Annotated in this window: 197 protein-coding genes, 4 tRNA genes, 1 pseudogene and 1 riboswitch (2 of these 203 running past the window's edge); of the genes and pseudogenes, 60 read left to right on the top strand and 142 right to left on the bottom strand. The window is 66.0% G+C overall.

Annotated features, from left to right (window positions below; all coding sequences use genetic code 11):
• The 9 genes from HMPREF1868_RS02180 to HMPREF1868_RS02140 all read right to left on the bottom strand — a co-directional run.
• Positions 1-1,244, bottom strand: partial view of an ABC transporter permease gene (locus tag HMPREF1868_RS02180; RefSeq protein ID WP_062529956.1) — the 5' portion only. Its footprint begins 475 nt before the window's first position; only the first 1,244 of its 1,719 coding nucleotides appear in the window; the start codon lies at positions 1,242-1,244; its stop codon lies off the left edge, out of view.
• Positions 1,245-1,364: 120 nt separating this feature from the next.
• Positions 1,365-2,525, bottom strand: a complete 1,161-nt coding sequence (locus tag HMPREF1868_RS02175) for an extracellular solute-binding protein (RefSeq protein WP_009279547.1) — start codon at positions 2,523-2,525, stop codon at positions 1,365-1,367.
• 199 nt (positions 2,526-2,724) lie between these two features.
• Entirely contained in the window at positions 2,725-3,573 is an 849-nt protein-coding gene (locus HMPREF1868_RS02170) for a DegV family protein (RefSeq protein ID WP_062529954.1), read from the bottom strand.
• A 4-nt stretch (positions 3,574-3,577) separates the two neighbouring features.
• Positions 3,578-4,021, bottom strand: a complete 444-nt coding sequence (locus HMPREF1868_RS02165; protein WP_062529951.1) for a MarR family winged helix-turn-helix transcriptional regulator — start codon at positions 4,019-4,021, stop codon at positions 3,578-3,580.
• 279 nt (positions 4,022-4,300) lie between these two features.
• Positions 4,301-5,164, bottom strand: coding sequence for an ABC transporter ATP-binding protein (locus HMPREF1868_RS02160; RefSeq protein WP_082719479.1), 864 nt, complete (start codon positions 5,162-5,164; stop codon positions 4,301-4,303).
• Positions 5,165-5,167: 3 nt separating this feature from the next.
• On the bottom strand, positions 5,168-6,205 hold the full coding sequence (locus HMPREF1868_RS02155) for an ABC transporter substrate-binding protein (protein ID WP_062529949.1): 1,038 nt from the start codon (positions 6,203-6,205) through the stop codon (positions 5,168-5,170).
• A 2-nt stretch (positions 6,206-6,207) separates the two neighbouring features.
• A complete protein-coding gene (locus tag HMPREF1868_RS02150; RefSeq protein ID WP_062529947.1) occupies positions 6,208-6,975 on the bottom strand; it encodes an ABC transporter permease in 768 nt (255 codons plus the stop codon).
• Positions 6,976-7,317, bottom strand: a complete 342-nt coding sequence (locus HMPREF1868_RS02145) for a thiamine-binding protein (RefSeq protein WP_009279553.1) — start codon at positions 7,315-7,317, stop codon at positions 6,976-6,978. It lies immediately after the preceding gene.
• 54 nt (positions 7,318-7,371) lie between these two features.
• Positions 7,372-7,452: riboswitch (TPP riboswitch) on the bottom strand.
• Between the two features lie 135 nt (positions 7,453-7,587).
• Positions 7,588-8,832 (bottom strand): ATP-binding protein, encoded by a 1,245-nt coding sequence (locus tag HMPREF1868_RS02140; RefSeq protein WP_062529945.1) that lies wholly within the window; start codon positions 8,830-8,832, stop codon positions 7,588-7,590.
• Positions 8,833-9,567: 735 nt separating this feature from the next.
• On the opposite strand from HMPREF1868_RS02140, the gene HMPREF1868_RS02130 reads away from it, so the two are divergent.
• The 5 genes from HMPREF1868_RS02130 to HMPREF1868_RS02110 all read left to right on the top strand — a co-directional run bounded on the left by HMPREF1868_RS02130 (position 9,568) and on the right by HMPREF1868_RS02110 (position 14,346).
• Positions 9,568-10,368 carry a spermidine synthase gene (locus HMPREF1868_RS02130; RefSeq protein ID WP_062529943.1) on the top strand — a complete coding sequence of 267 codons (801 nt, stop codon included), beginning with the start codon at positions 9,568-9,570 and terminating at the stop codon, positions 10,366-10,368.
• A gap of 271 nt (positions 10,369-10,639) precedes the next feature.
• A complete protein-coding gene (locus tag HMPREF1868_RS02125) occupies positions 10,640-11,611 on the top strand; it encodes an alpha/beta fold hydrolase (RefSeq protein WP_062529941.1) in 972 nt (323 codons plus the stop codon).
• The gene (gene glpK / locus HMPREF1868_RS02120; protein WP_062529939.1) at positions 11,608-13,098 is read left to right on the top strand and encodes a glycerol kinase GlpK; all 1,491 of its coding nucleotides are present in this window, start codon (positions 11,608-11,610) and stop codon (positions 13,096-13,098) included. Before HMPREF1868_RS02125 ends, glpK begins: the two co-directional genes overlap by 4 nt.
• 144 nt (positions 13,099-13,242) lie before the next feature.
• Positions 13,243-13,752, top strand: a complete 510-nt coding sequence (locus tag HMPREF1868_RS02115; RefSeq protein ID WP_062529937.1) for an HsmA family protein — start codon at positions 13,243-13,245, stop codon at positions 13,750-13,752.
• Positions 13,753-13,779: 27 nt separating this feature from the next.
• The gene (locus tag HMPREF1868_RS02110; protein ID WP_062529933.1) at positions 13,780-14,346 is read left to right on the top strand and encodes a TetR/AcrR family transcriptional regulator; all 567 of its coding nucleotides are present in this window, start codon (positions 13,780-13,782) and stop codon (positions 14,344-14,346) included.
• Between the two features lie 135 nt (positions 14,347-14,481).
• Here the strand turns inward: HMPREF1868_RS02110 and HMPREF1868_RS02105 are convergent, their stop codons facing one another.
• Positions 14,482-14,694, bottom strand: coding sequence for a type II toxin-antitoxin system antitoxin (locus tag HMPREF1868_RS02105; protein WP_009279561.1), 213 nt, complete (start codon positions 14,692-14,694; stop codon positions 14,482-14,484).
• Positions 14,695-14,708: 14 nt separating this feature from the next.
• The gene (locus HMPREF1868_RS02100; protein ID WP_062529931.1) at positions 14,709-15,731 is read right to left on the bottom strand and encodes an SPFH domain-containing protein; all 1,023 of its coding nucleotides are present in this window, start codon (positions 15,729-15,731) and stop codon (positions 14,709-14,711) included.
• A 397-nt stretch (positions 15,732-16,128) separates the two neighbouring features.
• On the opposite strand from HMPREF1868_RS02100, the gene HMPREF1868_RS02095 reads away from it, so the two are divergent.
• Both HMPREF1868_RS02095 and HMPREF1868_RS02090 read left to right on the top strand, forming a co-directional pair.
• On the top strand, positions 16,129-17,445 hold the full coding sequence (locus HMPREF1868_RS02095; RefSeq protein ID WP_062529929.1) for a M20/M25/M40 family metallo-hydrolase: 1,317 nt from the start codon (positions 16,129-16,131) through the stop codon (positions 17,443-17,445).
• A gap of 87 nt (positions 17,446-17,532) precedes the next feature.
• Entirely contained in the window at positions 17,533-18,789 is a 1,257-nt protein-coding gene (locus tag HMPREF1868_RS02090) for a PASTA domain-containing protein (protein ID WP_062529927.1), read from the top strand.
• A gap of 9 nt (positions 18,790-18,798) precedes the next feature.
• Here the strand turns inward: HMPREF1868_RS02090 and HMPREF1868_RS02085 are convergent, their stop codons facing one another.
• The 4 genes from HMPREF1868_RS02085 to HMPREF1868_RS02070 all read right to left on the bottom strand — a co-directional run bounded on the left by HMPREF1868_RS02085 (position 18,799) and on the right by HMPREF1868_RS02070 (position 22,219).
• Complete coding sequence (locus tag HMPREF1868_RS02085; protein ID WP_082719478.1) at positions 18,799-19,203, bottom strand: GIY-YIG nuclease family protein; 405 nt, start codon at positions 19,201-19,203, stop codon at positions 18,799-18,801.
• Positions 19,196-19,777, bottom strand: a complete 582-nt coding sequence (locus HMPREF1868_RS02080; protein ID WP_062529925.1) for a hypothetical protein — start codon at positions 19,775-19,777, stop codon at positions 19,196-19,198. The genes HMPREF1868_RS02085 and HMPREF1868_RS02080 overlap by 8 nt, the downstream gene beginning before the upstream one ends.
• Positions 19,778-19,798: 21 nt before the next feature.
• Positions 19,799-21,076 (bottom strand): O-acetylhomoserine aminocarboxypropyltransferase/cysteine synthase family protein, encoded by a 1,278-nt coding sequence (locus HMPREF1868_RS02075; RefSeq protein ID WP_062529922.1) that lies wholly within the window; start codon positions 21,074-21,076, stop codon positions 19,799-19,801.
• Between the two features lie 105 nt (positions 21,077-21,181).
• Complete coding sequence (locus HMPREF1868_RS02070; RefSeq protein WP_369817516.1) at positions 21,182-22,219, bottom strand: acyltransferase family protein; 1,038 nt, start codon at positions 22,217-22,219, stop codon at positions 21,182-21,184.
• 403 nt (positions 22,220-22,622) lie between these two features.
• On the opposite strand from HMPREF1868_RS02070, the gene HMPREF1868_RS02065 reads away from it, so the two are divergent.
• Together HMPREF1868_RS02065 and HMPREF1868_RS02060 are read left to right on the top strand one after the other, a co-directional pair.
• Positions 22,623-24,023, top strand: coding sequence for a lipopolysaccharide biosynthesis protein (locus tag HMPREF1868_RS02065; protein WP_062529915.1), 1,401 nt, complete (start codon positions 22,623-22,625; stop codon positions 24,021-24,023).
• 109 nt (positions 24,024-24,132) lie between these two features.
• On the top strand, positions 24,133-25,539 hold the full coding sequence (locus HMPREF1868_RS02060; RefSeq protein WP_197414922.1) for an O-antigen polymerase: 1,407 nt from the start codon (positions 24,133-24,135) through the stop codon (positions 25,537-25,539).
• On the opposite strand, the gene HMPREF1868_RS02055 is transcribed toward HMPREF1868_RS02060, so the two are convergent.
• The 19 genes and pseudogenes from HMPREF1868_RS02055 to HMPREF1868_RS01975 all read right to left on the bottom strand — a co-directional run bounded on the left by HMPREF1868_RS02055 (position 25,508) and on the right by HMPREF1868_RS01975 (position 45,140).
• Positions 25,508-26,575 carry a glycosyltransferase family A protein gene (locus HMPREF1868_RS02055; protein WP_156439380.1) on the bottom strand — a complete coding sequence of 356 codons (1,068 nt, stop codon included), beginning with the start codon at positions 26,573-26,575 and terminating at the stop codon, positions 25,508-25,510. The genes HMPREF1868_RS02060 and HMPREF1868_RS02055 overlap by 32 nt on opposite strands.
• Positions 26,576-26,579: 4 nt before the next feature.
• Positions 26,580-27,644 carry an NAD-dependent epimerase/dehydratase family protein gene (locus tag HMPREF1868_RS02050; protein WP_062529909.1) on the bottom strand — a complete coding sequence of 355 codons (1,065 nt, stop codon included), beginning with the start codon at positions 27,642-27,644 and terminating at the stop codon, positions 26,580-26,582.
• A 31-nt stretch (positions 27,645-27,675) separates the two neighbouring features.
• The gene (gene ispD / locus HMPREF1868_RS02045) at positions 27,676-28,395 is read right to left on the bottom strand and encodes a 2-C-methyl-D-erythritol 4-phosphate cytidylyltransferase (protein WP_062529907.1); all 720 of its coding nucleotides are present in this window, start codon (positions 28,393-28,395) and stop codon (positions 27,676-27,678) included.
• 149 nt (positions 28,396-28,544) lie between these two features.
• Entirely contained in the window at positions 28,545-29,405 is an 861-nt protein-coding gene (locus HMPREF1868_RS02040) for a LicD family protein (RefSeq protein WP_062529905.1), read from the bottom strand.
• Positions 29,398-30,264 carry a LicD family protein gene (locus HMPREF1868_RS02035; protein WP_231782228.1) on the bottom strand — a complete coding sequence of 289 codons (867 nt, stop codon included), beginning with the start codon at positions 30,262-30,264 and terminating at the stop codon, positions 29,398-29,400. Before HMPREF1868_RS02035 ends, HMPREF1868_RS02040 begins: the two co-directional genes overlap by 8 nt.
• A gap of 4 nt (positions 30,265-30,268) precedes the next feature.
• A complete protein-coding gene (locus tag HMPREF1868_RS09510) occupies positions 30,269-31,615 on the bottom strand; it encodes a Gfo/Idh/MocA family oxidoreductase (protein WP_082719502.1) in 1,347 nt (448 codons plus the stop codon).
• Between the two features lie 13 nt (positions 31,616-31,628).
• Positions 31,629-32,705, bottom strand: a complete 1,077-nt coding sequence (locus HMPREF1868_RS09505; RefSeq protein WP_082719477.1) for a pyridoxal-phosphate-dependent aminotransferase family protein — start codon at positions 32,703-32,705, stop codon at positions 31,629-31,631.
• 26 nt (positions 32,706-32,731) lie between these two features.
• On the bottom strand, positions 32,732-33,517 hold the full coding sequence (locus tag HMPREF1868_RS02025; RefSeq protein ID WP_062529901.1) for a DUF4422 domain-containing protein: 786 nt from the start codon (positions 33,515-33,517) through the stop codon (positions 32,732-32,734).
• Positions 33,517-34,422, bottom strand: a complete 906-nt coding sequence (locus tag HMPREF1868_RS02020) for a sugar transferase (RefSeq protein ID WP_156439379.1) — start codon at positions 34,420-34,422, stop codon at positions 33,517-33,519. The genes HMPREF1868_RS02025 and HMPREF1868_RS02020 overlap by 1 nt, the downstream gene beginning before the upstream one ends.
• 127 nt (positions 34,423-34,549) lie before the next feature.
• On the bottom strand, positions 34,550-35,197 hold the full coding sequence (locus HMPREF1868_RS10110) for an ATP-binding protein (RefSeq protein WP_369817515.1): 648 nt from the start codon (positions 35,195-35,197) through the stop codon (positions 34,550-34,552).
• Between the two features lie 342 nt (positions 35,198-35,539).
• Positions 35,540-35,836 (bottom strand): annotated as a pseudogene (locus HMPREF1868_RS10105) (helix-turn-helix domain-containing protein); the annotation flags it as partial.
• Between the two features lie 133 nt (positions 35,837-35,969).
• Positions 35,970-36,509 carry a hypothetical protein gene (locus HMPREF1868_RS02010; RefSeq protein WP_062529897.1) on the bottom strand — a complete coding sequence of 180 codons (540 nt, stop codon included), beginning with the start codon at positions 36,507-36,509 and terminating at the stop codon, positions 35,970-35,972.
• 255 nt (positions 36,510-36,764) lie between these two features.
• Positions 36,765-38,045, bottom strand: a complete 1,281-nt coding sequence (gene pepT, locus HMPREF1868_RS02005) for a peptidase T (protein WP_062529896.1) — start codon at positions 38,043-38,045, stop codon at positions 36,765-36,767.
• Between the two features lie 216 nt (positions 38,046-38,261).
• Positions 38,262-38,504 carry a hypothetical protein gene (locus tag HMPREF1868_RS02000; RefSeq protein WP_062529894.1) on the bottom strand — a complete coding sequence of 81 codons (243 nt, stop codon included), beginning with the start codon at positions 38,502-38,504 and terminating at the stop codon, positions 38,262-38,264.
• A gap of 86 nt (positions 38,505-38,590) precedes the next feature.
• The gene (locus HMPREF1868_RS01995; protein WP_009279590.1) at positions 38,591-39,865 is read right to left on the bottom strand and encodes a diaminopimelate decarboxylase family protein; all 1,275 of its coding nucleotides are present in this window, start codon (positions 39,863-39,865) and stop codon (positions 38,591-38,593) included.
• Positions 39,862-41,385: an amino acid adenylation domain-containing protein gene (locus HMPREF1868_RS01990; RefSeq protein ID WP_062529892.1), complete on the bottom strand. Its 1,524-nt coding sequence runs from the start codon at positions 41,383-41,385 to the stop codon at positions 39,862-39,864. Before HMPREF1868_RS01990 ends, HMPREF1868_RS01995 begins: the two co-directional genes overlap by 4 nt.
• 64 nt (positions 41,386-41,449) lie before the next feature.
• The gene (locus HMPREF1868_RS01985) at positions 41,450-42,838 is read right to left on the bottom strand and encodes a hypothetical protein (protein ID WP_062529890.1); all 1,389 of its coding nucleotides are present in this window, start codon (positions 42,836-42,838) and stop codon (positions 41,450-41,452) included.
• A 16-nt stretch (positions 42,839-42,854) separates the two neighbouring features.
• On the bottom strand, positions 42,855-44,447 hold the full coding sequence (locus HMPREF1868_RS01980; protein ID WP_062529888.1) for an MBOAT family O-acyltransferase: 1,593 nt from the start codon (positions 44,445-44,447) through the stop codon (positions 42,855-42,857).
• A gap of 318 nt (positions 44,448-44,765) precedes the next feature.
• Entirely contained in the window at positions 44,766-45,140 is a 375-nt protein-coding gene (locus HMPREF1868_RS01975) for a helix-turn-helix transcriptional regulator (protein ID WP_009279594.1), read from the bottom strand.
• 174 nt (positions 45,141-45,314) lie between these two features.
• On the opposite strand from HMPREF1868_RS01975, the gene HMPREF1868_RS01970 reads away from it, so the two are divergent.
• A complete protein-coding gene (locus HMPREF1868_RS01970) occupies positions 45,315-45,500 on the top strand; it encodes a hypothetical protein (RefSeq protein ID WP_009279595.1) in 186 nt (61 codons plus the stop codon).
• A 196-nt stretch (positions 45,501-45,696) separates the two neighbouring features.
• Positions 45,697-46,650, top strand: coding sequence for a LysR family transcriptional regulator (locus tag HMPREF1868_RS01965; RefSeq protein WP_062529886.1), 954 nt, complete (start codon positions 45,697-45,699; stop codon positions 46,648-46,650).
• A 19-nt stretch (positions 46,651-46,669) separates the two neighbouring features.
• Here HMPREF1868_RS01965 and HMPREF1868_RS01960 read toward each other — a convergent pair whose 3' ends face one another.
• Entirely contained in the window at positions 46,670-47,071 is a 402-nt protein-coding gene (locus HMPREF1868_RS01960; RefSeq protein WP_156439378.1) for a hypothetical protein, read from the bottom strand.
• Positions 47,072-47,386: 315 nt separating this feature from the next.
• On the opposite strand from HMPREF1868_RS01960, the gene HMPREF1868_RS01955 reads away from it, so the two are divergent.
• Positions 47,387-50,011 (top strand): DEAD/DEAH box helicase, encoded by a 2,625-nt coding sequence (locus tag HMPREF1868_RS01955; RefSeq protein ID WP_062529884.1) that lies wholly within the window; start codon positions 47,387-47,389, stop codon positions 50,009-50,011.
• Positions 50,012-51,941: 1,930 nt separating this feature from the next.
• On the opposite strand, the gene HMPREF1868_RS01945 is transcribed toward HMPREF1868_RS01955, so the two are convergent.
• Together HMPREF1868_RS01945 and HMPREF1868_RS01940 are read right to left on the bottom strand one after the other, a co-directional pair.
• On the bottom strand, positions 51,942-56,648 hold the full coding sequence (locus HMPREF1868_RS01945) for a 2-hydroxyacyl-CoA dehydratase (RefSeq protein ID WP_062529880.1): 4,707 nt from the start codon (positions 56,646-56,648) through the stop codon (positions 51,942-51,944).
• Positions 56,641-57,342, bottom strand: a complete 702-nt coding sequence (locus HMPREF1868_RS01940; protein WP_062529878.1) for a TetR/AcrR family transcriptional regulator — start codon at positions 57,340-57,342, stop codon at positions 56,641-56,643. The genes HMPREF1868_RS01945 and HMPREF1868_RS01940 overlap by 8 nt, the downstream gene beginning before the upstream one ends.
• Before the next feature lie 352 nt (positions 57,343-57,694).
• On the opposite strand from HMPREF1868_RS01940, the gene HMPREF1868_RS09940 reads away from it, so the two are divergent.
• Entirely contained in the window at positions 57,695-58,069 is a 375-nt protein-coding gene (locus HMPREF1868_RS09940) for a hypothetical protein (protein ID WP_231782226.1), read from the top strand.
• On the opposite strand, the gene HMPREF1868_RS01930 is transcribed toward HMPREF1868_RS09940, so the two are convergent.
• The 3 genes from HMPREF1868_RS01930 to HMPREF1868_RS01920 form a co-directional block, all read right to left on the bottom strand.
• The gene (locus HMPREF1868_RS01930; protein WP_197414921.1) at positions 58,066-58,413 is read right to left on the bottom strand and encodes a helix-turn-helix domain-containing protein; all 348 of its coding nucleotides are present in this window, start codon (positions 58,411-58,413) and stop codon (positions 58,066-58,068) included. The genes HMPREF1868_RS09940 and HMPREF1868_RS01930 overlap by 4 nt on opposite strands.
• Positions 58,414-58,621: 208 nt before the next feature.
• Entirely contained in the window at positions 58,622-59,905 is a 1,284-nt protein-coding gene (locus HMPREF1868_RS01925) for an amidohydrolase family protein (RefSeq protein ID WP_062529874.1), read from the bottom strand.
• An 88-nt stretch (positions 59,906-59,993) separates the two neighbouring features.
• Complete coding sequence (locus HMPREF1868_RS01920; protein ID WP_062529872.1) at positions 59,994-61,376, bottom strand: NCS2 family permease; 1,383 nt, start codon at positions 61,374-61,376, stop codon at positions 59,994-59,996.
• A gap of 513 nt (positions 61,377-61,889) precedes the next feature.
• Between HMPREF1868_RS01920 and HMPREF1868_RS01915 the strand changes: the two genes are divergently transcribed.
• Positions 61,890-62,729 (top strand): ABC transporter substrate-binding protein, encoded by an 840-nt coding sequence (locus tag HMPREF1868_RS01915; RefSeq protein ID WP_062529870.1) that lies wholly within the window; start codon positions 61,890-61,892, stop codon positions 62,727-62,729.
• A 366-nt stretch (positions 62,730-63,095) separates the two neighbouring features.
• Here the strand turns inward: HMPREF1868_RS01915 and HMPREF1868_RS01910 are convergent, their stop codons facing one another.
• The 3 genes from HMPREF1868_RS01910 to HMPREF1868_RS01900 form a co-directional block, all read right to left on the bottom strand.
• A complete protein-coding gene (locus HMPREF1868_RS01910; protein ID WP_062529868.1) occupies positions 63,096-63,812 on the bottom strand; it encodes a DUF554 domain-containing protein in 717 nt (238 codons plus the stop codon).
• 422 nt (positions 63,813-64,234) lie between these two features.
• Positions 64,235-67,492, bottom strand: a complete 3,258-nt coding sequence (locus tag HMPREF1868_RS01905) for a DEAD/DEAH box helicase (RefSeq protein ID WP_062529866.1) — start codon at positions 67,490-67,492, stop codon at positions 64,235-64,237.
• Positions 67,493-67,655: 163 nt separating this feature from the next.
• Positions 67,656-68,555 (bottom strand): DMT family transporter, encoded by a 900-nt coding sequence (locus HMPREF1868_RS01900; protein WP_197414920.1) that lies wholly within the window; start codon positions 68,553-68,555, stop codon positions 67,656-67,658.
• A gap of 262 nt (positions 68,556-68,817) precedes the next feature.
• On the opposite strand from HMPREF1868_RS01900, the gene HMPREF1868_RS01895 reads away from it, so the two are divergent.
• The 4 genes from HMPREF1868_RS01895 to HMPREF1868_RS01880 all read left to right on the top strand — a co-directional run bounded on the left by HMPREF1868_RS01895 (position 68,818) and on the right by HMPREF1868_RS01880 (position 72,399).
• The gene (locus tag HMPREF1868_RS01895) at positions 68,818-69,510 is read left to right on the top strand and encodes an iron-sulfur cluster assembly scaffold protein (protein ID WP_009279610.1); all 693 of its coding nucleotides are present in this window, start codon (positions 68,818-68,820) and stop codon (positions 69,508-69,510) included.
• 18 nt (positions 69,511-69,528) lie between these two features.
• Positions 69,529-70,533 carry a GGGtGRT protein gene (locus tag HMPREF1868_RS01890; RefSeq protein WP_009279611.1) on the top strand — a complete coding sequence of 335 codons (1,005 nt, stop codon included), beginning with the start codon at positions 69,529-69,531 and terminating at the stop codon, positions 70,531-70,533.
• Positions 70,534-70,697: 164 nt separating this feature from the next.
• Positions 70,698-71,423: a D/L-lactic acid transporter LarD gene (gene larD / locus HMPREF1868_RS01885; protein WP_062529864.1), complete on the top strand. Its 726-nt coding sequence runs from the start codon at positions 70,698-70,700 to the stop codon at positions 71,421-71,423.
• Positions 71,424-71,514: 91 nt separating this feature from the next.
• Positions 71,515-72,399 (top strand): DegV family protein, encoded by an 885-nt coding sequence (locus tag HMPREF1868_RS01880; RefSeq protein WP_062529862.1) that lies wholly within the window; start codon positions 71,515-71,517, stop codon positions 72,397-72,399.
• Between the two features lie 157 nt (positions 72,400-72,556).
• Here HMPREF1868_RS01880 and murI read toward each other — a convergent pair whose 3' ends face one another.
• Genes murI through HMPREF1868_RS01865 form a run of 3 tightly spaced genes read right to left on the bottom strand, consistent with a single transcriptional unit; the run spans position 72,557 to position 76,802 of the window.
• Positions 72,557-73,330: a glutamate racemase gene (gene murI / locus HMPREF1868_RS01875; RefSeq protein WP_062529860.1), complete on the bottom strand. Its 774-nt coding sequence runs from the start codon at positions 73,328-73,330 to the stop codon at positions 72,557-72,559.
• Between the two features lie 60 nt (positions 73,331-73,390).
• Complete coding sequence (gene cydC / locus HMPREF1868_RS01870) at positions 73,391-75,049, bottom strand: thiol reductant ABC exporter subunit CydC (RefSeq protein WP_197414919.1); 1,659 nt, start codon at positions 75,047-75,049, stop codon at positions 73,391-73,393.
• Positions 75,036-76,802, bottom strand: a complete 1,767-nt coding sequence (locus HMPREF1868_RS01865) for an ABC transporter ATP-binding protein/permease (RefSeq protein ID WP_062529856.1) — start codon at positions 76,800-76,802, stop codon at positions 75,036-75,038. Before HMPREF1868_RS01865 ends, cydC begins: the two co-directional genes overlap by 14 nt.
• Before the next feature lie 252 nt (positions 76,803-77,054).
• Between HMPREF1868_RS01865 and HMPREF1868_RS01860 the strand changes: the two genes are divergently transcribed.
• From HMPREF1868_RS01860 to HMPREF1868_RS01840, 5 genes are all read left to right on the top strand, one after another.
• The gene (locus HMPREF1868_RS01860) at positions 77,055-77,483 is read left to right on the top strand and encodes an FKBP-type peptidyl-prolyl cis-trans isomerase (protein WP_009279617.1); all 429 of its coding nucleotides are present in this window, start codon (positions 77,055-77,057) and stop codon (positions 77,481-77,483) included.
• Positions 77,484-77,577: 94 nt separating this feature from the next.
• The gene (locus HMPREF1868_RS01855) at positions 77,578-78,030 is read left to right on the top strand and encodes a MarR family winged helix-turn-helix transcriptional regulator (protein ID WP_009279618.1); all 453 of its coding nucleotides are present in this window, start codon (positions 77,578-77,580) and stop codon (positions 78,028-78,030) included.
• Between the two features lie 55 nt (positions 78,031-78,085).
• A complete protein-coding gene (gene pth2 / locus HMPREF1868_RS01850; protein WP_082719472.1) occupies positions 78,086-78,556 on the top strand; it encodes an aminoacyl-tRNA hydrolase in 471 nt (156 codons plus the stop codon).
• 38 nt (positions 78,557-78,594) lie between these two features.
• Positions 78,595-79,131, top strand: coding sequence for a ribonuclease domain-containing protein (locus tag HMPREF1868_RS01845; protein ID WP_062529854.1), 537 nt, complete (start codon positions 78,595-78,597; stop codon positions 79,129-79,131).
• Between the two features lie 27 nt (positions 79,132-79,158).
• Complete coding sequence (locus HMPREF1868_RS01840; RefSeq protein ID WP_009279621.1) at positions 79,159-79,428, top strand: barstar family protein; 270 nt, start codon at positions 79,159-79,161, stop codon at positions 79,426-79,428.
• Positions 79,429-79,467: 39 nt separating this feature from the next.
• Here HMPREF1868_RS01840 and HMPREF1868_RS01835 read toward each other — a convergent pair whose 3' ends face one another.
• A complete protein-coding gene (locus HMPREF1868_RS01835) occupies positions 79,468-79,836 on the bottom strand; it encodes a YegP family protein (RefSeq protein ID WP_062529852.1) in 369 nt (122 codons plus the stop codon).
• Between the two features lie 243 nt (positions 79,837-80,079).
• On the opposite strand from HMPREF1868_RS01835, the gene HMPREF1868_RS01830 reads away from it, so the two are divergent.
• Positions 80,080-81,279, top strand: a complete 1,200-nt coding sequence (locus HMPREF1868_RS01830; protein ID WP_156439376.1) for an endonuclease/exonuclease/phosphatase family protein — start codon at positions 80,080-80,082, stop codon at positions 81,277-81,279.
• A 34-nt stretch (positions 81,280-81,313) separates the two neighbouring features.
• Here the strand turns inward: HMPREF1868_RS01830 and HMPREF1868_RS01825 are convergent, their stop codons facing one another.
• A complete protein-coding gene (locus HMPREF1868_RS01825; protein ID WP_062529850.1) occupies positions 81,314-82,174 on the bottom strand; it encodes an HAD family hydrolase in 861 nt (286 codons plus the stop codon).
• 731 nt (positions 82,175-82,905) lie between these two features.
• Between HMPREF1868_RS01825 and HMPREF1868_RS01820 the strand changes: the two genes are divergently transcribed.
• A complete protein-coding gene (locus tag HMPREF1868_RS01820) occupies positions 82,906-85,059 on the top strand; it encodes a HelD family protein (protein WP_062529847.1) in 2,154 nt (717 codons plus the stop codon).
• A 183-nt stretch (positions 85,060-85,242) separates the two neighbouring features.
• On the opposite strand, the gene nifJ is transcribed toward HMPREF1868_RS01820, so the two are convergent.
• From nifJ to HMPREF1868_RS01805, 3 genes are all read right to left on the bottom strand, one after another.
• Positions 85,243-88,779: a pyruvate:ferredoxin (flavodoxin) oxidoreductase gene (gene nifJ, locus HMPREF1868_RS01815; protein ID WP_062529845.1), complete on the bottom strand. Its 3,537-nt coding sequence runs from the start codon at positions 88,777-88,779 to the stop codon at positions 85,243-85,245.
• 398 nt (positions 88,780-89,177) lie between these two features.
• Positions 89,178-89,630: a PTS sugar transporter subunit IIA gene (locus tag HMPREF1868_RS01810; RefSeq protein ID WP_009279627.1), complete on the bottom strand. Its 453-nt coding sequence runs from the start codon at positions 89,628-89,630 to the stop codon at positions 89,178-89,180.
• A gap of 149 nt (positions 89,631-89,779) precedes the next feature.
• A complete protein-coding gene (locus HMPREF1868_RS01805) occupies positions 89,780-90,757 on the bottom strand; it encodes an ROK family protein (RefSeq protein WP_062529842.1) in 978 nt (325 codons plus the stop codon).
• A gap of 226 nt (positions 90,758-90,983) precedes the next feature.
• Between HMPREF1868_RS01805 and HMPREF1868_RS01800 the strand changes: the two genes are divergently transcribed.
• The 3 genes from HMPREF1868_RS01800 (at position 90,984) to mscL (ending at position 93,696) form a co-directional block, all read left to right on the top strand.
• Positions 90,984-92,618, top strand: coding sequence for a carboxypeptidase M32 (locus HMPREF1868_RS01800; RefSeq protein WP_082719471.1), 1,635 nt, complete (start codon positions 90,984-90,986; stop codon positions 92,616-92,618).
• Between the two features lie 69 nt (positions 92,619-92,687).
• A complete protein-coding gene (gene dtd, locus HMPREF1868_RS01795; RefSeq protein ID WP_062529840.1) occupies positions 92,688-93,149 on the top strand; it encodes a D-aminoacyl-tRNA deacylase in 462 nt (153 codons plus the stop codon).
• A gap of 100 nt (positions 93,150-93,249) precedes the next feature.
• Entirely contained in the window at positions 93,250-93,696 is a 447-nt protein-coding gene (gene mscL, locus HMPREF1868_RS01790) for a large conductance mechanosensitive channel protein MscL (RefSeq protein WP_009279631.1), read from the top strand.
• Positions 93,697-93,890: 194 nt separating this feature from the next.
• Here the strand turns inward: mscL and HMPREF1868_RS01785 are convergent, their stop codons facing one another.
• On the bottom strand, positions 93,891-94,133 hold the full coding sequence (locus HMPREF1868_RS01785) for a hypothetical protein (RefSeq protein ID WP_062530401.1): 243 nt from the start codon (positions 94,131-94,133) through the stop codon (positions 93,891-93,893).
• A 157-nt stretch (positions 94,134-94,290) separates the two neighbouring features.
• On the opposite strand from HMPREF1868_RS01785, the gene HMPREF1868_RS01780 reads away from it, so the two are divergent.
• Positions 94,291-95,496 (top strand): iron-containing alcohol dehydrogenase, encoded by a 1,206-nt coding sequence (locus HMPREF1868_RS01780; protein ID WP_062529838.1) that lies wholly within the window; start codon positions 94,291-94,293, stop codon positions 95,494-95,496.
• 278 nt (positions 95,497-95,774) lie between these two features.
• Here HMPREF1868_RS01780 and HMPREF1868_RS09805 read toward each other — a convergent pair whose 3' ends face one another.
• The gene (locus HMPREF1868_RS09805; protein ID WP_197414918.1) at positions 95,775-96,251 is read right to left on the bottom strand and encodes an alpha/beta hydrolase; all 477 of its coding nucleotides are present in this window, start codon (positions 96,249-96,251) and stop codon (positions 95,775-95,777) included.
• A gap of 5 nt (positions 96,252-96,256) precedes the next feature.
• Positions 96,257-96,679 (bottom strand): hypothetical protein, encoded by a 423-nt coding sequence (locus tag HMPREF1868_RS09800; RefSeq protein WP_197414917.1) that lies wholly within the window; start codon positions 96,677-96,679, stop codon positions 96,257-96,259.
• A 161-nt stretch (positions 96,680-96,840) separates the two neighbouring features.
• Between HMPREF1868_RS09800 and HMPREF1868_RS01770 the strand changes: the two genes are divergently transcribed.
• Positions 96,841-99,027, top strand: a complete 2,187-nt coding sequence (locus HMPREF1868_RS01770; RefSeq protein ID WP_062529836.1) for a transglycosylase domain-containing protein — start codon at positions 96,841-96,843, stop codon at positions 99,025-99,027.
• A 116-nt stretch (positions 99,028-99,143) separates the two neighbouring features.
• Here the strand turns inward: HMPREF1868_RS01770 and HMPREF1868_RS01765 are convergent, their stop codons facing one another.
• Entirely contained in the window at positions 99,144-99,584 is a 441-nt protein-coding gene (locus HMPREF1868_RS01765) for an arginine repressor (RefSeq protein WP_009279636.1), read from the bottom strand.
• Positions 99,585-99,980: 396 nt separating this feature from the next.
• On the opposite strand from HMPREF1868_RS01765, the gene HMPREF1868_RS01760 reads away from it, so the two are divergent.
• A complete protein-coding gene (locus HMPREF1868_RS01760) occupies positions 99,981-101,189 on the top strand; it encodes a cysteine peptidase family C39 domain-containing protein (RefSeq protein ID WP_062529833.1) in 1,209 nt (402 codons plus the stop codon).
• A 219-nt stretch (positions 101,190-101,408) separates the two neighbouring features.
• Here HMPREF1868_RS01760 and HMPREF1868_RS01755 read toward each other — a convergent pair whose 3' ends face one another.
• Positions 101,409-103,127 (bottom strand): phospho-sugar mutase, encoded by a 1,719-nt coding sequence (locus HMPREF1868_RS01755; RefSeq protein WP_062529831.1) that lies wholly within the window; start codon positions 103,125-103,127, stop codon positions 101,409-101,411.
• A gap of 475 nt (positions 103,128-103,602) precedes the next feature.
• Here HMPREF1868_RS01755 and rlmKL point away from each other — a divergent pair, with 475 nt between their 5' ends.
• From rlmKL to HMPREF1868_RS01740, 3 genes are all read left to right on the top strand, one after another.
• Positions 103,603-106,053 (top strand): bifunctional 23S rRNA (guanine(2069)-N(7))-methyltransferase RlmK/23S rRNA (guanine(2445)-N(2))-methyltransferase RlmL, encoded by a 2,451-nt coding sequence (rlmKL, locus tag HMPREF1868_RS01750; protein WP_231782225.1) that lies wholly within the window; start codon positions 103,603-103,605, stop codon positions 106,051-106,053.
• A 315-nt stretch (positions 106,054-106,368) separates the two neighbouring features.
• The gene (locus HMPREF1868_RS01745; protein ID WP_062529829.1) at positions 106,369-106,557 is read left to right on the top strand and encodes a type II toxin-antitoxin system HicA family toxin; all 189 of its coding nucleotides are present in this window, start codon (positions 106,369-106,371) and stop codon (positions 106,555-106,557) included.
• Between the two features lie 20 nt (positions 106,558-106,577).
• The gene (locus tag HMPREF1868_RS01740) at positions 106,578-107,045 is read left to right on the top strand and encodes a type II toxin-antitoxin system HicB family antitoxin (protein WP_062529827.1); all 468 of its coding nucleotides are present in this window, start codon (positions 106,578-106,580) and stop codon (positions 107,043-107,045) included.
• 97 nt (positions 107,046-107,142) lie between these two features.
• On the opposite strand, the gene HMPREF1868_RS01735 is transcribed toward HMPREF1868_RS01740, so the two are convergent.
• A complete protein-coding gene (locus HMPREF1868_RS01735) occupies positions 107,143-108,678 on the bottom strand; it encodes a S10 family peptidase (RefSeq protein WP_062529825.1) in 1,536 nt (511 codons plus the stop codon).
• A 334-nt stretch (positions 108,679-109,012) separates the two neighbouring features.
• Here HMPREF1868_RS01735 and HMPREF1868_RS01730 point away from each other — a divergent pair, with 334 nt between their 5' ends.
• Positions 109,013-111,280: a KUP/HAK/KT family potassium transporter gene (locus HMPREF1868_RS01730; RefSeq protein ID WP_062529824.1), complete on the top strand. Its 2,268-nt coding sequence runs from the start codon at positions 109,013-109,015 to the stop codon at positions 111,278-111,280.
• 116 nt (positions 111,281-111,396) lie between these two features.
• Here HMPREF1868_RS01730 and HMPREF1868_RS01725 read toward each other — a convergent pair whose 3' ends face one another.
• The 11 genes from HMPREF1868_RS01725 to gndA all read right to left on the bottom strand — a co-directional run bounded on the left by HMPREF1868_RS01725 (position 111,397) and on the right by gndA (position 121,420).
• On the bottom strand, positions 111,397-112,575 hold the full coding sequence (locus tag HMPREF1868_RS01725) for a UxaA family hydrolase (protein WP_062529822.1): 1,179 nt from the start codon (positions 112,573-112,575) through the stop codon (positions 111,397-111,399).
• Positions 112,568-112,861 (bottom strand): UxaA family hydrolase, encoded by a 294-nt coding sequence (locus tag HMPREF1868_RS01720; RefSeq protein ID WP_072500685.1) that lies wholly within the window; start codon positions 112,859-112,861, stop codon positions 112,568-112,570. The genes HMPREF1868_RS01725 and HMPREF1868_RS01720 overlap by 8 nt, the downstream gene beginning before the upstream one ends.
• Positions 112,862-112,912: 51 nt before the next feature.
• A complete protein-coding gene (locus HMPREF1868_RS01715; protein WP_062529820.1) occupies positions 112,913-113,752 on the bottom strand; it encodes an HAD family hydrolase in 840 nt (279 codons plus the stop codon).
• A gap of 41 nt (positions 113,753-113,793) precedes the next feature.
• Positions 113,794-114,891 (bottom strand): iron-containing alcohol dehydrogenase family protein, encoded by a 1,098-nt coding sequence (locus HMPREF1868_RS01710; protein ID WP_009279646.1) that lies wholly within the window; start codon positions 114,889-114,891, stop codon positions 113,794-113,796.
• A 51-nt stretch (positions 114,892-114,942) separates the two neighbouring features.
• Positions 114,943-115,605: a bifunctional 4-hydroxy-2-oxoglutarate aldolase/2-dehydro-3-deoxy-phosphogluconate aldolase gene (locus HMPREF1868_RS01705; RefSeq protein WP_197414916.1), complete on the bottom strand. Its 663-nt coding sequence runs from the start codon at positions 115,603-115,605 to the stop codon at positions 114,943-114,945.
• Positions 115,606-115,785: 180 nt separating this feature from the next.
• Positions 115,786-116,760, bottom strand: coding sequence for a D-isomer specific 2-hydroxyacid dehydrogenase family protein (locus HMPREF1868_RS09500; RefSeq protein ID WP_072500684.1), 975 nt, complete (start codon positions 116,758-116,760; stop codon positions 115,786-115,788).
• A 45-nt stretch (positions 116,761-116,805) separates the two neighbouring features.
• Entirely contained in the window at positions 116,806-117,774 is a 969-nt protein-coding gene (locus HMPREF1868_RS01695; RefSeq protein WP_062529814.1) for a phosphotriesterase family protein, read from the bottom strand.
• Between the two features lie 40 nt (positions 117,775-117,814).
• Positions 117,815-119,119, bottom strand: a complete 1,305-nt coding sequence (locus HMPREF1868_RS01690; RefSeq protein WP_062529812.1) for a PTS ascorbate transporter subunit IIC — start codon at positions 119,117-119,119, stop codon at positions 117,815-117,817.
• A 39-nt stretch (positions 119,120-119,158) separates the two neighbouring features.
• On the bottom strand, positions 119,159-119,458 hold the full coding sequence (locus HMPREF1868_RS01685; protein WP_062529810.1) for a PTS sugar transporter subunit IIB: 300 nt from the start codon (positions 119,456-119,458) through the stop codon (positions 119,159-119,161).
• 49 nt (positions 119,459-119,507) lie between these two features.
• On the bottom strand, positions 119,508-119,951 hold the full coding sequence (locus tag HMPREF1868_RS09495; RefSeq protein ID WP_072500683.1) for a PTS sugar transporter subunit IIA: 444 nt from the start codon (positions 119,949-119,951) through the stop codon (positions 119,508-119,510).
• Between the two features lie 35 nt (positions 119,952-119,986).
• On the bottom strand, positions 119,987-121,420 hold the full coding sequence (gene gndA / locus HMPREF1868_RS01680; protein WP_062529808.1) for an NADP-dependent phosphogluconate dehydrogenase: 1,434 nt from the start codon (positions 121,418-121,420) through the stop codon (positions 119,987-119,989).
• A gap of 229 nt (positions 121,421-121,649) precedes the next feature.
• Here gndA and HMPREF1868_RS01675 point away from each other — a divergent pair, with 229 nt between their 5' ends.
• Complete coding sequence (locus tag HMPREF1868_RS01675; protein ID WP_062529805.1) at positions 121,650-122,525, top strand: MurR/RpiR family transcriptional regulator; 876 nt, start codon at positions 121,650-121,652, stop codon at positions 122,523-122,525.
• 8 nt (positions 122,526-122,533) lie between these two features.
• On the opposite strand, the gene HMPREF1868_RS01670 is transcribed toward HMPREF1868_RS01675, so the two are convergent.
• From HMPREF1868_RS01670 to HMPREF1868_RS01650, 5 genes are all read right to left on the bottom strand, one after another.
• Positions 122,534-123,988 carry a citrate/2-methylcitrate synthase gene (locus HMPREF1868_RS01670; protein ID WP_082719468.1) on the bottom strand — a complete coding sequence of 485 codons (1,455 nt, stop codon included), beginning with the start codon at positions 123,986-123,988 and terminating at the stop codon, positions 122,534-122,536.
• 65 nt (positions 123,989-124,053) lie between these two features.
• Positions 124,054-124,350, bottom strand: a complete 297-nt coding sequence (locus HMPREF1868_RS01665) for an ACT domain-containing protein (RefSeq protein WP_009279658.1) — start codon at positions 124,348-124,350, stop codon at positions 124,054-124,056.
• A gap of 129 nt (positions 124,351-124,479) precedes the next feature.
• On the bottom strand, positions 124,480-124,971 hold the full coding sequence (locus HMPREF1868_RS01660) for a CarD family transcriptional regulator (protein WP_062529804.1): 492 nt from the start codon (positions 124,969-124,971) through the stop codon (positions 124,480-124,482).
• A 136-nt stretch (positions 124,972-125,107) separates the two neighbouring features.
• Complete coding sequence (locus tag HMPREF1868_RS01655; RefSeq protein ID WP_062529802.1) at positions 125,108-127,063, bottom strand: subtype A tannase; 1,956 nt, start codon at positions 127,061-127,063, stop codon at positions 125,108-125,110.
• Between the two features lie 100 nt (positions 127,064-127,163).
• Positions 127,164-128,105 carry a DegV family protein gene (locus HMPREF1868_RS01650; RefSeq protein WP_062529800.1) on the bottom strand — a complete coding sequence of 314 codons (942 nt, stop codon included), beginning with the start codon at positions 128,103-128,105 and terminating at the stop codon, positions 127,164-127,166.
• A gap of 118 nt (positions 128,106-128,223) precedes the next feature.
• On the opposite strand from HMPREF1868_RS01650, the gene HMPREF1868_RS01645 reads away from it, so the two are divergent.
• Positions 128,224-128,562: an acylphosphatase gene (locus HMPREF1868_RS01645; protein ID WP_062529798.1), complete on the top strand. Its 339-nt coding sequence runs from the start codon at positions 128,224-128,226 to the stop codon at positions 128,560-128,562.
• A 366-nt stretch (positions 128,563-128,928) separates the two neighbouring features.
• Here the strand turns inward: HMPREF1868_RS01645 and HMPREF1868_RS01640 are convergent, their stop codons facing one another.
• Together HMPREF1868_RS01640 and HMPREF1868_RS01635 are read right to left on the bottom strand one after the other, a co-directional pair.
• Positions 128,929-129,255 carry an AzlD domain-containing protein gene (locus HMPREF1868_RS01640; RefSeq protein ID WP_062529796.1) on the bottom strand — a complete coding sequence of 109 codons (327 nt, stop codon included), beginning with the start codon at positions 129,253-129,255 and terminating at the stop codon, positions 128,929-128,931.
• The gene (locus HMPREF1868_RS01635; protein WP_082719467.1) at positions 129,252-129,977 is read right to left on the bottom strand and encodes an AzlC family ABC transporter permease; all 726 of its coding nucleotides are present in this window, start codon (positions 129,975-129,977) and stop codon (positions 129,252-129,254) included. Before HMPREF1868_RS01635 ends, HMPREF1868_RS01640 begins: the two co-directional genes overlap by 4 nt.
• 499 nt (positions 129,978-130,476) lie before the next feature.
• Here HMPREF1868_RS01635 and HMPREF1868_RS01630 point away from each other — a divergent pair, with 499 nt between their 5' ends.
• The 7 genes from HMPREF1868_RS01630 to HMPREF1868_RS01605 all read left to right on the top strand — a co-directional run bounded on the left by HMPREF1868_RS01630 (position 130,477) and on the right by HMPREF1868_RS01605 (position 136,144).
• A complete protein-coding gene (locus tag HMPREF1868_RS01630) occupies positions 130,477-131,745 on the top strand; it encodes a tyrosine-type recombinase/integrase (RefSeq protein WP_197414914.1) in 1,269 nt (422 codons plus the stop codon).
• Between the two features lie 94 nt (positions 131,746-131,839).
• Complete coding sequence (locus HMPREF1868_RS01625) at positions 131,840-132,682, top strand: helix-turn-helix domain-containing protein (RefSeq protein ID WP_156439373.1); 843 nt, start codon at positions 131,840-131,842, stop codon at positions 132,680-132,682.
• A 299-nt stretch (positions 132,683-132,981) separates the two neighbouring features.
• The gene (locus HMPREF1868_RS09670) at positions 132,982-133,158 is read left to right on the top strand and encodes a helix-turn-helix domain-containing protein (RefSeq protein ID WP_197414912.1); all 177 of its coding nucleotides are present in this window, start codon (positions 132,982-132,984) and stop codon (positions 133,156-133,158) included.
• Positions 133,151-133,552 (top strand): hypothetical protein, encoded by a 402-nt coding sequence (locus HMPREF1868_RS01620; protein WP_062529791.1) that lies wholly within the window; start codon positions 133,151-133,153, stop codon positions 133,550-133,552. The genes HMPREF1868_RS09670 and HMPREF1868_RS01620 overlap by 8 nt, the downstream gene beginning before the upstream one ends.
• 7 nt (positions 133,553-133,559) lie before the next feature.
• The gene (locus HMPREF1868_RS01615; RefSeq protein WP_156439371.1) at positions 133,560-134,975 is read left to right on the top strand and encodes an AAA family ATPase; all 1,416 of its coding nucleotides are present in this window, start codon (positions 133,560-133,562) and stop codon (positions 134,973-134,975) included.
• A 418-nt stretch (positions 134,976-135,393) separates the two neighbouring features.
• Positions 135,394-135,717, top strand: coding sequence for a hypothetical protein (locus tag HMPREF1868_RS01610; protein WP_062529787.1), 324 nt, complete (start codon positions 135,394-135,396; stop codon positions 135,715-135,717).
• Between the two features lie 133 nt (positions 135,718-135,850).
• Positions 135,851-136,144, top strand: a complete 294-nt coding sequence (locus HMPREF1868_RS01605) for a hypothetical protein (protein WP_062529785.1) — start codon at positions 135,851-135,853, stop codon at positions 136,142-136,144.
• On the opposite strand, the gene HMPREF1868_RS01600 is transcribed toward HMPREF1868_RS01605, so the two are convergent.
• The 8 genes from HMPREF1868_RS01600 to HMPREF1868_RS01565 all read right to left on the bottom strand — a co-directional run bounded on the left by HMPREF1868_RS01600 (position 136,116) and on the right by HMPREF1868_RS01565 (position 143,284).
• The gene (locus tag HMPREF1868_RS01600; protein WP_062529783.1) at positions 136,116-136,586 is read right to left on the bottom strand and encodes a hypothetical protein; all 471 of its coding nucleotides are present in this window, start codon (positions 136,584-136,586) and stop codon (positions 136,116-136,118) included. The two genes, HMPREF1868_RS01605 and HMPREF1868_RS01600, sit on opposite strands and share 29 nt — an antisense overlap.
• Positions 136,587-137,233: 647 nt before the next feature.
• Positions 137,234-137,308 (bottom strand) — tRNA-Val (locus tag HMPREF1868_RS01595).
• 351 nt (positions 137,309-137,659) lie between these two features.
• Positions 137,660-137,998, bottom strand: a complete 339-nt coding sequence (locus HMPREF1868_RS01590) for a HepT-like ribonuclease domain-containing protein (protein ID WP_009277811.1) — start codon at positions 137,996-137,998, stop codon at positions 137,660-137,662.
• Positions 137,995-138,294: a nucleotidyltransferase family protein gene (locus HMPREF1868_RS01585; protein ID WP_062529781.1), complete on the bottom strand. Its 300-nt coding sequence runs from the start codon at positions 138,292-138,294 to the stop codon at positions 137,995-137,997. The genes HMPREF1868_RS01590 and HMPREF1868_RS01585 overlap by 4 nt, the downstream gene beginning before the upstream one ends.
• Positions 138,295-138,913: 619 nt before the next feature.
• Complete coding sequence (locus tag HMPREF1868_RS01580) at positions 138,914-139,621, bottom strand: MgtC/SapB family protein (RefSeq protein WP_009277813.1); 708 nt, start codon at positions 139,619-139,621, stop codon at positions 138,914-138,916.
• 236 nt (positions 139,622-139,857) lie between these two features.
• Positions 139,858-141,075, bottom strand: coding sequence for an MnmA/TRMU family protein (locus HMPREF1868_RS01575; RefSeq protein WP_062529779.1), 1,218 nt, complete (start codon positions 141,073-141,075; stop codon positions 139,858-139,860).
• Positions 141,075-142,385, bottom strand: coding sequence for a cysteine desulfurase family protein (locus tag HMPREF1868_RS01570; protein WP_082719465.1), 1,311 nt, complete (start codon positions 142,383-142,385; stop codon positions 141,075-141,077). The genes HMPREF1868_RS01575 and HMPREF1868_RS01570 overlap by 1 nt, the downstream gene beginning before the upstream one ends.
• Positions 142,382-143,284: a putative ABC transporter permease gene (locus HMPREF1868_RS01565; RefSeq protein ID WP_009277816.1), complete on the bottom strand. Its 903-nt coding sequence runs from the start codon at positions 143,282-143,284 to the stop codon at positions 142,382-142,384. Before HMPREF1868_RS01565 ends, HMPREF1868_RS01570 begins: the two co-directional genes overlap by 4 nt.
• A gap of 264 nt (positions 143,285-143,548) precedes the next feature.
• On the opposite strand from HMPREF1868_RS01565, the gene HMPREF1868_RS01560 reads away from it, so the two are divergent.
• Positions 143,549-143,624, top strand: a tRNA-Gly gene (locus tag HMPREF1868_RS01560).
• A 39-nt stretch (positions 143,625-143,663) separates the two neighbouring features.
• A tRNA-Cys gene (locus HMPREF1868_RS01555) sits at positions 143,664-143,737 on the top strand.
• A gap of 673 nt (positions 143,738-144,410) precedes the next feature.
• On the opposite strand, the gene HMPREF1868_RS01550 is transcribed toward HMPREF1868_RS01555, so the two are convergent.
• The 25 genes from HMPREF1868_RS01550 to HMPREF1868_RS01430 form a co-directional block, all read right to left on the bottom strand.
• Positions 144,411-145,142, bottom strand: a complete 732-nt coding sequence (locus tag HMPREF1868_RS01550) for an anti-sigma factor antagonist (protein WP_062529777.1) — start codon at positions 145,140-145,142, stop codon at positions 144,411-144,413.
• A gap of 114 nt (positions 145,143-145,256) precedes the next feature.
• The gene (locus HMPREF1868_RS01545) at positions 145,257-147,476 is read right to left on the bottom strand and encodes a SpoIIE family protein phosphatase (protein WP_062529775.1); all 2,220 of its coding nucleotides are present in this window, start codon (positions 147,474-147,476) and stop codon (positions 145,257-145,259) included.
• Between the two features lie 102 nt (positions 147,477-147,578).
• A tRNA-Leu gene (locus HMPREF1868_RS01540) sits at positions 147,579-147,669 on the bottom strand.
• Positions 147,670-147,796: 127 nt separating this feature from the next.
• The gene (locus tag HMPREF1868_RS01535; protein WP_197414911.1) at positions 147,797-149,578 is read right to left on the bottom strand and encodes an ABC transporter family substrate-binding protein; all 1,782 of its coding nucleotides are present in this window, start codon (positions 149,576-149,578) and stop codon (positions 147,797-147,799) included.
• Positions 149,579-149,744: 166 nt separating this feature from the next.
• A complete protein-coding gene (pepF, locus tag HMPREF1868_RS01530; protein WP_062529773.1) occupies positions 149,745-151,541 on the bottom strand; it encodes an oligoendopeptidase F in 1,797 nt (598 codons plus the stop codon).
• A gap of 175 nt (positions 151,542-151,716) precedes the next feature.
• Positions 151,717-153,759, bottom strand: a complete 2,043-nt coding sequence (locus HMPREF1868_RS10155) for a dipeptide ABC transporter ATP-binding protein (protein ID WP_062529771.1) — start codon at positions 153,757-153,759, stop codon at positions 151,717-151,719.
• A gap of 59 nt (positions 153,760-153,818) precedes the next feature.
• Complete coding sequence (locus HMPREF1868_RS01520) at positions 153,819-154,874, bottom strand: ABC transporter permease (RefSeq protein WP_062529769.1); 1,056 nt, start codon at positions 154,872-154,874, stop codon at positions 153,819-153,821.
• Positions 154,875-154,884: 10 nt separating this feature from the next.
• The gene (locus HMPREF1868_RS01515; protein WP_009277823.1) at positions 154,885-155,877 is read right to left on the bottom strand and encodes an ABC transporter permease; all 993 of its coding nucleotides are present in this window, start codon (positions 155,875-155,877) and stop codon (positions 154,885-154,887) included.
• Between the two features lie 274 nt (positions 155,878-156,151).
• On the bottom strand, positions 156,152-156,400 hold the full coding sequence (secG, locus tag HMPREF1868_RS01510; protein ID WP_009277824.1) for a preprotein translocase subunit SecG: 249 nt from the start codon (positions 156,398-156,400) through the stop codon (positions 156,152-156,154).
• Between the two features lie 214 nt (positions 156,401-156,614).
• On the bottom strand, positions 156,615-157,379 hold the full coding sequence (tpiA, locus tag HMPREF1868_RS01505; RefSeq protein ID WP_062529767.1) for a triose-phosphate isomerase: 765 nt from the start codon (positions 157,377-157,379) through the stop codon (positions 156,615-156,617).
• A complete protein-coding gene (gene pgk / locus HMPREF1868_RS01500; RefSeq protein ID WP_062529765.1) occupies positions 157,372-158,562 on the bottom strand; it encodes a phosphoglycerate kinase in 1,191 nt (396 codons plus the stop codon). Before pgk ends, tpiA begins: the two co-directional genes overlap by 8 nt.
• 109 nt (positions 158,563-158,671) lie before the next feature.
• Complete coding sequence (gap, locus tag HMPREF1868_RS01495; RefSeq protein ID WP_009277827.1) at positions 158,672-159,697, bottom strand: type I glyceraldehyde-3-phosphate dehydrogenase; 1,026 nt, start codon at positions 159,695-159,697, stop codon at positions 158,672-158,674.
• 333 nt (positions 159,698-160,030) lie between these two features.
• Positions 160,031-160,966: a DNA-binding protein WhiA gene (gene whiA / locus HMPREF1868_RS01490; protein WP_009277828.1), complete on the bottom strand. Its 936-nt coding sequence runs from the start codon at positions 160,964-160,966 to the stop codon at positions 160,031-160,033.
• Positions 160,967-161,045: 79 nt separating this feature from the next.
• Entirely contained in the window at positions 161,046-161,969 is a 924-nt protein-coding gene (gene rapZ, locus HMPREF1868_RS01485) for an RNase adapter RapZ (RefSeq protein ID WP_062529763.1), read from the bottom strand.
• 2 nt (positions 161,970-161,971) lie between these two features.
• On the bottom strand, positions 161,972-162,322 hold the full coding sequence (locus tag HMPREF1868_RS01480) for a tRNA-binding protein (RefSeq protein ID WP_062529761.1): 351 nt from the start codon (positions 162,320-162,322) through the stop codon (positions 161,972-161,974).
• A gap of 206 nt (positions 162,323-162,528) precedes the next feature.
• Positions 162,529-163,218, bottom strand: coding sequence for an N-acetylmannosamine-6-phosphate 2-epimerase (locus HMPREF1868_RS01475; RefSeq protein ID WP_062529759.1), 690 nt, complete (start codon positions 163,216-163,218; stop codon positions 162,529-162,531).
• Between the two features lie 49 nt (positions 163,219-163,267).
• Positions 163,268-164,236, bottom strand: coding sequence for an ROK family protein (locus HMPREF1868_RS01470; protein WP_062529757.1), 969 nt, complete (start codon positions 164,234-164,236; stop codon positions 163,268-163,270).
• A gap of 81 nt (positions 164,237-164,317) precedes the next feature.
• Positions 164,318-165,244 (bottom strand): dihydrodipicolinate synthase family protein, encoded by a 927-nt coding sequence (locus HMPREF1868_RS01465; protein WP_062529756.1) that lies wholly within the window; start codon positions 165,242-165,244, stop codon positions 164,318-164,320.
• A gap of 120 nt (positions 165,245-165,364) precedes the next feature.
• Positions 165,365-166,180, bottom strand: a complete 816-nt coding sequence (locus HMPREF1868_RS01460) for an ABC transporter ATP-binding protein (protein WP_009277834.1) — start codon at positions 166,178-166,180, stop codon at positions 165,365-165,367.
• Positions 166,181-168,220, bottom strand: a complete 2,040-nt coding sequence (locus HMPREF1868_RS01455) for a dipeptide/oligopeptide/nickel ABC transporter permease/ATP-binding protein (RefSeq protein WP_009277835.1) — start codon at positions 168,218-168,220, stop codon at positions 166,181-166,183.
• 2 nt (positions 168,221-168,222) lie between these two features.
• A complete protein-coding gene (locus tag HMPREF1868_RS01450) occupies positions 168,223-169,179 on the bottom strand; it encodes an ABC transporter permease (protein ID WP_009277836.1) in 957 nt (318 codons plus the stop codon).
• Positions 169,180-169,299: 120 nt separating this feature from the next.
• Positions 169,300-170,910: an ABC transporter substrate-binding protein gene (locus tag HMPREF1868_RS01445; protein WP_009277837.1), complete on the bottom strand. Its 1,611-nt coding sequence runs from the start codon at positions 170,908-170,910 to the stop codon at positions 169,300-169,302.
• A 163-nt stretch (positions 170,911-171,073) separates the two neighbouring features.
• Complete coding sequence (gene uvrC, locus HMPREF1868_RS01440; RefSeq protein ID WP_062529754.1) at positions 171,074-173,131, bottom strand: excinuclease ABC subunit UvrC; 2,058 nt, start codon at positions 173,129-173,131, stop codon at positions 171,074-171,076.
• A gap of 1 nt (position 173,132) precedes the next feature.
• Positions 173,133-174,305, bottom strand: coding sequence for a DegT/DnrJ/EryC1/StrS family aminotransferase (locus HMPREF1868_RS01435; protein ID WP_062529752.1), 1,173 nt, complete (start codon positions 174,303-174,305; stop codon positions 173,133-173,135).
• A gap of 15 nt (positions 174,306-174,320) precedes the next feature.
• Positions 174,321-175,592 carry a carboxylate--amine ligase gene (locus tag HMPREF1868_RS01430; RefSeq protein ID WP_156439370.1) on the bottom strand — a complete coding sequence of 424 codons (1,272 nt, stop codon included), beginning with the start codon at positions 175,590-175,592 and terminating at the stop codon, positions 174,321-174,323.
• Positions 175,593-175,820: 228 nt separating this feature from the next.
• Between HMPREF1868_RS01430 and HMPREF1868_RS01425 the strand changes: the two genes are divergently transcribed.
• Complete coding sequence (locus tag HMPREF1868_RS01425; RefSeq protein ID WP_062529748.1) at positions 175,821-176,549, top strand: cysteate racemase; 729 nt, start codon at positions 175,821-175,823, stop codon at positions 176,547-176,549.
• A 112-nt stretch (positions 176,550-176,661) separates the two neighbouring features.
• On the opposite strand, the gene HMPREF1868_RS01420 is transcribed toward HMPREF1868_RS01425, so the two are convergent.
• The 4 genes from HMPREF1868_RS01420 to hisI all read right to left on the bottom strand — a co-directional run bounded on the left by HMPREF1868_RS01420 (position 176,662) and on the right by hisI (position 180,261).
• Positions 176,662-177,507: a hypothetical protein gene (locus HMPREF1868_RS01420; protein WP_062529746.1), complete on the bottom strand. Its 846-nt coding sequence runs from the start codon at positions 177,505-177,507 to the stop codon at positions 176,662-176,664.
• 382 nt (positions 177,508-177,889) lie between these two features.
• Positions 177,890-179,239: a C40 family peptidase gene (locus tag HMPREF1868_RS01415; protein ID WP_062529744.1), complete on the bottom strand. Its 1,350-nt coding sequence runs from the start codon at positions 179,237-179,239 to the stop codon at positions 177,890-177,892.
• Between the two features lie 254 nt (positions 179,240-179,493).
• Positions 179,494-179,811: a phosphoribosyl-ATP diphosphatase gene (gene hisE, locus HMPREF1868_RS01410; protein ID WP_009277844.1), complete on the bottom strand. Its 318-nt coding sequence runs from the start codon at positions 179,809-179,811 to the stop codon at positions 179,494-179,496.
• Positions 179,812-179,814: 3 nt separating this feature from the next.
• Complete coding sequence (gene hisI, locus HMPREF1868_RS01405) at positions 179,815-180,261, bottom strand: phosphoribosyl-AMP cyclohydrolase (protein ID WP_062529742.1); 447 nt, start codon at positions 180,259-180,261, stop codon at positions 179,815-179,817.
• 127 nt (positions 180,262-180,388) lie between these two features.
• Here hisI and HMPREF1868_RS01400 point away from each other — a divergent pair, with 127 nt between their 5' ends.
• Entirely contained in the window at positions 180,389-182,065 is a 1,677-nt protein-coding gene (locus HMPREF1868_RS01400) for an FAD-dependent oxidoreductase (RefSeq protein WP_062529740.1), read from the top strand.
• Between the two features lie 75 nt (positions 182,066-182,140).
• On the opposite strand, the gene HMPREF1868_RS01395 is transcribed toward HMPREF1868_RS01400, so the two are convergent.
• From HMPREF1868_RS01395 to HMPREF1868_RS01325, 14 genes are all read right to left on the bottom strand, one after another.
• On the bottom strand, positions 182,141-183,007 hold the full coding sequence (locus HMPREF1868_RS01395) for a hypothetical protein (RefSeq protein ID WP_156439369.1): 867 nt from the start codon (positions 183,005-183,007) through the stop codon (positions 182,141-182,143).
• Between the two features lie 417 nt (positions 183,008-183,424).
• Positions 183,425-184,192 carry an imidazole glycerol phosphate synthase subunit HisF gene (hisF, locus tag HMPREF1868_RS01390; RefSeq protein WP_062529736.1) on the bottom strand — a complete coding sequence of 256 codons (768 nt, stop codon included), beginning with the start codon at positions 184,190-184,192 and terminating at the stop codon, positions 183,425-183,427.
• Entirely contained in the window at positions 184,186-184,962 is a 777-nt protein-coding gene (locus HMPREF1868_RS01385) for a 1-(5-phosphoribosyl)-5-[(5-phosphoribosylamino)methylideneamino]imidazole-4-carboxamide isomerase (RefSeq protein WP_062529734.1), read from the bottom strand. The genes hisF and HMPREF1868_RS01385 overlap by 7 nt, the downstream gene beginning before the upstream one ends.
• 11 nt (positions 184,963-184,973) lie before the next feature.
• Positions 184,974-185,642 (bottom strand): imidazole glycerol phosphate synthase subunit HisH, encoded by a 669-nt coding sequence (hisH, locus tag HMPREF1868_RS01380; RefSeq protein ID WP_062529732.1) that lies wholly within the window; start codon positions 185,640-185,642, stop codon positions 184,974-184,976.
• Complete coding sequence (gene hisB / locus HMPREF1868_RS01375) at positions 185,642-186,229, bottom strand: imidazoleglycerol-phosphate dehydratase HisB (protein ID WP_062529730.1); 588 nt, start codon at positions 186,227-186,229, stop codon at positions 185,642-185,644. Before hisB ends, hisH begins: the two co-directional genes overlap by 1 nt.
• A gap of 85 nt (positions 186,230-186,314) precedes the next feature.
• Positions 186,315-187,403 (bottom strand): histidinol-phosphate transaminase, encoded by a 1,089-nt coding sequence (gene hisC, locus HMPREF1868_RS01370; RefSeq protein WP_062529726.1) that lies wholly within the window; start codon positions 187,401-187,403, stop codon positions 186,315-186,317.
• Between the two features lie 21 nt (positions 187,404-187,424).
• The gene (gene hisD / locus HMPREF1868_RS01365; protein WP_062529725.1) at positions 187,425-188,840 is read right to left on the bottom strand and encodes a histidinol dehydrogenase; all 1,416 of its coding nucleotides are present in this window, start codon (positions 188,838-188,840) and stop codon (positions 187,425-187,427) included.
• Positions 188,837-190,510: an ATP phosphoribosyltransferase gene (hisG, locus tag HMPREF1868_RS01360; RefSeq protein ID WP_062529723.1), complete on the bottom strand. Its 1,674-nt coding sequence runs from the start codon at positions 190,508-190,510 to the stop codon at positions 188,837-188,839. Before hisG ends, hisD begins: the two co-directional genes overlap by 4 nt.
• Before the next feature lie 769 nt (positions 190,511-191,279).
• A complete protein-coding gene (gene murJ, locus HMPREF1868_RS01350; RefSeq protein ID WP_197414910.1) occupies positions 191,280-192,953 on the bottom strand; it encodes a murein biosynthesis integral membrane protein MurJ in 1,674 nt (557 codons plus the stop codon).
• A gap of 63 nt (positions 192,954-193,016) precedes the next feature.
• Positions 193,017-193,514, bottom strand: coding sequence for a Cys-tRNA(Pro) deacylase (gene ybaK / locus HMPREF1868_RS01345; RefSeq protein ID WP_062529717.1), 498 nt, complete (start codon positions 193,512-193,514; stop codon positions 193,017-193,019).
• Positions 193,515-193,525: 11 nt separating this feature from the next.
• Positions 193,526-196,432, bottom strand: coding sequence for an excinuclease ABC subunit UvrA (gene uvrA / locus HMPREF1868_RS01340; protein ID WP_062529713.1), 2,907 nt, complete (start codon positions 196,430-196,432; stop codon positions 193,526-193,528).
• Between the two features lie 340 nt (positions 196,433-196,772).
• Positions 196,773-198,326, bottom strand: a complete 1,554-nt coding sequence (locus HMPREF1868_RS01335) for a DUF4153 domain-containing protein (protein WP_082719464.1) — start codon at positions 198,324-198,326, stop codon at positions 196,773-196,775.
• Complete coding sequence (locus HMPREF1868_RS01330) at positions 198,323-198,550, bottom strand: helix-turn-helix domain-containing protein (protein ID WP_231782244.1); 228 nt, start codon at positions 198,548-198,550, stop codon at positions 198,323-198,325. The genes HMPREF1868_RS01335 and HMPREF1868_RS01330 overlap by 4 nt, the downstream gene beginning before the upstream one ends.
• A 32-nt stretch (positions 198,551-198,582) precedes the next feature.
• Entirely contained in the window at positions 198,583-199,041 is a 459-nt protein-coding gene (locus HMPREF1868_RS01325; protein WP_062529707.1) for a DUF2975 domain-containing protein, read from the bottom strand.
• A gap of 527 nt (positions 199,042-199,568) precedes the next feature.
• Between HMPREF1868_RS01325 and HMPREF1868_RS01320 the strand changes: the two genes are divergently transcribed.
• The 6 genes from HMPREF1868_RS01320 to HMPREF1868_RS01295 all read left to right on the top strand — a co-directional run bounded on the left by HMPREF1868_RS01320 (position 199,569) and on the right by HMPREF1868_RS01295 (position 205,814).
• Positions 199,569-200,126, top strand: coding sequence for a sigma-70 family RNA polymerase sigma factor (locus tag HMPREF1868_RS01320; protein WP_062529705.1), 558 nt, complete (start codon positions 199,569-199,571; stop codon positions 200,124-200,126).
• Positions 200,113-201,477, top strand: a complete 1,365-nt coding sequence (locus tag HMPREF1868_RS01315; protein WP_062529703.1) for a hypothetical protein — start codon at positions 200,113-200,115, stop codon at positions 201,475-201,477. The genes HMPREF1868_RS01320 and HMPREF1868_RS01315 overlap by 14 nt, the downstream gene beginning before the upstream one ends.
• A gap of 141 nt (positions 201,478-201,618) precedes the next feature.
• Positions 201,619-202,473, top strand: coding sequence for an Mrp/NBP35 family ATP-binding protein (locus HMPREF1868_RS01310; RefSeq protein ID WP_062529701.1), 855 nt, complete (start codon positions 201,619-201,621; stop codon positions 202,471-202,473).
• The gene (locus HMPREF1868_RS01305) at positions 202,474-203,793 is read left to right on the top strand and encodes an aminoacetone oxidase family FAD-binding enzyme (protein WP_062529699.1); all 1,320 of its coding nucleotides are present in this window, start codon (positions 202,474-202,476) and stop codon (positions 203,791-203,793) included. It abuts the gene before it with no gap.
• Between the two features lies 1 nt (position 203,794).
• Entirely contained in the window at positions 203,795-205,459 is a 1,665-nt protein-coding gene (locus HMPREF1868_RS01300; RefSeq protein ID WP_062529697.1) for an NAD(P)/FAD-dependent oxidoreductase, read from the top strand.
• Positions 205,460-205,625: 166 nt separating this feature from the next.
• The gene (locus tag HMPREF1868_RS01295; protein ID WP_156439368.1) at positions 205,626-205,814 is read left to right on the top strand and encodes a hypothetical protein; all 189 of its coding nucleotides are present in this window, start codon (positions 205,626-205,628) and stop codon (positions 205,812-205,814) included.
• Positions 205,815-205,962: 148 nt separating this feature from the next.
• On the opposite strand, the gene HMPREF1868_RS01290 is transcribed toward HMPREF1868_RS01295, so the two are convergent.
• The 5 genes from HMPREF1868_RS01290 to HMPREF1868_RS01270 all read right to left on the bottom strand — a co-directional run bounded on the left by HMPREF1868_RS01290 (position 205,963) and on the right by HMPREF1868_RS01270 (position 211,886).
• The gene (locus tag HMPREF1868_RS01290; RefSeq protein WP_062529693.1) at positions 205,963-206,247 is read right to left on the bottom strand and encodes a PTS sugar transporter subunit IIB; all 285 of its coding nucleotides are present in this window, start codon (positions 206,245-206,247) and stop codon (positions 205,963-205,965) included.
• A gap of 73 nt (positions 206,248-206,320) precedes the next feature.
• Positions 206,321-207,661, bottom strand: coding sequence for an FAD-dependent oxidoreductase (locus tag HMPREF1868_RS01285; RefSeq protein WP_062529691.1), 1,341 nt, complete (start codon positions 207,659-207,661; stop codon positions 206,321-206,323).
• Positions 207,636-208,361, bottom strand: a complete 726-nt coding sequence (locus HMPREF1868_RS01280) for a hypothetical protein (protein ID WP_062529689.1) — start codon at positions 208,359-208,361, stop codon at positions 207,636-207,638. Before HMPREF1868_RS01280 ends, HMPREF1868_RS01285 begins: the two co-directional genes overlap by 26 nt.
• Before the next feature lie 5 nt (positions 208,362-208,366).
• Entirely contained in the window at positions 208,367-210,517 is a 2,151-nt protein-coding gene (locus HMPREF1868_RS01275; RefSeq protein WP_062529687.1) for a hydantoinase/oxoprolinase family protein, read from the bottom strand.
• A 79-nt stretch (positions 210,518-210,596) separates the two neighbouring features.
• On the bottom strand, positions 210,597-211,886 hold the full coding sequence (locus HMPREF1868_RS01270) for a transporter (protein WP_062529685.1): 1,290 nt from the start codon (positions 211,884-211,886) through the stop codon (positions 210,597-210,599).
• Positions 211,887-212,255: 369 nt separating this feature from the next.
• On the opposite strand from HMPREF1868_RS01270, the gene HMPREF1868_RS01265 reads away from it, so the two are divergent.
• A complete protein-coding gene (locus HMPREF1868_RS01265) occupies positions 212,256-212,933 on the top strand; it encodes a helix-turn-helix transcriptional regulator (RefSeq protein ID WP_062529683.1) in 678 nt (225 codons plus the stop codon).
• 261 nt (positions 212,934-213,194) lie between these two features.
• On the opposite strand, the gene uvrB is transcribed toward HMPREF1868_RS01265, so the two are convergent.
• The 5 genes from uvrB to rpsA form a co-directional block, all read right to left on the bottom strand.
• The gene (gene uvrB / locus HMPREF1868_RS01260; protein ID WP_231782224.1) at positions 213,195-215,492 is read right to left on the bottom strand and encodes an excinuclease ABC subunit UvrB; all 2,298 of its coding nucleotides are present in this window, start codon (positions 215,490-215,492) and stop codon (positions 213,195-213,197) included.
• A gap of 143 nt (positions 215,493-215,635) precedes the next feature.
• Positions 215,636-216,238 (bottom strand): lytic transglycosylase domain-containing protein, encoded by a 603-nt coding sequence (locus HMPREF1868_RS01255; protein WP_062529681.1) that lies wholly within the window; start codon positions 216,236-216,238, stop codon positions 215,636-215,638.
• Entirely contained in the window at positions 216,216-216,875 is a 660-nt protein-coding gene (coaE, locus tag HMPREF1868_RS01250) for a dephospho-CoA kinase (protein ID WP_062529679.1), read from the bottom strand. The genes HMPREF1868_RS01255 and coaE overlap by 23 nt, the downstream gene beginning before the upstream one ends.
• 165 nt (positions 216,876-217,040) lie before the next feature.
• Positions 217,041-217,451: a hypothetical protein gene (locus tag HMPREF1868_RS01245; protein WP_062529677.1), complete on the bottom strand. Its 411-nt coding sequence runs from the start codon at positions 217,449-217,451 to the stop codon at positions 217,041-217,043.
• Positions 217,452-217,706: 255 nt separating this feature from the next.
• Positions 217,707-218,879 (bottom strand): 30S ribosomal protein S1, encoded by a 1,173-nt coding sequence (gene rpsA / locus HMPREF1868_RS01240; RefSeq protein ID WP_062529675.1) that lies wholly within the window; start codon positions 218,877-218,879, stop codon positions 217,707-217,709.
• A gap of 283 nt (positions 218,880-219,162) precedes the next feature.
• Between rpsA and HMPREF1868_RS01235 the strand changes: the two genes are divergently transcribed.
• The 5 genes from HMPREF1868_RS01235 to HMPREF1868_RS01215 all read left to right on the top strand — a co-directional run bounded on the left by HMPREF1868_RS01235 (position 219,163) and on the right by HMPREF1868_RS01215 (position 222,527).
• Complete coding sequence (locus tag HMPREF1868_RS01235) at positions 219,163-219,909, top strand: HAD family hydrolase (RefSeq protein ID WP_062529673.1); 747 nt, start codon at positions 219,163-219,165, stop codon at positions 219,907-219,909.
• Positions 219,910-220,078: 169 nt separating this feature from the next.
• Entirely contained in the window at positions 220,079-221,380 is a 1,302-nt protein-coding gene (locus HMPREF1868_RS01230) for an L-cysteine desulfidase family protein (protein ID WP_062529670.1), read from the top strand.
• 26 nt (positions 221,381-221,406) lie between these two features.
• The gene (locus tag HMPREF1868_RS01225) at positions 221,407-221,661 is read left to right on the top strand and encodes a hypothetical protein (protein WP_062529668.1); all 255 of its coding nucleotides are present in this window, start codon (positions 221,407-221,409) and stop codon (positions 221,659-221,661) included.
• Between the two features lie 88 nt (positions 221,662-221,749).
• Positions 221,750-222,085 carry a hypothetical protein gene (locus HMPREF1868_RS01220; RefSeq protein WP_009277888.1) on the top strand — a complete coding sequence of 112 codons (336 nt, stop codon included), beginning with the start codon at positions 221,750-221,752 and terminating at the stop codon, positions 222,083-222,085.
• Positions 222,069-222,527, top strand: a complete 459-nt coding sequence (locus tag HMPREF1868_RS01215) for a PIN domain-containing protein (protein ID WP_062529666.1) — start codon at positions 222,069-222,071, stop codon at positions 222,525-222,527. Before HMPREF1868_RS01220 ends, HMPREF1868_RS01215 begins: the two co-directional genes overlap by 17 nt.
• A gap of 96 nt (positions 222,528-222,623) precedes the next feature.
• Here the strand turns inward: HMPREF1868_RS01215 and HMPREF1868_RS01210 are convergent, their stop codons facing one another.
• From HMPREF1868_RS01210 to polA, 6 genes are all read right to left on the bottom strand, one after another.
• A complete protein-coding gene (locus HMPREF1868_RS01210) occupies positions 222,624-222,998 on the bottom strand; it encodes a heavy-metal-associated domain-containing protein (RefSeq protein ID WP_062529664.1) in 375 nt (124 codons plus the stop codon).
• Between the two features lie 90 nt (positions 222,999-223,088).
• A complete protein-coding gene (gene rnhA / locus HMPREF1868_RS01205) occupies positions 223,089-223,574 on the bottom strand; it encodes a ribonuclease HI (RefSeq protein WP_197414909.1) in 486 nt (161 codons plus the stop codon).
• Between the two features lie 101 nt (positions 223,575-223,675).
• The gene (locus HMPREF1868_RS01200) at positions 223,676-224,524 is read right to left on the bottom strand and encodes a metal ABC transporter permease (protein WP_062529661.1); all 849 of its coding nucleotides are present in this window, start codon (positions 224,522-224,524) and stop codon (positions 223,676-223,678) included.
• The gene (locus tag HMPREF1868_RS01195; RefSeq protein WP_062529659.1) at positions 224,524-225,288 is read right to left on the bottom strand and encodes a metal ABC transporter ATP-binding protein; all 765 of its coding nucleotides are present in this window, start codon (positions 225,286-225,288) and stop codon (positions 224,524-224,526) included. The genes HMPREF1868_RS01200 and HMPREF1868_RS01195 overlap by 1 nt, the downstream gene beginning before the upstream one ends.
• The gene (locus tag HMPREF1868_RS01190; protein ID WP_062530373.1) at positions 225,288-226,295 is read right to left on the bottom strand and encodes a metal ABC transporter substrate-binding protein; all 1,008 of its coding nucleotides are present in this window, start codon (positions 226,293-226,295) and stop codon (positions 225,288-225,290) included. The genes HMPREF1868_RS01195 and HMPREF1868_RS01190 overlap by 1 nt, the downstream gene beginning before the upstream one ends.
• A 271-nt stretch (positions 226,296-226,566) precedes the next feature.
• A protein-coding gene (gene polA, locus HMPREF1868_RS01185) for a DNA polymerase I (RefSeq protein ID WP_062529657.1) crosses the window boundary here: on the bottom strand, positions 226,567-228,313 show its 3' portion. It continues 977 nt past the right edge of the window; the window shows 1,747 of its 2,724 coding nt (coding positions 978-2,724); its start codon lies beyond the right edge, outside the window; its stop codon occupies positions 226,567-226,569.

The following is a 228,313-nucleotide window of genomic DNA, read 5'->3' as shown; positions in this document are numbered from 1 at the left end:
CCGCGGATGTAGCCGACGCCCAGGACGGTGCCCGGGACGGCCATGGCCAGCATGGACACGGCCTCGATGAAGCCCTTGGTGCGGAAGTTCCTCTTGACCACCAGGTACGAGATGATCATAGAGAGGAGCGCGGTGATCGGGCTCGCGATCAGCGACAGCAGGAAGGAGTCGCGGAAGGCCTGGAAGCCGTGGTGCATGGTGAAGACCTGCTGGAACCACTTGGTGGTCAGGCTGAAGTCGTAGCCCCAGGTCTTGAAGAGGGCGCCGAAGGGCACGCAGACGTACATCATGATGACGAAGATCGCGATGGCGCCACAGAGGGCCGAGAGGGGCAGGCGCACGGAGTTGTCGGTGATGAGCATGCGCGCGCGGCTCGCCTTGCCCGTGAGGGTGGCCGTGGACTTGGCCTCGAGCACGTACTTCTGGACCACGAACATGGCCAGGGTGATGAAGAGGAGGACAACCGCCATCGCCGCGGCGCCCTGCTTGTCGTAGGCACCGGTGATCTGCAGGTAGATCGAGGTCGCCAGCGTATCGTAGGAGCCGCCGATGAGCATGGGGTTGGCAAAGTCAGCGATGGACTCGATGAAGGTCACCAGGAAGGCGTTGCCCAGGCCCGGGAGGATCAGGGGCAGCGTGACGGAGGTGAAGACCTTCCAGCGGGAGGCGCCCATGTCGCGGGCGGCCTCCTCGAGCGATGGGTCGATGTTCTTGAGCAGGCCGCGGAACATCATGTAGCAGACCGGGAAGAAGGTCAGGGTCTGCACCAGGGCGATGCCCCAGAAGCCGTACACGTTGTTGTCATAGATGCCCAGCAGATAGCGGGTGATGATGCCCGCCTTGCCGAAGAGCATGATGACCGAGAGCGAGAGCACGAACGGCGGCGAGACGACGGGCAGCATCGAGACGACCTTGAACAGGCCGCTCACGAACTTGGTCTTGAGCTGCACGTACTCCTCGACGTAGGCAAAGAGAAGGCCGATGAGGGCCGCCAGGATGCCGACGAGGAAGCCCACCCTCAGCGTGTTGGTGATGGCCGTGTCGAAGGACGGCATCGAGAGCACGCGCTTGAAGACGTCGAGCGTGGGGCCATTCTCCCCCACGATGCTGTCCACCATCAGGATGGCCAGCGGATACAGAATGAACAGCGTCAGGAACGCTATGAGCACGGCAATGGTGGTGACCATGATCGGGTCGGCCATCAGCTTCTTGCGGTCAAGCTGGACGCTTTGATTCTTCGCCATTGCTCCCCTCCCTGGGTCGTGGGCCAATACGGCGCGCACCCCGATGCAAAAGAGCCGGGCGGATGGAATCTCCACCCACCCGGCTCGCTGCCGCGTCAGGGCGCGGTTGGGGCTTCTCCGCTACTCGGTCTGGAAGCGCTTGGTGTCGCCGGTGTCGGCGCCGGAGCTTGCGAGCGCCTTCATGATGTCGTCGACGTACTGCTCGGTGTTGGCCTTGGCGTCCGCGAAGTCGTAGTTCATGACGTTGTCGGGGTCGAGGCCGAACTGGCTGACGACCTCGGGCTGCTTGGCGTCGTCGATGACCAGGAACTGGTAGGCGCCGACCTCCTGTGCGCGCTCGACGCACTCGGGCGAGAGGGCGTACTCGATCCAGAGCTTGGCGGCGTTGGGGTGCTTGCAGCCCTTGAAGATGGCCGTGGCGCCGACCTCGTAGGACGCGCCGGACGAGGGGATGGACATGCCGATGTTGCCATAGCCGTTGTCGACCATCTGGAAGACGGCGTCGTGCAGGAAGCCCAGGCCGATGGTGCACTCGCCGGTGCCGACGTTCTTGGAGGGGCCAGAGCCGGACTTGGTGTAGACCTGGACGTTCTTGTCGAGGTCTACCAGGTACTTGATGCCCTCGTCGTGGCCGTACTTCTGGATGACGGTGTTGAGGATCAGCTTGGCGGTGCCGGCCGTGTTGTAGTTGGACATCCAGATGAGGTCCTTGTACTTGTCGCTCAGGAGGTCGGGCCAGTCGGTGGGAGCCTCGAGGGACTTGCGCTCGAGCTCGTCCTTGTTGAAGAAGAAGCCCAGGATGCCCTTGTAGATGCCGTACCAGTTGCCGTCGGGGTCGCGGTAGACGTCACTGATGAGGTGGCTGGCGTTGTTGGCCTGGTAGGGCTCGAGAATGCCCTTGGTGACGGCGACGTTGTAGGGGTCGGTGGTGCCGCCGAACCAGACGTCGGCGGAGGGGTTGCCCTTCTCCTCCTCGACCTTGGACTCGACCTCGCCGGTGGAGAGGCGCTGGTACTGGGTCTCGATGCCAAAGAGGTCCTGGAAGTGCTGGCAGCAGGCCGCGACGTGGGCCTCCTCGCAGGAGCCGTACACCACGAGGGTGCCTTCCTTCTTTGCCGCGTCAATCATCTCCTGCGAGGCGATGCGGCTCAGGTCCTTGCCGGAGTCCTTGGCGGCGTCGGTGGCGGCGCCGTTGGACCCGCCGCCACAGCCGGCGAGACCGGCCGTCACTGCAAGAGCCGCAGAGCCGGCGAGGAAGTTCCTACGGGTGATGTGTGCCATGTCGTCCCTCCATAAATGGTTTGGGCTGATGTTTGCTCGGGGCCGGCTGGCCCACTCCGCCTACCATGGCACCCAAGCGGCGCAAGATGTGGTGCCAAGCAGGCAGATATCGCCAAACGGTATGCAAGGGGTGACCAATAGCATGCATGCCGGCCACCAATGGCACGCGGGCCGGCCGACAAGGCCAGCCCGCGAGAATCTAAGCCTGCGAGAAGTACGCCAGGGCGATGCCCCCGGGACCCACGTGGGTGCCCACGGTGCTCCCCACGGTGTGCACGGGGATCTCGTCGAGCCTCCCCTCCCAGAGCCAGCGCGAGTCCTCCACGTACTTCCTGAGCAGGTGGTCGGAGGGGCCCGAGTAGCCGATGGCGAGGGGTAGGCCGATGTCGATGCCGCCGGAGCGCTCCACCTCCTCGCTGAGGAGGTTGCGGCCGTTCTTCGACCCACGCGCCTTGCCCAGCGTGACCACGGCGCCATCGCGGATGGCAACGACGGGCTTCACCTGCAGCATGGTCCCGATGCCCGCGCTCACGGCGTCGATGCGCCCGCCGCGGCGCAGGTACTCGAGGGTGTCGAGCAGGGCCACGAGCCTGACGTCGCCCCTCTTGCGCATGAGCTCCGAGGCGATCTGGTCGGCGTCCCTCCCCTCGGCCGCGAGCCTCAGCGCGAGCTCGACCAGGATGCGCTGGCCCAGGCAGGCGTTGAGGGAGTCGACCACGTGCACGCGACCACCGAAGCCCTCCGCCGCCACGACGGCGCTCTGGTTCGTGCCGCTCAGCTTGCTCGAGATGGTGACGCATACCAGCTCGTCCTCCGGCCCCTCGAGCGCCGCCTCGAAGGCCTGCTGCCACTCGAAGGGCGTGACCTGACCCGTAGTGGGAAGCTCCTCTCGCTCGACGAGAAGCTCGTAGAAGCGGGCGTGGTCCAGGTCCACGCCATCCTTGAAGGTCTGGTCCCCGAAGCTGATGGAGAGGGGCACCACCGTCAGCCGGGGATCGTCGATGTCGTCTATGTCCGACGCGGAGTCGGTGATGATGCGCACTGCCATGTCTCTACCTCTCGCCGATCTTGGACAGGTTTTCCCTTATGGAGCCGAGGGCGCGGTACATCGCCGCGCGGTCGGGCTCGTCGACGCCATGGGCCGCACGGGCCACGACGTCCTCGATGATCTGGTTGACCTCGCGCATGGTGCGCAGGCCCCTCTCGGTCAGACGGATGGGGGACTTGTAGCGCGTGCCCCCCTCGGGCACGTCGATTCCCACGAAGCCGCCGCGCTCGAGCGCCGCCACCGTGCGCGAAACCGCGGCCCGATCGTTGCCGATCAGCCGCGCGAGCTCGGAGGCGGTGTAGCCCGCGGGCTCCCGCTCCAGGTAGTAGAGGCACATCACGTCGGTGCCCTTGAGCCCGAAGCGCCGCATCTCCTGCGCCTTGATGCGGTTGACCTCCTTGCTCACCGCAGAGACCAGCCCGACGAAGTCCTCGAAACGCGAGTCCACGCTCCCCCCCCTTCTCCCAGGCCGGCCGATGCGGCCCCGTTGGTGGTGACCAGCTCGTAGCGATCCGCTTACGGCGGCCCCATTTGTTGATTAGTCAACATTCTAGGCTTGTATGTTGATCAGTCAACAAGTTTGTGGGACGTACGCGCGCAAACCACAGATGACCTGCGCGCAGCCCGACGTTTGCCCAGCTCACAAGAAAACGGCGCGCACCCCACGGATGGAATGCGCGCCAAACCGCCCTTCCCCCTGCCGGCGACCCACGTCGTAGCCCGCGGCCTAGATAAGCGAGAGGAGCTCCCTCTTGCAGTCGAGGAAGTCCCGCGTGAGCGCGAACTCCGCCGCGCTCGTGCCCGACGCCGGTCGCGGCACGGCCAGCTCCGCCACGACGCGGCTGGGCACGCCGGACCTCGGGTCGCCGCGAAGCACGTACACCCTGCTTGCCATGGTCACGGCCTCGTCCACGTCGTGGGTGATCACCAGCGAGGCGATTCCCAGCTCCGTAGCCATGTCGCAGTACCAGCTGCGCAGGTCGACCCTCGTGAGGGCGTCCAGGGCGGAGAAGGGCTCGTCCAGGAGGGCGACGTCGTTTCCCATGAGGTAGGTCCTCAGGAAGGCAGCGCGCTGCCGCATCCCGCCCGAGAGCTCCGAAGGCCAAAGGCCCTCCGCGCCGGCGAGGCCGAAGCGTTCGAAGAGCGGCAGCGCCCTCTCGCGCGCCTCGGCGCGGGGCGTGCCCGCGATGGTCAGGGGCAGGCAGACGTTGTCCAGGATCCTGCGGTTGGGCAGGAGGAGGTCCTTCTGCAGCATGTAGCTCACACGCCCGGGGACGCCGGTCACGTCCTCGCCGTGCAGGAGCACCTTCCCCGCGAGCGGGCGGGCGAGGCCCGAGAGCGCATGCAGGATGGTGGTCTTGCCGCAGCCGGACTTGCCCACCAGGCAGGCCACCTCGCCAGGCCGCAGCGCGAGGCTCACGTCCTCCGCCACGACGTGTGCGCCCCCGTCCCAGGAAAGGGTCAGCCCCCGCGCCTCGAGGGCGAGCCCCCCTCCCCCACCCGGTTGCGAGCGGGACGTGGGCGCCGTCGCCTCGGTGACCGCCATCGCCACGGCCGCAGACTCCGCGTCCGTCGCCCGCTCCCCCGGCACCTCCTATGCCTCCAGGTAGTCTGCGGTCCAGCCAGCGTCCACGTCGATCTTGTTGGCGACCAGACCGTTGTCGTTGAGCCACTGGAAGTAGCGCGCCCAGCGGGCCTTGTCGATGACACCCCAGCTCGCGGCGTCGGCCACGTACTGATCCTTGAGGTAGGACTGGCTCTGCCTCACCAGGGCCGCGTCGAGCTCGGGCACCTCGGCACAGAGCAGGTCCGCCGCGGAGTCGGGGTCCTTCACGGCGTACTCGTAGCCGCGTCGGACCGCGCGCAGGAAGGCCTTCACCACGTCGGGGTTCTTCGACGCGAACTCGGGGTTGGCCGCAATCACCGGCGTATAGAAGTCGAACACCTCGTCCATGTCGATGAAGCTGAAGTAGTTGACGTCGTAGCCCTGGACGGCGGCGTTCTGCACCGCCCAGCCCTCGTAGACCCACACGGTGTCGAACATGTTGGCGCGCAGGCCCGCGATCTCGTCGTCCACGGCGTAGGGGACCATCCTCACCTTCGAGTAGTCTCCGCCGTCGGCCTCGACCACGTCCTTGATGGTCGCCTGCTCGATGGGCATGTCCCAGGTGGCGTAGACGTGGTCCTCCATGCCCTTGGCGGAGGTTATCGCATCCTCCTTGCGGCTCATGATGCCGGAGGTGTTGTGCTGCAGGATGGCAGCGACCGCCGTGACGGGGAGGTCGGGCGAGTTGCTGAGCACGTTGGCGATGTAGTCCTGGTAGCTCACGCCGAGCTGGGCCTGGCCCGAGCCGATCATGGTCTCGGCCGTGTCCTCGGCGGGTTGGACGATGCTGACCTCCAGGCCCTCCTCGTCGAAGTAGCCCTCGTGCTGCGCCACGTAGATGCCCGTGTGGTTCGTGTTGGGCGTGTAGTCCAGGCAGAAGGTGACCTTCGTCTTCTCCTTGGTGTCGGCGGCGGGCGCGGCGGTGCCGGCGCCGCAGCCGGCGAGCACAAGCGAGCTCGCGGCGGCGGTCGATGCGGCGATGAGGCCACGGCGGCTGAGGTTGGCAGTGGTGACGAAGCTGTTCATCTCTATTTCCTCTCTGCCCTCTTCCAGGGCATGCAGATGCGTTGCAGAAGGTCGACGCCGGCCATGAGCGCCAGCGAGAGCGCCGAGATCAGCACGATCACGGCGAACATGCGGTCGTACGAGAAGGACTTGCGCACGCGGGTCATGTAGACGCCCAGGCCAGAGAAGCCGCCCAGCCACTCGGCAATCACTGCGCCCACGATGGCGTAGGTGGCGCTGATGCGCAGGCCGCTGAAGAACTGCTCGGCCGCAGCGGGGAGCTTGACCTCCCAGAAGACCTGCCAGCGGGTGGCGTTCATGGTGCGCATGAGGTCTATGAGGTCAGGGTCGACCGAGCGGAAGCCCCCCACGAGCGAGACCGTCACCGGGAAGAAGGTGGTGAGCACGATGAGAACCACCTTGGGTGCCAGGCCGTAGCCGAACCACAGCACCAGAAGCGGCGCCACGGCGACGGTCGGGATGGTTTGCGACAGGGTGACGAGGGGCTCGAAGGCCAGGTAGACGATATCGAAGCGGTCCATGAGCACGGCGAAGGCGAAGCCCACGGCGCAGCCGATGGCGAGTCCCAGGGCGGCCTCGACCAGGGTCGTCGCGGCATGCGCGGCAAGGAGTGGCAGGTCGCCCGCAAGGGCGGCAACCACCTGGACGGGCGTGGGCAGCAGGAAGTTGGGAACGAGCCCCCCTGTCACGACGAGCTGCCACAGGGCGAGGAGCGCCGCGACGGCGAGGAGCGGGACCAGGACCTTGCGCGTGCGCGAGGGCGTGGTCACCTAGGCCACCGCGCCCTCTGCCTTGGGGGCGAACTCGGAGTCCGTCTGGTGGTACTTGCCGATCTTGTGCTCGGTGGACATGACGTCGCCGCCAGGACGGTACGAGATCTTCACGTAGCTGGCGCTCTCGGCGCAGCCGGCCTTGGCACCTGCCTCGATGCAGCGCTTCACGAGCTCCATGCAGGCGTCGAAGTCGCCTTCTATCGCGGTCTCGAAGGGCCCGACGTAGTAGTCGAGGCCCGAGGCGTCGATCGCGGCGATGACCTCGTCCACGATGCGGCAGACCTCGTCGTCGGAGCCCGCGTTCATGGGCAGGTACTGGAGGGCAACGGAACAGTTCATAGGCACTCCCCTCTGCGGGTGCCTCGCGGCGGCCCGCCTAGACCGGGACCCGCGCAAAGCGTGTGCCTTGGTCCCTACGCTGGCATTACCCAGATCAGGTACGGGCGGCAGCCGTCGGCGGCCGCCCCAGGGTCAGGGGCGCCTTGGCCCCAGTCTCAGCCGGCGTGCGCCAGCTCCCCTTTTTTCGACAAGCATTGTAGTACTTTGGATGTGGCACATCACACTATCCCTGACGGGGTGCCGGGGTGGGATGGTCCGCAGTTGGATTTGTCACCGCCCGAATCCGAACCGCCTTTCCTCCGACACAAAGCGGATGAGGTTCTCGTGGATGACGCCACTGCGCTTCTGCAGCAGATAATCGCAGGTGAGGAGGTATTTGGGATAGCCGTCGCGGGCCTTCTCGAGTGATGCGTATTCGCGGTCCTCGGTGGAGCGCTCGGCGATGGTATAGGAGACCTGCACGTACGAGTAGTCCTGCGCACCATCGCGCAGGATGAAGTCGCACTCGAGCTTCCCAATCCTACCGACACTTGCGGAGTAGCCTTGCGCGCGGGCGTACTCGTACACCACGTTCTCGAGCACGGGACCGTAGTTGATGCGATTGTCGGTGTTGAGGGCAAAGTAGAACCCGAGATCGGCAAGGTAGTACTTCTGCTCGCGGGCAAGAGAGCGCCTCGACTTCATGTCGAAGCGCGGACAGCGGTAGAGAATCTTGGCCTCTTCAAGAACGGTGACGTAGCGGTGCACCGTCTCCTCCTTGATGGGTACCCCCTCGACATCACGGAAGTATGCAGCGATGTTCCTGATGCTCGTCGTCGACCCAAAGTTGTTGATCATGTAGTCTCGGACGCGCTCGAAGACCGACACATTACGCACCTGAACACGGCGTTTGACGTCCTTCTCGAAGATCTCACGCACGACACCTTCGACGTAGGTCCGCTTCTCCACCAACGTGGCGAGGTCGACCGCGCGGGGAAAGCCGCCCTCGAGGATGAAGTGGTCGAACTCCTCGGCGACATTGGGGCTTATCTCCTTCCCGTAGAGGCGTTTCATCCCCTCGTACTCAGCAAAAGTGAGCGTAAAGACCTCGAACTCCAAGTAGCGACCGGTGAGCTTGGTGGCGAGCTCGCCGGAAAGCAGGTAGGAGTTCGAGCCTGTGATGAAGATGGAGTGTGTCCCCTCCCCACGCCAAGCGTTGAGCACCTCCTCGAAGCCCTCGACGTTCTGCACCTCGTCAATGAAGAGGTAGGTCATGCCCTCCGGGGCCGAGACGCGCTCGATGAGCTCGTCGAGCGCGTCCGCAGTCCTCACCTTGCGGTAGCCGCGCGAGTCGAGGTCGAGGAACACGAGGTTGCGCTCCGGCACGCCCTGCTCCGCCAGCTCGTCGGCCACCATCCGCATGACGGTGGACTTCCCGCAGCGACGCACCCCCGTGATTACCTTGATAAGGTCAGCGTGCTTCACGAAGGGACGGATCCTCGAGAGGTAAAGCTCGCGCCGATAGATAGGCTCCATACATGTCTCCAAAGGCGTTTTAGGGTAGTACTCTTACAAATTTTAACAGAAGTACCACCCTATAAATGGTTTTATACAGCCTTCGATATTTCAACAAGATCAGGAACCGCATCGCCATAAACGTCAAGTCTCAGGGCTTCCATGGTCACTCCCGTCTGATGGGGTTGCCAGTCTCTATCGAGGCGATCAGTAATCTGTGAATGCTTTCGGCAGTCCAATACTCACCCTCGGAGAGAAGAGGTGCCTTATTGGAAGTCACATAGAACTCTCGCGCGACCTTCGCCTCATCCTGCAGTCCCAGCGAATCAAAAGAGACGGTCTCCGCCTCTTGGTCGAGACATACGATTCTCATGCACTGCGCTCCATGCGCGCCAGACTCCCCAATTGGCTCCTGACAAAGGTGAGGCGTCTCGACATAGGGGCTGGGCCCGTCGAAAAAACTTGTTTCCGTGCATGCCGATGCGCTGGTTGAACGAGTGCATCCAAGTATAGGAACCACCCTCGGTCGAAGACCAAACCTCGGCTTCGGTTCCCTCCGTACAAAGAGCCCACTCGTCTACGGCGCTCACTTTTTCGATGAGCCAATCGAGCTCTACGAGCGTTTTCTCGACGAGCTCAGCCGGGTGGCAGCCGCCGTATGGCCCCGCCGCCGCCCGCCACGACGACCGTCGCGACAGCCCGCCACGACGACACCCCATGCCCCCGACGTGTCAGAATGGCCCCGAAGGGAGCCACATGTCACTGTCCCACCTCATAGACGGCCTGCTCGGACGCGTCGCGCCCATGCGCGTCGTGGCACGCTACCCCCACGGCATGTTTGGTCCCGTCCGCGTCCTGGACACGCATGACGTGGACGGCCTGCCCGTGCGGATCCTCGAGGTCGACGGCAGCTGGCAGAGCGCCACCTACCTGGACGACGGCTGGTGCGAGCTGGCCTTCCCCTACCATCGCCTCTACGACGACGTACTCGTGGCCACCCATGCCACCGGCAACGTCCTCATGCTGGGCGGAGGTGCCTGCGCCTACCCCAAGTACGCCATCGCCCACCATCCCGAGGCGACGGTCGACGTCGTCGAGGTCGACCCCCTCATGCTCGAGCTCGCACGGCGCCACTTCTTCCTCGACCGCCTCGAGGAGCGCTACCATGCCCAGGCGAAGGGTCGCCTGCGGCTGCACCAGGCCGACGCCCTGGACTTCCTCCGCACGACGGACCAGCGCTACGACGCGATACTCAACGACTGCTTCCAGGCGGAAGAACCCCTCGCAAGCCTCTCCGCGCCCGAGGCCCTCGACCTCGTCCGCGCGCGCCTCCTGCCGCACGGCCTCTACCTCATCAACGTCGTGAGCGCACTCAAAGGGCCGGGCTCGGCTCCCCTGGCGGGACTCCTTCCCCTCTTCGGTGAGCGCTTCAAGACGGTACTCGTCCTGCCCTGCGGCGCCGACGAGGCCGACCTGCCCGACAACAACGTCGTGGTGGCAACAGACGCCGCGCCCGAGCTCGACGGAGCCCTCGACGCAAGCGCGCTCGGCCTGTAGTGCAGGCCCCGTCCTCGCGCTCGCCCCTACGCGACAACCCAGCCGCGCGCCAGCCTCGGCCACGCGCCCCCGCACGATGGCGGTCCGCCCCGGCCGCACCCACCCGGCCCCCTCCCGCGAACGGCGCAAAAACGCCCCTGAACGCATATATTATCCAATCATCCCGCGCCCATCGAAGCGTAGGAGCTTCTCGCGGAAGCGCCCCGCAGACCCCCTTCTGACCTGCATACAATCTGACGCACAGGACGTCTGTGACGGAAGGGAGGGACCCATGGAGCAAGAGGCGTCGCCGTCACTGCGCGTCGAGCGCCAAGAGGTCGGGTTCGACTCCGCGGACGAGGTCTCCCGCATCCACGGCTACGTCTGGAGGGGCGTGGGAGAGGAGCCCCGCGCCGTAGTCCAGCTGATCCACGGCATGGCGGAGCACGTCGGGCGCTACGACGAGTTCGCCGGCCACCTCGTGCGGCGGGGCTACGCCGTCTGCGGGCACGACCAGATCGGCCACGGCCTCAGCGCTCCCGCAACCAAGTGGGGCGTCCTGCCCTCGCGCGGCGGCCGCGACATCCTCGTCGAGGACGTCCATCGCCTGAGGCGGCTCGTCTCGCCCATCTTGGGAGAGGGGCTTCCCCACTTCGTCTTCGGCCACTCCATGGGCAGCTTCGTCGCGCGCGCCTACGTCTCCGAGCATGAGGACGGCCTTGCCGGCGCCGTCATCTGCGGCACGGGCTTCGTGCCCCCCGCCACGTCCGCCGCCGGTCACGCCCTGGCACGCCTCATCGCTTGCCTGCGTGGCGACGCCCACAAGAGCGAGCTCCTCCACTCCATGGCCGACGGCGCGTACGCCAAGGCGGTACCCCACGCGCGCACCGAGTTCGACTGGCTCTCGCACAACCAGCGCAACGTCGACGAGTACATCGCAGACAAGTCCTGCGGCTTCCTCTTCTCGGCCGGGGGCTACGCCACCCTCACCGAGCTCACGCGCGAGGCCTGCTCGCCCGAGTGCGCGCGGCGCGTCCCCAACGACCTGCCGCTCCTCTTCATCGCGGGGGCGGAGGACCCGGTGGGCGACTTCGGCCGCGGGGTCACCCGGTCCGCAGACCTCGCCCGTGACGCCGGCTCGACCGACGTCGCGTACCACCTCTATGCCAACATGCGCCACGAGATCTTGAAGGAAGACGCGCGCCAGCTCGTCTTCGACGACGTTACCCGCTGGTTCGACGAACACTTAGGAGAAGAGAGATGAGCAAGGACTACGTCATAGCCCTGGACCAGGGCACCACCTCGTCGCGCGCCGTGCTCGTCGACCGCGAGGGTCGCATGGTCGACTGCGTGCAGCGCAGCTACCAGCAGATATATCCCCAGCCCGGCTGGGTCGAGCACAACCCGCAAGAGATACTCCTCTCGCAGCTGGGATCGCTCACCGAGCTGGTGAGCCGCCACGGGCTGAGCGAGCGCAACGTGGCGGCCATCGGCATAGACAACCAGCGCGAGACCACCATGGTCTGGGACCCCAGCACCGGAGAACCCATAGCCAATGCCATCGTGTGGCAGTGCCGCCGCACGGCGGACATGGTGCAGGAGCTCTGCGGCACGGACGAGGTCCGCCGGATGGTGCAGGGCAAGACGGGCCTCCTGCCCGACGCCTACTTCTCCGCCAGCAAGCTACGCTGGCTGCTCGACAACGTGCCCGGCGCCCGCGAGCGCGCCGAGGCGGGCGAGCTCCTCTTCGGCACGATAGACAGCTGGCTCGTGTGGGTGCTCACCGGCGGCATGGTGCACGCCACGGACGAGACCAACGCCAGCCGCACCCTGCTCTACGACATCCACGAGGGCCGCTGGGACGAGGGGCTGCTCGCCCTCTTCGACGTCCCCGCCTGCATACTCCCCGAGGTCAGGCGCTCGGCCAGCCTCTTCGGCGAGACGAGCTACCCCGGCGTGCCCGCGGGCATCCCCATCTGCGGCGTGGCGGGAGACCAGCAGAGCGCCCTCTTCGGCCAGTGCTGCTTCGAGGCGGGAGAGGCGAAGAACACCTACGGCACTGGCTGCTTCCTGCTCATGAACACCGGCGACGTCGCGGCTCGGTCCAAGAACAACCTGGTCACGACCATCGCCGCGGCAGCCCCCGGCACCGAGCGCACGCAGTACGCGCTCGAGGGCAGCGTCTTCGTCGCAGGGGCGCTCATCCAGTGGCTCAGGGACGAGCTGGGGCTCATCCGCAGCGCGGAGGAGACCGAGTACCTGGCCCGCAGCGTCCCGGACAACGGCGGGGTCTACATCGTGCCCGCCTTCACGGGGCTTGGCGCCCCCTACTGGAGACCCGAGGCGCGCGGCCTCATCTGCGGCCTCACCCGCGGGACGACGCCCGCCCACATCGCCCGTGCCGCCCTCGAGGCCCTGGCCTACCAGACGACCGACCTGGTGAGGGCCATGGAGGCGGACGCCGGACGCGTCCTCTGCGCGCTCAACGTGGACGGCGGTGCCTCCAGGAACGACTTCCTGGCGCAGTTCCAGGCGGACGTCCTGGGCATGCGCGTGAGGAGGCCCCAGAACATAGAGACCACCTCGCTGGGGGCCGCCTACCTCGCCGGCCTCACGAGCGGCTTCTGGTCGGGCACGGACGAGCTGCGCGGCCTGCGCGGCGACGATGACTGCTTCGAGCCCCGGATGGGGCGTCCCGAGGCAGAGCGGCTGCTCGCGGGCTGGGCACGGGCCGTGGGCCGGGCCATGTGAGGCACCGGCAGCGGCGTGGACCATCCCCTCTCCACAGTGAACAACGCACGGCTCGGTTCACCACCGGCTGCCTATAGTGAACGGTGTTCACACACGGCGGTGCGCGGTCCTTGGGGAACCGCGCCCACGGCTCGGGGAGCAGACATGGGCAGCACCATCGCATTCGCGTCCGTCGCCATCACGGCGGCGCTCGTCCTCTACACGGCAGGCGTCTTTGGGGAGCGCAGGCACCACTACCTGGGCAAGGCGCAGCTCGCGCTCTTCTGGGCGGGACTTGCCTGCGACAGCACGGGAACCGCCCTCATGGGCAGCTACGCCCGCACCAACGGCATCTCGGGCCTGGGCGTCCATGCCGTGACGGGCGCCGCCGCCATCGCGCTCATGCTCGCCCATGCCGTCTGGGCCAGCCTCGTCGTCTGGCGCGGGAGCGAGCGGGCCCGCCAGGGCTTCAGCCGCTACTCCGTCGCCGTCTGGCTCGCGTGGCTCGTCCCCTACCTTGTGGGGCTGCTCATGGGCATCCCCGCACTGGGCATGACGGGCACGAGGGCCGGCGTCGCCTCCGTCGCCATCGTCGCCGCGATCGCCCTCGTGCTGCGCCTGCGTCAGGAACCCACGACGCACGAGGACGCCGACGGCACGCGACGCCAGGCATAGACACCCCGACAGGACCAGGAGGCAAGGATGCCCAGGAGACGCACGAGCCAGGAGCAGATACTCGACGCGGCCTGCGGCCTGGCGCGGAACCACGGCCTCGACGCGATCAGCATCCGCGGTGTGGCGCGTGCCTGCCAGATCTCCGTCGGTTCGGTCTACAACTACTACCCCTCGCGCGACGAGCTGGTCGCGGCCACGGCGGAGGCGCTCTTCAGGGACGCCTTCTTCGCGGACTTCTGCCAGGTCCGAAGCCAGGAGCCCTACCTCGACTACTGCCGCCGGCTCTTTGCGGGCCTGGACGAGCACCTCTCTCCCCTGGGCTCCAACTGGCTCGCCCAGCTCCACGCCCTGGGCCCCGGGGGGCGCGAGGCGGGACGGGAGCGCATGGACGCCCTCCTCTCGCACATGCTGGAGGGCCTGGCGCACGTCCTGGAGTCGGACCCCTCCGTCAGGCGAGAGGTACTCCGGGGCCAGCTGGAGCCCGAACGCATCTGCAGGCTTACCCTCGACGCGATGTTCGACGCCCTCAGGCGGCGCTCGGACTGCCAGACCCTCTTCGCCCTGATGGAGCGCGCCCTCTATGGCGGCGGCTAGCGCCTCGGGCCGCGAGCGAGGGGCGGAATCACGGAGGGAGAGGTAGCACGGGCATCCGTCGTGCAGAACTCGCCCGAGATGGCACCAATCTGTCAACTCGGGCGAGTTCTGCACGACGACGCCAAGCTTCGCCGCCTAGTCCCGCGACCTAGGGAGCTGTTCCTCTCCCCCGGAAGGGGGAGCCACGTCCCCTCCGCCCCTCCCGGGCAGCCTCCCCGCCCGGCGCAGCGCGTCCCGCACGATCCACTCGACCTGCGCGTTAGAGCTGCGCATCTCGTCCGCCGCCCACCTCTGGACGGCGGACCAGAGCTCGGGGTCGATGCGCAGGGGGTACTGCTTCCTCGCCAACGCGACGCACCGCCCTACTGGTACAGGCTGCCGGTGTTGAGCACGGGCTGCGCCTCGGACTCGCCGCAGAGCACCACCATGAGGTTGGATGCCATGACGGCCTTGCGGTCGTCGTCGAACTCCACGATCCCGCCGTCCGAGAGCTGCGCGAGCGCCATGTCCACCATGCTCACGGCACCCTCGACGATCTTCTTGCGTGCGGCGATGACGGCGTCGGCCTGCTGGCGGCGGAGCATCGCCTGGGCGATCTCGGGCGCGTAGGCCAGGTGCGTCAGGCGCGCGTCGTCCACGGCGACGCCCGCGACGGCCAGCTTGCGCTCGAGCTCCGCCTTGAGGCTCTCCGAGACCTCCTCGATGTTGGAGCGCAGGGTGATGGAGCTCGCACTCTCGTCCTCGTCCTCCATGTGGTCGTAGGCATAGATGCTGGCAACGTGGCGCAGCGCGGTCTCGGTCTGCATGCAGACGAAGCTCTCGTAGTCATCCACGTCGAAGACAGCCTTCGCCGTGTCGGCCACGCGCCACACCACCACGGTCGCAATCTCTATGGGATTGCCCATCTTGTCGTTGACCTTGAGGCGGTCGCCGTTGAGCGTGCGTGCGCGGGTGGAGATCTTGGCGCCGTGCACATGAGAGGGAGAGCCCGCGCTGGCGCTCGAGATGCCCGTGAGGGAGGCGGCTATGTCCACCGAGGGCGAGGCGTTGGAGCTGCCTAGGTTGCGGGAGTAGAAGGGGTTGGCCCAACGCAGCCCCTCGTCACGCACCGTGCCCACGTACTTGCCAAAGAGGACACAGATGCGTGCCTGTCCCGGCTGCAGGGTGAAGAAGCCGCAGCTCAGGATTATTGCCACCGCCAGCATGACGAAGCCCAGCGGAATGGCCACCCAGGCAGTCACGGGGGCGACGAGCCCCAGGTCGTCGTAGAGGCTGACGTTCATGATGCCTCGCACGACCATGTAGACGCTCGCCAGGTACAGGACGACGACCACCAGGAGCATCGCCCAGCCAGACGCCGCGTGGGCCTTCTTCTCTGCGCTCATGTCTCGTTCCCTTCTGCGCGAGGGGCCGACCTCCCCCATGGAGGCGCTGCCCTCGTGTCCCTCCCCGCACGGAGAGGCTGAGGTCATAATGATATCACTTTGAGGTCTTGTCAACGTACCATAGGAGAGAAGGAGAGAAACGCTCCAAAATCGTGCGCAGGTCACTCCCGGTCTGCGCGCCGTGCCGACAAAAGGCCAGTTCAGCGCAATTTCGTGCGCAGTCCATTCCTCGTCTGCGCACGAAGAACTCCACGACGCACCCCAAAACGCCCATTGACTCGCGCAACCGAACCCCGCGCGCCCGCCCCCGCGCCCCACGCACCTACCCCCCACGCCTCGCGCGCCCGCGACCCCCCCTGTGACATCATGGAACCAGCCACGGACCAGGGAGGCCAGGATGGACGAAGCACTGCTGCAAAGGCTCCGGGCCTACGCGCGGGACCACCACGACCAGGAGCTCGAGCTGCTCCGCACGCTCGCCGGCATCCCCGCCCCGACCCGCCACGAGGAGCGCCGGGCGGCCTTCGTAGCGGAGTGGCTCAGACGGCAGGGCGCAAACGAGGTCTGGGTGGACGAGCGGAAGAACGTCCTCTGCCTCCTCAGACGTCCCTCGGGCGAGAGCGACCACGCCGCGCCGTCCAGGCCCCAGGCCAGCCCCGGAACGCCGTCCCCCTACCGTGACCTCGTCCTCTTCTGTGCCCACACCGACGTCGTCTTCGACGACGTAGAGCCCTTCGAGGTGCGCGAGGAGGGAGGGCGGCTGCTCGCGCCGGGCATAGGCGACGACACGGCGAACCTCGTGGCGCTGCTCATGGCGACGAGCTACCTGTTGGAACACCCACAAGAGCTCGCTGCGGCCACCGCATGGGCAGACCTCCTCGTCGTGGCCAACAGCTGCGAGGAGGGCTTGGGCAACCTCGACGGGACCAAGGCCGTCTTCCGCTGGCTGGAGGCCTGCGGCACGACCGTGCGAGCGTTCGTCTCGCTCGACCTGTACCTGCCCCAATGCATAGGCGTGGCCGTGGGCTCCGAGCGCTGGAGGATCGAGGTCAGGACCCAAGGCGGGCACTCCTACCACGATTTCGGCCGCCCCAACGCCATCGAGCGCCTCTGCCGCATCGTCGGCGAGCTCTATGCCAGCACGCTGCCGCAGGACCCGACCACGGGCGCCCGGACCACCATCAACGCGGGACGCATCGAGGGCGGGAGCACGGTCAACGCCATCGCGTCCCAGGCGAGCTGCCTCTTCGAATACCGCAGCGAGTCCGCGGCAAACCTCACGGCGATGCGCACCCGGCTGCAAGAGGTCGTCGCCAACGCGGGCGAGAGGGGCGTCCGCACCTCGCTCGAGCGCATAGGCATGAGGCCCGGGAACGCAGGCACCCGCCCCGAGGCGCAGGAGCGCGTCACAAGGCTCGCCTGCGAGGCGATCCGCTCCGTCACGGGGAAGGAGCCCGACCTCTCCCCCGCCTCCACGGACGCCAACATCCCCCTCAGCCTAGGGATCCCCGCCCTCACGGTGGGGACGGTGCATGGCGGCCTCCTCCACACCAGGGACGAGTGGGTAGACCCCGGGAGCCTGGAGGACGGGCTCGTCCTGGCCCTCGCGCTGATGCTCGAGCTGCCCGGCGGGGCAATGTCCCAAGACGACCTTATTCACAAACGGAATTGCCCCCAAGCCCCCATAACCACCTTCCACGGCAGCGAAAAGTGACAAGTCACAGGTCACTGGCGTAAGATAGTCCAACGCTTTTTGGGACAACCTGTCCCACGGCCCTGCAGGAAGGCGAGAGGAACCAGCGTGACCGACGACAGCGACCGCATGCCAAGGGTCGAGGACGAGCCCAGCCCGACGGGCGAGGGCAACGTCCCGCGCCATATGGCGACGAGCTGCCCCTGGTCCAACGGGCAAGAAGAGGTCGTGCTCCCCGAGCACTCGGCAGCCGAGCACGCGCGCGTCGAGCACGTCGATGCGGCGCTGGAGCCCGCGGGTGCGGCGTCGCCCGATGCCGTCGGCACACCCTCCGAGGGCGAGCGCCTGGAGCCTGACGCCACCTCCGCCGTGGCGCCAGGGGACGCGGCGCCCTCCCAGGCGCTGGACGAGCAGCTCCCCACCATCGAGGCCGCGCCCACCCCCAAAGAGGACGGCGACGCCGTCGACGATGGCAACGCCCTGGGGCCAGACGCGACCGGAGCAGTGAAGGCCGCGGACGTGAGAGCCCCCAAGATCGAGCAGGGCTGGGCCGTCGACAAGGGCACGGGGACGCTGCCGGGAGGCCGAGGGTTCCCCCACCTGCTCGTCGCCGGCATCATCGCGGTCCTGGTCGCCATCCTGGGGTCCAGCCTCATCCTCACCAGCTGCTTCGGGCTCTTTTCCGACCCCGAGGTACTCAACGTCGTGGGCCTTGATGCCGCGTCTGCCCAGGCGGAGCTCGAGTCGCAGGGCTACGACGTCGAGGTGAGCGAGCAGGTCACCCAGAGCTCGGAGGACGCGGGCCGCGTGCTGGCAACGGAACCCACGGCCGGCAGCGCGCTTCCCAGCGGCGGGGACGTGACGCTCAAGGTGGGCAAGTCCCCCGAGGTGACACAGGCCGTTCCCGACCTGGTCGGGCTCTCGCTGGACGACGCCGTCACGGCGCTCGCGCAGACCAAGTTCTTCGTGAAGGACGACGTCACCTTCGCCTACTCGGACACCGTCGCCGCGGGAAAGGTGATCAGCCAGGGGCCCGAGGCAGGGGCCATGGAGGTCATGGGCACCAAGGTGGACCTCGTCGTGTCGGACGGCCCCAACCCCGACGCGGGCGACACCAGCGACTTCGCAGACGACAACGAGCAGAGCAGCGTCTCGATCCCGGACCTCAGGGGCATGACCGTGGCAAAGGCCACCGTGCTCCTTCGCGGTATGGGCCTCGAGGTGGCCAGGGGCGAGGCGGTCCTCACCGACGACTTCGTCAACGGCACCGTCGCCGCCGTCGAGCCCCCCACGGACAGCGTCGTAGCCGTGGGCAGCACGGTCACCATCCACGAGGCACAGCCCAAGGCCGGCACGGCCAACTAGGCCGCGGGGCTAGGCGCCTGTCGGGACCACAGCCTCCTCCCACAGGACAAGTCGCTCCTCCTTGCCAACGGGCCCCCACTCCCCTCCCGCAAGCTCCGGGGCAGCGAGCAGCTCCAGCTTCTGGGGGCGGCTCGCATGGTGCAGGCGCCACTCCAACCTGCAGGCCGGCGATCGGCCCTCGCAGGCCCAGAGCCCCCGCAGGCCGACGGGCCGATGTCGCTGCGTGTAGCGGGCCCCAGGAGGCCTCTGGGAAAGGTGCTCGCGCAGGCGCCGCACCACGTCCGTGGTGATGCCGGAGTAGAGCGAGCCATCCTCGCATTCCAGCACGTAGACGTAGTAGGTCCTTGGCTTTGGGGCCGATTCGCCCGAGACGGGCCGTCCCTTTTGCCCGGCGGACGGCTCAGCCTCAGGCAAGGTGCGGGCCCTCGTCGTCCCAGATAAGGGGAAGTCCCATTCCCGCAAGGGCCTCGACCACGTCGCGCAGCCCCTCGGGAGCGCCGTCGTGGCCAAAGCCGCTCGCCCCCATGCTCGCGCCGGCGCACTCCAGGGACCAGTGCCATCCGCCCGGGCGCGCCGGTGCGCCCCCGCCGTGCTCCCAGGGCTCCAGGTCCAGCCCTCTGAGCGCTGACGCCAGGGCGCTGGCCTGTCCCCCTTCCAGGTGGGACACCCGCCTCGCGCGATGGTTGCCCTCGGCCCACCAGAGCTCGAGCGCGTCGTCCTCGGTTCGGCCGACGAAGGCCTCGAAGCCGCCTCCCGCAGCCGCACCGCAGCTCACGCGCAGGTGAAGGAGGGCGAGCCGTCCCGCAAGCTCGCCCATGGACTCCGGATACGCCCGCTCGAGCGGCTCGACCATGGCCTGCGGGACGGACAGGAAGTCCTCCTCGGCCTGGGGGTCGATCAAGGCGACCTCGCACACGCCCTCCTCGACGGAGTAGACCGTGCCGTAGCCGCCCGTCGCGGCGACCCTCACCAAGGCGTCCCTCTCCATGCTCCCTCCCTCGCGCTGGCCCTAGACGGACGCGAGCGCCTGGTCCAGGTCGGCCACCAGGTCCTCCCCCGCCTCCAGACCACAGGAGAGCCTGACCATGCTGGGGGATATGCCCGCCGCCACAAGCTCCTCGTCGCTCATCTGGCGATGGGTGGAGCTGGCGGGGTGCAGGCAGCAGCTGCGCGCGTCCGCCACGTGCGTCTCGATGGCAAAGAGGCGCAGCGCCGCCATGAACCTCTCCGCCTCCGCGCGGCCCCCCGCCACCTCGAAGCTCACCACGCCGCAGCTGCCGTTGGGCAGGTACTTCTGCGCAAGGGCGTGGAACTCGTCATCGGGGAGCCCGGGGTAGCGAACAGAGGCCACCTTGGGGTTGGACTGCAGGAACTGCGCCACCGCCTGGCCGTTGGCGCAGTGCTGCGGCATGCGGACGTGCAGGCTCTCGAGCCCCAGGTTGAGGTAGAAGGCGTTCTGGGGCGACTGTATGGAGCCGAAGTCGCGCATGAGCTGGGAGGTCGCCTTGGTGATGAAGGCGCCTGCCCGGCCAAAGCGCTCGGCATAGACGATGCCATGGTAGGACTCGTCGGGCGTGGTGAGACCTGGGAAGCGCTCGGCGTTGGCCATCCAGTCGAAGTTGCCGGAGTCCACGATGGCGCCACCCACGCCGCAGCCGTGGCCGTCCATGTACTTGGTGGTGGAGTGGGTCACGATGTCGGCACCCCACTCGATGGGCCGGCAGTTGACGGGCGTGGGGAAGGTGTTGTCGACGATCAGGGGCACGCCGTGGGCGTGCGCGGCGGCGGCGAAGCGCTCGATGTCCAGGACCGCGAGGGCGGGGTTTGCGATGGTCTCGCCGAAGACGGCCTTGGTGTTGGGACGGAAGGCCGCCTCGAGCTCCTCGTCCGAGCAGGTGGGAGAGACGAAGGTGGTCTCGAGCCCCATCTTTGCCATGGTGTGGGCGAGGAGGTTGTAGCTCCCGCCGTAGATGGTGGAGCAGGCGACGACGTGGTCGCCTGACTGTGCGATGTTGAACACGGAGAAGAAGTTGGCCGCCTGGCCCGAACTGGTGAGCATGGCCGCGCTGCCGCCCTCGAGGGCGCAAATCTTCGCGGCGACGGCGTCGTTCGTGGGGTTCTGCAGGCGGGTGTAGAAGTAGCCCTCCGCCTCGAGGTCGAAGAGCTGCCCCATGTGCTCGGAGGTGTCGTACTTGAAGGTCGTGGACTGCACGATGGGGATCTGGCGCGGCTCCCCGTTCCCGGGCGCATAGCCAGCCTGGACGCAACGCGTGGCAATCTGGGTCATGTGAGCTCCTTTGGGTCAAAGGGCAACCAGACGAGGCACCGGTCGCGAGGAGGGCCCTCCCCTAACGCGACCACGTCCGAAACCTTACACCAAGGAGAGGACCGGCTACCCGACGTTCAAGCGGTGGAAACGAGAGTTGAAAGCCGTAGACAACAGTCTCCAGGCCATGACAAACAACAAAGTCAGAGCCAACGCAATTGTCACGTGAATTATTCTGCCGCCGCGAATGCCACTATAGAGAGTCTTGAAAACATCAATCGCCGCAATGCGACAGGCGGTTTGGTGAAAAAGATAGAAGGACATCTCGATTGCGTAAAAGCTCTGGAGGGGCGCCAGGGACAAAAGGCGAGAGATAGGCCCTTCTCCCCTAGCAAAGACCACCACCAGTGGGCATGCAAGGAAAACAAAAGCAGAGCGCGGAAGCAGCGCATTACCGTACCAGACAGCGGTTACATAGACGGCAACTATCGACAACTCGAGAGTCACCTTCTTCCAAGGACTGATACCTCTCGTGGACAAAAAATCCGTAAAGACGATGCCAACGCAATAGGCAAGCGAAAATTCCAGGAGACGGACGAGAGGATTGCTGTGGACGCTGTAGGAATAGATATCTGGAAATATCACGGCAAGTAATTCGGCAACCGTCCGCACCAAGAAGATCGTCGCCATGAGCAAAGACATCTTTAAGACCTTTGAGCCGAGAGCGGTCGCACCCATCACTCTTTTCACGACGTATGCAACGAATGGGGTCGCTGCATAGCAAAGCAACAGCGCAGATAGGAACCAGCTTGCACCATTGTATTCCGGAAGCAATGCAATCTTGGGAAACCAAGATTGCATCAACAAGAGGTAAGGCAGCATTGTTCCCACGAACCTCAACTCGAGGGTGATTTTTCCAGTCAGGAAAGACAGGGCGACAGCCGACAGGAGGGATGCGAGATACATCGGATAAATGACGCGCAACTTCCTACGCACGGAGAGAAAGCACTCCTCCAACGTGAACTCCCAAGAGAAGCCATGTCGGTACGCCTCAAGGAAGCCAGAGGAAACGAAAAATATCTCGCAGCACCTAGCACCCAAATCGGGCGCTTTCAACACTCCACAATGCCAAACCAAAATGAGAAGAAGCGCCATGGACTTCATTCCCGAGACTGCCCTTAGCCATGGCCTGGACTCACCCAAGTAAAATCTCCTCGTTAGTCACGTATCTTCAGACGAAGCATACCGCTGAACACATCTCAGTCTGCACTACCCAAGTAGGCCCTCGATGTGACGATGCGAAAATCAACTCTCATGACATGTACGCCCTTTTGAGCGCATCTCGGAAAAGACCACAGACTCCTTTCTGGATAGTTTTAGGAGGCATGGTCATTTCGTTCGTTTTATCAACACGCGAGAAAATTGGCGCATTCAACGCGCAGAATACTGGCTCATCTTTCCATGACGCATCAAAAGAACCTGCACCTATCTCGCCTAATATCCTTTCTTTCCATGCGCCCGCCGGTACCAAGAGACAGACGCATCGCGCCTCTCCTATACTTCTCCCATGGACAAAAGAACCCTTATCAAGAATGTTTCGGTAGCCTTCCTCGCCCAGGGGGTGAGCATGCTGCTGAGCATCGTCCAGTCGCTGATCGTCCCGAAGCTCCTCGGCACCGAACAATACGGCTATTGGCAGCTCTTCATCTTCTACATAGGCTATGTCGGCTTCTTTCACCTAGGGCTCAATGACGGTGTCTACCTCATCAAGGGAGGGCAGTCACGCGACAAGATTGACAGACGGTCGGTCAACTCACAGTTCGTCTTCGCTCTATCGTTCCAACTGGTCATGGCCGTCGTCATCGTCGCGATAGCCGTCCTTGGAGGCTTTGGCCCCGAGCGGGAGTTCGTTATTGTCTGCACGGGCATCTTCCTCGTCATACAGAACGCGGCGACATACTTGACCTTCCTACTGCAGGCAATGAACGAGACCAGGCTCTCCTCCTACTCGTCCATTGTCGAGCGCCTGTCTTTTCTCGTCCCACTCCTATTACTCCTAACGGGGCGGATCCATGCGTTCGAGCCATACGTCATCTCCTACATCTTTTCAAGTGTCGTGCAGCTTGGCTTCTGCCTGTACCTACTACGGGACTTTACGAAGTCTGGCATCCTAGCACCGAGCCAAGCCGCCCGGGAGGGTATCCAGAGCATCCGCGTGGGCATCAAGCTCATGCTTGCAAACATCGCCAGCCAGCTGGTTCTCGGCATCGCGCGCTTCGCCATCGATGCGACGTGGGGCATCAAGACGTTTGGAGAGCTCTCGCTCGCTCTCTCCATGGTCAACTTCTTCCTAGCGTTCGTCTCACAGGCAAGCATGGTGCTCTTCCCTGCCCTCAGGCAGAGCAGCGCCCAGTCCGCCAAGCACTTCTACACCGTGGCCCGCGATGCGATGGGACTCGCCTTCCCTGCGGTCTACTTGCTGTACCAACCGATGACCTGGCTCCTCGGACTGTGGCTGCCCCAGTACGCGCATAGTTTCGTTTTCTTCATCTATCTGATGCCCCTCTGCGTCTTTGACAGCAAGATGAACATTACATGCACCACGTTCTTTAAGGTGCGCCGCGAGGAGGCGGTGCTATTCAGAATCAATGCGTGCATTGCGTTGCTCAGCGCCCTCGGCACCTTCCTAGGAACCAGTATCTTCCACTCAATCTACGTAATCATAGGCTCCGTCGTCTTGGCAATCATAATCAGGAGCCTTTACTCAGAAAGCTACCTCAACCGTGCCATCGGCGTCCCACCCACCAGCATCGGAATATGGGAGCTTGTATTGACGGGAGCCTTCGTCACCATGACGATTCTCCTGCCTCCCCTCGTAGCAACCACAGCGTACCTGTTGTTCTATGTGGCATTCCTCGTCGCCAACGGGAACTGCGTCCAATCAACCTACAAAGCCCTCAGAACATAGGGTGCCAGCGCGGTCGGTCTCACTGCGCACATGGATCCCGAACGAAAGCCCGCAATGATAAGGTATGCGCAAGGCCACATGCGCCAACGACTACCATGGGGACAACGTGATGCTATTCAACCTGCTTCTTGCAATCGTCTTGCTCATCGAGTTCTGGCTCTGCTTGACGAAATCGGACTTCGAGCTCCTGTCACCCGCACCCCTCAACACCCTTGTCTTCTGTCTCGCCGCCGCGCTCTCCATCCTGGGAATGCGTACCTGGAACGAAGTGCCTCTCAAGGTGGACGGTTTCTCCTTTCTGTTGCTTGGCTGCACGTGCTTCGCTCTAGGGGCACTTCTCGTGCGAGCGTTTTGGCAAACCAGAAACCCCCGAGGTCGACACTATGCCAGGCCAGGTAGTCTAGACAGCCACCACACCCACTCTTTTGAGGTGGCCTCATGGAAGTACCTCGTCCTCTTCGTCGTGGTCATCGCCGCCGCAGCCATCCGCATCCACGACATGACCGAGATGGCAGCTGGGGCAGGCAAGCACTTCGAGAGCTACGTCGACCTTGCGAAGTGGGCTCGACAAGTCACCAGCAGCTCGTTCTCAACCTCTAATATCCGCATGGGAGAAGGGTTCAGCCTGGTATCTCGGCAGGCCGACAAGCTCGTGACCGTCATCGCATACTGCTCCGTCTTCTTCTCAGTACGGAGCATCGCAGATGCTCGTGGCTGGAAAGGAATCGTTCCTCCCCTGTCCTGCCTTCTGGCAACGTGCGGATACACCATTCTCATGGGCAGCCGAGGCCCCATTGCGAACTACGCCTTCGCAAGTGCCCTGGCTTTCTTCCTCCTGCAACTCCGAGACGGACGCAGTGCGAGACTGATTACCAAGAAGATGATCACCATCGGTGGCATCGCTGTCTTGCTTGGCATCCCGTTGTTCTACTTCTCGTCCGCGCTTGTGGGGAGAATGGCATCAAGCTCGCTCGACAGCTACATATCGTTCTATGTGAGCGGGGGGCTTCCCTCGTTTCAGCTCGCTCTCGACAGAGGCATTGCGGCATCCCCATACCCAGGCATGCGCAGCTTTTACAACCTGTACGTCTTTGCCTACAAGTTCGGAATCATCCATAGCCTCCAGCCCTACGCATCCGACTTCGTCCGCATAGGCAACCATGACAGCAATATCTACACGATGTTCTTCAGATACTTCGCCGACTTCGGCATAGCGGGCATCATCGTCCTGGGCACTGCAGCAGGAGGTATCTTCGAGGCGATGTACGAATACGCCCGAAGGCACACCATCCCCGCAGTCGTCGTGCCCTTCTTGTACGTAGGGAGCAACCTATTCGATCTCGAGCGTGAGGAGTACGTGTTCAGCAGAATGCTGAACACGAGCGTGCTGGTAATCGTGGTGCTCGCCGTCATCGTAACGCTCTGGCTTACCGGAAGCCTAGGTACGTATATCTTGCAACTCCGTCGGCATATGCGCGGAGCACTTAGACGTGAGGATGCCTTAGACGATATTTAGCTCCATATACAACAATGCAGGCAAGATGGAGGACGCGGTAGCGTCCGGACCACAACAGGTGATAGGCCAGGCGGTCACGCGGCCTTAGGCACTTTTCGTCCAAACGGTGGACGCCACTTTCGCAAAACGTCTGACGTAAGGACTCGTAAAAGGGACGATTCGCCTCCAGGCTGACACTCGCCCCACTTTTGCTCGAGATGCTGAGACCGTTGTGCAGATAGAAGCACATGCACTTCGCGTATATGTCTGGCCTCCTGCCAGAGAATCCATTTCTGTCAAGCAACCTCGTTTCTGCCAAGGCCGCCAAGCGAAGGCCAAGGAAGTAGTCATCCCGAATTTTCATTGACGCACTGTGCGACGCGCGCTGAGACCAGACGTAGAGAACAGAGGGGTTAAGGGCTACGCCGTTGGCCACTTCCATAAACCGTGCGTTGAAGATGTGGTCTTCGTAGCCGCTCCTCAGCCTCTCATCGAACTTGATGCCATTCTCAAGGATGGTCGACCGTCGGTACATGCCAGTCCAGACTCCCGAGCCTGCTGTCATGACCGTATCGTAGTGCTCGACGACGTCATCACCCCACAGCACCTCCTCCTTGGAGGGGCACAGCACGTCCGTCCGGCACACCCGCCCGCCCATGATGAGGTCGTGCCTGCGACCGAAGCGGACGCAGTCGACACCATACCTGTATGCCAGATTAAAGTTGGCGGACAGAAAGCCCGGAAGGCACTCGTCGTCGTTGTCGCAGAAGGAGACGTACTCTCCCCTTGCGTATTCGATTCCCAGGTTCCTGGCCCGGCACATGCCACCGTTTTCGAGATGGAAAACGCGTACCCTTTTATCGTGAGCTGCCATGTCGTCACAAATCGATCCACTGCTGTCGGACGATCCATCGTCCATCAGCAGAACCTCGAAGTCCTCGAAGTCCTGCTGCAGCAGTGTTTCTACGGTATGGCGTACGAACTCATCCGAGTTGTATACCGGCACGATTACGCTCACGCGCACGCCGACGGCCATGTCAGGGGCAGACGGGGTCAAGGTTCTAGTCCTCCCGGGGTTCGTCCTGCTCTTCCAGATATGCGATGGTACGAAGCATGGCCTCGCCAAGGTCGACCTGCGGCTCCCAGCCAAGACGTCGAAGCTTAGAAGAATCGAGGAACAGCCTGACGTCCGCCGCATAACCACTGGAATTTTGCTCGTCGACATCTATGACAACCCGACTCCCCCTTGTGGGAAAGACCCTAGTGGCAAAGTGCGCAAGCTCACGGATAGTCATGTGGGTTGACTCGTTGGAGACGTTGTATGCCTCTCGGGCCTCACCCTTCAGGAGTACTAGAAGGATGGCCCTCACCGCATCGGAAGCATAGACGTAGTTTCCCTCCGAAAGACCCCTCGTCTTGAGAACGATATCGTCTCCCGCTGCCGCCTTGCGAGCGAACTGGACGACGGCTCGACTTTCCATGCGGCCTACACCGGCGCCAAAGGTTTGAGCCAGCCTGAGGATTGACACGTCGAGGCCGTGCTGCACCGCAAAAGCGACGCAGAGGTTCTCGCACAGTCTCTTGCTTTCCGGGTAACAGGAGCGCACTGACCCCAGATCGATGAAGCCGAGCTGGTCTTCTCCCACCCTGTCGTTCCCCGGAATCGTCCCGTACACCTCCATCGATGAGAGGTATGCCATGCGTGCACGCTTTTGGACAGCCATTCCTAGGACCGACCTAGTCCCACAGACGGACAGATCGATGACATCGACAGGGCGCTCTACCATGAGCTTCGACTGTGTAATCGCGGCACAATGGACGATATAGTCAACTTCCCCGTCTATCTTGGGCACGTCGTGCATAAGATCGCAGACCACCAGATCAAGCTGGCCACAGTGGGGCGCGAAGGTCCTCCGTGCCTTCGACCCATCGCGCACGACAGCCATGACCCTTGTGTCTATCCCATATGTCTCGCGGGCATAGACGAAGCCCTTCACTATAAGTGAGCCAACGAGTCCTGTAGCGCCCGTTACGAGGACGGTCTTCCCATGAAACGGCTCGAACTCGTCCCTGGGAATGCGGGAAAAATCCTCGTCGAGCACACGGGACCAAACGACAGGCACCATCGGCTTCCTCCGGTCCGAATTCGAACGCTGCCTAGCTGACATAGATCTGCTCGTTCTCGCGCGCATCAAGTATTGCCCTCATGGCAAAGAAGTCACCAGGAGTGGTAATTTTTATATTCTCCTCCGGCCCATCCACAAGATGGAGAGAGTGACCATATGCTCTCATCATCGAAGCGGAGTCGACAAATTCCCGCCCATCGGCAATGGCGCGCCCATGTGCTGCAATTAATTCATCCAACCAGTAGCTTTGAGGTGCTCTAGCAAAGCGAATATGGCTACGTTCCGGAACCTTAACTACCTCTCCCCCCTCATCTATCTCCACTACTGTTTCTTTGGCAGGAACACAGGTAACCGCAGAGCCATACGTCCGCACAGCATCGATGTTATCAGTGATGGTCGACTCAGAGATAAGGGGTCTCACGCCATCGTGTACGAGCACCACGCTCCTTTCACCACCCGACACAACCTCTGCAGCTTGAAGCCCCTTGTAGATGGACTCTTGTCCCGTCGTACCCCCTGCAACCACCTTGGCTACTTTATTGAAGCCATACTGAGAGAAAAGCTGTTCACAGTACTCTATCCATTCGGGAACACATGCCACCACAATGGCATCAATATCCGAATGCTTTTCGAACAGCTCGACGGTACGCACGATGATAGGCTTGCCATGGATAACCAAAAACTGCTTTGGTAGGTCCTTTGAGCGCATGCGTTTTCCTACTCCGCCTGCGAAGATAACCGCAATGTTCATGAGCTTCCTCTCGGCATGACGCTCGAATAGTCTTGTGACGCGCAATGTTGATGTCTATACGATAGCGCATGCACTCCAAGCAGCCATAACCACCTTGTCAACGTTAGATCCAAAGGCACGCAAGCGTCCAAATTGACAACTATCAGGTGCTATGCCCAGTAGAAGGAATCAAAATGGGGTACGCGCTTGTCCTTTGGGGGCAGGGTCATGTACTCACCGTACAAGTTAGAAAGATAAATATCATAATTTTTATAGCCCAACAACCTAAGGCGTCCGAAGTCAAACTCCGTTTGAGGGAGCATTTGTTCTTTCGACCAACGTTCCTTTAGTCCATACATCCCTGCAATTCCACCCACATATTTTGCAGTTTCAAAAGGAACTCGTGAGCACTCCGCATTGAGCCTCGATGCGATTCTGTAGCTTCCGTACAACTTGAGAAGCGGGCGCACCAGGTCCTTGGCCAGGGCAACGCTTTTCCCCCTGCTGCTGGAGCCCTTCCTAGACGTACTAATCAACAGAAGTCGTCGCAAGCGCTCGATGCGCTTGATCTGACGCAAAAACTCCGTTGTGTCCTCAGAAATGCCATCATGAGGAAAGATGTCAATGCCAAAATAGGGACAGTCCTCATCAGAGGCAAATCTTGCGTCACGCAAGAGGTCGGTTCGGACATAGCGTGCATAGTGGCGTGGAAAGCTCTTGTCCCTCAGCGATACAATCCGACGCCTCGGCTGAAGCTTCGCGCCAAAGTCGGGGCAAAGGTCCAAAAGACGCTCATAGTCGGGACGGGGCATGGATACGTCGGCGTCATCATCCCAGGGAATGAAGCCACGGTGTCGAACGGCACCCAATAGCGTCCCGCCTACAATGTCGTAACGCAATCCATTCGAACGGCATAACGCATCAAACTCCTCAAGCAGCGTCATGCAAGCCTCATGGATTTCGTCAATAGAGAGACGCTCGGCTTTGTTTTTTATCAATTTGGGTTTTAACTCAGTTGTTGGCTCAGTCATCGATTATCTCCGCATGGTGCTTGTTTCTGTCTTCTTCGGGCGGAAACTCCATGTAGGTGGGTCCATATATTGTCTCGCAGACCGTCTGGAAGTCAGCGGGACCAACGAACCTCTCCCCCTCGAACTGGTAAAGCGCACTGGTGGCAAAAGAAGAACGGGGAAAGGTCTCGTCGAAGCCAAAGGCAGCGAGAAAGTTAAGGACATCGTGTGTGTCAGAATCGTAGGGACACTCTTTGAGGACCTTGTTGAGCGCACGGAGGCAGGTCTTATAGGGAACCAAGTGGTTGAGCCATCTGAAGCACGAGGCAATCTTGACAGATGCAGAACCAATCGTGCTACGTCGGCGTCTCTGATCAACTAGCTCATCAAACTGAACGATTTGATTGAGATTCCACCAGAAGCTCAGCCGTACCTTGTGCAGCGCCCTCATGATGCCAGGATTCGGAATACCATCAAGCGGAATGAGGTCAATCCAAGAATATTCAACGCGCGGAATGTTTGCCATGCGATTTATTTCTCGCATGTTATGGCTAATCATACGTGCCCAGGGGTATCTATAGGCGCCATCATTCTCAAATGTACAAAGGGCGAACGGCTCGTGAAATTCAGAGGAAGGTAGGGACAGGAACCTTTCATAGTCATCCCGAGGCATGGCAATGTCGATGTCATCATCCCAGGGAATAAAGCCGTGATGTCGAACGGCACCCAATAGCGTGCCACCGATCAAGAAATACTTTAAGTCGTGCTTTTTGCATAAGGCAACAAACTCTTTGAGTATTCCCAGTTCCTCTAGCTGCATTCTGCGCAGGTCACCAGTGGCTATTAAATCCGCTTGAGCTTTTCCCATGACAGCAGGCATGACGCTAAGAAATCTGCGTCACATTCCTCCCATCTACGAAATCAGACATTACCTTTACAATTGCGCGCGACGTTTCTGGAGCAATGTAGCGCGTCTCCAACCCATTCTCTACCATTAGCACGAACGAGGCGAGCTGATTGCGAACCCCTGCACCGTCCAGTTGATAGAAATATCTACGATTATCCGCAGGATTCTCGAACCTAAGCTCAAAGTAATCAGTCTTCCACCAGGGAGCGGGAACATAGGCGTATCCGCGTGTTCCGGAGACCACAAGATCACCTTCGGACTTGACGCCCTTTCCGACTGTTATTGAGGCAACGGCATCCGGAAAGACAAACTCTGCCCTTGAGAAGGCATCGAGCGGTTCCTTGGTATCAAAACGGCGGGAGGTCATCTGCAGATCAATGAATCCCGTCCCGAGAATCTGGAATACAGGAAGCATTGCGATAGGGCCCCATTCGCCCATACTTCCCCATGCCCCAGCAGGAATCTTTGACGAGCTGCCCAGACCCTCGCTCAAACTTGTACAAGTGGCATCAACGGCGGTCACACGCCCAATTACGCCACTCTTCACCAATAAACAAAGTCTTTTGAAAGCAGTGCTATAGGCTGGACGTATCGCCTCAAGCAGGCGAATGCCACGTGTATCTGCAAGATGCTCTAGTTCCTCGTAGCTTCGTACATCCAAAGTTATTGGAGACTCACATAGCACATGCACGCCTTGGCTCAGGGCTTTCTTTATTTGCCAATAGTGTTCTTCCGGAGCCGAAGCAATGTAGACAGCATCCACGCCAGCAAGAAGTTCATCAATCGAACTAGTTACAATCTCAAGGCTACGAAGACTATCCTGAAGGCCCTCGAGTCGCTTGGCGCAAACTCCACGGACCTCCAGCCCATTTACGTAAGTACTCTCGGATAGATACTTGGCAAGGAAGGGGACGTCGCCTACAAGCCCAAGGCGCATCCGCTTTCGCTCAGATCGAATCTGGGTACTTGAAACTCCCTCTGTACGGTCGAGATAGACTACCTCGCAATACTCTTTTAGATAGTCGAACTGACCAACCCAGTCCGAACCGACGGTGAAAACATCGATCCCCAACCTTTGGATGTCATCGATTTTCTGGCCTTCGTACTCCTCGACGATAATCTCGTCGGCAAGACCGGTCTCTCTCACTGCGTCCATGCGCTCCGCAAGAGACTGCTGCACGTTGATTTTTCCCCGTGCAATGTCAAAGTCATCCGTTGTGACGGCAACCACAAGATAATCGCCAAGGGACCGAGCACGCTCTAATAAGCGCACGTGACCGTAATGCAATAGGTCAAAAGTTCCGTATGTGATTACCCTTTTCATACAGATATCCACCTCAGCCCATAAGGCCACGTCGACAGACGTCTCTCAAAGCCGCGACAAGCAAGGCGTTGTCCGCAAAATCGTGCTCACCAATGTGACCGACACGGAAAGATTTCTCGGCAGATGCACCCCCATTGGGACAAACCCAAATCTCATATTCATCCTTAAGAACCTCGAATATTTTACGAGCGGAGCAATCTCTCGTGGACAAATAAGTGACTGCGTTTGATGGGGAGGTAAGCCTTTGATCAAGCGGCAAATCTACTATTAAATCACGGAAATTTTGAGCGATACGAGCAACTCGAGATACCTCGGCAGCAGCCCCACCGCTATCTTCTATGACCTGAAGACGTGCATATATTTGCAGCAACGTGCCAACCGCAGGCGTAAAGGGAGTCTGCCCCCTCTTGCCGTTCTCAAGCGCAAGGCGAAGGTCAAGATACATGCACGGCTGCTCAATACGGTTGATGCGCTCCATGGCGACTGGCGAAAGAATTATCGGAGCAACGCCAGGAGGGCAGGCTAGGGCTTTCTGTGATCCAGTAATCATGACGTCGGCGCCAATGGCTTCCATGTCGAATGGATCCGCCAAAAATGAGCTAATGGTGTCAGCGATGAGGAATAGGCCGTTTCGCGCGCAGAAGCTTCCGATAAGCTCCGCATCGTATAGGATGCCCTGCGAGGTCTCCCCTAAGTTAATCAGAAACGCCGTATAACCTTTGTCCTCATAGGGTAGTAAATCACCTTCGCATAGGGCAGTCCCGTACACCAGCTTTATTACATCGTGTGGTATATGATGCCGACTGAGCATCTCAACAAACCTGTGGCCAAAGCTTCCCCCATCAACCACAAGGGCTCGATCTTGCCGATCAAGAGTCCCCATCACGGCAGCTTCCATACCTGCAGTGCCAGAGCCAGAGATGAAGCATACCCTGGAGTCTTTGGGTGCATGCGCTAGACCACAGAGCATCCGCTCGTTTTGGAGCATTATTTCAGAAAATTCTTTGGTGCGGAAATATGGAATATCTTGCGATCCTATGGCACGCACTTGATCATTAGAAGGAACTGGTCCTACAGCAAAGTTAAGCATAGATAATCAACGTCCCTTTTGAATAATTACTTTTCTGCAGTGAACTTCCTCTTCAGGAAGCTCGTCCCCTTCTTCATCCAGTGCTGATCCTCCAAGTTGACGACAGGCAGCTCGACGTAGTCGATGTAGTTGGTCTCGATCCAAGGGTCAAGCAGACGTTCGGAGACGAAGCCGTACACGCGCTTGTCGTAGTCGCTGTAGCCGCTGATGTCCAGCCGCCGCTCCAGCTCCCCCAAAACGTCGAAGAGCCACTCGCAGTACGAGTCGAAGAGGTCGGCCCTCATGACGAACATATTGAAGCGGTGGCCCGTCGTTCGCCCCATGGAGGCATCGTACGCAGCAAGGTAGCTAGGGTACCTCTCCTCCAGTATCGCCCTGGTCTGTGCAAGGTCCTCCTCGTGGTGAGCGTGCACGTACTGGGAGTAGTTGGTCTCTATGAGGTAGTTGCGCTTCTTTGGGAGGATGACGGGGGCCTTGTCGAGCTGCCCCATGAGATAGTCACCTGACGCGATGCGCGACTTCTTCTCCCCCGTCTGCGCACTGGCAAAGTAGCGCCGATAGTGGGCTAGCCCCAGGTAGTCGGCCCTGAGGTTCTTCCACGCCCACCAGAGCACCGTGAGCTCGCAGTAGTTCCTGTTCTTCTGGCTGATGCCCTCACCCTCGTTGTCACGTGCCCAGTTCTCGGGGATGCCATCGGCGTGAAGGGCCGCCCCTGCCCAACAGGGCCGGAATACGGGATCGTCGGGCATCCAGTAGGGCTTGTGGGCGGCAACAGCCACCCGTAGCTTTGGATCTGTCTTCTGGCCGTCCATCAGCGGCCCGTCTTCTGCGAGCCAAACATGGCGTGGAAGGTGCCAAGGATGCAGAGGAGGTCCCTCCCAAGGCTGCGGTCGCGGATGTACTCGAGCTCCAGCCTCTGACGCGAGCCGTCCTCGTAAGTAGCGTCGTTTCTGGCCTTGACCTGCCACCAGCCCGTAATGCCGGGGGTGACGCTGAGGAACTCCGCCACGCTCTGACCGTAGGCCGCCAGCTCGTCCGGCTCGACAGGGCGCGGGCCGACCACGCTCATGGAGCCAGAGAGGACGTTGAGGAACTGGGGCACCTCGTCCAACGAGGTCTTGCGCAGGAACTTGCCGACCTTGGTCACGCGCGGGTCGTCATCCACCTTGTGCTCGGACAGCCACTGCTGCAGCTGCTCGGGATTGAGGTGCTTTTCCACGTCGTCCGCATCAGCCACCATGGTGCGGATCTTGAGGATGTCCACAGGTATGCCATAGCGCCCCACACGCCGCTGGGCGTAGATGGGGCTCCCCTTGCTGTCCAACGCCACAAGAAGGCAGATGGCGGCGGTGGGAACGAAACCCACGACCACCGCTACGCTCGAGAACGCCACGTCGAAGACCCGCTTGGCAATGTGATATGCCTTTGTGTCGCGCGAGCCGGGAACGGGGGGAATCTGCTCCTCCTCGATCACGATGCCCGTGCCATAGGTGGCCTCGGAAACGACCGCTTGGGCCCTCTCGCGCGTGACAGGAGCCAGGGCCTCCTGCTTGGGCTTGAGTCGCGCGTCGCGCACCATCGCGACGGCCTCCCCCACCGCACCAACGGCGAGGATGGCAGCGCCTAGACCACCCGCAACCCCATACATGGCCAGGTGTCTGCGGTGGCTCTTGGCGCCGCCCGAGTGGCCGCGTCGATCGTCTTTGGGTCTTTCCATAGCTAAAAACTCCTGGAAGCGGGCCGTCGCCCGCATAGCTAAAGTTCGAATCCGTGGATACAGGGACGTTTAAGACATTCTAGTACAGGGAACCCGAGCCCACCGTTCCTGGACACAAGCGTGCAAATTACCCATCAACCAGGGGCTTGCGACTCAAACTCACAAGAAGCACGGTCTCAATTGCCCCTTTATATTTGAGCCCCCTGCCGGCCCCAACCGTAAAGACCTGCCCAAGCTCAATGAGATCCTTGAGGATGCGCGATAGCTTTGACCTTCCGAAGTCGACCATACCCAGCAGCTCTCCCGAAGACCGCGGAACGGTAGGGCTCAACAGCCCATACACGAGCCGTTGATCGTCGGTGAGCCCAAGGTCGGCAACTGTCACCGGAAGGATCACGGTGATGGTGTTCTCCGTCACCAAGAAACGCGGCGTTGTCTTGCTGCTGGCATATGCGTCCCGGATACGCTGAACCCCCGTTCCAAATGCCTCTATGAGGCCCAACCGGTAGAACACGTTGGCAAGAACGGGGTTTCGCCTGATCGAAACCATGCCAGCAAGGTACTCCTCCTCCGAGATGCCCGTTGGCAGGCCGCCAGGGGATGACACCTCCACCCGGTCGGGATACATTGCGATGCGCGCGTGGGCAGGCACATCCCAGGTCCTATGAACCAATGCATTCGCGATTGCCTCCCTAAACGCCTCGGAGGGTATGCGCTCGACCTGAGTTCGCTCGAACCCAGAAATCCGCTCGTAGCAGTAGCAATCCCTGTACATGCGGACTGCATCTTCGTATTCGAGCAACACGGACTTCCCGGCACTCGTCTCCCGACGCAGAATTACGCTGATGCTCTCTCCAAACTGAGCCATGTCAAAGCCGGGCAAATCGTTCTTGTCTGCCAACAGGGCAGCGGCATTGTTGTAGCCATCTTCGTCCGAGTAGAGCTCGAGCGTCCTGAGGGTGTCCGTGTCGAAATTCTTGATGCCAACCGTGGATTTCAGCGCCGAGCCGAGCGTCTCGAAGGTAAACTGCTGGCTTCTTGAGCTCAGCCGCTCGTACGAAAGGTTACTCCCCTCGAGCACGAGCCTCCTGAACTCGATGGGATCCACCTCGACGGTCGAGCTATCGCTACGTCGGTATGCCTTGGCGCGATAGAGATACGGCTTTGACCTCCCCGGACGAACCACGAGCTCGACAGTGGAGTCTTTCGTGTTGGGCAGAAGCTCATAGTCGGGGCGGGGAGAAATAGAATCATTGACCTTGTTTTCGATGTCAAGGCAGGCTGCCCGTACGTTGCCAAGCCCCACAACCCGCGCCGCGTCATCCACGCCAAACAGGATTGACCCGCCCTCATAGTTCGCAAAGGCGGACACAGTTTTGAGAAAGCTGTTTGAAATCTCCTCTCTGAATTCAAGCGTCTCGTTTTCCTCATGAGACTCTCCAAATCAACGATTGCAGCCGAAAATCAACGGCAAAATCAACAGCAAAATTTTGCTGTTGATTTTGCCATCGCGCTTCGACCGAAAAGAGGCCCAGGAGCAACCGCCGCTACAGGCCCGAGTCCAGAGCGTCGAAGCGGTTGATGCACAGCAGGATCTGGTCCACGTCGAGTGACCCCCAGATGGTGACGGAGCCCTTCTTGCCCCGCTCGAAGACGCGCACGCTCTGGTAGCCCACGAGGGCGTTGGGCCTCGCCCACTCGATCCGCGCGATGTCGCGATAGCGCACGGTGCGCGTGAGGCCCACGAAGGGTGTGATGCGCATGCGGTCCACGTAGGTGACCACGCGGTAGTGCTTGATCGCAAGCCAGAAGGAGAAGGTGACCAGGAGGAAGGCCAGGAAGAAGGCGAAGACCACGGTCGTGTCCGCCTTGAAGGCGCCCAGCGCGCAGAGCCAGCCCAACATGAGGCCCAAGGCACCCATGAAGACCATGGCCATGACCAGCATGCGCGAGAATTGGCCCGACACGATGTAGGTGTCGTGGTGGCTGTGGTGGCGCTCGGAAAGCCCCGGGTTCCCCACCAGCTCGATGGCAGTGGCGACCACGGGCACGGCGGCAGTGAGGCCGGCAAGCATCTGCAGGGTCATGGTCGAATCGCCCCTCCGTGCCTGCCGCGCATGGAACCTCCCCCATCCTCGAACTTCCCACCAACGTGCATGACTCTCTCAGCCACTACCTTAGGGGGTAAGGCGAACGCCGCCCACGGGCGCTTGGCGTGCGGGCGGCGTTCTTCTGTATGCGGCTCAATCCCCAGCCCAAAGGTAGGGATTCGCCTGCGGGCGGCAGGGCCCAGGGTAGGGTTCGACGCGGGATGGCGGGGCCTCTCCCCCGCCCCCTCTCCCCTACGCCAGCTGGGGCACGGAGAACTTGCCCACCAGGCGCTGGAGCAGGTCGACCGTGAGCACCATGTTCCTCACGGGGATGAACTCCCTCACGGAGTGGGCGCTGTAGCCACCCGTGGCCAGGTTGGGACAGGGCAGGCCGCGCAGGGTGAGCTGGCTCCCGTCGGTGCCCCCGCGCATGGCGATGACCTTGGTGGGGATGCCCAGCTCCTCCTGCGCCTCGAGCACGTTGGTGACCAGGAAGTCCATGCCTGTCAGGTGCTCGCCCATGTTGCGATACTGGATGCGGGAGTCCACGCTCACCGTGTCGGCGCCGTAGCGGTCGTTCAGGAAGGCCGCGATCTTGCGCAGGGTCTCCTCGCGCGCGAAGAAGCGCCCGGAGTCGTGGTCGCGGATGATGTAGGTCAGCCGGACGTCGCTCGCCGTGCCCTCGATGCGAATGGGGTGGTAGAAGCCCTCGCGACCCTCGGTGTGCTCGGGGCGCTCGAAGGCAGGCACCATCTGCTGGAACTCGCTCGCCACGGTGATGGCGTTGACCATGATGTCCTTGGCCACGGCCGGGTGCACCATGACGCCGTGGACGGTCACCGTCGCCTCCATGGCGTTGAAGGTCTCGTAGCTGAACTCGCCCAGGGCCTCGCCGTCCACGGTGTAGCACCACTTCGCCCCGAACTTCTCGAGGTCGAGCAGCCGCGCGCCATGGCCTATCTCCTCGTCGGGGACGAAGGCTATCTTGAGCGCTGGGTGCGGGATGTCGGGGTCCTGCTGGATGCGGTGCAGGAGCGAGCAGATCTCGGCCACACCCGCCTTGTCGTCGGCCGCGAGGAGCGTACGCCCGTCGCTGCAGACGATGTCCTCGCCCACAAGGCCCTTGAGGTCGGGGAACTGCTCCTGAGTCGTGGCGACGGGCTTGCCGTCCACCACGCCGGAGACCAGGTCTCCCCCCTCGTAGCGCACGACGTGGGGACGGACCCCCTTGGCAGGCACGTCGCTCACCGAGTCGATGTGCGCGCAGAGCCCCAGCGCGGGAAGCCCCTCGGCGCCGACGGAGGCGGGCACGCTGCCCGTCACGTAGGCGTGCCCGTCCACGACCACGTCCTGGACGCCCAGGCTGCGCAGCTCCTCCCCCATGTAGCGCGCCATCTCGTGCTGGAACGGCGTGGAGGGCACCTCCCCGTCGTTCAGCGGGTCGGACTCGGAGTCTATCTGCACGTAGCGCATGAAGCGCTCGACCACGTCCGGAAGCTCGGCGTCGTGCGCCGCCTGCCCTTCGTCTGCCATCTTCCTCTCCCCTTCTCGGCGTCGCCGCACGGAGCGGAGCCCGTGTGCCCTGCGCTGCGAATTTGGGCCGCCACTTTTGATGCGGCCGAAAAACTGCGCATTGGTTTTGTGGAGGCCTCCGCAATCCTGGCCAAACGCCAGACTTCTTCACAATTGGGCGCTTCCGTGCGCAGTTTTTCGCGCACGGAAACGTCCGTCAAGGCCCGAAGCGACGGGCTAGTCCTCGTCGGCCAGACGCTGGACCATGGCCAGCAGGGACTGGGCGCTGTTGAAGTTGGCGGGGACGATCTCCTTTGCGGGCACGGCGACGTCGAACTCGTCGTCGATGGCGCTCACGATGGAGAGGATGTCGAAGGAGTCGAGGATGCGCTCGTCGATGAGGGTGGTGCAGTTGGCGTAGTCCACGCCCTCCTTCACGTCATTGAGCAGGTCGATCATGGCGTCGAGGTCGATGTCCATGCTGTCTCCCATCTGGGTCGTTCTGGCGGTTTGCGTATTGTCACGGGCCTGGCTGCCGCGCGGGACGGCGCGAAGCCGGGAAGAGTCTAGGCGTGCGATGTGGAAGGCGTGTTGAGGACGCTCGTCTGGACCCAGTCGCGCGCAAGCGTCACGCTGCCGTCCTCCTCCACGAGCAGGACGCGCGGCATCGTCCGGCTCAGGAAGAGGTGGATGCCCTCGGTGACGGAGTAGGCACCGAGGTTCCTCAGGGCCAGGACGTCCCCCATGCGCAGGTCGTCCATAGGGAGGCTGCGCACGAGCACGTCGGCGGTGGTGCAGAGGCTGCCGCAGAGGCTCCACTCGCGCGCGCCGGACGTCGCGGGGCCAAGCGGGGCGGGGCCCCCGGGCACCACTGCGCCTCCGCGCCCGGCAGCACTGAGGTCCTGGATCACGGGCAGCTTCATGCCCATCATCTGCCCCAGGTAGGTGACGTGGTTCATGCCGCCGTCCACGAAGGCGTAGTGGGTGCCCTCGTTGGACTTGAGGTCCACGATGCCCGTGAGGTAGCTGCCGCACTCGGTGGCGAAGAAGCGCCCCATCTCCACCGTGAGCTCAACCTTGCCGGCGACCCTTCGCAGGTCCTGGGCGATCTGGCGGGCGGGGGCAAGCGTGTCCTGGAAGTCCTCGCCCTCGAAGAGGGGCACGGCCAGGCCGGGCCCGTACTCGAGGCGTCGGGGGCGCCAGCCGTGGCCGCGTTCGAGTTCGTCGAGCAGGTCCTCGAGCCTCTGCAGCTCGCGTGCCTGGTGCTTGAGCTTGCGGCGCTGGGTGCCCACGAAGTAGTGGATGCCCACAAGCTCCGCCGCGGGGAAGTTCTGGCGCTCGTCCACGATGGAGGTCAGGTCCTCGAGCGACATGCCAAACTGGCTGCCCCCGTTGAGCCTGAGCAGCACCGGGACGACCTTCCCCGCCTCCATGGCGCAGCGCTCGACCAGCTCGAACTGGAGGCGAGACTCCGCCGTGAAGACGCCCACGCCGTATGCGAGCGCCTCCCTCACGTCGTCCTCTCGCTTGCACACGCCGGAGTACACAATCGCCTGAGGGTCGATGCCCAGGGACTCGCAGATGCTGAGCTCGCCGGGGCTGCAGACCTCGAGCTTGAGGCCCTCCTCCGCCGCAGCTCGGGCGAGGAAGGGGTTGGCCTTGATGGAGTAGCAGAGTCCCACCTCGGGCCCGAAGGCCTCCCCCACCTCGCGCAGGCGCCGGCGGAAGGGGCCCAGCTCGAAGACGAAGCTCGGGGTACCGAAGTCCCTGGCGAGCGAGAGGAGCTCGTCTCCCGTGGCGAAGCCCCCCTCGGGGGCGAGCTTGCTGTACTGCCGGCTCATCGGCGCGCTCCCATCTGCGCCAGCTCGGCGCGGTCTATCTTGCCGTTCTTGGTGAGGGGCATCTGGTCCAGGCGGCGGACCTGCCGCGGGACCATGTAGGGGGGCAGCCTCTTTCCCAGCGCGTCGAGGAGCTCGTCCTCCGTGGGGGCGCCCAGGTAGAAGAGGCGGATGCGCTTGCGGCGCGCGTCATAGACGCAGCAGGCGCGCTCCACACCCTCCACGGCCTGCGCCGCGGCCTCGATGTCTCCCAGCTCGATGCGCTGTCCCAGGTGCTTGATCTGGTGGTCCTTGCGCGAGGCGTAGACCAGGTCGCCCCGCTCGTCGTAGCGGGCGAGGTCGCCCGTGCGGTACACGGGCTCGAGCCAGCGACGGTTGAGGGGGCTCTGGACGAAGGCGGCGGCGGTCTTCTCCCCGTCGCCCAGGTATCCCAGGCCCAGGGCAGTGCCGCCCACGCAGACCTCGCCCTCGACGCCGGGGGACGTGACCTCTCCCCCGTCCTCGTCCAGCAGGAAGACGCGCTCGTTGGGGAAGGCGCGTCCCATGGGGATGACCTCGTCGTCCTGGTAGTCGCGCTCGACCTCGAAGTAGGTGCAGTTGCAGGTGATCTCGGTCGGGCCATAGAGGTTCACGAAGCGGACGCCGGGAAGGAAGCTCCGCCAGACGCGCAGCTGCTTGGGGGGCATGACCTCGCCGGAGAAGAGGACGCGCCGCACCGTCCGGGGGACGCGGTAGTCGAAGCCGTGCATGATCGAGACGAAGCAGAGGGCGCTCACGGCCCACACCAGGGTGGTCACCTGGCCGTCCGCCAGGTAGTCCATGAGGGTCGTGGGGTTGGAGAAGTAGGGCCGCGGGATGATGCGCAGGGTCGCCCCGCGGCAGAGGCTCGAGTAGATGTCCTTGACCGAGACGTCGAAGTCGAAGGGCGCCTGGTTGCCCAGGACGTCCTCCGCGTCAATCCCGAAGATCTGGGTGAAGGTCGGGATGAAGTCGATGACCGAGCGGTGGGACACCACGACGCCCTTGGGCGTGCCCGTGCTGCCGCTGGTGAAGTTGACGTAGAGGGGATCGACGTCGATTGCCGACGCGCGCACCGAGGCGAGCGCGTCGGCGTCCGCCCGCGGGAAGGCGAGTGCCTCGTCGACGAGGGCGACCCTCGTGCCCGTCCCCTCGAGGGCACGGCGCGCGGCCTCCTCGTTGGCGCGGTCGGTGAGGACCAGGGCGGGTTCCAGGGCCCGGCAGATCGCCTGGATGCGCCCGTCGGGCTGACGCACGTCGAGCACGGAGTAGAAGCCCCCGGCATACACGCCGCCCAGCATGCAGCAGAGGGCGTCCGTGCTCTTCTCGAGGTAGAGGGCGAGGGCCTGGCGCGGAGCCATGCCCTGTGCGACGAGCCAGCTCCCCGCCCGACGGGAGCGGTCGAGTAGCTCGGCGTAGCTCAGCTGGGAGTCGGGGTCGACCACGGCCAGCTTGTCAGGCCTGAGCGATGCCTGGCCCTCGAGCCATTCGAGCACATTTCTCATGTTCCTGCCTTTCCCGCGCCGTCTCGGGTGCCGTCCGCCTCGCGGACGTGCCAGGACGGCGCGACTAGTACGTGACCAGGATGTTGGAGCGACGGTCGAACTCCGCCGTGGAGCCCACGAGACGGGCGCGCACGTAGACGACCTTCTCCCCGTGGCCCGTGACGGGCAGGTCGAAGGTGGGGTCCTCGCTCCAGTCACGGACCAGCGCGGTGTCGTTGGAGCCCCTCTCGCCCACGTAGTACTGGTACTCGACCTTACGACCCAGGCCAGCGTAGGGTGTCGCCGTGACGCGAACCACACCGTCGCCGGGCTCCTCGTCGAGGGTCACCGCAGACAGCCTGTCTATGGAGCCGAGGTACTCGTCCCAACCGTCATACGAGTAGAAGTCGGACGTCACGTCCTGGCCCGTCTCAACGCGCGCGAGGAGCTCGCCAAAGGCCTTGGTGAAGCGCGCGGCGCCGTTGGCATTGAGGTGCTCGCCGTCCAGGAAGTCCGACTCGTCGGCCACGTATACCGAGCCCCGGGCGAGGTTGAAGTCGAGGAAGCGGAAGCCCGCGTCCGTCACTACCTTTTGGGCGCGCGGCATCTGCTGGGGGTAGTAGTCGCCATAGCAGAGCACGTTGAAGGTGGGGCATGGGGCGACGACCACCGTCAGCTCGACCCCGTTGCTGCGGCAGAGGTCGCAGATGCGGCGCAGCGCGTCGAGGGTGTCGTCGCGGAAGGGCTTCCTGCCGTACTGGGACGAGAAGAGCAGCTCCTTCGCGTTGGTGTAGTCGATCACGAAGTCGTAGTTGCCATAGCCCTTGCCCTGGTAGTGCCAGTTGGGGTCGCGCTGCTTGACCGCCTCGAGCTGCGTGGTGCCGCCCAGGCGCTGGCGCAGGTTCTGGCTCACGGCGCGCGGGCCCATGCCCACGCGGTTGAAGGTCCAGGGGAAGAGGAAGTTGAGCGACTGGCTGGTCCCCGCGAACTCGTGGCTGCTCATGAGCCCCCACAGGGCGCGGGCGCGGTATCCCAGCGGCTGTCCCTCGCAGCGGGCCAGGAGGTAGGCCATGCGGGCGTTGGGGTAGGAGCCCTCGGAGAAGCTCGCGTAGTCCACGCCCAGAATCGCCCGCTTCACGTGATGGTCGCGGATGGCCTGCTCTATGCCTATGTAGGAGTCCTCGAGCGACTGCGCCGACGAGGAGAGGCTGAAGGAGCTGGCGCCGAGGGTGCCGTCGAGCACCTGGAGGTCGAGGGAGCGCTCAGACACCGAGGAGCCCACGACGATGGTGTCTATGTCCTGGCCTGCCATGGAGCGGTACTCCGACCAGCGAACGGAGCTCAGGCTGCCATAGGGGTCGAGGAGCAGCGTGGCAAGGACGTTGGCGAGGGCGAGAAGGGCCAGGGTCACCAGGGTGCCGATCGCTCGGCGAGCCCAGGTGCGACGGCGACCGGGGACGACGTCCGTGTCCATGGGCACCTCCCTCCCGCTAGAAGTTCGCATACATGAACCCTCCCGCGCCGCCGATCGAGAACGCGTACGAGGACGCGATGAGGAAGAGCAGGGCCACATAGGCGCAGGTCCTGACCAAGAGGCCGCGCGAGAGCACTAGCTCGCGCACGTCATGCCCACGCTCCTCGACGAGGCTCACCGCGAAGATGGCCACGCAGCCTATGATCGCGATGTAGCTGACACCAAGCGGCCCCGCCGCCTTGGGCCCGAAGAGTTCGGCCAGGGTGGGCTTCATCAGCTGCGGCGCGAAGTTGAGGAAGGTTGCCCTCAAGCAGGTGAGGGAGTCGCTGAAGTCGTAGATGCGGTCGAAGTACCAGCCCAGGTTGACCACCAGGAAGGTGCGCAGGGTCGCCCAGACGCGCCAGAGACGGGGGTGGGAGTCGGCGCCGAGCGTCGTGCGCATGCGGGCGAAGGCCGGCGAGAACAGGTCCGCCGCAGCGATGACCAGGCCGTTGTAGAGGCCCCAGGCCACGTAATGGACCTCCGCGCCGTGCCAGACGCCCACGATGAGGAAGACCAGCACGTTGGCGCAGCAAGCCGGCAGCGTCCGCCCGAGGTGGCGTCCCAGCCTCTCTCCCGACCAGCGGCCGAGGGCCTTCATGGGACGAGTGAGGGCGAAGGGATAGAAGACGTAGTCGCGCATCCACGCGCCGAGCGAGACGTGCCAGCGCCTCCAGAAGTCGGCGAGCGAGACGGCGAAGTAGGGGCGCTTGAAGTTGGGGGCCATCCGTACGCCCAGGAGCTCCGAGGCGGCGAGCACCATGTCGATGCCGCCGGAGAAGTCGGCGTACTGCTGGGCGGAGTAGAGCAGAATCCCGAGGACGACGACCGACCCGGGCATGCCCGCGTCCACGGACGAGAAGATGGCGTCAATCCTGCCAGAGAGGACGTTGGCAACGGCGTACTTCTTCATGGCGCCGAAGAGGAAGAGGAGGAGCGCCCGACGCGCGCGGTCCCAGTCGGCGCGGTTGCGACCCAGGAGCTGGGGGGCGAGATCTGCCCAACGGTTGATGGGACCCTGGATGAGCTGGGGAAAGTACGAGACGAAGAGCAGGTAGCGCGGGAGGCTGCGCTCCGCCTCCACCCTGCCGTTGTAGCAGTCGAGCAGGTAGCCCACGGCCTGGAAGGTGTAGAAGGAGATGCCCAGGGGAAGCACCAGCCCCAGGCTCGAGGGCGAGGGGGCCGCGCCCGCCTGCCAGAGGATGACGTTCCAGTACTTGAGGTAGCCCAGCGCCCCCAGGCAGCAGGCGAGGGCCGCCAGGAGCACGACGCGACGCAGCCGAGCGAAGCGAGCCTTGATCTCCTTCTTCACCGCCCGGTCGGGGGCGGCCTTGCGACGGTCGCGGCATTCGGCGTCAAGCCGGGCCAGGGCGAGGCCAGCCGCCCAGGTGACGGCCGCCGTGGCAATGACGAGCCAGAGCGTGGGAAGGCCGCCCATGAGGCAGTAGAAGCAGAGGCTGCCGGCAAGGAGCACGACCCACTGTCCCCGGCCGAGGATGCGGCCCACGCCAAAGTAGGTGAGGGCGAGGGCGGCGAGGAAGAGGACGAAGTTGAGGGAATAGAGCTCCAAGCGGGCACCTCACCTTCCTTTCTTGCCCCGCGTCGTCTGACGGGGCATCCGAGGTGCTCGGCTGCCCGCGCTCAAGATAAAAACGTTTCAGCACTCCAACTGTGACAGGCAATCGGGCGAATGGCAGCGCCTACGGCGCGAAACCATCGAAATCGCCAGAATCCCCATATGCGGGCTGAACGAGGAGGGTTGATTGCGTCTGATCCTAGGACGGGGAGGACCTGCCAGGGCGCGCGCCACGAAGGGGCGTGCGGGATGTCCGGCCCTTGGACGGGGAGATGAAGCCTATGCGTTGCGCTTCCGGTAACGGGGGTAGAGCTACGCGTTGCGCTTCCGGTGGCGGGCGCGTGGCCTCCTGGCCTTCGCGCTCCCCTCCATGATCGTGTGAACCGCCTCGCGGATGTTGGGAGGCGTGCGCTGGTAGAGGTCGGCGAACTCGAAGTAGCCGTCCTCGGCGAGGTAGCCGCGACGGGTGCCGCCGGCGGGGTCGCCGCCGTCCTCGATGCCGAAGAGCTCGTTGGGCGTGCACGAGAGGACCCGGCAGACGTCCCAGACGTAGCGGGACTTCAGGCTGTTGCGACCCACCTCCCAGGCGTTGTAGGTCGACGGCCCGACGCCGAGCTCCGTGGCGACGTCGGCCTGGCTCTTGCCCGACCTCACCCTCAGCTCCTTGAGCCTCAGCCTTCGTTCCACCGTCCGTCTCCCATGCGCCGACCTGCCTGCATGGGGCCATTCTTTATGAGGACACGCCGGCCGAATATATGTACCATGTCGAAACGTCTGAGTTGGTCACCAATATCCACGTACCGTAGACTTTGTAATGCACGCGAAGGCAGAAACGAGCTTGAAACCCACGAACGGAGAGCCATGGATGACGAGAGGGACTTCACCGCCCCGGACCCGAGCCAACCGTACCGGTTGGACGGGACCGACAGGACCGTCACCTATGCGGAGATGACCGCAGAGATAGACCCCGAGCTCCTTCCCTGCAGCAACGCGGACCTGGAGCTTCTGCTCTCGCTCATGGGCGCGACGCCGGTGGAGAGGGGCTGAGACGCGGACGCCTGCGGGCGGCCACGGGCCCCAGCACGGGGGCTGGAGTCATTCTCCCTCGAAATGCGAGGCCGCACGCCTTCGAAAAGTGAGGCAATTCTCCCTCTAAAAGTGATGCTCCAAATGCTCAAAAAGTGAGATGCTAAGAAAACCGCAGGTAAAAGCTATCGAGCAGAGCACTAACGAGGAGGCAAACATGAGGCTGCAGCAGCTGCGCTACGTCATAGCCGTCGCCGAGGCGGGGTCGATCAACGCCGTCGCCCATACGCTCTTCGTCTCGCAGTCGAGCCTTTCCGTCGCAATCAAGGAGCTCGAGGCCGAGATGGGCATCTCCATCTTCAACCGCTCGAGCCGCGGGATCTCGCTCACCAGCGAGGGCGTGGAGTTCCTGAGCTACGCCCGCCAGGTGGTGGAGCAGGCCGACCTCCTCCAGAGCCGCTACGCCGGCGACCGCACGAGCGCCTCACGGAGGCTCTCCGTCTCGTCCCAGCACTACGCCTTCGCGGTGAACGCCTTCATCGACTTCGTGTCCGAGCACGACGACGGCAGCTGCGAGTTCACCCTGCGCGAGACCCGCACCGCCGACGTAATCGAGGACGTCCGCGGCTTCAGGAGCGACCTTGGCATCCTCTACCTGGGCACCTCCAACGAACGCGCGCTGCAGCGGCGCTTCGACGAGGCGGGTCTCACCTTCACCTCGCTCTTCAAGGCACGTCCCCACGTCTTCGTCCACGAGGGCCACCCGCTCGCGCGGCTCGGCACGGTGCGGGTCAAGGACCTCGCGCGCTGGCCACGCTACACCTTCGAGCAGGGGCCCCAGAGCTCGCTCTTCTACTCCGAGGAGCCTCTGAGCACCCTGCCGCACGAGCGGCGCATCGTAGCCAGCGACCGCGCAACGATGACGAGCCTCCTGCGCGACTACGAGGGCTTCCTGGTGTCCACCGGCGTGAGGTCGGACGAGATGTACTCGGGCATCGTGTCGCTCCCGCTCGAGACCGACGAGGTCATGAACGTGGGCTACGTCGTCCACTCCGAACGGCGCCTGAGCGAGCTTGCGCGGACGTACATCAAGAAGCTGAACGCTCTGATCGTCGGCTTCGACGACCAGAGCGTCCTGGTCCCGTCCAAGGGCGCGCTCAGGGACAGGTGAGAGGGGCGGGCACGGGCGCCTAGCGGGCGGCGTCCTCCGCGACCTTGCGCGAGAGCACGAGCACGGCGAGCGACGCGAGCAGGAGCAACGCGGCCAGGACGAGCGCCACGAGCCTGCCGCCCATCTGCACGCAGGCCACGGCCAGCACGTTGGCCACGAGCAGAACCCAGGCCGACGCCTTCTGGTCTGCCACGCGACGGGGCGCGTTTGCCGCCCGGGCGAGGCGGGCGCCAAGGACGACGCTCACGACGCCCGAGACGAGCGCCACGAGCCCCAGGACGAACCCACCCAGCGGCGCGCTGCCGTTGGAGACGTCGCCCGGCAGCATGCCCAGCTCGAGGAGCACGCCCTCGGCCAAGGTCACCACACCCAAGAGCAGCACGGCTATGGAGAGGACCTTCAGGCCCTTCTGCGCTCCCATCATGAGGAGCTCCCTTCCCTCGCTTGGCCCCGACGTGCCGCCGAGGCCCCACGTTTCTCTCCCCCGATGATACCCAAGGGCCCGCCAGTCGCGACGCCGCGACCGCAGGCGAAGGCGCGCTGCGTTGCGGAGGGTGGCACGCAGGCGTAAAGTCAGCAAGGCGAGAGGACCTGCGTCCGTGTCTTGCTGGCCAGGAGGTGCCAGTCGGAGCGCCACGCGCCCGCGCCACGTCGGCACAGCACGTCCCTCTCGCCCCATGCCAACCGCCCCCGACGCGACCCGCGCGCCCCGCCCCCATCCCAGACTTGGAGCCCCATGCCCGCCGACCTCACTCCCACGCCCCAGGAGCCCTTGGACCAGAGGGACGTCGCCTCGTTGGGACAGCTCGTGCCCTGGCCGGACGACGAGCACTTCCCCGACATCTCCGCCGAGGACGCCCTCGAGCTCTTCCTGGGCTGGGTCGAGTCGCGCGGCGTCACCCTCTGGGAGCACCAGGAGGAGGCCCTGCTCGACCTCGCGTCCGGCAGCCACGTGATCCTGGGCACGCCAACGGGCTCGGGCAAGTCCATGGTCGCCCTGGGCCTCTGCTTCATGGCCATGTGCACCGACCGCCGCAGCTACTACACCGCACCCATCAAGGCCCTGGTGAGCGAGAAGTTCTTCGACATGGTCGAGCTGCTGGGCAGGGACAGCGTGGGCATGGTCACCGGTGACGTCACCATCAACCCCGCCGCGCCCGTCGTGTGCTGCACGGCCGAGATCCTGGCCAACCTCGCGCTCTCGGAGGGCGCCCGCGCCGACGTGGGCTGCGCCGCCATGGACGAGTTCCACTTCTTCGGCGACCGCGACCGCGGCTGGGCCTGGCAGGTCCCCCTGCTCACCCTCCCCCACGTGCAGTTCCTCCTGATGAGCGCCACCCTGGGCGACGTCAGCGCCATCGCCGCCTCGCTCGAGGGACACACGGAGCGCGCCTGCGAGCTCGTGCTGGACGCCGAGCGACCCGTGCCCCTGGAGTACCGCTTCGTGGACACGGGACTCGAGGGCACGGTCGAGCTTGCCCTGAAGGACGGCGACGCCCCCCTCTACGTCGTGCACTTCTCGCAGGACAGCGCCCTCGCCAGCGCGCAGTCGCTCGCGAGCTACGGCGTGAGCACCCGCGAGCAGCGCGACGCCATCAAGGAGGCCGTCAAGGGCACGCGCTTCACCACCACCTTTGGCAAGACCCTGCGCCGCCTGCTCCTCTCGGGCGTGGGCGTGCACCACGCGGGCATGCTCCCCCGCTACCGCCTCCTGGTGGAGAAGCTCGCCCAGCAGGGGCTCCTTCCCGTCATCTGCGGGACCGACACCCTGGGCGTGGGCATCAACGTGCCCATCCACACCGTGCTCCTCACCGCGCTCAGCAAGTTCGACGGCAGGCGCATGCGCAGGCTCTCGGCGCGCGAGTTCCACCAGATCGCCGGGCGCGCGGGCAGATCGGGCTTCGACACGGAGGGCCTGGTCATCGCCCAGGCGACCGAGTACGAGATAGAGAACGCCCGCGCCCTGGCCAAGGCCGGTGGCGACCCCAAGAAGGCTCGCAAGATCAAGACCAAGAAGCCGCCCGAGGGCTTCGTGGGGTGGAACAGACAGACCTTCGAGCGGCTCGTCGAGGCCACGCCCGAGACCCTGCGTCCCCACATGAAGGTCACCCACTCCATGGTGCTGAGCGAGGTGGAGCAGGGCGGCGACGCACATGAGCGCGTGATGCGCCTCGTGGAGGACTCCCAGCAGACCGAGGAGCAGAAGCTGCGCCTGCGCGTCCGCGCGGACGAGATCTTCGCGACCCTGATCGACGCCGGCGTGGTGTCGCGCGAGGAGGCCACGGACGGAAGCCTCGCCTTCGACGGAAGCCCGTCGGCGAGCTACGCCCTCACCGTCAACCTGCCCGAGGACTTCGCCCTGGACCAGCCGCTCTCGCCCTTCCTGCTCGCGTCGCTCGAGCTCCTGGACCCCGAGTCGCCCGACTACGCGCTCGACCTCATCAGCATGGTGGAGGCGACGCTCGAGGACCCGCGCCAGATACTGCGCGTCCAGGAGCGCCATGCCCGCGACGAGGCGATGGCGCAGATGAAGGCCGACGGCATCGACTACGACGAGCGGATTGACCGCATCCAGGAGGTCAGCTACCCCAAGCCCCTCGAGGAGCTGCTTGGGGAGGCCTTCGCGCGCTACTGCGAGCAGGTGCCTTGGGCGCGTGACTTCGAGCTGTCCCCCAAGAGCGTGCTGCGCGACATGGTCGAGACCGCGAGCGACTTCAAGGGCTACGTGGCCCGCTATGGCATCGCCCGGAGCGAGGGGACGCTGCTGCGCTACCTGAGCGACGCCTACCGCGTGCTGAGCCGCACGGTCCCCGCGTCGAAGCTGGACGAGAGGCTCGAAGAGGTCGTGGACTGGCTGGGCCTGGTGGTGCGCACCGTGGACTCGAGCCTCGTGGACGAGTGGTCCGGCCTGGGATCGCGGGACGAGGACGGGCTGGACGCCGCGGCGCCACAGGAGGCGGACGTCGTCGTGCGCGACCGGCGCGGCCTCACGCTCTTGGTGCGCAACGCCCTCTGGAGGCGCGTGCGGGCGGCGGCGGTGCGCGACGCTACGACCCTGGGCGCGATGGACGAGGAGTGGGGTTGGCGAGAGAGGCGCTGGCAGGCGGCGCTGGGCGAGCTCTTCGGGGAGCACGACGAGATCCTGCTGGACGGGGACGCCAGGAGCTCGGCCTACCTCTGGGTCGACGAGGCGGACGAGCGCGAGGGGCACGTCTGGCACGTAAGGCAGATGTTCCATGACGCGGACGGCGACGACGACTTCGGCATCGCCGCGGACGTGGACCTGGACGAGACGCAGGCCGAGGGCAGCGTCGTCTTCGCCAGCTACCGCGTCGGCTTCGTCGAGGACCTGCGGGCCTAGGCCTAGGCCCCTCTCCCCTTCCCCCCCTCGCGAGTGCGCAATCTGAAAGCTTCAGTTTGCGCACTCGAGGCTTCTCTCGCCTGCATTTGCCCAGGAAAGTGAGAAAGAACCCTGCCGAGTGCGCAATTTGACTCATTCAGTTTGCGCACTCGGGCGGACGACGGCCACGGGGGAGCAGTCGTCGGAGGAGAATCCTGCGCCGGGCACGCAGCTCGGGGTCCCCGAGCAGGTCAAGTCGCTCTCGCGCAAGCCGCTTCCCCATGTGTCTCGACGAAGACGAAATCACTCGAGCCAGAAGCGTCTCAGCAGCCGCAGGCGTGCGCAAGTCATCGAAGACAATGGGGCAGGCGACGATGCCAAGTGCCGCGTAGTCCTGCATCCTACGAACGTCCTCCCTTCGCTGCTCCGCCAGGTCATGCCATTCCCCGCTGTCATACTCAAGTGCGAGCTCCAGGCCAGGGAAGTACAGGTCGGGCCTGAGCCTCCGGTGTTGGACTCCCCTTCCAGACGGCCCGAGGTCCAAAGGCTGGTTGACCAGGGGTTTCTCGAGACCGATGCCACCCAACTCTGGCGGAAGGCTCAGGAGCAGGGCGAGAAGCGACTCCATCGGGGACGCGGCACTCTCCACTGCCAGATGCGCGGCCTGCCTTGCCAGCGCAACGCCCCGCATGCGCGAGCAACCAGCCAAGAAGCCAGAGAAGTCCTCGAGGCGCTGGAGTGGCCTGAGCCCATACGTACAGGCTCCCCGCAAGGGGTCCCGTGGGTCCCTGCCGTAGCTGCCGCACATCTCGTTTGTGAACTCCGTTAGGTCGACGAGGGCGGCAAAGTCCTCAAGGATGCCCCTTCGGATGCGCCTCTGCCGGTCTCGGGCAAGCTGCAAGAGGCTGAGCTGGGGAACGTCTATCGCAAACCCATGCGTCCCAGGCTTCAGAAGCGGGGACGACAGGCCCAGGAAGGCGGTCGCGGGAAACTCGACCGAACACATGTCACTTGCCACGAGACGATGCCGAACCCTATGCCCCGGGTCCGGGGCATGAAGGCGCAATGGATGCGATGCATTGATGGCGAGAAGACCAGAGAGCCGGTCGACCGCGACGTCACCCAGGCGCTCGTAGGGGCATGCCGACCTCCTCACTCGCCGCAAGCCCGTTGGCGCGACCGTGACCTGATTGTCAATCCTGCTCCTGCGCAGCAATTCCAGGGAGCTGCCGCCCGACACGAAGATATCCATGCGGCGAGACTAGCAACGCAAGCTCGCAGGTACCTCGTTGGCAGCTTGCCGCAGACTGCCAGCAGATTGGGGTTGATGTATGCAAGCCTCGTTTGCGCAGTTCAGCCATGACACCAACCTGCAGCTAACGCTTAAGTTGCCTGCCGTCGAACCGACGTGGGAGCACACTCGTCACAGAAAGCCCACGGACTACCCCACTTGGACAAGCCCCACCCTTCCTCATCCCGCTTGGACAAGCCCCACCCTTCCTCATCCCGCTTGGACAAGCCCCACCCTTCCTCGTCCCGCTTGCCCCTCTCTCCGCTCGCCTCTTTCCCCTCCCCGTGTCTCCTCTCGCGAGTGCGCAATCTGAATGCCTCGAATTGCGCACTCAACACAATTAAGCAGCGTGTTTGCCCAGGAAAGGAGGAGGCATGGGTAGTCGAATGCGCAATCTGAAGCTTTAAGTTTGTGCACTCGCGAGAGGGGGAGGGAGGGAGAGAAAAATGGCGAGAGGGGCGCCTGGCCTTCGCCGCAGCGTCCCTCTCGCCTGGAAGTACCTCTTGGCGGAAGCCGGACCGCCGCAGCGGCATCGTCTCCTGCCGTGCAGACGCCCCGCCTCCTGCCGCGCGGGTGGCTGCCCCCCTGCCCCACGTCCGCCTTCTGCGTGGCTACCTCGTGTCCGCCTTCTGCGTAGCTACCTCGTGCTCTCCTGCTCCCTTACCTCACGCCTGCCTTGCGCTTGGCGCGCTCGATCTCGGCCAGCTGCTCGGGGGACAGCCTGATTCCGTGCACCGCCGCGCTCTCCGCGCGCTCGTTCACAATGCGGTCGGTGTAGCTACGCTGGTAGCGGGTCTCGTCCACATAGGGCGCCACCACGCGCTCGGTGGGGTCATCGGGATTCTGGACCCTGAACGCCCCGCCGTTCCTGAAGTTCTCCTTCGCCACCGAGATCATCAGCTTGATGCGGTTGAGCTGGTTGACCTCCGACGCACCGGGGTCGTAGTCGACGGCCACGATGTTGGACTCCGGGTGCATCTGGCGCAGCCTCTTGATGACCGACTTGCCCACGACGTGGTTGGGCAGGCAGGCGAAGGGCGAGGCGCAGACGATGTTGGGGGTGCCGCTCTCGATGAGGTCCACCATCTCGGCCGTGAGCAGCCAGCCCTCGCCCATGGTGTTGCAGAGCGAGAGGACCTGCTTGGCCTTGGCGGCGAGCTCGAAGATGTCGATGTAGGGCTCGAAGCGCTCGGACCTCTCGAGCATGCGGTTAATCGGCGCGCGCATGCCCTCGATCAGCTTGATGCCAGCACCGTGCGTGAGGCGGCTCGTCGCCTTGGTGCCCAGCTCGTCCTTCATGTTGATCTGGTTGGAAGTGCCGAAGAGGAAGAAGTCCACGAGCCCCGGGACGTCAGCCTCGCAGCCCTCGCCCTCGATCACGTCCACGACCTGGTTGTTGGCCGTGGGGTGGAACTTGACGAGGATCTCGCCCACCACGCCGACGCGAGGCTTGCTGCGGTCGTCGACCAGCGGCAGCGCGTCGAAGCGGTCGACGGTGTCCTGGCACAGGCGGTAGAAGCTCTTGCGGTCGGTGCGGCAGATCAGCGTCTTGGCACGGCTCATGAAGTGGTCGAAGAGCCTGTTGGCGGCACCGGCCTCGGCCTCGTAGGGACGGGTGCGGTACAGGAGCTTCATCAGCAGGTCGCCGTAGAGCAGGCCGTAGACGGCCTTGACGATGAGGCCGGGCTTCAGTATCTGGAAGCCGGGGTTGTCCTCGTCGAGCCCGCCCGCGACGGAGAGCGAGATCACGGGGACGTCCTCGTGGCCCGAGTCCTTCAGGGCCTTGCGGATGAGCGCGATGTAGTTGGTCGCGCGGCAGCCGCCGCCGGTCTGCGAGATGAGCACGGCCGTGCGAGACAGGTCGTACTTGCCCGAGAGCACCGCCTCCATGATCTGGCCCGTGACCAGGATCGAGGGATAGCAGATGTCGTTGTTGACGTACTTGAGACCGGTGTCGACGGCCTTGTGGTCGACGGAGGGTAGGAGCACCACGTTGTAGCCCTCGGAGCGCAGGAGCTCCTCCACAATCTCGAAGTGGATGGGCGACATCTGCGGTGCCAGGATGGTGTAGCCCTCGGCCTGCATCTGCTTGGTGTAGCGCACCTTCTTGACCGCGGCGCTCTTTGCCTCGCGGTACACCGGGGTGCGACGGCTGAGGTCGGTCTGGCGCGCGTGCTCCAGCGAGCCGTCCGCCAGGCGCACGCCGACGGGGGCCGCCTCGCCGGCGACGCCGGCCGCGGTCTGGCGCTCGAGCTCGGCGCGCTGCTCCTTGAGCGCGGCCATGAGCGAGCGCACGCGGATGCGGGCGGCGCCCAGGTTGCTCACCTCGTCGATCTTGAGCACGGTGTAGATCTTGCCCGAGGCCTCCAGGATCTCCTGCACCTGGTCGGTGGTGAGGGCGTCCAGGCCGCAGCCGAAGCTGTTGAGCTGGATGAGGTCGAGGTCGTTGCGGCTGGCCACGAAGCGGGCGGCACGGTACAGGCGGCTGTGGTACATCCACTGGTCGACCACGCGGATGGGCCGCTCGGGCTGCATCTTGTGGGCGACGGAGTCCTCGGTGAGAACCGCGAACCCAAAGGAGTGCAGGAGCTCCGGGATGGCGTGGTTGATCTCGGGGTCGTTGTGGTAGGGGCGGCCCGCCAGGACGATGCCGTGTGCGTCGTTGTCCTCGATCCACTGCAGGACCTCGTCGCCCAGGCGGTGCATCTGGTCCTTGAAGGCCAGGTCCTCCTCCCAGGCCGCGTTCACGGCGGCGTCGATCTCCTGGCGCGTGATCGCCTCTCCCCTGAAGCGGCCCTTGCCGGCGCGTGCGTCCTCGGCCCTCTGGACGGCGATGAGCTCGTACAGGCGGCGCTTGAGCTCGCGCTTGTCGTCGTAGGGGATGAAGGGCGCCAGGTACTCGACCTTGTCGGAGGCGAGCTCGTCCACGTTGAGCTCCAGCGCCTGCGGATAGCTCATGACGATGGGGCAGTTGTAGTGGTTGGTGGCGCTGCCGTCCTCGGTGCGCTCCCAGCGGATGCAGGGCATCCAGATGAAGTCCGGGTCCTTGGCCAGGAGGTTCATGACGTGGCCGTGGCTCAGCTTGGCCGGGTAGCAGACGGACTCGGAGGGCATGGACTCGATGCCCGCCTCGTAGGTCCTCTTGGTGGTCTGGTCGCTCAGCACGACCGAGAAGCCGAGCTCGGTGAAGAAGCGGTGCCAGAAGGGGTAGTTCTCGTACATGTTGAGCGCGCGGGGGATGCCCACCGTGCCGCGGGGCGCCTCGTCGGGTGCAAGCCCCTTGCGGTCGAAGAGCAGCTTGTTCTTGGTGGCGAAGAGGTTGGGCGCCTTGCTCTGCTCCCTCTTTGACTTGCCCGCGCCCTTCTCGCAGCGGTTGCCCGTGACGAAGCGGTGGCCCCCACCGAAGTCGTTGATGGTGAGCTGGCAGTTGTTGGAGCAGCGGCCGCAGTGGGTCTGGATGCGCTTGACCTCGAGGGTGTCGATGGCGACGCGCGGCAGCAGCGTGGAGGTGCCGCTCGCACCGGCACGGTCACGGGCCAGGAGAGCCGCACCGTAGGCGCCCATGACGCCGGCGATGTCGGGGCGGATCACGTCGCGGCCGGTGAGCAGCTCGAAGGCGCGCAGGGTGGCGTCGCTCATGAAGGTGCCGCCCTGGACCACGACGTACTTGCCAATCTGGTCGTAGTCGCGCAGCTTGATGACCTTGAACAGGGCGTTCTTGATCACGGAGTACGAGAGGCCCGCGGCCACGTCGCCGATGGTCGCCCCCTCCTTCTGCGCCTGCTTCACGCGGGAGTTCATGAAGACGGTGCAGCGGCTGCCCAGGTCGATGGGCCTCTCTCCCCCGACTGCTGCCTTGGCGAACTCCTGCACGGTCATGCCCATGGAGTCGGCGAAGTTGGCGATGAAGGAACCGCAGCCGGCCGAGCACGCCTCGTTGAGCATGATGTGCTCGATGACGCCGCCCTTGACCTGCAGGCACTTCATGTCCTGGCCGCCGATGTCCAGGATGAACTCGACGTCGGGCACGAAGGCCTTGGCACCACGCAGGTGCGCCACGGTCTCGATCTCTCCGGAGTCGGCGCGCAGGGCCTCGATGAGGATGCCCTCGCCGTAGCCGGTGGTGGTCACGTGCCCGATGGCGCAGTCCTCGGGCAGGTGGTCGTAGATGTCGTCCATGATCTTGCGGGCGGTGCCCAGGATGTCGCCGTTGTTGTTGTCGTACCAGGTGTAGAGGAGCTGTCCGGCCTCGCCCACGACGGCCGCCTTCATGGTGGTGGAGCCGGCGTCGATGCCTATGAACACGCGACCGTGGTAGTCCTCGAGCCGTCCCTTGGGCACGACCTGCTTGTCGTGACGCTCCTTGAAGGCGCGATAGTCGTCCTCGGTGGCGAAGAGCGGGTCGAGGCGCGCGACCTCGGAGCCCTGGGTGCCCTTGAGGCTGGCAAGGGCGTCGACGACCTCGCTGAAGGTGACGTGCTTGTCGGACTCCCCGGCGAGGGCGGCACCCGTCGCCACGAAGAGGTGGGCGTTGGCGGGGATGACGCGGTGCTCCTCGTCCAAGTGCAGCGTCTCGTAGAAGCGCTTGCGCAGCTCGGAGAGGTACTGCAGGGGCCCGCCCAGGAAGGCCACGTAGCCGCGGATGGGGTGCCCGCAGGCGAGGCCCGACACGGTCTGGTTGGCCACGGCCTGGAAGATGGAGGCAGCCACGTCCGCGGGGGCGGCACCCTCGTTGAGCAGCGGCTGCACGTCTGACTTGGCGAAGACGCCGCAGCGGCTCGCGATGGGGTAGATGTGCGTGGCCTCCTTGGCCATCTGGTTGAGGCCCGAGGCGTCCGTGCGCATGAGCGAGGCCATCTGGTCGATGAAGGCGCCCGTGCCGCCGGCGCAGGTGCCGTTCATGCGCTGCTCGATGCCGTTGTCGAAGTAGATGATCTTGGCGTCCTCGCCGCCCAGCTCGATGGCGCAGTCGGTCTGGGGGATGAGAGCCTCGACCGCACGCTTCGAGGCGATGACCTCCTGCACGAACTCGAGGTCGAGCCACCTGGCGAGCAGCATGCCGCCGGAGCCGGTGATGGACACGCGCATGGAGGGGTCGCCGATGACCGAGCGGGCTCGCTCGAAGAGGGCCTTCGCGGTGGCGCGCACGTCGGTGTGGTGACGTTCGTAGTTCGCGTAGACCAGGTGGTTGCGGGCGTCGATGACGGCGAGCTTGACCGTGGTGGAGCCCACGTCGATGCCCAGCCTGAGCTCGGCGTGAACCAGGTCGACGGGATTGGCGGGGCTGAGCTCCGCCCCCTGCTGCCTCAGCTCCACTCCCTGCGTGGCCTCTGCCTGCGCCGCGTTGGAACCTGCGTGGTTAGTCATCGCTTGACTCCTTAATTCCAAGAAGAGAGAGGCCCAGGGCGTCGACGTCGAACTGCAGCGACTTGCCGTAGAGGTCTCCGGGCCTGACGAACAGGAGGGCGGTCATGACGCGCGCCATGTCGCCCACGTCCTCGCGCATCCCCGCCGAGAGCCAGCGCGCGAGGACGCCGACCTCGGCCGAGATGACGAAGGTGAGGTAGTAGTCGAAGAAGGGGATGGCGCGCAGGTCCAGCCCGTCGAGCGCACGGTCCTGTACCACCTCGCGCACCATGAGCTTGATGCGCTCGGCGAAGGCAGGGTCTCCCCCCTCGCCCAGAAGGGGGCTCAGGTAGGGGCGGGACCTGAAGTACTCGAGGAGCCCCACCGCGCCGGGAGCCGGCTCGAGCCGGGCGATGACCCTCTGGAGCTCGTCCAGGTTGACGGCGGAGAGCCGTGCGACGCGGCTCCTGAGCTCGTCGATGGTCCGCTCCTCGAGCGAGGACACGAGGTCGGGGATGTCCCGGTAGTGGGAGTAGAAGGTGCGCCTCGTGATGCCTGCGCGGTCCGAGACGGCGGTGACCGTGACCTGGGAGAGGTCGCCCGTCACCTCGATCTCTTCCGCGAGGGCGTCGCGCAGGGCACGCCTCGTGCGCACGACGCGTCGGTCGGCGCTCGCCGCCGTGGCGGCGCTCTTCTGGCGAGGGGCCTGTCGCATGCCGCGACTCCTTCCCTGTTGGCAGTCACTTCGCACCCTGTGAAGTATGTTACAGCGTGGGAATTATTGCACAAGGCGAGAAGTATCACCAGACGAAAGTGACGGGCGCACGTCGCTCACACATTCGGCCAGGCCGCGACAAGAAAGGCGCGCCCCTCTCCCCTCACGAATCGTCAGACGCCAAGATGGCTTCAGCCCAACTCGCAAATCCGTACAACCTGTTGTTGCGCAAGGCGTCGAGCTCCTCGCCCCACCCTCGCGGTGGATGTCGCTTCTCGCTCACCAGCACCTTAAGGGCATCAAAGACCACCTGCGAGCGCGAGCTCGCCAGTTCCAGCAGAAAGGCATCTGGATGGCGCGCCGTCACGCCAAACTGCCGCAGGACGGAGTCGGGGAAGTCTTTGAGGTTGTACGTGACGATGGTGCCCGCGCCCGCGGCGATTGCGGCACGCACCACATGCACGTCGTCCAAGTCCGGAAGGTCAAGGCCAGGTGGCCGCCTCGCAAGCTTTACCTGGGCAAACGGAAATGCCTTGTTGGCAGCGTCAAAGATGGCATCGCCCGCGTTGCCACGAATGCGCTAGTTCGCCCTCCTGGCTTCTTCGATGATGCGTTTGGACCAGACGGGCTCGAATACCTCGGCGTCGGCAAGCGTGAGCAGCACGTCAAGCGTCCATGTCGTGACGAAGACGTTTGCGTCAAGGACAGCAAGCTGCATTGCGGCTAGCCGAGACCGTCAAGGTACGATGACAGGTCCGTATCATAGAAGCCCGCCTCGTCTGCGGCATCCCTCATCTCTTCGAGCGCGGCAGACCGCTGCGCGCGCACTCTCAACGCAAGGGACACGACATCCTCCATAGCGACCCTCCTGTGGTGGTTGCCGCCGATGCGCTCGCACGGCAGCTCCCTCCGGTCAATCATGCGAGCGACGGTCCTGCGAGACACGCCGAGGACCTTCGCTGCCGTTCCCGTGCCGACGAGGTGCGGACCACGACCCTTGCCCTCTGAAGGCGAGGAGAGGACCTGAGCCACCTGTTTGGCAAGCTCATAGGCCTCCTGGGTGAGCCGCATGCGGTCCCCCTGCGCGCTCACGAGGTAGGGACACGTAGTGGGAACAAGAGTCGTGGTATGCATTTCTTCTCCCTCCCTCGTCTGTCTTGGCTGCATTCATCTTAGCAAAAACGGTCAAAACGGACATCTCGGCACAAGAAGGCGCGCCCCTCTCCCCCGCAAGACGCAGGTGAGAGGGGCGCACGACGATCCAGCGGCAATCTGTGCCCTAGAGCTCGATCTCCTTGCCGGCGACGAACTTGGCGGCAAGCCTGCCACCCTCGTCGGCGAGGTAGCAGTAGCGCTCGAGGCGCTGCTCCACGCTCAGCTCGCGCGGCGAACGGATGCCGGAGTCGTCCAGCACGAGCGCGTCGAAGTCGAAGCCCTCGTCCAGGCTTCCCACCTTGCCGAAGAACGAGCCGCCGCCCAGCGTGGCGATCCAGAAGGCCTCCTGGATGGTGAGCGACGGGAGCTCCTGGTCGACGCAGCGCCAGCGCAGCTTGGAGCAGCCCACGGCGTCGGCGACGGCACGGAACATGTTGAGGCTCGCGCCGCCAGCGACGTCGGTGCCCAGTCCCACGTTGACGCCCTTGCGCAGGTAGTCGCGGATGGGAGCGATGCCGGACGAGAGGAAGGCGTTGGACTGGGGGCAGTGCGCCACGTAGGTGCCCGTAGCCCTCAACAGCTCGACCTCCTCGGGGGTGGAGTAGTTGCAGTGCGCCATGATGGTCTTGGAGTTGCCGCCCAAGAGGCCGAAGTGGTCGTAGGTCTGGCCGTAGCAGCTCGACCAGGGGCAGAGGCCCTTCACCCAGTCGATCTCGGACAGGTTCTCGGAGAGGTGCGACTGCACGGGAAGGCCCGTCTCGGCCTTGATCTTGCCGAGGCCCTCCATGAGCTCGTCGGAGCAGGTGGGCGTGAAGCGCGGGGTGAGGATGGGCAGGGTGTTCTGGTAGCGGCCGCTCACGTCCGCGAGCCAGGAGCGCGTCGCCTCGAGGGACGCCTCGGCGGTCTGGTCGCTGAGGTAGTCGGGGCTGTTGCGGTCCATGTTGACCTTGCCCACATAGGTCTTGAGGCCCGTCGCCTCGAGCTTGTCCATGAGCAGTTCGGTGCCCGGCACGTGCATGGTGCCGAAGACGACGGCCCTCGTGGTGAAGGACCTCTGGAGGTCGTCGGCGAAGATCGAGTAGCCCTTCTCCGCATAGGCGAGGTCGGCGTACTTGCTCTCCTCGGGGAAGGTGTAGGTGTTAAGCCAGTCGAGAAGCTCCAGGTCCATGGCGATGCCACGGAAGCCATACTGCGGCGCATGCACGTGGATGTCGTTGAGGCCGGGGACGATCAGGGCATGGCCGAAGTCGCGCAGGGGCAGCTGGGCATAGCGCTCGGGCAGCTCCTCGAAGACGCCGGCGGACGCGCCGTCGACGCAGACCACGTAGCCTGCCTCGAGCGTGCGGAACTCGGTCTGGGACACGTTGTAGCAGACGTCACCCTTGAGTACGAACGACTTGCCTTCCATGGGTTCTCCAATCCTAAGAGAGGTCCAGCATGTCGCGCGACGGGCCGCAGGCTCGGTCTGGCCCCGGCCGCGGCCCACCGCGATTCTCCTATATGACGAGGTACTTGAGGACGAACAGCACGGCCAGCGCGTACATCATGGGGCTGATGGTGCGCCTACGCTCCTCACCGGCGGCGAGGTTGACCACGACGTAGACGATGATGCCCAGGCAGATGCCCTCGGCGATGCTGTAGGTGAAGGGCATGGCGATGGCGCAGACGAAGGCGGGAAGCCCCTCGCAGACGTTGCCGAAGTCGACCCCGAAGAGGGCGCCCATCATCGAGAAGCCCACCATGATCAGGGCAGGTGCCGTCGCGAACATGGGGATCGCTAGGAAGAAGGGCGAGAGGAGGAGCGAGAGCACGAACATCACGGCGACGGTGATCGAGGTGAGCCCGGTGCGGCCGCCCGAGGTGATGCCGGCAGCGCACTCGACCGAGACGCAAGTGGGCGAGTTGCCGAAGACCGCGGCGACCATGGTGGTCAGGGACTCCGCCACGAGCGCGCCCTTGGTGTGGGCAAGGTTGCCATCCTCGTCGAGGAGGCCGGCCTTGGAGGCCGCGCCGACGAGGGTGCCCACGGTGTCGAAGAGCGAGGCGAAGAGGATGGCCATGACGACGGTGAGGAAGCCGAGGTCGGTGATGTGGCTGAAGTCGAGCTGCATGAAGGTGGGCGCCAGCGAGGGCACGGAGAGCCCGCGCGAGAAGTCGGGCAGGACGCTGTTGAAGCCCGCCGCCGGATCAGGCACATAGACGCCGGCGAGCTGGCAGACGATGCCCAGGGCCCAGGTGATGAGGATGCCCAGCAGGATGTCGCCCTTCACGTGCTTGGACGAGAGGATGCCGGTGATGATGACGCCCACGAGCGCGAGCACCACCGAAATGCCTGCCGTGGAGAAGCTGCCGTCAGCGAGGCTCTCGTGGATGTTGAAGAGCCCCACGAGGGTGGCGTCGTTGCCCACGATGATGCCGGCGCCCTTGAGGCCGATGAGGGCCACGAAGAGGCCGATGCCCGCGGTGATGGCGAGCTTCAGGCTCTGCGGGATGGCGTTGAAGACGAGGTCGCGCAGCTTGGTGACCGAGAGCAGCAGGAAGATGAGGCCCTCAACGAAGCAGGCGGCAAGGCCCACCTGCCAGCTGTAGCCCATGCCAAGGCATACGGTGTAGGCGAAGTAGGCATTGAGCCCCAGGCTCGGGCCCAGGATGAAGGGATAGTTGGTCATGAGGCCCATGAGGCAGGTGCCGATGAAGGTGACCACCGCGGTCGCCGTGAACACCGCGCCGCTGTCCATCCCCGACTGTGCGAGCACGGAGGGGTTGACGGCCAGGATGTAGGCCACGGTGACGAAGGTGGTGAGGCCGGCGATCACCTCCGTGCGGATGTTGGTCCCACGTTCCTCCAGATGGAACAACCTCTGTAGTGCTGCTTGCATAGAACCCTCCCTTGCTTGCCTGGAGGGGTGCAGGTCCCCCCGGCGCAGGGGCGCGGCGCCCATGGGCGTCTCGCTCCGTCCCCTCCACGTGCCAACTAAAAACCAATTTTTCTTACTCACAAACTTTCTGTCTGCATCTTGACCATAGACTTATGCTTGCCTCCTGAATTTTTTCTTCTAGGCGAGCGGTCGCTATTTCTGGGCGTACGTAACGAAAGTTCCTGCAGCCTAAGCATGAGTTTATATTCATGTGCTTCATAAAGATTACGAAATGAGTGTCATATGCGGTTTTATGTGCACGAGATTCTCTAATTTTTCTATATTCTTGATAATGAATTCCCTTTTTGAAGAGTTTTGCGTCGTGTTTATAACATCCATGTTAAAGGAGGCGAGAACTGCACCACCGAAGGGGACTTCGGGCGCAAACTGCCCTGCAAGCGCACGGAGCAACCCCCGGGCGCGACGGGGACGGCCACGAAGACCGCCCGAAGCAAATAGGGACGGAGACCCATCATGAGCATCAGCATCTCTCGCCGTAGCTTTCTCGCCAGCTGTGGGCTAGGCCTCGCCGCCGGGCTCGCCGGCTGTTCCGCGCAGGGAGGGGGCTCCGCCGGCGGCACGGCGGGATCCGCGACGGAGGCGGGCTACACCCTCGTCGAGCCCGGGAAGCTCACGATGATCAGCAACTTCTACTTCCCGCCCTTCGTCTCGATGAACGCCGACACGGGCGACTACGAGGGCTTCGACGTCGACCTCTACAAGGCGGTGTGCGAGAAGCTCGGGCTCGAGCCCAACATCCTGCCCACGGTGCAGTTCGACACCATCGTCCCCACCATCAAGCAGGGCGGCAAGGCCGACGTGTCCCTGGGTGCCGTCACCATCACCGACAAGCGCCTGCAAGAGATCGACTTCAGCGACCCCTACCTGGACTCCAACCAGGCCATCGTCGTCAAGCAGGGCAGCGCCGCCACGACGGCGGACGCCCTCAACGCCTCCGGGACCCAGATTGCCGTGCAATCCGGCACCACCGGCGAGGCATGGTCGCGCGAGAACCTCCCCAACGCCACCATCGTCCCTTTGGACGACATCATCCAGTGCCTGACCGGCATCCAGACCGGCCTCTACGCCGCTTCCGTCTGCGACCTGCCCGTCGCAAGCTACGAGATCAGCAGCGCCTACGCAGACCTGGTCATCCCCGACGGCGGCCAAATCCCGACCGGCGAGCAGTACGGCATCGTCGTGAGCAAGGACAACCCCAAGCTCACCCAGGCGATCAACGATGCCCTTGTCGAGCTGCAGTCAGACGGGACGCAGGACCAGATCGAGCAGAAGTGGTTCGGCTCCACGATCTAGCACGTGGGATCTAGCACGTGGGTCGTCGCGGGGAAGGGGCGTGGCGGTCAGAGGCTCCAGCGGGCGATTGGGGCAGGCGGCTCCAACGGACGCGGGCGGCTGGAACAGTTGGCTCCAGCGGGCGCGGGCAGCTGCAAAGTTGGCTGCGAACTTCTCCTCCGTGGGATTGGCTGCGTCCCCCGTGGGGTTAGCTGCGGACTTCTCCCCTTCCAGAGTCCGCATCTAACGCGCCGAATCCTGGGGTCTTGCATGTTGCACGACCAAACGCATCGTTGGCTGCGTAGTTTGCCCTCGCAAAACTGCGCAGCCAACTTCTTTAGGGCGAGCGGACGACTTCTCGGGCGCGCGGACGACTTCCAGAGCCGCCTAAAGCAGTCCTAGCGCCTGCATGGGCGGCACGAGCAGGATGGGCATGAAGGCGGACGGGAGCATGTTGGCCACCTTGAGGTCGGTCAGCTTGAGCAGGTTGATCCCCACCGCGAAGAGCAGCACCGACCCCGCGAGCGCCACCTCGGCCACGACCTCGGAGGAGAGCAGTCCTCCCAGCACGGCCGCGAGCGCGCTCAGCACGCCCTCGTAGACAATCAGGCTCACCCCGCAGAAGGGCACGCCGATGCCCATCGTAGCCGCGAAGGGGATGCACACCACCAGGTCGATGACGCCCTTTGACACCAGAGTCGCGTGGTCGAGCTGGATTCCGCTCTGGAGCGAGCCCATGATCGCCATCGCCCCCGTGCAGGTGAAGAGCGTGGCCGACACGAAGCCCTCGGAGAAGCTGCCCAGGCGCTCGCTGCCTTCGAAGGCCGCGTTGATGCGTCGCTGCGCCCAGGAGCCCAGACGCGTGACCTGGCGGTCGATGTCCAACCAGAAGCCCAAGAGGCAGCCCAGGGCAAGCGAGAGGGTCGCCACGATGACGCTGCCGCCCTGCGCCATGCCCTGGACCCCCACGAGCACCACGCAGAGGCCCTGTCCCTTGAGGAGGAAGTCCCCGAGCTCGTCCGAGACCCGGCTCTTGAACGCCAGGCCTATGAGCCCGCCCACGAAGGCCTCGAGACCGTTTGCGATAGCACCAATGAGAAACACCGTGGAGCCTCCCCCGCGCGCGCATGCGTACCGTGCCCGCCCACAATAGTGCAACGGGCGACGGCCGAGAGCGCTGGCGGTCGCTCTTCACCTCACGCCGACGCTCGTCGCGCCTCTCGCCAGCTCCGTTACGTCGAACGCGTCTCTCGCCAGCTCGAGCACGTCAAACGCGTCAGCCGTGTGCGCCAATACGTCCAACGCGTCTGATGCCTCTACGTTTGCCCAGTTGAGCGGCGGAGAAAAAACGCGATCGACGTAGTCGGGAGCACAACGCGCGCGCTGGACGTAGTCGGGAGCAAGACGCGCGCGTTGGACGTAGTCGAGAGCAAGACGCACGCGCTGGACGTAGTCGAGAGCACAACGCACGCGATCGACGTGGTCGCGGCGCGGACGAACAACGCACGGTCGCCCGCGCCCGAGGCCTAGTCCCCGAGCAGCTTGAGCAGATCCTCTCGCCTGAGCGAGGCGAGGCTCATGCCCTCCCCCGAGCCCACGACCTGCTCCGCAAGGTCGCTCTTCGCCTCCTGGAGCGCCAGGATACGGTCCTCGATGCTGTCGCGCACGATGACCTTGTAGACCATGACGTCGCGGGTCTGCCCGATGCGGTGGGCACGGTCGGTCGCCTGGTCCTGGGCAGCCGCGTTCCACCAGGGATCGGCGTGCACCACGATGGAGGCGCCCGTCAGGTTGAGGCCCGTGCCGCCAGCCTTGAGCGAGATCAGGAACACCGGCGTCTGGTCCTCGTTGAAGGCGTTCACCAGCTCGAGGCGCCTCTTCTTGGGCGTCGCCCCCGTGATGGTGTAGTAGGGGTGCCCACGTTCGTCCAGCTCGTGCGCGATGAGGGCGAGATAGCTCGTGAACTGCGAGAAGACGAGCATCTTGGACCCCGAGTCCACGGCGCTCTGCACCAGCTCGAGCACCGCGTCCAGCTTGCAGGAGGGGCCGTCGTAGTCCTCGAAGAGGAGGCGCGGGTCGCAGCAGATCTGCCTCAGGCGGGTGAGCTCCGCCAGGACCTGGAGCTTGCCCGAGTCGAAGCCGTCGTCGCTCTGCCTGGTGAGCGAGAGGCGCAGCGCCTGCTCGCTGGCGGAGTAGAGGCTCCGCTGCTCCCCCTCCATCCGGGCGTAGACCACCTGCTCGAGCTTCTCGGGCAGGTCGTGCAGGACCTCTCGCTTGAGGCGGCGGAGCACGAAGGGGCCCACGGCGGCGCGCAGCCTCTGGGCGACCTCCTCGTCACCCTCCACGATGGGCTGCTCGTAGCGGTCGCGGAAGCGGTCATAGGAGCCCAGGAGCCCCGGCATCAGGAAGTCGAAGATGCTCCAGAGCTCCGAGAGCCGGTTCTCTATGGGCGTGCCGGTGAGGGCGAAGCGGTGGCGCGCGTCGAGCGCCTTGACCGCGCGGGCGGCGAGAGTCTCGTGGTTCTTGACGTACTGCGCCTCGTCCAGCACCTCGCACCACAGCGGCATGGCCATCCAGGCCTCCACGTCCCGCCGCAAGAGGTCGTAGGAGGTGACGAGCACCTCGTGGCCCGGCTCCCTGCGGACGCGGTCTCGCTCCGTCGCCGTGCCCGCGACCACCGCCACGTCCAGCTGCGGGGCGAACTTCTCGAACTCGGCCTGCCAGTTGTAGACCAGGGAGGCCGGGCACACGATCAGGGTGAGGCCCCTGCCGCGGCGGGCGAGCAGGAGCGAGATGAGCTGCAGGGACTTGCCCAGTCCCATCTCGTCGGCGAGGATCCCGCCGAAGCCCATGTCGCAGAGGGCGCTCAGCCAGCCGAAGCCCTCGGCCTGATAGGGCCTGAGCAGGCCGGCGAGCGACGCGGGCGGCTCGTAGTCCGCCGGGTCGTGCGAGCGGAAGTCGCGCAGGAACTCCCTGAACGACTCGTCCTTCTCGTCGTCCGAGACCAGGGTGTCGAGGAGGGCGAGCTTGTAGGAGGGGATCCGGGCATGCCCGCTGGCAAGCTCCCGCGAGCCAAGCCCGAGCTCGTCGGCGAGGCGCTCCGCCTCGTCCAGGTCGAGGCCCGAGAGGTCAACGAAGGAACCGTCCCTGAGGCGGTGGAAGCGCTTGCGTCGGCGGTAGCTCCCGAGCAGGGCATGGAGCTCCGAGAGCGGCAGGTCGTCGGCGGACACGCTGAGGTCGATGAGGTTGGACCTCACGGAGAGGCCCAGGCGCACCCGGGGCCTGGCGTCGCTCGCCAGGCGGTCGAACTCGGGCGTCGTGAGCACCCGGCCCATCGCGGCGAACTCCGCGAGGCCAGAGAAGAGCAGGCGGGCAATGGCATCATCGGAGCGGGCGGGTATGCGGGCGAGCCCCTCCCCCTTGCGCCCCGACAGATAGCGCAGGGCGAGCTGACGGGCGCCGGCCTCGGCCTCGAGGTCACGCCCAGGCTCCACGACGGACCCCAGCTCGTAGGCGAGCACGTGGTGGCGGCGCTCGCCATAGGCCGCCTGGACGTCGCAGCTCACGCCCTCCCTGTCGTAGTCGAGGTAGAACTCGACCTGGCAGGGCAGCGGTCGCAGCTCGTCCAGTGACTCGGGCAGCTCCACGTCCATGGCTCGCTCGAGCTTGGGCAGGAGGTTCGCCGCGAAGCGCGGTGCGTCGGCGGCGGAGAGGAGCAGCTGGGGAAGCGGGCTCCCGAAGACCCCGGTGAGGAAGGGCGCCACGCGCTCGAGGCGGGCCGGGCAGCGCCAGAGGGTGTCCCCCTCCACGGCATAGAGGTGCTCGTCGGTGGAGAAGAACTCCGCCGACCCCTGGCGCTCAAGCTCGTAGGAGTCGTCGCCGGCGGGGCGTACGGCCAAGCGTAGGCGGGGCTCCCCGTCGCGCACCACGACGCGCCGGGTCGACGCTGGCCTGCGGGCCAGGGCGGGCACGCTCTCGAGCTCCAGCTCGCTCCCCAGCATGAGCTCGAGAAGCTCGTCGGCCTCCGGGCCGGACAGCCTGAGCTCCCGCCCCGCAGACGATCCCGAGGCGCCCGACACGCCGAAGACCCTGCCGCCAAGGCGCTCCGACGAGAAGGCCCTCCGGTTCTGCACCGCACGCGAGAGGAAGCGCAGGAGCTCGCGGGAGGGCAGGTCGAACATGCGCTGCTCGTGCACGAAGGCGAGCCTCTTGCCGTACTCGAAGAACTCCTCCCCCTGCACGGCCTGGACCAGGCCCGAGATGCTCCGCACCACGTAGGAGCCATGCGAGCCCCCTATGCGAAGGCGCAGGAAGAGGTCGCGGTCGCGCACCAGCGTGGGCAGAAGCCGGACGCCGCCCGGGCGCTCCGGCGTCTGGCCGCCCACCACCACGTGGCGCGCCGCCTCGCTGCGGTCGAGGAGCTCGCCCAGGACGGACGAGGTGCTGGCGTGCATGGTGCGGCTGTGACCCTCGTACGACTCGGGGCTGGCGTTGTAGTCGAGGGCGAGGGCGATGCTGTGCTTGCAGGGGCCGGGGTAGCGGTCCGAGGCGGGGCAGGTGCAGGAGTAGGAGGTGACGCGGTCGGCCGCCTCGTCGAAGGCGATGCGCGCGTCGTAGTAGTCGGCGTAGCCCGACGACGACGCAACCCTGCCCGACAGCCTGGTGAGAGCCCCGTCATAGTCGCAGGACCTCCGGCCGATGGACCCCGGGCGATGCGCGATGATACGGCCCCTGCCAAGGATGGCGGGCCTGCAGGCACGGCTCAGGGCGATCTCGGAAATCACGGGGCCTCCTCACGGGTTGCGCTCGCCGCGCCGCCGGACGGGCGAACGGTAGCGAACCAGCGTAGCCCATCGGAGGGCGCCAGGCGGGCAGGCGAGGCCAAGGCCCACCATAACTACGGGAACGGGACCCGACGAGACGCCACAGGGGGCACACCGCCTCCGCCTACGCGCGCCCCTTGCCCCTGCCGCCGGCGAGCTCGCTCACCAGCACGGCGGAGAAGACCAGCGCGAAGCCCAGCGCCAGCTGGGGCGTGAGGGGCTCGCCGTAGAGGAGCACGCTAAAGAGCATGGCGAAGACGCTCTCGAGCGAGAGGAGCAGGGCGGCGCGCGAGGGGTCCACCTTCTTCTGGGCGACGTTCTGTATGAGGAGCGCCACGACCGAGGCCAGGACGACCAGATAGGCGAGCTGCAGCCAGAAGTCGGCCCTCAGGTCGAGCGCGTGCGGCAGGGGCTCGCGGGCGAGCGCGTAGGCGAGGCTCACCGCCGAGCTCACGAAGAACATGACGATGGTGAGGGTCACGCTGTCGTGGGCGCTGCCGTAGCGGCCCACCGCGACGATGTTGAGCGCGAAGAAGAGCGCCGAGAGGAGGGTGAGCCAGTCTCCCCCGGAAAGCCAGGGCGAGAGGTCCCCCCGAAGCGAGACGAGACCCACCCCCACCAGGCACATGAAGGCGGCGACCAGGTTGTTCGCGCCGGGACGCCGCCTCTGGACCAGCCAGTCGACGAAGGGGACCATCACGCAGTAGGTGGCGGTGAGAAGGGCGTTCCTGCCAGGGGTCGTGTCGGTGAGGCCGACGTTCTGTATCAGGAAGGCGAGACCCTCGGACAGGCCCACCATGAGGCCGGCGACGAGGTGGCTACCGTCGAGGTTGTCGCGCAGGCGCCTCCAGAAGACGGCGGCGAGGATCGCCCCCGCCAGGAAGAAGCGGGCGGCGAGCAGCCAGCCGGGGCTCACGGCGTCGAGCGCGCCCTTGAGCACGACGAAGGCGCCGCCCCAGATGATGGTGGTGACGACCAGGGCCAGCTCGAGCGCCCAGGCGGGGATGTTCGACGAGTCTCTCATGGCTGGGATTATACGGACTCGCGCCGCCACGGCGGGACGGACACCCGGCGCACGCCTCCCGCCCCGCGCGCGCAGCCCGCAGCCCACGTCGAGCCCGCGCCGGGGGCCCTCTCTCCCGGGGACAGCGTCCCATGCATTGGCGCGCATGGAGGCCCACCCTTGCCCTAAAATGGACTTGTCTGGCACATGCGACGCCAGATTCACCGGAGAGGGGCGCCAGGGGAAGGGAACCAGGGCGCCATACGTGGTGGAGAGGAGAATCATGCAGTATTCCGCAGAAGTGGAAGGGATGTGCCCCGTCGCCAAGGGCGCGTACCACGGTCCTGCACCCATCCCCGAGGAGGGCAAGTGGGTCCAGGCCAAGGAGATCAAGGACATCTCCGGCTACACGCACGGCATCGGCTGGTGCGCACCTCAGCAGGGTGCCTGCAAGCTGAGCCTCAACGTCAAGGAGGGCGTCATCGAGGAGGCGCTCGTCGAGACCATCGGCTGCTCGGGCATGACCCACTCCGCCGCCATGGCCGCCGAGATCCTCCCCGGCAAGACCATCCTCGAGGCCCTGAACACCGACCTCGTCTGCGACGCCATCAACGTCGCCATGCGCGAGCTCTTCCTGCAGATCGTCTACGGCCGCAGCCAGACCGCGTTCTCCGAGGGCGGCCTGCCCGTCGGCGCCGGCCTCGACGACCTCGGCAAGGGCCTGCGCTCCATGGTGGGCACCACCTACGGCACCAAGGCCAAGGGCGCCCGCTACCTCGAGCTCGCCCAGGGCTACGTGACCCACCTCGCCCTCAACGAGAAGGACGAGATCATCGGCTTCGAGTACCTCAACCTCGGCAAGTTCACCGACGCCATCAAGAAGGGCGTCGACCCCAAGCAGGCCGTCGACGACGCCATCGGCCGCTACGGCCAGTGGGACAGCCCGGCCAAGGTCATCGACCCCCGCGAAGAGTAGAGAGAGGAGCTGAGCATAGTGGCAGTTACGTTCGAAGGCTACGAGCGCCGCATCGACAAGATCACCAAGGCCTGTGAGCAGTATGGCATCGCCGACCTCGACGAGGCCCTGAAGATCTGCACCGACCTCGGCTTTAACCCGTATGACATCACCACGGGCATCCAGTCCATCGCGTTCGAGAACGCCAAGTGGGCCTACACCCTGGGCTGCGCCATCGCCGTGAAGAAGGGCTGCAAGACCGCCTCCGAGGCCGCCGCGGCCATCGGCGAGGGCCTGCAGGCCTTCTGCGTCCCCGGCTCCGTCGCCGAGGACCGCAAGGTCGGCCTGGGCCACGGCAACCTCGGCGCCATGCTCCTGGGCGAGGACACCGAGTGCTTCGCCTTCCTGGCCGGCCACGAGTCCTTCGCCGCCGCCGAGGGCGCCATCGGCATCGCCAACAACGCCAACAAGGCCCGCAAGAAGCCCCTGCGCGTCATCCTGAACGGCCTCGGCAAGGACGCCGCCCAGATCATCGCCCGCATCAACGGCTTCACCTACGTGAAGACCCAGTTCGACTACTTCACCGGCGAGCTCAAGGTCGTCGAGACCATCCCCTACTCCGACGGCCCGCGCGCCAAGGTCAACTGCTACGGCGCCGACGACGTCCGCGAGGGCGTCGCCATCATGTGGCACGAGAACGTCGACATCTCCATCACCGGCAACTCCACCAACCCCACGCGCTTCCAGCACCCCGTCGCGGGCACCTACTTCAAGGAGCGCACGCTCGCGGGCAAGAAGTACTTCTCCGTGGCCTCCGGCGGCGGCACCGGCCGCACCCTGCATCCGGACAACATGGCCGCCGGCCCCGCCTCCTACGGCATGACCGACACCATGGGCCGCATGCACTCCAGCGCCCAGTTCGCCGGCTCCTCCTCCGTCCCCGCGCACGTGGACATGATGGGCCTCATCGGCATGGGCAACAACCCGATGGTAGGCTGCACCGTGGCCTGCGCCGTCGCGGTCGAGGAGGCCCTCGCCAAGTAGGCGCCCTCACCAGCCACAAGTTCTGACCAGGGGTCGTCGCCTTCGGGCGGCGGCCCCTTCTCCATGCCCGTCCGGCAGGATGCGCCGGGGCGGGCGGGACGGGGCCCGGGGCCTGCTAAGATGGTGGGAGCCCAAGCCCAGATGGCCGACACAAGGAGGCCCCCATGCCCCACGCAGTCCTGGCAGAGTTCGCGAGCACGGCCCTCATGATCGTCTTCGGCGTCGGCGTGCACTGCGACACCGTGCTCAAAGGCACCAAGTACCAGGGATCGGGGCACATGTTCGCCATCACCACCTGGTCCTTCGGCATCTCGGTCTGCCTCTTCGTCTTCGGCGGCTCGGTCTGCATGAACCCCGCCATGACCCTCGCCCAGTGCATCCTGGGGCTGGTCCCCTGGGGGATGTTCGTGCCCTACGTCGTCGCTCAGATGCTCGGGGCCTTCCTGGGGGCCGTCGTCGCCTGGTTCATGTACGCGGACGACTTCCGCGCCTCCGAGGGCGTCATCGACGCCACGGCGCAGCGCAACATCTTCTCCACCAACCCCGTGATCCAGAACCTCCCGCGCGACTTCGCCTGCGAGGCGCTCTGCACCTTCGTCTTCATCAGCGCCATCCTCGCCGCCGCCAGCCGCGCGGGCGAGAACGTGATCATGCTCGCCATCGCCGTGGGCCTCATCGTCTGGGCCGTGGGCATGGGCATGGGCGGCATCACGGGCTTTGCCATGAACCAAGCCCGCGACCTGGGTCCCCGCCTCGCCTACCAGCTCCTCCCCATCAAGGGGAAGGTGGATAACAACTGGCGCTACGGGCTTCTCGTCCCGGGCATCGCCCCCTTCGTGGGTGCCGTCGCCGCAGCCCTCTTCGTCCACGGCTTCCTGGGCGTCTTCTAGCGAGGAGTCCGAAGGCGCCGGGGAAGGCGCCTCTCGTCCGCACGGGCAAGCACCAGACCAAGCCACGGCCACGTCCCATCAGGAGGATGCGATGCATGACTACGTACTGAGCTGCTGCTCGACCGCCGACGTGACGGAGGACTTCCTCCATGCGCGCGACATCGAGTACGTGTACTTCAACTACCAGGTCGACGGCGTCTGGTGCAAGGACGACTTCGGTCGCACGCACGCCCCCGCCGAGCTCTTCGAGCGGATGCTCTCCGGCGCGGACGTGACCACCTCGCAGGTCTCCGTCGGCGACTACATCGAGTTCTGGCGTCCCTTCCTCGAGGCGGGGAGGGACGTGCTGCACCTGACCCTCTCGTCCGGGATATCGGGCACCTATGGCTCCGCCTGTGCCGCCCGCGACCAGCTCGCGTCCGAGTTCCCCGAGCGCAGGCTCGTGGTCGTCGACTCCCTTGCCGCCTCGGCAGGATACGGACTGCTCATGGACCGCCTCGCGGAACTCCGCGAGGGCGGCATGGGAATCGAGGAGCTCGCCGCCTGGGCCCTGGAGCACCGCCTCGAGGTCCAGCACTGGTTCTTCTCGTCCGACCTGACCTTCTTCATCAGGGGCGGGCGCATCTCCAAGGCGGCGGGACTCGTGGGTGGCCTGCTCAGGATCTGCCCCGTCATGGACGTGGAGGCGGACGGCTCGCTCGCGGTGGTGGAGAAGATACGCACCAAGGGCCGGGCGCAGAGGCGCGTGGTGCAGCTCATGCACGAGCTCGCGCAGGGTGGCGACGGCTACGACAAGCGCGTCTTCATCAGCAACTCCGCCTGCCTGGACGACGCCAGGACCGTCTCGGACCGCATCGAGGCCGAGTTCCCCCAAATGGACGGCAGGGTGCTCCACTTCGACATAGGAGCCACCATCAGCTGCCACACCGGCCCGGGCACCGTCGCCCTCTTCTTCTGGGGCAAGCCCCGCGCCTAGCCGGGCACCTCTTTTCCGCGGCACCACGACCGCCGGCCCGTCAATGGCGGGCTCGCGAGCGTCCTTCCGGCCCCGTTCACGCGGAGGCTAGGTTGGGGGATGGCCGACCAGACGACCAGACTTCAACAGGAGCTTCTGTCCCCGTTCGCGCGGGGGGCTAGGCCTTCATGCGGAAGAACTCCTCGTAGCGCTCCAGGACGCCCGGCCCCCTCAGGCTCGAGCGGAGCTCCACCCTGCCCTTCCCCTTCGAGGGCGAGAGAAGCGAGGCCTCGGACAGGAGCGAGCGCAGCCTGCGCGCGGTCCCCGCGCCGCCGTCGAAGAGGGGCACGTCACCCAGCACCTGACGGATCTGGCGGGCGACGAAGGGGTAGTGGGTGCAGCCCAGGACCACGGAGTCCACCGCACCGGCATACTCCCCCACCAGGCCTTCGATGAGCTCGAGCAGGTCGGGGGCATCCAGGTCGCCCTGCTCGATGCGATGCGCGAGCCCCACGCAGGGGACGGCGATGACCTCGGAGCCCGAGCCGAACTCGCGGGCGAGGCGGTGGAACTTGTCGAGCCTCAGGGTTACCGGGGTGGCCATGACGAGGATGCGGTCGTGCGGGTCGTGCTCGGTGGCGGGCTTGAGCGCGGGCTCCACCCCCACGATGGGCAGGCTGGGGTGCTCGAGCCGAAGTTGGGCGGCGGCCGCGCTGGTGGCGGTGTTGCAGGCGATGACCACCGCCTTCGCGCCCTCTGCCAGGAAGGAGTCCACGATGCCCCCAGAGAGCTCCCTGAGCTCGTCCACGCCCCTCTCGCCGTAGGGGTTGTGCGCGGAGTCGCCGAAGAACACGAAGTCCTCGTGCGGCAGGAGGCCCACGAGCTCGCGCAGGACGCTGATCCCGCCCACGCCGGAGTCGAAGACGCCTATGAAGCCATCGACGGACGCCATGCGCCCTCCCTTCCGGGGCCCCGCCGACCCGTCCTGCCATGACGGGGCCGCGTGCCCACCCTAGCTTACGCGCCCGTCGTCCATGGAGAAGCTCGCGTCGGCCAGCGACATGGTGCTGGCGCGGTGGCTCACCAGGAGCACCGTCCTCTTGCCGCGCTGTCGGTCGAGGCTGCGCAGGATGGTGCCCTCGTTGAGGGAGTCCAGATTGCTCGTGGGCTCGTCCAAGATCAGGAGGGGGGCGTCGTGCAGGAAGGCCCGGGCCAGGCCCAGGCGCTGCCTCTCTCCGCCCGAGAGCGTGTCCCCCAGCTCGCCCACCATGCTGTCGTAGCCCTGGGGCAGGCTCGTGACGAAGTCGTGGACGGACGCCGCGCGGCAGGCCTCCTCGAGCTCCTCCTGGGTCGCGTCGGGACGGGCTATGAGCAGGTTGTCCCGGATGCTGTCGTGGAAGAGCTGGGTGTCCTGCTCCACCAGGGCCTCGAGCGAGCGCAGGCAGCCGGTGTCCAGGGAGTCGATCCTCTCCCCAGACACCAGTATGCTGCCGCGGTCGGGATCCCAGAAGCGCATGAGCAGACGGCAGAGGGTCGACTTGCCGGACCCGCTCTTGCCCACGACGCCCACGACGCTCCCCCGCGGAAGCTCGAGCGACACGTCGCTCAGAACCCTCTCGCCCTCGTAGGAGAAGCTCACGCCCCTCAGTTCCGCACCGTCGAAGCCTACCTGCGCGCCATCGGTGACCTCCTCGACCTGGGGCTCCTCGTCCAGGAGGTCAAGGACGCGGCTGCCCGCGGCGAGCGTGGCCTGCAGGCCGGTGCCCAGGCGCGCCAGCGCAACGACGGGGCCGAAGGACCCAAGGAAGGCGACCACACAGACGGCCGCGGACGCCCCGTCGAGGCTCCCCGAGACGACGAGATGCGCCGCCAGGGCAAGCTCGGCCAGCGAGAGGAGGGTGATGCAGGCCCCGGCGGCGGCCGACCCCATCCCTCCCAGGCCGGACATCCTGCGCTGCAGCCCGCTCAGGGCGAGGGAGTCCTCCCCGAGCCGTTCCAGGTAGCGCCCACCGGCGTCGAACTGGAGCAGCTCGGCGAGACCCCTGAGCCCGTCCAGGACGAGGCCCGAAAGGCCACCCGCCCGGTCGCGGAGCTCACGACCCAGGCCGCCCGAGGCGCGCGAGGCGAGCAACGGGAGCGCCAGGCCCACCACCAGGTACCCCACGAGGGCGACCATGCCCAGGCGCAGGTCATAACGGCCGAGGAAGGCGACCATGATGCCCGACATCACGGCCGCGATGCACACGGGCGACACGGTATGGGCGAAGAAGACCTCGAGCAGCTCCACGTCCGCAGTGAGGGTCGAGACGAGGTCGCCACGGTCGCTCCCCGCGAGGCGGGCCGGCGCAAGCTCCCTGAGCTTCCCGAAGACGAGGTCGCGGACGTGCGCGAGGAGGCGGAAGGCGATGTAGTGGTTGCAGCTCTGCTCGGCGTAGTGGAGCACCCCGCGCAGGACCGCCAAGGCGGCGAGGGCGCAGAACACCGCAGGCAGGCCCTCCGCCCCCAGGCTGCCGCGAGCGACGGAGACGGCTGCCCAGGCCGCGAGGGCAGGAAGGAAGGTGGCGCAGCAGAAGCCCGCAACCCCGCATGCCACCGCCACGACCATCACGCCGGCGAGAGGACGGGTGAGCGCCAGCATCCTCCCCATGACCCGGAACCTACTCGTCCTCATCCGCACCAGTCCCCTCGACCTCGGCCGGGGCGCCCGCCCCGGCGTAGCCCTCGAGCTCCCTCTGGCTCCCCCAGAGCCTCCCGTAGGCCTCGCAGCCCCGGAGCAGCTCCTCGTGGCTTCCCGAGCCCACCACGCGACCCTCCTCCAGCACGTAGACCCTGGGCGCGTCGACCACGTTGGCAAGCCTGTGCGAGATGAGCACGACCGCCTTGTAGCGCGCGACCTCGCGCACCGCCGCCATGATCGCGTCCTCGCTCTCCACGTCCACGTTGCTCGTAGCCTCGTCCAGCACGAGCACGGACGACTCGTGCAGGAGTGCCCGGGCCAGGGCGAGCCGCTGCCTCTGCCCGCCCGAGAGGTTCTGCCCCTCCTGCTCCACGACCGTGTCGAGCCCCTGCTGCGTCCTGAGGTAGCCTGCGAGCGAGACCGAGCCCAGGGCGTCCCAGAGCTCCCCGTCGCTCGCGTCGGGCCTGGCCATGAGGAGGTTCTCGCGCACGCTGCCGCGGAAGAGGTGAGCCGCGCTGGGAACGGTGGTCACGTAGCGGGCGAGGTCGGCGCGGGAGAAGCCCTCGAGGGGCTTGCCCCCCAACAGCAGCTGGCCCTCCCAGCCCGACTCCCTGCCCGCGAGGAGCGCCGCCACGGTGGACTTGCCCGAGCCCGACTCGCCCACCAGCGCCGTGACGCCCACGGCAGGCACGTCCAGGCTCACCTCGTGCAGCACCTCCTGGCCGCCGGGATAGGAGAAGCTCAGGTGCGAGACGGACAGGTGGTCGCCGGGGACGATCCTCTCGCCCCCCTCCCCATCGCCCTCGGGGAGGTCGAGGACCCGAAAGATCTTGTCCGCCGCCGCCATCCCGTTCATGGCCACGTGGAAGTACGAGCCCAGCATGCGCATGGGCAGGAAGAAGTCGGCGGAGAGGAGCACGACGGAGATGCAGCCCGCGAGGTCGACCCCACCCTCCGCGAGCTGCCAGAGCGCCACCGCCATGCCCGCCGCGGCCCCGCCCAGGGCCACGACGTCCATCACGATGATCGAGTTGAGCTGCATGCGCAGAACCTTCATCGTGACGACGCGGAAGCGCTCGGACTCCTCGTTCATGGCCTCGTGCCGGGCCGCGTCCGCCTGGTAGATCTTGAGGGTGGTGAGGCCTTGGAGGTTCTCGAGGAAGGAGTCACCCAGGGTCGCGTACTCGTCCCAGTAGCTCGCCAGGATGCGCTTGGCGACCTTCTGCACCAGGACGATGGCCACGGGAATCAGGGGCACGCACGCCAGGAGCACGAGGGACGCCGCCAGCGAGGTCCCCCTGAGGACGAGGAAGAGGGTCAGCGGCGCCAGCACCGAGTAGAGGAGCTGGGGCAGGTAGCTGCCGAAGTAGGTCTCGAGCTGCTCCGTGCCCTCGACCGAGAGCTGCACCAGCTCCGCCGTGGGAACGTCGCGCGTGTAGCCGGGACCGACCCTGAGGAGCTTCTCGAAGATGCGCTGCCTCAGCACGCGCCTCACGTCCGAGGAGGCCTCGAAGCACTGGTCGGCCTCGAGCCGCGTCGCCACCGCCTTGACGGCGCAGGAGAGAAGCCCCACTGCCAAGGCGGGGACGAACCCCTGGGTGGAAGCCCCCACGAGCCCCGCCAGCACGGGCGCCAGCGCCCACACCAGCACCACGTCGCAGGCAAGTGAGACCCACTTGAGCCCCACGGCGAGGAGCACGTGGCGCAGGGCCCCAGGCACCAGGTCCAAGAGACGCCTGTCCAACATCCGGCAACACCCTCCCTGCGCCGCAGCGGCGCGGCCGCGGGCGGGCGACGCGCCCCGCGGCAAAAAGTTAGCTTCGTCACTCAGCTGCAAATGATACCCGCTCGCCGCGGGACTGACACTTCCCGCACAATTTGCTAAAGTGTCCATCATTAAAATGTCGCAGGTAGAGGCCATATGGGTCCAGCTACCCAAGGCAAACGAAATCAGCTCGAAAGTCTTGCGACTGACCACGCGAGAGGAGAGGCAGGCGACATGGGCAACGAAGGCAAGAAGGTGAGGGTGCACTACACAGGCACCCTCGACGACGGCAGCAAGTTCGACTCCTCCCACGACAGGGGCGAGCCGCTCGCCTTCACCTGCATGGCCGGCCAGATGATCAAGGGCTTCGACCTCGCGGTGCGCGACATGTCCGTGGGTGACGTCGTCGACGTCAGGCTCGAGCCCGACGAGGCGTATGGCCCCCGCAGGGACGAGCTCGTCCAGACCATCCCCCTGGCGCAGATTCCCGGTGCGGAGGAGCTCGAGGTCGGGGCGCACGTCATGCTCAGCTCCCCCTCCGGCCAGCCCTTCCAGGCCGTGGTCGCCGCCAAGGACGAGGGTCACGTGACCTTCGACATGAACCACGAGATGGCCGGAAAGGCCCTGAACTTCAGGATTGAACTGCTCGAGGTCAGCGAGTAGCCACTACGTCACCCCCTCCCCCGACCGAATGGCACTCGGGAAAGGAAATGGGCCGGGACGTTGCAGAAATGCCACGACGTCCAAAGGACCGAAGATGAACACCACCAGCGAACCCCTGCTTCACGCCTGGCTCCACCTCGCGACCACCATAGACAACGTCAGCATCTCCGCCGGGCTCACCCGCAACGAGATGATGGTCTGCTACGCGCTCTACCTGCAAGACCAGAGGGACCCCAGCATCCCCATCACGCCTACCCAGATCGCGCAGCGGACCAAGATCCGCAAGTCCCAGGTCAACCGCAACCTGAACCAGCTCGAGGAGAAGGGCATCATCACCCGCGAGCACAGCAAGGTCGACCGCAGGCGCGTCTTCGTGCACCTGAACAAGGACAACGTCCACGCCTTCGAGAAGGAGTACAAGGTGGGCCTGGACCTCGTGGACGAGGTCGTCAAGTTCCTAGGCGTCGAGCGCGCCAACGACATCGCCCGAGCCATGGAGGACGTGGCCAAGCTGGCCGAGGAGCAGTTCCCCATGGGGCCCATGTAGGGCGATGCCGCACATCCCGCGCCCCCTGCCACCGGTGATGGCGGGGGGCGCAGCCATGCGTCCGCGCGACGCGGACGAGGACGGAAGTGACGCGATGGCGTACAAGTCGAAGCAGATGATCGTCATGAGGCGCGACCTCAAGATGCGCAAGGGCAAGATCGCGGCCCAGGCGGGGCACGCCTGTGTCGAGGCGACCCTCATGGCCCTCGTGCGCGAGAGAAGGCTCGACGAGCTGCGCGCCACGCCCGACGAGGGCTGGGTCTACCTCGAGGAGGGCGCGCGCGAGCCCACCCCGCTCTCCGACTGGTTCGCGGCGGGAGTGGCCAAGGTCTGCGTCTACGTCGACTCAGAGGAGGAGCTCCTGCGCATCGCGGACGAGGGGCGCGAGCGGGGCCTCGCCGTCGCCCTGGTGCGAGACGCCGGCCTCACGGAGTTCCACGGGGAGCCCACCTACACCTGCCTCGCCTTCGAGCCCCTCCATGCCGACCAGGTCGACCCCATCACGGGAGAGCTGCCGCTCTACTAGGGCAACGGATCCACGGCACCAAGACGGCAGGAGGACGGATGTTCGGGAAGAGGCAGGTCGCACGCGTCACCAGCGCCATCATCGCCCTGCTCGTGGCCATCGTGGTGGCGCTTGCGGGCGGATCCGGCGGCAATGCGGGCCAGGGCACGCCGCAGGAGGGTGCGGCCCAGGCAGGCTCCCCCACCTCCGGCACCCAGGGAACCGCCCTGCAGGACGACGCGCCCTCCGAGGGCGTCAGGGAGGATGGGCGCTACACCTCCAAGGACGAGCTGGCCGCCTACGTCCACGAGTTCGGCCACCTGCCCGCCAACTTCGTCAGCAAGACCAAGGCACGCGAGGCGGGCTGGGACAGCTCCAAGGGCAACCTGGACGAGGTCTGTCCCGGCATGTCCATCGGCGGGAGCCGCTACCACAACGACGACGGGCAGCTCCCGGACAAGCGCGGGCGCAGCTGGACCGAGTGCGACGTCAACTACACTGGCGGCTTCCGTGGAGGCGAGAGGATCGTCTTCTCCAACGACGGGCTCGTCTACTACACCGGCGACCACTATAAGAGCTTCGAGCGGCTGTACTAGCGGGGTCCAGCCGGACGGGAGGCACGTGTGAAGAAGGTCGAGCTGCGCGAGAGCGCGTTGGGCGGGCCCGAGGAACTCCACGCGCTCCTCGCCCGAGAGCTGGGCTTCCCCACCTACTACGGGGGCAACCTCTCCGCCCTGGCCGACTGCCTGGAGGAGCTCGCCGCTCCCACGCGCATCACCTTGGAGCAGGACGGGTCAAGGCGCGGCGACGGTTCGTGGTTCGATCGCGCACGAGCCGTCATCGAGCGCTCCGGCATCCAGAACCCCACCCTCGAGGTCGTCATCCACGCATAGCCTGGCATGCCCGGCGCGCCGTCGGGCGGCGGGCCTCCCCTACTCCTCGAGCGCCAGGGGAGACGAGCTCTCCTTCCTCATGCGCTCTATGCGCCTGAGCAGGCTCTCCTTCTTCGGATACGCGTGCGAGCGCCCGAGCGCGTCTCCCGCGTCGTCCACCAAGACGAAGTAGTACTTGCCATCGAGCTGCTGGTAGATGCGGCACTTTGGCGCGGCGACGCGACCGAAGCCGTGGACCGTGCCATCCTGCACGGGAGCGCCCACCGCAAGGGCCCTCGTCGAGTCCATCCCGGCAAGGCACTCCTCGCGCGAGGGATACACCGTGGACGCGAGGACCACATGCCCGTTGCTGTCGCAGAGGTTGAACTGGTAGAGCCCTTCCTTCTCGACCATGACATACTGTCCCATGCGTGCCTCCTTCTCTCGTGGCGGAGTCACTTATCCACCTGATTCGATATTAGACGCGGGATGCGCGTTTTTGCGCATATCTCCGCAGGCGGACGCCTAGGCCGCGCAACGGTAGGCCCGGGTGCCACACGAAGCGCCAATCCAGGCGCGCTCGTCGAAAGCATCCTTCTGCCGTGACGCGGCGTCATATACCGTTGTGGAATCGGCCGTGCGCGAGGCACGGCCCCGGAGAAGGGGCGGGGCATGTCCAAGCACAGTCGGAGACAGCACACCCGCAAGCGGGAGGACGGACGGGGGCGGCATGGCGTGGCACGGGCCCTCCTGACGCTCCTCCGCACCATCTTGGCCCTCGCCGTCGTCGCGGCCGCCGTCGTCGGGGGCTATGCCATCTACCTCGAGAGCCACTACGCGCGCATCCCCGACGACGAGCTGGTCCAGATCGGGAAGGCAGGCGCCGAGGACGCGGCGCGCCAGCTCGAGCCGGGGAGGGAGTACACGGCAGCGACCTACAACATCGGCTTCGGCGCCTACACCCCCGACTACACCTTCTTCATGGACGAGGGCCGCATGGCCGACGGGACGCCCACCCGGGGCACGAGCTCGGTCGCGACGAGCCGCGAGTCGGTGGAGGCCTGCACCCAGGGCGACGTCTCGAGCCTGAGGGACGCCTTCGGGGGCGAGGGCCCGGACTTCGTTCTCCTGCAGGAGGTCGACGTCGACTCCGACCGCAGCCATCATGTCAATCAGGTCAAGGCGTTCGAGGGGGCCTTTGCCGGGTACCAGTCCGTCTTCGCCTCGAACTTCCACTCCGGCTTCCTTGCCTGGCCCATCACGGCCCCGCACGGACGCGTCAGCTCGGGCCTCCTGACGCTCTCGGACGCGAGCGTGACCTCGGCCACGCGCAGGAGCTACCCGGTGGACGAGAGCTTCCCCACGAAGTTCTTCGACCTCGACCGCTGCTTCGCCATGCTGCGCATCCCCGTTGCCGACGGACACGAGCTCGTGCTGGTCAACAGCCACATGTCCGCCTACGACGCGGGAGGGGGCAGCCGCGCGCGCCAACTCGCCATGCTGGGCGACGTCCTGTCCTCCGAGCGCGCCCGCGGCAACTACGTGATTGCGGGCGGGGACTGGAACCATGCCCTCTGCGGCTCACTCGAGCTGTACCCCAGTCGGCAGCAGGTGCCCGACTGGGTTGCAGTCATGGACGACGGGGACCTGCCCCAGGGCTTCTCGGTCGTGCGCGCACAGAACCTGGAGGAGGTCGCCAGCTGTCGCGGGGACGACATCCCCTACCAGCCCGGCGTCAGCTACCAGACCACGGTGGACGGCTTCATCGTCTCTGACAACGTGAGCGCCACGGCGACCAACGTGGACACGGGCTTCGCCACGAGCGACCACAACCCCGTGGCGCTGCGCTTCTCGCTGGGCAACGCCTCGTAGGAGAGGCACGCCGGCCGAGAGAGGAGACCCGCCCTCACGCGCCGGCCATGAAGCGGGGCATGCCGCCCTCGCCCGCCGCCACGGCGATGTCCACGAGCGCGTCGGCGACGCTGTCCTCGGAGCTCGGCCCTATGTGCCAGCGGGCGGCCTCCCTCACCTCGTCGCTGGCGTTCGCCACCGCGACCGAGTTGGGGAAGCCCGCGATCATTCCCAGGTCGTTCTCGGAGTCACCGAAGGTGGCCACCTCGTCGAGGCCTATCCCCAGCGCATCCGCCAGCACGCGGACGCCCGAGCCCTTGGTCCAGCCCTTGGGCGTGATGTCGATGAGGGGCGCCCAGTTGCTGGGAAACACGAAGTCGAAGGCGGGAAACTCCCCCTTGAGGGCGTCGCGCAGCTCGAGGCGACGCTCGGGGCTACCCCCGCAGCGGATGTTGGACTTCACGTAGCTCGAGGCACCGAGGCGTGGCACGATGCCCGCGCAGCCGAACTCGTCCCCCATGCGTCCAAGCCTCTGCGCGTCGGTGGTCACGCAGATGGCGTCGCCGTCGACGCCGCTTCCCTCCTGCACGTCGAAGACCGCGAGCACGGTGTCGTCCGTGTTCTGGGTGAGCCACGCCGCGACGCGGTCGAGCTCGCCCCCGTCCAGGCTCGTGACGCTTATGAGCTCGCCGTCCAGGTAGACCATCTGCCCGTTGCAGTAGGCGCCAGTGGCGCAGCACGCCTCGTCGCCCCCGAACATCCAGCCCATGGCGGCAGGGAGCCTCCCGCTCACGGGCCCGAAGTGGAGCCCTGCGTCGAGCATCCCGTGAATCGCGGCGAGGGCGCGGTCGCTCGCGCGCGGCCGCCCGAAGGCGATGAGGGTGTCGTCGAGGTCGGTGAGCGCGAGGCGGATCATGTGGGCCTTCCTGTGACGGGGACGCTCTTCCCATCCTAACGCAATGAAGGGCGGGTGCCGTCTTGGCCACCCGCCCCTGGAGCATGCCGTACCACGTGCCTTTTGCCACCGTGCTGGCAAACGCCTTCTTGCCGCGCCCCTTCGGGCACCCTAAGAGCCCTTTGGACTCCCCTCCTTGGCTCACACCCCAGAACCTGGGTGTCCTGCGACAGATGCGATAACTTGTCACACGCCCTAGCTGAGGTTGCTGTTTGATCGAGGACAGATGCGACTGAAGCACAGCGCCTCATCGGGTGGCGCTCCGGCTCCTGCGCAGCTGGGTCGGCACTTCCGACTGTCCCTTGGATTCTGCGATGCTCGTATCGCCTACTAGGCCCTGCTTGCTATGGCCTCTAGAAGAAGACGGGGCTCGCGACGCCAGCTGCGGGACGCCCTGATATCGGCTCTTCCCTGTCCACTGGCATCACCCCCTCGGTTGGCCGATGGCTCGTATCGGCTTCCTGTGTTGATGCAATCGTACCCCAGATTCGGGAATTGTATGCGTTTTTCTGGTCATTTCCGCGAACGGTGGCTTTGGGGGCGCTGGCGAGGGAGACGGCGGCCAGGGGCGGCGGGGCGGCCAAAGCTGCAAGCAGGCGCCCCGCGGCGGGTACAATCTATCCCCTGAGTCGGGGCCGAGCGCCCCATTGGAACAGCCGGACTCCCCGGAGCCACGGCAACGGAGGGATGCCATGCCAGAGCCCATGACCTCGGCCGCAGACGCGACCGCGACCCATCAGGACGACCCCGTCTTCCTCGAGGAGCAGGACCACCTCAAGAGGACGCACGAGCGCCTGCGGGACATCCATGACGCGGTGCAGAGGGAGCTCGAGACCACGCACGAGTATGCTGCCCAGGACCTGCGCGACATGAACGAGGAAGTCAGGCTCAACTTCAACAGCGACGACGAGACCATGGAGACCCTGGCCGCCATCGAGACCCTGAACAGCGTCATCGACACCTACAACCAGCATCACGACTTCACGCTCGACCGCCTGCGGCGCACCCTCCTGCTCCTGCGGCAACCCTACTTCGCCAAGGTGCGGCTCCAGATGAGGCCGGGGCGGCCCGCCCGCGACGTGTACATCGGGACCGTGGGCATCACGGACGAGCGACAGGTCCCCCTCATCGTGGACTGGCGCAGCCCCGTCGCCCAAACCTACTACAACCAGGAGGTCGGCCCCACGAGCTACGAGGTGGACGGACGCACGAAGACGGTGAACCTCGAGCTGCGCCGACAGTTCGACGTCGTGCAGGACCGTCTCAGGTCCTACTTCGACACCAGCGTGGCGATCCAAGACGCCCTCCTGCTCGGGGCGCTCAGGCGCCACCACTCCGAGAAGCTCCAGGCCATCACGGCAACCATCCAGCGCGAGCAGAACCAGGTGGTGCGTCACGAGGACGTCCCAGCCCTCCTGGTGGACGGCATCGCAGGGTCGGGCAAGACCTCGGTGCTCCTCCAGCGCATCGCCTACCTCTTCTACCAGGAGCGCGAGAGCCTCAGGCCGGACCAGGTCTACCTCTTCTCCCCCAACGACGTCTTCGCCCGCTACATCGACACCGTCCTGCCCAGCCTGGGCGAGTCCAACCCGCACACCCTCACCTGGAAGTCCTTCCTCGCGGGGCAGGGGCTCGACCAGCGCTCGGGAGGCGAGGGCGTGGACGCCTCCGCACTCAGGGAGCTCGGGCGGTCGGTCGCCTCCATCGCCCTCGAGGACGACGACTTCCGCGACGTCCACGTGGGCGACGTGCGACTGGTGTCCGCCGCACAGATCCGCAAGTCCGTCGAGGAGCACGTGGGCAGGCTCGGCATGGGCCCCCGCCTCTTCGCGCTCGTGAAGGAGGACCTGCACCAGAAGGTCGAGCGTCGGATGTCGCAGCTTGCCCACAACGAGGAGCTGCAGGAACAGATGCTCTCCCTCGACGTGGACGAGCAAATGCGCATCTTCGGGGAGCTCGTCGCCCCCGCCGACGAGGACGAGACCGTGGCCTGCGCCCGCCGCTATGCCCGCGAGCTCTTCTCGCCCGCCTTCTCCGACGTGGACTCCTGCTCCTGGCTGCGTCTGGACCGCATAGGCATGCGCGTCACCGGCAGGCAGGCCCTGAGCGCCGTCGAATGGCTCTACCTCAAGCTCGCGCTCACCGGGGACGGGGCGCAGGACGCGCGCTACGTGATGGTGGACGAGGTGCAGGACTACAGCGAGGCGCAGCTCATGCTCCTCGCACGCTACTTCGGCCGTGCCCACTTCCTCCTTTTGGGAGACCGTCACCAGGCCATCCGCGAGGGCAGCGCGAGCTTCGAGGCCCTCCGCTCCATCTTCGAGGAGACGCACGGCACGGTGGCCCAGTGCCGCCTGCTCACGAGCTACCGCTCCTCCCCCGAGATCACCGAGCTCTTCTGCGGCCTCCTCGACGAGGAGGAGCGCGTGACCCTGAGCTCCGTGAGGAGGCCGGGCGTCGCGCCCCTCATCCGCGCCTGTCCCCAGGACGCGGACGCGTACCTGGCCGAGCTGCGGGCGCAGGTCGAGGAGGCGCGAGGCCGGGAGGGCCTCTGTGCCGTCGTGGCGCAGGACAAGGCCCGTGCCAACTGGCTCTCGCGCCAGCTGGGCGACTCCGTGACATACCTTGGCAAGGGAGACGAGCTCCCCAAGGAAGGCGTGGTGCTCCTGGACCTGAGACTCGCCAAGGGTCTCGAGTTCGACGAGGTCATCGTGCCCGACGCCCAGGCGGAGGCCTACCCGGGCGACGAGATCTCTCGCAGGAGGCTCTACACGGCGATCAGCCGCGCCATGCATCGCGTGGTCGTGCTCAGCCAGGGCCCCATGACCCCACTGCTCGACGCGTAGGGCCGGGCTCCCGAGGAACGGTCAGGCGGCCGGCGCGACCTACGCGCCGGCCGCCTTCCCTCGTGGCACACAAGTCCCTGTCATCGGGACGTGGGGCCAGTACGACCTTCGCACAAGGAAGGAGCCGGAGGATCTCTCCCCCGGCCCCTCGGCTAGCTGGCGGATGCCGTCAGGCAAGCTGCGCTAGGACTCGGCATACATCGCCTTGAGCTTGAGCAGGTGCTGGTAGCGATCCATGGCCGCCGCCTCGTTGCGCGCGAAGAGCTCCGCCGCGCGCTCGGGGAACTCGGTCGTCAGGCGGGCGTAGCGGGCCTCGTTCATCAGGAAGTCCTGATAGCCGCCCTTGGGCTCCTTGGAGTCCAGGACGAACTTCTTGCCGGCGGGGGCGTCGGGGTTGAAGCGGAAGAGGTTCCAGTAGCCGCAGTCGACTGCCTTCTTCATCTCGTTCTGGCAGTTGGTCATGCCACCCTTCTTGATGGAGTGCATCTCGCAGGGGCTGTAGCCGATGATGAGGGAGGGGCCGTCGTAGGCCTCGGCCTCCTGGATGGCCTTCAGGGTCTGCATGGGGTTGGCGCCCATAGCGACCTGGGCCACGTAGACGTAGCCGTAGGACATCGCGATCTCGGCCAGGGACTTCTTCTTGGTCTCCTTGCCGGCCGCCGCGAACTGGGCGACCTGGCCCAGGTTGGAGGCCTTGGAGGCCTGTCCGCCGGTGTTGGAGTAGACCTCGGTGTCGAAGACGAAGACGTTCACGTTGTTGCCGGAGGCAAGGACGTGGTCGAGCCCACCGAAGCCGATGTCGTAGGCCCAACCGTCGCCGCCGAAGATCCAGAAGGACTTCTTGGTGAGGTAGGACTTGTCGGCCAGAATCGCCTTGGCGCCCTCGGAGCCGTTCTTCTCGAGCTCCTCGACGTACTTGGCCGCGGCGGCCTTGGACTCGTCGGTGTCCATCTTGGAGTCGACCCACGCCTGGCCGGCAGCCTTGAGCTCCTCGGAGACGCCGTCGGCGGCGATGAGCTCGGAGGTCATGGCCTCGAGCTTGGCCTGCTCGGCCATGTAGCCCACGTAGAGGCCCAGACCGTGCTCGGCATTGTCCTCGAAGAGGGAGTTGTTCCACGCGGGGCCATGGCCCTCGGCGTTGACCGTGAAGGGCGAGGTGGCCGCGGGGTTGCCCCAGATGGAGGAGCAGCCGGTGGCGTTGGAGATGAACATGCGGTCGCCGAAGAGCTGGGTCACGAGACGCGCGTAGGAGGTCTCGGCGCAGCCGGCGCAGGAGCCGGAGAACTCCAGCAGGGGCTTGTGGAACTGGGAGCCCTTGACGTTGTTGCCCTGGAGCTCCTTCTTCTCGGTGACGTGGTTGACCGCGTAGTCCCAGACCTGCGCCTGGTCGGACTCGCTCTCCTGGGGAACCATGGTGAGGGCGTCCTTGGGGCAGACCTTGACGCAGTTGGTGCAGCCCATGCAGTCCAGCGGGGAGACGACGATGGCGAACTTCAGGCCACTGTCCTTGGGCATGGTGACGTCGAGCATGCGCATGTTCTCGGGCGCGGCCGCGACCTCGTCGGCGTCAAGGGCGACGGGACGGATGGTGGCGTGGGGGCACACGTAGCCGCACTGGTTGCACTGGATGCACTTGGACTCGTCCCAGTGGGGGACCATGACGGCGGTCCCGCGCTTCTCGTACGCGGAGGCGCCGAGCTCCCACTGTCCGTCGGGGTTGTCCTTGAAGGCCGAGACGGGCAGGGAGTCGCCGTCCATCAGGTTGATGGGGCCGAGGAGCTCCTTGACCTGCTTGACGATGGCCTCGCGGCCCTCGAGGGACAGCTCGACGTGCTCGTCGGTCGCGGTCGCCCAGTCAGCGGGGATCTCGAGCTTCTTGAAGGCGGTTGCGCCGGCGTCGATGGCCTTGTGGTTGGCGGCGACGACGGCCTCGCCCTTCTTGGAGTAGGACTTGGTGGCAGCGTCCTTCATGTACTTCAGGGCGTCCTCGGCGGGCAGGACCTTGGCCAGCGCAAAGAACGCGGACTGGAGGATGGTGTTGGTGCGCTTGCCCATGCCGACCTCGATGGCGAGGTCGATGGCGTCGATCGTGTAGACCTGGATGTCGTTCTTCACGATGTAGCGCTTGGCCTCGGCGTTGAGGTGCTGCGAGAGCTCCTCGAGGTCCCACTGGCAGTTGATCAGGAAGGTGCCGCCGGGCTTGACGTCACGCACCATCTTGAAGCCCTTGGTGATGTAGGAGGGGTTGTGGCAGGCCACGAAGTCGGCCTTGGTCACGTAGTAGGGCGAGCGGATGGGAGAGTCACCGAAGCGCAGGTGGCTGACGGTCACGCCGCCGGTCTTCTTGGAGTCGTACTGGAAGTATGCCTGGACGTACTTGTCGGTGTGGTCGCCGATGATCTTGATCGAGTTCTTGTTCGCGCCGACCGTGCCGTCGCCGCCGAGGCCCCAGAACTTGCACTCGATGGTGCCGGGGGCCGCGGTGTTGGGGGTGTCCTCCTCGCGCGGGAGCGAGAGGTTGGTGAGGTCGTCGACGATGCCGATGGTGAACTCGCGCTTGGGCTCGTCCTTCTTGAGCTCGGTGTACACCGCGAACGCGTCTGCGGGGGTGGTGTCCTTGGAGCCCAGGCCGTAGCGACCGCCCACGACGGTGAGGTCGCTCATGCCGGCCTCGTAGAGGGCGGTGACGACGTCCTGGTACAGGGGCTCGCCGATGGAGCCGGGCTCCTTGGTGCGGTCGAGGACGGCGATCTTCTTGACGCTCTTGGGGAGCGCCTTGACGAAGTGCTCGATGGACCAGGGACGGTACAGACGGACCTTGACCAGGCCGACCTTCTCGCCGTGCGCGTTGAGGTAGTCGATGGCCTCCTCGAGGGTGTCGCAGAAGGAGCCCATGCAGACCACGACGCGGTCGGCGTCCTCGGCGCCGTAGTAGTCGAAGAGGTGGTAGCTAGTGCCGAGCTTCTCGTTGATCTTGTCCATGTAGGACTCGACGACGGCGGGAAGCGCGTCATAGGTGGCGTTGCAGGCCTCGCGATGCTGGAAGAAGATGTCGCCGTTCTCGTGCGCGCCGCGGACGTGCGGGTGCTCGGGGTTCAGGGCGTGGTCGCGGAAGGCCTGGACCGCGTCCATGTCGAGCATGTCCTTGAGGTCCTCGAAGTCCCAGGTGGCGACCTTCTGGATCTCGTGCGAGGTGCGGAAGCCGTCGAAGAAGTTGACGAAGGGCGTCTTGCCCTCGATGGCGGCGAGGTGGGCGACGGGGGCGAGGTCCATGACCTCCTGGACGTTGCCCTCGGCCAGCATGGCGAAGCCGGTCTGGCGGCAGGCCATGACGTCGGAGTGGTCGCCGAAGATGTTCAGCGCGTGGGAGGCGACGGTGCGCGCAGACACGTGGAAGACGCCGGGCAGGCCCTCGCCGGCAATCTTGTACATGTTGGGAATCATGAGGAGCAGGCCCTGGGAGGCCGTGTAGGTGGTGGTGAGGGCACCAGCACCCAGCGAGCCGTGGACGGTGCCTGCGGCACCGGCCTCGGACTCCATCTCGACGACGCGCACGGGCGTGCCGAAGACGTTCTTCAGGCCCTTGGCCGCCCACTGGTCGACATGGTCAGCCATGGGGCTGGACGGCGTGATGGGGTAGATGCCCGCGACCTCGGTGAAGGCGTAAGACACCCAGGCTGCCGCCTCGTTGCCGTCCATAGACTTGAATTTTCTTGCCATATCCTCTCCTTCGAAGCGATACGGTCCACCACACCGGTGGCTGTTGCAGAATCACGCCCCAGGACCCTCGGTCCCGGGGACCAGCGCTGCTTGGACCTCCGCCACGCGCCTCTCCATGCGGCAACGGCCCAGACACGTCTCACTATAGCGCAACGGACAGGCACGGGAGCCTCCTTTGTCAGGCCCCCGGGAGCATTGCGGCCCCTCGGGCCGCCAGGGCGGACGATGGCACGCAGGGATGGCCCCCTCAGCCGGCCGCCGGCCGGATGAGCTGGGATTATGCTCGTGCGCGACACGATCGGGGACACCACGCGCAAAAAGGGGGAGGGGATCCTCTCCCCTCCCCTCGTGACGCGTTCGCACGGCGTGGCGGCGGGCCCCAGGGGGCCGGGTGCCGCCTAGTCGAGCTTCGAGTTGATGCGCTCGGCGATGCTCGCCTCGTCGGTGGCGCCGAGGACGTCGTTCCTGAAGCCCTCGTCCATGAGCATGACGGCGACCTTCGAGAGGAGCTGCAGGTGGGTGGTGCCCGCCTCGGCCCCGGGGACGAGCAGGGCGATGGCCACGACGATGGGCTTGTCGTCCATGGACTCCCACTCGACGTCGCCCGCGAACTTGACCACCATGACGGTGGCCTCCTTGACGGCGGCGGACTTGGCGTGGGGGATGGCGAAGCCGGACATCATGCCCGTGGTGCCCTCTGCCTCGCGCGCCTTGAAGGCGTCGAGGACGGCCCGCTCGTCGTCGGCGACGCCCAGCTCGACCGCCTTCCTGGAGAGGAACTCGAGGGCCTCGTCTACGTTCTTCGCGGGGTTGTCGAGGAATACGTGCGATGCCTGGACAAAGTCACTCATTGGCTGCTCCTTCGGGACGAGGGCGAGAACCGCGCTCTGTTTCGTGCCTGGCAGGCAGGCTGGCATGCCTGCGCACCAGGCCCTGGCAGGTGCCAGAAAGACAAGGTCAGGATACCACCATTGGAACCATGCGGTCCCATCGAGGCCGCCTAGCCGCGCTGGAGCAGCGCCTCGTAGGCGACTCCGTACATGCCCGCGTCGTTGCCCAGGACGCAGGGCAGGATGCGCGCGGCGGCGGAGGGTGCCAGGCAGTGGGAGCGGAAGGATCGGGCGAGCTCCTCTCCGAAGAGGTCGAAGGCGCCCGCGACGCCGCCGCCGATGAGGAAGACTGCCGGGTCCACCACGGCGGAGACCTGCGCCAGGGCGAAGCCCAGCTTCTGGCACATCTGGCCCACGGCCCATGCCGCCGCCTCGTCTCCCTCGCGGTATGCGTCGAAGACGGCGACGGCGTCGGTGGCATGCGCTATGGGAACGGGCCTGGCGCCCGTCCGGGCGCAGCGGTCGCGATACAGCCAGACCAGGCCCTTGGCCGAGGCGTACTGCTCCAGGCAGCCCCTCCTGCCACAGCCGCAGACGCGCTCCTCGCCGGGCTCCACCGTGAGGTGCCCCACCTCGCCGGCAGCCCCGAAGGCGCCGGCGACGAGCCTGCCGTCCACCACCACGCCCGCCCCGACGCCCGTGCCCAGCGTGATCATGACGAAGCTCCCCATGCCCTTGCCCGAGCCCTTCCAGAGCTCGCCCAGGGCCGCGGCGTTCGCGTCGTTCACGAAGGCGAGGGTGGCCCCGGGGTACGCCTCCCTGAGCGCGGCGCGCAGGCCGTCCGCGTCGAGGTCGATGTTGGCGAGCAGACCCACGCAGCCCTCGTCGTCCACGGGCCCGGGAACGTCCAGCCCCACCGCCAGGAGGTCGTCCGCGACCCTGCCCTGGCCGGCCACGAGCGCGTCCAACCCCTCGACGATGCGCCGGAACGCCTCCTGCCCGACGATGGAGCCCGTGGGGATCTTGGTCGTGCCCAAGAGCTCGCCCTCGCAGCTCATGAGCCCCGCCTTGATGGAGGTTCCGCCCACGTCGATTCCCAGCACGCAGGACCTGCCGTCGTCGGTGCGACCGCCAAGCTCGTCGGACATGTCCCTCTCCTTCCGTCGTCGTTGCCGGGCGGGCCGCCCGACCCGAGGCCCCCGGGCCCCGGCCCGTCTGCAACGATTATCCAACAAGACGCCGCCAGCGGGACCGGGGCGCACGCAGACGGTGTGGGCGGCCGCGGAATCGTGACGGGTCCCGGCGCTTCGGGGTTAGACTCTGGACAGGCAGACAAGACGCGCCCGCGCGAGCGGGCAGAGAAGAGGAGCTCACATGGCCGAGACCACCGACGGCATCCCCAGCTTCGACGACCTCGACGAGCCCGTCGCCGCCACCGCGACGACGACCGCGGGGCAGACCAGCATCCCCGGCATGCCCGCCAGCCCCAACCCCGCCGCCCTGGCCAACCCAAAGGCCGACATCGCGGCCCTGAACGACCTCGAGCGGCACCTCTTCGCACACCGCTATGCCTCCATCGGCATCGAGTGCTACGGCCCCTCGATCGACCCCGAGGCGGCGACGGGAGACCGCGGCGAGGCCCTCTCCATCCTCCAGGAGGAGGACCAGGCGCTGCTCTGCTCGGCCGAGACGGGCGCCCTCCTCGAGCGCCTCGGCTCCGTGGGCGAGCTCCTCTCGCCCACCCAGCGCGCCCAGGTGCGCGTCCTGACGCGCGACCGCTCGAGGCTCGTAGACATCCCGGCCGTCGAGGCGTCCGCCTTCACGCGCCTCACCACCGAGTCCGACGCCGTCTGGCGCAAGGCCAAGGACGCCAACGACTGGGCCTCCTTCGAGCCCTACCTGGACCGCGTGGTCGACTCCATGCGCCGCATCGCCAAGCTTCGCAGGCCCGAGGCGGACCCCTACGACGTCTGGCTCGACGACTTCGAGCACGGCAGCGACCGCGCCTTCTATGACGCCTTCTTCTCGCAGGTGAAGGAGACCGTCGTCCCCCTGCTGGCGCAGATCCAGGCAAAGCGGTGGCAGCCCAGCCGCAGCTGCGTGGAGGGCAAGTTCGACGAGAGGCGCCAGTGGGAGCTCGCGAGCAACCTCATGGCGCTCGAGGGCCTCGACCCCAAGGTCATGTTCCTGACCAAGACAGAGCATCCCTACTCGGACGCGCTCACCACCAACTACGCCGTCATCGCCGCGCACGTCCACCCCGATGACGTGGTGAGCAACGTGTACACCATGCTCCACGAGGGCGGTCATGCCCTGTACGAGACAGGCGTCGACCCCAGCCTCAACTACACCTCGCTCAAGGGCGGCACCTCCTCGGGCATCCACGAGAGCCAGTCGCGCTTCTTCGAGAACTACGTCGGCCGCGACCGCGCCTTCGCCCCCACGCTGCTCGGGACCATGTCCCGCCACTTCAGGGGCCAGCTGGGCCGCGTTACGCCCAACCAGTTCTACCTGGCGACAAACCGCGCGGAGGGCTCGCTCGTCCGCACCGAGGCCGACGAGCTCACCTACCCCCTGCACATCCTGATCCGCTACGAGATCGAGCAGCTGCTCTTCTCAGGCGAGGCGAAGGCGGCGGACGTCCCGGGGCTCTGGAGGCAGCGCTACAAGGACTACCTGGGAGTCAAGGTGACCGACGACACCCACGGCGCCCTGCAGGACACCCACTGGGCCGACGGGCTCTTCGGCTACTTCCCCACCTACGCGCTGGGAGGCGCCTACGGGGCCCAGTTCCGCCACCGCATGATCGAGGAGGGCATGGACTGGGAGGGCGTGCTCTCGTCGGGCGACCTCGCCCCCATCCGCGCCTGGCTGCGTGACCGCGTGTGGCGCTTCGGCCGCTCCAAGGACCCCGCGCAGATCGTCGAGGACGCCTGCGGAGAGCCCTTCGACGCGCGCCACTACTGCGACTACCTGGTCGAGAAGTTCTCGGCCATCTACGGCCTGTAGGGCAGGGGCCAGGACCGGGCACGCGCCCCGGACGCACAGCCGTCCGGGGCCTTCTTGTGGGGAGGGCGCATGAGGGCGCTGCTTCAGAGGGTCACGGACGCGGAGGTGCGCGTCGAGGGGGAGCTCAAGGGACGCTGCGGCAGGGGCTACCTCGTGCTCCTCGGCGTGGGCCCCGACGATGACGAGGCCACCGCCCAGAGGCTTTGGGACAAGGTCCGCCGCCTCAGGGTGTTCGACGACGAGGACGGCAGGATGAACCTCTCGCTTGCCGACGTGGGAGGCGAGGTCCTGGTGGTGAGCCAGTTCACCCTCTATGCCCAGACGCGCCACGGGAACCGCCCGGGCTTCACGGGCGCCGCCCGGTCCGACGTCGCCGTCCCCCTCTACGAGCGCTTCTGCGAGCTGGCCGAGGGGGACTGCCCCCACGTGGGCCGTGGCGTCTTCGGGGCCGACATGCAGGTCTCTCTCGTGAACGACGGCCCCGTGACGATCTGGCTCGACACCGACGAGCTCGCCGGCCCAAGGAGGTAGCGGGGCTTTTCCCTGCTTTGCAAACGCTGCGAAACCGTTCGCCGAAAAGCAGCTAGACTATTGGGCACATTTGGCGTTAACCAAGGAGAGGTTCTATCAAATGAAGAAGTTCATGAGCGAGTTCAAGGAGTTCATCGCCAAGGGCAACGTGATGGACATGGCCGTCGGCATCATCATCGGCGGCGCCTTCACCGCCATCGTGACGTCGCTGGTGTCCAACATCATCAACCCCCTCATCACCCTCGTCACGGGCGGCGGCACCGGCGTCTCGGGCCTGCAGATTCCCGTCAACGCCGACACCGTGATCGACTTCGGCGCGTTCATCTCGGCAATCATCAACTTCCTGATCATTGCCTTCGTCGTCTTCTGCATGGTCAAGGCCCTGAACAAGATGCAGGAGCAGGCCGACAAGCTCCGTCACAAGGAGGCCGTCGAGGAGGCCGCGGCCGCGCCCGTGTGCCCCCACTGCCTCGAGGAGGTCAAGGAGGGCGCCACGCGCTGCCCCCACTGCGGCGGAGAGATCGAGGGCGGCGCCCACGCGGCATAGGCACCGCGCTACCGGCACTCAGCCGGGACATGGCAAGGCCAAGGGGGACGTGCTCGGGCGCGTCCCCCTTTCTTGTGTCCCGCCATCATGGGAGGCGAGTGCCTCGGGGCGGATTCCCAGCGACGACAGGCGGACGCCAGGCGCAGGCGGACGCCACCGAAGCAGGTAAGCACCCTCGGGCGGATGCCGCGCGGCTATTCCTTCTTGCGAGGCTGGAAGCGGTCACAGATGTTCTTGGTCCGGAGGTACTCCCTGCCAAAGGGGTCGCGTACCGGAACCAGGCCGTCCTCGCGCACGACGAAGTACATCTCGGGCTCGTGATGGACGCGGGGATCGGCCAGGGTGAAGCCCCGGCTGCAGGTCCCCTGGTACATCCCGGTCCTCTCGTTGAGCGAGAACTCGGCAAAGACGCAGTCGCTGCAGTGGAGCCCTGCCATGGCCATCCCCTCTTCCCCTGGCGCGGCACTCCCCGGCGCGCGCCCCTGTCTGCATTCTATTCCTAGGCGAGAGGAACTTCTCCCTTGTGCCCGTCCTTCGACCACGCTCCGCGTCACGAGGAGTAGCCTGAGGTCAGTCAATCGCCAGGAGGGCAGCATGAACGACTTCATCTTCCAGTCACCCACCCGCTTCGTCTTTGGCCGCGGCTTCGTCGACCGCGTGGGCGAGGAGGTCAGGGGGCTTGGCGCAAGACGCGCGCTCCTGGTGTATGGTGGCGGATCCGCCGCGCGCTCCGGCGCGCTCGACCGCGTCCGAGCCTCCCTCGCCGCGGCAGGCGTCGACTTCGACGAGCTGGGAGGCGTGCGTCCCAACCCCGAGGTCTCCCTCGTGCGCGAAGGCATCGAGCTCGCCCGTGCCCAGGGCGTTGACCTGGTGCTCGCCCTGGGCGGCGGGTCGGTGATCGACAGCTCCAAGGCCATAGCCTTCGGCGTGCCCTACCAGGGCGACGTGTGGGACTTCTTCTGCGGGAAGGCGAAGGTCGGCGCCTGCCTCCCCGTCGCCGTGGCGCTCACCATCCCCGCCGCCGGCTCCGAGGGTTCCGCCTCCTGCGTCATCAGCAACGACGAGCTGCAGGTCAAGAAGGGCACGAGCTCCGATGCCCTGCGCCCGCGCGTGGCGGTCATGGACCCCGAGCTGACCTTCGGGCTCCCTCCCTACCAGACCGCTGCGGGCGTGACCGACATGATCTGCCACGTCTGCGAACGGCTCTTCAGCAACGCCGGACCCGTCCCCGTGACCGACAACGTCGCCCACGGCATCATCCGCGCGATCATGGGCGCGGCGCGCGTGGTGCACGGGCGGCCCGACGACTACGACGCCCGCGCCACGCTCATGTGGGCGGGCAGCCTGGCGCACAACGACCTCTGCGGCTGCGGAAGGGGGCCTGCCGCCGGCAGACGTGCGGGCGGCTGGGAGAGCCACGGCCTCGAGCACGAGATATCGGCCCATCACCCCGAGGTGGCCCACGGCGCCGGCCTGGCGGTCATCCTCCCCGCCTGGATGCGCTTTGCCTGGCGCTCCAACCCGCAGCCCTTCCTCTCCTTCGCCCGAGGGGTCTTCGGAATCGAGCCGGACGACGACAGCGATGCGGCACGGGAGCGCGCCGTCCTGGCGGGCATCGACGCGCTCGAGGACTTCCTCGCCCAGCTGGGAATGCCGCGCACCTTGGGCGAGCTGGGCCTCTCGCCTTCCAACGTCGACGCCTGGGTTCGCACCCTGGCCCAGAACAAGGGCCCGGTCTTCGGAGAGGTCAGGCCGCTCGACATGGACGACGCCCGGGCGATCTACCTCTCCGCGTTCTAGTCGCATCGCCCGCGCACATGCCCATCGCACGTCGCCCGCCCGCGGCAACGTCCTGCGCGACTTTCTCACGCGTGACTACGTCCGACGCGTCTCGATTCTGCGCGAATACGTCCGATACGTCTCGATTCTGCGCGAATACGTCCGATACGTCTCTCCGCCCTCCGGCAACTGGGCAAACGCGACGGCATTAGACGCGTTCGACGTAGTCGGGCTTAAAGGCCGCGCATTCGACGTAGTCGGATGTAAGTGCGGCGCGTTCGACGTAGTCGGCGGAAGTCCTAGACGCCTGCGCGGGAGAGGAATGCGGAGAGGATCTGGGCGTATCCCTCCTGGCCCAGCGCCTCGCGCGACTCGGCATGGCCCGCTCCCGGGACCAGGTGCAGCTCGACGTAACCCGCGGTCGCGTCGCGCAAGCGTTCGCTGTTGGAGGGTGGGATGAGGGCGTCGTCCTCCCCGTGGATGAGGCAGAGGGGGACGCGGTTGCCCGCGAGCGCCGAGACGGGGCTCGTCTCGGCGAGCTCGAAGCCATAGCGCAGGCGACAGGCTGCGTCCACCACGGGCAGGAGCGGACCCACGCGCGCCTGGTCGTAGCCGGATCGGAGGAGTTCGCGCAGGTTGGCGAAGGGGCAGTCCGCCACGGCGAAGTCGACCTTCGGCCTCGACCCCAGGGCACAGAGCGTGGTGGCGCTCCCCATAGACTCCCCCATGAGCCCCAGGGTGATGTCCTCGCCGAAGCGCTCGCGGGCGTCCGCCACGAGCGTCAGGAGGTCCTCCGACTCGGCCTTGCCCAGGGTGCAGGTGGCAGGTGCGTTCTCTCTGTGGGCGCGTAGGTCATAGACGATGCAGTTGTAGCCGAGGCTCCCCCGGCACCGACGTACTTCGCGGCACCGTAGCGATTGGCCCTGAACCCATGCGAGATGATCACGTAGCGGTCGCTGGGCTCGGGCGCGCTCACGAGCTCGCAGTGGAGCTCGTAGCCGTCCTTGCCGGGCGCGACGTACGCCGTCCTCTCCAGCGATTCGAAGTCTCCCCAGAGCCCGTGGTCCTGCTCCCATCGGCGCTCCTCTGTCAGGCTGTTCCCGTGGGGGCGTGCGATGGTCGAGGCAATGTAGAGCGCGAAGCCGCACACCGCAAGCACGGCAAGGAGGACGAGGGCGAGCGCCATGGAGGCTAGTCGGGGCATGTCTGGGGCTCCTCTCGCCCGTGGGCACTCTCGGGACGTCGCGTCCAGTCTAGGCCTCGGTCTGCCCCATGGTATCCGGGTCGAGGGTAGGACCCATCCCAAAACGCTTTGTCAACTCGGCATATAATTTGGGAGTGACTGTTTCCTTGGAGGAGGAATACATGGGAATTCGCACCCGCAGGGCCCACATGCACTCCCGCACCCACGTGGTGGGGTTTGGCATCGCCGGGGTCTTCGGCTTCATCGCCCTGCTGTTCGTGACGCTGGCGATCTCTCTCGGCGCCATGGTGAGCAACTGGCTCCAGAGCCTGCCCGACTACTCCTCGGCCAACGCCTACCTGGTCGCCGAGCCCACCACGGTCTACGCCGCGGACGGCTCCACCATCGCCGAGTACTACCTGCAGAACCGTAGGAGCGTCGACCTCGACCAGATCTCGAAGTACGTCCTCCAGGCCACGGTCGACACCGAGGACCGCCGCTTCTACCAGCACAACGGAGTGGACCCCCAGGGCATCCTGCGCGCGGTCGTGGCCCAGCTCGGCGGTGGCTCCGAGGGCGCCTCCACCATCACCCAGCAGCTCGTCCGCAACACCGTCCTCTCTGACGAGCAGTTCGAGCAGACGATCAAGCGCAAGGTCCGCGAGGCGTACATCGCCATCCAGATGGAGAAGATGTACAGCAAGGACCAGATCCTGAACATGTACCTCAACACAATCTACTACGGCCACAGCGCGTACGGCATCGAGGCGGCGTCCACCACCTACTTCAACAAGCACGCGAGCGACCTGACCCTGGCCGAGGCGGCAACGCTGGCCGGCCTCCCCCAGTCCCCCTCCGCCTACGACCCCTTCTCGAACCCCGAGGCGGCGACGGCCCGGCGCAACACGGTCCTGGACCACATGCTCAACGAGGGCGACATCAGCCAGGAGGACCACGACGCCGCCGTTTCCGAGGAGCTCACCCTCAACGAGGGCAGCTTCTCCGAGACCGCGGCGAACTACCCCTACTTCACCGACTACGTGAAGCAGCTGCTCCTCGAGGACTTCGACCAGGACACCGTCATGCAGGGCGGCCTCAAGGTCTACACCACCCTCGACCCCAGCAAGCAGGCGGCGGCCGAGGATGCCGTCCAGAGCCGTCTCGAGTCCATCGGGAACGACCGCCTCGACGCCGCACTCTGTGCCGTGGACCCCAGCACCGGCTACATCGTCGCCATGGTGGGCGGCCGGGACTACTCGGAGAACCAGTTCAACCTGGCCACGCAGGCTCGCAGGCAGCCGGGCTCCAGCTTCAAGATCTTCACGCTGGCGGCGGCGCTCAACGCGGGCATGAACCCCAGCGTGCTCATCAACTGCAACTCCCCCATGCAGTTCACCCCCACCTGGAAGGTCCAGAACTTCGGCAACGAGAGCTACGGCACCCTGAGCCTCGCCAACGCCTTCGCCATCTCGTCCAACACGGGCTTCGTGCAGGTCATCGAAGCCGTCGGCGCGGACAAGGTGGTCAGCATGGCCAAGGCCATGGGCATTGACGTCGACCTTCCCGCCTACGAGTCGATCACCCTGGGCACCGAGGGCGTGCCCCCCGTGCAGATGGCCGAGGCCTACGCGACCATCGCCTCCGGCGGCGTGCATCGCGACGCCATCGCCATCACCAAGATAGAGGACCGCAACGGCAACACAGTCTACGAGCACCAGGACAGCCCCACGCAGGTCATCGAGCCCTCCGTGGCCCAGGACATCCGCAAGGTGACCCAGGGCGTCACGCGCAGCGGCGGCACGGCGAGCGTGGTGGGCTACACCATGAGTGCCAACCAGCCCGTGGGCGGCAAGACCGGCACTTCCGAGAACTACCGCGACCTCTGGTTCTGCGGCATCACCCCGCAGCTCTCCGTCGCCGTGTGGTGCGGCTACCAGGAAGAGGCCCCCGTCATCGTGGGCGGCTCCTACGGCCACCCCTACAACACCGCCGTGCCCATCTTCGTGAGCTTCGTGAACCAGGCCCTCGACGGCGTCGACCGGGCGGAGTTCCCCAGCGTCACGACCAGCCCCACCTACAAGGAGAACAGCTCCTGGAAGTTCAGCAAGACCAACGAGTACACGAACAGCAACTATTACTACTACGAGACCGTCGAGGACGACGAGGAAGAGACCCAGGTCGACGAGGAGACCCAGAGGCAGACTCGCGAACGCACCCGTGACGAGTCCGAGTCCGGAGGCGGCACACAGGCTACGCCCGGCGCGTCGACGGGCGGGGCGTCTGGCGCGTCGACGGGCGGGACGTCCGGCACGGGCGAGTCCACGCCCCCGGCCGAGACGGCGGGCGGAGGCAGATCGACGACTGAGTAGGCACCTTCCCCACGCACATTGCCGCAAGACACGCTTGCCCCCGGCGCCGGAAGTGCGCGTGCCGGTGGCAAGCCGCTTTCTATGGCAAAAGATGCGAGCGAGAGGTGCGCCCTTTCCTACTTGTTGTGCGTGTCCCTCAGCTTGCTGACCAGGTTGACCAGGTCCTTCGCGGCATCCTCGCTGCCCGAGACGACCAAGACGGTGTCATTGCCGGCAACGGAGCCCTTGACCTCGGGAAGCGCGGCGGCGTCGACTGCGGCGGCGACACCAGGGGCGGTGCCGGGCTGCGACTTGATGACCACGAGGTTGCCAGCCCTCTCCACGTCGCTCACGAACTCGGAGACCATGCGCTGCAGGTGAAGGTCCTCGGCCAGCACGTAGATGCCCTCCGCGAGCTTGCGCAACCCCATGTCCGCGATGTCGCGCGAGACCGTCGCCTGAGTGCAGTTGTAGCCGATGGACTGAAGCTCATCCACCAGCGCCCGTTGGGTGCGGATCGACTTGCCCCTCACGATGTCCCTGATGGCGTCCTGCCTGTTGTTGCGCCTCTTGACCACTACTCGTCCTCCCAATATGCATGCGTCGACGAGCGACGCGATTCTCACCCTTTACGCATATGCGATAAGGTTTTCTCACAAACATGTTTACTGTGCTCCAGCATGTAAATAAAAGTCAAGAAGTATTGGCTAAACGCACAAGGTGCTTCGATATGCGCAGGCCATCTCCTTACCGGCGCGGTGGCCACGCGACGCCCTTCCCAACGCGACCCAGGCAGCACCGTCAGCCGCAGCGCCGCCGACCCATGGGACCAGGATACTAGCACCTTGCCTGGCCAGGCCTCCGTTAGCCGCTCCCCTGGCACCCGTTCTGACAGCCTGCCGTAATATGTGATGCACGTGGTGCGATTGCGCACGTTCCGGGCGCGTCCGCCAGAGTGCTACGGAGGAATCGAAATGGCCAACTCCCCAGACCCAAGACGACGCCGCGGCTCCTCGGGCCGCTCGGCCAGGTCCGTCGCCCAGCGGCAGAGCGAGCAGCGCTACGGGTCAACCAACAGCAGGGACTACTCGCGCTCCAGGCAGGGGCGCACCCTCAAGGGCACGTCCCACCCCAGCCAGAGGAACCAGGGTCGCTACCGCAGCGAGCGCAACTACCGCTCCATCGCGGGCCATGACACGGGCTACTCGCTCAAGTCGCACCGCATAGGCTTCGAGCGCGGCTCGGGAGGGCTGCTGGGTCGCCACGGCCTCAACAATCGCTCGCTCCTCCTGCTCCTCGCCGGACTCGTCGTCATCCTCGCCCTCGTGGCGGGGGTCTCGAGCTGCGTCAGGAGCTGCTCCTCCCCCGCACAGCCCGACCAGGGCGACCAGACCTCGCAGGCGGAGGGAGGCAACTCCCTCGACTCGCGCGTGGCCGCCGGCGCGAGCGACGACCTCACGGCCAAGTTCTCGACCGCCCTCGACCACGGCGAGAAGATCGCCCAGATAGCGGCCAACGCCAACAAGTACCCGGACGAGCGACTCTGCGAGCTGGCCCTCCTCGAGCCCGACGCCATCGACTTCGTGACGGCGGTCCCCACGGCCGAGAAGAGCGCCCAGGCCTACCAGGACAGCGTCACCCAGGGCACGTTCCCCGAGCTCTACGACTGGGACATCCGCTGGGGCTTCGTGGACTACGCGGGCAGCAACATCGGCGTCAACGGCTCGGGACCGACCTCCCTCGCCATAGCCTACATGGGCCTCACGGGCAAGTCCGACAAGACCCCCGCCGACCTCGCTGCCGACGCGACGAGCGGCAGCTACGCCACCAACGAGGACATCGCGACCAAGACCGACTTCTTCGCGAGCGAGGCCCAGAAGCTGGGACTCACCCTGCACGAGTACACGGCCTCGGGAGAGAACCTCTCCACCATCCTCGCGGACGGCCAGGAGGTCGCGGTCATCGTCCAGCTCGCGGCGAACTTCGACAGCCCCTACGTCCACTGGGCCGTCGTCGTGGGCACCAACCAGGACGGCTCGGTCATCCTGCGCGACCCCAGCTCCAAGCAGGCCTCCTCGCACGGCTGGGCGGCCGGGACCATCGGCTCCAACTCCTCGGTCTTCTACGCCCTCAGCTACGACGGCGGGTCGTCCGCGACGGAGGGCAACTCCTCCGGCGAGTAGTCCCACGAACGTTCTGGCCCATGCCCCGGGCGAGGGGGACTCACCTCTCGCCCGGGGCATCTCCATGCGTGGCGGCAACGGGGACCCACGCCAGAGGGACCGTGCCCGAAGGCACCCTGACCCCAACCAACGAAGGGCCGGGCCGCCAACCAGGCGACCCGGCCCCGTAAGCTGCCCGACGCCATCCGTCAGGCAGGCCAGGCGATGTCTTCCCGCGTCCTACGAGAGGAGCGCCTCGGAGGCCGCCTGGAGCTTGTCCCTCACGGCCTCGGACTCGGCGCGCGTGGCACCCTTGGAGAAGAGGTAGGCCTTGACCTTGGGCTCGGTCCCCGAGGGACGGAAGATGACCTTGTTGTCGTCCTCCAGGCGGAACTCGATCACGTTGGCGGGAGGCAGCGCCTGCGCCTCCTCCTTCTGCAGGCCAGAGACGCGCGGCATCTGGGCGCCGGTGGCGTAGTCGGTCATGCCCACGACCTTGAGGCCGCCGATCTCCGCCGGTGGGTTGTCACGCAGGCCCTGCATGATGCCCGCCATCTTCTGCGCCCCGGCGGCACCGGGGAAGGCGGCGTTGACCGTGCCGTTGAGGTAGTAGCCATACCTCTGGTACAGGGCCTCCATGGCCTCGTAGAGGTCCATGCCGCGGGAGGCGTAGTCGGACGCCATCTCGACGCACATCTCGACCGCGACGATGGCGTCCTTGTCGCGGGCATGGGTGCCCACGAGGTAGCCATAGGACTCCTCGAAGCCCATGAGATAGCGGTCCTCCTCGCCCTCGTCTTTGAGCTGGTCGATCTGGTCGCCGATGTACTTGAAGCCGGTGAGCACGCGCCTGAGCTCGAAGCCCTTGTCACGCGCGAGGGCATCGGGCATCGCGGACGAGACGATGGTGGTGACCGCGACCTTGCGCGCGACGTCCTCGCCGTTGGCCTCGGCCATGTTGGCGAGCCAGTCCATGAGCAGGACGCCCATCTCGTTGCCCGAGAGCAGCTTGTACTCGCCGTCGTGCGGGATGGCGGTGCCCATGCGGTCGGCGTCGGGGTCGGTGGCCACGAGCAGGTTGGGCTTGACCTCGTCGGCCAGCTTCAGGCCGAGCTCCAGCGCCTCGCGGAACTCGGGGTTGGGGTACTTGCAGGTGGGGAAGTTGCCGTCGGGCTCGGCCTGCTCCGGGACCACGGTCACGTTCTCGACGCCGATCTCCTTGAGAATGCGCGTGACGCACTCCATGCCGGTGCCGTTGAGCGGGGTGTAGACCACGGAGTAGCTCTCGTCAGCCTTGAAGCCGGGGACCGAGACCTTCTTGATGCTCTGGATGAAGGAGTCCAGGACCTCCTCGGGGGTCCACTCGATCAGGCCCTTGGCCAGCCCCTCCTCGAAGTCCATGCGCTTGACGTCCTCGAAGGGATCGACCTTGGCGATGTTGGCGCTGATCTCGTCCGCTGCCTCGTCGGTGATCTGGCCACCGTTGTCGTTGTAGACCTTGTAGCCGTTGTACTGCGCGGGGTTGTGGGAGGCCGTGAGCACAATGCCGGCAGAGGTGTGCAGGTAACGCACCGCGAACGAGAGCGTGGGGACGGGCTCGATGCGGGGGTAGACGTACACGTGGATACCATTGGCGGCAAGGACGCCCGCCGCGACCTTCTGGAAGTCCTCCCCCTTGAGGCGGGAGTCACGGGCGAGCGCGAGCGTGGGCTTGTCGTAGTGGGCGTTGAGGTAGTCCGCCACACCCTGGGTCGCCTGGGCAACGACGTAGACGTTCATTCGGTTGGTGCCCACGCCCAGGACGCCGCGCAGACCCGCGGTGCCAAAGGCGAGGTCGCGGTAGAAGGCGTCGTTCAGGGCCTCGTCGTCGGATGCCAGCCCCTCGAGCTCGGCCTTGAGGTCAGGCTCGCTGACCTTCTCCCTCCAAAGCTGGACCTTGGCCTGCGTGTCCTTGTCCATGTGCTTCTCCTTTGGGTCGACCTGCTGCGCTCTCGCGCCCTATATGTACCTTGCCCATCATGGTAGTCGTTGGGGGGCACCTCCGGGGCCGCGGCCGCGCCAGAGGGGCGGCGCATGCCGCGGGCGGGGAGCGGAGCGAGGGACGGCAGGTGCGTGCCGCGCAAACCGCGGACAGACTGCGCGGGTCTCGGCCTTTCCCCAGCCCAGCAGAGATTCGCGCGCAAACCGCAAGCGACCTGCGCGGCAATGGCCCCGGAGTCTCGTCTGCGGCGCGCAAGCCACGAACAGCCTGCGCGCAATCTCACGTTTTCCCAGCTCGGGAGAATTTCGTGCGCAATCTGGCCCCAGCCTGCGCACCAGCCTCCCGGCGTGACGGGGCGTGTGGCTTTGGGGAGCACCCGACGATTCCCAGAACGGCGAGAGGAGCCCAGCTATCATGGTTCGCACCTACATTCCACGGGCGAAAGGTGACCCGATGAACGCCGAGCCAGGCCCCACCACCCAGACAGCCACAGAAGTCCCCGACGAAGGCGACGTGCGCCGCGAGACAACCGGAGGCCTCGAGTTCTTCGCGAGCTGCCCCTCCGGCTTCGAGCAGCTGCTCGCCGACGAGCTCTCTGGCCTGCGAATCCAGCAGCTGCGCCCCCTCAGGGGCCAGGTCGGCTTCGTGGGCGACCTCGAGGACGCCTACCGCGCCTGCCTCTGGTCCCGCATCGCCTCCCGCGTCGTGCTGGTCCTCGCCCGTGTGAGCGCGCGCGATGCCGACGCGCTCTATCAGGGTATCTCCGAGATTCCCTGGGAGGAGCAGCTCCTCCCCAGCTCGACCGTGGCCGTGGACGCCCACGGCACCAACTCCCAGCTCAGGAACACCCAGTTCGTGGCGGTCAGGGCAAAGGACGCCATCGTCGACCGCATGCTCACGCGCACCGGGGCACGACCTGACGTCGATACCTCGCACCCAGACCTCCGCGTGGTGGTGCGCGTCTCACGTGAGCGCGCGACCGTGGGCATAGACCTCAGCGGAGAGGCGCTCTTCCGCCGCGGATACGAGGCCGCGCGTTCGCCGCGCGCGAGCATCGCGCCCCTCAGGCCCGACTACGCGGCCGCCCTCCTCGCGGCGGGCGGCTGGTTCCGCAGCTGCCGCCGCGACGACCCCACGCTCGCCGTCGCGCACTCCGGGGCGGGCACCCTGGTGGTCGAGGCGGCCGCGCAGGCGCTCGACCGCGCCCCTGGGCTGCTCAGGCGACGCTGGGGCTTCCAGGGCTGGCTTGGGCACGACGAGGAGACATGGCAGCGCCTCCTCGCCGAGGCCCAGGAGCGGGCGGAGCTCGGCCAAGAGCGCGTGAGCTCGGGGCGGACGCAGCTCGTCCTTCTCGCCTCCGAGGCCCGCAAGGGCGCACTCGACTCCGCCCGCCAGGCGCTCCGCGCGGCCGGAATGGACGTCGAGCTCCGCATGGGCAGCCTGTCATGGCTGCAGGAGCTCCTCGAGGGCCACTGCTCCGAGCGGAAGGGTGGCTTCTCTCCCCTGCTCGTGGCCGACCTGTCATGGCTTGCCGAGGACGAGGTCGCCGTGCAGGCGTCATCGCTGGCGGACGTCGTCTCGCTGTCGGCGCTCGCTGACGACCGGTCGCGGCTCGTCGTGCTGGCGAAGGACGCCACGGTCGACTCCGTCCTGGGCGCCAGCCCTGCCAGCACGAGCGAGGTCTACGTGGGTCAGGACAGGGCGAGCGTGCGCGTCTTTGCCGCCGAGGCGCTGGGAGGGGCGGCCCGGGAGCGCCCCCAGCTGACCCTTCCCGACGGCCAGAGGGTCCCCGTGCTGGTACCCGCCAGCGACCAGTTCGCCGCGCGCCTGGCGAAGGTCGCCCGGCTCCGGCGCAAGTGGGCGCGGCGCGAGGACGTGAGCTGCTACCGCGTCTATGACGCAGACCTGCCCGACTACGCCGTCACCATCGACCTCTTCCAGGGCTCCGAGCTCATGCCCGCGCGCAAGGGCAGGGGGCGCTGGCTGCAGGTCTTCGAGTACGCCCCGCCGAAGTCCGTCGACCCCGCGCTCGCGCGCATGAGGCTCCTCGACGTGCTGGCCATCGCGCCGCGCGTCCTGGACGTCCGCCCTGAGGACTGCTTCGTCCGCGTGCGCACCCGCGCCCGTGGCGGCTCGCAGTACGCCGACGAGGCGTCTGCGGGCCAGGACGCTCGCCGCGAGCGCGTCTATGGGAGGGAGAGGGACGCGCACGCTCGACAGGACCACCCCCGCCGGCCGACGCTCCCCAAGGGCGCGCACCTTGTGGACGAGGGTGGGCTCACCTTCGAGGTCAGCTTCTCCACCCGCCTGGACTGCGGGCTCTTCCTCGACAACCGCGAGACCCGTGCCATGTTGCGCGAGATGGCCAAGAAGACCGAGGGCTCGAAGCGCTTCCTCAACCTCTTCGCCTACACCGGGTCCGCCACCTGCTACGCAGCGGACGGGGGCGCCAAGCACACCACGACCGTGGACATGAGCCGCCCCTCGCTTGACTGGGCTCGCCGCAACATGGAGCGCAATGGCTTCGACGGGCCGGAGCACGAGTTCGTCCAGGCGGACGTCATAGGGTGGGTGAGCGAGCAGAGACGCACCGCGAACCGCTGGGACCTCGTCTTCTGCGACGTGCCCACCTTCTCGAACTCCAACCGCATGCGCGGGAGCTGGGACGTGCAGCGCGACCATGCCGAGCTGCTCATAGGCCTGAGCCACATCCTGACCAGGAACGGCCGTGCCGTCTTCTGCTGCAACCTGCGCGACTTCAGGCCCGACGTGGAGAAGCTCCGCCGCTATGGCGTGGAGCTCGAGGACGTGACCACGCAGACCATCCCCGAGGACTTCTCGCGCAACCAGAAGGTGCACCACTGCTACGTTCTGCGGCGCGTCGCCACGGAGTCGCGCGCGTAGGGCCGTCGGCCCATAGGAGCGACCTGACGCGAGGGACCCCGCGCATGGCAACCAGTCAGGACGTCGCCCATGCGGCATGGCCAGGGCACCGACAGCGACCATGTGACTAGGCGCGAGCTGGCATCCCTCGCATAACGAGAGTGGTGGGCTCCGTGCCCGCCCCCTCGGAGCTATGTACTAGGCCCTCGATCGAGCCGGCGCGCCCCTCTCGCCCATTCCCTGAACTCCATGCTGATTTCAGTTATGTAATATCGTATTACGTAACTAGGATCCCATTGACTATAACTATAAAGTCTTTATAGTTAGGGAGAGGGAATGCCGAAAGAGCAAGAGGTCCGAGAGGTGATCAGACGTCTGAGGCGCAAAGGTTGGGACGACGAGCCGGGTCGTGGCAGTCACATCATCTTTCGCAGGTCAGGATGGATGATCACCGTCCCCACGGCGAAGCGCGAGATTCCCGTCGGCACGTACCGAAACATCGCCAAGGCGGCAGGCTGGATCTAGGGAGCGAAGGGGTTGGTTCGATGAGGGACTATGTCTTCATGACCGTGCTCGAAAAGGACGAGGAGGGGGGCTATGACGTCAGCGTCCCCGACCTCCCCGGCTGCTTCAGCCATGGCGACACGCGCATGAGGGCGCTCGCAAGCGCCGCTGACGCCATGGCCACCTACATCGCGTCCCTGCTTGCCCACGGCGAGCCCGTCCCCGAGCCCCGGCAGGTCTCCCCTGACGACGGACGCGAGGCTGTCGCCGTGTATTTCCAGACAGACGGTTCCTACGTCCTGCCCGGCGAGCGCGTCAGCGCCGCCGAAGCCGCCAGGAGGCTTGGTGTCTCGGCGGGCAGGGTCACCCAGATGATCGCCTCCGGGATATTGGATGGGTTCCGAATCGGCAGGCACACCTTCGTGACCGTTGCCAGCATCGAGCGCAGGCTCGCAGAGGGAAGCCGGCCAGGGCGGCCCTCCGGACGGCAGCGGGCCGCCCTGGCCTAGCCCCTGCCTCTTCGGGTTCACGCCAGCTGCATGCGGGGGCAAGCCAACGGCCTGTCCCCCGCATGCTTCGCCGCGAGCTCCGTAGGGTCGCGCGCGCCTATGCCCTCTTGTAGAAGGCCTCCATGTCGCGCGACATGGCCTCGAGCGTGGGCACGTCCACGTAGGCCATGTGCCCGCAGCCATAGAGGTGCCATTCGACCTGTCCCTTGAGCTCGGACGAGAGGAACTGGCAGCTCATGTCGTGGACCACGTTCCAGTAGTTGGTCGCCGCGTCGTAGCGCCCTCCCAAGATCGCCAGCTTCATGTGGGGGTTGCGCCTCATCGCGACCGCGATGTCGTAGGCGACGTTGGGCGCGAAGCTCTCTCCGTCCTTGCCGGGCTCCTCGTGCGTCCACTTCCAGTTGACTCCCACGCGCTCGTAGTTGCTCGAGAGGTAGCGCGCCGGGCCGCGATACCCCAGCTCGTCGTGGAGGAAGCGCCTGAAGGCGCTGGTCCAGCTGGACTCCACGGCGTCGTCGGCCGCGTCCTCACCCGCGAACCAGGCGTTGCTCGACTGGACGGCCACCGGCGCGTCCGAGCTGAAGCGCATGTCGAGCCGGCCGCAGACCTTCCCCTCGTCGGCCAGGATGTTGCGGCGGAAGTCGTCCAGGGTAATCCTCAGGCGCGCGCGGCGGATGTGCTCGGCGGGAAGTCCGATGAACTCGCCCATCTGGCGCGCGACCTCGTCCTCGCGTGCAGGGTCAAGCCGGTCGCCGCGCAGGAGCGCCGGAGCCAGCACGTCCTCGTCCCAGTCCATGGCGCGCTGGAACCACTCGTCCTCGCCCACGCCCTGCCCCGCCTTGTCAAAGAACTGCGCCGCCGCGGCCATGGTGGGCATCATGCCCAGGTGATAGAGGTCCTCCCCCTCCTGGACCTGGACCCAGTCGAAGATGGCCGAGAGCATGGTGACGCCGGCCAGCTTGACGTCGCGCTCGCCCAGGAGGCGCATCAGGACGGCGTTGCGCACGGTGCCGTAGGACTCCCCGAAGAGGTAGACGGGGCTGGTCCAGCGGCCGTTCTCCTCCAGCCACTGGCTGATGGCGCGCGCGAAGGCGTCCGCGTCGCCGTCCACGCCGAAGATCTTGGAGGTGTCGGCGCCCTCCGCCACGCTCGACCAGCCTGTGCCCAGGGCGTCCAGGAATACGAGGTCGGTCTGGCGCAGCAGGGTGCAGGGGTTGTCCTCGACCACGATGGGATGGGCAAGGTGGCTGACGCCGTCGGTGCGCACGCGGCGGGGCCCGATGCCGCCAAAGTTGATGGGCACGCTCGCGCAGCCGGGACCGCCGTTGTAGGCGAAGGTCACGGGACGGGCGGCGTCCGCCCTGCCCTCGTCGTCCACCGCCACGTAGGTCATCGAGAACATGCGCCCGATGAGGGCGCCGGTGTCCGCGCGCACGTCCAGGTGGGCGGCCGTGCAGTCGTAGTCGATGTGCTCGCCGGCGCTCGCGCCCGAGCCGTCCCACGCGAGGCGGGCCGTCGCGGACTGGGGGGTCTCCAGGCGGGGGTCCGCCGGCACGGTCATGAAGCTGTCCTTGGGAATCCTTGTGGCCGCCTGCGGCGCGGTCGCGGCGTTGGTGGCGTCCTGCTCTGCCATCGTTTCTCCTCACTGGCCCGAGGGCCGATGCCTGGCTCCCCTCGCCTCGCACCAACGGGCGAGAGGGGCCTCCCACTCATTCCCGGCCATTGTATGCGTCGGCTCGGCCACGGGGCGGGCGAGTTGCGCAAGTCAGCCTCTCACCTGGGCAAACCCGGACCTCAAGACGACATCTTCACAGCAGGGGTCCCGACGTCCAACGACGGTCCAGGTCGTGCTAGAGTTCTTCGGTTTGAACTATCCTTATCTGGTAGGCTGCCTACGCCTTGTGCGTGGCAACCCTGCCCGGGACGCGACGCGCCACGGGCAGCGTGTCCTCGTCGGATGGAGCGTCATGAGTCAAGACAAGCTTTCGGCCACCACCCCCAAGAGGCGACCGAGGTCGAGGGGCGCCGGGATTCCCCTCTCCGCCGGAATGGTCCTGGTGACCCTGGGCGTGGTGTACGGAGACATCGGCACCAGCCCCATGTACACCCTCAAGGCCATCATGGCCGACAACGGCGGCCTCGCGAGCATGCAGACCGACACGGTGCTGGGCGCGCTCTCGCTCATCATCTGGACCCTGACCCTCATCACCACCGTCAAGTACGTCCTGGTGGCCATGAAGGCCGACAACCACAACGAGGGCGGCATCTTCGCCCTCTACAGCCTGGTCAAGCGCTGCGCCAAGTGGCTCATCATCCCCGCCATGATCGGCGGGGCGGCCCTTCTCGCCGACGGCATCCTGACCCCCGCCGTCACGGTGACCACCGCCATCGAGGGCCTGCGCACCATCGACTTCTTCTATGGCATCATCGGAGAGAACCAGCGCGTCGTGATCGCCATCACCATCGCGATCCTCTGCGCCCTCTTCGCCCTGCAGCGTGCCGGCACCTCCACCATCGGCAAGATCTTCGGTCCCGCCATGACGCTGTGGTTCCTCTTTCTGGGAATCACCGGCCTGCTCAACATGGGCGCCGACTTCGGCGTGCTGCGCGCGCTCAACCCCCTACGCGGCATCACCTTCCTCTTTGACGGCAGCATCAACGCCGTGGGGCTCATGGTCCTGGGCAACGTCTTCCTCTGCACCACCGGCGCCGAGGCCCTCTACTCCGACATGGGGCACGTGGGCAAGCCCAACATCTACATGACCTGGCCCTTCGTGAAGGTCTGCCTCATCCTGAACTACCTGGGCCAGGGGGCCTGGATCCTCTCGCAGCGTGGCAACGAGCACCTGGCCAGCGTGACCGACCTCAACCCCTTCTTCCAGATGGTCCCCGAGGACTTCCGCGTCTTCGCCGTCATCCTCTCGACGCTGGCAGCCATCATCGCCTCGCAGGCGCTCATCACCGGCTCGTACTCCATCGTGTCGGAGGCCATCCGCCTGGACCTCATGCCCCACATGAAGATCAACTACCCCTCCGAGACCCGCGGCCAGATCTACATCCCGCTGGTCAACTCCATCATGTGGGTGGCCTGCATCTTCGTCGTGCTGCTCTTCCAGCGCTCGAGCCACATGGAGGCCGCCTACGGCCTGGCCATCACGGTGACCATGCTCATGACCACCATCCTGCTCTACACCTACCTCTCGCAGGTGAGGCGCCGGCGCGCCCTGGCCGTGGTCTTCCTGGTCTTCTTCGGCGCCATCGAGTTCATGTTCTTCTTCTCGAGCCTGACCAAGTTCTTCCACGGCGGCTACTTCACCGTGCTCATGGCGGCGGCGATCTTCGTGGTCATGTACGTGTGGAGGCGCGGCACGGCGGTCGAGCACACCCAGACCGTCTACCTGCCCGTGAACAAGTACATCGGCCAGCTGGACGCCCTGCGCAACGACGACGACTACCCCTACGTGGCCGACAACCTGATCTTCCTGACCAACGACTCCTCGACCGACAAGCTGGACCGCGACATCCTCTATTCCATCCTGGACAAGAGGCCCAAGCGCGCCAAGGCGTACTACTTCCTCAACGTGCAGGTCACCAACGAGCCCTACACCCACGAGTACATCGTGAACGACTTCGGCACCGACTTCGCCTTCAAGGTGCAGCTGCGCCTGGGCTTCAGGGTCAACCAGCGCATCAACACCTACCTCTACCAGATCGTGGCCGACCTCATGTCGTCGGGCCAGCTGCCGCCGCAGGACCACAAGTACTCGATCTACCGCGACCACAGCCAGGTGGGCGACTTCCGCTTCTGCCTGATCCGCAAGGTCCTCTCGCCCGAGTCCGACATCTCGGGCCTGAACGCCAACGTGATCGCCCTGAAGTACCTGATTCGCCGCATCTGCGGCTCTCCCGCACGCTGGTACGGCCTCGAGAACTCGAGCCTGATCTTCGAGCACGTCCCCCTGTTCGGCAAGTCCAAGCGCCAGCACAAGCTCACCCGCATCGCCGGCGTGAGCAGCACCGGCAGCATGCGACCCGTCACGGCCGAGGAGGCCGTCGAGGAGGAGGGCGACATCTTCACCGACACCATGAAGAGCCAGATCGCCATCGCCGCCGAGGAGGTCGAGCACGAGATCGTCGGTGGCGACACCGCGAGCTTCAGGCCCCTCGTAATCGACGACGAGGACGAGGAGGGCTCGGGGGACGCGGGCTACTTCGACGAGGAGGGCGAGGAGTAGGACCAGCCTTCACATGCGCGATTCAGTGACGAGAGGCACCGGGGACGCAGTCCGGTGCCTCTCGTCTTGTCGAAGACCCTTATGTCTGCCTCAGGGGTCCGGCTGCCATGCCAGGGCTACGATGCGAACTCGCAGCCGCACCAGTACTCCTGCCCGTGATAGATGGCAAAGTCGTCGAATCCCAGGAGCTCCGCCTTGGATGGGGTGCCGTTGCAGACGTCACGGAGCAGGGCTTTGAGGGAGTCTGCCTGCTCCCCCAGCGTAGAACGCCCCGCTATGACCCCGGAGGCATCGAAGTCGATGTTGTCCCTCATGCGCTGGAAGGTAAGTGCGTTCCCCGTCACCTTTATGACTGGCATGAGGGGGTTCCCTATCGGGGTGCCCCTGCCCGTGGAGAAGAGCATGACCTGCGCTCCCCCGGCAGACATGCCCGAGACGGACTCGATGTCGTAGCCCGGGGTGTCCATGAAGACGAAGCCACCCTTTGAGGGCACCTCTCCGTACCGGACCACCTGCGAGACGGGATGGGAGCCACCCTTGGAGATGCCTCCCAGCGACTTCTCCTCGAGCGTCGACAGGCCGCCGCGCATGTTTCCGGGCGAGGGGTTCGCACCACGCACGTCTATGTCATTGGCCAGGAAATCGTCCTCGAGACGCCCGACCATCCTCAGGATGTCGTCCGAGACCTCCTTGGTGGCAGCACGGCGCGAGAGGATGTGCTCGGCACCGATGAGCTCGGTCGTCTCGCCCATGAGGACGGTGCCGCCGCCATCGATGACCCAATCGCTCACGAGACCGATGGTGGGGTTTGCCGCCAGGCCGCTCGTGGCATCCGAGCCTCCGCAGTTCGTTCCCAGAACCAGCTTGTTCAGGGGCATCGGAACGCGCCGGGCCAGGGCGGACTGCGCCACCAGCTCGCGGGCGATGCGCACGCCCTCCTCGACGGCCTTCAGGGTGCCGCCGCAATCCTGGATGGTGATGGCGGCAACAGGCTTGTCGCTCATCCGCGAGACCTGCTCGGCGAGCTCCAGGGGCTTCGTGCTCTCGCAGCCCAATCCGACAAGCAGAGTTGCGAAGACGTTGGGGTTCTGGGTCAGGTTGGCAAGGCAGCGTCGCATGATCCTGATGCCGTTGCCCACCTGGCCGCACCCCTTGGTGTTCTCCACGCCAACGGCGCCTTCGACCTGCTGGGCGATGCGTCGTACCACATTGTTGGCGCAGCCCACGCTCGAGAGGACGAGCACGTGGTTCCGGATACCCATCTTGCCGCCGGGGCGGACGTATCCGCTAATCATGCTTCCTCGTCCTTATGCTCTCCAGGTTGTGCACGTGAACGTGGCCACCCGGAAGGATGTCCTCGGTCGCCCTGCCGATCGCCTCTCCGTACTTATGGACCACCTCGCCCGAACCGATGGGATGCAGGGCGATCTTGTGAAAGGCGTCGATCGAGTCCTGGCAGACGAGCTCGCACACGCGTCCACCAGCCTTGTCGGTCACCACGACGCGGTCGCCCATGGCGACGTCCGACAGCACGGTGGCGACATCGTCGTCGGCATGCAGGCAGAGGGCTTTGCAGGGCACGATTGACCTCCCTTGACGCGACAGAATCTGGTTGGCCGGCACGTCTCCGGATCAGGCCGGGAGGAGCCCCTCGAGGTACTCGGCAACGCCGGACTCGTCGTTGCCGAGGCGAGTGACGTCGTCCGCCTGAATCCTGACTCCCTCGTCGGCGTTGACCATGGCGACGCCGACTCCGGCCTCCCTGAGCATCGAGACGTCGTTCAGGGAGTCCCCGAACGCGATGGTCTCCTCCGCAGGTATGCCGAATCGGTCGCAAAGCCAGAGCAGGGCACTGCCCTTGCTCGCCCCGGCACTCGTGACCTCGATGTTCGCCCGCTGGGAGGTGTAGCAGGCCAGGTCCCCTCTTTCTTGTGAGAAGCCATAGACGGCGTCACGCATTCTCTCATCCGCAAAGAAGACCGTGAGTCGCTCGACGGGGTGTCCCTGGGCAACGAAGTCCACCAGCGTGGTGTCGATCTCGTTGCGGACGGAGCGGATGTATGCCACGTCGCCAGGCAGGAGCCCGAAGCCATCGAGCTTTCGCATCTCCCCCCGCTCGACATACGCCTCTCCCTCGCTGAAGAGGTCGATGTACGAAGCCGAGTGACCGACGAGGTCCAGGAGGCCGACGACCGCGTCCCGCGGGATCGTGCTGGCGCGAAGGTCCGTCTGCCCGCCGTGGGAAAGCTGGCAGACCGTGGCACCATCGGCCGTGATCGCGTAACGAGCGCCAGAGAGATCGATGACCTCCTGCGGAATGCCCACCACGGAACGGCCCGTGCTGGGAACGAAGCCAATGCCGCACCCGGCGAGCCTCTGCAGGGCCCTCCGGGTGCGGTCGCTCATCTGCTTCTCGCCGTCGAGAAGGGTCCCGTCCAAGTCACAGAAGACCATCTGCGGCATCCCGGTCATCGCATTCCCCTCTCGCCAGCCAAGCTCCTTGGCTATCGAACCTATGCCATCTGATGGACGGCCTCGTGAAGGCGACGACGGTCATCAGGGTCGTCGCTGTTGTAGTGCCTCGAGTTGACAATGTACTCCTCGATGGCGTCAAGGTTCTTGTCGCTCGACTCGATGCCCAGGTCCTCGAAGCTGAGCGGCATGTCCATGGCACGCATGAACTCCCGAAGCTCCTGCACCTGGTCCTGCTGGCCGTTGAAGTAGAGCTGGCAGAAGAGCCCGACGCCGACGATCTCGCCGTGGACGGCCTTCTGGCCCTCTTTGGTGAAGATGGTCCTCACGCCGTCGTAGATCACATGCGCGAGCTCGGACTGCTTGAAGCTCTTCGTCGTGTTGGCGATGACGCCCGTGATGGGAACGTTCATGAACGCCACGTCGTTGAGTGCCTTGGTGGCCTCGTGCCTGCGGTTGTCTTCGATGGCCGTGAGGGCGTTGTCCTTGAGGACCCTGTAGGTGTACTCGGCGATGCTGTAGGCGCTGAAGATGTCGACGGGGGTGTCTGCCAGGCTGAGGGCGGGCTTTCCGTTCAGCATCTCGATGCGCTTGGCCATGGCGTCGACGATGCCAGCCGCGGTAAATCGGATGGGACAGTTCGCGATGACGTCCATGTCCATCAGGCATGCGTCGATCTCGTGGTCGAAGCGCCAGCTGAGCTTCTTGCCGCCCTCTGCGGTGTACATGACGCTCATGCAGGTGAAGGGGGCACAGCTCGATGCCGCAGTGGGAATGTTCACCGTGCCCAGGCCCGCCGTCTCGCCGACTGCCTTGGCGAGGTCCATGATCCTGCCCCCGCCAACGCCGACGACCTCGTCGGCACCGTACTTCCTTGCCTTCTCGGCGAGCTCCTCGGCACCCTCGAAGGAGCACCATCCCCCGTAGACCTCCACCTGGGGCCTGAGCCCATCCGCCTCCATGCTGCGCATCAGGGCGTCTCCCATTGCCTCCCAGGAGTTGGGGCCGGCGACCACGAGGGGACGCCTCCCGAATCGGCCGATCTCTGGGCCGCACTCCGCCAGCAAGCCCCGTTCCTGGCGATACCTTCCTGCTCCGAATTTGATTGCGGTGTCCAGCTCTGTCGTGCTGCTTGCCATGTCACTCATCTCCATCCACACGGCGTGAATACTGCGAAAGCCCTCGTGTCCTTAGGAGCGAATCCCTGACACGCGTTCCGACGCCTCTCGCGCGATGCGCGTCACCTCGGAGAAGTCGCCGTCCGCGAACAGGGCGGGCTTCACCATCCACGTTCCCCCTGCCGCAATCACCGCAGGATTGGAGAGGTACTCGCCAAGGTTGTCCCGGCTCACTCCTCCCGTGGGCATGAACCTATGCCCGACAAAGACCGAAGCGAGTGCAGTGATCGCCTTTGCGCCTCCGAAAAGATTCGCCGGGAAGAACTTCGTCACGTCGATTCCCTGGTTCCTCAGCCAGGTGATCTCGGTTGGCGTGACGCCGGCGGGAATGACGTTCACGCGCTCGGAGAGGGCCCACTCGACGACATCGCGATCCGTGCCTGGAGAGACGAGGTACCTTGCACCCGCGTCGACGGCACGCTTTGCCTGCTCCAGGTCAAGGACGGTTCCCGCGCCAACCAGGACGCCCGGGCACTCGCGGGAAATCAGCGAGATGCACTCTGCCGCCGCGGCGGTCCTGAACGTCACCTCCGCCGCAGGAAGTCCACCCTCCTCGAGCGCACGTGCCAGGGGAACGGCATCAGCCGGATCGTCTAGCACCACGACAGGCACCACGCCACAGCGAGCAACGTCCTCATAGAAGCCGTTCTCCTTCATGAATGAAATACCAGTCATCTGCCCTCCTAGCTTTGTCTAGAAAGATTTTCTCTCCTGACTCCAGTATAGCGAATTCTTTTTCCTATTTTCTTTCTATTGTCGAATTTTTTTCATATAGAAGACGAAAAGGAGATGGCTGTCCCGACCAGAGGAGCAGTCAGGACAGCCACCAACGTTCAGTTCAATGGGGAAATCGCGTTAGCTTTTTGCATTGACAGGCGCTTCGCCCCGTACAAACCTCTCGACATCACCGACGCATTTCTCACCCATTCCGTACAGACACTCCCTGGTATACGCAGAAATATGTGTCGTAACCAGGACCTTTGGGTGGTTGAAGTAAGGGTCATCCGGTGCAGGCGGCTCATCATGCATGACATCAAGAGCGAGACCAGCTACGGTTCCGTTATCAAGCGCCCTCAACATCGCCTCCTGGTCTATGAGGTCTGCTCGCGCATTGTCAACGACATAGACGCCTCTCTTCATGAGCGACAAAGTACGCTCGTTGATAATGTGATGTGAGCTCTCATTGAGATCTGCGTTGAGCGAGAGGACATCACACTGGGAGATAACCTCGTCGAGACCACAGTACCTCACTCCGAGAACATCAGCCCACATCCCATGTTGAATAGGATCGTATGCGAGAACTCGCATGTCAAAGCCACGGCTCAGAATCTCGACCACACGAGAGCCTATATTGCCACAGCCAACAATACCAAGGGTCTTTCCACTCAAACCAGACCCAATAAAGCTTGCTCTGTCAGCCCACCGACCCGCATTCGCTGCAGCATGAGAGTCACTGACTCTTCGCATGACATCCAACAACGTCGCAACCGCACCTTCTGCGACCGCATCGCGCTCAACCCTCGGGGAGACAGTTGTCACCAAGGTCCCGGCCCTCTTTGCAGCAACAACATCCACGTTGTTGAACCCAATTCCATGCCTGCTCAGAAGGAGCAAGTCCGTTTTGTACTCGAAGAACTCGGCATCAAAAAACGGGGTAACGGATGAAATGACGACATTAAAGTCCCTGAGGACATTGGCGAGCTCACGTCCATGGGCATCCCCAGCAATGCGCACACGAGCCACCCTGCCAATTTTTTCCAGTCTCTCCAGGTGCTCCGGATAGTACTGACCAAAAGATGATGAATTAACGATTGCAATTTGATAGTCCATGAATCCCAATCTCTTTTCGTCTTTCAGCAAAGTAAGTCTGAAGAGCTAAATCTCAAATTTTTTGTTGCAGAACGCATTTCTAGCGTTATATATCGTTATCTTTCGTATGGTTTCCTCAGGCACGCCGCAATCAATCAATCTCGGAACGAATATTCCGAAGTTGTAGCCCAATCCCGGACCGCCCTCGTATGCCCTGAAATAGGATTTTCCACCGAGATCCGCACCCATCAGGAGCTGATCCTCAAAGCCCAGGTCAATCATGCTCTTATACAGACTAACAATCACAGCGTCTGTGTAGTACTTAACTCGTGCAGCGCCATCGTATGCCAGGAACACTCCACGCTCGGCTATCGCTCTGTGGTAGTAGAGGTCTGGATTGCGATCAATGTGGCCAAGGATGATGTTGTCCGGGCTAACCCCGTTTCTTGTTAGGATGTCAATCGCCTCAAGCGCCATGGTTCCCTTTTCAAGGTGAAGAGAAATCGGTGCGCCCGTCTCGCCTGAGGCAATCGCTGCCGCCTCAAGTTCCTTCTTTTCAATCGATGTGATGCTCTGAAGGCTACATGCCGCCTTGATGAGTCCAGCCTTGCCCTCTGAACGTTTCACGACTGGACCAGCATAGTCGTAGACGTCTATACCCCTCATCACATCATCAATCAGGAGTTGAGCAAGTGTATCTCGATCGTATTTCCACAAGAAGTGAGACTTGTCATAGAGCTCTGACTTGTGAAAGCCTGTCGTTGACAGGATGTTAACTCCTGACTCACGACTAAGGAATCTCAAGCTTTCAATTGATCTGCCGCTGCCGATGGGTGTCATTTCGACCAGCGTGTTTCCGTTCACCGCTTTGAATAGCTCAAGTTCCTCCAGTGCCTTGCGTTCGTCATGCATGTCGAAATCTGAGCCATTGCAGATTACCTCGATGCCACCAACACGAATGAGGTGGTCATGAGCGTCTGTCATCCCGATGTCATCAACCGGCACTTTTCCGAGAACTGTCTGGACATATCTCATGACCAACCTCCATTCAGGCATAACACCGACAAGACTGAAATTAGATGAGGCCACCAATGAACTTAAATACCAGCAGAAGAGGCAGCCAGAGGACTGCGTAGTCAATGTTGCTGAACATGAGACCAGACCCGAAGAGAGAACCCATCATTGGGTATAGCGGGATGATAGCAAGGTGAGCAATGAGGCTGGAAACGAAGCCGCCCAGGAGTGCGCCCTTCCAACCACCGTACTTGTTACCAAACACACCGACTGTGCATCCGTCGAAGAAAAGGATGATGGGACTTGGGAAGACAACGACCGCGGAGCCGAGCACAGCCGTAAGCACGCACACAAGAATGCCAGCAGGAATAGATCCAAGGAAACCGAACATTGCACCAGAGGGGCTGTAAGGGTACAGGACGGGACAATCGAGTGCGGGAACTGAATTAGGAATGAGCTTCTCAGAAATGCCCTTGAAGGCGGGTATGATCGAGTTCAGGAACATGCGCACTCCGTAGAGCATCACCGCAACCCCGGCCGCGAACTGTAGACCTTGCATCAGCAGGAAGATAATCCAGTTCTGGGTGCCTGCAAGGGTCATAACCTGGTCCTCGCCAACCACTACACCGATGATCACGAAAAGAATGGGCATAATGAGGGAAAGCGCCAGTGTAACGTCCTGGAAAAGATAAAGACCGCCGGGAAGAACGATGTTGTCTGCGTCTTCCTCCTCGGCATGGTTCTTGAAGAGTTTGCCGCAAAGAGCGCCTATCAGGGTGCCAAACTGCTGAGCGTGGCCCAGAGTAAAGTCCTCGCCAAAATACTTCTTACCAAGGGCACGTGGAATTGCTGGAGTAAAGGTCCAGTAGAGCGCCGCGAGGACAGAGGAAACAACAATTAGGGGAATGCCCTCGAGACCCAACGTGGAGTTCACTGTAAGTGTCAGAAAGATAGCAAGATAAAGCATCATGTGCGCGGTAAGGTACACGTTCTTCATGCCTTTGTTTGGGATGAGGTATACGAGGACCAGATGAATCAAGAAGCCGAAGACAAAGATGGTCACGGCAGTCTCAGCCACTGATGTCATGGCGACTCCGAAAGCGGCCTCGTTCATAGGCATGACACCGCTAACGCCGACAACATTGTTGAGGAGCTGCATGACCGGGGTAATGGTTCCAGAAATGAGATTGGCACCAGCGCTAAGGATAAGCATGCCGACGACAGTCTTGATGACGGCATCAAAGATTTCGGACCCTTTGGATTTCTGGAGAAGCATACCCACAAGAGTGATGAGACCGAGGAAAATAGGTGCCTGGTCGAGAATTTGGAAGATAATAAAGTTCCCAATATTGCTAAGCAATTCCATGACTACCCCTTTGTTTGAGTCAGCTCAGACAAGAACGTGCTACTCACTAACTGAGGAGAAGTACTCATCTAACTTCGAGTTGATTTCGTCCTTCTTGATGAGGTTCGTAACGAGAATGACAGTGGACTGCTCGCTCACAGAGCTGGGAATGTGGTTTGCCATGCTCTTAGTGGTCAGGATGATGTCGCTCGTAATGCCCTTGACACTACCAATGTCAGCGACAGTCACATTCGCATCAATTCCATGACTCTTGACGTAATCCATGATTGCCATACGCGCAAGACTGCTTGTACCAAGTCCCATGCCGCAAAGAGCGGTGATGCTATATCTCTTTTTCATAAATCTCTCCTTTGCTCAGATGTGCACTCGCGGTCTCGATACCTCCTTACTAATACCTTGAGATCAATTCAATAACCTCTTCGGCATCACTAGCGTTCTTTATTTTCTTAACCGCTTCATCATCAGCGAGGAGGTTCGCGAAGCGCTGTAGAAGCTCAATGTGCGACTCGGAATCCAGCGCGCATAGACAAGCAACAAGCCACACGGGGTCGTTTTCCAGGTTCCCGAAGTTAACTGGGCTATTCAGTGTCACCAGGCTAAGACCGACTGCCTTTGCACCACTCTCGGGACGAGCATGAGGGATTGCAATACCAGGAGCGACAACCATGTACGGCCCTAGGTCAGCAACAGCATCAATCATGGCCGTGACAAAAGTTTTTTCTGCCTTGCCATTTGCAACAAGTAGATCACCACCAATCTGAATCGCTTGGCGATAGTCCTGAGCGTCAACGTTCAAGCTGATGCAATCTTTGTTTAGCCAGTTCTCAAGCATGTGTCTGCTCCTTTTTTGGTGGAGGAGGCTCGTTTCTAGTCCAGCTCCTCCCACCTGTGGTGGAAGGAGAGATCGTGAGGCTGGTCGTCACGGTGATAGGTGTGGGCGCCGAACCAGTCCCTCTGCGCCTGGCAGAGGTTCGCAGAGAGAAACTCACTCGTATAGCCATCGAAGTACATAAGGGAGTTGGCAAGGGTCGGGACATAGACGCCGGCCTCGATGGCCTTGACGACCACACGTCGCCAACCAGGCACGGCAGCCTTTATCTCGTCGCGAAACTCGTCGGTGAGCATGAGGTTCTGAACCTTGCCGTCACTCTGGTCATATGCCGCCTTGATGCGGCCGAGGAACTTCGCGCGAATGATGCAGCCCTCGCGCCAGAGCAGTGCGATGTCACCGAGCTTGAGGTTCCAGTCATGCTCGCGGGATGCCTTTTCCAGAAGCTGGAACCCCTGCGCGTAGGACATGATCTTGCTCGCGTACACCGCCTGCTCGAGGTCGGCGAGCAGCGCATCCCTGTCCTCGACGCTCACGCTCGGCTTGTCGGTGAACACCTTTGAGGCGATGACGCGCTCGTCCTTCACGGCCGAGAGGTTACGTGCGAATACGGCCTCCGCCATGGTGGGAATCGCCATGTGCATCTCGAGGCCCTCGATTGCCGTCCACATGCCCGTGCCCTTCTGGGCGGCTTCGTCCAAGATGTGGTCAATGAGGTCGTCACCCGTATCAGGGTCCTTCTCGCGAAGGATCTTGTAGGTTATCTCTATCAGGAAGGAATCCAAGCGGCCGTTGTTCCAGCTCTCGAAGGCGTCTGCCATCTCGGCGTTGCTCATGCCGAGCACGTTCTTCATGATGAAGTAGGCCTCGTCGATGATCTGGATGTCACCGTACTCGATGCCGTTGTGCACCATCTTGACGTACTGGCCGGAGCCCTCCGGACCGATGTAGTCGCAGCAGGGGCTGCCGTCCTCGGTATGGGCCGAAATGTCGGTCAGCAGCTTGCCAAGGTAGTTGTCATAGAGATTCTTGTCACCGCTGGGCATGATGGACGGACCGACGAGAGCGCCCTTCTCGCCTCCGGATACACCCATGCCAAAGAAGCTGATTCCCTTCTTTGCATAGTCCGCCATGCGGCGACTCGTGTCCTTGTAATAGGAGTTCCCGGCGTCGACGACGATGTCGCCCTCGCTGAGGAAGGGAAGGAGGCTGTCGGTGACCGCATCGACCACGGGACCGGCCTTCACCATGAGGATGACCTTGCGGGGAGCCTCAAGCGAGTCCACGAAGTCCTTGAGCTCGTATGTTGCGGTGACCTTGTCCTTCTGGGCCTTCACGCGACTCTCCATGAAGTCCTTGGTCGCCTCGCCGTGACGGTTGTAGACCGAGACGGTATAGCCATGATTGGCGATGTTGAGGGCAAGACTCTGGCCCATCACTCCCATTCCGACGACTCCCACGTAACTGCCCATGGCGCTCCCCTTTCAAAGAGATCCTTCTGGACAACGCAAACCACACATGAACTCCTGAGACTCGTCATATTCTAGACTAGTTTTTTCCAATTTAGTATTTGGTGTCGAAATTTTTTTGTTTTTTGTCGCGATTTGCGGTGGCAGGTCATTCAGGCGATAATATTGCAGGTATTTTTTATAATTGCTTTTATTAAAAGCGACGTTCTACTCTTGAGATTGGACGAGCGCAATGAGCGCAACCCCTGCCGTGCTGCTCAGAATCAAGTCCTCTTCTTCGACCTTCACGCCGAAGGAGCAGAAAATTGCTCAGTTCATCCTTGCCAATCCCGTCGAGGCCTCCCGAATGACGATCAGCGAGATGGCCTCGAAGCTCCGACTTGCGGACTCGACCATCTTCAAGTTCGCGAAGCGGTTAGGCTACCAGGGATTCAGGGAATTCCGTGACGACCTTCTCGCAGATGCCTACGACCCGCAGACGTCCATCCATGAGAACATTTGCCCGGACGACGACATCCCGACCGTAACCCAGCACGTGTTCCAGTCAAGCATCAAGTCTCTCGAAGACACGTTGCGCCTGCAGGACCCCGAAGCGATATCGAACGCCGTCGACATACTCCTGGGGTCGATGCGAGTGTCATTCCACGGCTGTGGAGAGTCGAACGCAGTCGCCTACGACTCATACCAGAAGTTCCTTCGCTCTCCCCTGCGCTCCCAGTTCGCCCAAGACTACCACCTGCAGCTCATGCAGGCATCCGTCATGGGGCCGGAAGACTGCGCCATCATCATCAGCCACACCGGGCTCACCAAGGAGATGATCCACCTCTCCGCCATAGCAAAGGATGCGGGCGCGCGCACCATCGTCATCACGAGCTACCCCTCGAGCAAGCTGTTGGAGAATGCGGACGTGGTCCTCGTCTCCATCTCGGACGAGACGGGCTATCGCTCCGAGTCGCTCTCCAGCCGCATCTCCCAGCTCGTCCTCATCGACACGCTCTACACGGCAGTGATGTTCAGGATGCCCCAGGTATCAGAGACCCTGCACAAGATGCGCCGGGCGATTGCGACCACGAAGGCAGACTACTCGGGCCAGATGGACCCCCTCTAGGAGCGAGCCTAGCCCCTCCTGCCTATGGGGACGTAGGCGAAGTCCCCCATGACCGAACGGTAGGCGGGACGTATGATGCGCGCGGCGCCATAGAGCTCCTCCATGCGATGGGCCGCCCAACCGGCGCAGCGGGCCATGGCGAAGATGGGCGTGTAGAGGTCCTTGGGGATGCCTAGCATGGAGTACACGAAGCCGGTGTAGAGGTCGATGTTGGTGCTGATGGGCTTGGTGATGCCGCGCACCTCGCGCATGAGCTCGGGGCCAAGCCTCTCCACGCGGCCAATGAGCTCGAGCTTGTCCAGCTCCCCCTTCTCCTCCGCAAGCTTCCTCGCCTGCTCGCGCACGACCTCGGCGCGCGGGTCGCTCACGGTGTATACGGCATGCCCCAGGCCGTATATGAGGCCGGTCCCGTCGAAGGCCTCGCGCCCCAGGATGCGCGTGAGGTAGTCCGCCACCTGCGTGTCGCTCGACCAGTCGCCCACGTGAGCGGCTATGTCCTCGATCATCTCCCCTGCCTTGTAGTTGGCTCCCCCATGCTTGGGGCCCTTGAGGGAGCCCAGCGCGGCGGCGTAGACGCTGTAGGCGTCCGTGCCCGAAGAGCTCAGCACGCGGCAGGTGAAGCTCGAGTTGTTGCCGCCGCCATGCTCCGCGTGCAGCATGAGCATGGCGTCGAGGAGCATGGCCTCACTCCTGCTGAAGCCCTCGTCCCCCCGCAGCACGTCCAGGATGGTCTCGGCCATGGAGTAGCCCTCTCGGGCGGGAGGCACGCGCAGGCGCACCCCCTCGTTCGAGGCGACGTAGGCCTGGTGCGCAACGCTCGCCACGCGGGGCCAGCGGCCCAGAAGCGAGAGCGCCACGTCTATCTCGTGCTCGGGCGAGGTGTCGTCCGGGTTGCGGTCGAAGGCGTAGAGCAGGAGGGTCGCGCGCTGCAGCACGTTCATGATGGAGTGGCTGTAGGTGACGCGCGGGAAGATGTCCAGGTAGCCCTCGGGCAGCTGTCGGCGGGAGTCGATGCGCGCACGGAAGTCGTCGAGCTCCGCCTGGGTGGGCAGGGCACCGGAGAGGAGGAGGTAGGCCACCTCCTCGTAGCCGAAGCGATCGTCGGCGTGGCTTCCCTCCACAAGGTCCGAGATGGAGTAGCCACGGTACCTGAGGTCCCCGCGGTCGGGGACGAGGCGCCCGTCCACCTTGTTATAGCCGTGCACGTTCGAGATGGTGGTGAGGCCCACAAGCACCCCGGAGCCGTCGGCGTTGCGCAGGCCGCGCTTCACGTCGTAGCGCTCGTAGAGCTCGTCCGGGAGCCTGTCCGCACGCTGCATGCCTTCGTAGAGGCCATCGGACGCGGCGGGACGCCCCAGCCCCTCGGAGGGCATGGGGTAGGCGTCGGCTATGTGGCTCAGGGCGGAGGTGTCCTTCGAGGTGAGGAAGCTCCTAACCCGATGCGTCAGGGGGCTCTTGGGCATGTCTCTTTCCACGCTCCTCTCGTCTGCCGCCATTGCGCGCGGGGGCGCCGCTGCGGCTGGCCGCGCTAGAGGCGGTACATGAAGTTGAAGACTTCCTCGCGCTGCATGTTGGTCTGCACGCCCAGCTCGCCCGAGAGGCCGCTCAGCTCGTCCTGGAGCGCGGAAAAGTCGACCTTGGAGTCGGCCAGGTCGACCAGCATGGTCATGGTGAAGGTACCCTGCAGGATCGTCTGGGAGATGTCCAGGATGTTTGCGCCGTGATGCGCGAGCGCCGCCGTGACCGCGGCCACGATGCCCGGGCGGTCGCTGCCCAGGACGGTGATGATGGCACGGGACTTGGAGGCTTCGTCTGCTACCGCCATGTGGCGTTTCTCCCCTCAAAGAGCGCGTGGGCACCGCATCGGCGCCCACGCTGGTTCTGCGTCATACCATTGTATGGCAGTCCCGCCCCCGTCCCGGCCGGACGGGCCAAGCGGGTGCACAAGCGTAACCTAGGCCGTGGCGGCATCCTCGCGCTGCGCGAAGAGCTGCTGCACGTCCTCCTTGGTGGAGTCCAGGGCCACGGCAAGCTCCTGCAGGGAGCGCTCGCGCGCCTGCTTGAGGATGCGCTCGTACGCCACGGGCGGCTTCTTGTTGTTGGCCCTGACCTGCGCGATGCGGCGGCGGAAGGTCTTCGCCACGCGCACGGAGTCACGGCAGCTGCCACGGCGAATCTTGTTCTTGAAGTACTCCTCCATGGCGTTGTTGTTGGGACCGAGCTCCACGACGTCCAGGCTCGGGTACTCGCCGATGAGGGTCATCGCCTCGTCGTGGGTGAGGACGGGGCGCAGGCGCGACTCGCTCGCAATGGGGAAGCTGATGCGCATGGGATGCCTCACGCCCACGGGCATGAGCTGATAGCTGGGCTGGGGGTCATCGACCACCTCATCCACCCTGCAGACACCCTGGCCCGGATGAACGATGTACTCCCCGACCTCATACATGCAGACAGCACCCCTTCCGTGTTCGACTTCTTCGAGTCTATCACGGAAGGGGAGAAAATCTCAAATTCTGCTCTGTTTACTCTTGCACTCAGGTAAGGGTAGCCGTATCTTTATCTATTTCCTTCTCGGCGATAGCCTAACTTGCCTGAACGGCGGCAGCCTCGGACTCCAGGCAGGAGAGGACCCAGGCGACAAGCCTGTCCTGCGGGTCTCCCGAGGCCTCGGCGAGCTCGTAGCCCCTCCCCCACACCGGGGTGAAGGCGACGTCCCTGACGCCGTCGTAGGCCGAGAGGGCGCGCGCGAGGTTGAGCTCCCCACAAAGCGCGGACTCGGTCTGGAAGAGCCCCGTGTTGATGCGCCAGTGTGGGGCGACCTTAGCCTGGCCGAAGCCCTCGTAGCTGCCACAGATGTGGTACAGCGGGTTCATGGACTGGACTCGGTCGGCCATGCTCACGCCCAAGGCGTCCTTCTTCACGACGTCCGCGCTCCAGGAGCTCACGTAGCTGCCGTCCCAGCCCTCGAAGGTCGCGTAGCTCACCTGGTTATTGGCCAGGAGGTCCGACACCGTGCGGTCGAAGTGGAGGGTGGACTCGGCGTCGATGCCAAAGAGCTGGTTCGCCATGGTAGAGCGGTCCAGCGCGTCGAAGGCGCAGACCTCCTTCTGTGCCGGGCGGCACTTCGCGACGAAGTCCCAAAGCTCCGTGATGCGCGCGGTCTGGCGCGAGCTGCTGTAGGTGATCCAACGCGAGTCCGAGTTGAGGGCAGAGAGGTAGCTACCCAGAGACTCATAGACCGTGGACTGCACCTGGGAGACGCCGGTGGCCGACACGGATCCGGCCGAAGACGACTCCGCCCCCGTACCATCTCCGCCCGTCCCGGACGTGCCCGCACCAGAGGTCGTGGACGTGGAGCCAGCGGAGCTCAGGGCGTCGATCTCGTCCGCGCCCGAGGCGGCGAGGTTGGGGTCGCCCGGGAAGCAGGAGTCGGACATTCGGGCGGGCGTGTAGGTGTAGGGGAACTCGGTGCTGGAGAGGAAGCTGCTCGCGCCGTCCTCGATGCAGCCTAGCAGCTGGTCGTAGTACTCGCCCGCAAGGTAGCTCCCGTCCGAGGTCTCCTCGAGCCCGAGGGCGTTGCCCTTGTTGTCCGTCAGGCCGAGCTGGTTCACGTAGTCGCCGTAGGAGTCGGCGAGGTCGTGCGAGAGCTGGGCGGTCCAGCTGCCCTCCTTGCGCGTCCCCGTGGTGGAGAACTGGCCCATCATCCATTCGTACGCCCCGTCAGCGGTGTCGAAGGAGGTGACGGGACACCAGGAGGCGGAGCCGCAGATGGCGTCGGACACCGCGTTGCCCTCGTGGTCGTGCGTCACGGCGCCGATGGCCTCCAGGTACTTCTGGTAGAGCGCGGAGTCCCCGCCCGCACCGAGGACCGCCGAGACGCCGCCGCCCGCGCCGTAGCCCGCGACGAAGACGCGGTCCAGGTTGGCGGGGAGCTTGGAGGCGTTGTAGCGCAGGTAGCGCACGGCCGCCTTGAGGTCGACGACCGGCCAGGGTGCGCCGCCCGGATAGAGGTCCTGGGAGTCGCTCGCGATTCCCGCGGAGCGACCGCGGAAGCCCGCATAGACGTACACCATGCCGGCAGAGAGGTAGCGGCTCAGGCCGTCGTAGGAGTAGGAAGTGGGGCAGGCCTGGGCGTTGAGGCGGGCGGAGTTCACAGGCATGACGACGGGCGCCGTCTTGGGAGTGAGGCCGGCCAGGGTGGCGTCCGACTTCACCGTGCACTTGTAGCTCTCGCCCGACTTCTGCGCGTCGAAGTAGGCGCCCGGCACGAAGATGGCCAGGGACTCGTAGGACTCGCTGCCGGGCTTCAAGCAGTACTTGACGCCCAGCTGGTAGTAGCAGTCGTTGGCAGCGTCGTACTTCCAGGCGTCGTCCTTGAGTGCCAGCCCCTCGAACTCCTCGAGGTTGACGGAGGACTGCTCCTGCTGCTGGTCAGTGGCCTGGTCGCTCGTCTGCCCGCCGGGGCGCGCGCAGGCGGCGAGGCCCAGGCCTGCGGTTACGGCCGAGAGGGCGAGGAAGTCTCTTCTGCTGGCGTTCATGTGTCCTCCTAGTTGCGTGCGCTCCCCTGCGCGCCGTGTCTGACGTTCGTGCTGGGCGTTGCGCCATCTGACGTGGCGGCGCGATTACCCGGCGTCCGTGCTACTGGTCTCGAACGCTCCGCGAGATCTGGTCTGCCACCGACGCCCCGTGGCGACGGTCCTCTCCCCAGAAGCAGCACGAGACCATGCCGGGACCCACGTGGCAACCGATGGTCGGCCCTATGGTCGAGACCATGGTGACAGCAGAGTCGTTGCCCTTATGGATGATGTCCGCGAGGCGATCGGCGTCGCGGGGGCAGTCGGCGTTGCCGATGGCCACCACGTTGGAGAAGAGGTCGTCGTTGTGGTTCCGCTCGTAGAAGGAGGCCAGCTTGCGCAGGCCCTTCTTGCGCCCACGTGAGATGCCGATGACGCTGAGCGCCCCGTCGAGGTCAAAGGTGAGAAGGGGCTTCACGTCCAGGGCCCCGCCCAAGACGGCAACCGACTTGGGAACGCGCCCGCCGCGATGCAGGGCGTCCAGGTCGTCCACCATGAAGATGGTCTGCACGAAGTAGCGCGCCTCCTCCGCCCAGCGGACCATCTGGTCTGCCGTGAGGCCCTTGTCACGCTGGCGGATCGCCTCGACCACGAAGAGGTACTGCGCCGTCGATCCCAGCTTGAGGTCGACGATGCTGATGGGCAGGCTGTGGCCCACCTCCTCCTCCAGACGCGCGAGCGCCGTCTGGGCCCCCTCGTAGCAGCCCGAGATGCCGCTCGAGAAGCAGAGGTAGACGGCAGGGAGCTCGAGTTCCGCCGCCTCGCGGAAGGCGCGCTCGAACTCCAGCTGGGAGGGTTGGGAGGTCATGGGGCAGGCGCCCTTGCGAATCTCCTCGTAGAAGCTGTGGGGGTCACGGCTTTGGAAGAGGTCGTCCTCGCCGCTGAGCCCGCCCTCACGGCCGGCCTCGGTGTAACTGAAGTGCAGGCAGCGTATGCCGGAGTCCTCCACCATCTGCTGCGTGAAGTCGCAGGGCGAATCCGTCATCAGGTTGAACTTCGCTGGCATGCATCCTCCTCGGCGCGGGTGGACCTGGGACCGCGCCCGGCGTCGAGCGGACACGGCGGAACCTACTGATGGTATTGTACGCCCAAGGGTTTTGGACGTCCGAACGGGGGGCTGCCTCATGCTTGGCTTTGGTCTGCGGAGGCGGAACGGCAAGGAGAAGGGTCCCCTGCCCGAGGGGACGAGACGGCTGGGCCTGGTGTTTCGCGGAGAGGTCCAGGGCGTCGGCTTCCGCTGGACCTCCCAGCACGTGGCCGGCGAGTCGGGCTGCACGGGCTGGGTCAGGAACGAGGACGACGGCAGCGTGAGCATGGAGCTCCAGGGGACGGACGACGCCATATCTGAGTTCTTTGGGCGCTTCTCGAACGCATACGCCCGCTACCCAATCGACTATCGCATCGACTCGAAGGTCGAGCTCGAGCCCGTGCCCGGAGAGGTCGGCTTCCGCGTGCGCTACTAGCTGGAGACGGCGCGCCGCAAGGCGGGCGGTCGCGTTCGAGCGTGCGAGCTGCAACATCCTGCACGCTGCCGCACACGTTTGCGTGTTCGCTGCAGCACCACACACGCCGTTGCACACGCCCCCAGACGCCTAGCACGCCATCGCGCACAGTCGCAGCACCACGCACGCAGTTGCGCACATTCGCCGCATCGCGCACGCCGTTGCGCACATTCGCCGCATCGCGCACGCCGTTGCGCACATTCAGCCTGACGTTTCCGCAGTTGGCAGATACCGCCAATGTGCGTAACAGCGTGCTGGATAATTTGCTTGTGCGCAACGGCGTGCTCAGCAGGACTGCAGGGGAATCCTCTCGCCCGTCTCGAAGGGCTAGGCGAGAAGGCCCAACAACGCATACGCCAACATGCCCACTGCGGCACAGAGGACCAGGGACTTCGTCCTACGCGCCACGATTGCGACGATGACGGCGGCGACCAGCCCGGACGCCGCTGCCAGCGGGTCGCGCGCGATGGCCGAGGGGTCGAGGAGGTCGTTTGCCACCAAACCGGCGAAGGCGGCGGCCGGTATGAGCCCGAGCGCCTCCCCGACACGGGGCGAGAGGCTCCTTCCCCTCAGGAGCAGCGGAGGCAACGTCCTGAAGGAGAGGATGGCAGCAAAGGTGACAGCCCAAGTGAGGGCGATCTGAGAGGCGCTCATGACCGGATACCCCCACTCCGGCCCCAGACCTGCCAGACAAGCCCGCAGACAACGCCACCGGCGGCGCCGAGGAGCACGGCTGCGCCCTGGAGGCCAGCGAGCTTGCAGACGAGGACGAGGAGTGCCGAGACAAGGACCGCGACGTAGGTGGACCCGTCACGCAGCTGCCCCAGGAGCAGGCACACGAAGATCGAGGTCATGCCAAATGACATGAGCACGGTGGGTAGGCTCACCATGCCACCTACGAGCACGCCTGCGGCATTGGCAAGCGCCCACGCGGACATGCAGAGGAGGTTGAGGAGAAGGCCGTCGCGAACGTCCCAGCCGGCATCTCCCGCAAAGCGGTCGAGGTTGACGCCGAAGGACTCGTCCGTGACAGTCGCCGCAAGCGCAAACGCGTCAAGGCGCGAACCCTTGCCCAGGTAGGGGGCAAGTCCCGCCGAGTAGAGAAGCTGTCGCGAGCTCACCAGCACGATGCTCGCAATGGTCGTGGGAAGCGGCATCCCAGCAAGGACCATCTGGGGCAGCATGAACTGGCCTGCGCCGGTATAGAAGGTGGACGAGAAGGCGAGGGCGAGGAGGGGACCGAAGCCAATCTGCGTCTCGAGCACGCCGCAAGGGATCCCAATGACCAGGTAGGCGAGAACGACGGGCAGCGCATGGGGAAACACGTGCGCAAGCCGTCGACCCACGGTGCCATTGCCCCCCTCTTTTGAAGCCATTGCGCCCCCTTGCGCATCACCGACAAACCGCTCCCGCGGGCAAAGGCTAGCACCCTTGAGAAGCGCGCCTTGGCAAGGTCACAGTCGGGAAACCATTCAGTCACGTCGCCTTAACGCACCCCGCGCGATTTGGCATGCGGGAGGCGCGCGAAGGTGTACGCGCTTGCATGGGACACCGCAAGGAACAGATACCCACCCGACAGGAAAGCCCGCCTACCTTCACGCAGGTAGACGGGCCTTTTTTATGGTGGCGGGGAAGGGAATCGAACCCCTGACACGGGGATTTTCAGTCACTTCGTCGCACAAACCCGTTGGAATAGACGAACAAAACAGCAGTTGTTTTGGGTACCTATGGAACGTAGAAACCACGGATACTATAATTTGTGGTGGCGGATGTGGTGGCGCGTGTGGTGGCGTCCCCCAATGGTCAGGGGTTCGGAGGCAGAGGGTGGAGAGCACCGATTTCTTTCAGCAGTCGTACGTCAGGCGGCGCACAACCATGGCCTTGAAGCCATGGGAGGGCATCCTGAAGCACAAGGTCCCAAACCCCGCCTTTGTGGACAAGCCAGAGGGCGAGGACACGCGCAGGCCCGAGCAGAGACGGCGCGAGGTGTGGAGGCAGAGAACGCGCGTGTTCGACCCCGAGACGGTGCGCACCAAGACTCAGGCCATACAGGCCCTCGCCGCATGGAAGGCGGAGGAAGAGCGGGACGCGCGAGCCGTGGACGCGCTCATGCCGGTCGCCGAGTACGTGGCGCGCTACATCGACTCACGGGAGGCCGCAGGCGAGCTGGAGGCTTCCACCGTCTGCGACTACCGCAAGAGCGCCAGGAGGCTCGACAGGGCCTTCTCGAAGCTCCCCATGCGCAACCTAGACCGCAAGGGCGTGAGGGCGTGGAAGGATGGGCTTGTCTCTGACGGCCTCGCACCATCGACCGTGACGAAGGCGCTCAGGCTCCTACGCATGGTCTGCGAGCAGGCCGTCATGGACGGCGACCTACCGGACAACCCGTGCCGGGGCGTCAGGGCGCCCAGCCTCGGCAGCGGGAAGCGCGCAAGGAACGCGCTCAGCGACGCGAGCATGGACCGCCTCATGGAGACGCTTGCCGAGGCGGGAAGCTCAGCCTTCACCACGGCGGTGCAGCTCGCCGTGAGGACGGGGATGCGACAGGGCGAGATATGCGCGCTCAGGTGGCGCGACGTCGACCTCACGGGAGGCCGCATCCACGTGACCCACGCCATAGGCCAGGACGGCGGGCGGTTCTACGTGAAGGCCCCCAAGAACGAGGGCAGCACCCGCTCAATCGCGATACCCCCGGACCTCGGGGGGGTGCTGTCGGCCCGCAGGGAGGCCGTGGAGGCCGCGCTTGCGGCTGGCGGGATGAGGCGCGGGCAGAGGGGCTACGAGGCCGCATTCGGCGCGCTGTTCGTCGTGGGGGGCATCGACGGGTCGTTCTACACGCCCACCATCCTCTCCCGCGAGTGGAAGGCGCTGGCCGTCGCCCTGGGCATCGTGGACACCGAGGGCAGGAGGGCCACGTTCCACGACCTCAGGCACACGTTCGCCACCGTCGCCATAGCGGCAGGCGAGGACGTGGCGGGCGTCGCGGGGAACCTCGGGCACTCCCAGATAAGCACGACGCTCAACATGTACACGACCTCCAAGGAGAGGAGCAAGGCGTCTGCGATGGGGGCCGTTGAGAGGGCGCTCAGGGGGCACGCCCCCGCAGACGTGGTGCCGCTCAGGCGCGACGGAACGCAGGGGTAGGCTCCCCGCCTCCCTGGGTCGTGGGCGGCGCGGGAGACGGCGGGCTTCTCACATGAACAATCAGGGCAACGCGACCAAAGCAGGAGGTCAGACCGTGGGCAGGCATGGCACAGATGTCAACGACCCAAGGGGCAACAGGCCCAAAGAGAATCTTGATATGCTGCTCGCCAAACGTGGGCATGGCTCCAGGAAGGAGCTGAGCGATGCCCTTGGCATTGACAGGAGAACGCTTGCCAGATGGATAAGTGGCGACCAGTTCATGCCGAACGACAAGCTAATCGAGGCGGCGTGCTTCCTCGGGGTCGGAATCCCATTCATGCTTGACCTCACGTTTGAGCGCGGCGCTCGCCGCACCATAGATACGTCAGCCGACGTTAGACAAATGAGTGGCTTCGCCATAACAAGGGACGAGATACGGAAAGCCATCAAGGACATTTCCAACCCACGGCTAGTCGTAAGAGAAGCAGACATATGGACTGGCGGAGATGACTCTCTCGATATGACGGAGGGGTATGCGTTTCTACGGTTCCCGATGAGATATGTCCGAACCACCTCCAAAGAGCGCGGGGACGGAATCGAATACGTGCGGCGAGCCTCCTCGCCAAAGCTAGAGTGGGCGGGCATGACAGTAGATGACTTCTTTGATTGCCTTCCAGAGCAATTCGCCCTGCTGGATGACGATGACGCGCGGGTACACGAGGCGATACCCTCGGCGGTGGGCTGCTACGAACGCCTTATTACGGACGTCCAGGAGGAAATAGACGAATACGCGAAGTCGTTGCGAAGGGACCTAGATACCCTCAGGGGCGACTATCGCGCCCTGCCTCCCATAATCAGCGCCGCCAGCGATTTCTTTCTCGAGCGTGCGAATAGCACGGCGCTCGAAGCTGCCGTGGAAACGGCGGCGGGTAGTGCGCTCGGGCTACTCAGCCTTTAGTAGAGACGGAAACAAATTCTCAGATTTTTTCTAGGCAAGAAATGGGGCGAATTCAATGTATGACGCCCCACCCAATCCTCCAGCCGAAAGCCTTATAGGCCGAAATGGGCCAATTTGGGCCAGCTTTGCATGAAAGTAATATGAGGCGTTAAGAATACCTATTCGCCTCACTAAGACCGTGTTTCCGCAGGTAGACATAGGTATCCTCATTCCGTAAGCTGTGCTCAGTCCCCTGGGAACTGCAAAACAAGGGGTTGAGAGAAAGCAGGTTACGGATGGCAAAGACAGGTACGAGACCGATGATTAGCCCGAACGAGGCAGCGAGGCTCATAGGCTGCACCCCAAAGCACGTGCGGCAGCTGTGCATGCGCGGCGAACTGGAGGGCGTGAGGCTCGGAAAGTGCTGGCACGTCAACCGCCAGGCGCTCATGGAGAGGCTCGGCCTCTCGCAGGCGGAGGCGATTGCCAATGAGTAGCGAGAAGAAGGCCCCCGAGGCGGCGGCAACCACCACGGAGGCCAAGTGCGAGGGGCTCGTAGGCACCTCCTCGCCGATGATAGACGAACGAGCCGCGCGCCGCATGCGCGAGGCCAGAGCCTGGACTGCCACGAACGCGGATGCGTGGGCCTGGTCCCTCAGCCGTGGCCGTGCGTGCGCGGCCGAGGGGCGGAAGTTCGGCATGCAGGAGCTGTCCGAGTACATCCGCAGGCACGACTTCACGGACGCCCACGGCAGGCGAACCACCATAGACAACTCCATCGTTCCCGCCCTGGCACGCCTGCTCGTTGCGGAGGCCCCCGAGTGCCGCCCGTACATCGAGATGCGCACGAAGGCATACGACGATCTGAGGCCGGACGTTGCTGGCGTCTGAGCGCGTCATGGCGGCCCTCCTGTCCGACTCCATGCGACCTGATTCCCTCACCGATGGGGAGAGGGCCGAGGTGGTCTCCAGCCTTAAGGCCCAGCCTTACAACGGCCCCTTCTCCCCCGTCGATGTCGGCACGTGGCTCGGATGCGGCATGGAGGAGGCAGAGGGCGTCTGGGGCATGGCCGAGGCCCACGGAAGCCCCTATAACGTAATCGAGATGGCGAAGGCGCGCGGGTACGCGGAGCCTCCCCTCCTGTCCGGCCCATCCTCCGTCACTCCCCCGAAGGTGGACGCGTCCCCGTTCGTGAGCCTCTATGACGTGACCGGGGAGGGACTGCTAGACCCCGACCCCGAAATCATCGAGGGCGTTCTCAGGGAGCGCCAGGTGATGCTCATAGCGGCCCCACCCAAAGGGGGAAAGACGTGGCTGGCCGTCGCCCTCATGTGGGCGCTTGCCACGGGCGGGGAGTGGCTTGGGGCGAGGTGCGCCAGGACGCGGGTGGTCTACTGCAACATGGAGGTTTCCCCGGCATCGTTCGCCAACCGGTGCGAGGCCGTGCGGGGCGAGATGGGCATACCGCACGACGCCGCACGCATGGTGGACGTGCTGAGCGGCAGGGGCGCGGGCTACGATGCCAACAGACTCGTGGAGGCCGTCTTGGTCCACCTGGGCGGCACGCCCGCGTGCGTGGTCGTGGACTGCCTCTATGCCATCGAGACGGGCAACGAGAACGACGCCGAGGCAATACGCGCCCTGTTCGCCGAACTCAACAGGCTCACCAGGGCGGGCTGCTCAGTGGTGGGCGTCCACCACTTCCCCAAGGGAAGCTCGGGCATGAAGGCGTCCGTCGACCGCATGGCCGGGAGTTCGGTGTTCGCCCGTGCCCCCGACGCCCTTCTCTCCCTGGACCCGCTGGACGTGGACCCGAGGGGCGAGGCGGGGGCCGAGCTGGCTGAACAGGGATACTCTGCCTACCGCCTCTCGTTCGACCTCAGGGACTTCAGGCCCCGCCGCCCCATCGACCTCATATTCACCGGCACGCGATTCGTTCGGGACGTGGGTGGGCTTCTTGGCGGCGCATACATCAAGGGCAGTCCGCAGGCCAACGGCGCCCACAGCGGGAGGGCGAACGCGGAGCGTGCCGAGGCCGACTGGAAGCGCAAGGCGGCGCTTGTGGGCGAGGCCGTGAGCGCGGCGGCGCTCGAGGGAGTCAACCCGACGATGGAGTACGTCCGCGACTACTACAACTCCCACAGGGGGGACTACGGGCTGGCGAGGGTGTCCGTTGGCACTATCGCCAACTGGACGAAGCCTAGCAATGACGTGATTCCGTTCGTAAAGGGGGGTGGCATTGTCGTTGCCGTGGATGACGTGGGACGTACCGATGTTGCCGCCGAGGCGGACGAACGAACGCCAACCGTATAGGGGGGTCCGCGTTCGTTCGTTCGTTCGTTCGTTCGTGCCGCGCCAAGTACCCTGCGGGCTGGGGAGCCAAGACCCCAGCCCGTTCCGTACGAACGAACGACTGGCACTGTAAGCGGTGGGCGTTCGTTCGTACGGTCACGCGCGAACGGGACGGAACGCAGGTCAGTACCCCGTTCAGCGCGGTAGGCGGGGTGCTCACTGAGCGGGGGGATGAGTGACCCGAGAGGGGAAGGAGCCTCTATAGGGGGCTGTTTACCGTCTTCCCCCCCTCCCCCTACGGCGTGGCGTTCCACCGTAGGCAGGGAGAGAAGCTAGCCATTCTCTTTATAGGCTCCTTCTCGGTTTCTCGGGTCAGCCGGTCCGCAGCAGCGAGAAGGCCACGAGGCGCAAGATAGAACAGAGAGATGAGGAATCGAACATGGAAGATGACAAGAGGCTCGTTCTCTGGACGGCAGAGGATGACGCTGCCATGGCGGCATGGATGGTGGGCGAGCAGGTGAGCGACGTGCTAGACGGTCTGGCCTGCGATGTTGCGGGCGCGCTGGTAAGCGACAGGAGGCTGGAGCTTCTGCGAGGCGCGGCGCGGCTCGGCTACGAGCAGGGGCTCAGCGAGGCGGCTGGCGCTCTCAGGCAGGTCGCCGAGGCGCTGGAGCACGACCCGCTCGGCCTCACGCTGAGAGGAGTAGCCGTTGCGGCGTCCACGTTCGGTCTCGTACCGCACGTGACGTTCGAGAGGGAATGACGGCTGAGCACGCCGCCCGTGGGGGTGGGGGGTCTTTCCCTGGTGACCCCGGCCCTGGCCCTGCATTAGGGCCTTTCTCCCCCCGGGGCATTTTCAAAAACAGAAGGACCCAATCCACACGGAGGTAAGGAAGATGAAGGACGATATGGACCTAGAACAAGGAATTGCTTGCCCGCGCGACTTCGCTTCGCCACCCAAGGAGCGCAGCGGCACGGGCGGGCACAGATTTTGCCAAGCCATGCAGGCAAGCATTGATGCGGCTGTGGCGTCAGGGAGACTCGACGAGGACGCCCAGGCGGCACCCATACGCGGGGCATTGGCACTGGCGTCGGAAATGGACCGCGCGCGGCATGTTGACGGAGCACAGCTGAAGCTCCTGCTCGACTTCTCCAAGGCGCTCAGGCTCCTGCCCGGCGCGAGGCGATAGGCCCCGGGGCGGCCCCGGAGTCCCGCCACGGCGCCGGGCCGTCCCACGCGTCCAGGTCGCGGCAGGCGCGGGCGAGGAGGTTCTGCGCCTGCCGCACGGAGTACGAGACGCCCCGGGCGACCTCGCCCCACGCCAGGGCCTCGCAGCACCTCAGGCGCACGACCTCGGCGGCGGCGGGGCCGCAGGAGGAGGCCACGCGCGCGAGCGCGGGCCACAGGGCGTCCCAGGCTTCCTCGCAGGCGGCCAGGCGGGCCGTCATGGCGTCCCTGGCCCTCAGGAGGTGCGCCGGGGCCTCCCCGCTCCTCTCCGCCACCATCGCGTTCACCTGGGCGAGCGTGCGCCGCGACCTGGCGTAGTCGGCGGACATGGCGCGCACCCGCCCCAGGCCGTCCCTGGCGGAGCGCGGGCGTGGCTGGCTTCCCGGCTGGCAATCGTACGTCATGGCTTCCTCCCCGTTCCACGCAATGCCTGCCTGCCACCCAGCATAAGCATCTCAAACGGCCCTCTCGCCTGGGCCGTGAGCGGGGCGTGCCCCCCGGGGGTAACGCCCCCTTTTCGCCGCATGGCGTAGACCGGCGTCCCTTCCACGGATTCCGACCGAGGCCCCAAATTTAAAAATCCCGACTTTTTCGCGGGGAGGACCACCGGCCCAGCCCACCACCAAAAACCCGAGCGCCCCCCGAGATTGGAACGGAACCGATATATATAAGAACGTTCCGTTCCTTTCCGTTCCACTGGAAGTGGTGCGTGCACCTGTAGTAGGTGGGCACTGGCGTTTGCCCACCCCTACTAGGCGCACGGGTGAGAATCGGTTCCGTCCCGTGATGCGAACCGCACCCGTTCCGTCCACGCGCACCCCCCGTTCCAATGCCGTGTGTTTTGGTGGCGGGCTTTATTGCGTGGCCCTGCCGCCCACCCGCTCCACGAAAACAGCGCATGCCAGTACCGCGATGGAGGGCAGTCCGCATCCACACGGCAATCAGACTCGCGTTGCTGCTGCGCATCCGCTGCGCATTTGCTGCGCATTGGGATAAATCGAGCCATACGAAAACCCCGCATCCGCGTTTCCGCAGGTACGGGGCTTGATTTTGGTGGGCGTTACAAGATTTGAACTTGTGACCTCTTCCGTGTCAGGGAAGCGCTCTCCCCCTGAGCTAAACGCCCGAATATGTCTGCCGCGCATGGGGGGGGTTCGCGCAGCGCGTTAGCTACTATAGAGGAACTCCCCCCAGCATGCAACAGATATTTTCTCTCCATACCTACTCGCTCGAAGTGGCTGGCGGAGCGCTTGGCGCTGATGCGGCGATGGCGGCGCGTGCGTCTCTGCCGCGACAACGTCGAACGCGTGCGTTTTTGCCGCGACTACGTCCGACGCGTCTTTTCTCCATCGCTCAACTGGGCAAACGTGACGCGTAAAAACGCGTTCGACGTACTCGCTAGTGGTGGTGACGCGTTGGACGTTGTCGATATGCAGCCTATTGCTGGCTGCCAGAAAGCATCCAATTGGAAGAATCGCTATCTCAGCAGTCCACGGATTTGGTCCGCGAAGGAGGGCAGGTCCCTATAGACTATCTCCGTGACTATGGTCCAATCGGTGCCGCCGTAGTCATGTACCAAGCGATGTCTCGTGCCCGCGACCTTGGACCACGGGATTTCTGGGTGCGAGGCCCGCAGTTCTTTGGAGACGTGCGAGACGAACTCGCCCACGTTATACAGCGGCGTTGTGATTGCCCACTGAACAAAGCGATCGGATATCAGGATCTCGCGTGTGATGTCGCGCTCGACGAGCGTACTTGCGAGCTCATCGGCGAACTCAAGTGCTCGCTCGAGGTTCCGGCGGTCGGAGTCGTTCATGCCACACGCACCTCGTCATGCTTGATCGAACTATAGAAGTCGGAGGTCGGGTCGAGTTCGCTTGCCTCGTAGACGTCAACTCGCTTCCCAGAGGCCTCAAAGAGCTCCTCGGCAATGGAGAAGATGTCCGTACGATCAAAATCGGGACCGCCATAGATGATGAGGTCAATGTCCGAGTCTTGCGTCGCTTCCCCACGTGCGTATGAGCCGAATAGGGCGGCGCCGCTCGCATGATATCGCCTTAGGATTGGCCTGATGATCTGGGTGATCTCATCTCTTGAAAGTGGCTCGGACATGACGCCTCCTCTCCGCTGTGAACCATCTTGATTGTACTTGCCTAAATGGCAGGACGGCATTCTTTCGGTGACTTGTCAGATGGCTGGCATGGTGGACGGCTGTCGGCTGGCATTGGGAGTTTCCGGCCACTCGCCCCGTCATCCGCTCCGTACCAAGTCAGCATTATTTTCTCTTCTGCTGACCTCATTCGCATTTGCCCAGCTCACGGAAAGGTTAGTCAGCAAAAATTCAAATTCTGCTGACTTACCAAGATGACATGATCGGCCATCATGCCTGCGACAGCGTCCAACGCGTCATTATCGCTCGCGAGCACGTCGAACGCGTCTTTAGGCGTCACGTTTGCCCAGTTGAGCGATGGAGAAAAGACGCGTCGGACGTAGTCGCGGCAAAAACGCACGCGTTCGACGTTGTCGCGGGCGAGAAGCGCGCGCTGGACGTTCTCGCGACAAATTCGCACGTGTTGGACGTAGTCGTGGCAGTACCGCACGCATTGGACGTCGTCGCAGGCGAGATATGCGCGCCGAGCGTAGTCGCGCGGTCGACACGCACGCGTTGGACGTTGTCGCAGCAAAGACGCGCGCGCCTGACGCCGTCGCGGCCGCCGCGCGCCCCTCTCCCCTACATCTCGTCGCAGTAGCTGACGAAGTCCAGGTTCTGGATCGAGTTGAGGAACGGCTCCTTCTGGCCCAGCTCGAAGAGGTGGATGGACATCGTCGCCGCCATGCCCCTCTCGCCCGACTCCCCGCGCGTCAGGGTGAAGTCGCTGTAGGTGCAATCCCACGAGTGCAGCATCTTGAGCATCTTCTTCGCACCGCTGCGATCCTCGAACTCGACGTAGATGTCGAAGTTCTTCGACTTGCTGCGCACCCGCGCGTCGATGCGCGACAGCACCGCGAAGGTGAACAGGACGAAGACCAGCGCGATCAGCGTGCCCTCCACGAACCCGATGCCCGCTGCCAGGCCAATGCAGGCGCAGGCCCAGAGCCCCGCTGCCGTGGTGAGGCCGCGCACCTCGTTGAGGCCGGTGACCATGATCGTGCCCACGCCCAGGAAGCCCACGCCACTGATGACCTGCGCGCCGATGCGGTTCATGTCCGCGCGTGCGTCGGGGAAGGTGACCAGCACGTACTGGGCCACGAGCATGGACATCGCCGAGCCCAGGCACACCAGCACGTGGGTCTTGATGCCCGCGCCCTTGTTCTTGTACTCTCGCTCGAGGCCGATGACCACGCCTACCAATGTCGCGAGCGCCATGCGCAAGAACACCGCCTCGGCGCTCCAACCTGCGGTCACGTCTGCCAGATGGGTGAAGTAAGCTCCCAGCACCCGATTCCTCCTCCTAATCAAAGTTCAAACGATGCAAAAGGCGCGTCGCACCAGCCGGCGCGACGTTGCGGTCCGTGCGTGTTCGCAACTATATCCCAGCGCGCGTACGCTCCCCGATGCACGACGCCAGATGGCGCAATCGGGGAGGTAAGGGCCACGACCAACGCGAACGGGGCGGGAGCCATGACCGCGACGGGACATGACGGCCGAGAGACGCGCGCGTACGCCGCCCCCTCCTAAGCCCAGCCCGGCACGCCCTCCGGACCGCGGACGACCACGCCGCCCCCCAGGCACTCCAGCCCGTCGTACACGACGGCGCTCTGTCCGGGCGCGACCGTGCGCCGCGGCTCGTCGAACTCGACCGTGGCCCAAGGAAGCCCGTGCACCACGTCGGGCTCGCGGGGCGTGACCAGAGCCTCGACCAGCTCGCCCGTGTGGCGGGTACGCAACAGGTAGCGGCCAGCTTGAGGCGGGAGTCCCGCAATCCAGCGCACGTCAGAGAGCTCCAGGCCCCGGCACCAGAGCCCGGGGCAGTCCAGGCTTGCGCTGACGTAGACGACGTTCCTCTCCACGTCCGTGGACACCACGTAGCGGGCAGGCCCCCCGCCCAGGTCGAGCCCACGACGTTGCCCCACAGTGAAGAGGAAAGCCCCGTCATGGCGGCCCAGGACCCGGCCCGTCTCCCATTCCACGACGTCTCCCGCGCGGCGTTCCAGCGTGTCCAGGAGGAAGCTGCGGATGCCCACCTCGCCCACGAAGCAGATGCCGTCGGAGTCCGGCTTGGCCTCCACGCCCAGGCCCCGCTCGGCGCAGGCGGCACGTACCTCCGCCTTGCTGGCATAGCCGCCTATGGGGAAGAGCGTGTGCGCGAGAACCTCACCGGGGACGCGCCAGAGGAAGTAGGTCTGGTCCTTGTACTCGTCCGCGGCGCGGAAGAGGCGCGCGGGTGCGACGAGGCCGGACGCGGCGCCAAGGCCGTCCATGCCCGCCTGCCCGGACGCCGGGACGCCCGCCTGCGGCATCGCCGCCACGACCCCGGACGGCGCGCCCCCCTCGCCCAGCTGCGAGCCCACGCGCGCGTAGTGGCCCGTGGCCACGTAGTCCGCGCCCTCCGCCAGCGCGCGCTGGGCAAAGGTCCCAAACTTCACGGTCTGGTTGCACATGACGTCGGGGTTAGGCGTGAGGCCGCAAGCGTAGGCGTCAACGAGATAGTCGACCACCGTGCGCCGGTACTCCTCCTCGCAGTCCCAGACCTCGAGGCCGATGCCCAGCGTCACCGCGACACGCTCGGCGTCCGCCAGGTCGTCCGCCCAGCGGCAGCGGAACCCCGGCAGGTCGCGCGACCAGTTGCGCATGTACACCGCACGCACGTCGAAGCCCTGCTCCACGAGGAGCGCGGCCGCCAGCGCGGAGTCAACGCCCCCGCTCATGCCCAGGCACACCGTCTTCGCCATCAGCCCCTGCCTCCCCGCCATCGTCCGCCCGCGGCCCCCAGCGCCGCCGCGCGCTCCGACATCGCAGCGTCATCCAGGCCGAGGCGCACCATCTCGGACCGCACGCAGCGCACGATGGCCCGCGTGCCGTACGCGACCTCCTCGGGCGTGCTGGGCCGGCCCAGCGTGAGCCTCAGGCTCCCCTGAGAGAGGGTCGGCGGCATCCCCAGCGCCTCGAGCACGTGGGACGCCCGCATCTTGCTCGCCGCGCAGGCCGAGCCCGTGCCCACGCTGACGCCCTCGCGCTCGAGCAGCACGACCAGGCGTTGGGCCTCGAGTCCGGGAAGCGAGAGGTGCAGCAGCCCGGGCAGGCGCAGCCTCTCTTGCCTGGGACCGCTCACCACGCACCAGGGCAGCTCGCGGCGCAGCTCGGCCTCCATGTCTTGTCGCAAGCCGCGCAGGCGCGCCGCCTCCTCCCGGCGCAGGGCCTCCGCGAGCTCCAACGCCCGCGCGAAGCCTACGATGCCGGCGACGTTCTCCGTCCCGGAGCGCACGCCGCGCTCCTGCCCGCCCCCCAACACCAGCGGGCGCAGGCGCACGCGGTCGGAGCACCAGAGCAGGCCCACCTGCTTGGGGCCATAGATCTTCGCCGCCGACACGGTGACCATGTCCGCCTCGAGGGACGAGACGTTCACGGCCAGCTGACCCGTCGCCTGGGAGGCGTCCACGTGCAGCAGGAGCTGGCGCGGCTCCCCCGCCTCGAGCCTGCGCCGGCGCTCCGCCGCGACCAGCCGTGCAAGCTCGCGCACAGGCTGGACGCAGCCCACCTCGCCGTTTGTCAGCTCGAGGCTCACGAGCTCGGTCTGGGACGTGATGGCGGCGGCCATGGCATGGGCGTCCACGCGCCCGTCCGCGGCGACCCCCACCAGCGTGTGCGGCCGTCCCTCGGCGACGCGCAGGACGCTCTGGTGCTCGATGGCATCGGTGACCACGTGTCCGTCCGTCGCGGCAAAGGCCAGGTTGTTGGCCTCGGTGGCCCCTGAGGTCAGGGTGATCCCGTCGGCACGGGCGCCTAGCACCAGCGCCAGGCGACGGCGGGCGTCCTCGACGTCGGCACGCACGCGACGCGCGGCGGCGTAGGGCGACGAGGGGTTGTGGAAGCGCTCCGTAAGGTAAGGCAGCATCGCCTCGAGGACGCGCGGGTCGAGGGGCGTGGCGGCCGCGTAGTCCAAGTAGGCCTCGCAAGGGGCGACGTCAACCCCCGTGCCGCGCGTCGTGGGAGGCACGGGCGAGCGCTCCTCTCCCATGTTCCCACCAGCCGAGGCTGTCACAGCTCCCTCCCCACCACGAGGTTCTGGAAGCGGTTCGACATGAACTCGTCGGTGTAGTGGACGTCCACCCAGGCCTCGAAGGCGTTGAGGGGCGGGATGCCGGCGTCCCTCTCGGCCCTCCTCTGGAAGCACGCCACGGTCATGAGGATGTCCAACGCCAGGTAGGCGGCGAGGAGCACCACGAAGACGACCTGCCGTCGCGTCGTGGGGCTGCCGATGCGGTACAGGGCCTCGGGCATGATGAGCTTGGCCCACACCAGCCCGAGGAGCCCCCAGGCGACAAGGAAGCGCCAGGCGACCCACTGGGTGATGTGGTCGGGCAGGTGGGCGTAGGTCCAGGACTCTGCGCTGAACAGGGTCTGCATGCCCCAGCCGGTCAGCTGCTCGAGCGCACCTCCCAGGGCCAGGGAGGCGAGGAAGACCTGCCAGTCGCGCGCGCCCCTCTCCCGCAGGCCAAAGCTCACGAGGGTGAGCAGCACGGCGCCGAAGCCGTACAAAGGCGAGAACGGTCCCCATACCAGCCCCACGCGGCTCTGGGTGAGCCCGGCCGTGATGAGCATCCAGAGCTCCTCGAGGACGAGGCCTGCCATGGAGCCGATCACGAAGATGATGACCACCTGGTACCAGCCCACGTGCAGGTCGGCCAGGAAGAGCTCGCGGTCCATGAGCTGGGCGGCGATGACCTCTGCCTGCTGGGCTCGCGTGAGTCGCTCGACGCCAGCTGCCGCGTTCTCGGCCTCTATGTCGGCCCGAACGGCGTCCTGGTTGATGCGGCGCATGTCCACGGCGCCATCCAGCCGTCGGCCTCGGCCGAGCCACAGGAGGAACCACCTGACGAGGCGGGCGATGCCGCGCACGACCAGGAGGATGACGAGCAGGAGGAGGATGTTGAGAAGCATGCGGCTCCGTCTTCTGGGATGGACGTGGGTCGGGTTGGGACGGCGGCGAGTGGGAGTAGGTCCGGCGGATCGGGAGCGACCAGTCGGCCCGGGGGCCGGTTGCCTGGCGCCCTGACCGTCCATCGAGCATAGCGCAGCGAGGCGGCTTGGTCTGCTTCAAAAGTTTTTATCCACGTCTAGCTGCGCGTTTAAGGCTGAGGGGAAGTTTTTCGAAATTCGGGCTTGCATAGCCCGTTGCCGTCACGTATATTATTCCTCGCGTTCGCGGGCTTGGCGCAGTTGGTAGCGCGCCACCTTGCCAAGGTGGAGGTCGCGGGTTCGAACCCCGTAGCCCGCTCCATGCGAACATCGGGCCGGTTTCGATCGGCCTTTTTCATACGGCGAGATGGCCAAGTGGTAAGGCAGAGGCCTGCAAAGCCTTTATCCCCGGTTCGAATCCGGGTCTCGCCTCCAACGAACGCAAGAGGGCGGCTGCTTCGGCGGTCGCCCTCTTCTTTGGGCTGGCACGCTCCCTTTGGGCTGGCACCCCCCGAGCCCGGGCGTTCTTTTCTCGCCTTCTTTGGCGGCAGATGCGACGTCGGACACGAAAAAGAACATGCTGCGGCACGCGCGAGGTGGGCGGCGGCGCGGTCGGCGCAGGTAGCGCGAGCGGCGCGGACGATCCGCGCGGGTAGCGCGAGCGGCGCGGGTGGCGCGGCGACGCTTGCGCCTGGACGCCGCCCGGTTGCGTGTTCCAAACTCACGTCAAAGTGAGAGAAGCGGCAAATGCACGGCAGTAAAGAACGCTTTTGGGCCATTCACGGCCGTAGTTGTTCTCTTCTCGCCTTCCATGACGGCACGTGCGATATCGGACAGAGTAAAGAACACGCCACGGCCCGTTTGCCTGGGCAGCACGCGGCGACGTGTTCCACACTCGCCTCAAAGTAAGAGATGCCTCGGAAACGGCGCAGTAAAGAACATCGCAGCACCCGAGCGCGTCGCGACGGTCGTGCGCACTGCGACGGTCGTGCGCGTCGAGACGGCCGCGCCCGCAACGGAACCCGAGCGCGTCGCAGCGGCCGGCGCCCATCGCGCACCCGCAGCGGAACCCCGCCTCGCAACCCACGCCCGCACCCGCGGGTCGCCCCTATCCCAGCAGCTTCACAATGCGCACCACGGTCCCGCGCCCGGAGGGCTTTCGCGCGATGGTCACCGCGTCCGCCAGGAGGCGCATCAGCCGGATCCCCCGGCCCCTCTCGCCCGAATCAGAGACCTCGGGAAGCTCGCTCCCGGGCTCCAGCTCGTAGCCGCAGCCGCAGTCGGTCACCTCGATGACGGCACGGTCCGGGTAGCGGGCCACCGTCACCAGGGCGCAGTGGCCGTCTGTGTGGTCGACCGCGTTGCCCATGGCCTCCCCCACCGCCAGAGCGAGGTCGAAGGAGGCATCGGCCGCAAGCCCCAGGCGCGCGAGCATCTTTTCCACGCGGCGGCGCGACCCCGCGAGGTCCGTCGGGTCGATGGAGAGCGTCGAGCGCCACTCGGGCAGCACGCCGGGGTCGAGCTCCTGCACCCGTGGCCGCTCGCCGCAGCCCGAGACGGGCGCGAAGTCCACCAGGCGCGCGATGCGCAGGGAGCGCAGGACGCGGTCGCTGGCGTTGGTGATGGAAACGAGGCCCCCCGCGCACCTCATGCGCCGAACCGCGCGGAAGATCAGCGCCATGCCCGCGGAGTCCACGAAGCTCATGCCCGCGAGGTTGAGCACGATGCGCCGGCAGCCGCCGTCGATGAGGGCGTCCAGCGTGCGCCGCACCTCGTCGACCGAGCTCACGTCGAGGTCGTGGTCCACGGGCACGAGGGCTATGTTGGGATGCTCTTCCATGTGGCTCTTTTGCCCAAAATGCGCAGGCGCAAACGCGGGCAGGCAAGGGAATCCCCCGCCCTTCGCCGTACGGGCAAGGGAACCCCACCTCCGCCGAGAGAGGCGCGCCGAGCCCTACGCATCCTCCCTGCGAACCCCGTCGAAGCGCAGCGACACCATGGCGACGTCGTCATCCAGGTGGCGCTCGGTGAACGCGTCCAGCCGGGCGAGGAGGCGGTCCAGGACGCCCTCGAACCCCCGGGGGAACTCGCTCATCACCGCGTCGCGCAGCCCGTCCTCTCCGAAGAAGGAGCCGTCCAGCGCACGCGCCTCGGTGGTGCCGTCGGTGTAGAGCAGGAGCATGTCGCCCGGCTCCAGCCGGACGGTGCCGTTGCGATAGCGCATCTCGTGGAAGGCGCCCACCACGCCGGACTGCACGTCCAGGGTCTCCACCTGGCTCGTGGCGGACCGCACGAGGATCGCGGGAGGGTGGCCCGCGGAACAGTACGTGAGCGTCCCCGCCGCAAGGTCCGTGACGCCCACGAAGAGCGTGGCGAAGGTCTCGAGCCGCGAGAAGCCCAGCAGGAAGTCGTTGAGCAGCCTCACCATGCGCGCGGGGGGGAGGCCCTGCCACGAGTAGGCCCCGAGGGCCGTCCTCACCGCCGCCGAGACCGAGGCGGCCTCGACCCCCTTGCCGCTCACGTCGCCCATGATCACGCAGGAGCGCTGGTCGGGCAGGCGGATGAGGTCGTAGAAGTCCCCGCCTATGACAGCAGTGGCGGTGGCGGACGAGTAGATGCCCTGCGCGGTGATGCCCGGCACCCGCTGGAGCTCGTTTCTCATGCCCGTCTGCAGCGCCTGCGAGATGCGGCGGTCCTGGCGGCGCTCCTCCTCCCCGCGCGAGATGTCGCCCAGCCCCTGGGCCACGGTGCGCAGGAAGGCGATCTCGACGTCGTCCAGGGGCTCGCCGTCGGCGGGACGCGAGAGCAGCACGACCCGACGCTCGCCCCAGAGCGTCCCCAGGTCCACCAGCGCACCGAGGGGGGACATCCCCTGCTCCTGCAGCCATTCCTGGAGGCTCGGCGCGAGGCGGAGCGGGAGGACGACCGCCTGGTCTGCGGCGTGCTTGCCCAAAAGGGCGTCGAGGTCCGGGTCGATCCGCCTGGGCTCCCCTCCCGGTAGCTCGAGCGAGAACCCCGTGCCTCCGTCCCCGGGGGGCACGAGCGGCAGCACGGCCACCCCCAGGCTCCTGCAGACGCGCTCCGTGGCCTCGTTGGTGGCGGCGCGGGCGTCGTCCGCGGCGAGGACGTGGTCGTGCAGCTGTATGCCCAGCTCGCGAAGCTCCTCCTCCTTGTGCGTGCGCAATGCCGAGAACGCGCCCACGAGCTGCACCGAGAGGTACTGCGTCACGGCGTCCAGGAGCTCCCCGTCCTCGCGCCTCGTGACGTGCGCCTGCTGCCAGCCCACCTCGATGAGGGCAATGACGTGCCCGCCGAACCACACGGGAACGCAGATGAGGCTCGAGAAGGGCGGCAGGTGGCTCGCGCGCACGCGATAGACCTCGCGGGTCTCCTCGTTGACGAGCTCGCGCTGGGTGAGCCTGCCACGCCGGAGCTCCTCCCTGCCGGGAGCCAGCACGCGCAGGCGCAGCGCCTCGCGGGCGCGGACGCTCAGGGCCTCGAGGGTGCTGCCCGCCGGCAGGAAGCGCGGCACGCGCACGCCCCCCAGGCTGGAGCTCACGCCTCGCAGGTGGTACCCGTCGGGCTCGGCCACGTAGAAGACCGTGCCGGAAGCCTCCATGGTGCTGGTGACCTCCTCGAGCACGCGGTCGAAGAGGGTCGTGACGTCGCCCGAGCCCAGGGTCTCGAGCACGATGCGCAGCGTGCCGGAGAGTCTCTTGTTCGCGCGCGACAGCTCCCCCACCAGGCGCTCGTGCTCGCCCCTAGCGGCCTGCGCCGAATCGGCCTGGCGCGCCACGAGGAGGTAGGTGTCCCCGGCGGAGGGGAGGCGCATGCAGCGAATCGCCAGGTCGGCGGAGTAGCCATCGGGACGCAGGCACAGCACCGACCCCGCGCTCCCGTCCTCCAGGGCGAAGGGCAGGTCCGTGGGCGAGAAGGGCGTCCTGGGCGCCGCCCCCACCGCCGGCGGGAAAAGGGAGCGGACGTCCTGCCCCACGAGCCCGTCGGGCGCGTGCGAGAGGAGCCTCTCTGCCCGCTCGTTGGCGAGGAGGACCCTGCCCAGACCGTCGAAGGCGAGGACGGCGTCGCTCGTGAGCGAGAGGAGGGCGGCCAGCGCCCCGTTGACGCTGCCCTGGCCGATGCCGTCCACGCGACGCACCAACTCGCCTCTCGCCATCTTCCGCCCCCAAAGTCACGCGCCTCGCTCGGCGCCAACCAAAGCCACACAGAGGAAGCATACACAAGAAGAGAGGCCCCCGAAGGAGCCTCTCGCATTCTCTGGTGTCGGAGGCGGGACTTGAACCCGCACGACCTTTTAGTCAGTCACTAGCACCTCAAGCTAGCGCGTCTGCCAATTCCGCCACTCCGACATGGCTTGCTGCGTCGCAGCAAAGAGTACTATAGCATCCGCCTTTGCCCCGTGGCAACAACTTTTTTGCCTGGGCTGAGGCCAAGGGGACCCCAACCCAGAGGCATCGGCGGATGCCGTCTTGGACGCTACTCCTTGGCCCAGCCGACGTTCTCGGCGACGATGTCCTTCAGAAGCGCGGGACCCCAGTTGGCAAGGCCGGCCTTGCAGGCGATGGCGTCTGCGCCAGCGAACAGGGGGATGAAGGCGTAGGACTTCAGGGCCTCCTTCTCGGCCGCGTTGAAGGCCTTCATCTGTTCGGCGTGGTCGGCGATGCCGGTGACCGCGAGGAACTTGGCGTCGAGCTCGGCGTTGCCGCAGTGGGTGAAGTTCGAGGAGCTCTGGGAGCCGAAGATCTGGCCGCCGTTGTTGTAGGAGGCGGAGCCCGAGGACCAGCCGAAGAGGATGGTGTCCCACTCGCCGCCCGTGAGGGTCTTGGAGAACTCGGAGGAGGGCTTGTTGTCGATGGTCAGGTTCATGCCGGCGTCCTTGGCCATCTTCTGGATGGCTGCGGCACGGTTCTTGACCACGTTGGAGTCACCGATGGCGGTGAAGGAGAAGGTCACCTGCTTGCCGTCCTTGGCGTAGTAGCCGTCGGAGCCCATCTCGTAGCCAGCGGCCTCGAGGGTCTTCTTGGCGGCCTCGGCCTGGGCCTCGGCGGTGGTGTTGGCGGCAACGTCCTCGGGCAGGTTGTTCTCGTAGCCATCCATCCAGGGGGCGATCACCAGCGAGCCCATGCGGTCTTCCTTCCAGTTGACTCCCTGGTAGACGATGCCGACGATGGTCTCGGTGTTGATGCACTGCATGAAGGCCTTGCGCACGGCCTCGTCCTTCAGGCCCTCGCGGGTGGAGTTGACCTCGATGACGGCGATGGACTTGGAGTCGGCACGACGGATCTCGGTGTTCTCCATGCCCACGAAGTTGGAGAGCATCTCGCCGGTGCCGGAGGCGCCCAGCTCGGTGGCGTCGATCTCGCCGTTCTTGAAGGCGTTGAACATCGCCTGGGACTCCATCTGCTTGAAGGTGACGGTCTCCAGCTTGGCCTCGTCGCCCCACCACTTCTCGTTGCGCTTGAAGGTGATCTGGGTCTCGTCGGAGCTGTCGACGACGAAGGGACCGGCCGCCCACTCGTTGTGCGGGTTGTTCACCCAGCCGTTGTTGAAGGCGTCGACCGTCGCCGCGGAGGGGTGCAGGACCCTCTGGAAGAGGTTCTGCCAGGGGTAGTACGGCTGGGAGAAGGTGATGACGGCCTGCTTGTCCGTCTCGCCCTTGACCACGCTCTCGACCTGGACGAAGCCGTCGGTCGAGGAGGGGGTGTAGTTCTCGTCGGCGCCGCTGCAGCACTTCCAGACGGCCTCGATGGAGCGCCAGTCGATGGGCGTGCCGTCGTTGAAGTTCGCCTTGTCGGCAAGGGTGATGGTGGCAACCTGCTTGCCGTCCACCATGTCGGCCGACGCGGACGCGACGAAGTTGGGGTTGGGCGTGAACGCGGAGGCCGTGGCGTCCACCGTGAAGAGCGTGGGCATGTAGAAGTACCAGAACCAGTTGATGTAGACGGTGTTGCCGTTCACGCTGAAGTAGTTGAAGTCAGGGCCGACCTCGGTGACGGGGAGCACGAGGGTGCCGCCGTCCTTGACCTTGTCGCGGCTGAGCGGGTTGTCGTAGGTCTTGCCCTTCTCGGGCAGGGGCAGCTGGTCGATGGGAGTGGTTGCGGGCGAGCCGTTCTGGGGCTCGACGCCCGTGTCGGCGCCGGCGGAGCCGCTGCCGGAGTTGCCCGAACCGCCGCAGCCTGCAAGTCCGAGGCCGGCGAGAGCCGCAGCCGCACCGGCCATGCCCACGAACGAGCGACGCGAGACGATGTTAGAAATCATTTCTCCTCCAATTTCCTGCGCGACGTGCGCACGGCGAAATGCATGCACCCCGACGGATGCCTGTTCACATTTTATTTCAAAAAGATAAAAAAATCCCTGCCCGATTGTTACAAGCTTGTGTACTGGGACAAAGGGGCCGCGAGGTGACCCGCCCTGCGGCCCGTCGCTAGATCAGGCTATCCAGCTCGTCCACGACCTGGCCGAAGCGCACCAGCGCGTCGTCGACCGCCTTGCCGGAGGCCATGTCAACCCCCGCCCCGGCGAGCAGCTCCAGCGGGGGCTTCGAGCTGCCGCCCGCGAGGAAGCCCAGGTAGCGCTCGACCGCCGGCGCGCCATCGGCCAGGATCTTGTCCGAGAGCGCCACGGCCGCGGCGAAGCTCGTCGCGTAGACGTAGACGTAGTAGTCGTAGTAGAAGTGCGGGATGCGGGACCACTCCAGGGCGATGTCCTCGTCCGTCAGGACGGCGGGCCCGTAGTAGAGCTCGTTGAGGGCACGGTAGCGCCTGCTGTTGGCCTCCGCTCCGACCCCCTCCCCCGCCTGGGAGGCGTCGTTGGCGAGCATCTCGAACTCCGCGAACATGGTCTGACGGTAGAGCGTGCCCTTGAACTTGCCGCAGAGGTCGTCGAGGAGGTAGGCGCGCTCCGCGTCGTCTGCCGCATGGTCGAGCAGGTAGCGCATGAGGAGCATCTCGTTGGTGGTGGATGACACCTCCGCCACGAACATCTCGTAGTCGGCGTAGCGCGTGGGCTGCGCCTTGCTGGCCAGGTAGGTGTGGAGCGAGTGTCCCATCTCGTGCACCAGGGTGAAGACGTCCTCCAGGGTGCCCATGAAGTTGAGGAGGATGAGGGGCGTGAGGCCGCGGCCGCCGGAGGAGTAGGCACCGCTCGCCTTGCCCGGGGTCTCGTACACGTCGATCCAGCGCTCGTCTATGGCCCGCCTCACCACGGCGAGGTAGTCCTCGCCCAGGGGTGCCAGGGCCTCGAGCATGAGGTCGCAGGCCTCCTCGAAGCTGTAGCGGCGCTCCGGCATCTTGACTATGGGCACGTAGACGTCCCAGTAGCGGGCCTGCTCGAGGCCCAGGGCACGGGCCCTCAGCGCCATGTAGCGGTGCATGGCGGGGGCGTTCCTGTGCACGGACTCGATGAGGGACTCATAGACGGCGCGGGGCACCTCGGTGGGGGCGAGGGAGGCATCTAGGGTGTTCTCGTAGCCACGGGCGGTGGCGAAGAACTCGAGCTGCTTCATCTGGGCGGCAAGGAGGGCCGCCGAGGTGTTGCGCACGCCACGATAGCTGCCGTAGACGCTCTTGTAGGCGTTCTCGCGCAGCGTGCGGTCGGGGCTGATCAGCGCCGTGCCGTAGCTGCCGTGCGTGATGGGGTGCGCCTCTCCCTTGGAGTCGAGCGCGTCGGCGAAGCGCAGGTCGGCGTCGTTCAGCATGGAGAAGCCGACCTCGGGGCTGGCGGCCATCTCCTGGGCCTTGGCCAAGAGCGCCTCGAGCTCGGGCGTGAGCACGTGCTTGGCGAGGGCTCGGATCTTGTCCAGCGCGCGGCGGTACGTCCCCAGGCCCTCGCACTCCTCGCACCACGCGTCCAGCGTGGCCTCGTCAAGCGAGAGGAGCGCCGGCTCGAACCAGGACTTCGCCGCGTCCACGCTTGCCATGAGCGAGCGCTGGCGGGCGAGCATGTCCTGGTAGCGCCCGACGCGAGTGTCCTCGTCGGCCTTGCGGGCGGCGTACTCGTAGAGGCGGGCCACCTTGAGCGTGACCTCGTCCTCGAGGCGGAGGAAGGCGAGAAGCCCCTCCGCGCTCTCGAGCGCCCTGCCCTTCCATGACTCCAGCTCGGCGGGAAGCGCCTGCGCCGCCTCGAACGCGGCGCCGGCCGCCTCGTCGCCCGCGAAGAGCCCGCTGGTGTCCCAGGTGTACCTCTCGGGGACGTCCGCGCGGGACTTGTAGCTCTCTGCCATCTGATCCTCCGTTCGCGCAGCGCCTGCGCATAGGGATGGGCCGTTCGACCCCAACAACATAGCGCAGGGCGGCCCGCAGCGTCGCGGACCGCCCTGGGAATCCAGCAAAGTGCGCCCCAGCTCCGAATGCCTCTCCCCAAGGGAGACCACGGCAGGCGGAGGAGGGACCTCTCCCCTACCCCTCCAGCGTGGGCAAGAGGCTCGAGGACGAGACGAGCTTCCCGTCCTGGTAGACCAGGCGCTCGCGGGAGCGCTCCACCTTGGGGTCGGGGATGGGGATGGCCGAGAGCAGGGCCTTGGTGTAGGGGTCCTGCGGGTTGGTGAAGACCTCCTCGGTGTCGCCCTGCTCCACGATCTTGCCCAGGTGCATCACGGCGACGCTGTCGGAGATGTGACGGATGACGGCGAGGTCGTGGGCGACGAAGAGGTATGAGATCTTGAGCTGCACCTGCAGGTCCTCGAGCAGGTTGATGATGCCGGCCTGGATCGAGACGTCCAGCGAGGCGATGGGCTCGTCGAGCAGGAGGATCTTGGGGCGCGTGGCAAGGGCGCGGGCGATGGCGATGCGCTGGCGCTGGCCGCCGGAGAACTGGCTGGGGAAGCGGTCGACGTAGTCTGGGTTGATGCCGACGAGGTGCATCAGCTCGCCGATGCGGGAGTTGATGTCCTTCGCGGACCACCTCTGCGCGCGCAGGGGCTCGGCCAGCACGTCGTAGATGGGCATGCGGGGGTCAAGCGAGCTCATGGGGTCCTGGAAGATGACCTGCAGGTCGCGCCTGAGCTCGCGCCTCTCGCGGTTGTTGCGCAGGGTCGTGATGTCGCGGCCCAGCACCTCGATGCTGCCGTGCTCGGGCCTCACGAGGTCCATGATCTGCATGAGGGTGGTGGACTTGCCGGAGCCTGACTCGCCCACCAACGCAAGCGTCTCGCCCTCGTGGATCTTGAAGCTCACGTGGTCGACCGCGCACATGGTGCCCCGGTCGCGGCGGATGAGGCCCTTGCCCTGGATCGGGAAGGTCTTCACCAGGTCCTTGACCTCGAGGACCACCGGGCGCTGGTCGCGGGGGACCTCCGCCCACTTTGCGGGCAGGGGCTCGAGCTCGGGGTAGACCTCCTGGAAGCTCAGGTGGCGCTCGCGGATCTCCGCGAGCTTGTGGCAGCTGACGAGGTGGCCCTCGGCGGCGTCGAAGGGCTCGAGGACGGGCTCGACCTCAAAGCACTTCCCGCTCGCCATCGGGCAGCGGGGGGAGAAGGGACAGCCCTTGGGGATGGCGGCCAGCGAGGGCGGGTTGCCCTTGATGGGGACCAGGCGATGCTCGGCCGCCACGTGGGGCTTGGGCACGGCGCCCAAAAGGCCCATGGTGTAGGGCTGCGAGGGCTGGTCGAAGATGGTGTCGATGCTCGCGCGCTCGACGGCACGCCCGGCGTACATCACCAGGACGTCGTCTGCGGTACCGGCGATGACCCCCAGGTCGTGGGTAATCAGCACGACGGCGGCGCCCGTCTCGCGCTGGGCCACGGCCAGGACGTCCAGAATCTGGGCCTGGATGGTCACGTCGAGGGCCGTGGTGGGCTCGTCGGCGATAATCACGTCGGGGTCGTTGGCGATGGCGATGGCGATGACCACGCGCTGGCGCATGCCGCCCGAGAACTCGTGCGGGTAGGCGTCCAGGCGTTCCTCGGGATTGGTGATGCCCACCATGCGCAGGAGCTCGACGCAGCGCGCGCGGAGCTCCTGCTTGCCCATCTGCGGATTGTGGATGAGGAGGGTCTCCTCGAGCTGCTCGCCGATGGTGAACATGGGCGTGAGGGCGCTCAGGGGGTCCTGGAAAATCATCGAGATGGACTTGCCGCGGAAGGCCGCCATCTGCTCGTCCGACTTGCCCACGAGCTCCTCGCCGTCGAACTTGACGGAGCCGCCCACCTTGGCGTTGTCGTCCAGGAGCCCGATGAGCGAGAGGGCGGTGACCGACTTGCCCGAGCCCGACTCGCCGACGATGCCCAAGGTGCGCCCGCGCCACAGGTCGAAGTTGACCCCGCGGACGGCGTCGACCCTGCCGGCCTCGGTGGCGAAGGAGACCTTGAGGTTGCGCACGCTCATGATGGGGTCGCCCTGGGGCGCGCCCTTGGGGCCGTTGCCCTCGAGGAGCTCGTAGCGAATCACGTCGTCCTGGGGAACCCACGTGCCCCTCGTGCTGTCGTTTGCCTTCTCGGCCATATCTCGCTCCGTTGCTGTTGGTTGGACGGGTAGGCGGCGCTGCCGCCATGGGCTGCGCGCTAGCGCGCCTCGATTGCGGCCTGGACGAGCTCGGTATCATCCTCTGCGTCATCCTCGACGCTGCCGGCCGCGCGGGAGTAGGGGTCGATGGCGTCGCGCAGGCCGTCGCCGATGAGCTGCATGCTCACGCAGAGCACGATCAGCACGGCGGAGGGGATGAGGACGATCCAGGGGGCCGAGAGCATTGCGGAGGAGCCCTGGCTCAGCAGGTAGCCCAGCGAGGTGTCGGGGGCCTTGATGCCCAGGCCCAGGAAGCTGTAGGCGGTCTCGGAGTTGATGCCGCCTATCACGCCCAGCACGGTGTCCAGGATGAGGATGGAGCCCAGGTTGGGGATGAGGTGGCGCACGATGGTCTTGAAGGGGGACACGCCCATGTACTTGGCGGCGCGCACGTAGTCGCGCTCGCGCAGCGAGAGGGCCATGGTGCGCAGGGTTCGGGCGTAGCCGATCCAGCCGAAGGCGGTGAGGCCCACGATGAGCGTGACCCAGCCCTGGGTGCCGCTGGCGGCGCGGACGACCATGGCTACGAGGAGGAAGCTCGGGATGATGAGCAGCATGTCCAGGAACCACATGCCGATCTTCTCGGGGACGCCGCGCACGTAGGCGATGGAGGTTCCCACCACGGCCGCGATGACGGTGGTGAGCACCGAGTAGATGACGCCGATGACGAGGGAGCGGCCCAGGCCGTGCACCACGCAGGCGAAGAGGTCGAAGCCGCCGCCGTCGGTGCCAAACCAGTGCGTGGCGTTGGGCGGCACGTTGAGGGAGGTGAAGTCCGGGTCGGTGTAGGTGAAGGGGGTGACGTGGGGACCGAAGATGGCCATCAGCACCAGCAGGACGAGGATCACCAGCCCCACCATGGCGCTGCGCTGGCGCACGAAGCGCCTGCCGATGAGCGAGAGGTAGCCTATGCGCTTGACCTCGCCGCCGGAGCCGCCCATCTTGTCGGCGAGGAGCTCGAGCTCGGCGTTGGTGAGCTGCCTGCCCTCCCCGTCGCCGGCCTGCCGTGCGTCGCCCTCCGCCTGGGGAGCGTCCTGCCTGATTTCGTCTGACATCGCGCTCTCCTTAGCTCATCTTGATGCGGGGGTCGAGCGCGGCGGCGAAGAGGTCCGCCAGGAGCGCGCCCACGAGCGTGCAGGCCCCGCTGAACGCCGCGACGGCCACGGCGCCATGGATGTTGTTGTTGTTGATGCAGTTGATGAAGTACTCGCCCAGGCCGTGGATGGCAAAGATCTTCTCGGTCATGACGGCGCCCGTGAAGATGCCGGCGATGGAGAAGGCCACCGAGACGGCCGTGGGGATGAGCGAGGCGCGCAGGGCGTGCTTGCGGATGGCCTGCTTCTTGGTGAGGCCCTTCGCGCGGGCGGTGCGCACGTAGTCGGCGTGCATCTCGTCCAGGAGGTAGGTGCGCTGGCCCAGGTGGTAGCCCACGGAGCTGATGATGGTGAGCACCACGGTGGGCAGCAGGATGTGCTGGAGGAAGTCGAGGAAGGTCATGAGGGGATTGCCGCCCTCGTAGCTGGAGAGGCCCGTCACGTAGAAGAGGCGCGACCCCGCCGCCTGGTTTATCTCGATGGCCGCGAACACGATGAGGATGGCCAGGACGACGGTGGGGATGACCATGAAGAGCGAGGCCATGCCGCCCAGGAAGCGGTCCTGCCACTGGTACTGCCGCTGGGCGGTGTACACGCCCAGGCTCACGCCCACCACGATGGAGATGATGGTGGCGAGCGACATCAGCTCCACAGAGGCGCCGATGCGCGAGGACATCTCCTCGTTCACCGAGACGCCGGTGGGCGTCTGACCCCAGTCCCACCTGGTGACGATGCCGCCCAGCCACCTCTGGTAGCGCTGGAGGATGGGGGTCTTGTCGTTGAGGTTGGTGGCGTCGAGCGACGCCTCAATGGACTCCTGCGGTGGCCTGGGAGTGCGGGACTCGTAGTTGGATCGCGGGCTCATGAAGGCCGATGCCAGGAAGTACGTGAGCGAGGTCGCCACGAAGATCATGACTATGTAGCTCGCCACACGCTTGGCTATGTACCCGACGAATCGCGCCATGGACGCTCCTCACTTCGCTTCGCGCGCCCCGGGGGCGCACGAGGACGCGACGGCGATGCGACCACGTCCCTCTTCTGCAGAATGCGCTTCCGTGGCGGCACGTCCGCCCAGCCAGAGGCGCAAGCAGCATGCCTTCGCGTCGGGCCTCGGGTGGGCCGGGAGCCAGGGCACGCAAGAACACAACGTGCAAAATCCTACCACGGCACGAGACGCGGCAGAGATAACGGCCCGTCCACGCGCCCAGGGGCGGAAGACGGGCCGTGCGCGCAAGAGCCTAGATGGTGCCCAGCGGGAAGGTCAACGCCATGACGCAGACGGTGACACCGAAGACGACCGCGGTGATGACGGTGAGGCGGTCGAGGTTCTTCTCCCAGACCCCCGAGCCGGCGGCCGAGTTGTACATGGAGGAGGCGATCATGTCCGAGACCCCGGTCCCCTTCCCGGAGTGCATGAGGATGAGGATGACCGTCAGGACGGCCGAGAGTGCCAGGATGACCAGAAGGATGGTGTTCAGAACGCCCACGAAGTGCTCCTTTTTATGTGCCCACGGATGGCGCAACTACATCGATTGGTTAGCTTACCACATGAGTCAAGGCCGTTACCAACTGCCATAGAATCGACGGCAGCCCCAAGCCTGCCGACGCTCGCCCCACGCGCGTCGGTCCCACCCACAAAAAATGGGCCCCGACACCTCCGTGCCGGGGCCCAGGCCTTCTTGGGCGAGAGGGACCGTCCCCCTACATGGCCGCCTTGACCATGGCGGCGAAGGAGTCCGCCTTGAGGGACGCTCCACCGACGAGCGCGCCGTCCACGTCCTCCTTCTCGAGGAAGCCGGCCACGTTCTCGGGCTTGGCGGAGCCGCCGTAGAGCACGCGGATGCCGTCGGCCACCTCCTGGCCGAAGACCTCGGCCAAGGTCTTGCGGATGGCGCCACAGACCTCCTGGGCGTCGTCGGCCGTGGCGGTCTTGCCGGTGCCGATGGCCCAGATGGGCTCGTAGGCGACGACGTACTTCGAAGGATCGTCGATGACGAGGCCCTCGGTGTCCTTCCTGATCTGGTCCACGACGAACTCGACGTGCTTGCCCGCCTCGCGGACCTCGAGGGACTCGCCGCAGCAGCTGATGGGCACGATACCATGGGCCATCAGGGCCTTGGCCTTCTTGTTAATGTCCTCGTCGGTCTCGCCGAAGTAGCCGCGACGCTCGGAGTGGCCGATGATGCAGTAGGTCGCGCCGATGTCGGTCAACATCGAGGGAGCGGTCTCTCCGGTGTAGGCGCCAGACTCCTCGAAGTAGGCGTTCTGGGCGCCAAGCGAGAAGGGCGCGCTCTCCTGCTCGATGACGGTTGCGACGCCCTTGAGGTCGACCGTCGGGGGGCAGACGACGACGTCGACGTCTCCCGTGCCGCCCTCGAGCTCGCGGGCCAGGCCCTGAGCCAGAACGACGCCCTCGGAGTAGCTCTTGTTCATCTTCCAGTTGCCGGCGATCATCCTGTTACGCATCGAGAAGCGCCTCCACTCCGGGAAGGGCCTTGCCCTCGACGAGCTCCATGGAGGCGCCGCCGCCAGTGGAGATCCAGCTCATCTTGTCGGCCAGGCCAAACTTGTTGATTGCCGCGACGGAGTCACCGCCGCCGATGATGGACGTGCAGTCGGAGTCCGCGATGGCACGGGCGACGGCCTCGGTGCCCTTGGCGAACTGGTCCATCTCGAAGACGCCCATGGGGCCGTTCCAGAAGACGGTCTTGGCGGCCTTGACGGCCTCGCAGTAGAGTTCGACGGTCTTGGGCCCGATGTCCATGCCCATGCGGTCGTCGGGAATCTTGTCGGAGTCGACGACCTCGCCCGTGGCGTCCTCGCCGAAGTGGTCGGCGACCACGTTGTCGACGGGAAGCAGGATCTTGCAGCCCTTGGCCTCGGCCTTCTTCAGCATCTCGGCCGCGCGCTCGATCCAGTCCTCCTCCTTGAGGGAGGTGCCCACGCTGTAGCCCTTGGCCAGGAAGAAGGTGTAGGCCATGCCGCCGCCGATGATCAGGGTGTCGGCGGAGTCGATGAGGTGGTCGAGGACGCCGATCTTGCTGGAGACCTTGGAGCCGCCCACGATGGCGACGAAGGGGCGCTCGGGCTCGGCGAAGATCGAGGTCAGGGTGTCGACCTCCTTCTCGAGCAGGAAGCCGGCGACGGCGGGGATGAACTCGGCCGGGCCGACGACGGAGCCCTGGGCGCGGTGGGCGGTGCCGAAGGCGTCGAGGACGAAGATGTCGCCATAGGAGGCGAGCTTCTTGGCGACCTCGGGGTCGTTCTTCTTCTCGGCCTTGAGGAAGCGGACGTTCTCGAGGACCAGGATGTCACCGGGCTTGACCTCGGCGACGGCGGCGGCCGCCTTCTCGCCGTAGGTGTCGTCCACGAACTTGACCTCGTATCCGGTGAGCTCGGCGAGCTTGTCTGCGGCAGGCTTCAGCGAGAGCTCGGGCTCGGGACCGTCACCTTTGGGACGTCCGAGGTGGCTCATGAGGACGATGCCGGCGTTGTGCTCCTTGAGGTACTTGATGGTGGGGATGGCGGCGCGGACGCGCGTGTCATCGGTGACGACGCCATCCTTCAGGGGGACGTTGAAGTCGACGCGCATGATGACGCGCTTGCCGTCGACGTCCACGTCGCGGACGGTCTTCTTGGTAAAAGCCATGCTCACTCCTTCTGCTGCGGCGATCGATGCGACTCCGTGCAAGAAAGGGGCGCGGCTGCGACCCGTGGGCCAGCGGCCGCGCCCCTGCAGAACCGAGGGTGCCTAGTGGCTAGGCAACGAACTTCTCGAAGTACTTGATGGTGCGGACCATCTGAGAGGTGTAGGAGTTCTCGTTGTCGTACCAAGAGGTGACCTGGACGAGGCTCTGGCCGTTGCCGAGGTCCTGGACCATGGTCTGGGTGGCGTCGAAGATCGAGCCGTGGGTCTCGCCGACGATGTCGCGGGAGACGATCTCGTCCTCGTTGTAGCCGAAGGTCTCGGGGATGGTCTCGGCGTAGGCCTTCATGGCAGCGTTGACCTCGTCGACGGTGACCTTCTTGTCAACGACGGCATAGAGGTTGGTGAGGGAGCCGGTCGGCGTCGGGACGCGCTGGGCGGCACCGATGAGCTTGCCGTTGAGCTCGGGGAGCACCAGGCCGATGGCCTTGGCGGCGCCGGTGGAGTTGGGGACGATGTTCTCGGAGGCCGCGCGGGAGCGACGCTTGTTGCCCTTGCGCTGGGGGCCGTCGAGGACCATCTGGTCGCCGGTGAAGGCGTGGATGGTGGTCATGATGCCGCTGACAATGGGGGCGAAGTCGTTCAGGCCCTTGGCCATGGGGGCGAGGCAGTTGGTGGTGCAGGAGGCGGCGGAGATGATGTTGTCGTCGGCGGTCAGCTGCTCGTGGTTGACGTTGAAGACGATGGTGGGCAGGTCGTTGCCGGCGGGGGCGGAGATGACGACCTTCTTGGCGCCCGCGTTGATGTGGGCCTGCGCCTTGGCCTTGGAGGTGTAGAAGCCGGTGCACTCGAGGACGACGTCGACGCCGAGCTCGCCCCAAGGCAGGTTGTTGGCGTCCGCCTCCTTGTAGATGGTGATCTTCTTGCCATCGACGATGATGGCATCCTCGGTGGACTCGACCTTGTGGTCACGGGCGTAGTTGCCCTGGGTGGAATCGTACTTCAGGAGGTACGCGAGCATATCGGGCGAGGTGAGGTCGTTGATGGCGACGATCTCGGAGCCCTCGTGGCCAAACATCTGGCGGAACGCGAGGCGACCGATACGTCCGAAGCCGTTGATAGCAACCTTGACTGCCATGCTTTCTCCTTTCGCGAGGCCAACCGAGGCCGTTCCTCGGGAGTGGCCAACACTCTTACAAGCACGCCCCTATTTTACCCACAAAACTGCAACTCGGTCGCCCAAAGCCAAATGGGGGTGAATTTGGAGGCGCGCCCACGGTTGGCCACTGTTCGGGGTGCATTTGGAATGGCCAGGCGAGAGGTACCCGGGCCCGCCGCCGTGTCCGGCGCGCCGGCAGGGACCTTCCAGGCGGGACGGGGGCGACTCTCGCCCACGGGCGCGCGCTACGCCGCGCTCGCGCTCCTCGTCAGGTGCCGTGGCCAGGGCAACTCTCGCCCATACGGGCACGCGCTACGCCCCCTGCGACTCCCCCACGATCTTCTGGAGGCGCAGGAGGCGATGGTACATGGCCGACTTGGATGCCGGCGGCTCGGCCATGGCGCCGAGGTCCGCCAGCGACTTCTCGGGATGCGCCCTCCTGAGGGCGCAGAACTCCCTCACCGCCGGCGGCAGCGCGCGCAGCCCGGGCTCGCGCTCCGCCTGGTCGATGAGGCCCAGCTGGTCCGCCGCGGCACCGGTCGAGCGGGCCTGGTTGGCCATCTCGGCGTTGACGCGGCGGTTGACGTCGTTCTTGAGCGACTTCATGCGCCGCACCTTGTCGACGAGAAGGGTGGAGCGGCGCGCGCCCATGGCGTCGAGGAGGCGGGCTATCTCGTCGAAGCTCTTGAGGTAGATCGCAAAGGAGCCGCGTCGGCGGTTGAGGCGGGCGGAGACCCCCAGGTCCTCCAGGACGTCGGCGAGCTCGCGGGCGAACTCCTCGCCCGTGACCGCGACCTCGAGGTGGAAGTCGCCCCTGGGGTCCGCGATGAAGCCCCCGGCCATGAAGGCCCCGCGCACGAAGGCGCGCCTGCAGTGGTCCGAGCGCAGGAGCTGCCAGGGGATGCCCGGCGCGAGGCCGCGGCCCGGCAGGAGGATGCCCAGGCGGACGAGGTCGGCCTCGAGCTCGCGCTGCTCGGGGATCTCTATGAGGTAGTTGCGGGCCTTGTGCAGGTTGGAGCGGCGCACGGTGAGAGGCGTCTCGAGGTCGAAGAGCTCGTGGGTGAGCTTGATCATGGTGCGCGCCACGGCGCCGGTCTCGGTCGAGACGCGGATCGAGTAGCGCCCCGGACCCCTGAAGGAGAGCGTGCCGCAGATGCGCGTTATGGCCGAGAGCTGGGCGTAGGCGCAGAGCGGGCACTCCCCCTCCACGCGCGACAGCTCGTCCTTCACCTGCGCGGTGAACGACATGTCCCATCACCCCCGCAGGCGAGAGTGGCCACGCGCGCGGGCTGCGACCGACCCCCGTGCCGCACCGTCGCGAGGCCCATCAGGGCCTCCGGTTGGCGAGGGGGAGGTCGCGGTGCGAAAGCGAGACGCGGTAGCCCTGCCCCGTGAGGTAGGCTGCAGTCGCGTTGGCGATGGCCACGGAACGATGCTGGCCGCCCGTGCAGCCCACGGCGATGGAGAGCTGGGTCTTGCCCTCGGCCACGTAGCCCGGCATCGCCACGTCCAGGAGGCGCTTCCAGGCGACCATGAAGTCCGCCGTCACCTTGTTCTGCATGACGAAGTCGGTGACCAGGGCGTCGTTGCCGGTGAGCTCGCGCATGGCGGGGTCGTAGAAGGGGTTGGGCAGGAAGCGCACGTCGATCATGAGGTCGGCCTCGGCGGGGAGCCCGTGCTTGAAGCCGAAGCTGAAGACGCTCACGTCCAGGAGCTGCTGCTCGTCGAGCTCCGAGAATGCGTGCCTGATGCGGCTGCGCAGGGCGTTCGTGCGCAGGCGGCTCGTGTCGATGACCAGGTCGGACTCGTCGCGGATGGGCGCGAGCGCGGCGCGCTCGCGGGCTATGGCGGCAACGGTCGTCTCGCCCTCCTGGGCGATGGGGTGACGGCGACGGGTCTCGTCGTAGCGGCGCAGCAGCACCTCGTCCGAGCAGTCGAGGAAGAGGGTCTTGACGCTGAGCTCGTGGTCACGGAGCTGCGCCAGCGCGTCGGTGACCTCGTCGAAGAGCCCCTGGCTCCTGAGGTCGCAGGTGACGGCCAGGTGACGGCCGGTGTTGGCGTTGATCCCCACCACGCGGGCGAGGTCGAGGATGAGGCGGGGAGGCAGGTTGTCTATGCAGTAGTAGCCCATGTCCTCGAAGACGTGCAGGGCCTGGGTGCGGCCGCTGCCCGACATCCCGGTTATCACGACGATGTCGGGAACGCGGTCGGCGGCGGCCGCCTCCCTCATGCGCTGGCTGCTGCTGGGCATGGCTAGCAGAGCCTCGTGCCCGCGGGGACGTCCCGCTCGAGCGTGGCGAGCACCGAGGGGATCCCGTCCTCGTAGCCGATGTCCAGGAGCATGCCCTCGCTCACCATGCCCGCCATCTTGCGCGGGGCCATGTTGACGAGGAAGAGCGTCTTGGTCCCCTCGATGGCCTTGCAGTCCTCGCGCTCCTCCCTCATCCCCGTGAGGATGGTGCGCTTGAAGTCACCGAAGTCGACGTGGAGGGCAACGAGCTTCTTGGAGCCCCTGACGTCCTCGACGCGCTCGATCAGACCCACGCGGACGTCGAGCTTGTCCCAGTCGTCGATGGTCACGTTTGGCTCGACTGCGGCTCCCATGGACCCTCCCTCTACGGGGTGCGGGCGGGGTCCTCCCCCGCCCGCGCTGCGGACTCACCTGATTGTACGGCTAGACGTCCCACGCGAACGAACCGTTTGCGACGCGCGCCCAGGGCAGGCCAGACCCCTGCCTGGCTCGCGCCAGCAGGAGGTCAGCTGCGGACCCTGAGACGCGAGAAGTCCGCAACTGACCCGAGGGCCCCGACTCATCCCTCCACCGCGGCGCGAAACCACTTGGTGAGGCTCGTGGGGTGCGTGATGCCCGTCCCCACGACCACGGCCCAGGCGCCGGCGCCGATGGCCGCCGCCGCGTCCGCCGGCGTGTGCACGTGGCCCTCGCAGATGATGGGAAGGCCTGGGAACTCCTCGGTGGCCTGCCTCAGGAGCGGGAGGTCGGGCCCGTCGTCCATGGTGGTATCGATGGCGGCCTTGTTGTGCGAGAGGGTCGTGGACACGAGGTCACAGCCGACGGCCACCGCGTTGCGTATGTCGTCGATGGTCATGCAGTCGGCCATGACGAGGGTCTCGCACTGGGCGCGAAGGTCCGCCACCGTCTGGGCGAAGGTCCTCCCGTCGGGACGGGGCCGATCGGTGGCGTCTATGGCGACGACGTCCGCGCCGGCGTTGACGCAGGCGACGGCATGGCGCAGGGTCGGCGTGATGTATACGCCCTCGTGCCCCTCCTTCCAGAGGCCGATGACGGGCACCTGGACCCTGCCCTTGATGGCGGCGATGTCAGAGAGGCCCTGGCAGCGGATGGCGGCGGCGCCACCCTGCTCGCAGGCCTCCGCCATCTGGGCCATGGTCTCGGGATGCCGCAGGGGCTCCCCGGGATAGGCCTGGACGCTCACGACGAGCCTTCCCTTGAGCGACTGGACCAGGGGCGAGACTTCCATTTCTACCTCCAGACGTGGGGCCGCGCTCCTCGCACGGCCCCCTCGTTGCCTACTCGAACTCGGCGTAGCCCGAGCGGACTACGTTCTCGGCGGCGCCGATGAGGGGCGCGTTGCCGCCCAGCTCGCCCGAGCGGACGGGCGTGGATGCCACGGGCGGCATGACCGCCTCGTGCCAGCCGCGCTCCATGGCATCGTGCCAGGCGGGCCCGCACTGGGCGACGGAGCCCGAGAGTATGACGCAGTCGGGGTCGAGCATGTTGCACATGCTGCCCAGGACCTCGCCTATCGCATGGCCGGAGCGCGCCTCGGCGTCCCTTGCGGCCTGGTCGCCCCGTGCCGCGCGGCGGTCTATCTCGGCCCCGTCCATGGGGCTGCCGTCCGCCTGGGTGGCATCGCCGCCCAGCTCGAGGTAGCGCTCGATGATGCCGGGACCTGCGGCGATGGGCTCGAGGTGACCCGTCGCCCCACAGGAGCAGGGGACTCCGGTGGCGTCGGAGCAGCTCACGTGGCCCACGTGGCCCGCCTCGTTGTGGGCGCCCAGAAGGATGTGGCCGCCCAGCACGAAGGCACCGCCGATGCCGGTGCCCACGGCGACGACCAGGCAGCTCGAGGCGTCCCTGCCACCGCCCCAGCGCGCCTCGCCCAGGGCATGGGCGTGCACGTCGTTCAGGACGCGGGCGGGAAGTCCGAGCTCGCGCGCGAGCTCGGCTCCCAGGTGGGTGCCGCCCCAGCCGGGCATGATCTCGTTCGCGTAGGTGACGTCTCCCGTCGCGGGGTCGATGACGCCCGCGCTCGAGACGCCGATGCCGTCCAGCCCGCCGACCGCCGCCTCCGCGACGCGACGGGCGGATTCGATGGCGTTCCCGAGCACCCTCTGCCCACCGAGCTTGGCCTCGGTGGGAACCTTGCCATAGTGCTCGATGAGGGGCGCCTCGCCCGCGCGGAGCGTCACGAGGGCCGAGGCGATCTTGGTGCCTCCGATGTCGAGCGCGATGACGCGCTTGGCCTCTGCTGCCATGGGACTCCTTCCTGGGGTGCGGGCGCGCCGTCGTCGCAAGCGCGCCCGGGCTTGCGTCTTCGGGCGAGAGCCGCCTCTCGCCTAGGCCTCGAGGAGGCCACAGCTCACGAGCACCGAGCGGATGGCCTCGACGTTGGTGCCCTCGAGCGCCTTGACCGGGCGGGGCATCTGGTTGGACTCGTACACGCCCATGAGCATGAGGGCGGTCTTGAAGGCGCCCACGCCGCCGCCGAAGCCCTGGACGCCGGTGGTGACGTCGAAGATGTGGCTGAGCTCGTTGAGCTTGTCCTGCTCGGCCTTGACCGTCGCCCAGTCCCCCGCCTCGGCGGCCTTCCACATGCGCACGTAGCCGTGGGGCTCGACGTTGGCGAGGCCGGGGACGGAGCCGTCCGCGCCCGAGAGGTAGGCGCCGTCGACGACAATCTCATGGCCGGTGAGGAGGCTCAGGGGGTGACCCAGCCTCTCGTTCTCCTGGCAGAGGTAGCGGAACGAGATGTCGTTGCCCGAGGAGTCCTTGACGCCCGCGAGCACGCCCTCGGCGCCCAGCTTGGCCAGGAGCTTCCAGGGGAGCTTGGTGTGGACGCAGACGGGGATGTCGTAGGCGAAGACGGGCAGGTCGAGCTCCTCGTGGAGGATGCGGAAGTGCTCCTCCACGTCTGCCATGCCGCCCAGCGCGTAGAAGGGGGCGGTGGCCACGAGGGCGTCGGCGCCCAGCTCCTGGGCGCGCCGCCCGTGCTCGATCACGCGCTCGGTCTCGGTGTCGATGATGCCCACCAGGACGGGCACGCGGTGGTCGACGATGCGCACCGCCTCGCGCACGACCTCGTCGCGCCTCTCGTCGGTGGAGAAGACCACCTCTCCCGAGGAGCCCAGGAAGAAGAGGCCGTCCACGCCCGCGTCGATCATGCGGTCGATGGAGCGCTCGAAGGAGGCTACGTCCAGCCTGCGGTCCTCGGTGTCGGGGACGACGACGGGCGGCACGACGCCGCGGATCTTGAAGTCTGACATGTGGCTACCCTTTTCTCTCTGCCTGCCCGGAAGCCCGGGCACGATGGCACATCTTAGTCCTCTGCGACGCGCATGAGAGACGCGCCCCGCCCGGCACGCGGCCAGACGGGGCGCTCGCTGCTAGCGACCTATCTTGGGATGCAAGAGCGACGGTGCCGCCCCGAGGAGCGTCTTGGTGTACTCGTCCTGGGGGTCGTTGAACACCTGCTGCGCCGGACCCTGCTCCATGATCTGCCCGTGGTTCATGACGATGATTCGGTCGGAGATGTAGCGGACCGTCTGGATGTCGTGGCTGATGAAGATCATCGAGAGCCCCAGCTCGCTCTTGAGGTCGGTGAGCAGGTTGAGGATCTGGGCGCGCACGGACACGTCGAGGGCGGAGGTGGGCTCGTCGGCGATGATCGCCGAGGGGTTGAGCGACATGGCGCGGGCGATGGCGACGCGCTGGCGCTGCCCGCCCGAGAGCTGACCCGGCAGGGCGCGCAGCGCGCTCTTGGGCAGGCCCACGAGCTCCACGAGCTCGTTGATGCGCCTCTCCTGGTCGGCGGACGCCCCCACCTTGTGCACCAGCAGCGGGTCCTGCAGCTGGTCGCGGACGACCATGCGCGGGTTGAGGGCCGTGGCGGGGTCCTGGAAGACGACCGAGACGACGCGGCCTATCTTCTTGCGCAGGTCCGCCGTGCGCTTCGTGACGTCCGTCCCCTGGAAGTAGACGTGGCCGGAGGTCGGCGACTGCAGGCCGCACATGACGTTGGCCGTGGTGGACTTGCCGCAGCCCGACTCGCCCACGATTCCTATGGTCTCGCCCGGCATGAGCTTGATGGTCACGCCCTGGACCGCATGGACCAGGTTGGGGTGGAGGATGGATCCCGTGCGGGTGCGGAAGGTAACGGAGATGTCATCGAGGAAGATGATGGGTTCCTTCTGGTCGGCCACCTACCTCACCTCCTTGAGGGTGTCTAGATAGGGAACGAGCCCGTTCTGCCTCAGGTAGTCGTCGGGCAGCTCCGAGAAGCGGTGGTTGGCGCATCCCGGCAGGCTCTTGATGACGGGGTGCACGTCCAGGCCCAGCGTGGGATGGCTGGAGCGCGGGGCGAAGCGGTCGCCGCGCGGGAAGTCCTCGGGCGAGGGGACCGAGCCGGGCACCTGGTGCAGGCGGCTCCCGTCACGGGCGCCCTCCTCGATGGAGAGGACCGACCCCAGGAGCCCGCGGGTGTACTCGTGGACGGGGTTGCAGAGCAGCTCCTTGGTCGGCGCCTGCTCGATGACCTGGCCGGCGTACATGACGGTGATCTCGGACGCCACCTCGGCCACCAGGGCGAGGTCGTGGCTCACGAAGACCATGGCGAAGCCCAGCTTTGCCTGGAGGTCGTTCAGGAGCTTGATGACCTGCTTCTGGACGGTGACGTCCAGGGCCGTGGTGGGCTCGTCGCAGATGACCAGCGACGGGTCGCGGGTGAGCGCCATGGCGATGAGCACGCGCTGGCGCTGGCCGCCCGACAGTTCGTGCGGGTAGGACTCGAGGGTGCGCTTGGGATCGAGGCCTACGAGCTCGAGCAGCTCCTCCGCGGAGCGGGTCCCGCCTCGGTCGGTGAGCTGCTTCATCTGCGTCGAGATGAGCATGGAGGGGTTCAGGGACGAGAGCGCGTCCTGGTAGACCATGGCGATCTCGGTGCCCAGGAGCTTGCGATGCTCCTCGGAGCTGAGCTTGAGCAGGTCCTGGCCCTTGTAGATGAGCTGGCCCGTGACCGTCTCCTTGGGGTCCACGAGGTTCATGATCGTCTTGGTGGTGATGGACTTGCCGCAGCCCGACTCGCCCACCAGGGCCATGCACTGGCCGGGGCGCACGTCGAAGCTGACGTGGTCCACGACCTGGACGTCACCGTGCGAGAGGAAGCTGATGCAGAGGTCCTTGACCTGCAGCAGGGGCTCCACGGAGTAGTCGGGGACGTGGCGGTCGTCGCGGGCGAGCTCGACCTCGCGCAGCGCGCCGAGCCTGCGACCCAGCGCCTCCGCCTGCTCCTCGTAGGCCTTGACGGGATTGGAGGCCAGGATGTCGTCGGCACGGCGGCTCTCGGAGTTGTCCGCGTCGACGGGGGCGCCGGGGGCGGCGGCCATGGCGTCGGTGAGGCCCTCGGAGAGGATGTTGAGCGCGAGGCAGGTGACCATGATGGCCATGCCCGGGAAGAGCGCCTGCCACCAACGGCCCGCGAGCACGCCACCGCGGGCGTCGGCCAGGATGTTGCCCCAGGTGGGGGTGGGCTCCTGGATGCCGGCCCCTATGAAGGTGAGGGAGGCCTCGAAGATGATGGCGTCGGCCACGAGGGTCACGGTGAATACCATAATCGGCGCGATGCAGTTGCGCAGGACGTGCCTGATCAGGATCCAGGGGGCGCGGGCGCCGGAGACGATGACCGCGCGCACGTAGTCCTCTCCGTACTCGCTCACTATGTTGGCGCGCACGATGCGGGCGATCTGGGGCGTGTACATGAAGCCGATGGAGAAGATGATCGAGCCGATGCTGTTGCCCAGGATGGACACGAACACGGCCGCGAGCGCGATGCCGGGGAAGGACATGATGATGTCCAGGACGCGCATGATCACCTCGGACACCCACTTGCGCGAGACCGCGGCGATGGCGCCGATGACGGAGCCGCAGACCAGCGCCATGAGGGTGGCGCCGAAGCCGATGACCAGCGAGTAGCGGCCGCCGTAGAGCATGCGGCTCAGGATGTCGCGCCCCTTGTCGTCGGTGCCGAAGATGAAGCCGCCGCCGGGAGCCTGGCGCGCGGTGAAGATCTCGACCGGGTCATAGGGCGAGAGGACCGCGGCGAGGATGGCCGAGAGGGCCACCAGGACGAGCAGGACGAGCGAGACCTTGGAGCCGACGCTCATCTTCTTCCAGCCGCCGAGGCGAGCGCCGCCCGCGGCGGCCTGCTCGAGCTTCTCGGCCTGTTCTTTTCTCTGAGTCAGCATGGCTACACCGTCCTGATCCTGGGGTTGATGAGGAGGTAGAGCATGTCGACCACGATGTTGATCACGATGAACGACAGCGCGACGACGATGACGACGCCCTGGACCAGGTTCGTCTCGTTGCCCTGGATGCCCTCGAGGATCGCCATGCCCATGCCGGGCAGGTTGAAGATGGTCTCGATGACCACGGCGCCGCCCATGAGGTAGCCGATCTTGAGGCCCAGCGTGGTGACGGGCGTGATGAGGGCGTTGCGCAGGACGTTGCGACCGATGACGACGGCCTGGGGAAGCCCGGCGCCCTTCGCGGTCTTGACGTAGTCCTTGTCGAGCTCCTCGACCATGGCGGTGCGCACGATGCGGGTCATCTGGCCGGTGAGCGGGAAGGCGAGGGCCACGGCGGGCATGAGCATGCGCGCGGCATAGCCGCCGGGATTGGCGAAGAAGTTGGGCAGCGGGCCCGAGGCGGGCAGCACGTGCATCATCGACGAGAAGAGCAGGATCATGAGGACCGCCAGCCAGAACGAGGGCGTGGCGAGGCCGGCGATGGAGAGCACGCGGATCAGCTGGTCGGGCCATCCGTCGCGGTAGAGCGCGGCGAGCACTCCCAGGAGGAAGGACACGATGGCACCCAGGATCAGGCCGATGAAGGTGAGCTGCATGGTGACAGGCAGGGCCTTGGCCACGCGCTCGCCGACGGAGTAGTTCGAGGCGCCGTAGCTCCCGAGGTCACCGTGGAGGAGCCCTCCCATGTAGCGGAGGTAGCGGGTGGGCAACGGGTCGTCCAGGCCGTGGTCGGCGTGGTACTGGGCCACCGCCTCCGGCGTGGCGCTCTCGCCGAGCGCGTTGTAGGCCGGGTCGACCTTGGAGAACGACATGAGGAAGAACACGAGGATCGTGACGCCGAGGGCCATGATGGGCAGCGCCACCAATCGCCGTCCGATGAGGCGCAGGAGGTTGTTCACGTGGCCTCTCCCCTTTCCGAACGCTGTGCGGTCAGGACGTGGCAGCTCCAAGGAGGTAGGGCCCGGGCAGTACCTGAAGCCCGGGCCCTACCCTCGCGCTGCCTGTTGGGACGGAGCCGACTACTTCGTGGTGGAGACGCCGATCAGCGAGATGCCCGTGGTCCCGATGCCCTTGAAGTCGCTGGAGACCTTGGTGCCGTCGCCGTTGGCGGTGTCACGCCAGGAGCCGGTCGTGGTCTGGACCTGCAGGACGGGATACAGGGGAACGTTCTCGGAGATGAGGTCGAAGCACTGGTTCCAGGTCTTCTGCTGCTCGTCGCCGGTCTGGGAGAGGGCCTGGTCCATCAGCTCGTGGAGCTTCGCGAACTCGGGGGAGTCGTTCCAGACGCAGCGCTTCTGCATCCAGGTGTTGTTGCCGTACCACCAGTTGAGCAGCAGGTCGGGGTCGGCACCGAAGCAGCTGGGGTCACCGGGGGCGAGCAGGAGGTCGTAGGCCTCGCCGCCGTCGATGGCGGCGTAGGTCGCCGCGGAGGTGTCGGTCTGGATCGAGACGTCGAAGCCCAGGGCGTCGAGGTCGTTCTTGATCTGCGTGGACATGGCGACGACCTGGTCGTTGTCGGTGGTGCGCAGGGTGATGGCGCCCGGCGTGATGCCGGCCTCGGCGATGAGGGACTTGGCCTTCTCCTGGTCGTAGGAATAGACCATGGAGGCCTTGTTGTAGTTGGTGAAGGTCTCGGGCAGGTAGCAGGAGGGCGTCGAGGCCATGCCGGCCAGGGCGTTGGAGATCATCTGGTCGTAGTTCAGGGCGTACATGACGGCCTGGCGGACCTTGACGTTGTCCCAGGGGGCCTTCTTGACGTTGAACATCATGAAGCGGGTACCGAAGCCCTGGACGGTGTCGATGGAGAGGCCGGCGCTCTTGAGCTGGTCGATGGAGTCGGCGGGGACGGACTCGCAGATGAGGTCGGTGCCCTCCTGGGCGGCGGTCACGCGGGCGGTGGCGTCCTTCAGGACGTCATAGCGGATCTTCTCGTCCTTGGCGGCGAACTCGCCGTTGTAGTTGGGGTTGGGGACGAGGGTGACGGAGGCGTCGGTGATCTCGTCGTACATCCAGGGGCCGGTGCCGGTGGGCTTCGCGGTCAGGTCCTCGTCGGTCGCGGAGCTGGGGACAACCTTGACGATCGCCAGGCGCTCCTTGAGCAGCGAGAAGTCGGGGAAGGCGGTCTTGACGGTGACGGTGGTGTCATCCTTGGCCTCGATGGAGGCGATGGGGGTGAGCATCGAGACGTAGATGTTGCCCTCGGCGTTGGCGCGCTTGAAGGACGAGACGACGTCCTCCGCCTTGACGTCGGTGCCGTCGGAGAACTTGGCGCCGTCGCGCAGCTTGACCTCGAAGGTGGTGTCATCGACCTTGGTGGGGTCGCCGGCGGCCAGGGCGGCGCGGGTGCTGTAGTCATGGAAGTCGAGCTCGTAGAGGCCCTCGACCACGTTCATGTTGGCACTCAGGGCGAGCGCCGAGGACGTGGTGGACGGGTGGTAGTTCTGGGTCGCGTAGGCGGTGCCCACGGTGAGGGTGCCGCCGGCCGCCTTCTCGCCACCGGCGCTGCTGCCGCCGTTGCTGCCGGAGCCGCCGCCGCAGCCCACGAGCCCCAGGCCCGCGACGGCCGCGACGCCGCTCGAGACGCCGAGGAAGGTGCGACGCGAAAGGTTCTTGCCCATCAGGTCTTTCATGTTCTTGCCTCTCTCCACGCAAACGTGTCCCTTGTTGCGCAGAACGGGGTCGGCGCAACCTCTCGCCCGCTAGCGTATGGCATTTCAGGCATGTTTCGAGATCATCTCCGCCCAGCGGCAAGCGAGGGGCAACGGACGGGGTGGCAGGGGCTTCGGGCGTGGGCTACTCCGACCCGTCCCCTCGCCCCTCTCCGCCGGAAGGCGAACTGGGACCAGGGGCTCCCCCGGCATCCGCCTCCGTCTCGGGCGAGAGGGACGCGCCCTCCCCCTCCCAGGCGTGCACCGTCTGCCAGACCTCCTCGGCCACGGAGCGGGGAAGGCCCTCGACCTCGGCGACCTGGTCGACGCTCGCGGCGCGCAGGCCCTTGAGGGAGCCGAAGCGACGTAGGATGGCCCGCTTGCGCTTGGGCCCCACGCCCTCGACGTCGTCCAGCACCGAGACGGACTGCGCCTTGGTGCGCAGTTCCCGGTGGAAGGTGATGGCGAAGCGGTGGCTCTCGTCCCTCACCTGCTTGATGAGGTAGAGCGAGGGAGAGCCCGAGGGCAGCACCACCGGCGTGTCGTCCCAGGGGACGAAGACCTCCTCGTCCGACTTGGCCAGACCGCAGACCGGGATGTCGAGCCCCAGCTCCTCGAGCTGGTGAATCGCGGCGGAGAGCTGGGGCTTGCCGCCGTCCACCACGAGGAGGTCGGGAGGCGCCGCGGCGAAGCGCTCGTCCCCCATGTTCTTGGGGCTGTAGCGCCTGCCCAGCACCTCCTCCATGCTTGCGAAGTCGTTGGCCTCGTCGAGCTCGGCGCGGATCTTGAAGCGACGGTACTGGCCCTTGTCGGGCCGGCCGTTGGTGAAGACCACCATGGACGCCACGGTGAAGGCCCCGTGCAGGGTCGAGATGTCGAAGCACTCTATGCGCATCGGCGGTCGCTCCAGGGCGAGCGCGCTCTCGAGCTGGAGGAGGGCCTGGTTGGTGCGCTCGTCGGCGTACCCCGTGCGCACCATGTAGCGCATGAGGGCGTGGCGGGCGTTCCTCTCCGCCATCTGGAGGAGGTGGCTCTTCTCTCCTCGCTGGGGGCGGTGCAAGCGGCAGAGCCTCCCGCGCTTCGCGCTGAGCCACTCGCCCAGGAGCTGCGCGTCGGGCAGCTCGCAGGCGAGGTCGACCTCCTGGGGCACGTCGGCGGTCTCGTCGTAGTAGCGCTTGAGGAAGCCGGCGGCGAGCTCCTGCTCGTCCACGTCCATGCCCTTGTTGAGGATGAACTCGCTGGTGCGGATCGTGCGCCCCTCCCGCACGACGAAGACGCAGGCGCAGCTGATCGTCTCCTCGCGGTAGAAGCCGATGAGGTCGAGGCTCACGTCGCTCGAGAACATGACCTCCTGGCGGTCGTCCAGCCCGCCTATGACGTCGAGGCGCCGCTTGATGCGGGAGGCGCGCTCGAACTCGAGCTCGGCCGCCGCATCGCGCATCTGTTCCTCGAGCTCCTCCACCACCTGTCGTCGCCTCCCCGAGAGGAAGCTCTCCACCTGGCTCACGTGACGTGCGTAGTCCACGGTGGTGATGGCGCCGCAGCAGACGCCGGGCCCGCGACCCACGTGGTAGTCGAAGCAGGGGCGGCCGCGCTCGGCCAGGACCATGTTGGCCACGGCCACGTCGTCGGGGTGGCTCTGGAGGTAGCGACGCGCCCTCTTCCACTCCGCGCAGTTGGCGGAGCAGATGGGGAGCACCTTGCGCAGGGTGTCGATGGTCTCGCGGGCGGCCTGGGCGTCGGTGTAGGGACCGAAGTAGCGGGTCCCCTTGCGGTGGCGCTCGCGGGTGTACTTGATGGCCGGGTATACGTCCGACTCGGTGATGGCTATGTAGGGATAGCTCTTGTCGTCCTTGAAGTCGACGTTGAAGTAGGGGTGGTACTGGGCGATGAGGTTGCGCTCCAGCACCAGCGCCTCGTGCTCGGAGCCCACGACCACGTAGTCGAAGCTGCGCACCACCTGCATCATGAGGGGGATCTTCGCGCGGTCGTCCTGGAGGGTCACATACTGGCGCATGCGGGCGCGGAGGTTCTTGGCCTTGCCCACGTAGATGACCTCGCCCCTGCCGTCCTTCCAGAGGTAGCAGCCGGGGTCGGTGGGAACGAGCTCCACCTGCTCGGCGATGCTGGGCCTGCCGCCCTCGGAGCGGTCTGTGGCGAGAGGCTCCCCCTCGCCCGGCCTTTTGCCCCCACGCGCGGCCATGCTAGCGGGCCGCCTCTGCCGCGAGGGCCGCGAGCTGGCGTGCCTGCTCGGGCGTGACGTCGCAGGGAAGCGCCACCGGCCCGCGCGAGAGGCGCTCGGTCACGGGGAGCCCCTCCATGCCGCCGTCGAAGCCATATGAAGCAGGGTCCTCGACGCCGGGGAAGAGGAGCGGGCGGTACCAGGGCACGGCATAGTGCCCCGCCGCGCGCACGCTGGCGAGGAGAGCCTCGGAGCGCCCGGAGTCGGCCAGGAAGACGGGGAGGCGCAGCAGCGGCTGGGCGGGACCTGCGCACACGGCGGCGGGCAGGGCGACTCCCGTGTCGGCAAGGGAGCGCACGTACTCCGTCACGGCCTCTCGTCGCAGGGCCTCCTGGGCGTCGAGCCCCTCCAGGGCCTCCAGGGCCCGGGAGGCTATCCACTCGCCAGGCTGGCAGGGCTCGTGCGAGACGTGGCCCCTCTGCTCCTCGGGTGATATCGCGGCGTCGAAGCTTCCTCGGGCCTCCCAGCGCGCGCGAAGGGCGCGGCGGGGACCGGCGGGCAGGTGGTTGAGCACGCGGATGCGGCTGCGATAGCCCTTGGCGGCCTCCTCGAGCACGGGGTCGATGGGGGGAAGCGAGCCCAGAGCCCCCACCAGGGCGGCCCTGAGCCCGGAGTCCGCCATCCGGGGGCTCACGTACACCGCCCCGCCGAAGTGGGTGGGGAGCATCTTCTCCACCCCGAAGGAGTGGACGGAGACGTCGGCGAGCGGTCGTCCCTCGCCGTCGCGCGCGAGCCTCCCCACGCAGTGGGCGCAGTCCTCGACGAGAAGCGCCCCCGCCGCGTCCGCGGCCTCCCTCAGGGCGAGGTCGCCCGCTGGCTCGAAGATCCCGAAGCTGTGCTGAAGGACCACGGCCCGCGAGCTCGGGCCGAGTCCGAGCCGGGAGGCGTCGAGCGCCAGGCTCGACGCCGAGACGTCCGCGTAGCGCGGGGCGAGCCCGGCCTCGACGATGGGGTCGACGGCGGTGCAGCAGGTCAGGAGCTGCGTCACGACCTCGCCCGCGCCCCGCAGCCGTGCGAGCTCGCAGAAGGCCACGAGCATGCCGTGCCGCGCCCGGTAGGTGAGGAACCAGTCGTCCTCGGAGGTGCCGCTGCGCCGCGCGAGCGCGCGCCTCAGCTCGAGCGACGAGTCCGCCATGTGTGCCCCTCTCGCCTAGTCCTCGAGCTCTCTATGCCCGAAGTGCCTCTTGAAGTCCAGATAGTAATGCGCCCAGAGCTTAGCCATGTTCCAGAGCCTCCGGGGGCTGTCGTCGTGCGCCCCGAAGAGCGTGGTGCCCACCCTGCCCTGGCGCATGAGCTCGAGCGCGCGGTCGCGGCCCGGCCCCTTCGCGGCGTAGCGGCACACGATGGAGCGGGGCACGCCCACCCAGAGGAACTCGTTGGTGGCGTGGACCGCGGGCCCGCGCCTGCCCTCGACGACGTCCGCCACCACGTGCTCGGCGAGGTTGTAGCCGGCCAGCGTGGTGAAGAAGCTGCTCCTCCCCTGGCGGGGGTTGAAGTCAAGGAGCTTGCAGCTGCCGTCGCGCTCGTCGTACTTCATGTCGATGTTGAAGTAGCCGAAGTAGTCGATGTGGCCCATCAGCCGCTCGACGGAGGCATAGATGTCCTCGTCCGCGTACGAGACGATGGCCGCATAGTTGCCGATGCGCATGGGAGCGCAGTCCTCGAGCACGGGATGCCCCAGCGAGAGGAGCGAGATCGAGCCGTCCTGGCGCACGTAGCCGTTCATGACGCGCATGTTGCCGTCGTCGCCGGGGATGAAGTCCTGGATCACGAGCTGCCCCTCGTAGCCCGAGGCGAAGGCTCGACGGATCGTCTTGGCCAGCATCTTGTCGTCGTCCAGGACGAAGGCCTTCTTCTGGCCCTGGAAGGGGTGGTTGCGCCAGGACGCGGCGTCGGTGGGCTTGAGCGCCACGGGGAAGCCGAAGGGCAGCTCGGGGAGCCGTCCCTCGTCCTCGGGGCCGATGGTCACCGTGCGGGGGTAGGGCACGCCCGCGCGCTCGCAGAGGGCGTAGAAGCGGGCCTTGTCGTTGAGCTCGTCGAGGACGCCCGGACCGGAGCAGATGCAGCGGTAGCTGGGGTCCAGCTCGGCCTTGTGGTTGGAGAGGAGCAGCGAGTAGTCGTCGCCGCAGGGTATGACCAGGGGGACCTTGCCCGCGAAGTCCGCCGCGTCGGCGTTGAGGAGCTCGACGAAGCGCGCGGGGTCGAGGATGTTGGCGTCGCAGCGCTGCTCGATAAACTTGGAGTCGCGTGTGGGGGTGAGGGGGAAGCTGCCGTAGCAGACGCTGGCCACGCCGTAGCGCTCCCAGAAGGCGCGCGCCATGCCGTAGGACCCGATCTCGGTTCCCAGGAGGATGGGCACGAAGGAAGCAGCGCCCCTCTCCCCCATTGCTGACCTGCCACCCTCCACAGCCTGCTCCGCCATCGCGCGCACCCGTCTCTCGTGCTTGTGCCTCGGCCCTGCCCAGGCGGCGCCATGCCACCCGCCTGCCGGCCGCCCGACCCTGCCCGCCCGCGTGGCGCGGGCCTCCGCATATTGTAGGCAGGCTGCGAAGGGGGCAGGGACAGTGCACCGTAGGAACAGAACTCCCTCCCACTCGCCTACAATCGTCCGGATGGGCGAGAGGCGCGTGCGCACCGGGGAGGAGCCTTCGTGAACAAGCCAATCCTGGGAATCATCGGTGGGGTGGGGCCCCTGGCCACCGCCTACTTCATGGAGGCCATCATCAAGAAGACCCCTGCGGCGAGCGACCAGGACAACATCCCCATGATCGTCTTCAACGACCCGCAGATACCCGACCGCACCGCCTACATCCTGGACCACTCGAACCCGAACCCCCAGCCTGAGATGTGCAAGGTCGCCCGCTGGCTCGAGGACGCAGGCGCCGACTACCTGGCCATTGCCTGCAACACGGCGCACTACTTCTATGACGCGATCAGCGACGCGGTGGACGTCCCCGTCCTCAACATCATGGAGGAGACCGCCAAGCGCATGGCACTCGACGTGGGTCGTGGCGGCAGGGTGGGCCTCATGGCGACCGACGGGACGGTCCAGTCCGGCGTCTTCCAGGGCTACCTCGCAGAGCGCGGGCTCGTCGGCGTGGTGCCCAGGGCCCAGACGCAGCGCAGGATCATGTCGCTGATCTACGACGGGGTCAAGGCAAACGCGCCCTACGACCCGGGCGAGCTCTGCGCCATTGCCGAGGAGCTGCGCCAGGAGGGCTGCGACGCCGTCGTGGTGGGCTGCACCGAGCTCTCTGTCATCTACCAGGACCTGGCAGAGCGCCCCACCTGGCTCTACGACTCCCTCGACGTGCTGGCGCAGCGCTGCGTCGACCTCTACCTCTGGGCGCGCGAGCGAGGCGGCGACATCGGCATGTAGGGGCGGCGAGAGACCCGCTCCCGCCGCCCCGCCTGGCCATCCGCCCCGCAGCGACGTCCCGACCACGGACGGAGGCCTCTCCCGCCCGCCCCTAGGGCAGGCGGCTGACGCCCTAGCCCTTCGCGCCGTAGCTGTAGCTGAAGTCGTAGGTGCGCAGGACGTTGTAGTCCTCGTCCATGAGCTCGATCTTGCCGCTGATGTCCTTGAGGGAGGCGAGCCCGTGGCCAACCTCGGCGCCATCATAGAAGACCTTGCAGTCGACGTAGGTCCCCGGCTTTGTCAGCTCGAAGAGGCCGATGGGCTCGCGCATCTCCCCGTTGATGGAGAAGCTCTCGGACTGCGACCAGATCCTGAGGCTCTTGTCTGAGTTGTTCTTGAAGTTGACCACGAAGCCGGGGTCGCCCGTAAAGTCGACGAAGACCTCGGTCATGCGGATGGTGGCGAGCTCGTCGTCTGCGATGAGGTAGTCCACGGCCTCGCTTGCCTTGTCGTCCGTGCTTCCGCCGCCCTTCGGCATGTCCTCCTTGACGAGGTCGCCCTTCTCGAACACCATCTTGGTGCCGTCCTCGTCGCCCACGAGCTTGCCGTCCTTGAGCTCGAGGCTGCTCGCCGCAGTCTCGCTGTCGTTGATGAGCACGGTCGTGTCGTCCTTGAGGCTCCACTTGAGGTCCTCGACGTCTCCGGCGAGGTCCATCGTCCCCGTGCCGTCCTCGACGAGCGTGATGCGGAAGTAGATCCCCAACCCGGTCATGTCCTCGAGCGTGAGGTCACCCAGGTCCTTGTCGCTGACCGAGACGGCGGTCCAGGTGCCCAGGAAGTCCGCCTTGGGGTCCTTGGAGGGCGCCACCGTCCCCATGCCCTTCGATGCGCCACAGCCCACGAGGGCGACGAGCGCGACGAGAACGACGAGGACACCCAGCCTCCTTGCCAGGGACGTGCGGATTGACGCGGCGTTCATCTTCCAACCTCCCATCCGTCGGGAACCCCATACCTGCGGGTCGACAGCGCGATGGGTGGGCCCATGGGGGCACGAGTCCCACGGTCGCCTAGGAGCTGGCGCCGCCTGCGCTTGCGGTGTCGGCCTCTGGGCCGATTATCCCATGGACGGTGGCCCCCCGGACTGGCCCCCGCGGCGGGTCGTGCGGCCGGGCGGTTCCGCGAGCCAAGCGGGACGTGGTAGCTCAAGACGGCCAGAAGATGGTGCTGGCCCAGCCGCAGGCGACACGGAGGCAGGCCGTCGCACCATGGCCAGCCACCCGGAAGAAGAAGGGGAGGCCCCGCCGAAGCGAAGCCTCCCCGTGCCGATCCGTTTGCCCGTGACGGCCGTCGCTGCCCGCAGGCTAGACGATCGGGCCGCCGCCCACGAAGCTGCCGGCGAAGTAGTAGACGCTCGTGACCTCGACACCGCCGTAGTTGGAGTGGATCATCTGCCCGTTGCCGATGCAGAGGCCCACGTGGGTCGTGGAGCCGGTGCCCCCGCCCCAGAACATGAGGTCCCCCGCCTTGAGGTTGGCCTGGTTGGTGGTGAAGCCGCCCCTCTGGAGCACCCAGCCGATCATCGAGTTGTTGTAGCCGTTTGACATGCGCTGGCCGCGGGGGATGCTGTAGCCGGCCTGCCGGTAGGCCCACCACACGAGGCCGGAGCAGTCGAACTCCTGGTTGGCGATGGCATTGCCCGCCCAGGAATAGCTCACGCCCAGCTGCGAGCGCGCCGCGGCGATGACGGCCGAGATGCCCGAGCCGTACGACTCGTCAGGCTGGGAGGCGGAGCCGCCGCCGGAGTTCGAGTTGGAGTTCGAGTTGGAGTTCGAGTTGGAGCTCGAGTTGGAGCTCGAGTTGGAGTTCGAGTTGGAGCTGGACCCGCCGTTGCCGGAGTTCGACCCGGTATCGGAGCTGGCGTTGGAGCTGGAGCCGTTATCGGAAGACCCGCCCTGGCCAGACTGGTTGTCGGACTGGGCCTGGCCACCGGACTGGGTGCCGGTGCCGGCGTCACTCTCGCCCTGCTGGGCGGCACGCGCGGCGGCCTCGGCGGCGGCCTTCTCGGCAGCGGCCTTCTCCGCGGCCTCGCGCTCTGCGGCGAGCTGGCGCTGGACCTCCTCGGAGAGCCCGTTCACGTACTCCTGCTGCTGCGACTGGAGGCTCTGGATCTGGCTGAAGCTCTGCTCGGACTGGCTGAGCAGCTCCTCCTGCTGGCTCTCCTCCTCCTGGAGGCGGTCCTTCTGCCCTTGCAGCTCGCCCTGGATGGTCCTCACCGCGTTGATGGCGTCGGTCTGGCTGGCCGAGACCTTGTTGGCGTAGTACACGCGCGAGACGAGGTCCTGGAAGTCGTTGGAGCCGAGCACGAACGAGAGGAAGTCGACGCCGCTCTTGTAGTTGGCCGCCATGGTCTGCGAGAGGGTGCCGCGCGCGACGCCGAGCTCCTGCTCCTTCGCGTCGATCTGCGACTGGGTCTCGCTCATTGCCGCGCGGGTGTCCTCCAACGAGGCCTGGGCGTCCTCGAGCTGCGAGAATGCCGTGGCGCACTGGCCCTGGAGCTCGTCCAGACGTGCGCGGGCGGAGTCGAGCTCGGTCTGGGTCTGGGCGGCGGTGTCCGCCGCGAAGGCGTGGGTCGGGACTGCGGAGAGTGCCAGGGTGAGGGAGAGGCTCAGGGCGACCCCCGACCTGACGACAGCGCGTGTCTTTTCCGTCATCTGTTTCCTCGCAATACTGTCTCTGGTGCGTTGGACGTGCGTTGAGGGCAGCAGTCGCGACCAGTCTATCCCCTTGCGGGAACGGGCGCCACGCCCTGCTGCCGGACGCGAGGAGCGCGCCCGCGACCGGAGGGTCCGGTCGCCATGGTTATCGGATTAGGTTAACGCAACTCGCACGACGTCAGTTCGTGGTCGCGACCGACTACAAAGAGTCAACATCCAGCCAAAGTAAGGTGGGGGACGTGAAGCCGGCGCTAGCGCTTGCGGGCCTCGAGCTCGCCCGCGAGCTCGCCCAGCCCCACGCCATAGCGCTCGAGCGTGACCAGCAGGTGGTAGACGAGGTCGCCTGCCTCGTAGCGGATGTGGTCGTGGTCGTCGTCCTTGCAGGCCATGATCACCTCGCTGGCCTCCTCGGCGAGCTTCTTCAGCAGCTCGTCTTCCTGGCCGGTGAGCAACCGCGCCGTGTAGGACTCCTCGGGGTCGCTCTCCCAACGGCCGTGGAGCGTGCGGGCAAGCGACTCCAGGGTCTGGCCGATGTCCGCTGCCCGGACGTTCGCGGTTCTCTCGCCCATTGCTCAGTCCTCCCCGTCGGACGGATGGGAATCGCCCGCATCGTGCCTGCCGTCGTCGCCCTCCCACGCGGACGCGCCCATCGGGGCAATGGCGCGGAAGAAGCAGCTCCGGTGGCCGGTGTGGCAGGCCGGGCCAGGGGAGTCGACCTCAAGGAGCAGGGCGTCCGCGTCGCAGTCGACCAGGACGCGACGGACCTTCTGGACGTTTCCGCTGGTGGCTCCCTTGTTCCAGAGCTCCTGGCGAGACCTGCTCCAGAAGCAGCTGGTGCCCGTCCCCAGCGTGAGCTCCAGGGACTCTCTGCTCATCCAGGCGAGCATGAGGAGCTCCCCGCTGCCCGCCTGCTGCACCACGGCCGGCACGAGGCCGCGCTCGTCGAAGGCGATGTCGAGCTCGTCCAGGTTGCGGAGCTCGACCCTCTCGCCCGCATAGGTCTGCGATTCCTCGTCCATCGTCCCTCCCTGGCGTCATGTCGCTCCTGCACGGCGGCGGCACGTCCCGGTGCCGACGCCCGACTGGGTCACTCTATTACACTTGCAGCCGACGGGAGCAAGGGGTAACGCAGTGGAAAGGAGCCCCATGAGGATCGAGGCCGAGGCAAGCTGCGACGTGCTGGTCGTGGGTGGGGGCATCGCGGGGACCCAGGCCGCGGTCGCCGCAGCGAAGGAGGGGGCCCGCGTGACCCTGGCCTGCGCCGGACCGACCTTCTCTGGCTCGAGCTTTGCCGGGAGCACCTGGGGCGTGGGCCTCGTGGGGCCGGACGGCGCGGATGACGTGGACGACCTGGCCCGCGCCATCCGCGAGCTGGGCCAGGGCATGGCGGACCCGGTGCTCGCGCGCGCCCTGGCGGCGGGCATCCCCGACGCCGTCGAGAGACTCGAGTCCCAGGGGGTGGCGCTGCGACGGCCCGCGGACGCCGGCGAGCGAGAGTACGTCCCCTGCTTCGACAGCCACCGCAGGCTCTGGCGCGGCCTGGAGCGCGCGCCCTACCGCGAGGCCGTGGGCAGGGAGCTCGCGCGGCTCGGCGTGGGGCTCCTCCCCCACTGCGAGCTCGTGGAGCTCGTCGAGGAGGGCCAGCGGCGCGTCGACCTGGACGCCATGGCACCGGAGGCGACCGACACGACGCCGGGCGCGGGGGCTAGCATCGCCGGGGCCCTGCTCTTCGACGCCAGGGACGGCCGCGCCTTCTGCGTCCACGCCCCCTCCGTGGTGCTCGCCACGGGCGGCTGCGCCGGCCTCTTCGCGGGCTCCCTCGCGGGAGCCGGGACGGACGGCACGGGCCATGCCCTGGCGCTGAGGCATGGCGCCATCCTCACCAACCTCGAGTTCCTCCAGGTCATGCCCACAATCGTCTCGCCCGTGAGGGGGGTGGTCTTCAACGAGAAGAGCTTCCGCTGGGCCCGCGTCGACGAGCTCGAGCGCAGGAGCCCCGACGACTGGGGACGGCTCCTCGAGCTGCGCGCGGGGCACGGCCCCACCAGCGCGCGCGTTGGTGACCACGACGTGGACCTCGCCCTCGCCTCGCCCCAGGGGGCAGGGCTTCGCTACGAGGGACTTCCCGACCCTCTGCCCGAGTTCGTCGAGTCGTTCTTCTCCTGGCTCGAGGGCCGTGGTGTGGCACGCGGGGACGAGCTCCGCGTGGGGCTGGCCGCACAGGCGAGCAATGGCGGGATCCTGATCGGGACGGACGCGGGGGTCGTGGGCATGCCGGGCCTCTTTGCCTGCGGCGAGTGCGCCGGAGGCATGCACGGCGCCGACCGCATCGGCGGCCTGGCGAGCGCGAGCTGCCTCGTGTTCGGACAGGCGGCGGGCGCGGGCGCCGCACGGCGGGCCCTGGGCAGCGAGCGCGTGGCGGCGGCTGGTGCGGGCGAGGCGCTGGAGCTGAGGTCGAGCTCCTCTCCCCTGGCGCCCAAGGCGGCGCGGGAGCTGCGACAGGTCATGGCCGAGGGCTGCCTCTTCCCCCGCGACGCCCATGGCCTGGGACACGTGCTGCACGCGCTGGGAGGGTTGCGCGGGGAGCTCGCGGTGACCTCGACCGCGTCCGTTGACGCGCGTCGCATGGCCCAGACCGCCCAGGTTCGTGCGGAGCTCCTCTGCGCCGAGGTCATGGCCCGCATGATGCTGGAACGCGCCGAGAGCCGCGGGAGCCACTTCCGGGCGGACTTCCCCGAGGAGCGGGACGAGCTCGGGAGTCCCCTGCGAGCGCAGCTGGGTCAGGGCCGGCTGGAGCTCAGACTTGCTGGAGGGTCTTCCTAGGCGGCGCATCGTTCAGAACGCGCCCGAGCCGGCAGGATCTTGCGAACTCGGGCGAGTCCTGAACGGTTGGGGCATCTAGAGAGAGCCTGATGCGGGAAGAACCCAGCTGGGTCGAAGGGAGGGCATCGCATTCCCCTCGTCGTCCCATACATGTCCGAAGGGAAGCAGCGACTCCCTGAGCAGGGTCCTCTTGCCCTCCTTGGAAGGGGGCAGCACCAGGTCGCGCCCGCGTAGGTGTCGATTCAGCCTCCTTGCGAGCTCGGTCGCAGCCGCCTGGTTTCTAAGCTGGCCAATCCCCACGAGCTCGACTCGCCAGCCGTCGCGCCTGAGGCCAAGGACCCTCGACAGGTCACGCCCAAACTCCCCGTGGTACTCCCTGCCAAGATATTCCATGGCGACCCGCCTCTGAGGCCACGAAAGGTCGGGGGAGCAGCGCCGCTGGCCCACGATCCGTGCGGCGCCGGGGCTCAGCGTCAGCTGGCCGTTGAGGATGGGGCGGGGCAGCCCGTAGCCTCCCCAGCGGGTCGGGAGGCACAGGAGCAGCGCCAGGGAGCTTTCCATGGGCGAGGCGGAACCGTCGATGACGAGCCCCGCCGCGCGCCGGGCCTTGGCGACGCCGCGCGTTGCATGCACCGCGTCCAGATAGGCGAGCAGGCCAGCCCTCGAGCAGAGAGGGGGCCTGTCCAGGAAGCCACGGCGGCCCTCCGCCAGGGAGTAGTGCCCGCACAGCTCCATGCCCAGCCGCAGGAGGTCGACGGGAGAATGGCTCCCCGCAAGCTGCAGGAAACAGAGCTCGGGGACGCAGACGTAGACGTTCGGGGCGAGCTCGGAGAAGCTCCGGCGCGGCAGCTCGCCCGACAGGCAATGGCAACGAACGCCGGAGCCGTTTCGGCGCTGGCCCTGTGACGCGACGAGAAGGTCGACCGGGCGCCCTCGTCGCAAGATTCCCAGATTCCGCAGCGATTCGAGTGTCGCTGACCCGGCACGGGCGTCCCCAAGCCCCCTGGTGCAACGTGACGGCGGCCTTCTGCCCCGGGCGGCATGCTCGGCCCAGAACCACAGGGCGCTATGGTGGCTCACGTAGACGCTCGTCCCTCTCCCCTCCTCGTGTCGGGCCTCAAGGTGCCGTCACGATAGGCGGGGGGACCACCACCAACAAGGGCGCGGAGGGTCGTTTCGGCCAACGTGGCCTTGGGTGGCAGCTAGAAGGGCCTGCATGAGTTGGCCAATCGTTCAGAACTCGCCCGAGTTCGCAAGATTCTGCAATCTCAAGCGAGTCCTGAACGGTAGCCACGCGACAAGTCCGCCCCGACGGCGTCCGGCCCGAGGAGGGCCTGGGGAGAGGCGCCTCCCTCCTCCCTAGAAGTCCAGGCGCACGGGGATGCCCTGGGCTGCCATGTACTCCTTGACCTGCCGGATACTGTAGGTCCCGAAGTGGAAGACGCTCGCCGCCAGCACGGCGTCGGCCTCCCCCTCGATGACGCCCTCGGCGAAGTGCTCCAGGCTGCCCACACCGCCGGAGGCTATGACGGGAATCCGCACGGCACGGGCCACGGCGCGCGTAAGAGCCAGGTCGAAGCCCTCCTTTGTGCCGTCCCGGTCCATGCTCGTGAGCAGGATCTCTCCCGCGCCGCGGCGCTCCACCTCGCGCGCCCACTCGATGGCGTCGAGCCCCGTCGCCGCGCGCCCGCCCGCCACATAGACCTCCCAGCGGTCCTGGGCTCCCACGCGCCGGGCGTCGATGGCGCATACCACCGCCTGGCTGCCAAAGGCCGAGGCGGCGGCCGAGACCAGCCCGGGGTCGCGCACGGCCGCGGAGTTGACCGAGACCTTGTCGGCCCCCGCGGCGATCATCCGCCTCATGCCCGCGACGTCCCGGAAGCCCCCGCCCACGGCATAGGGGATGCGCAGCTCCTCGGCCGCGCGGGCGGCAAGGCCCACGGTGGTGGAGCGGTCGTCCGAGGTGGCCGTGATGTCCAGGAAGACCACCTCGTCGGCGCCCTCGCGGTCGTAGGCGCGCGCCAGCTCCACGGGGTCGCCGGCGTCGCGCAGCCCCACGAAGTTGACGCCCTTCACGACGCGCCCGTCCTTCACGTCCAGGCAGGGGATGACCCTCTTGGTCAGCATGCCGGGCCTCCGTCCTCGTTCTGGCGAGAGGGGCCTGGGCACGCGACCGCCAGGGCCTCCTCCAGCGTGAAGCTTCCCTCGTAGAGGGCGCGCCCCACGATGGCGCCCTCGACCACGTCCCCGCCCGCCGTCGCGAGGGCGCGCAGGTCGCCCAGACCCGCGATGCCACCCGAGGCGACCACGGGAAACCCGGCCACCTCTGCCGCGTGGCGGTAGAGCCCCAGGTCGATGCCGGTCTGCATGCCGTCGCGCGCGACGTCCGTGAGCACCAGGTGGCGGTAGCCCATGCCCGCGAGCTCGACGAGGAGCTCGTCCAGGAGGAGTCCAGCACCGTCGCGCCAACCGTTGACGCGCACCCAGCCGTCCTCCGCGGCGACGTCGGCCACCACGAGCCCGCCGAAGTCGCGAGCCGCCTGGCGGGCGAAGGCCGGGTCGCGCACCAGGGCCGTGCCCAAGGCGACGCGGCTCGCGCCGGCGCTCACGAGCCGCTCGAGGTCCGCGAGGCACCTCACGCCTCCACCCGCGTCGACCCGGATGCCCTCGACGGAGCAGATGCCCGCGATGGCCCGGCGGTTCGCCTCGCGCGCGGCCTCGTCCTCCTGGAAGGCGGCGGAGAGGTCCACCACGTGGACCCAGTGGGCGCCACGCGCCGCGAAGTCGCACGCGACGGCGACGGGGTCGTCGTAGTAGACGTCCATGCGCGAGCGCTCGCCCCGCTGCAGGCGCACGACCCTGCCGCCCACGAGGTCTATGGCTGGGAAGAGGATCATGCCAGCCCCCCCTATCCTCGTACGACGCTCACGAAGTTCGCGAGCAGCGAACGGCCCGCCCGCGAGGACTTCTCGGGATGGAACTGGAGGCCAAAGACGTTGTCCGACCACACCCCCGAGGCGAAGCTGCGCGCGTAGTGGGTGCGCATCACCACGATGCCCTCGTCCACGTCGTCTGCCAGCGCATACGAGTGCGTGAAGTAGAAGTTCGCCCCCTCGGGCACGTCTGCCAGGAGCGGGCAGGTCCGCCCCAGCTCGCTGAGGTGCGCCTGGTCCCAGCCCACGTGGGGCACCTTGAGGCGCTTGGACTCCAGACGGGTCACCGAGCCCTCGAGCACACCCAGGCCGGGGACCCACTCACCGCCCCAGCTGGAGGGTCCATCCCTCCTCTCGCTCCCTCGCGAGAAGAGCAGCTGCATGCCAAGGCAGATGCCCAGGAAGGGCACGCCGCGACCGATGGCGGCCACGATGGACTGCACCTGGCCGCTGGCAAGCAGCTGACCCATAGCGTCCTCGAAGGCGCCGACGCCCGGAAGCACGACGCCCGCGGCGCCGTCCACGTCGCGTGCCTCGTCGCTCACCACGACCGATGCGCCCACCTCGGCGAGCGCCCGTTCGACGCTGCGGAGGTTGCCCTCGTGATAGTCCACGACGACGATGCGCCCCTCCCCGCCGGACATCAGAGGCTCCCCTTGGTGGAGGGGATGCCCTCGACGCGCGGATCTGGCTCCACGGCCGACCTCAGGGCCCGGGCGAAGGCCTTGAAGCAGCACTCGAGCAGGTGGTGCGCGTTGCTCCCATCTAGCTCCCTTATGTGCAGCGTCATGCCCGCCTCGCGGGCGAGCCCCACGAAGAACTCCTGTCCCAGCTCGGTGTCGAAGCTCCCCACCTTCTGCGCCGCGATGGGAAGCTCCCAGTAAAGCTCGCCCCTGCCGCTGAGGTCGATGGCCGCCAGGACCAGGGACTCGTCCATGGGCACCAGGGCGTCGCCGAAGCGGCGGATGCCGGCCTTGTCTCCCAGGGCCTCCGAGATGGCCCTCCCCAGCACGATGCCCACGTCCTCCACCGTGTGGTGGTCGTCCACCCAGCTGTCGCCCTCCGCCCTCACGCGCAGGTCGACGAGGGAGTGCCTGCCCAGGGCGCAGAGCATGTGGTCGAAGAAGCCGACGCCCGTCTTGACGTCGCAGGTCCCCGTCCCGTCCAGGTCCAGCTCCACCTCGATCTTCGTCTCGCCCGTGCTGCGGGACACGCTGGCACGTCTCTCCATCGTTCCTCCTTGGGTGTGGTCGGGGCAAGTGGGTGTGGTCGGGGCAGGTTCGGGGGTCAGGGGTCGTCGGGGGCCAGAGCCAGGGTCAGGGGAGAAGCTCCCCCATCGCCTGCAGGAAGGCGTCGTTCTCCTCGGGCGTCCCTATGGTCGCCCGCAGGCAGTCGGAAAGGCCGGGCGCCCGCGAGAAGTCGCGGACGAGCACGGAGCGCTCGTCTCTCAGCCGCTCCCAGAGCACGTGCGCCGACGGGACGCGCAGGAGCAGGAAGTTGCCCTGGCTGGGCCAGACCTCGACGCCGCGGCCCGCGAGGCGGCGCAGCCCGTCGAGCACACGGGCGCGCTCGCGGCGGATCAGCTCCACGGACGGGGCGAACTCGTCCCTCCTCCTGACGCAGACCAGGGCAGCTGCCTGCGAGAGCACGTTCACGGAATAGGGCTGGCGCACCGCGTTGAGCGCCGCGACCACGCCCGGCGACGCAAGGACGTAGCCCACGCGGGCACCCGCGAGCGCGAAGGCCTTCGAGAAGGTGTGCAGGACGACGAGGTTGTCGAACTCGCCCAGGAGCGGCTCCGAGCTCTGTCCCGCGTCGGCGAACTCCATGTAGGCCTCGTCCGCCAGCACCAGGCCGGGGCAGGCGCCGCAGAGCTCGCGCACCAATCCGGGTCGGGCCAGGTTTCCCGTGGGGTTGTTGGGAGAGGTGACCACCACCACGCTCGCTCCGCGGGCGGCGTCGACCAGAGCCGCCTCGTCGAGGGAGAAGTCCGCGGGGTCGCGCGGCACGTCGACGACCTCGGTCTCGGCAAGCTCCGCATAGAGGCGGTAGACCGAGAAGGACGGAGGGCAGTCCACGAGGGTGCGCCCGGCGCCGCCGAAGGCCACGAAGAGGTTGAAGAGGAGCTCGTCCCCCCCGTTGCCCACGCAGACGCGCTCGGGCGCCACGCCGTGCCAGAGCGCTATCTCCTGCCTCAGCTCGTCGCTCAGGGGCCGGGGATAGCGGTTGGTCGCCGTGCGGGCGAGCGCCTGTCCCAGCTCTGCGGCCACGCCAGGAGGGAGGCCGAGGCCGTTCTCGTTTGCGGAGAGGTTGACGCGGACCGGCGCGAAGGCGGGGTCATAGGGCTCGAGCGCCGCGGCCGAGGGCCTGAGCGCGGACCTGAGGGCGTCGTCGATGGCAGCCATGCCGTCACCTCCCGTGCTTTGTCAGTCGTCGGGGCCCGCGCCACCGAAGCCAGGAAGCAGGACGGGAGCGGGCACATCGAGCTTACGCGGCCAGGCGGCGGACATGGCGTCCTCGCAGGCAGCCGTTACATCGGCGAAATTCTGGCCGCCCCCCTCGAGCAGCCTCCGCCTCAGGCCAACGCTGAGTGCGTGCGCCCAGAGGCCCTCCGCCTGGGCCAGCTCCTGCACGACGGGTCCGTCTGCCGCGAGGCCCTCGGGCGTGTAGGCGATGACCGAGGAGCGCTTCTGGAAGTCGTAGACGCCCAGGGGGTTGGAGAAGAGCGCGGTGCCTCCGGTGGGAAGCGTGTGGTTGGGCCCGGCGACGTAGTCCCCCAGGGGCTCGGAGCTCCAGGGGCCCACGAAGATGGCGCCGGCGTTGTGCACCCGCCCCAGGAGCGAGAAGGCGTCCCGGCAGTGCAGCTCGAGATGCTCCGGCGCGATGAGGTCAACCGCGTCCAGGGCGGCGTCAAGGCCGTCGCAGACCACGCAGAGCCCGCGCCCGTCCAGCGAGCTGCGGGTGATCTCCTCGCGCGGGGACTGCGCCACCAGGAGCTCCACCACGGCGAGCACGCGCTCGGGCAGGCCGGCGTCGTCGGTCACCAGGTAGCAGGCGGCCATGGGGTCGTGCTCGGCCTGGGCCATGAGGTCCGCGGCGACGATGGCGGGGTCTGCGGACGAGTCGGCCAGCACGCAGACCTCGGAGGGTCCGGCGACCATGTCTATGCCCACGTCCCCCATCACGTAGCGCTTGGCCGCCGCCACGTAGGCGTTGCCCGGCCCCACGACCTTGGCCACGCGAGGGATGGACTCGGTACCATATGCGACGGCGGCGACCGCCTGCGCCCCACCCACGGCATAGACCTCGTCGACACCCGCGACGGCTGCCGCGGCGAGCGTGTAGGGCGAGAGTGACCCGTCCCTCTGCGGCGGCGTGACCATGACGACGCGAGGCACGCCGGCCACCCTGGCGGGGATGACGTCCATGAGCACCGTGGAGGGGTACTGCGCGCGACCTCCCGGCACGTAGACCGCCACCGAGGGGACGGGCGTCACCTTGACGCCCAGGATGGTCCCGTCGGAGCGGGTGGTGGACCAGGACTGCTCGCGCTCGCGCTGGTGGAAGTCCAGGATCTGGTCGTGGGCCTTCCTGAGCGCCGCGAGGAAGCCCGCGTCGACGAGCTCCACGCTGCCCCGGACCAGCTCGTCAGGGACGCGGAAGGCGTCCGGGCAGGCCCCGTCGAAGCGCAGGCAGTACTCGCGCACGGCCTCGTCACCGCGCTCGCGGACGTCGTCCACGATGGCCTCGGCGGCCTCCATGACCTCGCGGGGCAGCGCCCCCGCCCTCTGCAGGTCCTTGCGCGTGAGGCGCGACGCCCCCTCGAGCCTGACGGTCCTCATCGACTGCTCCCCTCTCCTGACGCCGATACCTCCAGGAGCCGCCGTGCGAGGGCGCGCACCCGGAAGTCCGACCTGTAGGCCGCCGGTCCCGCGAAGAAGCGGGCGGCGCACTCCATGACCTCGTCCACCACCACGAGGTCGTTCTGTGCCAGGGTCTCCCCCGTCGCGGTGATGTCCACGATGCGGTCGCTCATCCCCACGATGGGCCCCAGCTCTATGTTGCCGTGCAGCTGCACGATGTCCACCTGCTGACCGATGGACTCGTAGTAGCGCCGGGTGATGCGCGGGTATTTGGTCGCCACGCGCACGCTGCCCCGCCAGCCGTAGGCCTCCTCGGCGGCGCCGCGCCGGCTCGCCGGCTCCGCCACGACGAAGCGGCATGCGCCGTAGCCCAGGCCCACGAGCTGGACCAGCTCCTCGCCCGCCTCGATGATTGAGTCGTTGCCGCAGATGCCGCAGTCGGCCCCTCCGTTGCCCACGAAGGCCGGGGCGTCCTGCGCGCGCACGATCACGTACTCCACCCCGTCCGCGGGAATCACCAGCCTGCGCCCCGGCTCGCGCAGCTCCCCCACAGGCAGCCCTGCCGCCTCGAGCATCCTAACCGTGGGGGCGAAGAGGCTCCCCTTGGGGACGGCAATCCTGAGCGGACGCTCGGCTCTGCTGCTCGCGCTTGCCACGCCCCCCAGGCCTCCCCGCTGCCCCAGGACCTCCTGCAGCGCCTCGAGCGAGAGGGCGAAGCCGCACGCCAGGACGTTGGGCCTGCCCAGGTTGCGCAGGACGGCATCGTAGCGGCCACCCGACGCCAGCGCGTCCGAGGCCAGCTCGGAGTAGCAGCGGAACACGACGCCCGTGTAGTAGTCGAAGGAGTTGAGGATGGAGAAGTCGAAGGCGACCTGCCCGGACCCCAGGAGCTCGTGCAGGCCCTCGGCCATCGCCGCAAGCTCCCCCGTGCCCCTCTCGCCCTCGGGGACCTCCGCCGCCGCCAGGAGCTCGTCCACGCGCGCCACCACCGAGGCATCGCCCGTCAGCCGCGGGAGCTCGCGCAGGGCGCGGTCGAGCGCGGGCTCGAGCGTGAGCCCGTCCAGATACTCGTCCAGGCCCACGAGGTCCGAGGCATGGACGAGCTCGAGCACGCGAGCGGTCACCTCCTCGGAGGGCGAGCGCCGGGCCAGCAACGCCTGCAGCGGGCGCACCGAGCCGCAGGCCACGTGCCAGGCGGGAACCCCCAGCGCGTCGAGGACCTCTGCCAGGAGCAGGACGAGCTCGAACTCGGGGCGGGCGCCCTCGAGGTCGAAGAGCTCCACCCCCAGTTGGGTGAGCTGACGGGGCCTGCCCCCGAGCTCGGACTCCTCACGCACCAGAGGCGCGGCGTAGCGCAGGCGCAGCGGCAGCCCGCCGTCCGGCACGCGGGCCGAGACCAGGCGGGCGATGGGGAGCGTGAGGTCGGGCCGCAGCACCATGAGGCTGCCGTCCGCGTCGATGAGCTGGAAGGGAGAGTTGCGGATCCTCCCGCCGCGCTCGAGCTCGGGGCGCTCCTCGAGCAGGGGCGTCTCGACCGGGAGGTAGCCGCGAGAGCTGAAGAGCTCGGCCACCTGCGCGCGGATCCCCTCGCGCACCAGCGCCTCGGCGGGAAGGATGTCGCGGAACCCCCGGGGCGTCCGTGCAGCCATGGCGTCCCCCTTCTGGCAGGGATGTGGGTCCTCTCCCCTGCGCTTTATCCGAGTAAAGTGCTTTTGTCGAGAGGTACTTTATCACGATAAAGCGGCGGGGAGACAGGCTTCACCGTCCGGAAACTTTCGTCGACCACACCCGGCACGTGCGCCCTGGCGTCGAATACGCCGTACGCGTGCCAAATTGCCGCCATTACGTCCGGCACGCGCCGAACTACCGCCACTACGTCCAACGCGCCTCTCGCCTTGCGCCGACCACGTCGAATACGTACCGAATTGCCACCACTACGCCCAACGCGTCTGAGAGCCTCGCGTTTGCCCAGTTGACACGCGATGAAAAAACGCGTTGGACGTGGTCGCGATGTACCCCGACGCGTTGGGCGCCTTCGCGGCGACGAACGGCCCGGCAATCGTTTCGACTACGCCAAGCACGCGTCAATCCGCGTCGACAACGTCCAACGCGCGCCAACCCCTCACAAGCACGTCCAATGCGTGTCGATTTGTCCCGACTACGTCAGACGCGTCTTATCGATAGTCACCAACTGGGCAAACGCAGCCACCCCGCACGCGTTGGACGCCTTCGAGCAGTATCGAGACGCGTTGGACGTAGTCGCGATGTTGCGTGACGCGTTGGACGTAGTCGCGATGTTACGTGACGCGTTGGACGTGCCTGCGGCGTGAACCGGCGCGTCAGGCGCAGACATTCGCAGGCGAGAGACGCGTTGGACGTGGTCGCGATGTCGTATAGCGCGTCGGACGTGGTCGATGGCTAGCCGCGACGGCGGAGCAGCCTGCCCAGAATCGCGTTGACGGCGGACATCTCGGGCAGGCGCAAGGCGGCGGCCAGGCCGTAGGTCACGACCAGCGAGGGGATGCCGCCCGCCACCACCAGCATGAGCGCCCCGCGCACGCCGCCCGCGGCGGCCAGCGAGGGAACGGTGGCGGAAAGGCCGCGCATGACGCCCCAGCCGGCGGCGGCGCCCGCGAGGCCCAGCGCCAGGGAGCGCAACGCAGTGGCCAGCATGCCGCGGATGCCCAGGCCACCGATGGTGCGCCTGAGGTTCCAGAAGGTCACTGCCAGCACGGCGACCATGTAGACCGCAGAGGACCATGCGACCACGTTGAGCCCGAAGGCCGGCGTGAGCGCGAGGCAGATCACGGTCTGGATCGCCGCGGCCACCACGTGCGCGCTGGCATAGAGCCCCATGCGCCTGAGCGACGAGCAGACCTTCTGCAGGTACATGACCACGGCATAGGGCGCGAGCGAAACCGAGAGCGCCCGCAGGTAGCTCGCGGTCATGTCGATGTCGGAGGCGGAAAACTTGCCCGCGGCCAGCAGCACGACGAGCGGCCGCGCGAAGGCCACAAGGTAGAGGGTGAAGGGCACCATGAAGAAGAGGATGCGGCTCGTCCCCGCCGACACGCCGCGCCGATACGCGTCCATGTCCCCGCGAGCCACGTAGTCCGAGAGCTCGGTGAACATCGCCGTCGTGATGGGGACGGCGAGGATGGCATAGGGCAGGGTGTACCAAAGACGGGCGTAGTAGCTCACCGAGGCGCCGGCCGCCGTGGCCGAGAGGGACGAGCTGGTCATGACCGAGACCGTCTCGAAGGAGCAGAGCATGACCACCAGCGAGGGCACGCCAATGGAAAGGGTCTCCTTGATCGCAGGGTCATGCAGGTCGAGGTGCAGGCGGATGCGGATGCCATGCCTCGACAGCGACGGAACCTGCATGAGGACCTGGACCGCCACGCCAAGGGGGTTGCCCAGGGCGAGGAGCACGAGCGCGAGCTGCGGGTCGGACCCCACGAGCCAGGCATAGGCCAGGAAGGAGGCCGTGGTCACGAAGTTGTTGAAGATGGGCGCCGCGCTGGACCAGAAGTAGTCGCGCTCGGCGTTGAGCACGCCGGAGAGGATCGACGAGAGCGCGTAGAGCACGACCTCGATGACGAAGAAGCGGAAGAAGTAGACGGCGAGCTCGCTGTCGAAGTCGGAGCTCGCGCTGAACGACTGGGTCCACACCACCTGGCTCGCGAAGACGAAGCCCAGGGCGCAGACCGCCCCCATGAGGATGAGGACGATCGTGACCAGGTTGGAGGTGTAGGCGTTGGCGCCCTCCCGCCCCAGGCGCTTCTTTACCGAGAGGTAGACCGGCAGGAAGGCCGTCACCAGCATGCCACCCACCACGATTTCGTACAGCTGGTTGGGGAGGTTGTTCGCCACGGAGTAGCAGCTCGCCGTGACGGTGACGCCCAGCGCGTAGGCCTGGCCCCAGGTGCGGAAGAAGCCCGTGAGGCGGCTCACGATGACGAGGGCGCTCATGAGGGCGGCGGAGCGGCCGACCTGCGCCTCTCGGTCCTGGGGCTCGACGCCGGCGGCACCGGGGGCCGAGGGACGGACCCGTGGCCGGGTGCTCGTGGGCGTTGCCATGTGCTTGGGCATTGCTAGCTCCTTGTCTGGGCCGGGCCGCTCCTGCGGGCCCCGCAGGCGTCCGGGTCGTGCCGCCTAGCGGCAGATGTCTGCGAACTTCGCCTTGGTGAAGGCGGCGAGGTCGAGGGGGTCGAGGCGCAGGCTGAGACCGCGCCTCCCGCCCGAGATGCCTACGTCGTCGAAGAGCTGGGCACACTCGTCGATGAGGGTCGGGAAGGGCTTCCTCATGCCCACCGGCGAGCAGCCGCCACGGACGTAGCCGGTCACGGCCTCGAGGTCGCGCACGTGCATCATCGAGAGGGACTTCTCTCCCGCCGCTGCCGCCGCCTTCTTGAGGTCGAGCTCCTCGGCCACGGGGATGCAGCAGACCACGTGCCCGCCCGAGGGCGTCACCGTTACCAGGGTCTTGAAGGAGGAGTCGACGTCCTCCCCCAGGGCCTCGCTGATGCGGACGCCCACGCCGGACGAGAGGTCCTCCCCGTCGGCGTCGTAGGCGAGGCAGGTGTAGGCGACTCCCGCGCGCTCGAGCTCGCGCATGGCGTTGGTCTTCGCGACCTTCTCCCGCTTTGCCACGTCCCTTTCCCCTAGCCCTTGCCCTTTGAGGCGCGCTCGGCCATGCGCCTGCGGTCGCGCTCCAGGATGGGCGCGAGGTAGCGACCGGTATGGCTGCCCTTGGCCTTGGCGACCTGCTCGGGGGTGCCGTAGGCTACGACGGTACCGCCGCCGGCACCTCCCTCGGGGCCCATGTCTATGATGCGGTCGGCCATCTTGATGACGTCCAGGTTGTGCTCGATGACCAGCACGGTGTTGCCGGCGTCAACGAGCTTCTCGAGCACCTCGACGAGCATGCGCACGTCCTCGAAGTGCAGGCCGGTGGTAGGCTCGTCCAGAATGTAGAGGGTCTTGCCCGTCTGCTGGCGGTGGAGCTCCTTGGCGAGCTTTACGCGCTGCGCCTCGCCGCCCGAGAGCGTCGTGGCGGGCTGGCCCAGGTGCACGTAACCCAGGCCCACGTCATAGAGGGTCTGGAGCTTGCGCTTGATCCGGGGGATGCTGGCGAAGAAGGCCAGGGCCTCGGTCACCGTCATGTCCAGGACGTCGCTGATGCTCTTGCCGTGGTAGGTGACCTCGAGGGTCTCGCGGTTGTAGCGCTTGCCGTGGCAGACCTCGCAGGGCACGTAGATGTCGGGGAGGAAGTTCATCTCGATCTTGATCTGGCCGTCGCCCTTGCACGCCTCGCAGCGGCCGCCCGGCACGTTGAACGAGAAGCGCCCGGCGCTGTAGCCGCGCGCACGGCTCTCGGGCACGCTGGCGAAGAGCGCGCGCAGGTCGTCCCAGAGGCCGATGTAGGTCGCGGGGTTGGAGCGCGGGGTGCGGCCGATGGGGCTCTGGTCGATGTCGATGACCTTGTCTATGGCCTTGCGGCCCTCCTCGTCCTCCAGCCCCTCGAGGCGGCGGTAGGGCCCGACGGCGCGCTTGGAGTGGTGCACGGCGTTGGTGAGGGCGGGGGCGAGGGTGTCCGTCACGAGGGACGACTTGCCCGAGCCGCTGACGCCGGTGACCACGGTGAGGGTCCCCAACTCCACCTTTGCGCTCACGGAGCGCAGGTTGTTGGCGGTCGCGCCGCTGATCCTGATGGCGCCACGACCGGGCTTGCGGCGCTCGGCAGGGAGCTCGACGAGCCTGCGACCCGTGAGGTAGGCGCCGGTGACGGAGTCCGGGTTGGCCATGATCTCTTCCGGCGTGCCGGCGGCCACCACGGCCCCGCCCAGCTCGCCGGCGCCGGGACCCATGTCTATGACGTAGTCGGCGGCGCGTATGGTGTCCTCGTCGTGCTCCACCACGATCACGGTGTTGCCCTGGTCGCGCAGGCGGCGCAGGGTGTCTATGAGCCGGTCGTTGTCGCGCTGGTGCAGGCCGATGGAGGGCTCGTCCAGGATGTAGAGCACGCCCATGAGCCCGGCGCCGATCTGGGTGGCGAGGCGGATGCGCTGGGCCTCTCCACCAGATAGCGTCGCCGCGGCGCGGCTCAGCGTGAGGTAGTCCAGGCCCACGTTGACCATGAAGCGCAGGCGGGCGATGACCTCCTTAACGATGGGGGCGCCGATGAGGTGCTGGCGCTCGGTGAGGGACAGGCCTTCGAAGAAATCCAGGGCGTCCTTGCAGCTGAGGTCGCAGACCTCCTGTATGTTGCGGTCCCCCACGGTGACGGCCAGGTACTCGGGCTTGAGGCGGGCGCCGTGGCAGGTGGGGCAGGGCACCTCCCGGATGTACTTCTCCAGGTGGGTCTTCATGGTCTCGGAGGTGGTCTCCTGGTACTTCTCGAAGAGGATGGAGCGCACGCCCGAGAAGGTGGTGGTCCAGTTGGTGTCGCGGCCGTCGCGCGTGTGGTACTCCACGCGGACCTTGGCGTCCCCCAGGCCGTCGAGCAGGGCGTGCTGGGTCTTCTTCTTCAGCTTGTTCCAAGGGGTCTGGTCGCTCTCGCCCATGTGGGCACAGACGGCCGAGAGGATCTGCGGGTAGTAGTTGGAGTGGCCGAAGATGCTGCCGAAAACGCCGCCTGCCACGGAGAGCGTCGGGTCCTCGATCAGCGCCTCCGCGTCCACGCTGCGACGCGTCCCGATGCCGTCACAGTCGGGACAGGCTCCGTAGGGCGCGTTGAACGAGAAGTCGCGAGGCTGCAGGTCGTCTATGGAGTGGCCGTGCTCGGGGCAGGCCAGGGCCAGGGAGTAGCTCAGGAGCTCCCCCTCCGCGGCCTCGGGGGCGTCGCGGTCGGGGAGCAGGTAGAACGAGACGCGGCCCGAGGCGAGGCGCGTAGCCGTCTCGATGGCCTCCGCCACGCGGCCGAGGCTGTTCTCGCGAATGACCACGCGGTCCACGACGACCTCGATGGAGTGCTTGAGCTTCTTCTCGAGCCTGATGTCCTCCTCGAGCTCGCGCACCTCGCCGTCCACGCGCACGCGGCTGAAGCCCTCGTGGCGCAGGTCCTCGAAGAGCTTGGCGTACTCGCCCTTGCGGCCCAGGACCACGGGGGCCAGCACGAGGGCGCGGCGGCCCTGGCCCACGGCGAGGACCTTGTCGGCCACCTGGTCGGTGGTCTGGCGCTCGATCACGCGGCCACACTCGGGGCAGTGCGGGACACCGATGCGGGCGTAGAGCAGGCGCAGGTAGTCATAGATCTCCGTCACGGTTCCCACGGTGGAGCGAGGGTTGCGGCTCGTGGTCTTCTGGTCGATCGAGACCGCGGGCGAGAGGCCATCGATGGAGTCGAGGTCGGGCTTGTCCATCTGACCCAGGAACATGCGGGCGTAGCTCGAGAGCGACTCGACGTAGCGGCGCTGCCCCTCGGCGTAGATGGTGTCGAAGGCAAGGCTCGACTTGCCCGAGCCCGAGAGACCCGTGATGACGACGAGCTTGTCGCGCGGGATGGTGACGTCAATGTCCCGCAGGTTGTGCTCGCGCGCACCGCGGATGACGATGGACTCGGAGGCCATGTGCTACCCCTTGGAAATGAAGGCGTTCAGACAGCACTAGCGTATACCCGAAGCGCTGGGGGCCGTGTCGTTGGGCGGCGATTCGACAGCATCCCCGCAGGGACTCGGGGCGAGAGGAGGCCAGACGGCACCGCGCTACTGGGAGGGTCGGCCAAAAACTGCGCACGGAAGCCTCGAATTGTGGAGACGGACGGCGTTTGCCCAGGACTCTTGCGGCTGAAAGAAACCCAATGCGCAGTTTTCTGCGGCACGAGAAAGCCCGGGCGGGAATTTCCGCCCGGGCAGCCACAATCAACGGCGAGTTGCTCGGCCCTCGCGCATCCGCAGCCTTCGGGCTTCCTCAGCCCTCGAGCTTCTGCAGCTCCAGCATCTCCGCGACCGAGCGCTCCTGCCACCCGCTCGCGTCCACGCCGGCCCGAAGCGAGCGGACCTGCATCCGCGCCTCCACGGCGTACTCCGGGCTCCGCGCGGCAAGCCGCTCGAGGGCGGGTATCGCATCGGCCGAGAGGTCGCCCAGGTAGTAGACGTCCATCTCCTGCACCCTGCCCGCAAGGAAGCCATCGACGTTGAAGTCGGCCACGCGCGCGGCGGGACCGCTCAGCATGAAGGCGACCCAAATGCACAGGAGCGTGGCGATGGCCCAGCGGAAGATGGGGAACTCGGGCCTCAGCAGCCAGACGGTCGCATACACGACCAGCGAGAGTATCCCCACCATGCCCACGAAGGTGAGCAGGCGCAGGATGGTCAGGCCGTAGGCGCCCACATAGAGCGACATGCGCAGCGCCGCGGACGCGAGCATGACCACGATACTCGCCAGGAGCACGAGCTGCAGAGCCACGACGGGCCGGGAGCGCTCGGCGTCCCTGCGCACCCAGACGCTCGCCAGGACCACCACGATGTTGATGCCCGCGACAGCCGCGAGCTGGAAGAAGCCGGAACGCGCGTAGCCGGCGTACCCGCCAAACATGGCGGGAGAGCTCGCCCCGCCGAAGAGGTAGGCGAACTGCACCCCCACGAAGAGCAGGTAGACCAGGTCGAGCGCCGCAAGCATGGTGCCCACGGAGCTGGCGCTGGCGCGACGCGGGGAGTGGGGCTCGAGCCTTCCAACGGAGCGTCCGTGCCCATGAAGCAGGCCCAGGAGCATCCCGGAGCCGGCGACGAAGGCCAAGGCGAAGCGGGCGGCACGCATGCCCCACGCGAAGAGCCCGTCGTCGAGCCAGCCGAGGATCCTCCCGAAGAGGTCGGCGAAGACCGGGTCGGCGCTGAAGAGCAGGGGCACGGCGACCATGAGGATCGCGAGCGCGACGAGCAGTCCCAGCAGGGACGAGCGAAGCCGACCCTTGCCCGAGCTGCCGCGGCTCAGCAGCCTGAGCTGGGCAGTGTTCGAGAACTGCTCCACGAAGAAGAAGCCGATGGCGCGCAGGCAGCCGCCGAGGCTCAGCGCCACGTCCTCGGCGCAGCCCGAGAGCAGCAGGTACTCGAGGATGCAGCTCGCCCCCATGACGAGGGCATTGAGCATGCGGAGGTCCCGGTTTGACACGAGGGTCGGGGCGAGCGCGAGGAGCAGGCAGGCGACGAGCAGGGCCTTCGCGGCACCCCCCAGGTCGCGCAGGCCCCCGCGCAGGGCGAGCGCGACGACAAAGAAGGCGAAGATGCAGATCGTGATGCCCACGCCGCAGATGGTGATGAGGGCGAGCGAGAGCATCGTGTGGTCGGCGGCGACGCTCCAGAGGATGGCGAGGCCCGCGGCGCAGGCGGGAACGAGGTAGTCGCGCGGGCCTGCCGGCTCCAGGCTGCGGGCGGGGGCGTCGGCGGAGGCGGGCTTCTCGGCGATACCTTCCTCCGCGATCTGTCCGGGCATGGGGGGCCTGCCCCCGGCTTCTGGCTCTCTCATCTGTCCCACTTCCTTTCGTCGGTGTCCCCGCGGCGTTTCTCGTCGGTGTCCCTGCGGTACTCGAGCAGGTCGGCGGGCTGGCAGTCGAGCTCCTCGCAGATCGCCTCGAGCGTGGTGAAGCGGATCGCCCGCGCCTTGCCCGTCTTGAGTATCGAGAGGTTCGCGATGGTCACGCCGACGCGCTCGGAGAGCTCGGTGAGGCTCATCTGGCGTCGCGCGAGCATGACGTCGAGGTTCACGTGGATGTGGCCCATGCCTACACCACCAGGTCGTTCTCGTCTTTGATCTGGGCCGCGTTCTGGGTGAGCCCCGAGAGCGCGACGCACACCACGGCGAGCGAGACGGAGAACACGAGGGCGACGGAGAGGGACGCGACGACGCTGAATACGACAGGTTCAACGAGGGCGAGGTACGCCACGAGCTCGGCGAGCCACACGGCCGCGTCGGCCGCCGCAAGGTAGCCCATGCGACGCAGAAGACGCGCGTTGCCCTGCGTGAAGACGTCTCCCACGCCGATGGACGAGAAGAGCCTCCACGCCACCGCCGCCAGGACGACGAGGGGCAGGATGCCCAGGGTGAACAGGAGGGTCGACCCGGGCGGGACCACGCCACGCGCCTCGACGGGCGGGATGGCGGCGATGGCGACCACGAGGCAGGAAAGGACGGCGAGAAGGTCGATCGCCTTGAGGAGGAGGGACATCTCTCTTCGTGACATGCGAGCTCCAAGCGGCTGTCGGTATGGGACGTCGGCCTGGCAGCTGCCGGAGGCCGTCGACGAATCAGGCACTTCGTCGACGGCCATTATAGGGCAAACATATCGTTTTTCGATATTAATTTACTGATTTTCGATAAATCATACGATGAGAAGAACGACGGCAGGCCCGCCAGGAAGCGCAGCGTCCCAAGCGGCATCGCCCCGCACGAGCCAGCCCGAGGCCGAGCGGCGCCAGGCTATGCGTGCTTGTAGCCCGTCACCATGGTGAGCAGGAAGCAGGTGACGGTGGCCCATGCAAAGAACTTGTGCGCCTTCATTTGGATTCCTCCCCTCGTCAGAGGCAGTACGAAAAGAACGCCCTCATTGCCTCGATTATACGAGGCGCGCGGCAAGACGCGCTAACAAGAAGCGGGACGATGGGGACTCCTCGCTGCCCGACAGCGCTCGGATCAAGAAAACGTGGGACGCGACACGTCCCAGCCCGTGTTAATGACAGATGGAGTCCCTCACAACGAAAGGTGCATGGGGTGGCAGACGGGAGAGAAAGGGTCCAACGCTCGGACGCGTTCGTGCGGGACGCGATGAGCGCCTGGGGGGACTCGGTACTGCGCCTCGCCTTGGCACAGACCGGTTCCAGGGCAGACGCCGAGGACGTCTACCAGGACGTGTTCGTGTCGCTGGCATGCTCCCCCACCAAGTTCGAGAGCGACGAGCACCTCAAGGCCTGGCTCCTGCGCGTCACCATCAACCGCTGCCACGACCTCAGGAGGACCTGGTGGTGGCGTCACATCGCCTCGATGGAGGAGCTCGACAGAGAGCCCTCCACGTCCGAGGACCCGACCTCCGACAGCGTCGTGGGCGGGCGCGGCCATCCGGAGGACTCATGCCCGCCCCTCTGGGATGCCCTGCGCAGGCTCCCGGAGAGATATCGGACCCCCGTCTTCCTCTTCTACGTCGAGGAGATGAGCTGCGCACGCATAGCAGAAGTAGCTGGATGCAGGGAGTCTACCGTTCGCACGCGACTGCAGCGCGGGCGCGAGAAGCTAAGGAAAACGTTGGAAGGACTCGACTATGAGGCAATTTGATGACAAGGCCGGCGACTTCGCGAGCGGCGCGGACGAGGCCATCAAGGCGGGCCTGGAGTCCGCCGTGTCCGAGGTCCGGACCTCCCCCCGGCTCGACGACCGCGTGATTGACCGCATCCGCGACATACGCTCGCAGCAGGACGCCCAAGTGCCCCACGGACGTTCCCCGGTCCTGCTTCCCCGCGTCGCAGTGGGAGCGGTCGCCTGTGGGCTCGCACTCGCCGTGGCCATCGGGGCCATGTCAAGCCCCGCAAGCCCGTCTGGCACCACGCAGGACTCCGGCACGGGTGCCTCCGAGGCGTCGGAGCATCCCTTCTCGCTTTCGATTGCCCAGGCATCCGAGACAAGCAAGGAGGTCAGCGTCGCGGCGACCAACGACGGCATCCGTCCCGTCTCGGACGAGGTCTCAAGGAGCCAGGAGCTCAAGCTCAACCTCTCGGTCACCGGCGACAACATAACGTCCGTCACGTATCGCATCGTCGGCAGTCCCACCGAGAAGTACCGCGCCAGCGTCATGGACAAGGACAGGTTCCCGGACGGGGTCGGAACGCGCGACCTCGTGAGCCTGCACCAGGCGGTCTGGGGCAGCTACGAGCAGACGGAGGGCTTCGTCGCCCCAAAAGAGGGGCAGTTCCAGCCCGAGTCGATCACCATCGACTACGGACAGCGGTCCGCCGACGGCTCCTACCACACCGCCGACGGCGTCTACCACTTCGTTGCGGCGTCCGGAGACATGCAGTCATATTGGGACAGCGACCCCACCCTGCAGGCCCTCGACGCCTGGCTGGATGCCACGCTCAGCCCAGACGGCAGCGACGACAACGAGAACCCCACCCCGCGGGCGTGGGACGACACCTCCGCCGAAGCGGAGGGACAGGACTCCGAGCAGGAACGCGCAAGCAGGCCCAAGAGGACGAACGAGCTCAGGGCCGCGTACGACTCCGCGCTCGCGGACGCGACGTCCACGCCCGAGAAGGCATACGAGTGGACGAGGAAGAACTACATCTCCGGCTTCGTGACCTGCAACGACTCGCTCAGTCAGGCGCGACTCGAGGTGACCGCGACGTTCGCGGACGGCTCGACGACCACCAGGCTGTATCGCATCGAACTCGTCGACGACTATGAACGGGTGCTGTCGGACCGATTCGACGCGCTCTGCGAGGCAGCAGGGACGATACCTGCGGATCTCATCGCACGGACGGGGCTTCCCTGGATGGACTGGGACACGAGTGCCAGCCACGTGCGCGGCGAAAGCATGACCTACGCAGGGTCGATCAGCGACGAGCAGTATGCCAGTGACCCGCGACTGACGGCAGCCATGTACACGATCACGGACGTCACGGAGGAATAACCGGACGAGAGGGGCGTCACGCCCCAGGGTGCACCACCGCCCCCTTGGGTAGAATCGACTCATCGGCAACTCGTCGGCGCGCCGGCGCGCGGGACCCACGTCCCGCCCGGCGCGCCGCGCTCCCAAGGAGAGGAATCCCACATGGCAGACATAGACGAGGAGGCGCTGCGCCGGGAGGTCGATGCGGCCCTGGGCCACGGAGGACAACAGCAGCAGGGTCCCCAGACCTTCCAGCCCGAGCCCGGCTCGCACATCAAGCACGTGATCGGCGTCATCTCGGGCAAGGGCGGCGTCGGCAAGTCCCTGGTCACCGGCGCCATCGCCACCAGCCTCAGGCGCGACGGCCGCAAGGTGGCCATCATGGACGCCGACATCACCGGTCCCTCCATACCCAAGATGTTCGGCATGTCCGGCAAGCACGCCCTGGCTCGCGACGAGAAGCTCGTCCCCATCGAGTCCGACGGGGGCATCAAGGTCATGAGCACCAACCTCGTGCTCGAGAACGAGACCGACCCCGTGCTCTGGCGCGGTCCCATGCTCATGGGGGCGCTCCGCCAGTTCTTCGAGGAGACCCGCTGGGGCGACATCGACTACCTGCTGGTCGACATGCCCCCAGGAACCGGCGACGTGGCCCTCACCGTCTTCCAGAGCCTGCCCATCGAGGGCGTCGTGATCGTGAGCTCGCCCCAGGACCTGGTCCAGATGGTCGTAGGCAAGGCGCTCAACATGGCCGCCATGATGGAGGTCCCTGTGATCGGCCTGGTCGAGAACCTGAGCTGGCTCCCCTGTCCCAACTGCGGCGAGCGCGTGGAGCCCTTCGGTCCCAGCAAGCTGCAGGAGACGGCCGCCCACTTTGGCATCGCCGCCCTGGACCAGCTGCCCATCGACCCCAGGATTGCCAGGAGCTGTGACGAGGGCAACTTCGAACAGGTGCTCCCGGAGAGCTTCGTGGCCAAGGCAGTCGAGCAGATCGAGGCCCACGAGCAGGTGGCCTAGGTGCCAGGCTCCAAATCCAGGACAAGGGCACGGGGAGAGAGGCGGCCCTCGCGCGCGCAGCGCGAGGCCGAGCTCGTCTCCGCCGCCATCGAGGCAGCTCCCTCGGACGTGACGGACGTCTGCGTCGTGGGCGGCGGTGCCGCCGGCCTCGTCGCGGCCATCGTCGCCGCCGAGGAGGGCGCGAGCGTCGTCGTGCTGGAGGCGGAGCTCGAATGTGGTCGCAGCATCCTCGCCACCGGCAACGGACGCTGCAACTTCTCCACCGTGAGGCTGGACCCCCAGCGCTACAACGACCCGGAGTTCGTGCGGGCCACGTTCGGCCAGCGTCCCCTGGACGACGTCCTGGGCTTCTTCCGCGACTGCGGCCTGCGCTGGTCGCTCGAGGACGACAGGCTCTACCCCCTCTCGCGCCAGGCCGCCTCCGTCCGCAACGTGCTCCTGGCGCGGGCGAGAAGGGCCGGCGTGCGGCTGGCGTGCGGCCGCAGGCTCGTCGCGCTCGAGCCGCGCGACGACGGATGGCGGCTGCGCTTCGAGGCGCGCTGGGACGCCGGGCGCCGGGGCGAGCTTCGCGCCCAGACGGTCGTCCTCGCCACGGGCGGGACCAACTCCGTGGGCGGTGGCGCACTGACCGACGACCTGGGGCTGGAACGCAGGCCCCTCTCGCCCGCCCTCTGCCCCGTGGCCTGCGAGGACTCCCCCCTGTCGCTGCTCGACGGGAGGCGCGCCCAGGTGGACCTGAGCCTCGTGCGCGACGACGACCTCCTCCCCTGCTGGCACGAGCGGGGCGAGCTCCTCTTCAGGGACTACGGAATCTCGGGCATCGTGACCTTCGACCTCTCGAGGCGCGCCCGTCCCGGCGACTGGGCCCTCGTCGACCTCGTGCCGGACCACGGCGTGTCGGAGCTCCGCCAGATCGTGGGCATGGACCCCGAGCCGGGCTGCCTCGACGGCGTGCTGGACCCCGAGGTCGCACGGCTGCTCGAGCGGCTCGCACGCGAGCGCTGGGACCCCGGCGCGCCCCAGCTGGGCCCCGCACCGCGCGACGACGACGTGGACTGGCTCGTCCACCTGACCAAGCAGCTCCCCCTGCGCATCACCGGACTCGTTGCCCAGAAGGGCGCGCAGGTCTGCCAGGGAGGGCTCCAGAACAGGCAGTTCGACCCGCAGAGCCTGCGGTGCGAGACGTACCCCAGCCTCCTCGCCTGCGGGGAGGCCCTGGACGTGGACGGCGACTGCGGAGGCCTCAACCTCTCGTGGGCGTGGAAGAGCGGCCTCGTCGCTGGCAGGTCCGCGGCGGAGGCCGCGAGGAAGGCAGGCTAGCGTGCTCGAGCTCTCTGGCATCCGCATACCCCTGGACCAGCTGGACGGCAGCGAGCGCCCGGAGGAGCTTGCCCTGAGGCGCGCCGTCCTCCGTCGATTGCACCTGACGCCCGACGACCTCGCGGCTGTCCAGCCGCGCAAGCGCTCGGTGGATGCGCGCAAGAAGTCGGACGTCCACTTCAGCTACAGCGCCCGCATGCAGCTGCGGGGAGGGGCCAACGCGGAAGCCGAGCTCCTGCGCAGGCTCAGGCGCCGCCACTCCCCCGTCCTGCGGCAGCTCCGCCAGGTCGAGGAGGATCGGCTCGCCTGGCCGGCCCACCTGGGCACCGCTCCCGTCCGGCGTCCCGTGGTCGTCGGGGCGGGCTGTGCCGGACTCTTCTGCGCGCTCTCGCTGGCCGAGGCCGGGCTCGAGCCCCTGCTCGTGGAGCGCGGCCGGGACGCACGGCGGCGCAGCGCCGACATCGAGCGCTTCAATCGCACCGGCGAGCTGGACCCCTCGAGCAACGTCCAGTTCGGCCTGGGCGGCGCCGGGACCTTCTCCGACGGAAAGCTGGGAACGGGCACGAAGAGCCCCGCGCACCGCCTCATCCTCCAGACCCTCGTGGACGCAGGCGCGTCGCGTCAGATCCTCTGGGACGCCAAGCCCCACGTGGGCAGCGACGTGCTGCCCACGGTGGTCACCAACGTCTGCCAGCGCATCCGCGATCTGGGCGGGGAGGTCCGCTTCGGCAGCAGGATGGTGGGACTCTCCCTTGCCGGGGGACGCGTCAGCGGCGTCACGCTCGAGGAGGAGCGTGCGGGGGGCATCCTCGTCGAGGAGCGCGTTCCCGCCACCGACGTGGTCCTGGCCTGCGGACACTCCGCCCGCGACGTCTTCGAGCTCCTGCGCGACTCCGGCGTCAGGCTGGAGCGCAAGACCTTCGCCATGGGCATGCGTATCGAGCACCCGCAGGCCCTCGTCGACCGCGCCCAGTATGGCCCCTTTGCGGGGCACCCCGCCCTGGGCGCCGCCCCCTACAAGCTGGTCGCCCACCTGGACTCCGGGCGCAGCGCCTTCTCGTTCTGCATGTGTCCCGGCGGATACGTCGTTGCCGCCGCGAGCGAGCCGGGCGGCGTGGTGACCAACGGCATGAGCCTCTCGGACCGCGCGGGCACCAACGCGAACTCGGGGCTCCTCGCCAACGTCTTCCCCGAGGACCTGCCCGGGGACGACGTCCTCGCCGGCGTGGGACTCCAGCGCCAGTGCGAGCGAGCGGCATTTTCGGCGGGAGGCGGCGCGTACGTGGCGCCCGCCCAGCTGGTGGGAGACTTCCTGCAGGGCGTCCCCTCCTCCGCCGGCGGGGAGGTGCGGCCCACCTACCCCCGCGGCGTGGCCTGGGGCGACGTCTCGTGCTGCCTTCCCGACTACGTGACAAAGACCCTGCGCGCGGCGATACCTGCCATGGACCACCAGCTGCACGGCTTCTCGCTCGCCGACGCCGTGCTCACGGGGGTCGAGAGCCGCTCGAGCTCTCCCGTCCGCATCACCAGGGGAGAGAACCTCCAGTCCACCTCGACTCCCGGCCTCTGGCCCTGCGGCGAGGGCGCGGGCTATGCGGGCGGCATCATGAGCGCGGCCACGGACGGACTGCGCGTGGCCGAGGCGCTGGTGGGGAGCCTGGCGTAGGGCGACGGAGAGGGACCCCCTACGTCCCAGGGTTCTCTCCCGCCTCCCCCATCGCCACCTGCGGAGGGTTTGCCTCCTTTTGGAGCGAAATCCCATCGTCGGGGTGTTGCCGTGGGTAGACCAACCCCAAGCGAGAACGGTTCGCGTGAATGGGGGGTGGCTCAAGATGCGGGAGGTCAGGGTCGACCGCTCGGCCGCAAGCCCCGAGGAGCAGAGGAAGACCGAGAGGTGGCACGAGTCGGTGAGGGACTCCATGCGCGAGCTGGGTGCCTCACAGGCAAACGTCGGTCTGGTGGTGCTGGTCGCCGTGGTGGTGATGGTCGCCGTCACCGTGGCGGGCAGAATGCTGGGCTGACGTTGCCCCCGAAGGGTGGCGGAGGTCAAAGGCGTGCGGCATGGCGCCTGCGGCATGGAATAGCGTGGAACAAATGACTTGCGACGCAAGGGGCCGACCGGCGGGAATTTCCCGCCGGTCGGCCCGATTCTCTTCTCTTAGCCGCGAGCTACTTGTCCCTGATGGCCTCGATCAGGCGCTTGAGCTCCTCGTCCTGGCCCATGCCCGTAACGAAGGCGACACCGTTGAAGGTAGGGACGTCAAGCTCCTCCTCGGTCTTCACCACGGGGATGTAGGCGTCGGCGTCCTTGAGCTGCTCTGCCAGAGAGTCCATGTCGACGGCAACGACGTTTGCCTCGACGCCCTCGGCAGCGAGCAGCTTGGCCACCTTCTGGGCGACCATGTGCGAAGTTGCGATTCCGTGACCACACGCGACGACTACCTTGGCGGACATGAGGCTCTCCTTCCACACTCGTGTAAGGAAAGAATAGCATGCCCTTCCGCCCACGTGAACGATGGGTCACGCATCATGGCTCAATGAGGTTCCTAGGCTCGAAACATGAGAGCGTGACACCCTCACGTTTTGCCAAGGCGCACGCGACACCAGCACGATCTCCCGTATCAATTACTGTCGGCTGTATACGTACGCTCGCCTGTGCCAAAAACGACGTAGAGATGCAACGGCCCACGGTCAACATGTTTTCTATGGCCTCGTTGGTGAGACAGCGATAGGGAATCTCATAGAACTCTCCCCGTTCGTACTTATCCATGTGCACAAGACCACGCGAGACCGAATGCACATCGATGTACCAGTCACCCCTCGCCACGGCATCGTCGAAGCGCCTTCGTGCGAGATAGTCCTCCTCGGTGAATGTGTAGGTACCATGCACGCGCCATGACTCCCTCACGCCCAACATGTCCGCCGTGCGAATAAGAAAGGCATGCTCGAAGCCGGGCATCATCTTCGTCAGGAAGTCTACGAGACGCCTTATCTTTCTGCGACCCTCAATAAGCGCATTCGAACGATCAAGGGTGCTCTCATTATTCTTCAGACCAGTGAGATGAGGACAGTTGAAGGCCATGCAACCTGGCATGCCAGGAAGCGAGAAGCACTGATAGTAGACGAGGTCTTCCTCCTTGAGCAATCCCTTTTCGACGCCTTTCCTGAACAGTGGCTCGAGCTTGAAGCCCTTAGCCACCACCATGGCAGACTCCCAAAAGTAGCCGTCAACAAGCGGTGAGAAATGGTCTCCGAGTGAAAGGCAATAGGCACGATAGGCGTCGATGTCGATGCCGGCCATCTCGAAGCGCAGGGATGACATCTGGTTGTGTCCCAGGCTATCTCCCCTGTCGCAGGGAACTCCTGCCATCCTCGACAGCAGGGCATCACCCGTCGCATCGACGAACTGGTCCGCCTCGATGCGCACGAACCCCTCAGGGCAGCCTGCGCAAATGGAGACGATGCGAACGCCCTCCACTTTCACGCCTGCGAGGCTGGCGCCAAACAGCACCTGGGCTCCAGCATCACTCACCAGATCATCAAGTACGCTCGACATCGCGTCTGGGTTATGCCAGACATATCCCATCGAGGCATTAAGCTCACGCGTTTCAAGGCCGCATGCGCGAAGACCCTCCTCGATGAGGGTGAGGTTTTGTCCGTGCCCCGGTACGAAGGACGGCATCATCGGGGAGACCAACGCTCGTGTCATTGAGCCTCCCAGAACGGAGCCGGCCTCAACGACGAGCGTGGAATTTCCTTCCCGTGCCGCGCTCGCAGCAACGCTTGCCCCTGCAGTGCCTCCACCAACGACCACGGTGTCCCAATGGCCAAGAAGCCGTGCCTCAACAACGTCTTTCTGCACGTTCATGAGAGCCCCCTTTGACAAACCGTCGTGCCGAAGCCACCAGTTCGACCACCTCGGTGCCGGTCATGGCACCATCTGCCAACAGCACGAGATAGTCGCTCGCTGTCGGCCTCACGGGACCACTTGCCATGTCGTAGGCAAAGGCATGAGCCGCAACCTCGCTCGGCGACGACAAGTGTCGACTCCTAACACGCAGGAGACCCTGCATGCACACTGGACGCATGCGCATGCCTACGCTCCTCCCCTCGCGATGCTCGAGGTAATGAAAGAACTCGTGAGCAATGTGCAGGTCGATGAGCCAGGAAAGGGTGTCCTTGGGCATACCGTCACCACATAGCGCAGCAAGCACCTCGCTCTTGTGCCGCAGCTGGGGCATGAACAGGTCAAGCGTGCCGCCATCTTTCTGGCATACCAGCCGTGCTTGTATGCGGTTTCGCACGGTAGTGTCCACCACACCCGTCTCAATCTGCCGTAAAAAGAAGCCATGCTCTGCAAGCGTGCTGAGCAGGTCATTCCCCACCCATTGGCAAGCAGCCTCATGGCCCGCCTCCATAGCATCGCGAACACAGGCCCTCTCCTCCTCGTCAGAAAGCTGGGATGCAAGCGGGTCCTTCAAGAATTCGAGCGCTGCGCACAGCTCGTCCGAGGACCCGAGCAGCTCGCGAGCAGCGTCAGACGGGTTTTCGTACAGCGCCGCAAGCATGGTCTCTAGTCCCGTGCGGCAACAGCAATGATGGTCTCATCACTGGCCACGAACTCGAGCTCCATCTCTGCCAGGCTCAGAAGCTGCTCCATATTGAGGACACCCGAGAGGTCACTCATCTTCTGGCCGAAGAACAGGAAGGTCTTCGGTAGCGTCTCACCCGCGTCACTGTACCTCGTCATATCGCTCACAAAGCGTGCGAACGAACCCTGCAGCTCCGAACGGGTGAACTGGAGCACACGCGCGTCATTGCGCTGCAGGCGAATGACGCCATCCTCGTCGAGCACGCGCACGACCTCTCGTTTGGAAGAGATGAGGCCGAAGAACGACTTCTTTTGCAGGGTTCCTGAGAGCACATGCCAGCGTCCCTGGACACACAAGGTGCTCACGTCACCTACAGGAATGCCCAACGCCTCGGCGACGATGGCCTTGAGTTCGTCGTCAGTTTTTGACCTCTGCACGCGGTCCTTGGTCCTGAGTTCGGTTGCCCCAGTCGCCGTAGCGCGAAGGATGTTACGTTGCGAATCAATTTCCACGGAGATGTCTACCGTGCGCTCATCAGCACCCGCGCGGGTGACCGCCTCCATGACATCATGGCGGATACGTCGTACATCTTCGTCACTAGGATTCGCCACGTTGCGCTCAATCTGCTCGCGCACGAGGGCAAGAGCCACGCCGATAGTGGAGATGTACGGAGCGTTGTGTGCCAGACGATGGCGAATGCCCATACGCTTGCCCAGTGCAGGCGCCACGACTGCAGCTGAGCCGCCGCCACCCACCAGGCTCGTGAGGTTGGGGTTGAGTGAATACTCGGTGACGAGCTGCGAGACGATGGCCTCGACCTTCGCCGTAGCAATGTCCACTACCTGATGGCAAAGCCCATCCACGCTCGTACCTAGTTGCTCCGCCAAAGCACCCCAGGCCAGACGCGCCACCTCGACGTTGCCGGCAGCATAATCGCCTTCTGGCACGTAGCCAAGCACGTTGGCCGCTCCCGTAAGCGTAAGCGCGAAGGACTTTCCACCCCCGCAGGAAATCGAAACGTAGTTGGCCTCATCATCCGGTAGTGGCGCCACGAGCTCCACCGCGGGAGAAAGCATGTCCTCGGGACGGGCGAACACCTCGTAGTCAAGATCGGCAATGTGTGCGGAGCGCGGCCCCACGTCAGAAAGGTGCCCATCCACCACCCTAATCATGGAACCACCCGCAATGCCAAGCGTACGTACATCAAGAGAGGTGAGATAGAGCTTGTGCCCGCCCACCTCGGCGTTCTTGATCATTACCTTCCCGTCCTTGATGACGGAAATATCCGTGGAAGTGCCACCAGCCTCAAGGAAGATGCCGTCCGTAACCTTCTCGTACATAAGGGCGCCAGCAACGCCGGCTGCGAGACCCGAGAGCATGGTGAGGATGGGACGCTTGCGCACTTCGTCGATGCTCATGACGCCGCCGTCGCAGCGCATAATCATGAGGGGGCGCGTGATACCCACGTCCTTTACGGCACCCTCGGTCATATTGGCCGTCTCCATCATGCGTGGAATGAGCGCCGCGTTGACCGCGGCAGTGCGGGTGCGTGCCTGTAGTCCATAGAGCTGCGAAATCTCGTAGCCACCAGTGGCGACTACGCCCTCTTGGTCGGCAATGCTGATGAGCCTGCGCTCGTTGGTGGAATCGTCCACCGAATAGCTCTCAGAGGCGACAATCACCTCACAGCCCTTGTCACGCAAGAGTTTGACCGCCTGACGCATGGAGCTGTCATCCAGATTCGACGAGTCAATGAACTCGTGCTCCGTCTCCAGATACTTGTCAGGGGCAAGCTTAATGTTGCCTACGGTCGTCTCGCCGTCAGCACGACCGACAAGGCCTCCGGCACCCATGCCCACGATGCCCACCTTCGCTACGTCGCCTTCGAGGAGGGCATTAGTCGCCTGGGTCGTCCCATGCGCAATGAAAGTCACGTCCTCAGGTGAGATGTCGTTATTCCTGAGCACATCGGCAATCGTCTGGACGATGCCGGCGGCCACGCCCCTGGGGTCGTGGTGCGTGGTGGGGACCTTCTCCTTCGCGATGACCTCATAGGTCTCATCATCGAGGACGACCGCATCCGTGAAGGTGCCGCCCACGTCGATGCCAATGCGTACTTTCCTGTCGGCCATGTGCCTTCCTTACGTGCCTCGAGTCGATTCGTGCTGGAGTGGTCCCAAGAAAGGGGCCACCCCATGAGTGCCGCACCCGCTAGAAGAGGACGACGGCCGTATAGACAAGGATGCAGAGTGCCATGACCATGGTGTAAGGCAGCGTCGACTTGAGAATGTCGTTGACGTCCACGCTCGCGTAGTCGGCAACGATCACGTTCTGCGTGTTGGTCGGGTCGGCAACGCACTGGACAACGCTCGTGGATCTCAGGGCCATGCCCACTGCAGGAGCGGAGAGTATGCCAGCTGCCGCAAAGATCTTCGCAAGGCCGGATCCAAGGCCATACATGTTAAGCGGGCCACGGTACAGGGCAAGAGGCGAGAGAACGGTGAACACGAGGACGTACACGATGGGGTTGGACGGGAGGATCTTGCTAATGATCGGCTGCATGAGTGCAGAGGTCGCCGTCGCGGACACGCCGTTCAGCAGGATGCCGATGCCAATCATGAGGCCAATGACGCCAGCAACGTCCTTGATTCCCTCAACGACGGAGCTCGAGAGCACCTGCACGGCATCTCGAGGACCAGAGATGAGGACCGTCGCGACGATGGTCACCAGCAGCGAGGTCTCGGCGTTCCACTTGAGGAAGAACACGAGGACGATGGGCACAAGCGGCATTACGAGGGCAACGGGGCTGACCTTCTTAGCACCAGTGCTGACGCTCATGGCCCAGGCGCTCGCCTTGGCGTCGCGTCTGACATTCACAAGGATGTAGGCGAGGGTCACGACAACGCACACGATGCCCATGACCACGGAGGTAGACGTGATGGTATCCATGCTCATGCCGATGGTGTCAACGTAGAGCTGATACTGGGATACGTTGAAGAGCAGGCCCATGTTGAGGCCCAACAGTACGAGCGACGCGGCGACAACAGGTTCGATGCCAGCGGAGAGGAACAGCGGAACAGCGATCTGGGCGACCATAATCACGGGTCCGGCACCGCTCATTGCAGTGAAGATGATCGCAGTCGCCGCGGTCAGCGCAATGGCGATGGCGACTGGCTTGTCACCGGCCATCTCGGCGGCCTTGCGGATGATAGCGTCAGAGATGCCCTCCTTCTGGACGACCTTCGCGAAGATCGCACCAAAGATGGTCACCGAAATCGTCGACATGAGCTTGGTGGCTCCGGAAGCGATCACGTAGGTGGTGATTGACTGGTCCTTGGTGGGGTCGGCACCCGCAGGCAGCGCGAACGGTACGCCGGCAATTGCCGCAATGAGGACTCCCATGCAGGGCAGCGCAAGGATTGCCGGGAGCTTTTTCGTCATCATGAGCGCAACGCCACCGATAAATACGGCGAGAATCAGCACCACTTGGAGTACTTCCATGTTTCCTCTTTTCTTCCGCACCTTCGAACTGCCTGTTTGCTCGTGTCAGGACGCTACGTCTCCTGACCTCTGTCAATGTCTACGACAGCAGGGGTAGTTCCGCAGCCCCCTCATCCGCGAGCGTAAACTCCAAAAAAGGGGAGCTAGTCTTCAAACGAGATGTGAGGTGAGCCGCGCCGCTTGAGGAAGGACCAATCTCTAACCATGCTTGTGGGGAGTACTATCTCCACAGAGTTAGCTATCCCATTAGGTCTAGCTTGCTCGCGTGGGTCATGAAAACCCAAAAGGTCTGGGAGAATGCGCTTTCGGTGAAAGGTCTATACACCACAGTTCTTCCATATTTTCAACACTTGCGGCAGGAGGTAAGGCATGGCAGAAGAGAACGAGAACAGGCACCTTGCCACTGATGCGAGCCTCCTGGGAAGGGCCTTCGAGTTCGCAGATCGATACCTCCCCGGAGGGCTTGTAACCTTCTATCCTGAGTTCTGCAACTCGGAAATCGCAGCCCGCTACTCTCCAAGGGGCAAAAGAAGCTTCGGCTATGCCTCGGGCATAGAACTCGTCCTGGCACTCAGGGATGACGCCGGCAGTAACCTTGACCTCATGATTCAGGACACTCCTCGTATATCGAAAGAACGGGAGCACTTTGCCAGATGGTGCGGGCAGATCGTACTGCGCTACCACGAGGCGTCGGGAGACTCCTTTGCCACGCTCCCGAAGACGCTTCCCCTTGAGAGATTACGCAGGCTTCACAATGAGCTCGGCGAGCAAGATATTGAGAAATGCCTACAAGAAATCATCTGCCGCACGACCAGGCACCACGACCAGACACAGCTCGCTATCCGGCGGCTGCAGAAATCCATCACACAGACGGACCTCGCGAGACTCTCTGGCGTGTCCCTGAGATCCATACAACAATACGAGCAACGGAAGAAAGACATCAATAAGGGCCAGGCGCTCTCGATTCTCAAGCTATCGCGTGTGCTCGGATGCAGCATGGAGGACCTCATCGAACCCGAGCACAAGCTAACGCTCAGTGAGAAATAGCCTCCTCTACCTTGACAAGCGGAAGGGTACGACGGAGAACAGGAAAGAAAATGCGTCGGTGTAAAAGAGTTTCTCGCTCGTACCAGAACAGTCGATGCTCGTGGGAATGAGTATCGTAGTCCGTATCCGACAGACCATGCACATCAAGACTCATCGCGCAGATGACGAGCGGCGGCACGGAACACATATGTAATCTTGCAGCGAGCTACCATCTGAGCTCTCCCAGAGGAGAAGCCAAGAGATGGAGGCGTCTCTTTCACATCAGTGCTTGCGCGGCTTGTACCTCCGCCTCGTGGCGTGGGCGCTGCCCTTGCGATCCGTTGCCTTGAGGCGCGCGATGACGTCCTCCGCGCTCGCACCCTCAAGCCGCGCCCTCAGGGCCACCACCTGGTCGCGAAGCACCGCCGCACGCTCGAAGTCCATGTCCGCGGAAGCCTGGATCATCTCGTCCTCAAGTGCCCCCAGCACGCGCGCGAGCTCGTCCTTGGGCAGGCCCGACAGCTCCTCGGCCACGGCGTCCGCGACTGCCTCGCGCCCCTCCGGGGTGTCCGCCGAGACACCCGCCTCCCCTGCCGCCGTGAAGAACTCCCCGTTCATGCGCGACTTGTCGTCCAGGGTCCGTGACGCCTCGTCGATGAAGCCCTTCACGTCGGTGATGGACTTGTTGATGGTCTTGGGGGTGATGCCGTGCTCGGCATTGAAGGCCTGCTGTATGCCGCGGCGGCGGGCAGTCTCGTCCATGGCGACGCGCATGGAGTCGGTCACGGAGTCCGCGTACATGATGACCTTGCCCTGGGCGTTGCGCGCGGCACGACCCATGGTCTGGATGAGGGAGCGGCGGTTGCGCAGGAAGCCCTCCTTGTCGGCATCCAGGATGGCCACGAGCGAGACCTCGGGGATGTCCAGGCCCTCGCGCAACAGGTTAATGCCCACCAAGACGTCGATCTTGCCCAGGCGCAGGTCGCGGATGATCTCTATGCGGTCGAGGGTCGCCGTGTCGGAGTGCATGTAGTTGACCTTGACGCCGGCATCCAGCAGGTGATCGGTGAGGTCCTCGGCCATGCGCTTGGTGAGCGTGGTGACCAGCACGCGCTCCTTGCGGGCGGTGCGCTCGCGAATCTCGTCCAGGAGGTCGTCGATCTGGCCGCGGACGGGCCTGAGCTCGACCTCGGGGTCCAAGAGCCCCGTCGGCCTGATGACCTGCTCGACCTCCTGCTGGCTCACGCCCTCCTCGTAGTCGCCCGGCGTGGCGGACACGTAGACGAACTGGGGGATGCGCCGTTCGAACTCGTCGAAGCGCAACGGGCGGTTGTCCAGCGCCGAGGGCAGGCGGAACCCGTGGTCCACCAGGGTTATCTTGCGCGCGCGGTCGCCCTCGTACATGCCGCGGATCTGCGGGACCGTGACGTGCGACTCGTCGATGATGCAGAGCATGTCGCGGGGGAAGTAGTCGATCAGCGTGTAGGGGGGCTCGCCCGCCGAGCGGCCGTCCATGTGACGTGAGTAGTTCTCGATACCCGAGCAATAGCCCATGGTCTCGAGCATCTCGAGGTCGTAGGCCGTGCGTTGCGAGAGCCTCTGCGCCTCGAGCAGCATGTCGTTGGCCTTGAGCTCCGCCACGCGCCCCTCCAGCTCCTCGCTGATGGTCTTGAGCGCGTGCGCCACCTTGGGCCGCTCCGTCACGTAGTGGGAGGCGGGCCAGATGGGGATGGCGTCGTACTCACGCACCACCTCGCCCGTCACGTTGTCTATCTCGGCTATGAGCTCGACCTCGTCACCGAAGAAGCTCACGCGCAGGGGGTTCTCCGCATAGGGCGGGTACACGTCCACGGTGTCGCCGCGCACGCGGAAGCTGCCACGGGCGAGGTCGTAGTCGTTGCGGTCGTACTGGATGTCGATGAGCTCGCGTATGAGGTCGTCGCGCTCCAGGGGCTGCGACTTGTCCACGTTGGGGGCGAGGCCCGCATAGTCCTGCGGGCTGCCGATGCCGTAGATGCAGCTCACCGACGCGACCACGATCACGTCCCGACGGCTGAGGAGGCTCGAAGTGGCCTGGTGACGTAGCTTCTCCACCTCCTCGTTGATGGAGGCGTCTTTCTCTATGTAGGTGTCTGACTGCGGGACGTAGGCCTCGGGCTGGTAGTAGTCGTAGTAGCTCACGAAGTATACGACGGCGTTGTTGGGGAAGAGCTCCTTCATCTCGCTCGCCACCTGGGCGGCGAGGGTCTTGTTGGGTTCCATGATCAGCGTGGGCTTCTGCACCGCCTCGATGGTCTTCGCCATGGAGAAGGTCTTGCCCGACCCGGTGACGCCCAGCAGCGTCTGGTAGCGCAGGCCCCGCTCGATGCCCTCGCTGAGCTTCTTGATGGCTTGGGGCTGGTCACCTGCGGGCTCGAAGGGAGAGACGACCTCTAGCCGCTCGTCACCGTGCTCCAAGCCGAAGCGCTTGAGCTCGGCGCCGAAGCGCTCCTTGGCCTCCGCCGTCCCGGCAAGGGGCTCGTAGCTTATGGTCTGCCCCTCGTCAGAGACGAACGTGCGCGGCTTCTGCTCCTGCGGCATGGCTGCCCCTCCCTCGCGGGCGCACTGCCCGCCGTCTGCTCACAGGAACAAGTGTACCCACATTCGGCGGCACCTCCGCAGCAGCATGTGCCCAGGGGTACCGGGCCGGACGCCGTCCCACGGGCGGGCAAGGGCCCCGACCGTCAGGAGAGCGCGAGGGAGGAGTCGCTCACTCCCTCAGGGTACAGCTCCTGGTAGCGGTCGTAGGCGTCGTTCACGCGCACCAGGTAGGCGGCGGTCTCGGCATACTCGATCTTGGACGAGATCTCTCCCCCGCCGCTGAGCCAGCCCTGGACGTTGCCCACCCCCGCGTTGTAGGCGGCGATGACCTCGTCGCGGCTTCCCAGCGCCTTCTGCAGGTAGGCTAGGTATGCCGTGCCGTACTCGATGTTCGTCGCTGGGTCGGTGAGCTCGCTGGGGTCGTAGCGCGAGGAGTCGACGAGCCCCAGGCGCGCCATCTCGCTTGCGGTGGCGGGCAGGAGCTGCATGAGCCCCACCGCCCCCGCGGACGAGCTCGCGTCGGCGTTCCAGCCCGATTCGCACTTGATGACGGCACAGGTCAGGTAGGGATCGACCCCATGCCTGCTCGAGGACTCGTTAATCTGGCTCGCATGGCTCACGGGGAAGAGCAGCTGCCTCACGACCTGCCTGGGCGCGAGGTCAGCGGCGAAGGTGAGCGCGCAGACCGCGAGCATCGCGAGGATGGGAAGGGTCCTGAACCACCTAAAGAAGCGCTCGTGGCGCATCAGGCCCTCCCCTCCTTGGGGCGGGAGCCCATGAGCGTGACGCATGCTCCGTCCACCACGCATCGACCTTTGCCGCAAGCCCCTCCTCGTCCGAGTCGTTTGCGAGCTCGACGTCACAGTGGGCGGAAAGGTACTCGTCCGTGGGCTGCAGCGCCATGCGGGCTGCGGCGTCCGCCCGGCCCATGCCGCGTGCCACCGCGCGCTCGAGCCTGGTCGGAGCGGGACAGCTCACCACCAGGACCTCGTCGGCAAGCGCAAGCAGGTCCTGGACGCGGTCGAGCAGGGGCACCTCCACCACGACGCAGGTGGGAGGCGCCGCCTCGGCCCTGGCCTCGTCGAGGAGCCGACCCAGGCGGGACTTGATGTGCGGGAGCTCGATGGCCTCGAGGCGGGACGTCCCCTCGGGCGTTGCAAACGCGCGACGGGCCAGGAGCCCTCGGTCGAGCTCTCCCGTCACGGGATCGAGCAGGTCGGCCCCGAAGGTGGCCGCGACCTCCACGAGGCACGGCTCGCCTGGAGCCAGGACGTCACGAGACAGCTGGTCGAGGTCGATCACGCGTGCCCCGCGGGCCGCAAGGAGACGGGTGACGGTCGACTTGCCCGATGCGATGCCGCCCGCCAGAAACACCACGTACATGACCCCTCCCCTCTTCCGTCCGTCGGGCATCCATCATCGCATGACGGTGGGACGCCCTTCTCGCTTCCATCAAATCGCTGGCTGCCGACGACCCCATCCGCACAAGCCAGGCGCGGCCGGACGAATCCGACCGCGCCTGGGGTGCCGACAGATTGCTCGTGAAGGCTAGGAGCGCAGCTCGAACTTCTCCCCGCAGCGAGGGCAGGTGACCCTGACCAGTCCCTTGCCGCGCGGCACGCGCACCACCTGGTTGCAGCGCGGGCAGCGGGCATGCTTGTACTCGCGGCTCTCCTTCAGGGCAGCGGGGGGGTTGCGCAGCCACAGGCGGGCCGGCCCGAGACGCTCCATCACGGCCTCGTTCTCCTTGCGACGGGCGGCCACATCAGGGGAGACGATCCTGAACACGGCATAGGCGACAAGGAGGACGACGACCACGGTGAGCCAGACCTGGCGCGCGAAGATGTTGACGACGGCGAGGACGAGGGCGAGAAGCCCGGCGCAGACTGCGAGCTCGTCGGCCCCATTGCGACCACGCATGAACTCCGCGGCCTTCCTGTTAAGATTGGCGTTAGCCATCACGTACCCCTTCTCGCTTCGTGAATCCCCCGTCGGGACCCGCCCGCTGGGCGCCTGTCCCTTTCAGGATGCCCGTTCGCAGACGCAATATTCCCGCACGCCCGACAACGCGCACCACAAACCCATAGGATAGCGCAGACGCCATCCCACGGCACCGGAGCGGGTCATGCGCACCCCCTCTCCCCGGTCTCCCGCAAAAAACGGGGCCGCCCGAAGGCGACCCCGTCAACGGCAAAGCAGGCAAGAGCCAGGAGGCTACTCCTCGACGGGAGCCTCCTCGTCGTCATCCTCGGGCTTGTCGAGGGGCTTGACCTCGACCTCGACGCCCAGGGTCTCGGCGGCGGACTTCATGGACAGGGAGATGCGACGACGGTCGAGGTCAATCTCCATGACCTTGACCTGCACGGTATCGCCCACGGCACAAACCTGCGCGGGAGCGTCGACGTGCTGCTTGGCCATCTCGGAGATGTGGACCAGGCCCTCGACGCCGTTGCCCAGGTCGACGAAGGCGCCGAAGGTGACGAGCTTGGTGACGGTGCCCTCGACGATGGCGCCCACGGGATACTTCTTGACCAGGGTCCTCCAGGGATCCTCGGTGGTCTGCTTGAGGCCCAGCGAGATGCGCTCGCGGTTGAGGTCGACGTCCAGGACCTGCACCTCGACCTCCTGGCCGACCTTGACGACCTCGGAGGGGTGGTTGACGTGGTTCCAGGAGAGCTCGGAGATGTGGATCAGGCCGTCGATGCCGCCCAGGTCCACGAAGGCGCCGAAGTCCACGATGGACGAGACGGAGCCCTTGAGGCGCATGCCAGGCTGGAGCTTCGAGAGGATCTCGGAGCGCTCGGCCTTGCGGGCCTCCTCAAGCACGACGCGACGGGAGAGGACGACGTTGTTGCGGTTGCGGTCCATCTCGATGACGCGAGCCTCGATGCGGGTGCCCAGGAAGGCGTTGAGGTCCTTGACGCGACGGAGGTCGACCAGGGAGGCGGGCAGGAAGCCGCGCAGGCCGATGTCCAGGATCAGGCCGCCCTTGACGACCTCGATGACCTCGCCCTCGACGTTCTCGCCGGCGTTGAACTTCTCCTCGACGCGGTTCCAGGCACGCTCGTACTCGGCACGCTTCTTGGAGAGGATCAGGCGACCCTCCTTGTCCTCCTTCTGAAGGACCAGGGCCTCGATGCCGTCGCCCAGGGCGACGACGTCCTCGGGGTTGATGTCCTTGCGGATGGAGAGCTCGCGAGAGGGAATGACGCCCTCGGACTTGAACCCGATGTCCAGCAGAACCTCATCGTGCTCGATCTTGACGACGGTGCCCGTCACAAGATCGCCCTCATCGAAGTCGGTGATGGTACCGTCGATGAGGCTGTTCATCTCCTCGTCTGAGACGTCATCCAGGGAGAAGATGGACGAGTTCTGAATCTCACTCAAAGGTGGACCCCTTTCGAAAACGGGGCCCCGATCTACATGATCGCTGCCTAGGGCGCTCTGCTGGTGCGTCGCGCAATCGGGAACTTACATGCTCTCGGGGGCCGACAGATACAGTCGTGCGGCACCTTGCCACACGTTGGACAGAATACCTTGACAAGATGGGGCATTTCAAGGTTCGCGAGCTTAAATCTGTATTTCCACGAGTCATGCCCGATGCCCGGCGGCCCCAGGCGACCGGGTGGGTAAGCTAGGGCCAGCAATGACGGAAGGGAGCTGCCCCCTCATGATCAAGGCCGTCCTCTTCGACCTGGACAACACCCTGCTCGACATCAACCTCAGCGCCTTCATCGCCCGCTACCTCTGGGCGGAGGCGCGCGTGCTCGCACGCATAGGCCGCACTCCCGTGCCCGTGGCCTATGCCTGGCTCTCGCGCTGCTACCTCGCGGTGGACTCCGCCACGCGCCAGGACGACCTCACGGGACGCGAGCTCTTCGACAAGACCTACCTGCGCCTCTCGAGCGTGCCGCTGGATGACCCGGCGGTCAGGGGTGCCATCGACTGCCTCGAGGGGGAGTGGATCGACCACCTGCGCGATGGGGTCACCCAGGCCAGGCCGCGCCCGGGCGCGCGCCGCTGCGTCAGGCGCGCGCAGGAGCTGGGATACACCGTGGCCCTGGCCACCAACCCGGTCTTCTCGCCCGCGGTGGACAGCGCACGCCTGAGATGGGCGGGACTGGACGACATCGACTTCGGCCTCGTCTCCACCCTCGAGAACTCCCGTCGCTCCAAGCCGAGCGCCCGCTACTACCAGGAGTTCATAGCCAGCCTGGGCTTCGTCCCCGAGGAGTGCCTCATGGTGGGCAACGACGCCGGGCGCGACATCCCCCGCCCCGACATCGGCCTGCGCACCGCATACGTGGGCCACGGCTGGCCCAGGGCCGCCGTCTGGCGCGGGAGCATCGGCAAGCTCGCGGACGAGCTGGGCGAGCTCGTGGCGCGACTTGACGCCGAGGACGAGGGTCACCGCTAAGGTCTGCGCACGGGACTCTTGACGGTCCCACGGCAGCTGGCCCTTTGCCGTTCGCCTTCACAATTCGGAGCCAGCGTGCGCACAGTTTTTCTGGCCCGCCCGCACGTTCGCACATGATATACAGTGCATCCTGTCAAGACGCGCACGCCCATCCTAGCTGGAGACCCGCATGGACCGAAGCTCGTACCTCAACCACGTCGCCATCCTCAACGAGGAGCTCGTCTGCGCGCTGGGCTGCACCGAGCCCATCGCCGTTGCCCTCGCGGCCGCCCTCGCAACCCGCACGCTAGGGCAGCGCCCCGAGCGCCTGAGGGTCGCCTGCAGCGGCAACATCATCAAGAACGTGAAGAGCGTCACCGTGCCCAACTCCGGCGGCATGCGCGGCATCGAAGCAGCAGCCGCCCTCGGCGCCATGGGTGGGGACCCCGACGGCTCGCTCGAGGTGCTCCAGAGCGTGAGCGAGCAGGACCGCCGGGACGCGCGCTCCCTCGTCGAGGATGGCCGCTGCGAGGTCGAGCTCGCGGAGGGCGTGCCCAACCTCTACGTCCGCGTGGTCGCCCTCGGCCAGGGCCACGAGGCCGCCGCCTGCATCGAGGAGCGCCACACCAACGTCTGCGAGCTCTCCCTTGACGGGGTGGCGACGGGCGTGGCGACCACCTCGGGGGGACCGGGTGAGGACGCAGGCGAGAGGCCTGCGGCAGACCGCTCGGCGCTCTCGCTCAGGTCCGTCTGGGACTTCGCCCACGAGCTCGAGCTGTCTGACGTGGACGAGCTGATCAGCGGACAGATAGAGACCAACCAGACCATCTCGAAGGCGGGGCTCGAGGACCGCTGGGGCGCGAACATCGGCTCCACGCTGCTCGCGAGCCGTCCCAACGACATCTCGTGCAAGGCCCGCGCGACCGCCGCTGCGGGGTCGGACGCCCGCATGAGCGGCTGCCCCCTTCCCGTCACCATCTGCTGTGGCAGCGGAAACCAGGGGATCACCTGCTCGCAGCCCGTGCTCGAATACGCCCACGAGCTCTGGAGCGACCACGAGACGCTGGTCCGCGCCGTCGCGCTCTCGGACCTCGTGGCCGTGCACGTCAAGTACTTCATCGGCGAGCTGAGCGCCTTCTGCGGCGCGGTGAGTGCGGCCTGTGGCGCCGGCGCCGGCATCTGCTACCTGCGCGGCGGGAGCTTCGCGCAGTTCGAGGCGACCATCGTGAACACCCTGGCCAACGTGGGCGGCATCGTCTGCGACGGTGCCAAGCCCAGCTGCGCGGCAAAGATATCGGCTGCCGTCGACGCGGCGATACTGGGTTGCGACATGGCGCTCGCGGACGACAACTTCCTCGCGGGCGACGGCCTGGTGGGCAAGGACGCCGAGGAGACCATCCGGTCCATGGGCTATGTGGGACGCGTGGGCATGCACCCAACCGACGTCGAGATCCTCAACATCATGATTGGCAAGACGGACACGTCCCTGTAGCCCCGTCGCACGAGGAGGCGGTCGGCATGTTGCCGGGCACCAATTGGAAGGAACCCTGGAAGCCCGTCGAGGGCAGCTCTTGGTGGAGCGAGATGCTCGAGGAGGATCGGCAGCAGATCGAATCGAGCAGGGCGAAGCTCCAAGAGGAGAGGCCCATCCGTTCCCGCCGACTCCCGCTCCCCCTCTGGGCGCGCCTCCTCGTCGTGGCGAGATGGTTCATTTGGGCAATCGTAGTCGTCGTGCTTGCCTGCGTCGCCATCGAGCTCATGTCCCTCACCTGAGCGAACCAGCAGAAAGCCCACAGAAAAACAGCTCTTGCCTTCTCTTCTGTATTACAATATTACCATAAAATAGAGGAGAGGAGCTGCAATGGACGCCATGGTCACCGCGCGCGTGCCCGTCGAGGTTCGCAACCAGGGAAACGCCATTCTGAAGCGCATCGGTTCGAGCCCCACGAAGCTCGTGAACGCAGCCTACGACTACGTGCTGAGACATGAGTCACTGCCCGACCAGGAGCCTTCCGCTCCCGCAGCAGGAGGGGAGCCCCAGAAGACCGTACGCATCATCACGCCAGAGATCCGGGCGCAGATCGAGGCCGCATTTGCGGCTGTGGCACTACCCACGCCTGTCGGGGGCTGGGACCCTCACGACTACAAGGAAATCATCGCCGAAGGAAAGCGGGCTGACTATGAAGCTCTTGGTTGATACTAACGTCCTGCTCGACTTCTTCGAGACGAGACAGCCCTTTGTCGAGGACTGGAAAAGGGTTTATGTCATGAGCTGCTTTCGCGATGCGGAGCTATGGATGTCCGCCAAGTCATACGCGGACATCTTCTATGTTGCACGAAAGCAGATGAGCAGCAAGACGGTACAGAGATCAATCATCGAATGCCTTTCCCTGGTCAAGACATGCGCCATAGATGGGGAGGACATCCGCTGGGCAGCAGAGCAGGGCTGGAAAGACTTCGAGGACTGCGTCGTAAGTAGGGCGGCACAGAAGGTGGGTGCCGACTACATCCTTACCCGCAGCGTGGAGGGCTTCGAGCGCTCGGCCGTCCCTGCCATCACCCCCGCCGACTTCCTGGCCCTTGTGGAGGAGAAGTACCACCTCATCTACGAGGAGATGCCCATGGCGCCTCTTACCTAGGCACGTCGCTCCTCAAGCGCCCGCTGCCCCTCAGGCGTCTGCGGCCCGCATCCCAAGTCCGACGACCAAGCCGACGTCCACCTTTGACGGGTGTGCCTAGGAGATGACGCGGTAGCCTGCCTCCGAGACCACTTCCCTATAGGCGTCGAGGTCGACAGGCTGCTTCGAGAGGACGTGGGCAGTCCGCGTGTCGAGGTCGACGCGCGCCCAGGTGCCCTCAATCGAATCGAGGGCGTTCTCGACGTTCCGCGCGCAATTCTGGCAGCTCATGCCCGCAACGGTGAGGTCTGTCGCGTAAGGGTAGTGCGCCTCGTCAGTGTCCTCAATCCTCGTCGCGCGGAACTTCTTCCCACTCGGTTTGGCATCGCCCGAGCAGCAGTCACGCCTGCCAGTGGCAGTTCCCACGGCACGGCGCAGGCCAAAGAACATGCCAATCAGAACGGCGACGATGATGATGACGTCTACGACCATGCGATTCCTCCAAGGACCATAAGTTTGACGTGGCAAACTATAGCACTTGGCAAAATGACCATGCGAGGCGCGCAAGGCAGACGAGAAGGCCTACCCCTCAAAGCCAGCATCCTCAAGGAGGGGTCCCAGCAGGCCGTCGGCGGCAGAGGTGGCAAGCTCGTCGCAGCGCTCGTTGAGCTCGGCCCCCGCATGTCCCTTGACCCAATGCCAGCTGAGCTCGTGGGGCTTCGCCGCCGCCAGCAGACGTTTCCAGAGGTCGGGGTTCTTGACCGGCTGCTTGCTGGCCGTCTTCCAGCCCTTCTTGAGCCACCCCCAGACCCAGCCCTTGTTGAAGGCGTTCACCACGTACTGCGAGTCAGAGTGGACTTCCACCTCGCAGGGACGCCTGAGCGCCTCGAGCGCGCTGATGACACCCAGTAGCTCCATGCGATTGTTCGTGGTGCGGCGATATCCCTGGGCGAGCTCCTTGACATGCAGCCCACCAGAGGGGTCGACGTAGCGCATGACCGCACCATAGCCGCCCGGTCCGGGGTTGCCACGCGAGGAGCCGTCCGTATAGACGACCACATGCATCATGGCTGGCTCCTCTCGCTTCCCGAAAGCCACCCCGTGTGGCTTGCGTGGTGCGGGCCATTGTACGACAGAGTGACAGCCCACGCCGCGCGAGCGGCCAGCCCCTACACCAGGCTGCCCCTGTGACGCAGCTCGACGATGAGTCCATGAGGGCCAAAGACACAGGCCAGCGCGAAGAGCAGGCCCAGGACCACGCCAATCATGCCACCCGAGGAGGCGTCGAGGACGTAGCTCGCCCAGATGCCCAGCACGGTGGCGATGGCGGCGACGAGCGGTGACAGCCACAGCATCTTCCAGAAGCTGTCAGTCAGCATGCGTGCCGTGGCACCCGGGGTGACGAGCATCGCCACGGAGAGGATGATGCCCACGGCCTGCAGCGACACCACGACGGTCACGGCGAGGGCGCCCAGGAGGACGCCACTCAAGAGCTGGGGTGACTTTCCCAGCGCCTGGGCGTGCATGGGGTCGAAGGCGAAGAGCACGAGGTCTCGCTTGAGCATCAGGAGCACCGCGAGCACGACGGAGGCGAGCACGATCACCTGATGCATGTCGGGCACACCGACGCCAAGGAGGTTGCCAAAGAGGATGTGTGAGAGGGACACCTGGCTGGGGACCTTCGAGATGAGCACGGTCCCCAGCGAGAACAGGGTGGTGAACACGATGCCCATGGAGGTGTCGGCGCGGATCTGCCCGCTCCTTCTCACCACACCGATGAGCGCCACCGCCAGAAGCGCCGCGACGACGGCGCCCACGGCGTAGGGAAGGCCCAACATGTACGAGACGACCACGCCGGGCAGCACGGCATGCGATATGGCGTCGCCCATGAGCGACCAGCCCACGTGTATCACGTAGCAGCTGATGACCCCGCAGACCAGGGCCGTGGCGAGGCCCGTGACGATGGCGCGCTGCATGAACGCGAACGAGAGCAGATCGAGCACGGCCACGTCCTCCATCAGGCCACCAGCTCGCGTGCGCGATGGTCGTCCACCGAGAACGCGCGTGCCAGCATCTCCGGCCTGAGCGCCTCGTGGGCAGGGCCCTGGAAGACCACGGACCTCCTGAGGAGGATGACCTGATCGAATTCCTCCGCCACCATGTGCAGGTCATGCACCGCCACGAGCAGCGTGATTCCCTCACCCGAGAGTTCGCGCATGAGCGAGGCGAGCGTGGCCTCGGAGCTCTTGTCGACTCCGGCGAAGGGTTCGTCCATCAGCATGAACCGTGCCTGCTGCGCCAGGGCACGCGCGACGTACATGCGCTTGGTCTGCCCTCCCGAGAGAGAGGCGATCGGACGGTGGCGCAGGTCCTGCAGGCCCACACGCTCGATCGCCTCGTCCACTGCGGCATGGTCTGCGCGAGAGGGGCCACGCAGGGGGCCAATCCTACCGTAGCGCCCCAGCATGACCACGTCCTCCACGGAGAGGGGGAAGCCCTCGTCCGAGACGTCACGCTGCGGCACGTATCCCACGAGCCCAAGGCGACGGGCCCGCGCGGAGTCGTGGCCGTCGAAGCTGACGCTCCCCCGCTGGGGCCTCTCGACGCCCATGATCACCTTCATGAGCGTCGACTTGCCTGCCCCGTTGGGTCCCACCAGGGCGCAGAGGCTGCCTCTATCGAGACCGATGCTCACGTCCTCGAGCGCCGGATGCGTGGCACGCGAGTATCGCAGGGTGACTCCCTCCACGCGAAGGGAGTCACCTGAGGCGGTGTGCGACATCAGCGTGCTCCTCCCGTGAGGCCGTCCACGATGGTGCGGACGTCGTAGCGCAGCAGCTCGAGGTAGCTGGACACCACGCCACCCTCCTCCGAGAGGGAGTCGACGTAGAGCACATGCCGGGCATCCGTCGCGAAGGACGCGCCGGTCTCGTCCGCCACCTGCTGCATCGCCTTGGGGCTCACCGTAGACTCACAGAACACGCAGGGCACCTTGGACTCCCTCACGCGCTTGACCACGCCTGCGATCTGCTGGGGCGTGCCCTCGTCCTCGGCGTTCACGGGCCAGAGGTAGACCTCCGAGAGGCCGGCGTCACGGCAGAGGTACGAGAACGCACCCTCGCAGGTCACCAGGGTGCGCTGGTCCTGGGGCAGGCCATCAAGGCCCTGCTCCATCTCGTCGGCAACGGACTGGAGCTCCCTCTTGTACTTCTCGCCGTTGGCCCTGTAGTCATCCGCGTGCTCGGGGTCGAGCTCCGAGAAGGCCTTCACGATGTTGTCAACGTAGACCATGCCGTTCTTGGGCGACATCCATGCGTGCGGGTTGGCGTTGCCCTGGTACTCGCCCTCCGAGATCTGCATGGGCTCGACGCCCTCGGAGAGGTTGGCGCGACGTGCGCTGGAATCGCTCATGAACTTCTCGAACCAGCGCTCGAGGCCCAGGCCATTCTCGAGCACGAGGCTCGCCCCCTGGGCACGCTTGATGTCGTCGGGCGTGGGCTCGTAGTCGTGGATCTCGGCGCCAGGCTTGGTGATGGACTGGACGTCCAGATGGTCGCCGGCGACGTTCTGTGCCATGTCCTGGATGACGGTGAAGGTGGTCAGGACCACGGGCTTCTGAGCCGCGTCCTTCGTTGTGGCGTCCGTGGTAGGGGTGCCTCCCGAGCAGCCAGAGAGGGCGAGGCTCAGCATGAAGGCGCAGGTCAGGGCAACGATGCAGGGCAGTGCCTCATGGGCCAGAAGGGCGAGCCGCGCCGTGCGGCTCCCGTCGAGGGAGGCATATCGTTCCATGTAGCTCACGGGTCTTCCTTTCGAATCCCGACAAGGTCGAGTCCATATGGCATTAGTTAGTCTTATCTAACTTTATCGCCCACAGTGTATGACAGATAGTTAGACATGGCAAACTTATTAGCATGAAAAGAGGTCATTCTCCCCACGGAATGAGAGTGGGACCCTCTCCCCATACGGTCCTTGTGAGGAGAAGGTCCCATCTACCAGCGACGATGGAGGCTGCCGGCGTGGCCGCCCAACGTGGTCGCCCAACGTGGTCGTCCGATGCCCCCTACTTCGCCTCCGCCCAATTGGAGCCGAAGGAGACGTCGGCAATCAGCGGGACGCGCAGCTTCACGACGCCCTCCATGGTCTCCTTCACCAGGGCCGAGAGTGCCTCCACCTCGTCCTTCGGGCACTCGAAGTCCAGCTCGTCGTGGATCTGCAGCACGAGCTTGGAGCGCAGTCCCTCCTCGCGGAGCCGCGCGGCCACCTGGACCATGGCGATCTTGATGATGTCAGCCGCCGTTCCCTGCATGGGGTGGTTCATGGCGGTCCTCTCGCCAAAGGAGCGCAGCTGGAAGTTGCGGCTGTTGATGTCCTTGATGTGGCGCTTCCGTCCGAAGGACGTGGCGACCCATCCGTTCTTGCGGGCAAACTCCACCTGGGCGTCCAGGAAGGCACGAACGCCGGGGTACACCTCGAAGTAGCGGTCGATCATCCGCTGGGCCTCGTCGCGTGGGATGTGCAGCGAACTGGAGAGGCCAAACGCCTGCTGCCCGTAGACGATGCCGAAGTTGACCGCCTTGGCCCGGCTGCGCAGCTCGTGCGACACCTCCTCGACAGGCACACCAAACACGCGCGCCGCGGTTGCGGCATGGAAGTCGGCGCCCTCGCAGAAGGCCTCGACCAAGTGCTCGTCGGCAGAGAGGTGGGCGAGCAGCCTGAGCTCGATCTGGGAGTAGTCACAGGCGAGGAACACGCTGCCCTCGGGCACGGTGAAGGCCGTGCGCACGCGGTGTCCCAACTCGGAACGGGTGGGGATGTTCTGCAGGTTGGGATCGGAGCTGGAGAGCCGGCCGGTCGCCGCGACGGTCTGGTTGAGCGTGGTGTGGATGCGGCCGTCCTTGCGGATCAACGCGGGCAGCGCGTCCAGGTAGGTGCTCTTGATCTTGGCGCGCTCGCGGTAGTCGAGCACCGTGCGCACGCGCCCGTCCTCGCTCGCCAGGTTCTCGAGGGTCTTGGCATTGGTGGAATAGAAGCCCTTCTTGGTCTTCTTCAGCCCGAGGGTGGGAAGTCCCCACACGTCAAAGAGCACATGGCTCAGCTGCTGCGGGGAGTCGAGGTTGAAGTCCTCCCCCGCCGCCGCCTTGACCGCCGCGACCATCGAGCCGATCTCTTCCCCGAGCTCCGCGGACTGCGCCGCGAGCGCGGCGGGGTCGGCGTGCAGGCCACAGCGCTCCATCTGCAGGAGCACCGGGAGCAGGGGCATCTCGAGCCCCTGGAAGAGCCTGAGGGAACCGTCCTCCTCGAGCCTGCGCGCGAGCTCGGGCCTAAGGAGGCGTGCCGCAAGCGCGTCGACGCCCGCCTTGCCGACCTCGTCCGTCGCGGCGGGCAGCGGCACGTCGAGGTACGCCCCGGCAAGGGCCACGGGCGAGAAGTCCGCATCGTCCGACGCCAGCAGGTAGCCTGCCACGCCGACGTCGAAGATGCGCGCGGCGTCCAGCTCGCCGACCTCGACGAGGGCGGGTTCGGAGGAGTCATAGGGGCAGGCTAGGTGCAGCAGGGCCTTCGCGTCGCCCGAGGCGAGCCGACCCTCGCGCGCGATGCGGGCGAGGGCGCTCGTGGCGTCGGAGGCGGCGAACTTGAGCAGCGCGGCCTCGGTGCTGACCCAGACGGTCAGGGTCTTGCCGTCGCCCAGGTCAAGCGCCAGCTGGCCACCAGGGCCCTCGACCTCCTCGAAGGAGGCGCCCAGCCACTCGCCGGCGGCAAGGGCGACGTCCAGGGCCTTGCGCGCGTCGTCGCCCTCGAGCGGGGCA

The organism is Olsenella sp. DNF00959 (assembly GCF_001553055.1).
Classification (GTDB): Bacteria; Actinomycetota; Coriobacteriia; order Coriobacteriales; family Atopobiaceae; genus Olsenella_I; species Olsenella_I phocaeensis.
Note: the sequence above shows the minus strand (reverse complement) of the source record. Positions and strands in the feature narration are given on the sequence as shown.

Excerpts from the sequence above, each read along its gene's own strand:
- HMPREF1868_RS02175 (WP_009279547.1), bottom strand. The coding sequence starts at position 2,525 with ATGGCACACATCACCCGTAGGAACTTCCTCGCCGGCTCTGCGGCTCTT.
- HMPREF1868_RS02170 (WP_062529954.1), bottom strand. The coding sequence starts at position 3,573 with ATGGCAGTGCGCATCATCACCGACTCCGCGTCGGACATAGACGACATC.
- HMPREF1868_RS02155 (WP_062529949.1), bottom strand. The coding sequence starts at position 6,205 with ATGAACAGCTTCGTCACCACTGCCAACCTCAGCCGCCGTGGCCTCATC.
- HMPREF1868_RS02145 (WP_009279553.1), bottom strand. The coding sequence starts at position 7,317 with ATGAACTGTTCCGTTGCCCTCCAGTACCTGCCCATGAACGCGGGCTCC.
- HMPREF1868_RS02140 (WP_062529945.1), bottom strand. The coding sequence starts at position 8,832 with ATGGAGCCTATCTATCGGCGCGAGCTTTACCTCTCGAGGATCCGTCCC.
- HMPREF1868_RS02130 (WP_062529943.1), top strand. The coding sequence starts at position 9,568 with ATGTCACTGTCCCACCTCATAGACGGCCTGCTCGGACGCGTCGCGCCC.
- HMPREF1868_RS02125 (WP_062529941.1), top strand. The coding sequence starts at position 10,640 with ATGGAGCAAGAGGCGTCGCCGTCACTGCGCGTCGAGCGCCAAGAGGTC.
- glpK (WP_062529939.1), top strand. The coding sequence starts at position 11,608 with ATGAGCAAGGACTACGTCATAGCCCTGGACCAGGGCACCACCTCGTCG.
- HMPREF1868_RS02115 (WP_062529937.1), top strand. The coding sequence starts at position 13,243 with ATGGGCAGCACCATCGCATTCGCGTCCGTCGCCATCACGGCGGCGCTC.
- HMPREF1868_RS02110 (WP_062529933.1), top strand. The coding sequence starts at position 13,780 with ATGCCCAGGAGACGCACGAGCCAGGAGCAGATACTCGACGCGGCCTGC.
- HMPREF1868_RS02100 (WP_062529931.1), bottom strand. The coding sequence starts at position 15,731 with ATGAGCGCAGAGAAGAAGGCCCACGCGGCGTCTGGCTGGGCGATGCTC.
- HMPREF1868_RS02095 (WP_062529929.1), top strand. The coding sequence starts at position 16,129 with ATGGACGAAGCACTGCTGCAAAGGCTCCGGGCCTACGCGCGGGACCAC.
- HMPREF1868_RS02080 (WP_062529925.1), bottom strand. The coding sequence starts at position 19,777 with ATGGAGAGGGACGCCTTGGTGAGGGTCGCCGCGACGGGCGGCTACGGC.
- HMPREF1868_RS02075 (WP_062529922.1), bottom strand. The coding sequence starts at position 21,076 with ATGACCCAGATTGCCACGCGTTGCGTCCAGGCTGGCTATGCGCCCGGG.
- HMPREF1868_RS02070 (WP_369817516.1), bottom strand. The coding sequence starts at position 22,219 with ATGAAGTCCATGGCGCTTCTTCTCATTTTGGTTTGGCATTGTGGAGTG.
- HMPREF1868_RS02065 (WP_062529915.1), top strand. The coding sequence starts at position 22,623 with ATGGACAAAAGAACCCTTATCAAGAATGTTTCGGTAGCCTTCCTCGCC.
- HMPREF1868_RS02060 (WP_197414922.1), top strand. The coding sequence starts at position 24,133 with ATGCTATTCAACCTGCTTCTTGCAATCGTCTTGCTCATCGAGTTCTGG.
- HMPREF1868_RS02050 (WP_062529909.1), bottom strand. The coding sequence starts at position 27,644 with ATGGTGCCTGTCGTTTGGTCCCGTGTGCTCGACGAGGATTTTTCCCGC.
- ispD (WP_062529907.1), bottom strand. The coding sequence starts at position 28,395 with ATGAACATTGCGGTTATCTTCGCAGGCGGAGTAGGAAAACGCATGCGC.
- HMPREF1868_RS02040 (WP_062529905.1), bottom strand. The coding sequence starts at position 29,405 with ATGACTGAGCCAACAACTGAGTTAAAACCCAAATTGATAAAAAACAAA.
- HMPREF1868_RS02035 (WP_231782228.1), bottom strand. The coding sequence starts at position 30,264 with ATGCCTGCTGTCATGGGAAAAGCTCAAGCGGATTTAATAGCCACTGGT.
- HMPREF1868_RS09510 (WP_082719502.1), bottom strand. The coding sequence starts at position 31,615 with ATGAAAAGGGTAATCACATACGGAACTTTTGACCTATTGCATTACGGT.
- HMPREF1868_RS09505 (WP_082719477.1), bottom strand. The coding sequence starts at position 32,705 with ATGCTTAACTTTGCTGTAGGACCAGTTCCTTCTAATGATCAAGTGCGT.
- HMPREF1868_RS02025 (WP_062529901.1), bottom strand. The coding sequence starts at position 33,517 with ATGGACGGCCAGAAGACAGATCCAAAGCTACGGGTGGCTGTTGCCGCC.
- HMPREF1868_RS02020 (WP_156439379.1), bottom strand. The coding sequence starts at position 34,422 with ATGGAAAGACCCAAAGACGATCGACGCGGCCACTCGGGCGGCGCCAAG.
- HMPREF1868_RS10110 (WP_369817515.1), bottom strand. The coding sequence starts at position 35,197 with ATGTACAGGGATTGCTACTGCTACGAGCGGATTTCTGGGTTCGAGCGA.
- HMPREF1868_RS02010 (WP_062529897.1), bottom strand. The coding sequence starts at position 36,509 with ATGACCCTGCAGATGCTTGCCGGCCTCACTGCCGCCGTGCCCGTGGTC.
- pepT (WP_062529896.1), bottom strand. The coding sequence starts at position 38,045 with ATGGCAGACGAAGGGCAGGCGGCGCACGACGCCGAGCTTCCGGACGTG.
- HMPREF1868_RS02000 (WP_062529894.1), bottom strand. The coding sequence starts at position 38,504 with ATGGACATCGACCTCGACGCCATGATCGACCTGCTCAATGACGTGAAG.
- HMPREF1868_RS01995 (WP_009279590.1), bottom strand. The coding sequence starts at position 39,865 with ATGAGCCGGCAGTACAGCAAGCTCGCCCCCGAGGGGGGCTTCGCCACG.
- HMPREF1868_RS01990 (WP_062529892.1), bottom strand. The coding sequence starts at position 41,385 with ATGAGAAATGTGCTCGAATGGCTCGAGGGCCAGGCATCGCTCAGGCCT.
- HMPREF1868_RS01985 (WP_062529890.1), bottom strand. The coding sequence starts at position 42,838 with ATGGACACGGACGTCGTCCCCGGTCGCCGTCGCACCTGGGCTCGCCGA.
- HMPREF1868_RS01970 (WP_009279595.1), top strand. The coding sequence starts at position 45,315 with ATGGATGACGAGAGGGACTTCACCGCCCCGGACCCGAGCCAACCGTAC.
- HMPREF1868_RS01965 (WP_062529886.1), top strand. The coding sequence starts at position 45,697 with ATGAGGCTGCAGCAGCTGCGCTACGTCATAGCCGTCGCCGAGGCGGGG.
- HMPREF1868_RS01960 (WP_156439378.1), bottom strand. The coding sequence starts at position 47,071 with ATGGGAGCGCAGAAGGGCCTGAAGGTCCTCTCCATAGCCGTGCTGCTC.
- HMPREF1868_RS01955 (WP_062529884.1), top strand. The coding sequence starts at position 47,387 with ATGCCCGCCGACCTCACTCCCACGCCCCAGGAGCCCTTGGACCAGAGG.
- HMPREF1868_RS01945 (WP_062529880.1), bottom strand. The coding sequence starts at position 56,648 with ATGACTAACCACGCAGGTTCCAACGCGGCGCAGGCAGAGGCCACGCAG.
- HMPREF1868_RS01940 (WP_062529878.1), bottom strand. The coding sequence starts at position 57,342 with ATGCGACAGGCCCCTCGCCAGAAGAGCGCCGCCACGGCGGCGAGCGCC.
- HMPREF1868_RS09940 (WP_231782226.1), top strand. The coding sequence starts at position 57,695 with ATGGCGCGCCGTCACGCCAAACTGCCGCAGGACGGAGTCGGGGAAGTC.
- HMPREF1868_RS01930 (WP_197414921.1), bottom strand. The coding sequence starts at position 58,413 with ATGCGGCTCACCCAGGAGGCCTATGAGCTTGCCAAACAGGTGGCTCAG.
- HMPREF1868_RS01925 (WP_062529874.1), bottom strand. The coding sequence starts at position 59,905 with ATGGAAGGCAAGTCGTTCGTACTCAAGGGTGACGTCTGCTACAACGTG.
- HMPREF1868_RS01920 (WP_062529872.1), bottom strand. The coding sequence starts at position 61,376 with ATGCAAGCAGCACTACAGAGGTTGTTCCATCTGGAGGAACGTGGGACC.
- HMPREF1868_RS01915 (WP_062529870.1), top strand. The coding sequence starts at position 61,890 with ATGAGCATCAGCATCTCTCGCCGTAGCTTTCTCGCCAGCTGTGGGCTA.
- HMPREF1868_RS01900 (WP_197414920.1), bottom strand. The coding sequence starts at position 68,555 with ATGAGAGACTCGTCGAACATCCCCGCCTGGGCGCTCGAGCTGGCCCTG.
- HMPREF1868_RS01895 (WP_009279610.1), top strand. The coding sequence starts at position 68,818 with ATGCAGTATTCCGCAGAAGTGGAAGGGATGTGCCCCGTCGCCAAGGGC.
- larD (WP_062529864.1), top strand. The coding sequence starts at position 70,698 with ATGCCCCACGCAGTCCTGGCAGAGTTCGCGAGCACGGCCCTCATGATC.
- HMPREF1868_RS01880 (WP_062529862.1), top strand. The coding sequence starts at position 71,515 with ATGCATGACTACGTACTGAGCTGCTGCTCGACCGCCGACGTGACGGAG.
- murI (WP_062529860.1), bottom strand. The coding sequence starts at position 73,330 with ATGGCGTCCGTCGATGGCTTCATAGGCGTCTTCGACTCCGGCGTGGGC.
- cydC (WP_197414919.1), bottom strand. The coding sequence starts at position 75,049 with ATGAGGACGAGTAGGTTCCGGGTCATGGGGAGGATGCTGGCGCTCACC.
- HMPREF1868_RS01865 (WP_062529856.1), bottom strand. The coding sequence starts at position 76,802 with ATGTTGGACAGGCGTCTCTTGGACCTGGTGCCTGGGGCCCTGCGCCAC.
- HMPREF1868_RS01860 (WP_009279617.1), top strand. The coding sequence starts at position 77,055 with ATGGGCAACGAAGGCAAGAAGGTGAGGGTGCACTACACAGGCACCCTC.
- HMPREF1868_RS01855 (WP_009279618.1), top strand. The coding sequence starts at position 77,578 with ATGAACACCACCAGCGAACCCCTGCTTCACGCCTGGCTCCACCTCGCG.
- pth2 (WP_082719472.1), top strand. The coding sequence starts at position 78,086 with ATGCGTCCGCGCGACGCGGACGAGGACGGAAGTGACGCGATGGCGTAC.
- HMPREF1868_RS01845 (WP_062529854.1), top strand. The coding sequence starts at position 78,595 with ATGTTCGGGAAGAGGCAGGTCGCACGCGTCACCAGCGCCATCATCGCC.
- HMPREF1868_RS01835 (WP_062529852.1), bottom strand. The coding sequence starts at position 79,836 with ATGGGACAGTATGTCATGGTCGAGAAGGAAGGGCTCTACCAGTTCAAC.
- HMPREF1868_RS01830 (WP_156439376.1), top strand. The coding sequence starts at position 80,080 with ATGTCCAAGCACAGTCGGAGACAGCACACCCGCAAGCGGGAGGACGGA.
- HMPREF1868_RS01825 (WP_062529850.1), bottom strand. The coding sequence starts at position 82,174 with ATGATCCGCCTCGCGCTCACCGACCTCGACGACACCCTCATCGCCTTC.
- HMPREF1868_RS01820 (WP_062529847.1), top strand. The coding sequence starts at position 82,906 with ATGCCAGAGCCCATGACCTCGGCCGCAGACGCGACCGCGACCCATCAG.
- nifJ (WP_062529845.1), bottom strand. The coding sequence starts at position 88,779 with ATGGCAAGAAAATTCAAGTCTATGGACGGCAACGAGGCGGCAGCCTGG.
- HMPREF1868_RS01810 (WP_009279627.1), bottom strand. The coding sequence starts at position 89,630 with ATGAGTGACTTTGTCCAGGCATCGCACGTATTCCTCGACAACCCCGCG.
- HMPREF1868_RS01805 (WP_062529842.1), bottom strand. The coding sequence starts at position 90,757 with ATGTCCGACGAGCTTGGCGGTCGCACCGACGACGGCAGGTCCTGCGTG.
- HMPREF1868_RS01800 (WP_082719471.1), top strand. The coding sequence starts at position 90,984 with ATGGCCGAGACCACCGACGGCATCCCCAGCTTCGACGACCTCGACGAG.
- dtd (WP_062529840.1), top strand. The coding sequence starts at position 92,688 with ATGAGGGCGCTGCTTCAGAGGGTCACGGACGCGGAGGTGCGCGTCGAG.
- mscL (WP_009279631.1), top strand. The coding sequence starts at position 93,250 with ATGAAGAAGTTCATGAGCGAGTTCAAGGAGTTCATCGCCAAGGGCAAC.
- HMPREF1868_RS01785 (WP_062530401.1), bottom strand. The coding sequence starts at position 94,133 with ATGGCAGGGCTCCACTGCAGCGACTGCGTCTTTGCCGAGTTCTCGCTC.
- HMPREF1868_RS01780 (WP_062529838.1), top strand. The coding sequence starts at position 94,291 with ATGAACGACTTCATCTTCCAGTCACCCACCCGCTTCGTCTTTGGCCGC.
- HMPREF1868_RS09800 (WP_197414917.1), bottom strand. The coding sequence starts at position 96,679 with ATGCCCCGACTAGCCTCCATGGCGCTCGCCCTCGTCCTCCTTGCCGTG.
- HMPREF1868_RS01770 (WP_062529836.1), top strand. The coding sequence starts at position 96,841 with ATGGGAATTCGCACCCGCAGGGCCCACATGCACTCCCGCACCCACGTG.
- HMPREF1868_RS01760 (WP_062529833.1), top strand. The coding sequence starts at position 99,981 with ATGGCCAACTCCCCAGACCCAAGACGACGCCGCGGCTCCTCGGGCCGC.
- HMPREF1868_RS01755 (WP_062529831.1), bottom strand. The coding sequence starts at position 103,127 with ATGGACAAGGACACGCAGGCCAAGGTCCAGCTTTGGAGGGAGAAGGTC.
- rlmKL (WP_231782225.1), top strand. The coding sequence starts at position 103,603 with ATGAACGCCGAGCCAGGCCCCACCACCCAGACAGCCACAGAAGTCCCC.
- HMPREF1868_RS01745 (WP_062529829.1), top strand. The coding sequence starts at position 106,369 with ATGCCGAAAGAGCAAGAGGTCCGAGAGGTGATCAGACGTCTGAGGCGC.
- HMPREF1868_RS01740 (WP_062529827.1), top strand. The coding sequence starts at position 106,578 with ATGAGGGACTATGTCTTCATGACCGTGCTCGAAAAGGACGAGGAGGGG.
- HMPREF1868_RS01735 (WP_062529825.1), bottom strand. The coding sequence starts at position 108,678 with ATGGCAGAGCAGGACGCCACCAACGCCGCGACCGCGCCGCAGGCGGCC.
- HMPREF1868_RS01730 (WP_062529824.1), top strand. The coding sequence starts at position 109,013 with ATGAGTCAAGACAAGCTTTCGGCCACCACCCCCAAGAGGCGACCGAGG.
- HMPREF1868_RS01725 (WP_062529822.1), bottom strand. The coding sequence starts at position 112,575 with ATGATTAGCGGATACGTCCGCCCCGGCGGCAAGATGGGTATCCGGAAC.
- HMPREF1868_RS01715 (WP_062529820.1), bottom strand. The coding sequence starts at position 113,752 with ATGACCGGGATGCCGCAGATGGTCTTCTGTGACTTGGACGGGACCCTT.
- HMPREF1868_RS01710 (WP_009279646.1), bottom strand. The coding sequence starts at position 114,891 with ATGGCAAGCAGCACGACAGAGCTGGACACCGCAATCAAATTCGGAGCA.
- HMPREF1868_RS01705 (WP_197414916.1), bottom strand. The coding sequence starts at position 115,605 with ATGACTGGTATTTCATTCATGAAGGAGAACGGCTTCTATGAGGACGTT.
- HMPREF1868_RS09500 (WP_072500684.1), bottom strand. The coding sequence starts at position 116,760 with ATGGACTATCAAATTGCAATCGTTAATTCATCATCTTTTGGTCAGTAC.
- HMPREF1868_RS01695 (WP_062529814.1), bottom strand. The coding sequence starts at position 117,774 with ATGAGATATGTCCAGACAGTTCTCGGAAAAGTGCCGGTTGATGACATC.
- HMPREF1868_RS01690 (WP_062529812.1), bottom strand. The coding sequence starts at position 119,119 with ATGGAATTGCTTAGCAATATTGGGAACTTTATTATCTTCCAAATTCTC.
- HMPREF1868_RS01685 (WP_062529810.1), bottom strand. The coding sequence starts at position 119,458 with ATGAAAAAGAGATATAGCATCACCGCTCTTTGCGGCATGGGACTTGGT.
- HMPREF1868_RS09495 (WP_072500683.1), bottom strand. The coding sequence starts at position 119,951 with ATGCTTGAGAACTGGCTAAACAAAGATTGCATCAGCTTGAACGTTGAC.
- gndA (WP_062529808.1), bottom strand. The coding sequence starts at position 121,420 with ATGGGCAGTTACGTGGGAGTCGTCGGAATGGGAGTGATGGGCCAGAGT.
- HMPREF1868_RS01675 (WP_062529805.1), top strand. The coding sequence starts at position 121,650 with ATGAGCGCAACCCCTGCCGTGCTGCTCAGAATCAAGTCCTCTTCTTCG.
- HMPREF1868_RS01670 (WP_082719468.1), bottom strand. The coding sequence starts at position 123,988 with ATGCCCAAGAGCCCCCTGACGCATCGGGTTAGGAGCTTCCTCACCTCG.
- HMPREF1868_RS01665 (WP_009279658.1), bottom strand. The coding sequence starts at position 124,350 with ATGGCGGTAGCAGACGAAGCCTCCAAGTCCCGTGCCATCATCACCGTC.
- HMPREF1868_RS01660 (WP_062529804.1), bottom strand. The coding sequence starts at position 124,971 with ATGTATGAGGTCGGGGAGTACATCGTTCATCCGGGCCAGGGTGTCTGC.
- HMPREF1868_RS01655 (WP_062529802.1), bottom strand. The coding sequence starts at position 127,063 with ATGAACGCCAGCAGAAGAGACTTCCTCGCCCTCTCGGCCGTAACCGCA.
- HMPREF1868_RS01650 (WP_062529800.1), bottom strand. The coding sequence starts at position 128,105 with ATGCCAGCGAAGTTCAACCTGATGACGGATTCGCCCTGCGACTTCACG.
- HMPREF1868_RS01645 (WP_062529798.1), top strand. The coding sequence starts at position 128,224 with ATGCTTGGCTTTGGTCTGCGGAGGCGGAACGGCAAGGAGAAGGGTCCC.
- HMPREF1868_RS01640 (WP_062529796.1), bottom strand. The coding sequence starts at position 129,255 with ATGAGCGCCTCTCAGATCGCCCTCACTTGGGCTGTCACCTTTGCTGCC.
- HMPREF1868_RS01635 (WP_082719467.1), bottom strand. The coding sequence starts at position 129,977 with ATGGCTTCAAAAGAGGGGGGCAATGGCACCGTGGGTCGACGGCTTGCG.
- HMPREF1868_RS01630 (WP_197414914.1), top strand. The coding sequence starts at position 130,477 with ATGGCCTTGAAGCCATGGGAGGGCATCCTGAAGCACAAGGTCCCAAAC.
- HMPREF1868_RS09670 (WP_197414912.1), top strand. The coding sequence starts at position 132,982 with ATGATTAGCCCGAACGAGGCAGCGAGGCTCATAGGCTGCACCCCAAAG.
- HMPREF1868_RS01620 (WP_062529791.1), top strand. The coding sequence starts at position 133,151 with ATGAGTAGCGAGAAGAAGGCCCCCGAGGCGGCGGCAACCACCACGGAG.
- HMPREF1868_RS01615 (WP_156439371.1), top strand. The coding sequence starts at position 133,560 with ATGGCGGCCCTCCTGTCCGACTCCATGCGACCTGATTCCCTCACCGAT.
- HMPREF1868_RS01610 (WP_062529787.1), top strand. The coding sequence starts at position 135,394 with ATGGAAGATGACAAGAGGCTCGTTCTCTGGACGGCAGAGGATGACGCT.
- HMPREF1868_RS01605 (WP_062529785.1), top strand. The coding sequence starts at position 135,851 with ATGAAGGACGATATGGACCTAGAACAAGGAATTGCTTGCCCGCGCGAC.
- HMPREF1868_RS01600 (WP_062529783.1), bottom strand. The coding sequence starts at position 136,586 with ATGACGTACGATTGCCAGCCGGGAAGCCAGCCACGCCCGCGCTCCGCC.
- HMPREF1868_RS01590 (WP_009277811.1), bottom strand. The coding sequence starts at position 137,998 with ATGAACGACTCCGACCGCCGGAACCTCGAGCGAGCACTTGAGTTCGCC.
- HMPREF1868_RS01585 (WP_062529781.1), bottom strand. The coding sequence starts at position 138,294 with ATGTCCGAGCCACTTTCAAGAGATGAGATCACCCAGATCATCAGGCCA.
- HMPREF1868_RS01575 (WP_062529779.1), bottom strand. The coding sequence starts at position 141,075 with ATGGCGAAGACGGTGTGCCTGGGCATGAGCGGGGGCGTTGACTCCGCG.
- HMPREF1868_RS01565 (WP_009277816.1), bottom strand. The coding sequence starts at position 143,284 with ATGCTTCTCAACATCCTCCTCCTGCTCGTCATCCTCCTGGTCGTGCGC.
- HMPREF1868_RS01550 (WP_062529777.1), bottom strand. The coding sequence starts at position 145,142 with ATGGAAGAGCATCCCAACATAGCCCTCGTGCCCGTGGACCACGACCTC.
- HMPREF1868_RS01545 (WP_062529775.1), bottom strand. The coding sequence starts at position 147,476 with ATGGCGAGAGGCGAGTTGGTGCGTCGCGTGGACGGCATCGGCCAGGGC.
- HMPREF1868_RS01535 (WP_197414911.1), bottom strand. The coding sequence starts at position 149,578 with ATGATTTCTAACATCGTCTCGCGTCGCTCGTTCGTGGGCATGGCCGGT.
- pepF (WP_062529773.1), bottom strand. The coding sequence starts at position 151,541 with ATGGCAGAGAGCTACAAGTCCCGCGCGGACGTCCCCGAGAGGTACACC.
- HMPREF1868_RS10155 (WP_062529771.1), bottom strand. The coding sequence starts at position 153,759 with ATGGCCGAGAAGGCAAACGACAGCACGAGGGGCACGTGGGTTCCCCAG.
- HMPREF1868_RS01520 (WP_062529769.1), bottom strand. The coding sequence starts at position 154,874 with ATGTCAGACGAAATCAGGCAGGACGCTCCCCAGGCGGAGGGCGACGCA.
- HMPREF1868_RS01515 (WP_009277823.1), bottom strand. The coding sequence starts at position 155,877 with ATGGCGCGATTCGTCGGGTACATAGCCAAGCGTGTGGCGAGCTACATA.
- tpiA (WP_062529767.1), bottom strand. The coding sequence starts at position 157,379 with ATGCGTAACAGGATGATCGCCGGCAACTGGAAGATGAACAAGAGCTAC.
- pgk (WP_062529765.1), bottom strand. The coding sequence starts at position 158,562 with ATGGCTTTTACCAAGAAGACCGTCCGCGACGTGGACGTCGACGGCAAG.
- gap (WP_009277827.1), bottom strand. The coding sequence starts at position 159,697 with ATGGCAGTCAAGGTTGCTATCAACGGCTTCGGACGTATCGGTCGCCTC.
- whiA (WP_009277828.1), bottom strand. The coding sequence starts at position 160,966 with ATGTCGTTCACCGCGCAGGTGAAGGACGAGCTGTCGCGCGTGGAGGGG.
- rapZ (WP_062529763.1), bottom strand. The coding sequence starts at position 161,969 with ATGCCCAGCAGCAGCCAGCGCATGAGGGAGGCGGCCGCCGCCGACCGC.
- HMPREF1868_RS01480 (WP_062529761.1), bottom strand. The coding sequence starts at position 162,322 with ATGGGAGCCGCAGTCGAGCCAAACGTGACCATCGACGACTGGGACAAG.
- HMPREF1868_RS01475 (WP_062529759.1), bottom strand. The coding sequence starts at position 163,218 with ATGGAAGTCTCGCCCCTGGTCCAGTCGCTCAAGGGAAGGCTCGTCGTG.
- HMPREF1868_RS01470 (WP_062529757.1), bottom strand. The coding sequence starts at position 164,236 with ATGGCAGCAGAGGCCAAGCGCGTCATCGCGCTCGACATCGGAGGCACC.
- HMPREF1868_RS01465 (WP_062529756.1), bottom strand. The coding sequence starts at position 165,244 with ATGTCAGACTTCAAGATCCGCGGCGTCGTGCCGCCCGTCGTCGTCCCC.
- HMPREF1868_RS01455 (WP_009277835.1), bottom strand. The coding sequence starts at position 168,220 with ATGCTGACTCAGAGAAAAGAACAGGCCGAGAAGCTCGAGCAGGCCGCC.
- HMPREF1868_RS01445 (WP_009277837.1), bottom strand. The coding sequence starts at position 170,910 with ATGAAAGACCTGATGGGCAAGAACCTTTCGCGTCGCACCTTCCTCGGC.
- uvrC (WP_062529754.1), bottom strand. The coding sequence starts at position 173,131 with ATGGCCGCGCGTGGGGGCAAAAGGCCGGGCGAGGGGGAGCCTCTCGCC.
- HMPREF1868_RS01435 (WP_062529752.1), bottom strand. The coding sequence starts at position 174,305 with ATGGCGGACTCGTCGCTCGAGCTGAGGCGCGCGCTCGCGCGGCGCAGC.
- HMPREF1868_RS01430 (WP_156439370.1), bottom strand. The coding sequence starts at position 175,592 with ATGGCGGAGCAGGCTGTGGAGGGTGGCAGGTCAGCAATGGGGGAGAGG.
- HMPREF1868_RS01420 (WP_062529746.1), bottom strand. The coding sequence starts at position 177,507 with ATGAACGCCGCGTCAATCCGCACGTCCCTGGCAAGGAGGCTGGGTGTC.
- HMPREF1868_RS01415 (WP_062529744.1), bottom strand. The coding sequence starts at position 179,239 with ATGACGGAAAAGACACGCGCTGTCGTCAGGTCGGGGGTCGCCCTGAGC.
- hisE (WP_009277844.1), bottom strand. The coding sequence starts at position 179,811 with ATGGGCGAGAGAACCGCGAACGTCCGGGCAGCGGACATCGGCCAGACC.
- hisI (WP_062529742.1), bottom strand. The coding sequence starts at position 180,261 with ATGGACGAGGAATCGCAGACCTATGCGGGCGAGAGGGTCGAGCTCCGC.
- HMPREF1868_RS01400 (WP_062529740.1), top strand. The coding sequence starts at position 180,389 with ATGAGGATCGAGGCCGAGGCAAGCTGCGACGTGCTGGTCGTGGGTGGG.
- hisF (WP_062529736.1), bottom strand. The coding sequence starts at position 184,192 with ATGCTGACCAAGAGGGTCATCCCCTGCCTGGACGTGAAGGACGGGCGC.
- HMPREF1868_RS01385 (WP_062529734.1), bottom strand. The coding sequence starts at position 184,962 with ATGATCCTCTTCCCAGCCATAGACCTCGTGGGCGGCAGGGTCGTGCGC.
- hisH (WP_062529732.1), bottom strand. The coding sequence starts at position 185,642 with ATGTCCGGCGGGGAGGGGCGCATCGTCGTCGTGGACTATCACGAGGGC.
- hisB (WP_062529730.1), bottom strand. The coding sequence starts at position 186,229 with ATGGAGAGACGTGCCAGCGTGTCCCGCAGCACGGGCGAGACGAAGATC.
- hisC (WP_062529726.1), bottom strand. The coding sequence starts at position 187,403 with ATGGCTGCCATCGACGACGCCCTCAGGTCCGCGCTCAGGCCCTCGGCC.
- hisD (WP_062529725.1), bottom strand. The coding sequence starts at position 188,840 with ATGAGGACCGTCAGGCTCGAGGGGGCGTCGCGCCTCACGCGCAAGGAC.
- hisG (WP_062529723.1), bottom strand. The coding sequence starts at position 190,510 with ATGGCTGCACGGACGCCCCGGGGGTTCCGCGACATCCTTCCCGCCGAG.
- murJ (WP_197414910.1), bottom strand. The coding sequence starts at position 192,953 with ATGCCCAAGCACATGGCAACGCCCACGAGCACCCGGCCACGGGTCCGT.
- uvrA (WP_062529713.1), bottom strand. The coding sequence starts at position 196,432 with ATGGCCTCCGAGTCCATCGTCATCCGCGGTGCGCGCGAGCACAACCTG.
- HMPREF1868_RS01335 (WP_082719464.1), bottom strand. The coding sequence starts at position 198,326 with ATGAGAGAGCCAGAAGCCGGGGGCAGGCCCCCCATGCCCGGACAGATC.
- HMPREF1868_RS01330 (WP_231782244.1), bottom strand. The coding sequence starts at position 198,550 with ATGCTCGCGCGACGCCAGATGAGCCTCACCGAGCTCTCCGAGCGCGTC.
- HMPREF1868_RS01325 (WP_062529707.1), bottom strand. The coding sequence starts at position 199,041 with ATGTCACGAAGAGAGATGTCCCTCCTCCTCAAGGCGATCGACCTTCTC.
- HMPREF1868_RS01315 (WP_062529703.1), top strand. The coding sequence starts at position 200,113 with ATGAGGCAATTTGATGACAAGGCCGGCGACTTCGCGAGCGGCGCGGAC.
- HMPREF1868_RS01310 (WP_062529701.1), top strand. The coding sequence starts at position 201,619 with ATGGCAGACATAGACGAGGAGGCGCTGCGCCGGGAGGTCGATGCGGCC.
- HMPREF1868_RS01295 (WP_156439368.1), top strand. The coding sequence starts at position 205,626 with ATGCGGGAGGTCAGGGTCGACCGCTCGGCCGCAAGCCCCGAGGAGCAG.
- HMPREF1868_RS01290 (WP_062529693.1), bottom strand. The coding sequence starts at position 206,247 with ATGTCCGCCAAGGTAGTCGTCGCGTGTGGTCACGGAATCGCAACTTCG.
- HMPREF1868_RS01285 (WP_062529691.1), bottom strand. The coding sequence starts at position 207,661 with ATGAACGTGCAGAAAGACGTTGTTGAGGCACGGCTTCTTGGCCATTGG.
- HMPREF1868_RS01280 (WP_062529689.1), bottom strand. The coding sequence starts at position 208,361 with ATGCTTGCGGCGCTGTACGAAAACCCGTCTGACGCTGCTCGCGAGCTG.
- HMPREF1868_RS01275 (WP_062529687.1), bottom strand. The coding sequence starts at position 210,517 with ATGGCCGACAGGAAAGTACGCATTGGCATCGACGTGGGCGGCACCTTC.
- HMPREF1868_RS01270 (WP_062529685.1), bottom strand. The coding sequence starts at position 211,886 with ATGGAAGTACTCCAAGTGGTGCTGATTCTCGCCGTATTTATCGGTGGC.
- HMPREF1868_RS01265 (WP_062529683.1), top strand. The coding sequence starts at position 212,256 with ATGGCAGAAGAGAACGAGAACAGGCACCTTGCCACTGATGCGAGCCTC.
- uvrB (WP_231782224.1), bottom strand. The coding sequence starts at position 215,492 with ATGCCGCAGGAGCAGAAGCCGCGCACGTTCGTCTCTGACGAGGGGCAG.
- HMPREF1868_RS01255 (WP_062529681.1), bottom strand. The coding sequence starts at position 216,238 with ATGCGCCACGAGCGCTTCTTTAGGTGGTTCAGGACCCTTCCCATCCTC.
- coaE (WP_062529679.1), bottom strand. The coding sequence starts at position 216,875 with ATGTACGTGGTGTTTCTGGCGGGCGGCATCGCATCGGGCAAGTCGACC.
- HMPREF1868_RS01245 (WP_062529677.1), bottom strand. The coding sequence starts at position 217,451 with ATGGCTAACGCCAATCTTAACAGGAAGGCCGCGGAGTTCATGCGTGGT.
- HMPREF1868_RS01235 (WP_062529673.1), top strand. The coding sequence starts at position 219,163 with ATGATCAAGGCCGTCCTCTTCGACCTGGACAACACCCTGCTCGACATC.
- HMPREF1868_RS01230 (WP_062529670.1), top strand. The coding sequence starts at position 220,079 with ATGGACCGAAGCTCGTACCTCAACCACGTCGCCATCCTCAACGAGGAG.
- HMPREF1868_RS01225 (WP_062529668.1), top strand. The coding sequence starts at position 221,407 with ATGTTGCCGGGCACCAATTGGAAGGAACCCTGGAAGCCCGTCGAGGGC.
- HMPREF1868_RS01220 (WP_009277888.1), top strand. The coding sequence starts at position 221,750 with ATGGACGCCATGGTCACCGCGCGCGTGCCCGTCGAGGTTCGCAACCAG.
- HMPREF1868_RS01215 (WP_062529666.1), top strand. The coding sequence starts at position 222,069 with ATGAAGCTCTTGGTTGATACTAACGTCCTGCTCGACTTCTTCGAGACG.
- HMPREF1868_RS01210 (WP_062529664.1), bottom strand. The coding sequence starts at position 222,998 with ATGGTCGTAGACGTCATCATCATCGTCGCCGTTCTGATTGGCATGTTC.
- rnhA (WP_197414909.1), bottom strand. The coding sequence starts at position 223,574 with ATGATGCATGTGGTCGTCTATACGGACGGCTCCTCGCGTGGCAACCCC.
- HMPREF1868_RS01200 (WP_062529661.1), bottom strand. The coding sequence starts at position 224,524 with ATGGAGGACGTGGCCGTGCTCGATCTGCTCTCGTTCGCGTTCATGCAG.
- HMPREF1868_RS01195 (WP_062529659.1), bottom strand. The coding sequence starts at position 225,288 with ATGTCGCACACCGCCTCAGGTGACTCCCTTCGCGTGGAGGGAGTCACC.
- HMPREF1868_RS01190 (WP_062530373.1), bottom strand. The coding sequence starts at position 226,295 with ATGGAACGATATGCCTCCCTCGACGGGAGCCGCACGGCGCGGCTCGCC.